Here is a 229,281-nt window from a genome sequence, read left to right as displayed (position 1 = left end):
GGGGGTGTTCCGTCGCCACCTGAAAAACCGCGAGTTCAGCCATATCGTCAGCGGCTGGTGCATCTTCACCCCGGACGGTGGCGAGCCGGTGGAGCTGCGTGCGGGGGATGCGGTGTTGTTCCCGGAGAACTGCGAGGGGGTCTGGGATATCCGTGAGCCGCTGCGCAAGACCTACGTACTGTTCTGAGGAGACCAGGATGATCGAGCGTATCAATCCGGGGCCGCGGGCCAGCCAGCTGGTGCTGGTGGACGGGCGTATCGAGACGTCCGGCATCGTCGCCCTGGCGCCGGGCGACATCGCGGCGCAGACCCGCTGCGTGCTGGCTCAGCTGGAGCAGTGGCTGGCCCAGGTGGATGCCGACAAGCGGCACCTTACCCGGGTGCAGATCTGGCTGGCGGACATGGCTGAATTTGCCGCGATGAACGCGGTGTATGACGCCTGGGTCGGTGATCAACCACCGGCGCGCGCATGCGTCGGCGCCGCCCTGGCCAGCGCCGATTACCGTATCGAGATCCAGGCCTTCGGCCAGCGCTGATTGCGCGACCTGCTGCTGTCAAAAAATCTGCCGTCGGACCACCCGTCCCGGCAGCTTTTTCATTTATGTGATCCCGCTGCAGCGTTGTTCTATCAATTGTCCCCCGCATCATAGTGCGCAACCTTGCGCGCTCCCCATGATGTGAGCACAAGACAACACATGCTCGAAGGCACCCCTTATGTACCGTGGATTCTGGTATGCCCAGGCGCTAGACCTGGACAGCGATCTGGCCCCTGCCCTGCAGGAATCGATTCAAGCCGATGTGTGCATCGTCGGCGGCGGTTTTCTTGGCCTGTGGTCGGCCATCCGCCTGAAACAGGCTAACCCCGAGAAGCACATCGTCATCGTCGAACGTGACCGCTGCGGCGCCGGCGCGAGTGGCCGCAACGGCGGTATCGCGACCAACTGGTGGGGCAAGTACCTGTCGGTGCGGACCATCTGCGGTGACGTCGAAGCCAGGCGCATCTGCGAAGCCGCCGAGTCGGCCATCGACGAGATCGGCACCTTCTGCGAAGAACACGGCATCGACGCGCAGTACCGCAAGGCCGGTTGGCTGTGGACTGCAACCAACCAGCGCCAGATGAACTCCTGGCGGGTGCTCACCGAAGGCCTGCACAACCTGGGCGTCAATCCGTTCCAGGACATGGACCGCCACACGATGCAGAGCCGGGTTGGCTCACCGCTGGTGCTGGGCGGCATCTATGACCCGAACGCTGCCACCGTGCAGCCGGCCATGCTCGCCCGTGGCCTGCGCCGCGTCGCCCTGAAGCTGGGGGTGAAAATCTACGAGAAAACTCCACTCACTCGTCTTGAGCAAGGCGCCAACCCGGTGGTGCACACGCAAAACGGCAGCATCCGTGCCGCACGTGTGGTGCTGGCGATGAACGCCTGGGGCGCACGCTTCCCGGAACTGCGCCGGATGATCGCGATCATGTCCAGCGACATGGTCGCCACGGCGCCGGTCAAGGCCAAACTGGACGCCATCGGTTTCAGCGGCGGCGAGTGCATGACCGACTCGCGCACCGTGCTCAACTACTGGCGCAACACCCCTGACGGGCGCGTGGTGTTCGGCAAGCCCCTGGGCCAGTTCGCCTACGCCGGGCGCATCGGCAACCTCTACGAAAAACCCTCGCCAGCGGCCGACAAGGTTACCGCCGAAATGCGTCGGCTGTACCCGCAACTGTCCGGCGTGCCGGTGGTCAGTAGCTGGACTGGCCCGATCGACCGCGCCATGAAAGGCCTGCCGAATTTCGGCTACCTCGACCATCACCAGAACATCGCCTACGGCATCGGCTTCTCGGGTAACGGCGTCGCCACCACCGTGTTCGCCAGCCGCATCATCAAGTCGCTGGTCGAGCATGCCAACGACGAGTGGGCCAACTGCGGCCTGGTCGACCAGCGCATGAAACTGCTGCCGCCGGAGCCGTTCCGCTTCTTTGGTGCGCACATGGTGCGTGATGCGCTGGTGCGCAAGGAGTCCCTCGAGGACCACAATCAGGACGCCGGTTTCGTGACCCGTCAGCTGGTTGCCATGGCCCCTGCCGGCTACGTGCCGGCGCAGAAGAAATAAGGATTTGATCGTGACTGAACAGATCGTCTTTCTCGATGACGAAGGCCTGGCGCCTTCGACCCGGATGAAACGCCCAACCCGCGCGCACAGTTGGCAGCAGTTCGCCTATACCCACCCTGAGCAGGTGCTGGAGCACCTGCAGGACGCAACCATTGCACTGACCTGCAGCGTTCCGCTGCGCGAGGAGCACCTGCGCCAGTTGCCCAAGCTGAAGATGATTTCGCTGGCCCTGACCGGTCGCGACATCGTCGACGTCGACTACTGCGAAGCGCATGGCATCGAAGTGTCGAGCGTACCGGGCTATGCCGCCAATACCGTCGCCGAACACAGCCTGGCGATGATCCTCGAGCTGTTCCGCCGGCCATCAGCCTTTACCCGACTGATGCGCCAGGTGCATGCCGGCGAGGCGCCGCACCAGAACATCTACTTCAACCATCGCATCCGCGATGTCCGCGACAAGCAACTGGCGATCATCGGCAGCGGGCCGATTGCCCTGCGCCTGGCGCATCTGGCGCGCGCGTTCGGTATGCAGGTGCTGTTCGAAGACCGCGGCGGTATGCGCCGTGGAGCGGACTGCCGGCCGCTGGCCGAGCTGCTGAAAAGTTGCGATGTGCTGTCGATCAACTGCCCGTTGACGCCGCAGACCTACAACCTGATCGATGCTGCGCAACTGGCGTTGATGAAGCCGGATGCGGTGGTGGTCAATACCGGGCGTGGCGGGGTTGTCAATGAAGCCGCGTTGATCGATGCACTGCTGCATGATCGGCTCGGTGGGGTGGCGCTGGATGTGGTCGAGCATGAGCCATTGCATCCGAGCAATCCGCTGTTCGCGTTGATTGATCGCGATGACTTCCTGCTCAACCCGCACATTGCCTGGAGCAGTGAAGATGCCATGCAGCAGTTGATGGACAGTGCGGTCGACAACATCAGTGATTTTATCGAACGGCAGGAGGCTGCACGCAGGGTTCGGACTGCGTGATGGATGGCACCGGCTGTGCCGGTGTTCGCGGGGCAAGCCCGCTCCTACAGGGCTGCGGTTTCCTCGATCCTGTAGGAGCGGGCTTGCCCCGCGAACACTGGCGAAGCCGGTGTCATACACCCGCGATGTCCAGCCCTGGCGTTACCAGTCGTAGGTCATCTCGACCGAAGCCACCCGTTCCTTGCCGTAGTAGCAGCCAAACGAGTAGTTGCAGTCAGACACATACTCACGGTCAAACACGTTCTGCACGTTCAGGCTGGCGTTCAAACCACGCAGGCTCGGGTCAAGCTTGCCCAGGTCGTAGCGCACGGTGGTGTCATACACAGCGTAAGCCGGCACGTCGAAGGAGTTGGCCGCGTCGCCCGGCTTGCGCCCGGTATAACGTGCACCTGCGCCAAAGGTCAGGCCATTGAGCATCGCCTGGGTGAAGTGATAATCGACCCACAGCGTCGCCGATACCGGCGCTTGCGCTTCACTGCGATTGCCCTGATCGCCATAAGTCGACTTGGTGTAGAACGAATCGATGTAAGTCGCCGCGCCCAGCACATCGACATTGTCGATGCTGGATTTGATCTCCAGCTCAACCCCACGCGAACGCACTTCTCCCCCTTGCGACTGGTACTGCTGATACACCGTGTCGCCGGTCAGGACGTTCTTCTGCTTGATCTGGAACACCGACGCGGTGACCAAGGTTTTTTCCAGCGGCTGGTACTTCACCCCCACTTCATACTGCTCGCCCTCGGTCGGATCAAATGCCTTGCCGCCACGCTCAGGCGCAGCGGTACCCAAGGTCGGCAGGAACGACTGCGAATAACTGACGTAAGGTGCCAGGCCGAACTCGGTCACGTAGGTCAGGCCGATACGACCGGTGAACTGGCTGTCACGCTTGGACTCGATGCTGCCGGCGAGCAGATCCTTGTTGTCGATTTCGGCCCAGTCCTGACGGCCGCCGACGGTCAGGATCCAGTTGTCCAGCTTGATCTGGTCTTGCAGGTAGACACCCGTCTGGCGAATGGTGTTGTCCCAACGGGTATCCAGCTCGGGCGTCACACTGCTGGTGTCGTAGTTGTTCTTGCCATAGAGGTCAACCGGCAGCACGTTGTATGCGTTGTAGCCGTCGTACTTGCGGTTGAAGTGGCGGTAGTCGACACCCGCCAGTGCCGTGTGCTGCAGGGCGCCGGTATTGAATTTGTACTCAAGGTTGTTATCAAGGGTGTAGGTGATGTTGTGCTGGCGCCAGTCGAGCTTGACCCGATTGGCCTGGGTGTTGGCCGGCACGTCGGCGTCAGTGACAAAACTGCGCAGGTAGAAACCTTTGTAGTCGTCACGCACATCGGTGTATCGCGCGGTGGAGCGCATGGCCAGATCGTCGTTGAAACGGTGGCTGAAGTCGTAGCCAAAAATGTACTGGTCGCGCTTGTAATCGTTGTAGTGCGAATCACCGGCGAAGAAATCGCGGTCGATCTTCTGCCCGGTGGGGCCACGCTTGAGCGAGCCGATCATGGGCAGTGCTTGATAATCGGCCAGGCCGTCATCGCGCTGGACCTGCGCCAGCACGGTCAGCGAAGTGTCTTCATTCGGTGCCCAGGTCAGGCTGGGCGCCAGCAGCAGGCGTTCGCTATGGGTATGAGCCACCTGCTCGTTGCCTTTGTTGGCAACGCCGATCAGGCGATAGGTGAAGACCTTCTGCTCATCGAGCGGGCCACTGGTGTCGATCCCGGCATTGACCCGGTCATAGCTGCCAGCGCCCAGCTTGACCTGGCTACGCTGCTCGCGGGTCGGGCGCTTGGAGACCATGTTGATCAGGCCACCGGGCTGGTTCTGCCCGTACAGAACAGACGACGGGCCTTTGAGTACCTCGATCCGCTCCAGGGTATACGGATCGATCTGCGGCGCACCGCCCAGGCTGCCGGCATACGGCAGGTAGGCGCCGTCCAGGTACAGCGGGGTCGGGGCAAAGCCGCGGCTGGTGATCTCATCGGCAATCGCATTGCGCTCGGTAAAACCACCCGTACCCAGCCCCGGGGTGTAGCGCAGTGCTTCGGTCAGGCTGCGCGCGCCCTGCGCCTGGACCTGATCGGCGGTGATCACGTTGATGGCCTGGGGGATTTCCAGAATCGGCGTGTCGGTCTTGGTTCCGGTCGCGCTGCGGTTGGCGACATAGCCAGAGACCGGACCATAGGCTGACTCAAGGCCGAGCCCGTCGACACGGGTACTGTCGAGTTGCAGCGTCGAGGCGTCACCGACCACCGGCATCAGCGAGTAACTGCCATTGGCCAAGCGCAGGACCTGCAGCTTGCTGCCAGCAAGCAACTGGCGCAGGCCAGCCTCGCTGCTGTAGCGACCGTGCAGCCCAGGTGAATTCAGCGAGCGTACGTATGAAGGCTCGAACGACACCGTCACCCCTGCCGCAGCCGCAAACTGGGTGAGGGCCGCGTCCAGCGGGCCAGCCGCGATATTGAACTCGGCTTCGGCTTGGTTCTGGGCGAAAGCCGGTTGGGCAATCATCACAGCGGCAAACGGCGTGGCCAGGGCCATGCCCAGCACGGCGCGATTGACCGCGCGGGCCAGGCCGCCTTGGGCAGCGAGGGTGAACCGGTTGCGAGTGACGGGTTGGCAATTCGTGGAGGGGAGCATGCGTTTTCCTTTCGCCCTGCGGCAGTAATTGAGCGCGTCTGGTGCGCCTCTACCTACAAAGTCGAACAAGAATCAAAATCGATAACCCTTCAGCGAAAAAAATGCTGCACCCGCTCAAGCGGCTTCGACGCGCGTCCAGAAACGGCTGAAGTGACGGATGCGTATCGGCAAGGTGGTCGCGAGGTTTTCCAGGATAGTGTCGGTGTTGCCGAGGTGGAAGGCGCCGGAGAGGCGCAGCTCGCCGACATCCGCAGCGCAGCCCAGATGGCCTGGTCGGTAGCGCTGCAGTTCACTGACAAGGTCGGCCAGGCGCCAGTCGTTGACCACCAGCATGTCCTGCGTCCATGCGTCGGGGGCGGCGCCGGCGGCTTGCGCCATGCCCAGTTGATCTGCACGGAAGCGCAGTTGCTGACCCGCCTCGACCCGTGACAGCGCCAGCGACTGGTTACGCACCTCGACGGCGTGTTCGAGCACGCATACCCAACTGCTATCGGCGTCGCTGCGCACGATAAAGCGCGTGCCCAAGGCGCGGATACTGCCTTGCGCGGTGTGCACGACAAACGGCCGCGACAACCCGTCCTGGGCGGTCTCCACAAGGATTTCACCGCTGAGCAAATTCAGCGATCGCACACGGTCGTCATAGCGGACATCGACGGCCGTCGCTGTGTTCAGGTGCAACCGGCTACCGTCGTCCAGGCGCAGCGAACGGTGCTCGCCCACGGCAGTGCGTTGGTCGGCGAGCAGCCTCGGCAGCCCACCGCCGGTCCAGGCCAAGCTCCCTGCGCCACCTGCCGCGAGCAATAGCGACATCAGCTTGAGCACCTCACGACGCTTGGCCCTGGCGCTGCTCAAGGTCGGCCGGGCGATGCCTGGGCCGACCTGCTCGAACTTGTCCTGCAGGCGCGCCAGCCGCTGCCAGGCTTGCAGGTGACGTGGATCACTCAGCAGCCAGCTCTGATGGGCCGCACGCGTGGCCTCGTCAGGCGTGCAGCGCAACTCGACATGCCAACTGGCGGCCGCTTCGAGGATGCCGCGATCCAATGCTTCAGCGACAGCCACGGGTCACTCCTCGGCCAGCAGCAGGCAATGGGTCAGTGCCCGCACCGCGTGTTTTTTCACGGTGGTCAGCGAGATATCCAGCCGCCGCGCGATCTCCACGTAGCTCAGGCCATCGAGTTGTGCCATCAGGAACACCTCGCGGGTGCGCCCGCCAAGGCCGTCGAGCAGACGGTCGATTTCCAGCAGGGTTTCGATGATCAGCAGACGCGATTCAGGGGAAACCTCGACCGGTTCGGGCCGAGCCGCGAGGGTCTCCAGGTAGGCCTGCTCCAGCGCCCGCCGGCGAAACATGTCGATCATCAGGCTGCGGGCAACCGTGCTGAGGTAGGCGCGCGGCTCTCTGAGTTCGGCCGCCTTGCGCTGGGTCAGAACCCGGATAAACGTATCCTGAGCCAGGTCTGCCGCATGCTCGACACAGCCGAGCTTGTTGCGCAGCCAGCCGCACAGCCAGGAATGGTGATCCTCGTAGAGCGTTTGCACGGCGTGGTTGAGCGAGGGGTCGGCGCGAGACATGAGGTAAACCGAACAAGGAGGGGCGTTTAGTAATGACTCTCATTTAACCTGAGTCCTCCGCAGCTTAGCAAGCTTGATGACAGGCAAGGCGGCGGTCGAGTCGAACCGCCGCTACGCCCTCCCCCGAGTGTCAGGCGGCTGCCACCCGCTCAAGCGTGCTGCTGACCTCGAACTGCCCCACCAGTTTTTGCAGCTTGTTGGTATTGACCTTCACCGATTGCGCACTGCTTTGCAGCACCACCACGGTCTGGCTCATCTGCAGGGAAGACTGGTCGACCTTGCTGATGGTCTTGCCGCAATCCAGGCTGCGCTTGTTCAGTTGCTGGATGATGGCGAACATGCTTTCCACCGCCTGGTGCAGCTGGACGTTTTCCGACGACGCATCCTCGGCCAGGCGCAGGCTGTTATCGACGTCCTTGACCCCTTCCTGCATGAAGCTGACCGCCTGCTGGGTTTCGTTTTGCAGGCCTTCGACCATGTGCCGGATGTCGTCTGCGGCACGCGAGGTGCGCGAAGCCAGGCTACGCACCTCGTCAGCCACCACGGCAAAGCCACGCCCATGTTCACCCGCGCGGGCCGCCTCAATGGCGGCATTGAGGGCGAGCAGGTTGGTCTGGTTGGTGATGTCGCTGATCAGCCCAGTGATGTTGCCGATCTGGCTCATCCGGCTGTCGAGCAGTTGCACGCTGGCGGACGAGCGCTCGACCACGTCACGGATCGACTGGGTGCCTTCCTGCACCGCCAGAAACTGCTCGCGGGCGCGGCTGACCACTTCGTCCATGGCCTGCTTCATCTGCTCGGCACTGGCCGAAGCTTGCTGGATTTCGCCCAGTTGGTCTTCGACGATGATCATCATGTGGTGCACCGCCTCGGCCACCTCAGTGGAGGTGACGCTGGCTTGCTGGCTGCGCCCGAGCATCATCTGGTTGGTGCTGCCCACCGTGCGGCTGGCCTTGACCACCTGGCCGACCACCGCGTCGAGGCGGTCGATGAAGCTGTTGATCCAGCGGCCCATGTCACCGCTTTCGTCGTTGGCCATGGCCGTGGTGTCCAGGCGCTGGCGCAGGTTGCCCTCGCCTTCGGCGATGGTCCGGATGACATTGGTCATGCCGTTCAACCGCGCGGCCAGACGCTTGGGCCCAAGCAGGCCGAACAGCGCCGTGGCGCCGATCATGCTCAACGCCTGGATCGCATCGTTGACGCCCTGACTGAGCCCCGCGTAGTGCCCGACCAAGTAATTGCCGGCGAACAGCGCGGCCATGATCGCCACGTACGGCTTCATCAAGCCGTGGCTGAGTGAACGCCGGCGGTACACCTCCTCCAGGTCCGCTTCGCACATCATCCCCCAGCGGTCGGGTGAGCCCTGCAGCTGGAAGGTGACGCCCTTGCCGACTACCGGGATGTGCCGGTAGTCCGAGTAACCGGGATAGGCCACGAACAAATTGGAGCCGCAGCGAATGGTTTCTCGCACCCCGGGGTGCAGTTGCTGGGTGGCGGGGTCGGTGAAGCGCAGTTCCAGTTCGGTATGGCGCTGGATCCGCACGGTTTTCCAGGGCGTGTTAACGCCGCTCTTGAGGTTTTCGCCATGGGTAAACGTGCCATCCTCGAAGCGTGAGCGCGACAGCGCAGTGCCCGGCTGGATCGCCTGGTCGAAGCGCGATTGCGCCATGAACAGGTAGTTGTCACCCGACTCAGCGTAAATGTGCCCCGCTTCACGCTGGATCAGGTCGCCGAGCACATCGTTCGGCACCCGACCGCACAGGCAGCCGATGACTTTGCCGTCGACCTCGACGGGTTGGTAGAACATCAAGGTGACTTCATCGTGAAAACGCGACGACGACGGGCCGATCTGCAAGGTCAGTGAATCGCGGTACGGGCCGTGGAGAAACGGCGCCTTCATGCCTTCGGCCAGCGCTGCGGTGTGTTCGTGACGCTGCTCACTGCGTCGGTTCCAGGTGGAGGCGATGACAGAGGCGCGGGCATCAACCACGAAGATTTCAGAAAAGTCTTCTGCGTGATTGAGCTTGTCGATCAGCATTGCGCTGTCGAGATTGGCCAGGTCGGCGGGCAGGCCATGGGCCAATTCAGCGAGGTGCTCCCATTGCTCGCGTGCCCAGTTTTGCAGCAGCCGCACGCGGGTCTGGGCAATGGCTTCGAAGGTTTGCTCGATGACCGGGTAGGTCGATTTATTGAGCCAGCAGGACCAACCGAGGCTCAGTTTTCCGGTTTTGCCGAACCACGGTAACCAGCGCTGTTCGCTAGAGGACAACTGCATGGAATTGCTGGCAAGCGACATAAATATCCCCATCCGCGACATTCAGATGGCAATTTGACAGCAAATGCTGGGCCAACTCGTGAGCTGGCTAAGTATTAGGGGATTGGAGGCGGTTGGATGCACAGCCTCAGTGCACGGCAGGATAGTTGCACCAAGCGGGTGCGACACCTGATGGCGTCAGTGCCGGCCTCTTCGCGGGGCAAGCCCGCTCCTACAGGTTCAGCGCTAACCCTGTAGGAGCGGGCTTGCCCCGCGAAGAGGCCCGCCCAGTCAACACCGCTGTCCGCGCTGGGGCCTAGTGCAACGTGTGCCTCTGCGGCTCATTTCTGAGTTGTACCTGCGTCAACGCTGATTCCAGCAATGAGCGCACCCCCTCCAGCTCATGCATGACGGTCAACATCATTATCGAACCAGGGGTCTTGGGCATCAGGGTCACGGATTGATGGGCCACCGCCAGCGCGCACATGGCGTACTCAGAGGCTTGGACGAGGGTGTCTTCGAGGGGGCTTGGAGAACGGTTGGAATGGGGTGGATCGGGTACGACTTTACGCATTGGTAACACCTCAATGTTCATGTGCGTTCAACCACACACCCACGACTTGCAGAGCAATGGGTGGCGGCTACGTACGGGCCTGCAAGACCGGAGAACATCGAGGTCAAAACCCGGCTGGCCCGAAGGCCACCCGTACGCAGCCACCATTGAGCACAACCACTGAAAACGCGTCAGCGGCTCGAGGGTGAGCACGATACTCGATGTTACTCAGGCTTGCAGACCTGGCCGTTGATTTGGCAACGACCCACCGAGACTAGGGTGCCCAGATAACCATCGCAATGGCGCAAAGGCGGTAAAAGGATGATTAGGAAACGCCCTACATGGAATAGGGAAAATCGGATTAATCCATGTAGGACTAAGTAGGAAGCATGCTCAAAAGCCGCTCACTCCCGCGCGATCCATCCAGTCCCGAGTCACTGCATAAGCCGCCTGCAATCGCTCTTCACCCTGCAACCGAGACGAGGGAATCTCCACACTCACCGCCACGTCGCTGGGCATCACCGCCAACAACTGCGCCAACGGCAACGCCCCCTGCCCCGGCAACAGCCGCCCTTCTCGCGCCTCCTGAATGATCAACGCTTCAGCCGGCGCCAACAACGGCGCATCACACAACTGCACCGCCCGCAGATGCCGTGGGTCGACCTGTGCAATTGCCGACGCATCGCCGCCCGAGCGATACAGGTGCAGCGCGTCGACAAGCACGCTGCTGTTGCCCTGCCCCGCCGCCGCCAGCACCGCCAGCGCCTGCTGCAGCGTGCCCACCTGACGCCAACGCATGAACTCGAGATCCACCCGCAGCCCATAGCGGCCCGCCAACTCGCACAGCGCAGCGAAGTTGTGCGACAGCCGCGTGGTTTGCGCGTCATCCCCTGAAACGGTAAGGCTGACCGCCCCCAGCTCAGCGCCCGAGGCCAGCAGCGGCTCAGACCCGGCCACGTCCACCTCGGGCGTCAGCGACACGAATTCAATGTCGCTGACCCTGACGCCTTCCCACGCCATCACCGCCTTGAGGTCGCGCAGCACCTGGCTGCCCACGGCCATGGGGTACGCTAGCGCACCGTCCATCACCGGATGCAGGCGCAGGCCCACAGAGGCGAACCCTGCCCGGCCCGCCTGCCGCACCAGCGTCACCGGTTCCAGGTCAAGGGCCGTCAGATGGGCAACGCCCAAGCCCTTCAATAGGTCGCCCTCCCCCCGCTGAGGTCGAACACAAAGCCGGTGGTAAAGCTGCACTCAGGCCCGGCAATCCAGGTGACCATGTTGGCCACCTCTTCTGCCTTGAGGAAGCGCCCCATGGGGATCTTGGCCTTGCTGGCGTCGATGTGCTGTTGGGTCATCTCGGCCATCAACGGCGTCTCGACCATGGCCGGCGCCACGCAGTTGAGCAACACGCCATCCTGCGCCAGCTCCTTGGCGGCCGCCTTGGTAAAGGCAATCACCCCGGCCTTGGCCGCCGAGTACGCCGAGATGTACTGCACGCCATCCTTGCCCGCCATCGAGGCGATGTTGACGATGCGCCCATAGCCGCGCTCACGCATGTGCGGAATGGCGGTGCGACAGCAATAGAACACGCCGTTGAGGTCGATGGCGATGACCTTGTCCCACGCGTCGGTGGGGTACTCCCAGGACGACACCACCGGGCCATTGATGCCGGCGTTGTTGACCAGAATCTCGACCTGGCCGACCCGCTCGAGCACCTCGGCAAAAGCGCCTTCAACCGATGCCAGCGAGGAGACATCGACCGACTGGCGCAGTACCGGCTCAAAGCCGTTTTCGACACTGTCCCAACCATCGACGGCAAGGTCCCAGATGACGATATCAGCGCCTTGCGCATGCAGCCGGCGGGCGATGGCCAGGCCAATGCCGCGCATGCCGCCGGTGATGATTGCGGTCTGCCCTTGCAGGTTCTGGCTCATTGTTTTGCTCCTTCTTCGACACAGTTGATTTCTGGCAGGCGACGCAGGTCGCTGACCATGAACAGGTAGCACAGTGCACCAAGCGCAGTGATGGTTGATACGAACGCCAGGGCCCAGACAAACGAGCCGGTGGCGGTGACGATGATGCCGATGGTCAACGGGGTGACGATGCCGGCGGCGTTGGCGAACAGGTTGAACAGGCCGCCGCTCAAGCCGAGCAGGCCCTTGGGGGCGATATCGGAGACGATCATCCAGGCCAGTGCCGACATGCCTTGGGCAAAGTAGGCGATGCACAGAATGGCGATGACCAGCGCGTCAGATTCCACGTAGTTGGCCAGGACGATCACCGACGCGGTGAGCAGGCCGGCAATCACCGGCAGCTTGCGGGCGACGTTCAACGAGTAGCCGCGGCGCAGCAAGGCGTCCGACAGCCAACCGCCGACCAAGGTACCCAGTGAGGCTGCGATGAACGGCAGCACCGCGACCCAGCCGACTTTCAGCCAGGGCATGTGCCGCTCGGTAACCAGGTAGGTGGGGAACCAGGTCAGGAAGAACACGTTGGTCGAGTTGCAGGCGAACTGGCCCAGGCAGATGCCGAGCATGTTGCGGTGTTTGAGCAGCGCCGGGATCTGCGACCATTGGAAGACAGTGGGTTTCTGCCCACCATCGACCACCCCGCCGCCTGCGGCGATATAGTCCAGCTCCGCCTGGTTGGCAGTGGTGGACTGATGCGGCTCGTGGTATTTGCGCCACCAGACCAGCCCATAGAGGATGCCCATCGCGCCGACGGCCATCAGCAGGAAGCGCCAGCCATAGGCATGCAGCACCCAGAACAACAGCGGCGTGAGGAAGGCCAGGCCGATGTATTCGGCAAAGGTATAGATACTGGTCGCGCGGGCACGCTCGCTCTGCGGGAACCAGGTCGCGACCACGCGGCTGTTGGTCGGGAAGCACGGCGCTTCGGTGATGCCGACCAAAAAGCGGAAACCAAGCAGCGACAAAAAGCCCTGGGCCAAACCCTGCAGGCCGGTGAACAACGACCACAGGGTCAGCGCCAGCCAGTAGGTGAATTTGGTGCCGAGGCGGTCGATAAGAATGCCACCCGGAATCTGCGCGGCGGCGTAGGTCCAGGAGAACGCCGAGAAGATGATGCCCATCATCGCCGCGTTGAGGCCGAGGTCGGCGCTGATGCTGGGCGCGGCGATGCCCATTACGCTGCGGTCGAGGTAGTTGATCATGGTGCCGCCGGAGATCAGCGCGAGGATCATGAAGCGGGTGCGGGTCTTGGCTGTCTGCTGGGCCGGGGTGTCGTACACCCCGAGGCTGAGCTTGTGCTCTGTGGTCATGACGTCGGTCTCTTATTATTGGCGTGTCATCAGGGGCGAAGCAGCGTCAGATAAAACCGAACAAGCGCCGTGGGGTGTCCCACATGATCTTTCGGCGCAGCTGAGGGTCGGGCATCAGGCGCTCGGCCAGTTTCAGCAGCGGGCCGTAGTCAACACGCGAACGCTGGCGAATGAACGGCCAATCGGAGCCCCAGACACAGGCATCCGGGCCAAACGCGGCGATCAGGGCGTGCACGTAGGCCGCGCTCTGCCCGTAAAGAGCCTCAGCCGCGGCAAATTTCTGCATGCCCGAAAGCTTGACGCTGGCACGGCCTGAACGCGCCAGCTTGAGCAGCGCCTGGAAGCCCGGCTGCTGCAGGCCGGCGCTGACATCCGGGCGACCGCAATGATCGACCAGCACCCGCACCGGGTTGCGATCGAGCAGCCCCTGCAGGTGCAACAGTTGGTCTTCGCAGACCTGGATCTGGGCGAACATGCCGAGTTCGGCGAGCTTGCCGAAATTGGCCTCGGCGTTGTCCATGTGCTCGATGCCGTACAGCGCTGGGTTGAACGCCACACCGACCACGCCCTGCTCTTTCAGTGCGGCCAACTGGTCGATGGCGATATCGCGCTCGACCACCGCGATGCCGCGAAAGCGCCCCTGACCTACGGCCAGCGCGTGCAACAGGCAGCGGTTGTCGGTGTGATAGCCGCTGTTCGGCCCGACCAGCAGGGCCTGGCGCACGCCGTAGGTGTCCATCACTTCGCCGAACTGCTCCAGCGTGGCGACTTCCTGGCCGGACGGTGCGTAGGGTGCGTTGGGGTGATAGGGAAATCGCGCGGGGTCAAACAAATGGTTATGGCAATCGATCTTCGGGTCGTCAAAGATGTTCACGAGGCACTCCCGGCAGGCGCCACTGCGCCTGCTTGCAGATCTTGTTATTGTTCGCCACCAGGGCGATTGACTGAGGCTCACGATACTGCGGGCCCGGTGCCGATGCTCATACACAGATATCAAAGACCATAACCAAAGGTAATGCTCATGCTCCCCGGCCAAGACGCCAGCGAGTCCACCGCGATGGTGTTCAAGCTGCGCCATATGGAAGTGTTTCGCGCGGTCATGCTGACCGGCTCGATCAGCGCTGCGGCAAAGATGCTTTACGTCTCGCAGCCGGCCGTGAGCAAGTTGATCGCCTACATCGAAGGGCGCCTGAGCTACCGGCTGTTCGAGCGCATCAACAACCGTCTGGTGCCGACGGGCGAGGCGCAGATCCTGTTTCGTGAGGTCGAGCGGGTGTACCAGGCGGCGCTGGTGGTCAATGAGTGCGCGTTGTCGCTGGCGTCGGGCTCGCAGCGCAATTTGCGCATTTCGTGCAGTGCCTCGCTGTCGACCGTGGTCATCCCGATTGCCCTGGCCCAGCTCAAGCGCGAGTCACCGTCACTGAACATCGAGTGGCAGACCTCGTTGATGAACGAGATGCCCAATCAGATCCTGTCGAAGAAGGTCGACCTGTCGATCGCCGCCTTGCCGCTGGTGCATGACCACCTGCATTCGCGCGCTTTCATGCGCGGGCGCATGGTGGTGGTGATGCCGGCCGAGCATGCGCTGGCGCAGCAGGCGCAGCTGTCGTTGCAGCAACTCGAGGGACAAGCGTTGCTGCTGTTCAGGCCGGACATGCCGTTTGGCAAATTGCTCGCGCAGGAGATCGAACGCCAGGGCGCGCAGTTGGAATCGCTGCTGTCGTTTACCAATGCCAATGAAGCGGTGGCGCTGGTCAAGCAAGGGATGGGCATCAGCATCATCGATGAGTTCGTGGCCCAGGGCAGCGGGCTGAAGGTGGTGCCGCTGGCCGAGGAGATTCACTTCGATATCAGCTTTGTCTACTCGCGCTTCGAGCCGCCGTCGCAGGCGTCGCTGCATCTGATGCGCGTGCTGCATGCGCATGCGGTGAAGCTGGGGCGGGAGATTGCCGGGTTCGAGATGCCGACGGTGTGAGCCGGTGCCGGCCTCTTCGCAGGGCTGCGTGCTTTGCGTGCGAAGGGAGTGCTCAAGGCCTTTTGAAGTTGCGTATGCCTGGAGAATGCCGGGGCTGCTCTGCAGCCCTTTCGCGACACAAGGCCGCTCCCACAGGTCCTGTGCATGCCTTGGCTACAGCGCGGTCCCTGTAGAGGATCGCCTCGCCCGCTGCTGACCACCCGCTGAGCGCTAGCGTTCGGTGATCGAACAAAAAGCCCCTCTGCTGAATTGACGCTCATCCATTCACTGCGCACCATGCGCGGGTCTTGCGGGCCCTTCCCTGCCTTGGGCACAGCCGCGATCTCGCAACACCGCGCCTTACAACAATTTCAATAAAACGACAGTGATATGACCGATTTCAGGATCAACACCGCCGCACCCCGAACGCCCCACAGCTCCATCGGCGACAAGTTTCGCGGAGCCTTCGCCGTTGGCAAGACCCGCTGGGGCATGCTCGCCCTGGTGTTCTTCGCCACCACCTTGAACTACATCGACCGCGCCGCCCTCGGCATCATGCAGCCGACCCTGGCCAAGGAGATGGGCTGGACGGCAATGGACTACGCCAACATCAACTTCTGGTTCCAGGTCGGCTACGCCATAGGCTTCCTCCTGCAGGGCCGATTGATCGACAGAGTGGGCGTCAAGCGCGCCTTCTTCGTCGCGGTATTGCTCTGGAGCCTGGCCACCGGCGCTCATGGCCTGGCCACCTCGGCGGCGGGTTTCATGGTCTGCCGGTTCATTCTCGGCCTGACCGAGGCGGCCAACTATCCGGCCTGCGTGAAGACCACGCGCCTGTGGTTCCCTGCCGGCGAACGCGCCATCGCAACCGGGTTGTTCAACGCCGGTACCAATGTCGGCGCCATGCTTACCCCAGCGCTGTTGCCGCTGATCCTGATCGTCTGGGGCTGGCAGGCGGCGTTCATCGGCATGGCTTGCCTGGGGCTGGTGTGGCTGGTGTTCTGGGGCTTGAAGTACTTCAACCCTGAAGACCACCCGCGGGTCCGCCAGAGCGAACTGGACTACATCCAGCAAGACGCCGAACCGGAAGCGACACGCGTCCCCCTCAGCCGCATTCTGCGTAGGCGTGGCACCTGGGCGTTCGCCGTGGCCTACTCGATCACCGCGCCGGTGTTCTGGTTCTATCTGTATTGGCTGCCGCCGTTTCTCAACCAGCAGTACGACCTGGGCATCAGCGTGACGCAAATGGGCATTCCGCTGATGCTGATCTGGCTCACCGCAGACTTCGGCAGCATCGGCGGCGGCATCCTCTCCTCCTGGCTGATCGGCCGCGGCGTGCGCGCCATCCGCGCGCGGTTGATCTCGATGCTGATCTTCGCTTGCACCATGGTCAGCGTGATCTTCGCTGCGCATGCCAGCGGCTTGTGGATCGCGGTGCTGGCTATTTCCGTGGCGGTCGGCGCGCACCAGGCCTGGACCGCGAACATCTGGAGCCTGGTGATGGATTACACGCCCAAGCATCTGGTGAGTACGGTATTCGGCTTTGGCAGCATGTGCGCGGCGATTGGCGGGATGTTCATGACGCAGATTGTCGGCAGTGTGCTGACTGCCACCCAGAACAACTATTCGGTGCTGTTCATGATGATCCCGGCGATGTACTTCCTCGCGCTGATCTGGATGTACTTCATGGCGCCGCGCTCGCTAGAGACGAAATAAGCAGGCGTACCTTTTTCCTCGACGGGGCCCTTGCGGGCCTCTTTTTTTTGGTTTTTCGCGGATTGTTGGGGGCGGTTATCTGCTGGCGGGCTGGCTTAGGAACTGCAGGCTTTTCCATTTGATGTGGCTGTGCTGCTGGCCCCTTCCGCCATTACGGCGGGTCACTTTTTTTCTTGGAAAAAAGAAACCAAAAACCGCCTGCTTCTGCATCCGGCCCTCCGCTGCGCTACGGGTTCCCTCGCTCCGGTCTTGCTCCTGAAGTCGCGAATTTACGGGCGGCGTCTGGGCTGGCGTTGTTTTCGATAGTGGCAGGTGTGGTGGATATTCGGGCCTCTTCGCGGGGCAAGCCCGCTCCTACAGGATTTGCGCCGAGTTCAAAATTTGCGCCCATCCTGTAGGAGCGGGCTTGCCCCGCGAAGAGGCCGGTACTGGTAACGCAAATCGCAGGGCGCAGCCCTGCCAGCCACCCCACAAATCCGCTCGTAAACAAACAAAGCGAGAGCGCAGCGATTCGCCTGCCGTTGCAGTGGCTGTTGATCTTGCTCTTGATCTAACAGCGACTTCAGGAGGCCGAGTGGAGGTCTTGGGTAGGGAGGTGGAGGCCATGGATGGCCGGAAAGCGCTGAGGCCCAGGATGGGCCGTACAGCGCGGTCCTCCCGGAGCAAGACCGGAGCGAGGGAACCCCGTAGCGCAGCGTAGGGGCCGGATGCAGGAGCAAGCGGTTTTTGGTTACTTTTTTCCAAGAAAAAATCGGCATAGGGGGCAGCCCTCTAGCCGCGCCCCTGCCACACCACCCGGCATGCGGGTCCGCACCGGGCGGTTCGAGAACTCCAGATCAGATCAGGCGGGGTAACCCCATCCGGTCAAACCAGGCAACCGTCAGTACGCCATGAATCAGGCCGGCACTGTTATGCCATACCCTATGGCTCTGCGCCGCAGTCTGTGCAGCCAACTTGGGGCTGGCGCCCATCTTGCGCACTTCACGATAGATCGTTCTGCCGGTTCTCCATTGCTTGAGCTGGATCGCCCTGAGCCTTCGTCGTATCCACCCGTCCAAACGCCTCCACATCGCGGTGGTTTGCGACAAGCCGAAGTACGCTTTCCAGCCCAGTAGGTAAGGTCTCAACCCCTCAATCACCTGCTCCAGACTTCGACCACCATTACGTTTGGTCAACCCCCGGATCCGTTGTTTGAAGGTCTGTAACGCCTTGGTTGTTGCCCAGCGTCTGATCTTGCCTTGCGCTGACAGCCAGAAGCCGTACCCCAGAAACTTTCGACCAAACGCACTGCCAACCGCGCTTTTGCCTTCGTTCACCCGCAGCCCAAGACGACCGTAAAGGCGTCGGAGCAGTGCCATCACCCGCAAGCCGGCTTTGGGGCTTCGAACGTAAACGTTGGCATCATCCGCATACCTGACGAAGCGATGACCCCGTCGCTCCAGCTCCTTGTCCACCTCATCCAGCACCACGTTCGCCAACAGGGGTGAAAGCGGACCGCCTTGCGGCGTCCCCTGTCGGTCCACCACTATGTCCTGGCCGATCAGCGTCCCGCAGTTCAGGTAGGCACGGATCAGGCGCAGTACGCCACGATCAGTCACCGTCCTGCTCAGCCGGGCGATCAGCAAGTCATGCTGGACGCAGTCGAAAAACTGCTCAAGGTCCACGTCCACCACGATTCCACACCCCGAATGGATGTGTTGCTGCGCGGCCAAAACAGCTTGGTGCGCGTTGCGACCGGGGCGAAAACCATAGCTGTGCTCACTGAAACCAGGATCCAGCAAAGGCTGGAGGACCTGCAGCAGCGCCTGCTGGATGACCCTGTCCGTGACCGTCGGTATACCGAGCTTACGCTCGCCACCGCCCGGCTTTGGGATCAATACCCTACGCACCGGCGCTGGCCGGTATTCACCCGCCAGCAGTTGCCGACGGATCAGCGGCCACGCCGTTTTCAGGTGCTCTACGGTTTCGTCGATCGTGAGACCGTCTACACCTGCAACACCTTTGTTCGAACGCACCCGCTTGAGTGCAAGCAATAGATTTTCTCTGGTCAGGGCTGCTTGCAGCAGCCCTCCATCTGTGGGGTTTGGATCATGTCGCGGACAGCCAGCTTCAACGCTGGAGCCGCGCGCCAGGGATTCACCCCTCTTCGTCGACTCCCGCCCCGAGTTACCAGGCATCTGTTGCACGGCCGGCTGTATCTTCATGTCAAACCACTTTCCTTCTCGTTCGGCCCTTCGCTGTTAAACAGCTACTACGACCTCTGCTGACTTCTCGCTCCGGCTCACACCGTCGTCCTTTCGGACACAAGGCGAGATCTCCCCGGGTAAGAACGCCATCCTTCACCTCACAACCGCCGCATTTACGTATCCGGCCTTTAGGCCACAAGAGCTTCGCAGGCACTTGGCTGCTCGCCCTGACCGAATACGCCTCAGATGCGATTCGTGTACCTCGGCTCAAGGTTTATGCTCCACGCTTCCTCCCCACAGTCGGTCGCCCTTCTGCAGTTGCGCTTCGCTTCGCTCGCTGTGGCCAGCTCGCGGGAGGACTTGCACCTCCAGGATGGCGCCCATGCCGGGCGCACAAGTGACCCGCCGTAAGGGCGGAAGGGGCCCGAAAAGGCACCCCATCAAATGGATAAGCCCCCAATTCCAAAGCCAGCCAACAATCCGCAAAGAACCCTTTTTAGCCTGTAGCACAATTGGAGACCGCCCTGAACACTGGTATCTTTGCGCCTCGGGTGAAGGTTGCTGTTGTTCGCGCCGACTAAACCTTTGCAAGAGGCAAAAAACATGAATCGCCGCAAGAAAATCAATCAGTTGTTAAAAGCTAACGCAAAAAAGGCCAGTGCCAAGTTAGCGCCCAAGAGCAAGCCCAAATACATCAGCAAAGCAGACCGCGAGAAGCTGGCGGCCGAAGCCAGTCAACCAGCAACCGTTGCCGGCGAAGAATGATGCATTGAACGCGAGCCACTGAATGGCTCATACGTCGTGCCCCTACTGCCCCTCCCGCTCGACAAGGACGTCAATGAAACTGCCTCTCCTGCTCTGGCCCCTGCTGGCCACGAGCGCGCTTGCCCATGCCCAAGTGCCTGACTGGGTGGTGGAAGATCGCCCGCCTTACCTGGCGCAACTGGTGACCGAGGGGGTTGTGATGGCCCCGCGAAAGGGCCGCTACTAACACCCATCACCTCAATCGACCGCCTGGCGCTTGGCGTTCTTCTTGACGATAGCCTTCATCCGGGTCGCTGCCCGCTGCACCGTGGCCATCTTTTCGGGGCGCTTCATGCCACGCCATTTGCGGATCTCTTCGCGGCTGCGGCCACAGCTCACGCACAACTCGCTGTTGAGCTGACACAGCGAAACGCAGGGGTTGTCGATGTCTTTGGCCATGGGGCACTCCTTACCGGGCGCAGATCATACCCGCACGCGCATATTGCAGCCACGCCCAGCCTGTATATATGATAAGCATTATCGTTTGCGATATTTACTCATCCGGTGCATCCACCCCCATGCTTCCAACTTCCGACACACGTGTGTGCGACGTGGCCCTGCTCTATCGCCAGCAGCACAGCTGGCTAAAGAACTGGCTACGGCACCGGCTCAATTGCTCGCAAAGCGCCGCGGACCTCGCACAGGACACTTTCATGCGGCTGCTGGCCAAAGAGCAGGTGCCGCAACTGCATGCCCCACGCACGTTTCTGGTAAAGGTTGCACAGAGCGTGCTGTCCAATCACTACCGTCGGCAAAAACTTGAGCGCGCCTACCTCGAGGCGCTCGCGGCGATGCCTGAGCAGGTGGCGCCCAGCCTGGAAACCCAGGCCATACTGCTGGAAACACTGATCGTCCTCGACGCGGCCCTCGACGGCCTCGAGCGCCCGGTGCGCGAGGCCTTCCTGTTGTCGCAGGTAGATGGCCTGGGGCACGGGGAGATTGCCGCGCGGCTTAACGTTTCCATCACCACGGTCAAGCGCTACATCGCCAAGGCGGGAGCGCTGTGCATCATGCTCGACGACAGCCTGGACCTGCCATGAACGGCGCCACCACCCCGCAGATCTCGGCCGAGGTGGCCGAGCAAGCCATGCAATGGCTGCTCGAACTGCAAGAGCACGACGTCAGCGAAGCGACCCTGGCCGCCTGGATGACCTGGCGCCAGGCCCACCCGGCACACGAACACGCCTGGCGACGCGCCGAGGTCTTCGCCCAGCGCATGAGCGAGATGCGCAGCCCCGGCCAGAGCACCCTCGCCCGCGCCGCCCTGCGCCCAACCGCGTCGCGGCGTAGCGCGCTCAAGCAGCTCAGCCTGTTGCTGGCGGCGGGTGCTGGCGCCTGGTACCTGAAAGACACCGCGCTGGTACAAGACTGGAGCGCCGATTACCACAGTAACGTCGGTGAGCAACGACGCCTCGCGCTGGCCGCCGACACCGACCTCCAGCTCAACACGGACAGCGCCATCAACGTGGCCTTCGCGCGTGACAGCCGGCGTATCAAACTGCTTCGTGGCGAGATCCTGATCACCCAGCAGAGCCTGACCGAGGGTCGCTTGCTGACGGTGGACAGCGCCAAGGGTCGACTCGAATCAGCCCTGGCGCAGTTCAGCGTGCGGCAGCTTGCCGGGCTGACCCAGGTGAGCGTTTATCAAGGCACGCTGACGCTCAAACCCTCCCTGTTCGCGCATCAGCCGCTGGCCCTGAAAGCCGGCGAGCAAGTCAGCTTCAACCACCAGCAGATCGTTACCCGGCAAGCTGTGTCGCCCGCGGCACCGGCTTGGAGCCAAGGCATGCTGGTAGCTCAGGGTCAGCGTCTGGCGGAGTTCCTGGAGGAGTTGAGCCGCTATCGCCGCGGCCATCTGGCCTGCGATCCGGCCTTGGCCGACCTGCGCGTTTCGGGCACCTTCCCGCTCGACAACACTGAAAAAATCATCCTGGCCGTTGCCGAGACCCTGCAGCTCGATGTGCAGCACTTCACCCGCTACTGGGTGACGTTGAAGCCGCGCCTGGCCTGACCCTGAAAATAAATAGTCGCTTGGGTGGTCCGATTCGGTTTCTCACGAGACTTAAACCCCAGACACTTAATGCAATGGGGAACAACTCGTGAATTTCACCGCACGCAAACGCCAGGGCTGGCAACTGTCGGTCAAGCACAAACTTGCCGTCGCCGTGGTGCAAGGCATCGCTTGCATGAGCGCGACCGCACCGCTGATGCTGCTGCCAACCTGGGCCACGGCAGCCGAACAGGCGCAGCAGGACTTCGACATCCCAGCCGGCCCGCTGGCACCGGCCCTGACCCGCTTCGGGCAGACCGCGCACATCCTCCTGTCGTATTCCACGCCACTGACCGAAGGGCGCAGCACCGCTGGCTTGCAGGGTCACTTTGACGTCGACCAAGGGTTGGCGATCCTGCTCGCTGGCACCGGCCTTGAGGCCAGCCGCGGCGCCAACGGCAACTACTCGCTGCAGGCCAGCACCAGCACCGCCATGGAGCTCAGTGCGGTGTCTATTTCGGGCAAGGCGCCGGGTTCTACCACCGAGGGCACCGGGCTCTACACCACTTACTCGTCCAGCAGCTCGACGCGCTTGAACCTGACGCCGCAGGAAACCCCGCAGTCGATGACGGTGATGACCCGCCAGCGTCTGGATGACCAGCGCCTGACCAACCTGACCGACGCCCTCGAAGCCACCCCCGGCATCATCGTCATCCGCGATGGCCTCGGCTCAGAGACCGACGCCTATTGGTCGCGTGGCTTCGCCATCCAGAACTACGAGATCGACGGCGTGCCCACCAGCACGCGTCTGGACAACTATTCGCAAAGCATGGCGATGTACGACCGGGTCGAAGTGGTGCGCGGCGCTACCGGCCTGATCAGCGGCATGGGCAACCCGTCGGCGACCATCAACCTGATCCGCAAACGCCCCACCGCCGAAACCCAGGCCAGCATCACCGGCGAGGCCGGCAACTGGGACCGCTATGGCACCGGCTTCGATGTGTCCGGGCCGCTGACCGAATCAGGCAATGTGCGCGGCCGCTTCGTCGCCGACTACAAGACCGAGAAGGCCTGGATCGACCGCTACAACCAGCAGTCGCAGCTGATCTACGGCATCACCGAATTCGACCTCAGCGAAGACACCCTGCTGACCCTGGGCTTCAGCTACCTGCGCAGCGACGTCGACTCGCCGTTGCGTTCCGGCCTGCCTACGCGCTTCAGCACCGGCCAGCGCACCAACCTCAGCCGCTCGCTGAATGCCGCACCGGACTGGTCGTACAACGATCACGAACAAACCAGCTTCTTCACCTCCATCGAGCAACAGTTGGGTAACGGCTGGAGCGGCAAGATCGAGCTGACCCACGCCGAGAACAAGTTCGACGAGGTGTTCAACTTCGCCATGGGCGATCTGAACCCCGACGGCAGCGGCCTGACGCAACTGCCCGTGCGCTTCTCCGGCACCCCGCGCCAGGACAACCTCGACGTGTACGTCACCGGCCCGTTCGGCCTGTTGGGTCGCGAGCACGAGCTGATCACCGGCGTGACCTTGTCGCAGTACCAGGAGAACACGCCAAGCTGGGGCGGCTGGCGTTACGACTACGCGGGCTCACCGGCCGGCACCATCGACAACCTGTTCGACTGGGACGGCAACTCGGCCAAAGCGGCCTTCGCCGAGAGCGGCAAGTCGTCGATTGACGAGGACCAGTATGCGGCCTACCTGACCACCCGTTTCAGCGTCACCGACGACCTCAGCCTGATCCTCGGCAGCCGCGTCATCGACTGGAAGCGCGACACCTCGGATCGTCCGTACGGCGGACAGGAGACCCAGGTCAACCGCAAAGAGAGCGGCGTGTTCATTCCCTATGCCGGGGTGGTCTACGACCTCGACGAGACGTGGTCGGTGTACGCCAGCTACACCAAGATCTTCAACCCGCAGGCGTCGTGGGTCACCGACGAAGCCGACCAGCCGCTCGACCCGATGCAGGGCGTTGGCTACGAGATGGGCATCAAGGGCAGCCACCTCGATGGCAAGCTCAATTCCAGCCTCGCCGTGTTCAAGCTCGAGCAGGACAACCTGGCCATCTGGCAACACGACAACGTCTACAGCGCCGAGCAGGACACCACTTCCAAGGGCATCGAGCTGGAGCTCAACGGCGAGCTCGCCGAAGGCTGGCAGGCCTCGGCCGGCTATGCGTATTCGGTCACGACCGATGCCGACGACCAGCGCATCAATACCAACCTGCCGCGCAACAGCGTCAAGACGTTCACCAGCTACCGTCTGCACGGGCCGCTGGACAAACTCACCGTGGGTGGCGGGGTCAACTGGCAGAGCAAGGTCGGCGCCGACTTGCATACCTTCAGCCAGGGTAGCTATGCGGTCACCAACCTGATGGCCCGCTACGACATCAACCAGCACCTGAGCGCTTCGCTGAACCTCAACAACGTGTTCGATCGCGAGTACTACAGCCAGTCCGGGCTGTACGGCGTCTACGGTGCGCCGCGCAACCTGATGACCAGCTTCAAGTACAGCTTCTGAGGCCCAGCCGGCACGCGCTCCTGAGCTGCGGGCGCGCGTCGGCAACTGGCCGTGTCAGGGCTTGCCCTGGGCCGCAGCGCCTTTGAGTAGCCCGTTGACGTGCATTGCCAGCGCGTCGAGGGCAAACGGTTTGGTCAGCACCGCGGTCGCCGGTTGCAACGGGCCGTGATCGGGCGCCAGTGGCTGCGCATAACCTGTCATGAACAGCACCGCCAGCCCCGGCCTCGACTGCCGGGCGGCCTCTACCATCTGCCGGCCATCCATGCCCCCTGGCAGGCCGATATCAGTCACCAGCAAATCAATACGAATATCCGAGCGCAGCAGTTGCAGGCCGGTCTGGCTGTCTGCCGCCTCGACCACCGCATAGCCCAGACCGCTCAGCGTCTCGCTGACAAACATGCGCACCGACGATTCGTCATCGACCACCAGCACCGTCTCGCCTGAAGCGGTCGGCGCTGGCCGCGCGAGGCTGGGCGACGACCGCCCGGGCTCTTCGGCCACAGCCTCACGGCAAGGCAGCTGCAGGTACACACGTGTGCCCTTGCCAGGCTCGGACTGGATTTTCACCTGGCCACCCGACTGCTTGGCAAAACCATAGATCATCGACAGCCCAAGCCCCGTGCCTGCCCCCACCGGCTTGGTGGTGAAAAACGGCTCGAAGACCTTGGCCACAGTCTCGCTGCTCATGCCCTCGCCGTTGTCTGCTACGCAGATGGTCAGGTAGTTACCCGGGCTCAGCTCAGGGTCCAGGTCGGGGCCAGGTTCCAGCGTGCTGTTGAACGTCGTGATCTGGATGCTGCCACCATTGGGCAAGGCATCACGGGAGTTGATGGCCAGGTTGAGCAGAGCGTTCTCGACCTGGGCGGGGTCGATCAGGCAAGTGCTGGAGCCCGCCGCCAGTTCGACCCGGACCTCGATCGACGGCCCCACCGAGCGCTGAATCAGCTCTTCCATGCCACTGATCAAGGCATTCACATCGGTGTGGACCGGTATCAGTGTCTGCTGCCGGGAAAACGCCAGCAGGCGGTGGGTCAAGGCTGCGGCGCGCTGAGCTGCGCTGTGGGCGACGCCGAGGTAGCGTTCGATGTCGGCAATACGCCCTTGGTTGAGGCGCAGCTTGATCAGGTCCAGGCTACCGGTGATGCCCGCCAGCAAGTTGTTGAAGTCATGCGCGATACCGCCGGTCAACTGACCCACAGCCTCCATTTTCTGCGCCTGGCGCAGCGCGGCCTGGGCCGCTTCGCGCTCGGCGATCGCGTCGCTGATGCGCGCTTCGAGGGTGTGGTTGAATTCCATCAACGCCGCCTCTGCGTTCTTGCGCGCGGTCACATCAATGGAGGAGCCGATCAGCCCGATGACCTCGCCATCATCGTTGAGCAGCGGCGCCTTGAGCGACAGCCAGGTAACCGCCGAGCCATCGGCCATGTTGACCTCTTCCTCGATCTGCTCGGCTTTACCACCGTGCATGATGCGCTGGTCGGTCGCCATTACCTGACGGGCCTGGTCCTTGTCTTCAAGAAATTCAAGGTCAGTCTTGCCTATATAGAACGCTGGCGGTTTGCCGATCAGTTGCGTGGTGCCGTGGTTGGCCACCAGCATTCGCCCTTCGAGGTCCTTGGCATAGACTACCCCCGGCACTGCTGCGGTAAAGGTGCGCAGCAAGGCCGAAACCCGGTCCCGCTCGGCCTCGGCGACCCGGCGGGACTCGATGTCCATCAGCACACCGGGAAAACGTACGGCCTGGCCTGCGCTGTTTAACTCGGCGCGGCCGTTGGCCTCGACCCAGCGGTAGCTGCCGTCGTTCTGGCGCACCCGGTATTCGCAGCGGTAGGCACCGCCCCGCTTCATGGCCTCGGCGATGTCCGCCCCGACCCGCTCACGGTCGTCAGGGTGAATCGACGAAAAGGCCCGCTCCAGGCTGATACCAGCCACGCACTGATCGGCAGGCAGACCGAACGAGCGGGCAAAACGCGCATCGGCCCTGACGCAGTCGTTGGGGATGTCCCACACCCAAGTGCCAATGATGGCCCCGGCGTCCAATGCCAGTTGCAAGCGCTCTGCAGCATCATTGGGGAACGCGTCATCGCTGTTGGAGAGGGACTGCACAGTGTCTTGACTCATCAATGGCCTCAGCATCGTTTGGCAACTGGCACGATTTACGCCGGGCGGGGAAGATACGGCTCACAGCTTGAAACGCACCTTGATGGTACTTTTCTCGACATCGCGATCCACTGAAATTGCCGTGCTGCCGTAGCCGGAGTAGCTTTTCACCAGGCGCATGCCCAGCCCGGTACCACTGGGCTTGGGGTACGACTCAGGGAAGCCATCGCCCTCATCGGTCACGGTGATCAACGCGTGATCCTGGGCATCCTTGACGCTAACGCCAATGGTCCCTTTGCCGTATTTCAGGGCATTGGTGATCAGTTCGGAAATCACCAGGCCAAGCGGTGCCATCCGCTCCGGCGGCAAGATGAACGGGTCGGCCTCAAGCACAATGTTGCGGTCGGCCAGCGCTTTGCCCAGGTCGCCCAGCAAGGCCGCAAGATAATCACTGGCAAGGACTTCCTGGGTCTCGGCATTCTGGTACAGCCGTTCATGCACGCTGGCGATGGTCACCACCCGCCCGGCTGCTGTCTGTAACTGCAACTTGACGGCCTCGTCCGCCGCCAGGTTGGCCTGAAGCAACAGCAAGGTGTTGACCAGGTGCAGGCTGTTCTTGACCCGGTGATGGATCTCTTCAAGGTAAAAATCGCTTTCGCTGAGCTTGGTGTGCTGCGCATCAATCAGCGACAGCAACTGCGCTTCGTGATGATGCCGCTCGGTGATATCCCGGGAAACAGCGATGATCTTGTCGACATCACCGCCGGTGCCGAAGATCGGCGCCACGGTAACGTCCCACCACTTCGGTTCGCCCTGCGCGGTCGGGCAAAACGCCTCGAAGCGCGTTGACTCCCCGCACGCGACCGTCTCGATCGCGCCCTTGACCACCGCTTTGGACTCTTCCGGCCAGAGCCGTGCCCACTCCTGCCCTTGAATATGGCCAAGCTCACCGAGCTGCATGAGGCACATGCCGGCGTCGTTCATGAATTCTATTTCGCCGTCTGCCGACAGGATCTTCACGCAGTCCGGGCTGGCGTTGAGCACGCTTTCCGAATAGGGGCTGGGGCGATTCGCTTCAGCCCCGGCAGCCATCCGCTCGACGGCCATGGAAATGACGTTGGCGATGCCCTCCATGAACACCAGGTCGCTTTCCATGAAGTCATCGCCATCGCCACTGTCTGCCTCAAGCACGCCGAAGGGCACGGAAGCCCCGCGAATAGGCACGTTGATAGCCCGCTCGATGCCGTATTTCTTGAGCAGCGAGGGGGTTCTGAAGCGATGCTCCTGGCCCAGATGATTGGAAATGACCGGCCGGTAGGTGGCAATCGCGTAGCCCGCCGGGCTGGCCTCGTCTCCCCCTACCCTTGCACTGCCAATATCAGCGTCATCCCAGCCCACGCCGTGGGACAGGATGAACTCATCGCGGTCTTCGAGCGGGGTCAATACCTTGGCAAAGCGGGTTTGCATACCTTTGGCGACGACTGCACACGCGTGGGTAAGTAACTCGTCGAGATCAGAGAGTGTGAGCGAAGCGACGCCGAATTCGACCACCAGCTCATGCTGTTTTCGAAGCCTGGCATGCGACTTCTGCAGTGCTGCGCGGATCGTTTCGTCTGGGGGTATGTGTTGCATGGGATGTCCCGGCCTAAACCCTGTTTCGGGAGGTTAGCCATATTAGCCGGGGAGCACCGCAAAGAGCCACTAGGACAATGGAATGCGCCTACACCTCACGTCGCTTGACGATATGGCGCTTTAGGGCGGTTAGCTATTTGTGCGGGTGTTACTAGAACTTTTTTCTATTTACCGGTCTATGTGGATAGGCACACAGGGGCCTCAATCACGCCCTGGTTTTCACGTAACCGTGTTCTATCGTCTAGCAGAGGATGTCTTCGCCATGAACTTCACTGTCCAACGCAAGCTGCTGCTTGGCCTGTTCGCGTTTGCGGCAATGGGCTCGGCATCAGCCACGCCGATGCAGGCTCCAGCGCCGGCCGTCGCTTCGCAGTTCGCTGCCACCGCGGCGCCAGTGGAGGCTGCCGCCAATCCTTGGCCGACTGTGCTGAGCGTGGCCGACAGCCAGCCTGAGACGTTGCTGGCCCATGACGACCGCGATGACCGCCATTGGCACGACCGCAGGGGCGACTGGCGCCGCGACCAGTGGCGCAAGGAGCAATGGCGCCGGGAGCAGCACCGTCGCGAAATGGAGCGCCGGCATGACTGGGAGCGCCGTCATGACCGGGCCATGCGCCACCGCTATGAGGCTGATCATCGTTACTACCGCCGTTGATCGCGAGGTTGGGCAGGGCCGTGGCGCTCTGGCTTGAGTACGTTGGGGCTGCTTTGCAGCCCATTCGCGACACAAGGCCGCTCCCACAAGGGGGACGGCATCGTTCCAGGGCCTGCGCTCACCACTCTTGAGGCATGCGATATCACTGTGGGAGCGGCCTTGCCGGGGGGATTGTTGATCAGCCAATGTCCTTCCTGACGGGTTTCAGGTACCGTGCCGACCTTGAAACCAAAGCATCTCCATGGAGGAACCCTTGCGCATCTACATCACAGGCGCTTCATGCGCAGGCGTCACCACACTGGGGCAAACCCTCTCCCCTCTGCTGGGGTTACGACACGTTGATGTCGATGACTTTTTCTGGATGCCGACCAACCCTCCGTTTACCACAAAGCGGCCAGTCGAAGAGCGCGTCTTGCTGATCCAGCAAGCGTTGGGTGAAAACGACTGGGTACTGACCGGTTCTGCTGAAGGATGGGGAGGGGCGCTGCTAAGCAGCGCCGACGTGATTGTGTTCGTCACCACAGCAACGCCCGTTCGCCTCCAGCGCCTGGCCGCGCGTGAGAGGACCCGCTTCGGCGATCGAATCGCGCCGGGCGGTGACATGCATGAGATCCATGTGGCGTTTCGAGCCTGGGCTGCGCAGTATGACGACCCGACGTTTAACGGCCGCAACCGAGCGTGGCACGAGGCGTGGCTGGCACAGCAGGCAGTTCCGGTTGTGAAAGTGGATGGGGCGAGCAGTACGAAAACAATCGCTGAGCAGGTGATCGCCGGGGTGGCGCTGCTAGCGCAGTAGCTCTGCGCTGAACACCCGTCAGAAGCAGAGTGGCCGCAATCGCTCCATAGCAGACGTTCAGCCCAGAACTGCTTGCGCATAACATATGGAAATACGTATATTCAGATCTCCATATGTATTGGTGCTGTCATGATCACCCCTCCTGATGTCTTCAAGAGCTTGTCCGACGAGACCCGTGCTCGCGCCACCCTGCTGATCGCCAGTCTGGGAGAGCTCTGCGTCTGCGAACTGATGTGCGCTTTGAACGACAGCCAACCCAAGATCAGCCGCCACCTCGCGCAGCTGCGCAGCAATGGCATGCTGTTGGATCGCCGCCAGGGACAATGGGTGTATTACCGTCTAAACCCGGAGTTGCCCGCCTGGGTGCATGAAATCTTGCAGGTGACCCTGCAGGCCAACTCGCAATGGCTGGCAGACAACTCTCTCCGGCTGAAGAACATGGACGGCCGCCCCGTTCGAGACTCCGCCTGCTGCTGATCTTCACCACGCGAGATTTTCATGCTTGTCGCCGTTGCTGTCGCAGTCTCGCCACGCTGCTCTGGCTGCATGTGCTGGAACGCAAAGGCATGTACATCACCTGGGGTTACTACTTCAGGGTCGGCATCCTGCTGACGCTGCCTGTACTGCTGATCACTCTTTCGGCTTTGGCATTGCGCCTGAGCCTCTGACGTCCGCCCCGAAGCGGAGGAGCCCTCCATGCGAGTCCTGTTCATGTGCACGGCCAACAGCTGCCGCAGCATTCTCTCCGAGGCCATGTTTAATCACCTGGCGCCTCACGGCTTTGAAGCAATCAGTTCTGGCAGTTTCCCGAAAGGCCAAGTGCTGCCTCGCAGTCTGACCACCCTGCAACATGCCCATATCTCAACTGAGGGGCTGAGCAGCAAGGGCAACGATGCGTTCGAAGGCAACCCGCCGGACATCGTCATCACCGTTTGCGACAAGGCTGCCGGCGAAGCCTGCCCAGCATATTTCGGCCCTGCGCTGAAGTCGCACTGGAGGCTGGAGGATCCGTCCGACATCACAGGTGACGAGGCGTCCGTAGACGCTGCGTTCCGAGCCACGCTGGCCCGTATCGAGTCTCGCTGCCAGGCCTTCTTCGCACTGCCTTTCAATAACCTTGACCGCAATCAGCTCAAGCATGAGCTGGATCGCATCGGCACCCTTTAAGCAGGAGGAAAAATGTCCGAGCAACTGCCTAACCTCGACCTCGCGCTGTTCGATACGCCGCCAGCCGCGACGCATTCCAGCACGCACAAACCCCGCATCCTGTTGCTGTATGGATCCACCCGCGAACGTTCCTTCAGTCGTTTGCTGGTGGAAGAAGCCGCACGCCTGTTGGAGCACTTCGGTGCCGAGACGCGCATCTTCAATCCATCGGGCCTGCCGCTGCCCGACGATGTACCTGTTGAGCACCCCAGGGTGCAGGAACTCCGTGACCTGGTGCAGTGGTCCGAAGGCCAGGTCTGGTGCTCGCCAGAACGCCACGGTGCGATGTCAGCGGTGTTCAAGGCGCAGATCGACTGGATCCCCCTGGCACTGGGCGCGGTTCGCCCCACTCAAGGCAAGACCCTTGCGGTCATGCAGGTGTGTGGCGGCTCGCAATCGTTCAATGTGGTGAACCACCTGCGCGTACTGGGCCGCTGGATGAGGATGTTCACCATCCCGAACCAGTCCTCGGTACCCAAGGCCTACCTGGAGTTCGACGACGCTGGGCGTATGAAACCTTCCCCGTACTACGATCGCGTGGTGGATGTCATGGAGGAGCTGGTGAAGTTCACCGTCTTGCTGCGCGACCGCCAGGAATTCCTGGTGGATCGTTATTCGGAGCGTAAGGAAAACGCCGAGCAACTATCTGCCCGTGTGAATCAGCGCTCGATCTGAGAGCAATTCCTGCAGGGCCGCCAGCAGGGATAGTTCAACCGCAGCGGCCCTATCCTTCACCAGGAGGTTGATGACTCAGTTCGCCATCACTTCGTCCAGTGTCTGCTCGAGAGTGCTGACCGTGCGCTCGATGTTGTGCAGTTTTTCGAGCCCGAACAGACCGATACGGAAGGTCTGGAAGTCGGCCGGCTCGTCGCACTGCAACGGCACGCCGGCGGCTATTTGCAGGCCGTGATCGGCAAATTTCTTCCCGCTCTTGATCTCGGCATCATCGGTGTAGCTCACCACGACGCCCGGGGCCTGAAAGCCAGCTGCGGCCACGCTCTTGAACCCTTTGCCGGTCAACATGGCGCGCACCCGATCACCCAGCGCCTGTTGTTCGCCGCGGACCTTGTCGAAACCGTAGGCTTGCACCTCGTTCATCACGTCGTTGAATCGCGCGAGCGAATCGCTGGGCATGGTCGCATGGTAGGCATGTCCGCCCTGCTCGTACGCTTGCATGATCTGCAGCCACTTTTTCAGGTCGCAGGCAAAACTGCTGCTCTGCGTGTGCTCGATGCGCTCAAGGGCCAGCGCGCTGAGCATCACCAGGGCACAGCATGGGGAGGCGCTCCAGCCTTTCTGCGGTGCGCTGATCAGCAGGTCGACTGCGCACTTTTGCATATCAACCCAAAGCGTGCCGGAGGCGATGCAGTCCAGCACGAACAGGCCACCTACCGCATGCACGGCGTCGCCGACGGCCCGCAGGTACTCGTCGGGCAGGATAATCCCCGATGAAGTTTCAACGTGGGGGGCGAAGACAATCTGAGGCTTGTGCGCCTGAATGGCCGCCAGCACCTCCTCCAGAGGCGGGGGCGCGTAGGCAGCCTGGCGCCCCGTGTCGACCGGCCGGGCTTTCAGCACCGTGGTGGCCGCCGGGATGTTGCCCGCATCCAGGATCTGGCTCCAGCGATAACTGAACCAGCCGTTGCGTATCACCAGGCATTGCTGGCCGGTGGCGAACTGTCGCGCTACCGATTCCATGCCGAATGTACCGCTGCCCGGCACAACCGCAACCGCGTGGGCGCCATAGACCTGTTTCAGGGTCCTGGAAATGTTCTTCATCACGCCTTGAAATGTCTGTGACATGTGATTGAGCGAGCGGTCGGTGTAGACCACCGAGTACTCGACCAGTCCCTCAGGATCAATACTGGGATAGAGCGTCGACATGGGGTGACTCCTTTGGCAGAGATGTCAGTGGTATCGACCCTGCCCTAAGCTTTGGCAAATGACAAGATCACTCGGGCTACGCTGTCGCGAGGAGAACAAAGCCCGTTAATGCGGCGCGTATCCTGTAGGAGCGGGCTTGCCCCGCGAACACGGGCGTAGCCCGTGCCAGAAGCCCCCTTCTCCAGAACCTGCCTGTTAGCGGTCAAGTCCGCTCACACAAGATTACTGCTCAGTTCAGCAGCAGCTATCGGGTCGGGTTAACGTCGCACGCCGTGCCGAAGGTGTTCGCCCAGAGCATGATGGGAACCGTTCAACCCGCCTACCCTGCCACCCTGTCAAAGGCGTAATCCTTGAAAACTAACCACCCGATCCCAAGGGAGCACAGTACATGCCTGTCGACTTCAGACCCGCTCAAGCCTCGGACGCGCACGCTATTGCGCGCTTCTTTCAACTGACATCGGAGGGCATGGCCGATTACATATGGAGCAAACTTGCCGCACCTGGCGAGGCATTGCTCAGTGTCGGTGCCTCTCGCTATGCCAGGGAACATGGCGACTTTTCCTACAAGAACTGCCTGATGGCCACTTTCGAAGGCCACGTCATCGGCATGATGCATAGCTATGCCTTGCGCGAGCCCGCTGACGGGCGTGTCGAGACAGACCCGGTCCTCGCGCCTTATTCCGACATGGAAATACCCGACACCTTGTACATATCCAGCCTGGCGCTGGATGAGGCCTGGCGCAGCCAGGGGTTGGGCGTCCAGTTTCTTCGCCACGCCCAGCAGCGCGCTGAGGACTCTGGCCTGGATGGGCTATGCCTGATCGATTATGCAGAAAACCACGGTGCACGCCGCTTCTATGAACGTCACGGTTTTGAAATTGTTAAAACCTGCCAGATCGTTCCGCACCCGATGCTGGGCGTAACCGGTGAAGCCTATTTGATGTATCGCCCTACCCACAACGTGCTCGAGAAAAACCATGAACAATAAACTGACCGTGTTCCGCGAACTGGATATCCAACCGGTGCGCGACCTTCCCTTTTTTGAAGAGGTCGTGGAAGGCACCCCTCGTACGCTGACTTCCAAGTACTATCACGATGAACAGCGAGGTCGCATTTCCGGAGAATGGGAAGCCAGCACCGGAGCGTGGCGCATCGACTACAAAGTTTGGGAGTTCTGCCATGTCCTGAGTGGATGCTGCGTCATCGAGCTTGAGGGTTGCGCTCCCATCACACTGGCCGCTGGCGACACGTTCATTATCGAACCGGGCGCCAAGGGTAAATGGACCGTGCTGGAAAACATGAAAAAGAACTTCGTGATCCTCTTGCCCGCGAGCTAGGCACCGGGTCGCGTTTCGTCGAGCGCAGCGCAAGTACAGTTTGCATGCTTGCCTGCTGGCGGCGCTCGAATGTTCTTCGGCAGGCCACAACAGCCCTCTCCCTCATGGCTGCACTGTCACGCATACAACTGAGATTTTGTGGGAACACTGTCTTGTTGAAAATCTCAGAGTTTGCGCGATCACTTTGGGAGCAGGCGTGCCCGCGAACACGGGCGAAGCCCGTGCCATCCTCCGCGTTGCCTGCTTCGCGGATAAAGCCGTTCCCACAGAGTTCGCGCCGGCTTCGGAAAATGAGCAAGAAGAGTACTTTGGCAATGGCAGCTATGGGTCGAATGCAGGCAGTTGTGAATGGCTGCTTTCGACCCATAGCTGCCGATGATCTTTGTAGGTGATCGCCCAACCATTCGGGCTACGCTGTCGCGAGGAGAACAAAGCCCCTAAATGCGGCGCGTATCCTGTAGGAGCGGGCTTGCCCCGCGAACACGGGCTTAGCCCGTGCCAGAAGACTCCTTCTCCAGAGCCGGTCTGTTAGCGGGTCAAGTCCACTCACACAAGATTACTGCTCAGCTCAGCGGCAGCTTTGGGTCGAAAGCTGCCTCTCAAGATTGCCGCAAGTGCGCTAATGCTTGCTTTAATGCAAGTTTCCCCTATTTGAGATCTGGGCACCGATAGGAATATCGCAGCCTCTATCCTGCATTCATTTCTGAAACCACTTGCCGGATCATTTCCATGAGGGCGTGCGCCGCCGGGGATTGGAGTGCGGCAGCCCGATAAGTAAGACCTATGGGCCTTGATGTGTGTTTCAAAACCAAAGGCACAGGAACGAGATCTTTGCTGTTGATCTCATACTGAAGTTGATGGGCAGAAACGGCTGCGAGCATGTCAGAGCTCAACAGCACTCCCCGAAGTATCGCAAGGTCACCTGTTTCCACCACGGGCGGCGGCGAGCTTATACCTATGTGTACAAAAAATGCTGAAAGCAGATCACGTGCCGGTGAGCCAGATCTTGGGAGTACCCATTTTGCAGAAGCGAGCATTTCCGGCGTAACTGGCCGGCCTGCCCATGGGTGACCACGACGCATCAAGATCACCAGATTTTCCCGCATCAGTTCTTCGCCTCGTAAGTCAGAACCATAGGAAGATGAGCGTAAAGCACCTAAGACGAAATCCACATCGCCTGACCGTAATTCGCTAGCCAATAGATCAAACGGGCTCTCGTTCGTCACAATGGAAAGTCCGGGATGGCGACCGGTGAGGCGCACAATAGCTTGTGGAAGAATATGAGTCCGCCCCAATGGCAGTGCACCAACATGCACAGTGCCTCTCACAATGCCATCCAAGAAAGTGATATCTGCGTCCAAATGACGTAGTTCATTCAACGCACGTCGGGCGTGAAGCAGAACTACGGACGCCATCCTGGTTGGCAGCAGACCTTGAGGCGTGCGCTCGAAAAGACTAACGCCACAGCCTTGCTCTAAAATCTTTATCGCAGCGCTTATTGCCGGTTGAGAAATACCGAGCGTCATGGCTGCGGTTTGCATGTTTTGGGTTTCGCAAAGCCGAGCAAATATCTCAAGACGCCGATTCTGGAACAAATAAAGCGGTTCCCCCGACCCTTCCTTCGTCCTACCGAGAACCTGCGGGACATAAAGCAGTTCGGCCACCGCGCGTTTGGCCCGAGGGAGAATTGAAGCGCCTTGCCGAGTCAGTCGCATTCCACTCGCATTGCGCTCAAATATAGGTACGCCCAAAGACGACTCAAGCGAAATGATTGATCGAGTAACAGCAGATTGAGCGCGGAACAAGGCCGCAGCTGCTTTAGAGATGCTCCCGGTCTCAACCACGTACAAGAATGCTCGGATCTGCATCAGGCTAGGAGAAACAGGGGGTGTCATGAGTTCGCACTCTCATCGCTCGTCGGGATCTCGTAGAATGACGCGGCCATCCCAATAAGTAAAATGCATACCTAGAGAGGAGGAAGGCATTATCTGCTTAAGGTACACGTATGCGACGGTATGTCCCATCGATCCCCATGATGAGATGAGCCTCAAATGAACACCTCACAACAAAAAACAGCCTTGATCGTCAGTGCACATTCCGCCGATTTTGTTTGGCGCGCAGGTGGCGCCATCGCCCTTCATGCCCAACAGGGATATGCCGTACACATCGTTTGCCTGTCCTACGGCGAACGCGGTGAGTCTGCCAAATTGTGGCGTAAGGGTGAGATGACTGAAGAGAAGGTGAAAGCGGCTCGTCGTGAGGAAGCTCAAGCTGCCGCTGACATCCTGGGCGCCAGCGTCGAGTTTTTCGATATTGGTGACTATCCGATGCGCGCAGACAAGGAAACCCTGTTTCGCCTCGCCGACGTCTTTCGACGAGTTCAGCCGGAGTTTGTACTGAGCCATTCAATTAAGGACCCGTACAACTACGACCACCCACTCGCAATGAACCTCACACAGGAAGCCCGCATCATCGCTCAGGCTGAAGGCTACAAGCCTGGCGAAAAGATCGTCGGCGCTCCCCCTGTCTATAGCTTTGAGCCACACCAGCCTGAGCAGTGTGAGTGGAGACCTGACGTGCTGCTGGACATCACTGAGGTGTGGGACAAGAAGTACGCGGCGATTCAGTGCATGGCAGGTCAGGAACACCTCTGGGAGTACTACACTCGCGTAGCTCTTCAACGCGGTGTGCAAGCCAAGCGCAACGTCGGTATCGCCTCTTCGCGAAACATTGTCTACGCAGAGGGCTATGAAAGCCTCTTCCCTCGCGTTACGGAGAACCTGGGATGAGCAGCCTCATTGGAAAGACAGGAATTGTGATACGCAATATCTCCCGAGCTGACGCTGGCCTAATAGACGCGCTTAACGAGTTCGGCGTCGCAACCGTACATGAGGCCCAAGGCCGGAAGGGGCTGCTCGATAACGCGATCCGTCCCATTCAACAGAATCAGGGCATTAGTGGTTCCGCAGTGACGGCACTGGTTGCCCCCGGCGACAACTGGATGTTTCACGTCGCGGTAGAACAGTGTCAGCCGGGAGATATCTTGGTCGTGGGGACATCCTCCCCATGCACTGATGGCTACTTCGGTGATCTGCTCGCAACCTCCTTACAAGCTCGGGGAGTGAGAGGTCTGGTGATTGATGCTGGCGTACGGGATACACGAACGCTCAGGGAAATGGGTTTCAAGGTCTGGTCACGTGCCGTGCATGCCCAAGGAACGGTGAAAGAGACGATTGGCTCGGTGAATACTCCGATAGTCTGCGCTGGCCAGTTAGTTGAGCCTGGAGACGTAGTGGTTGCAGATGATGACGGTGTTGTGATCGTCAGACGTCAGGACATTAGGGAAGTGGTCGATACCAGCCTCAAACGTGCTGAGCTGGAGGAGCAAAAGCGATTGCGTCTCGCCGCAGGTGAATTAGGCCTCGATATTTACAACATGCGCCAAAAGCTGGCTGATCGCGGATTGGTCTACTACGACTCGCTCAGCGATCTGGATGGGTGACGCCATGAGCCAGACTCGAATTCCTTGTCTGTTGGTTCGCGGCGGCACCTCTAAAGGCGCGTTTTTCCTCGCTAGCGAGTTGCCCCCCGAAGGTGAGGCGCGAGACCGGGTATTACTTGCTGCCATGGGCTCTCCTGATTCACGCCAGATTGATGGCATCGGTGGCGCGAACTCGCTCACTAGCAAGGTGGCGATTATCAGCCCTTCTAATCGTCCCGACGCTGATGTGGACTACTTGTTCGCCCAGGTTTCAGTTGAAGAAGCCAAGGTAGATTACGGCCAAAACTGCGGAAATATCCTGGCAGGTGTAGGCCCGTTCGCCATCGAGCGGGGCTTGATAACAGCACATGATTCGATCACGCCCGTACGCATCTTCATGGCTAATACGGGCCAAACCGCAATCGCTCAAGTCCAGACGGTTGACGGTCGAGTTGAATATGACGGAGAGGCTAGAATCGATGGTGTTCCGGGTACCAGTGCTCCTCTGATCGTCGAATTCCAGGACATCGCCGGTTCCAGCTGTGGGGCTCTGCTTCCGACAGGAAACGCAGTTGACCAAGTCGATGGTATAGAGGTGACATGCATTGATAACGGCATGCCCGTAGTCCTGGTAAGGGCAGCCGATCTCGGCCGCACAGGATACGAAAGCCCTGAGGAACTAGACGCTGATACCGAGCTTAAATCGAAGCTTGAGTCCATCAGACTACAAGCCGGGAAGCTGATGAATCTCGGTGACGTTAGCAGCCGAACCGTACCCAAGATGTCTTTGATCGCGGCTGCGCGTGATGGCGGCGCGATCAGCAGCCGCACATTCATTCCCCACCGCTGCCACACATCCATCGGTGTATTCGGCGCGGTCAGTGTCGCAACAGCTTGTCGCCTTGAGGGCACGGTTGCTTCAAGCGTCGCTAGCGTCGAGCCCGATGATCACGTGAGAATATCCGTAGAACATCCAACTGGAGAATTCTCCGTTGAGCTTCGCATGCGAGAAGACAAGATCGCAGGCTGTGGACTACTGCGTACGGCTCGATTGCTCTTTGACGGACATGTGCTAATTCCTGCCTCAATCTGGCCATCGGTAACTACAAAATGATCAAAACCCTTACCTTGATCGGCTTCGGTGAAGCTGGTGGCATCCTAGGGCAAGACCTTGCTGCCGCTGGCATAGAAGTTTTCACCTATGATCGATTGCACGATGACCCGAAAAAACGACCAGCCCTACTAGACAAAGGGCAACGCTGCGGCGTGACCGTCTGCGATAGCGCTGCCCTTGCCCTATCGCGCGGGGAGTGGGTCATTTCTGCCGTGACCGCCGACAGTGCCCTGAGGGTCGCACAGGATGCGGCTCCACTGATGCTGAAGGGGCAGTTGTTCATAGATATAAACTCCATTGCACCTGCAACCAAGCAGTTGGCAGAAGCCGTTATGACCCAATACGGAATTGATTACGTCGATGCCGCCGTCGTGGCGCCCGTTCCTCCGCAACGACTCCTCACACCCATACTGCTGGGCGGCACACGGTCCGATGAGGTCTGCTCTCAACTGAACGCTCTTGGCATGAACACCCGCGTGGTCGCCAACACCATTGGCGTGGCGTCAGCAATCAAGATGTGTCGAAGCATCATGATTAAGGGCTTAGAGGCTCTTACGACGGAATGCTTAAGTGCTGCTCGCCAGTACGATGCGGAGGATGAAGTTCTCACATCGCTGCACAAAAGCTTTCCAAGTATGGGATGGAACAGTGATCTCCCTCACTACCTGATCAGTCGTGTGGCAGAGCACGGGCTACGCCGATCAGAGGAGATGAAAGAGGTTGCAAAGACAGTCAGCGATGTAGGTGTTGCCGCTTACATGAGTAGAGCGATAGTGAGCACACAGCGAGGGCTTATAGACTCAATGGCTGAAGCGGACATCGAATATTTGACGCTGGAACCCTTCAGTTGGAGTGCATTGTTCGACACCCTCTATGGCAGCTCAGCCGCCCAGCAAAGTGAAGCCCTCGAAAAAGGGTAAGATCAGGTCTTTGAGTTGAGCCCCATGGATCTCAAACAACTGGAATGCTTTGTACGGGTGGCAGAATTTGGCAGTTTCACCAAAGCCGCAGCTGTCCTAAACATCTCGCAGTCTGTCGTAAGTCGACAGGTTCGCCAGCTTGAGGTCGAACTCCAGGAGCATCTACTGATGCGTAATGGACGTGGGGTATTACTAACCGGTTCCGGCCAGCGACTCTTCGAACACGGTAAGGGCATTCTCAGACAGGTTCAGGTAGCGCGAGAAGACCTACGCGAACAGCGTGATACCCTGTCCGGCAAAGTCGTCATTGGCCTCCCGCCCAGCATTTCTCGGCGCGATACCGTGGCGTTGGTAACGGCATTTCGCAAGCGCTTCCCTAATTGCATCCTAGGCATCAAAGAAGGTCTTACTCACTCGGTGCGCGAGTGGCTGCTCTTGGGGCGGCTGGATTTTGCGCTGCTTTTCAACCCTGGACAGAATGCGCAGCTGCAATACGAGCACCTACATTCTGAGCCATTGATGCTCATCGGGAGCCAGCATTCCGATCTCCCAACCACAGTCCCGATGAAGGATTTGGGCAAGTTTCCGCTCATTACCCCGAGTGAGCCTCATTTCAATTCGGCGCTTGATCGAGACTGAAGCTAGACGCCACGAGGTTCAGCTCGACATATCTCTGGAGATAGACAGCATCCCGTCCCTGCTGGAGCTGATTGATCTCGACATGGGCTATGGAGTGCTGTTTCGTTCCGCGCTGGTTAACAGCAACGGCCAATTGGAAGGTCTCAAAGCCGCCCAGATTGTCGATCCCACCATTCAGACCCATCTATTCCTAGCCACATTCGAGCAGAGACCGCTCTCCCGTCTCGCAGAACAAACGATGGCGCTCGTGCGTGAGGTTTGCATACCTTAGCCTGGCGCATGCAAAAACAGCATAACTGCTAGAGCGAGGGTCGAGTTGTTGAGAGGCTGGAAGACGCCCACCATCGGGCTATCGATTCCACTAACAACGACTAACCAGGATACGAGATGAAATCTTGCCTCGCTCCAGATCCACACCCCACCATCCCCCTGCAAAAGCTGCCAGAAGGCGCATGGGACGCACATTGCCATGTGTTTGGGCCCGCCTCGGTTTTCCCTTACGCAGAAGACCGCAGCTATACGCCTCCAGATGCCCCTTTCGAAACTTTGCGGTCTTTGCACGATCACCTCGGTTTCAGCCGTGGCGTAATCGTCCAGGCCAGCTGCCACGGCACCGACAATCGCGCCATGCTCGACACAATTGCTCGCAGTGAGGGGCGGTATCGGGGTGTAGCCATCGTGAATGGCACCGAATCTGATGAACAACTGGCAGCCCTTGATGCCGGCGGTGTTCGTGGGGTTCGTTTCAACTTCGTGGCTCACCTGGGCGGAGCCCCCGATCTCGATGTTTTCGACAGCACTGTAGATCGTCTTGCAGATCTTGGATGGCACGTGGTTCTGCACCTGGACGCCCAAGACATCCTCACCTACGCAGATCGGCTTGCGCGGATCCCGGTACCTTTCATCATCGACCACATGGGCCGAGTCAAAGCCCAGGATGGCATCGACCAGAAGCCATTCCACGCGCTCCAACAACTGATGGAAAACCCATTGGCCTGGGTGAAGGTCTGCGGTGCAGAACGGGTCTCCGCAGGTCGTCGACCGTTCGAGGATGCGATACCTTTTGCAGAGCGGCTTATTGAGATCGCTCCGAATAGAGTTCTGTGGGGTACTGACTGGCCACATCCAAACATCTCTAAGGACATGCCAAACGACGGCGGATTGGTGGATCTGATGTTCAGATTCTGTACGGATCCAGAGAGGCGCCAGAAGCTGTTGGTAGAAAATCCCCTGAAGCTATACGGACGCTAAGCAACAACGCTCGACCATTCTTCCAACAATAAGATTTCAGTGAGAATAGCTATGAACTCCAGCCCTGCGTCTGCTCAGGCCGAAGCTACATCACCCTCCGTGGTGAAAACCAAACCGCCCTTCTACAAAGCGATGTACTTCCAAGTTCTACTCGGAATCATTGCTGGCGTCGTGGTCGGTCACTTCTGGCCTACATTCGCCGCTGACCTAAAACCTCTGGGCGATGCCTTCATCAAGCTGATCAAGATGATTATCGGCCCAGTCGTTTTCTGCACGGTGGTAAGCGGTATCGCTGGGATGCGAGATCTGAAGAAAGTGGGTCGCGTTGGTGGCAAGGCCCTGCTCTACTTTGAAGTCATCTCCACGGTGTCCCTCATCATCGGCTTGATTGGGGGTCACCTTTTCAACCCCGGCGGAGGCTTCAACGTAGATGTGAACTCTCTGGACGCCTCAGCTGTAACTGGGTTCGCCGAAAAGGCTCAACACATGCACATGGTTGAGTTTCTGATGGGGATTATCCCCTCAACATTTGTCCAAGCTTTCGCCGAAGGGAATGTGCTCTGCATCCTGCTGGTGTCTGTCCTTTTTGGATGCGCACTCTCGGCGATGGGTGCAAAGGGAAAGCCGGTCTACGACATCATCGAAGGTTTGTCAGGGGTTTTCTTCCGGATCGTCCACATCATCGCCAAGCTCTCTGCCGTAGGTGCGTTTGGTGCGATTGCTTTCACCGTAGGCACCTATGGGGTTGGCGCCTTGCTGCCTCTCATGAAGCTGGTCGGCAGTTTCTACATCCTGTGCGCGCTTTTCGTAATCGTCATTCTCGGTGCAGTGGCCAAGGTTTGCGGATTTAGCATTCTGCGATTCATCGCTTACATCAAGGAAGAGCTACTGGTGGTGCTCGGCACCAGTTCCTCAGAAGTGGTACTGCCTCAAATCATGGAAAAAATGGAGCGTTTGGGCTGTTCCAAACCAGTCGTAGGACTGGTCATCCCGACGGGGTACTCGTTCAACCTGGATGGCACCAATATATACCTGACGATGGCAGTCCTTTTCATTGCTCAAGCCCTGAATATCGAGCTGTCCCTCAGCCAGCAATTGACGCTGGTGGTGGTGGCAATGCTGACATCGAAAGGCGCCAGTGGCGTATCGGGCGCTGCGTTCGTGATGCTGACCAGCACACTCATGGTCGTGCCGGTTGTTCCTGTAGCAGGCATGGTACTTATCCTTGGTATCCACCGTTTCATGGGGACTGGCCTTGCCATGACCAACCTGGTTGGCAACGGTGTGGCAGCGCTGGTCGTCTCCGCATGGGAGAAAGAACTGGACCGCGAAAAGCTTGCACAAGAACTCAGCATCAAGAAATAAGGCCTCAAACTAATACAATAAAAATATGCCCCTGTTCGGCCTTAGGCCGAGCAGCGGCCCTTTGCGTCAGGACAATAATAAAAATGAATCGTACTCTCTCATGCTCAATTGTCATTCCTTTGATTCTCGCGACCAGCAACACTTTTGCGGAAGGTTTTATTGAGGGCAGCAAAATCCGACTGGAGGCCCGAAACCTTTATTACAATGGAGACTTCCGAGAAGGCACCGGGGTATCGAAAAGAGAAGAGTGGGCTCAAGGGTTTTTACTTAACTATGAGTCTGGTTATACATCAGGCCCGGTTGGCTTCGGGGCGGACGCATTGATCTTTGCAGGGTATAGGCTGGACTCTAGCCCTGATCGTTCAGGTAGTGGGCTGCTTCCAAGAAACGATTCTGGCGAAGCAGTAGACGAGTATTCAAAGGCTGGGTACGGCGTGAAAGCCAAAGTATTAGACACCACTATTCGATACGGCATGTCACTGCCCAAATACCCTATTCTCCAGTACAACAATAGTAGATTGACGCCGCAGACATTTCAGGGGTTCCAAGTCACCTCGACAGATATTGATCGATTGACTCTCAACCTCGCGCAGTTCGACCAGACCATTACCCCAGACTCTACGGACTTGAAGGACATCACCCTCGCCGTGAAAGATGGCCGCTATCGTGCAACTGGGATCGGTGATTTTTATCGACTCGGGGGAGCCACTTATAAAATCACGCCTCAGCTGAACGCCAGTTATTTCTATGGAGAGCTGGATGACGTTTATCGTCAACAATATGTTGGCTTGGTTCACAGCATGCCACTAGGAAACGGTAACCTCACTACCGATCTGCGTGCTTTTGCGAGCAGCGACATCGGTGCCGCCAACGCTGGTGATGTCGATAACCGAGCCTATGCGGCCTCGTTCAACTACTCAATGAATAATGGCCACAGCGTAATGGCGACGTACCAGGTCATGCAGGGATCGACCGGGTTTGCCTACATCAATAACCCCTACCTTCCCAACTATGTGCAGTATCACGACTTCGGGAGCGCAGGCGAGCGTAGCTGGCAGCTTCGCTATGGCTATGACTTTGCTGCACTCGGGGTTCCGGGACTCAGTTTCTTCACGGCCTACATTCATGGAGACGGATTGAAGAAGGTTGGTGCCGACAAAGAATGGGAGCGTGACGTGGAAGTGAACTATGCGTTTCAAGGGAAGCTAAAAGGATTTTCTATAAGGCTTCGCAATGCAACATTTCGCAGCGATGATCTGCGCGACATCGATGAGACGCGGTTGATCGCAAGCTACCTTTTCACATCATTCTGACACAGAGCCCCCAGTCCAAAGGTAGGTAGGATTGCCTGTCGCGTTCGCGGACGGTGCTGCCAGGTTCGGCAAGAACGGACTTTAAGACCTGGCAGTTTTAGAAGGGGATGATTAAGTCAGTCTCAAATACTGTTAAAAACAGATGCTACTATGGATCGCTGGCAGATCGCCTTGACCTCGGCTTGATCAACAGATTGCGAAAAGCATGAACACTGTATCCCGGACTCACCGCAAAGCGATTGCTATTGGCCAGTTGCAGCCCTTCGCGAGAGGCAGCTATGGGTCGAAAGCGGCCGGTCGCAGAATGACTGCTTCGACCCATAGCTGCCGCTGAACTGAGCAGTAATCTTGTGTGAGTCGACTTGACCCGCTAACAGGCCGGCTCTGGAGAAGGAGTCTTCTGGCACGGGCTAAGCCCGTGTTCGCGGGGCAAGCCCGCTCCTACAGGATACGCGCCGCATTTAGGGGCTTTGTTCTCCTCGCGACAGCGTAGCCCGAATGGTTGGGCGATCACTTACAAAGATCATCGGCAGCTATGGGTCGAAACCAGCGACTCGCGAAAGGCCGTTTTTGACCCATTGCAGCCCTTCACGAAGGGCCGGAATCGGCCAGAAGCGGGCGTTCGACTGATCAGATTCAGGTGGTTAAGCTGGGGTCTTTTCAAGCGACAGGGACGAACGCATGACAGAGGTTTACCAGGGAAGCTGCCTTTGCACAGCAATCCGTTACGAGCTTCTGACGACGCCAAAAGCAGTGAGTCATTGTCACTGCGCTCAATGCCGCAAAGGTCACGGGGCAGCATTCGCTTCATATGGAAGCGTGCCCCGTAGCGCACTACGGATACTCAACGGGGCCGGACACATCACCAGATATTCTTCTTCAGAATCGGTGCTTCGCGAATTCTGCGCGCGGTGTGGCTCGACTTTGTTCTGGTCACGTTCCCAAGGTGAATTTACCGATTGGGTGTAAGCGTCCGCCCAACTCACCTTGCGTAAGTTAGGCAGACACCCACTGATGCGGTAACAGTTGCCCGATCTCACTGGCCCGTTGCGTCGGCAACCGCGTCAGTACATCTTTGAGATAGGCATACGGATCATGCCCATTCATGCGCGCCGATTGGATCAGGCTCATGATTGCAGCTGCTCGTTTGCCGCTGCGCAACGACCCGGCAAATAACCAGTTCGAGCGCCCGAGTGCCCATGGCCGTATCTGGTTTTCAACTTGGTTGTTGTCGATGGGCACAGCACCATCGTCCAGGTAGCGCGTCAGCGCTACCCAGCGTTTCAGGCTGTAGTCGAGGGCTTTGGCCGTGGCTGATCCGTTGGGCACCAGGTCGCGCTGGGCCAACATCCAGTCATGCAATTTTTTACTGATCGGTACCGCCATTTCCTGACGTATTCGCCAGCGATCTTCATCACTCATGTCCCGCGCCTGGCGTTCCACCTCGTACAGGCCGCTGATCGAGTGCAACGCCTGTTCGGCTAGCTGACTTTTGTTCGCCACATGCAGATCGAAAAACTTGCGACGGGCGTGGGCCATGCAGCCGATCTCAGTGATGCCTTGCTCAAAACCAGCTTTATAGCCAGCGAAGTCATCGCAAACGAGCTTGCCGTTCCAGTCGCCCAGGAAGTTACGCGCGTGTTCGCCAGCACGGCTTGGGCTGAAGTCGTAGACCACCGCCTTGAGCGCCGAAAACGGCGTCGTGCTGTAGGCCCAGACATAGGCTCGGTGGGTTTTCTTCTCGCCCGGCGCAAGCATTTGCACCGGCGTTTCATCAGCGTGAATCACGCCCTGGTTCAGAACGGCTTCACGCAGTGCATCGACCAGCGGCTGGAGCCGCACACCGGTTTGTCCGACCCACTGGGCAAGGGTCGAACGAGCGATTGCCAGCCCCGCGCGGCCAAAGATTTTCTCCTACCGGTACAGCGGCAAGTGGTCGGCAAACTTCGCCATCATCACGTGGGCCAACAAGCCTGTGTCGATAACCTGCGCCGGCACCGGCGCCTGCATCAGTATCTCGCACTGACGGCAGGCCCATTTGCCACGCACATGTTGCTCGACAGTGAACACGCCCGGCGTGTAATCCAGCTTCTCGCTGACGTCTTCGCCGATGCGCTGAAGTTGGCAGCCACAGGCGCACTGAGTCTCTTCGGGTTCGTGACGAATCACTGTGCGTGGAAACTGCGGCGGCAATGGCGCACGTTTCGGAGATTGCCGTGGCTCGGCTTGTGGCGAAGCTGGAAGGAGCTGTTTCAGTTCTGCTTCGATAGCTTCAAGGTCTGTGTCGAGCAGGTCATCCAGCAAGCTGCCTTGCGCCGGGCTGATTTGCTCGCTGCGCTTAGCAAACTTGTGGCGCTTGAGCAGGGCGATTTCGAACTTGAACTGTTCGATGAGGATTTCATCGTTCTGGATCTTCCTGCTCATCGCCTCGACTTTGGACTGCAACTGCAGCGCCTGTGCCGCCAAGGCACGGAGCTGTTCCGGGGTCATCTGGTCGAGGTTGGGCGAGAAAGTCATGCCGCCGACTGTGCCAGAGCAGGCCCGAAACGACGACAAGCAGACCGGTCAAATGGCCGGCGATTACAGCATGCTGATCACGCCACCCGTACCGACTCGCTGCCACGGCAAACCCAGTACCAACGCCTGGAGTTGTTCGCTGTCGAGTTCGACCTCGCAGCCGTGGCGAATTCCGGGCCAGTGAAACTTGCCTTGGTTCAGTCGCCGCGCCGCAAGCCAGACGCCCACGCCATCGTGCACCAGTACTTTCATCCGGTTAGCCCGACGATTGGCGAACAGATAAGCGCAGTGCGGCTTCGCCGCACCGAACACTGCGATCACCCGGGCTAATGCGGTTTCGGTGCCGGCGCGCATATCCATCGGCTCGGTGGCCAGCCAGATTGCATCGATGCGGATCATTGAGCGACAGCCCGGATAAATTGCGCGCAGCCCTCGGGATCTGAGGTTGGCCATTTCACTGTGATCACTTGGCCGGCCATGGGCAACTCGATGATCACTGACGCTTCGGCTGGCCGTTTAGGTACGGCTTTTAGCGGGACGAATGCCGGTAGTGAAGTCGCTGCGGGCTGGTCTCGATAGAGCGGCATCCATTTTCGGATGACGTTGGCATTGATGCCGTGGCTGATGGCGACACTTGAGACAGTGGCCCCAGGTTGCAGGCATTCCTGAACGACTTGGGCTTTGAACGGTTTCGGATAAGAGCTTCGTTGGCGCATGGAAATCCTGGCGATAAGGGCGATCGCGTCCGCTTAAAAATACGCGGACACCATCGCCCTTAAAGCTGGAGTTCGGAAGGTGAGTTCGCCGGACGGTTACGATTGGGTTTCGATTGCACTGGGCACACTCGACAGCCCCTTCACACCTCAGAAGCAAAAACACGTTCATATCGACTCCAGAGTTCACTGGTATACGCCATCCAGCTCATCGTCTCAGGTGGAATGACCGCAATGGGTCGGAAGCTGCCCTTCACGAGTAACCGCTTTCGACCCAAAACGGACGTTTGGCTTTGTCTACAAAACCGACGTCGATTTCCGGTAAGACTTCTTGTCACTCACCCAGCGGTAGCGGTTGGGATCTGTTGCCAGCAAATACACCCTCATAGCTTCCCGCGTAGCCTTGTCCAGCCTAAGGAAGATGCCACGTAGTTCGGCGTCGATGCCCTGTTTGCTGGCACCGCGCCGCTCAGCCTTGGCGTACCAGTCATGGCCTTTCCCAAAGTTACCAAGCTCCATGCACAATGCGCCTAGCAAAGTGCATGGACGGAAGTCTTGCGGCTGTAACTCATGCCCCTGCTTGCCGAGCTGAAGAGCTTCGTCACACCGCCCCAGGTCGCGCATGACGCCACCGCGGGTGGTGCACAAGGCTGAGTGGATCCTGGGGTGTTTGAGTTGAATGACCGGCACACTGGCGAGTAGTTCGAGTGCTGACGTTGGCTGATCGCACTTTCGATAGTGGGCACTGGCGTTGATTGCGTTCCATGGGTCTTGGGTGCGGCGGTACTCATTGCCGCAGAACTCGGCCTCGCGCAGGTGGTAGGCCCTCCGCAGTTCCCCAATAAAATACTTTTTGGCCTCAGTATTGAGCCAAACGAAATCGTCAGGGACCACTCGGTTGCCGCAGTCGACGTTCTGGAGGACGTCCATCATCCGTGGCATCAAAGACTCATCGATGGCGAAAAACCCGTATTTCCTACGCAGCACGTACGCAGGATCGCTTTCGCGGGCAATGCGGGCGACTTCGGCAGCCTCATGACGGACTCTTTGTGCTTCGGCCTGTTTAAGGCGAGCTGCGTAGGCGTTTTTCCGTGCTACTTCGTCTGCATCGATGCCTGAAATATAGGACTCGTAGATGGCTTGGCCAATAGCCAATGCATACAGGCGGGCGGGTCCCTTGATCTTAAGGTAGTTGAGATAGGCCGCTGCTAGCGGACGCCCTTGATAGAGGGCATTAAGGATATTGCTAAGCGGCGATGTAACCGCACTAGGGAGGTGGCTCACACGGTAGTGCCGGGCAATGTCATAGGGAGTAGGAGCGATGTAACCGGGTTTGCTCATGCGAGCCTTGAATGATGCTTCGGCAGCCTCACGATTACGCTTGCACTGCACCGCCCACTCGGTTTCACGGTCGATGCGAGCTGTTTCAGCAGCCTCACGCTCACTACTGTAGTGTGCCACCTGCTCGCTTTTTCGAACGGCGCGGGCAATACGGGCGGCCGCTGCCGCTTCTCCCTTGCGCCGGCACTCCACAGGCCATTCGGCTTCCTGGGCTAAGCGGTCCGCATTCTTGGTTTGGTGTTCTATTTTTGCAGCCTGTTCGGAGGCTACTAATGCTGGATCTAAAGCTGCGATGAAGGCCTCATATGTGATCTGGCCGGTCGCCAGTTGATGGAGTTCGGTGAGATTCTGCTGCTGTAGGTAGGTCCGTGATAGTGCAGTGAGCGTACTCCCACGAAACATTGTTTCGAGGATATTGCTGAGGCGAGTGGCAGGAATAGTCGCGCTGGTAATGCGGCTGACGCAGAAGTGACATGCGATGTCGTAGGCAGTTGGGCGATTCAATTCCATTCAAGAGAGTCCGTTCTAGCTTGATTAACCTAATCTGAATTCTCTCACAAACATTAGAGGTCCGCCTCTGGTCGGATAGTGGGGCCTGGTCTCGAACGTCGCTATGCAAGGCCCGAATCTATTCTGATTTTGTAGAGAGTCCAACCATTGAAAACGATACTTGGTGAGGGGCAGCTATGGGTCGATAGCGGACGGTCGCAGAGTGCCTGCTTTCGACCGATAGCTGCCGCTGAACTGAGCAGTAATCTTGTGTGAGTGGACTTGACCCGCTAACAGGCCGGCTCTAGAGAAGGAGCCTTCTGGCACGGGCTACGCCCATGTTCGCGGGGCAAGCCCGCTCCTACAGGATACGCGCCGCATTTAGGGGCTTTGTTCTCCTCGCGACAGCGTAGCCCGAATGGTTGGGCGATCAACTGCAAAGATCATCGGCAGCTATGGGCCGAAACCAGCGACTCGCGAAAGGCCGTTTTTGACTCATCGCAGCCCTTCACGAAGGGCCGGAATCGGCCAAAAACGGTCTTTCACGACGGCCATTTAAGACGTGCGGACGCCCCATCACTACCAGAGCTTGAGATTGTTCCAGTAAGGCAAACCACCTATTGATAGTGCACCTAAAAATGCCTTGGTCACTTCAACATCACGAGTACCCGGAAATATCAGCTTGCGCCTCCGCTTACATCCGGTGATGTTCCAGCAAGAAGTCCACGAACAATCGCACCCGCGCCGGCATTGCCGGCCCGCCGACGAACACCGCATGAATCGGTTCCTGGTCCCCGGGGTTCCAGGCTTCCAACAGGGGAATCAAGTCGCCGCGCTGCAGATCTCCGCTCACGCTGAACTCACCGATACGTGCAATGCCGGCACTTACACGCGCGAGTTGTGCCAGCGCTTCACCACTGCTGCATTCGATGTTGCCGCTGACCTTTAGGGAAAAGTCTTTTCCATCTCGGATGAACGGCCAGTTGGGCTCGGCACGCCGGAAGTTGAAGCGCAGGCAGTTGTGCTGTAGCAGGTCTTCCGGTTCCTGGGGGATGCCGTGGCGCTGCAGATACTCGGGCGATGCCACCACTACCTGGCCGGTGTCGCCGATCCTGCGCGCGGTCAGCGGGCTGTCGGGCAGATGGCCAAAGCGGACCGCGACGTCGGCTTGCCCGCCGAGAATGTCGACCACTTCGTCGCCGAGAGTGAGGTCGACGACGATGTTCGGGTAACGGGCGCTGAATGCTGCGACCAAGGGAACGATGGCCAGCCGTCCATGGCCAAGGGCGGCACTGACCCGCAATCGCCCCCTGGGTACGCCTTGGTCGGCGATGGCTTCTTCGACCTCGTCCATGTCGGCCAGGATACGCCGGGCGCCGCGCAGGAACGCTTCGCCTTCGGCAGTGAAGGTGATCGCTCGAGTGGTGCGCAACAGCAGGCGGGTACCAAGACGTTGCTCGGTACGCGCGATGATCCGACTGACTGCCGAGGGTGTCAGGCCCAGTGCACGCGCGGCGGCCGACAGGCTGCCCTCCTGCGCCACGGTGGTGAACACGCTCATTTCACCTGACCTGCCGTTGAAATCCACTTGTGACTCCTGCGCAAAGGTGATTGCCAAAAATGCTATCTACCGCCTGAAAAGGCTGGATCGTAGCATTAGCGGCATAGATAAGGAGCCTTCCATGCGTATCAATCCACCACTTGTCGCGCTCGCCATCGGTGCCTTCGGCATCGGCGTAACAGAATTCGCCCCCATGGGCATGTTGCCGGGTATCGCTGCGGATCTGGGCGTTTCCATTCCCGCCGCCGGTTTGCTGGTCAGTGCTTATGCGCTGGGCGTATTGCTCGGCGCACCGCTGATGACCCTGACCACCGGCAGGATTCCCCGGCGCTATCTGCTGATCGGGCTCATGGCGATTTTCACCCTGGGTAATCTGATGTCAGCCCTGGCCACCGATTACTACAGCCTCATGGTCGCCAGGGTGGTGACCTCTCTGAACCATGGTGCATTTTTTGGCGTTGGCTCGATCGTCGCCGCCAGCGTGGTCGCCCCGGAGAAACGTGCCGGGGCGGTTGCGGCGATGTTCATGGGCCTGACCCTGGCGACCATCGGCGGCGTGCCGCTGGCCGCCTGGTTTGGCGAGCTGTTCGGTTGGCGCACCGCTTTCTGGGGAATTACCGGCCTCGGCGTAGTGACCATGGCCGCGTTGTGGTTCGCCCTGCCTAACCTGAAGGCGCCGCAAAGCGTCGGTGTAATGGCCGAAATTCGGGTACTGGGGCGTGGTCCGGTGCTGGGCGCGCTGGCCCTGACCGTAGTCGGATCTAGCGCAATGTTTACCGTCTTCACCTACATCGCGCCGATCCTCAGCAGCGAGACCAATGGTTCCACCGTCTACATCACCGCCATGCTGGTGCTTTTTGGTGTGGGGTTGACGCTGGGCAATGTGTGGGGCGGCAAGGCCGCCGACCGCTCGATAGATCGCACCTTGATCGTCTCGCTAAGCGTTCTGATTCTCGTCTTGCTGGCGTTCACCCTGCTGATGCGTTGGCCGGTGCCGGCTGCTCTGGCCATCCTGGTATGGGGTATCGCCAGTTTCGCCCTGGTGCCGCCGCTACAGATGCGCGTCATGGAAGCAGCGAAGGACGCGCCCAATCTTGCCTCCGCGGTGAACATTGGCGCCTTCAATTTTGGCAACGCTATTGGCGCAGCGCTGGGTGGAGCGGTGATCAACGCCGGTCTGGGTTATCCAGCGATTTCCCTGGCCGGAGCGGCGATGGCTGCTCTGGGGTTGCTGATGGTGTTGGCTTTTGCCTGGCGCTCCAGAACGATTGAAGCAGCAGCGGTGTGACGAAGATTAGGGGGGGTGGTTTGTTACCATTGCTGACCGGCAGCTTTGGGTTGAACGCGGCGTCTGCAAACGGCAGCTATCGACCCATAGCTGCCGCTGAACTGAGCAGTAATCTTGTATGAGTGGACTTGACCCGCTAACAGGCCGGCTCTGGAGAAGGAGTCCTCTGGCACGGGCTACGCCCGTGTTCGCGGGCAAGCCCGCTCCTACAGGATACGCGCCGCATTTAGGGGCTTTGTTCTCCTCGCGACAGCGTAGCCCGAATGGTTGGGCGATCACCTACAAAGATCATCGGCAGCTTTGAGTCGAAAGAGGCCGTTCACAACCGGCAGCTAGCGCGCCTAAGCGACCCTCATTTGCACATAGCTGCGTGTAGCCTTAAGTTGCTACACCCCTGACTCAAGGACCGAGCCGTGACTACTTCCCCCGAAAAAATTCTTTTCCTTCCCGGTGCCTCCGGCAACACCCAGTTCTGGCACCCGGTCGCCGAAGCCCTCGAAACGTCAATTGCCGTTCAACACATGGGCTGGCCCGGTTTTGGCAATGCGCCCGCCAATCCCAACGTAACCGGCCTGGAGCATCTCGCCGCTCTCGCGATCGCAGAGATCGACAGGCCGGTGGCCTTGGTGGCGCAATCCATGGGCGGCGTCGTCGCGGTGCACATCGCGCTTGAGCGCCCTGACCTGGTCACTCACCTGGTCCTGGCCGTCACCTCGGGCGGCTTGAATCTCCCTGCTTTGGGCGCCATGGACTGGCGCGAGGCGTTCGAATCAGATAACCCGAACCTGCCACGCTGGTTCCTGGATGATCGCACCGACCTCTCCGCTCGCTTGCACGAACTGCAACTGCCGGTACTGCTGTTGTGGGGAGGCATGGACCCGATCAGCCCGATCTCGGTTGGCCAGCGGCTGGCACAACTGATACCCGCTGCCACGCTGGAAGTGTTCCCCGAGGCCGGCCATGACCTCGGTCACTCGCATGCCAAAGCCGTCGCGCGACTAATCGACCAGCACCTTGGCTTGTGACGGTGTACGCGCATTTTCCATGACGATCGGGATTCGATACCGGGTGGTGAAAAATGCCGTTATCGGTCAGCAAACTCGGGTAGACGCAACCCCCACCCATGAGCCTCTTCGATGAAGTGCAGCACTGCACTGGAGCGCTCATCAATTCGCGAAATCAGCGAAAGCTCACTGACCATTTCCGCGTGATCCAAGGGCACGATGCGTATGCCCGGCATGGTCAGGCGGGTCATGGTTTCGGGGACGATGCTCAGGCCGATGCCGGCGGCCACCAGACCGGGAATACTCATCAGCGACGGCACATACATGATGTTCTGCGGATGCAACTGGTTCTGCCGGCAAGCCTGGAGGGTATGGGAAGTCAGGCCAATGCCGGCGCTGTCCTGCAGGAATACGAACTTTTCATGGCGCAAGCTCGCCAGATCTGCGCTGAAGCTGTCGGCCAGTTCATGGTTGTCCGGGATTAGCAGGACGAGTCGGGACTGGCTGAAAGGGTGGGTGCGCAGGCGGTCCGGCAGGTGATCCTTGAACACCCTGGCAAATGCCAGGTCAAGTTTATGCTCGAGCAACATGTCGAACTGCGCACGAATACCGGCGTCGACCAACGACACTTTGACCTCGGGGAAGGTGCTGAAGTAATGCCGAAGCAATTGCGGCAAATTCGCTTCGAATAATGCCGAGTGGTAGCCGATGTTGATTTCCCCCACCTCCCCTCGCCTGGCACGCCGAGCCGCGGCTACTGCCAGTTCGCTGGACTCGATCGACTGCCGCGCGTGAGGCAGAAATGCCTCACCGGCAGCGGTCAATGCCACTGCGCGGTTTGCCCGGCGGAACAATACAAGCCCCAGCTCGGACTCAAGCGTTCGTATCAATTGACTGAGCGCCGGCTGCGCAATGCCCAAGTGCTCAGCCGCACGGCTGAAATGCTGCAGGTCAGCGGCGACGACAAAGGCTTTCAGGTGACGCAGTTCCATAATCGCTACCCATAAGGCCGGCTTATCGATTTATCGTAATTTCGATAATTATTCTGCAGACAGGATGCGTTAACGTCTACCTCGACTCAACGATTGCTTGGCATTCTCCAGGCAAGCGTATGGGTAATCCGACACCATAAGAACAATGACGAGCACCCTTATGAGCACAACCAGTCACGAGACTCAGGATTTGCGCATGCCTCGCAAAGCGGTGACCGCCGCGACCATTGGCACAGCCCTCGAATGGTTCGACTTCACCCTGTATGGCGCAATGTCCGCGACCATTTTGCCCAAGCTGTTTTTCCCGGCCATGGAGCCAACTGCAGGCCTGCTCGCTTCGCTGGCAACGTTCGGTGTCGGCCTGGCCGCGCGGCCATTGGGCGCGATTACCTGCGGTTATCTCGGTGACAGGCTCGGCCGCCGCAACTTGATGCTGGCCACCGTGAGCATGATGGGCCTGGCTTCGGTACTGATGGGGATGTTGCCCACCTACGCTCAGGTGGGTATCTGGGCGCCGATCCTGCTGGTGCTGTTACGCATCATCCAAGGCTTCGCCTTGGGCGGTGAGTCCACCGGCGCGCAATTAATGGCGCTGGAACACGCCACTCCGGACCGTCGCGGGCGTTATTCCGGCCTACTCGGCTTGTGCTCACCGCTCAGTCAGATACTGGCCAACGGCGTCTTGATGGGCCTGGCAGCAACGCTTTCAAGCGACCAGTTTGAAAGCTTTGGCTGGCGAATTCCCTTCCTGATGAGCTTCGTTCTGGTGGTTGTCGCGATCTTCATCCGCCTGAAAGTCGATGAAACACCGGCCTTCGTTGCCTTGAAAAAGAATCCGACCAAACAGGAAAAAAGCCCGCTCAAATCCGCGGTGAGCAGCCACTACAAAACCATCCTGCGCCTGATGTTGTTCTTCTGCTCCCCCGCTGCGCTTTTCTACCTGATCGTGATTTTCTCCCTCAGCTACCTGACCAAGCACTTGGGTTTCAGCCAGTCGACGGGGTTCATGTCACTGATGGTGGCTAACATGTGCGCGATTTTCGGTGCACTGGCCGGTGGTTATCTGTCCGATCGCTGGGGCCGCAAAAAGGCGCTGGCATTTGGTTCGTGCATGACGTTGCTGATCCTGTTCGTCTACTTCCCGATCCTTAATACGCTGAACGTTCCCGCCATCATGGCAATCATGGGGCTGTTCCTGGGCTTCACCCAATTCCAGAGCGGTATCCAGCCAGTGGCCTTCGCCGAAGCCTTTCCCACCGAGGTCCGTTACTCGGGCTCGGCACTGGCTTACACCGGCGCCAACCTGGTGATCGGTGGCCCGATGCCGATGATCGCCGTGTGGCTGATGAGCCAGTCGAACAACTCGCCATGGCCTTTGGTGACGCTGTGCGCAGTGATCAACCTGATCTCGCTGGCGATGATACTCATCGGCCGGGAAACCCGCGGCATCGACCTGAACGCCGTCGCTAACGATGACGCAGCCGAACCTCGCGCTACCACCCTATTTTCCAAATAACGCAGCAGGACGACCATGAACCGCACCGTCTTCATCCTCAACGGCCCTAACCTGAACATGCTGGGTCGTCGTGAGCCGCACATCTATGGCCACACCACACTCGAACAAATACGGCACTGCAGTGAGCGTCTGGCGCAAGAGCTTGACCTGATATGCGACTTTCGCCAAACCAACCACGAAGGCGTGATGGTCGACTGGATTCAAGAGGCGTTCGAGCAAGGCGCTGCAGTTATCATCAACCCGGCCGGCCTTTCCTTTCACTCGATTCCGGTGTTGGATGCATTGAAGTTACACGACGCGCCGCTGATTGAGCTGCACCTGTCGAACATCCATGCCCGGGACGAACTGCACCGTCACTCGATCATGTCTGGCGTGGCCAATTCTGTGATCTGCGGCATGGGCGCTGACGGGTATCCCCTCGCAATCCGGGCTATTGATGTGTTGCTGCGTCGTCAGGCAGCCAATAACTGACATCGCTTCGCCAGAACTACTTAACCCCACTCGCGAGAACCTTTCTCGATCGACAACAGACGCTCTGCCCAGAGCGTCTTATCGACTTCAGTGATGATCGCATCCGATCAACTACTGGGCGTATTTCTTGGCCCCGGCAACACAGATGACAGCACCCAGCGTCACCACAAGCATCATCCAGCTGACGTGCTCGTGCAGAAGCAACGCTGCCAGTCCAAGCCCCATGAACGGCTGAAAGAGTTGCAACTGGCCCACTGCCGCAATGCCACCCTGAACCAGCCCTCGGTACCAGAACACAAACCCAATCAGCATGCTGAACAATGAAACGTAGCCGAAGCTGAACCACGCAGGCGCACTTACCTTGGCGAAGGCATCAGGCGCCGGGAGATTAGTGATAGTCAGCAGCAGCATCAACGGCAACGCTACCAGCAATGCCCAACTGATCACCTGCCAGCCACCCAATGTTCGCGACAGGCGTGCCCCTTCTGCATAACCCAACCCACAAACAACTACCGCCGCCATCATCAGCAGGTCTCCTACCGCCGATGCCTCTCCTGCATTCATCAACGCATAGCCAACGACTATTCCGGCACCTATGAGCGAGAACACCCAGAACAGTGGCCGAGGTCGCTCACCACCCCGTAGAACGGCAAACCCTGCGGTGCAGAGTGGCAGGAGCCCGACAAAAACAATCGAATGAGCGGAAGTGACGTGCTGCAGGGCGAGTGCCGTGAGTAGCGGGAAACCGATGACGACGCCAAGCGCTGTTATAGCCAATGAAGACAAGTCACTGCGTTTAGGCCGAGGCTGGCGTAGCGCGAGCAAAAAAAGCGCGCCCAACAAGGCGGCAATCGTTGCCCTGGCACATGTCAAAAACGTAGGTTCGAATGCCGTCACTGCCACACGGGTTGCCGGCAGCGAGCCCGCGAAGATTGCGACGCCTATGAAGCCATTGATCCACCCGCTTGTAGATTTTTCCATCGCCACGTCCTCGACAAGTCAGGGTGCAGTACATCACTGACAGGCTCATCAAGGCCACGTACAATCCAATACAATTAAACCGAACTGTTATGCCTATGAATCCAGCACAGTTGAGGGTGCGATGAACCGCAACGGTACGCGAATCCGAAGTGTCATGGGTGAGATCCAATCCAGGATAGCCGCTCGAACCTACACGCCAGGTGCGCGAATTCCTTCAGTCCGCGCAATGGCTCAGACCATGCAAGTGTCGGTTTCAACCGTGCTTGAGGCCTATGAACGGTTAATGGCAGAGGGTGTACTCAGCTCTCGCCCTGCCTCCGGCTTTTACGTAGCGGGGCCTGTGGCGCCATTGGCACTGACCGAACTTGGCCCCAGACTTGACCGTGAAGTTGATCCGCTGTGGATCTCGCGCCAGTCCCTTGAAACCGCCAGCGATGCGTTGAAACCAGGGTGCGGGTGGCTTCCTGCATCCTGGATGTACGAGGCCGGCATGCGTAAAGCGCTTCGAATCGTTGCCCGTTCTGACACTGTGAAACTCACCGAGTACGCGTCACCGCTTGGGCATCCGCCCCTCAGGCAATTCTTGTCGCGACGACTGGCAGGCATGGGGATCGAAGCCCCTCTTGAGCAGATCATGCTCACTGAGTCCGGCACACACGCCATCGACCTGATTTGCCGTTTTCTGCTGGAGCCGGGAAACACTGTGTTGGTGGACGACCCGTGCTATTTCAACTTTCACGCACTATTGAAAGCGCATAGGGTGAAGGTTGTCGGCGTACCCTACACGGCGACAGGCCCAGACATCGAGGCGTTTGGCGCGGCCCTGCTCGAGCACGCTCCCCGGTTGTACATAACCAATTCCGGTATCCACAACCCTACCGGGGCCACTTTGTCTCCGGTCACCGCACATAGGCTGTTAAAGCTGGCCGACACCTCTAGCCTGGTGATTGTCGAGGACGACATTTTCGGGGATTTCGAGAATACTCCCGCGCCCCGACTGTCTGCCTTCGATGGCCTCTCTCGCGTCATTCAGATAGGCAGCTTTTCCAAAACTATCTCCGCTTCGATTCGATGCGGCTATATCGCGGCTCGTGGCGAATGGATCGAGAGCCTGGCCGACCTCAAAATTGCGACTACATTCGGCGGTGGACGCTTGGCTGCGGAGCTAATCCATCAATCCATTACTGATAGCGGATACCGAAAACACATGGAGAGTGTTCGCCTTCGGTTAGCCGAGGAAAGGGACAGAACGGTCGCCAGGCTTCACGCCATTAGTATCAAGCCTTGGATGATTCCCCAGGCAGGCATGTACGTCTGGTGCCAACTTCCTCAAGGCAAGGATGCAGCAACGCTGGCCAGGGCCTGTTTGAATGAAGGTGTCGTGCTAGCGCCCGGAAATGCGTTCAGCCAGTCCATGACTGCGGGAGATTTCCTCCGTTTCAACGTTGCTCAATCGGGTGACGGCAAAATCTACGAAGTGTTGAAACGGGCTCTGAGTGCTTAGTTGTGAGATCAACCGACATCGCTACCTAAGCAAGAAGAGGTCATGGCCGGCCTCGGGGAACACCTCCAGCGTGGTATCGGCTATAGCGCACACTGCGGCTATGAACGATCAAACGCTACGGGTCACACCGCCATCGACCTTAATGTTCTGGCCAGTGATGTAGGCAGCGCCTTCGCTGGCAAGAAACGCGATGGTGGCGGCAATCTCTTCGCTAGTGCCATAGCGCTTGAGCGGCACGCTGTCGCGGCGTTGCTCGGTGGCCGGCAGACTGTCGATCCAGCCGGGGAGAACATTGTTGACCCTGACGTTATCAGCGGCGAAATTGTCGGCGAAGATCTTGGTGAACGCGGCCAGCCCCGCTCGAAATACAGCAGAAGTGGGGAACAGCTCACTCGGCTCCAACGCCCAGGCGCTAGAAATGTTGATGATTACTCCGCCCTGCTGACGCTGCATGTAGGGCGTCACCAAGCGAGTCGGGCGAATGACATTGAGCAGGTAGGTGTCCATACCCTTGTTCCAGTCATCGTCGCTGATCTCCAGGATCGGCGCGCGCGGGCCGTGGCCGGCACTGTTGACCAAGACATCGATTCGGCCCCATTTCTCAACGACAGCGTCGACCAGGCGTTGCAGATCTTCAATAGACTGGTTGCTGCCGGTTACCCCGATCCCGCCCAGCTCGGCAGCCAACGCCTCGCCCTTGCCCGATGAGGACAAAATGCCAACCTTGAAGCCATCAGCGGCCAAGCGTCGTGCTGCTGCCGCGCCCATGCCGCTGCCGCCGGCCGTGATAATCGCAACTTTTTCTACTGACATACTGCCTCCAGATCTTGCAATGGTCACTACTAAGGTAAAGAAACCTTAGCAGTAGCCCGCAGGGTCAGGGAGACAGCCAAACTTTGCCATGACAGTAGCTTAACTATCGTCAACCTGATGCTTGAGCCAAGCTCGTACGACGTTTAACGTCTCTGGCTGCTGCACCTTTCGTGGCCAGACCAGATAAAACGACTTATCGAGCGCGAGTTGCTGAGCAAACACCTGCACCAGCCTGCCTGCGACGATGTCACTGTTAACAAACGCCAAACTCGCCAGTGCTATGCCCTGGCCATTGATGGCCGCCTCAATGGCCAATGAGGTCTGGTTGAATCGCAGGTTTCTGGCTGTTGGTTGAGCGTGCTGCGGGAACACGTGCGCAAGGAACTGAGGCCAGAAATCATGAGCATCGTGGAGCATGATGAAATCTTGCAACTGCTCGAAACTTACCGCTGTGGCGGCACCTTCAAATACCCCAGGGCTGGCCACTGCAACGATCCGCTGCTCCATCAACAGTTCGCTGTTCAAACCCGCGCCGAATTCCGGTTTGCCATAGCGGACAGCGATATCCACGCCATCGGTGCTGAAGTGGGAAAGTCGATCTGTTGCCAGCACACGCAAGTCGATGTCCGGATGACTCTGCGCCAAGCTGCCTAGTCTGGGAATGAGCCATTTCAAGGCAAAGGTGGGGGTGACGCTGATCGTCAGATGAGAAGCCTGTGGCCTCAGTACGCGAGTTGCCTCATCAATCATGGCAAATGCACTGCGAATGCTGCCGCTGTAGCCCAGGCCCGCATCGGTCAACGCCAAGCCCCGAGGAAGACGTTCAAACAAGCGCAGATCCAGACTCGCTTCAAGCCCTCGGATCTGCTGAGCCACTGCAGCTTGTGTCACGCCCAGTTCCTCGGCAGCTAAACGGAAGTTCAAGTGGCGGGCGACCACTTCAAAAACACGTAGCGCGTTAAGCGAGGGCAATTGAGGGAAACCGTCGGACATGGCAATGGACATTCTTGGGATGGTGAAATTTTTTATGTCTTTCTTTCGCCTGGATAAGCTCTATAGCCTGATCGGGCTCGAAAGATTCACTGTGCCGAGGCTACTCCCTGAGAATAACTAAAGAAACCCGCGCCAGTACAAAGCCAATGACCCCAGCAGACGCTCTGCCCAGCGCGTCTTATCGATCTCAGTGATGATTACTATCGAACGGCCTGCCTGTCGGGCCGCCAAGCCTGGCGCCTATAATCGCCTCCCGTTTCACCCCTCTCCTCCGCCTGCTTCAGGCGACATTCCCCCTTGGAACCGTGCACCATGCCAAGCGCCAGCCAGGCCCCTAGAGGCCTTCCCGAACATAATCAACAGAGCGTCAAACAGCAGTGGCTGGCGATTCTTTCGGTCGCCGTAGGGGCCTTTGCCCTGGTGACCAGTGAGTTTCTGCCAGTAGGCGTTCTCAACGATGTCGCCAGCGACCTCGGTATCAGTGCAGGCCACGCCGGCCTGATGGTGACCCTGCCCGGCATCATGGCCGCCCTCGCCGCCCCCTTGCTGTCAGTGGGCATTCGCGCGATGGACCGACGCTATCTGCTTATCAGCCTGACGCTGCTGATGATCATCGCCAACGTGGTCGTGGCCTATGCCAGCGACTTCAGCCTGCTGCTGTTCGGCCGTGTACTACTGGGCGTCAGTATCGGCGGTTTCTGGGCGACTGCCATTGCCCTCAGCGGGCGTCTGGCGCCCAAGGGCGTGGGTGTGGCCCAGGCCACCTCGATCATCATGGTCGGTGTGACCTTGGCCACTGTGCTGGGCGTGCCCGTGGGCACCTGGCTGAGTGGCCTGATGGGCTGGCGCATGACCTTTCTGGTAACCGCCTTGGTGGGCGTGCCGGTGCTGCTGGCGCAGATCTTCCTGCTGCCGCAGCTCAAGCCCGACAAGGCCATCCGCGTCAGCGACCTGCCGGCGTTGTTTATCAATCCACAGGCTCGTATTGGATTGATCGCGGTGCTGCTGATTGGCCTGGCGCACTTTGCCGCGTACACCTATGTGGCACCCTTCTTCAAACAAAGTGCTGGCTTTGATGGGCCGACCATTGGCTCACTGTTGCTGCTGTATGGTGTGGCCGGGGTACTGGGCAATATCTTTGCCGGGTTCGCCGCCAACCGAAGCGTTCGGCACACCTTGTTGCTGGTTGCCGTAATGATCGGTATCAGCACTGCTTTGTTCCCGCATTTCGCTACCAGCCTGACTGGCGCTGCGGTGCTGATCGCGCTCTGGGGCTTTGCTTTTGGTGCCTTCCCTGCCTGCGCCAGTATCTGGATGTTTATCGTGGCGCCCAAGGATGTCGAGCGCGGCATGCCGCTGTTCGTGGCGTTGTTCCAGGTGATCATTGCGCTGGGCTCGTTCTTCGGCGGGCAGATCGTCGACCAGCTTGGCACTTCGGTGCTGTTGAGTTTGGCCACGGCGTTGGTGGGCTGCGGTTTTGTGACGGTGTTGGTGCTGGGGCGCAACATCAGCAACAGGTTGGCGGCGCAACCCTGCTAAGGGCTGGGTCGTCTGGTTTGGGGCCGCTTTGCGGCCCTTTCGCGACACAAGGCCGCTCCCACAAGGGCGAACCGCGCCGCTCTCGAGGCATGCGCTATACCTGTGGGAGCGGCCTCGCCGGGGCGCCGGCATTGCTGGCCTCCGTGATGAAATCCGGAGGTAACAGACCTTGAAAGGGATGGTCATAACGGGGCTATCGTAATTGCCAGAGATAACTCAAGCATCCGTTCACGCGACGAGTACCTACCCAGGAGATGTCAATGCGCAGGCTGTGGAGAAAATACCTCGAGCTTCTTGAAGCAGACCTGAGCACAAAAATCTTCGACAACTTCAAGAACCTGCTGGTCTGCGCCCTGCTGTTCGCTGCCGGCACTGACGCCCTGCACGGCAATCAGCAGATCTTCCTCGGGCTATGGGCATCAAGCATGACCGGCTGGGGGCTGATCGTGGTCTCGGCGCTGCTGTTTCTGCTGAACGTCAGCGATACGCTGCATCGCCTTGCCAAACTGCCCTATCACATCGTGTTGCAGGTACTGCTGTGCCTGCTGTACCTGATCCTGGCATCGCGGGTGGTCGAGATCGTCTGGGGCTTCAGGGCTGAATAGGCCGTTGGCGACTGCGCTGCGCAGTACTCACAACTGTCCCGGACCGTGCGGCTGGTCAAGCAACACCAGGGCACCCACGATCAGCGCGCGCATGCCTTCGGATAACTCCTCTTCCAACTCCGACTCCTCCCCCGCCTGATCGGCGTCCAGCAAAGGTTCACGCCCGGCCACGGTGTACACCGTATCCGCCACTGCAAACCCGTGAAAGGCCACCGTGGACAACAGCCACCGCGACTGCTCAAGGGACAGGCCATACGCTTCTGCGATATGTGCCTGGTGACCCTGGATCTTGCCAATCATCGACTCGGTCGCCGCCAGCCTGCGGATCACGTAGGGCGTCAGCCCAGGGTGGGCCTTGACGAACGACTGCACCGACGCGGCAAAACTCAACAGGTACACCTGCAGGCCCTGCCGTGAGTCACCGCACGCCTGCGGAATTTCCCAGCGCTGAAAGATCTCCTCCGCCACCAGGCACTTGAGCGATTCGATGTTGGGCACGTGCTTGTACAGCGCCATGTGGCTCACCCCCAACGCAGCGGCCACACCAACGAACGTGAGGCTGGGCAAGCCGATGGCGATGCTCACGTCTGCGATCCGTTCACGGGTGATGGTGCGAGGGCGTCCGCGTCCAGCTGTTCGTTGTGGTGGTTGCATCGGGTACTCCAACTCTGTGAAGACAGTGTTGTAGCCGTCTTGTCTGCTTTTCGCAAATTAGTTTATAGTCATGCAACTAATTAATTCGCAGCGTGTCAGGCCCGTTACATGTCCGATTCATCATCGCCCCCACTCGACCCCGCACCGTCACAAAACAAGGCCCGCGGCCCCATCAGCCGTGTGCTCGCACCTGTGCGCAACAGCCTGATTGCCGCCACCGTGTTGGCAGCCCTGGGCGCCATGCTGACCCTGGTACCGCTGGCGGGCATTGCGCACATCGCGCGGCTGGCCGTGACCGGCACGAATTCACCCGACGCCATTGGCTGGACCGTGTTCGCCAGCGTGGTCAGCCTCTTGGTTGGCATGACCCTGATCAGCGCGGGCGAGCTGCTGGCGCACCTGGCAGACAATCGCATCACTCACCATCTGCGCCTGGCTATCGCCCAACGCGTGATGCAGGTGCCGCTGGGCTGGTTCACCGAGCGCGCCTCTGGCGAGGTCAAAAGGGCAATGCAGGATGACATCGGCACGCTGCACAGCCTGACCGCACACTTCTACACCACGCTGGGCCGCGCGGTGGGTGCTGTGCTGATTTCAGTGATCTACCTGGTAGCCACCGACTGGCGTCTGGCAGTGATCGCGTTACTGCCCTTCCCGGCGTTCTTCTTGTTTCTGCGCCGGGCGGTGAAGGCCAGCGCAGGGCACATGCCCGAGGTAGTGGCGGGCATGACCCGTATCGATAACGCGGTGGTCGAATTCATCCATGGCATGCCTCTGGTCAAGGCCTTCGGCGACCGAGGCAACGCGCAGGACCGCTACCGCGATGCGGTTGACGCCTTCGCCACTACCTTCGCCGGCTTTACCCGCCCGTTGGTGGCCTCAATGGCCAGGGCCAACGCGTTGATCGCGCCGGTGTCGGTGTTGGGCCTGGTGCTGCTGTCCGGCGTACTGTTCGTAGCAATGGGCTGGGCCGAACCGCTGCAGATACTGCCCTTCGCCCTGGTGACGCCTGGCCTGTGCGCACCGCTGCAACTGCTGCACTTCATTACCCACGACCTGAACAACGCCGTCGGCGCTGCCCAGCGGGTCGTGGCTCTGCTGGACACGCCTGTACTGCCGGTCGAGGTCTCGCAGCGCAAGCCACATGGCAACGAGGTACGCGCCGAGCAGCTCAGCTATGCCTATAGCCCCGGCAACTGCGTGCTCGACCATGTCAGTTTCACATTGGCACCAGGCACCACCACGGCCATCGTTGGCCCTTCGGGCGCCGGTAAATCGACCCTTGCTCGGCTACTGCTGCGTTTCTTCGACCCGGACGCCGGGCGCATCACCCTGGGCGGTGTCGACCTGCGGCACATCGACAGCCGCGACCTGTACCAGCGCATCGGTTTCGTGCTGCAGGAGGTGCGCCTGATCCATGCCAGCGTGGCCGACAACATCGCGCTGGGGCGGCCAAGCGCGACCCGTGCGCAAATCGAGGCGGCTGCCCGCCTGGCCAATATCCATTCACGCATCGCGCAACTGCCGCGCGGCTACGACTCGGTCATCGGTGAAGACGCGCAGCTGTCCGGTGGCGAACAGCAACGCCTGAGCATCGCCCGTGCAGTACTGCTCGACCCGCCGGTGTTGGTCCTCGACGAGGCCACTGCAGCGGTAGACGCCGAAAGCGAAGCGGCGATCCAGGACGCGCTTTCGCGCTTCGCCCACGGCCGCACCTTGCTGGTCATCGCCCATCGGCTGGAGACCGTGATGCACGCCGAGCAGATCCTGGTAATCGATGAAGGCGTCGTCTGCGAGCAAGGCCGCCACGCCGAATTACTCGCACGCGACGGTCTGTATGCCCGCCTGTGGGCCCAGGGTCGCTATCAGGACACCGTGAACAAGGCACTGCCCGCATGCTGATAACCTTCATTCGACTGCTGGGCGACAGCGCCCCGGTATTTCGCCGTTACCTGCTGTTGACCGTGCTGTATGGCGTGTTCAGCGGGCTTACCATCAGCGCGCTGGCGCCGATCCTGCTGCACCTGCTGAACGACAATGTGAGCGCCGCCGCTGCCTGGCTAGCGGCGCTGACCGTCGGCGTGGCCGTATGCTGGCTGTGCCGACGCCAGGTCGAACACGCTGGCGTAGCCGTGGCGGTAGCGGTGCTGCAAGGTGGGCGCCGGCATGTCGGCGAGCATGTAGCTCGATTGCCGCTGGGCTGGTTCACCCCCGACAACACCGCGCGGCTGGGGCACAGCATCACCCAGGGCATGATGGCCATTGCGCAACTGCCGGCCCATGTATTTACCCCGCTGGTCTGCGGCGTCACGGTGCCCTTGGTGCTGGTGGTGGCGCTCTTTGCCCTGCATGCGCCGCTGGCCGTGATCGCCCTGCTGGCGCTGCCGGTATTGGCCGCCGTGATGCTGCTCAGCGCACGCTTGGGCCGCCGCGCAGACCAGGCGTTTCACCAGCACTTTGCTCAAGCCAGCCAGCGCATGGTCGAGTTCGCCCAGGCCCAGTCGGTGCTGCGCGCCTTCAATGGCGCCGGCGGCGGTACGCGCCTGCTGGATCAGAGCCTGGAGCGCCAGCGCAACAGCGGCATGGGCCTGATCGTGCTGTCTTCGCTGTCGACACTGCTCAACAGCTGGGCGGTGCAGGCAACATTCGCCGCGTTACTGATTGGCGCGGGGCTGTGGATCAACAGCCACACAGGTGGCGAGCCTGAAGAGGTAGTCGCAGTCGTCGTCGCCCTGGCATTGATGTGTCGTTTCATCGACCCGCTTCAGGATGTCGCCAGCCATCTGGAGATCCTCCGTGGGGCGCATGGCCAGCTCAAGGAAATCGAGCGCATTCTGAGCGCCACGCCCCTGCCGGAACCGGCATCGGCCCAACGGCCAGCGGATGGCGCAATCGACCTGCACGGCGTGAGCCTGCGCTATGGCGACGCTGGCCCCTGCGTACTGCAAGCGGTAAACCTGCATTGCCCAGCCGGCAGCATGACGGCAGTCATCGGTGCATCGGGCGCCGGCAAGAGCTCCCTGCTGCGCCTGATCGCGCGGTTCTTCGACGCCAGCCAAGGCAGCGTGCAGATTGGCGGCGTGGATGTCCGCCAGATGACCACTGCCACCGTGACCGACACGGTCAGCCAGGTGCTGCAAGACACCTGGTTGTTCCAGGGCAGCATTGCCGACAACATCCGCATCGGCAAACCCGACGCCTGTGACCACGAGATTGTGCACGCGGCCCAGTTGGCCGGCCTGGCTGAGGTCATGCAGCGCCTGCCCCACGGTCTCGACACCAGCGTAGGTGAAGGCGGCGTGCGCCTTTCCGGTGGTGAGCGCCAGCGCGTGACCATTGCCCGCGCGCTGGTCAAGCAAGCGCCCATCCTCCTGATGGACGAAGCCACCGCCGCGCTGGATACCGAGAACCAGGCGGTGATTACCGAAACCCTGCACACCCTGCGAGGGCGCTGCACGCTGGTGGTGATCGCGCACCAGCTCAGCACCGTCGCCATGGCCGACCATGTCGTGGTGCTCGAAGCGGGCCAGATCGTCGAGCAAGGGTCACCTGCGGCACTGCGTGCCCAAGGTGGGCGTTATGCCGAGTTCCTCGCGCAGCGTCACGCTGCCAGCGGCTGGCGCCTGGCCGCGTCGAACGTGGATCACGACTGATGCGCTTGCCCTGGCTGATGCTGTTCATCCTGCTGTGCCTCGCCTCGCTGGCGGTTGGCGCCCGTGAGCTGGCATGGACGCAACTGCTCACCCTGCACAGCGACACCTGGCTGACCTTGACCGCCAGCCGCTTGCCGCGGCTGGCCGCGTTGATCCTGGTCGGCATCGGGCTGGCGGTCTGCGGGGTGATCCTGCAACAGATCGTCCGCAACCGGTTCGTCGAGCCCGCCACCTGCGGCGGGCTCGATGCCGCGAAACTCGGCATCCTGCTATCGCTGGGGCTGGCACCGGCGGCAGGCACACTGCTACGCATGCTGTTTGCCCTGGCCATGTGCTTCGCGGCCAGCCTGCTGTTCGTGGCCATCATTCGCCGTATCCGCGCCAAGAACGCGGTGCTGGTCCCCGTCATCGGCCTGATGTACGGCGGGGTCCTGAGTGCCCTGGCCGAGTTCTATGCCTATCGCTTCAACCTGCTGCAAAGCATGCAGGGCTGGTTGCTGGGCGACTTTTCCAAGGTGGTGCAGGGCCGCTACGAAATCATCTACGTGATCTTGCCGATCATCGTCCTTACCTATCTCTACGCACACCGTTTCACGGTGGTCGGCATGGGCGAAGGCATGGCCACCAGCCTCGGCCTGAACTACACCGCACACGTGGTACTGGGGCTGATATTGGTGGCAGTGACGGTGTCGGCCAGCGTGATCACGGTCGGTTCGATTCCCTTCGTCGGCCTGGTGGTGCCCAACCTGATAGCGCTCTGCTATGGCGACAACCTGCGCCGCACCCTGCCCCTCGTGGCGCTTGGCGGCGCCGCACTGCTGTTGGTCTGCGACCTGGTCGGGCGGCTGCTGATCTACCCCTTCGAAGTGCCTATCGGCCTTACTGCAGGCAGCCTGGGCGGCGTGATTTTCCTTGCCCTGATCATCTGGAGGCACCGATGAGAGGCCGCCACGTGACATGGCTGGCGGTGATCGTACTGGCCTTGCTGTTCGTGTTCGTCAACTCGGGGCTGGATTTCGCCTATGTGATCCCCAAGCGCCTGGCACGGCTGGCCGCCATGGTTATCGGCGGCGTGTGCGTGGCCTGCTCGGCGATTGCCTTTCAGACCCTCTCGGGCAACCGTATCCTCACCCCGGCGATCATGGGCTACGAGGCTGTGTACCTGCTGCTGCATGCGCTGCTGGTGTTGGCCATGGGCGTACAGGGCCTGCTGATACTCGGCAACGACGGCAACTTCCTGCTCTCGCTGCTGGTACTGCTCGGCTACTCGTGGGCACTGCACCGCTGGCTGTTTCGCGGCGCCAGCAGCAACGTGTTCTTCCTGCTGCTGGTCGGGCTGGTGCTGACAATGGTCATGGCAACCCTCACCCAGTTCGTGCAGCTCAAGGTCAGCCCGGGTGAATTCTCGATGCTGCAGGGCTACAGCCAGGCCTCGTTCAACCGAGCCTCGCCGCGACTGCTGCTGGCTTCGGCGGTGCTGGTAGCGGTGCTCTGTACCTTGCTGGCCCGCACCGCGCCGGTGCTCGACGTGTTGGCGCTAGGGCGCGACCAGGCAATCTCGCTGGGGGTGGATTATCGACGCAGCATGCACCTGCAACTGGCGATTATTGCCGCGCTGGTCACGGTTTCGACCAGCCTGCTCGGGCCCACCGCCTTCATGGGCGTGTTCGTTGCCAACATCACCTATGCCGTGGCGGGCACATTCAGGCACCGGGTCACGCTGGCCTTGGGCAGTGGCGTGGCGATCGGCGTGTTCATCAGCGCGCAGATGCTGGTCGAGCATGTCTTCAACTACAAGACCACGGTCGGGATTCTGGTGAACCTGGTGTGTGGCACCTACTTCCTCATGTTGATGGTACGTACCCGGGGAGCCGCATGATCAGCGTCCACGAGCTGCACAAAACCTACGGCAAAAAGGCCGTGCTGTCCGGCGTGAGCGTGAGCTTTGCCAGCAAGCAGCTGACCTCGCTAATCGGCCCCAACGGTGCCGGCAAGAGCACCCTGCTGATGACGCTGGCGCGCTTGCTCGATCCCAGCGCCGGCGAGATTCGACTGGACGGGCGCAGGATCAGTGAGATTGCCATCGGCGACTACGCCCGACGCGTTGCCACCCTGCGCCAATCTGTCGACTTCAACCTGCGCCTGACGGTCGACGAACTGGTCGCCTTTGGTCGCTTCCCCTATAGCCGTGGCGCCCTCACCGATGATGACCGCCAGGCCATTGACGAGGCGATCGCCTTTCTGTCCCTGGAACCGCTGCGCGAGGCGTACCTCGACGAGCTCAGCGGCGGCCAACGGCAAATGGCGTTTCTGGCCATGACCATCGCCCAGCAGACCGATTACCTGCTGCTCGATGAGCCGCTGAACAACCTCGACATGCACCACGCCGTGCAGATCATGCGAGCGCTACGCAGGCTGTGCGATGAGTTCGGACGCACCGTGGTGCTGGTGGTGCATGACATCAATTTCGCCGCCAGCTACTCCGACTGCATCGTCGCCATGAAAGACGGCCAGGTGCAATGCGCCGGTAGCGTGGACGAGGTAGTGACCACGCAACGGCTACAAGCGCTGTATGGGCTGCAGGTCGAGATCACCCATAGCCCCCGTGGCCGGCTGTGCAACTACTTCAACCCACCCGGAGAACAGCGATGAAACACCACCACCCCATCCGCTGCTGGCCAGTGACGCTGCTGTTGAGCGCCACGCTGACCCTGCACGGCTGCAACGAACCGTCGACCAGCACAGCGGCAACAGAAACACCGCCATCACAGGCCGGCTATGCGCCCGTCACCCTGCAGCACAAGCTGGGTACCACCGTTATTGGCCAGCTCCCACAGCGGACAGTCGCCCTCGACATGAACGAAGTCGACTTTCTCGATCAGCTGGGCGTAGCGGTAGCGGGCATGCCAAAGGATTTCGTGCCGCATTTCCTGGCGCGCTACAAGGATGCCGCGCTGACGGCGGATGTCGGCTCGATCGTGCAGCCGAATCTGGAACGCGTCCACGCGGCGCGACCAGACCTGATCCTGATGACCTCGCTGCAGGCTAACCACTATGCAGAATTAAGCGAAATGGCGCCTACCCTGCACTTCGATGTGGATTACCGCGACAGCGAAGCCGGCCATGTCGAGGTGGTCAAGCAGCACCTGATCAGCCTGGGGCAAGTCTTCGGCAAGCAGGCACTGGCCCAGCAGAAAGTCGCCGAGCTGCAAGCCAAGCTTGATCAAGCGCGCGCCATTACTCGCGACCGCGCCGAGCGCGCCCTTGTGGTACTGCATAACAACGGCGCCTTCAGCGCCTTCGGTGTGCAATCGCGCTACGGCTTCATCTTCAACGACCTCGGCGTCAAGCCGGCGACCACGATGCTGGATACCGGCCTGCATGGCCAGCCCATCTCCAGCGAGTTCATTCAGCAGGCCAACCCGGACATTCTCTATGTGGTGGACCGCACGGCCGTCATGGAGCAGCGCCCGCTGATGTCTGCAGAAACCCTCGGCAACCCGCTGCTGCGCCAGACCAACGCCTGGAAAAACGGCCGTGTGGTGTTCGTCGATCCCGAGGCCTGGTACGTGACCGCGGCCAGCCCAACGTCCCTGGCGTTGATCGCGGACGACGTCATCAGGGGCTATCAAGACTGAGGCCCGCGCGGCGCAGCCGCTCACAAGTACGTTAGCGGGTGATTCTCGTTCGCCTTTCGTCTTCGCTTACCAATAAATACACACAACCTCTGTCATTCACTCCTGTGGAGTCATCCGCGTGTCCAACCGTCCCAACTTCATTCAACCGTCCGCTGCTTTCCCACTGCCTTCGCTGCAACTGCATCCGCTGGCCCACGCCGTGCTTATCGGCCTGGCGTTGGCTGGCTGCGCGCTGTCGTCATCCCATGCGCGCGCCGAGGACGCACAACCCGCGGCGGCAGAGCTGGCGGCAACCCTGATCGATGCTCAAGCTCCCGTTACCGACCCTCTGCCACCGGTTTATGCCGGCGGCCAGGTCGCGACCGGCGGCCGCGTTGGGCTGCTGGGCAACAAGGACTTCATGGAGACCCCGTTCAGCACCGTCAGCTACACCGATACCTACATTCAAGACCTGCAAGCGAAGGACATCAGCAGTGTCATCGCCGCCACCGACCCCGCCGTATTCAGCAATGGCCTGAAGGGCACCTACAGCGAGAACTACTCGATCCGCGGCTTCCAGACCAGCGTTAGCGACATGACCGTCGATGGCCTGTTCGGGATGGCGCCCTACTACCGCGCCTCACCCGAGATGTACGAGCGAATCGAAGTACTCAAAGGCCCGTCGGCACTGCTCAACGGCATGCCGCCCGGTGGCTCGGTGGGCGGTATCGTCAACCTCATCCCCAAGCGCGCCGGTGATACGCCGCTGACCCGCCTGACGGGCACCTATTCCTCCGACGCCCAGTTTGGCGGGCATGTCGACGTCGGCCGGCGCTTCGGCGAAGGCAACCAGTTCGGCGTGCGCTTCAACGGCATGTACCGCGACGGTGACACCGCTATCGACGACCAGCGCCAGCGCAATGTGCTGTCCTCACTGGCGCTTGACTGGCGCGGCGAACGTGCGCGGGTTTCGCTAGACCTGTTCGACACCGACGACCATATCCGCGGGCAAAACCGTGGTATGGGCCTGGCAAGTGGCGTGGCCGTGCCCAGCCCGCCCAAGTCCGACACCCTGCTCAACCCTGACTGGGCCTATGTCGAAACAAAGGACAAGGGCGTCATCTTGCGTGCCGATTATGAGCTGACCGACCAGTTGCTGGCCTACGGCGCGGTGGGTACCAGCAAGACCGACTATCAATACAGCGGCGCGCTGACGGCCACGGTGAACAACAACGCTGGCGATTTCACCACCGCGATGGGCCAGTTGCAGATGCAGATTCACAAGACCTCCGCCGAAGTGGGGTTGCGGGGCCATTTCGATACCTTTGGCGTGGGCCATCAATGGACGGTCAACGCGACTCAGTACAGCGACACGCAAAAGGACTTCGGCCGTCGGGCAACAGGCTCCAACTGGACGACCAACATCTACCACCCCTCCTGGGGCCCGAAGGTCTCCGAGGCCTGGCCACAGATCGCCCATAGTGAAAGCGACCTGAAAAGCTACGGCATCGCCGACACCTTGTCGGTGCTCGACGAGCGCCTGCAGTTGACCCTCGGTGTACGTCGGCAAGAGGTGGTCACCGACACCTACAACGTCAGTACCGGCGCACGCAACAAACCCGGCTACGATACCCACGCCACTACCCCCGCCGGCGCCATTCTGTTCCGGCTGACCGACCAGCTCTCGGTGTACGCCAACTACATCGAAGGCCTGAGCAAGGGCGTCTCGGCGCCGATTACCGCAGCCAACTTCGGCGAAGTGTTTGCCCCGTACAAATCCAAGCAGAAGGAAATCGGCCTGAAGCTCGACCTGGGTACCTTCAGTCACACCCTGGCGCTCTATGAAATCAAGCGGCCGAGCAGTTACACCGACCCGGTCACCAATGTCTTTTCATTTGGCGGTGAGCAACGCAACCGGGGCGTGGAATGGAGCTTCTTCGGCGCGCCGCTGCCGGATGTACGCCTGATGGGTGGCGTGGCCTACGTCAAACCCGAGCTGACCAAGACCGAAAGCGGCGACAACGACGGCAAGATCGCCACCGCCTACCCCAAGCTGCAGGGCAAGCTGGGCATGGAGTGGGATGTTCCGCAACTGAACGGTGTGACGCTGACCGGTAATGTCACCTCCCAGTCCAAGCAGTACATCAGTGCCGACAACAGCCTGTCGATTCCTGGTTACACCATCTTCGACGTCGGTGCGCGGATGACCACGCACGTCGCCAGTAAACCGGTGACGTTACGCGCCAACATTTCCAACCTGACCGACAAGGACTATTGGGGAGTACCTCTGACCCAGACGCTGGGGCTGGGTGCACCGCGGACGTATGAGTTGTCGGCTACGGTGGACTTCTGACAGCGCAGTAATCGGCCTGCGTTCGTCTGATCAACGGTCGCTGAGGTGTGCAGTTCCGGGATATTACTCAATACTCTGGATAGTTCACTCAGCGCCAGCTACTTTGAGGTTTCACTCGAGGAGTGCGGACATGGCCGATAAATATGTTGGGAAAATAGTTGGAGTTGGCACAGATAATCTGCAATACGCCATTAATATCTATCAGGATGAAACTGTTGAGCGTTCGCCACACGGCATGGTTCGCCATGAAGGTCTGAAGCATTACGAGATGCAGTCTGGCGGTGCTGTCACGAGGATTTCCGAATCTGAGTACGAGATTGTGGCGACGGGCGTCAGGGTCACTGTGCAAGCGGGTGACAACTGATCCTCTCGTGTGAGCATTTGAAATCCTCGCTGACCGAGGCCCTGCCTGTGGCATCCTTGTCGCGGTTCCAGTGACGCAGCGCATAACTCGAATTTGGCGATGAGGTACAACGTAATGAATCAACCTTCCGATCAAGCCTTTTACGACCGGGCGGATGCACATATTGATCTGGCCAACCAGCAACTCGAGCAGCGTGAAGGGCACGGCAAGGTGAGCGCATCCATGACGTTTGCGGCCACCCGCTTCAGCGCTTGGATAACCGCTCGCAACTTCAAGTCGCAGGCGGAAATGGCTGAAGCACGGGAAGAGATTATCAAGTACTACTGCGAGCAATACCGGATGATGCTTGAAGACAATCTAGACGAGCATATTCAGAATTTTGACCAGTACGTACTCGGTAAGCAGGGCTGACCGGCCGCAAGTACAGCCGCCTCTAGGCTGGTAATTGACGACAACCATTTCCTGCTATTCCTGCGGGCGCTGCGCATTATCTGCGGGAGATCACCTAACCCTGTAGGAGCGGGCTTGCCCCGCGAAACCGGCGAAGCCGGTGCCATCCACCACGGTGGCCGGTCCGGCCTCTTCGCGGGGCAAGCCCGCTCCTACAAGGTTCTGCCCTTGCCGCAAAGCCTCAACTACACCCTCTCCTGTATTCCTACCAGGAATGAAATCTATAAAAACTATAGATTTCAGTAATCCGCATATTTGCCCTAGGCTGGCCGCTCTGATGAAAAGGAGACCGTCATGCCGCAAGAGCCCCCTCTGTCCGTGTCGAAGTTTGATCATTCCCGTGCCGCTGAATATGCCATTCAAAGTCGCATCGCCCTGGCGGGCTACGATGCCTGTCACGAGTTGAGTGGCTGCGTGCTGTCTGCCAGCTTGCCTGCAGACACCCCCGCAACGGTACTGATTGCCGGCATCGGTGGCACTGCTCAAGAGGTCATAGCACTGGCTACCCTGCGGCCGAACTGGAGGTTCATCGGCGTCGACCCCGCTTCTGCCATGCTCGACGCCGCAGCGGCGAACCTGGATGCCTGCGGGCTTCGAGATAAGGTGCAGTTGCATCAGGGCACGGTAGCAGAGCTTGCGGCTGAACCATGCTTTGATGCTGCTACCTTGATCGGTGTGCTTCATCACGTGCCCGGAACCGAAGCCAAGCAACAGCTTCTGCATTCGCTGCGCGATCGACTGAAGCCAGGGGCGCCGCTAGTAGTGGCATGTAATCACTATCGATATGCCGATGAGCCATTGCGCCTGAAAGCCTGGGCAGAGCGCTGGCGACAACAGGGGGCGTCTGAGGACGAAGTGAGGGCCAAGCTTGCCAAGATTCTGCAGGGAGCGGATCCGCCGGTTTCTGAAGAAGCGGTGCTCGAGCTGCTGCGGGGATCTGGATTTGGCGAAAGTCAGCGGTTCTTCAGCAGTTTGTTCTGGGGAGCTTGGGTGACATTCAGGCAGGCCTGAGGGAGCGTTAGGCCTTTTGCTGAGCATTTGCCCAGGGCGTCCAGGCGTCCATGAGGATGCAGTCGCCACCTCCCGTTTTCTTGGACTGATGAGCAAGCCTCATGAGCCCTTGCCGATTTAACCGTCTAGTTCCCACTCGATAGCTCGCTTACTGTTCTTCCAACGCCATATGTCGGGAGAGCCAAATGCACAAGCGCACACTCGGAAAGAGTTCACTCGAAGTATCAGCCCTGGGTTTGGGTTGCATGGGATTGAGCCATGGCTACGGCCCGGCGACTGATACACAACAAGCCATTGCGCTGATCCGATCGGCGGTTGACCGAGGCGTTACGTTCTTCGATACCGCCGAGGTTTATGGCCCTTACCTGAATGAACAAGTGGTCGGCGAAGCGCTGGCACCAGTGCGCGATCAAGTGGTCATCGCCACCAAGTTCGGCTTCACCTTCGGCGACGACAATAAACAGCAAATTCTCAACAGCCGCCCTGAGCACATCCGGGTCGCCGTCGAGGGTTCGTTGCGTCGACTGAAGACCGATTATATCGATCTGCTTTACCAGCACCGCGTCGATCCGGACGTGCCGATCGAGGACGTCGCCGGGGTGGTGAAGGACTTGATTGGCGAAGGCAAGGTCAAGCACTTCGGCTTGTCAGAGGCCGGTGCGCAGACCATTCGCCGTGCGCACGCGGTGCAGCCGGTCACAGCGCTGCAAAGCGAATACTCGCTGTGGTGGCGCGAACCTGAGCAGGAAGTTCTGCCGACGCTTTGGGAGTTGGGCATCGGCCTAGTGCCGTTCAGCCCATTGGGCAAAGGCTTTCTCACCGGCACGGTATCGGCGCAGACCACTTACGGCAGCGACGATTTCCGCAGCATCGTCCCGCGTTTTAACCCGTCGGCGTTGCAAGCCAATCAGGGCCTAGTGGTGTTGATCCGTCAGATCGCCGCGCAGAAACAAGCCACACCCGCACAGATCGCGCTGGCCTGGCTGCTCGCGCAGGCGCCGTGGATTGTGCCGATTCCGGGGACGACCAAACTGCATCGTCTGGAAGAGAACCTCGGTGGCGCTGACCTCACGCTCGACGCCGCCGAACTCAAAGCAATCGATGCCGCACTGGCGCACATCCGCATTGAAGGCGAACGCTATCCCGAAGCCCTCAAGGCGCGTGTCGGTCGATGAGCAACGATCACGATCCGCTGCGGCGCACGGTGATTGCCGCACTGGCCAGCGCCCCCCTGCTGTCGCTCGCCAACACGCAAGGCGCCCGTGAAGTACCGCGCTCAGGCTCGCGGATTCTGGTCGCGTACTTCTCGCGCTCGGGCAATACCCGCGTGGTCGCCGGGCTGATTCAGCGTGGACTGGGTGCCGATCTCTTCGAGATTCGCCCTGCCAACGCCTACCCCGAGGACTATTTGCAAACAGTGGAGCAGGCGCGTCAGGAGCGTGACAGCGGCTTCGAACCCGAACTGCAAAACAAGGTTCACACCCTCAGCGACTACGACACGATCTATCTCGGTTTTCCGATCTGGGGTGAAACCGCCCCGCCGATCGTGCGCGCCTTTCTCAGCGCCCACGACCTGACCGGCAAGACCCTCATTTCCTTCAACACCCACGGCGGTTATGGCTTGGGCAGCAGCCGCAGCGTGCTGCTCAAGCACGCGCCGAAGGCAAAGGTTCTGGAAGGTTTTGTGATGGAGAGTGAGCAGGAGCGCAAGACCATGGAACGCGTGAACGGCTGGCTGAGCGATCACCCCCTCACGTGTTAAAAAGAACCTGGGCGCCGTCGAGCTGCGAAGATCACAGGACTCTGATTCCTGCCCAAACGCGGCGCGCTGTGCGCCGCCACTGTCACGTCTGGCCGGAGTTGACTCGATGAACCGATTGATCGCACCACTCGTTGCTTTGTCATTCATGGCGGCAGAATCCCAGGCCGCCAGCGAAATCCGCGTTACGCCAAACGGCTCACAGGCCTCGGTAAAGGGCGCGGCGCAGAACTTTACCGGTACCGTGCGCGTTGATGGCCTGTTCAAGGGCGAGCTGCCGGCGCGCGTCGCCGGCGGCACGGTAACCTTCGAACCTGGCGCACGCACGGCGTGGCACACCCATCCGCTGGGGCAAACGCTAATCGTCACCGCAGGCGTCGGCTACGTGCAGCAAGAGGGCGGCCCGCGACAGGAAATCCAACCGGGCGACACGGTCTGGATTCCACCGCACACCCGTCACTGGCATGGCGCCACGGCCAGCAACGGCATGACCCACATCGCCATCGCTGAAGCCGAGGACGGCAAGACCGTCACCTGGGCGGAACAGGTTTCGGAGGCGCAATACGCCGGCCAATGAAGTTACGGCATGTGTCGAAGGTGCTCGCCCGGCACCTTTGTCGTAAACCGTCATCCGACCTAAAGGCCCCGCAGCAGCGCGTTCGCGCCGCTATTGCAGCGGTCATGGCACTGTCGACTCATGAGTTCTGCTCAGAAGTCCATGCGCAATTTCGGGGTTAATCGAGACAACCATCCTCCGTACGATCCAGCGGCACCGCAGTGACCCACAAGCGATGGAGCCTCTCACGATGACCACTGACGCACGCAACAGCACTGCCCTCCCCGCCCTCATGGCACTCTGTCTGGGTGTTGGGGCGATGTTCAGCGTTACCACTCAAGCCGCCGAGGCATCGCAGACCATGGCCAGCACGCCCGCCAGCACAGCTACCTTGTCGCGCCAACAACAAGCGATTCCCCTGATCGCCGCGTTCATGGCCACCAGCGACATGCCCAACCTCAACAACGCGCTCAATCAAGGGCTCGATGCCGGCCTGACCATCAGCGAAACCCGGGAAATCCTGATGCAGCTATACGCCTATGTGGGCTTCCCGCGCAGCCTGAACGCCTTGAACGAGCTGATGACGGTGGTGCAGACGCGCAAACAGCGCGGTATCGAAGACGCCCCGGGGCGTGAACCGAGCCGGGCGATTCCGATCGGGGATGAGCTGCTGGCCGCCGGCACCGCGAATCAAACCAGAATCTCCGGCGCCCCGGTCAAAGGCCCGGTGTTCGAGTTTGCTCCGGTGATCAACCGGTTCCTGCAAACCCACCTGTTCGGCGACATCTTCGAGCGCGACAACCTCGACTGGCAAAGCCGCGAACTGGCGACCGTCGGGGCGCTGGCGGCAACCCCTGGGGTCGAGCCGCAATTGCGCTCGCACATGGCGGCGAGCTTGCGCGTCGGTCTGAGCACGGCGCAGTTGCACCAGGTCACGGAACTGCTGAAGAAACACAGCGATGCGCAGACGGCGGAACGTGCCAATACCGCGTTGACCCAGGCCCTCGTGGCTTCGGGGAAATGACATGAAATCTGTTATCCAGGAGCTTCACGTGAAAAACACTGTCAAAGCCACGTTCATGTCGGCCTTGCTCGGCCTCTCGGCGGGCGAAGCCTTGGCCGCCGATTACAAAAAGAACCCGTTCACCCTCGCCTACGACGGCGCGATCAGCAAGAACGAACCGGGCAAGGTCAACATCCATCCGGTCAGCTACAAGCTCAACGGTCTGGATATCGCCGCCAACGTATATACCCCGGCTAACTATGACGCGAAGAAGACCTACCCGACCGTGGTCGTTGCACACCCCAATGGCGGCGTGAAAGAACAAGTCGCCGGTCTGTACGCACAACGCCTGGCCGAACAGGGCTACATCACCATCACTGCCGATGCGGCGTATCAGGGAGCCAGCGGTGGTCAGCCGCGCAGCATCGATAAACCGGCGTATCGCATCGAAGACATTCACGGCATGGCCGACTTCATCAGCCAGTTTGCCGGCGTCGATGACAAGCGTCTGGGCCTGCTCGGCATCTGTGGTGGCGGTGGTTATTCGTTGGCGGCAGCGCAAACCGACAAACGCTTCAAATCGCTGGCAACGGTGAGCATGTTCAACTCAGGAAGGGTACGCCGCAACGGCTACAACGACTCGCAAATGGACAGCATTGCGCAACGCCTGCAACAGGCGTCAGCAGCTCGCGCGCAAGAAGCGGCCGGCGGCGCGGTGCAGTATTCGGGCGATGCCAATCTCACCGACGAGCAGATTGCCAAACTGCCCTTCGAGCTTTATCGCCAAGGTTATGAGTACTACTGGAAGAGCCACGCGCACCCGAACTCGACCTTCAAATACACCACCAGCAGCCTGATCGACTTGATGCGTTTCGACGCCACTGACCACATCGAGCTAATTGACCAACCGTTGTTGATGATCGCCGGCAGCAAAGCCGACAGCCTGTACATGACCCAGGACGCCTTCCCCAAAGCCAGCGGCACCAGCGACAAGGAAGTGTTTATCATCGACGGAGCGACGCACATCGAAACCTATTGGGTGCCGCGTTATGTCGATACCGCGATTGGCAAGCTGACCGCGTTTTACGCCCGCACCTTGTAACCAACCCTCTTGGAGGTCGCGCATGCGTGTGCAACCTGCTTTCATGGATTAATCCCGCGCCCTCATGAAAGGCTCTCATCAATGTCCCGCGCTAATCTTAACGACCTGCAAGCCTTCGTGGTCATCACCCGCGAAGGCAGTTTCACCCGCGCGGCCGCCCAGCTTGGCGTCTCGCAGTCGGCGCTGAGCCACACCATGCGCGCGCTGGAAAGCCGACTGGGCGTGCGCCTGCTGACGCGTACCACGCGCAGCGTTTCGCCGACCGAGGCGGGTCAGCGGCTGTATCAATCGATGGCGCCGCGGTTCGATGAAATCGAACTCGAACTGGCCGCTGTCAGCGAGTTTCGTGACACCCCGGCAGGCAATGTGCGGATTCAAGCATCCGAACATGCCGCCAACAATATTCTGTGGCCCAAGCTTTTAAAGGTGCTTCCCGACTATCCGGACATCAAAGTCGAAATCACCGTCGACTACGCCCTCTCCGACATCGTCGCGCAACGCTATGACGCCGGTGTACGCCTGGGAGACCAAGTGGCCAAGGACATGATCGCCGTGCCTATCGGGCCACCCTTGCGCATTGCGGTCGTAGGCTCACCCGAGTATTTCAAACAGCGGCCAGTGCCGAAGGAGCCCGGTGATCTGGCCGCGCAAAATTGCATCAATCTGCGCCTACCCACCCATGGCAGCCTGATGCAATGGGATTTTGAAAAGGATGGTCACGAACTGAAGGCCCGGGTCGAGGGACAATGGACGTTCAATAGCAGCGTGCCGATTCTGCGTGCGGCCGTGGCCGGATGTGGCTTGGGTTTCCTGCCGGAGGACATGGTGGCGAAGGAGCTAGCCGAGGGTAGCCTTGTGCGGGTGTTGGAGGATTGGTGCCAACCCTTTGCCGGTTACCATCTCTACTACCCCAATCGGCGTGAACACTCATCAGCATTTGGCGTTGTAGTTGAAGCGTTACTCTACAAGTGCTGAGTCATCGACCTTCAAGGTATCTGAATTTTACCTGCCCCAAAAACCCGCTAATCAACCTGGTCGTCCCCGTAAACGCAAAATAAAGCCTAGGTTCGGGGGCTTTTCGCCATAGCGTGAAACGTCTTGAAACGAAGGCCAGGAAGGGCCAGAACCGCCGGGCACACCCCTCGAAATAGATGCAGTTGAATGACGCCTGTATCAGTGCCTATTCATTCGCCAGTGAAACTTACAAAACACCTAGCTCGAATATTCTAACTACTAAGTACTCAACTACGATATTACCCACAGCGCCGCGACACCCGCACTATTAGAGTTATTCCAAATCAATATATCGAGTCGTTTACATTCCTCCTGTGTACGCTAGTCTTCCCCCTGCCCTGGGACGGTCTGTAGTTGCAGGCGTATCAGTGCATTTCTACTCTTACATCAAGGAAGACGATAATGGGACGAAGCAGAAGCCTGGAAAAAATGCTGGCCGAAGAAAAACGCAACAAAGAGCGTCTTGACGAAATATCCAGAGAACTGGACAGCCAACTGAAAGACACTGACCAAGCCTTGCGCCAGCAAGCAAAAAGCTTTTATCAGAACGACGGTAGAAACTGGAAGTACAGTGAATATCTCTCTGGCCGACAATCTGACTTCCAGCTGGAGGACTCCTGGTCGCTGGACAACCTCTCCTCGATCATCGACAAGATTTCCTCCGCGGTCGTCGGCACCGTCACCGGCAATATTACCAACGTGCCCGAGGGGACGAGCGTTGCTCCCGACGCCGAGAAGATCAACAAGACCGGCGACCTGACAACCGACACGCGCCTGCTGGTAGCCACCAACTGCTTCAACCTGCTTTCGGGCATCGTCAACTCGTTCGGCAGCATCAGCAAGGTTCAGGTGCACACAGGCTCCAGCACCATTCCGATTGGCCAGGGGCTGCGTATTTTTGCCACCGTCGCCACAAACGTGAGCCAGCAGCGTTCGTTCTTCAACAACAAGATCCTCTGCACTTACCGATATGCCTATTTCGTCCCCTATTCGCTCGACGAGTTCCACCAGCAGGCTGAACGCACACTCGTCGCTCAATACGAACGAACACTCAATACACTGAACAAGGCGTCACAACAGAATGACGACAAGTTTGCCAATGACACCATCGACCTTGACCAATATCTGGAGACGGCAGACAAACTGGAAGCCCGGACCCTGGAAGTTATTCGAAAAATTGAACAATTGAAAAAGCAGGATGGGGATCTCAAGGGGATCGCAGAGCTGCACATGCGGCAAAGCGCCTTCCTTGTCGGACGCAAGATTGAACTGGCACGGACCAAAAATCTGGCGACCCGTTTCGACAAGTTGCTTTCAACACTGAAGTCCGCATGATCTGACTCGATCGAGGTAAAGGCCAGCCTCACCCTAGCTCTGGCCAGGCAACACGAAAACAGCCAAGGAAGCGCAGTGACGGGTTGTGAATGAGCATTCCGAGGCTGTTTTCAACACAGCATCACCAAGTATCAAGGCTTTTCGTACAGCGTCTAGTCACGTCGAATGCAAACGGCTGGTCAGCATCGATGGAAGTCAGCGGGCAGTGCCGGGCAACTTCCTATTCTGTCTCACGAAGTTCAAGTAGGCACCTGCTGGGCGTTCCTTGAACGATGCATTGAAGCTGGTCAGGCAGGGTGAAACCTGGCGCATTCAGCACATCGTGGTGGACAATGTCTGGCGGACGGGAGATCCCGCAGTCCTCGCCGGTATTTGATCTGATCAGGCCCTTGAAACTTTACTCTCGTGCTGAATGCGCGCAGCGTCTCGTGAGGGCGGTAGGCCGAAGACTTTTGCGTAATCTCGGCTGAACTGGGTGCTGCTTTCATACCCGACTTCAAAGGCAGCCGCAGTGACGCTTCTGGCGTTGGCAACCATAAGGGTGCGAGCCTGAAGCAGGCGTACACGCTTCTGATATTGCAAAGGGCTCAGTGTGGTTACCGCCTTGAAGTGTCGGTGAAATGCCGAAACGCTCATCGCTGCTTTCTCTGCCATATGTTCTACCCGAATAGATTCGGCGAAGTCGCGGCGGATCCACTGAATGGCCTGATTGACGCGGGCCATCGCAGAGTCCGGCGCGGCGATTTCACGCAGCATCCAGCCGTGAGGGCCTTGGAGTACACGGTAGAGGATCTCGCGTTCGTATGCGGGCGCCAGGGCGGCGATACTTTGCGGGTCACCCATCAAGCGCAGCAGGCGCACCCAAGCGTCCATCAACTGAGGCGTGACCGGCGCTACTGAAAAACCCGGATCTTGGTCATGGCGATCAGCCGGAAGAGGTAGGTCGGCCAGCAGCGTGGTTAGCGCCACCGGGTCGAGCGTCAGGCTTACCGCGAGATAAGGCTCTCCGGTCGACGCCGGATGAACTGTGCCCACGGCGGGCAGCTCGATGGACATCACGAAGTACGTCGCCGGGTCATAGTGCAACGTCTGCTCCCCGACGGTCATGGTTTTACTGCCCTGGAGAATCAGGTTGATCATCGGCTCGTAGACGGCGGCCAGCATGTGCTCGGGAATCTCACCCTGCACCATGGCTACCCTGGGGATTCCTGTCTCAGTGCGCCGATTTTCAGCACTTGAGGTCAGGGCTCGCAGTTCATTCAATTGTGTGCTCATGGGCTGGATCCTGCCCGGCTCGTTTGGGACTTGGCAAGCAAAAAGCAGAAACAGGCAGGTTTCGAGTAGGAATGGCCACGTTCTGGATTGCCGGGGACTCTACTGTGGAGGCTCAAGTCATCGACACGGGAAGTGCACCATGGGCGTCATCGTTATCACCGGAGGCAGTCGCGGCATCGGCGCCAGCGCTGCTCTCCATATTGCCGAACGGGGGATGGGCGTCATCCTTACCTACAACCAGAATCCTGATGCAGCTCACCAGATCGTCCGGCAAATCGAGGCCGCTGGCGGCAAGGCGGTTGCGCTGCGGCTGGACGTGAGTAACACCTCAAGCTTTGCTGCATTTCGTGATGCCGTGGTCTCCGCTCTGGAAATTACCTGGGGCACAAACACGCTGGCAGGTCTGGTAAACAACGCAGGCTACGGTCTGTTCAACCCGCTGGAGTCAGTCAGCGAGGAGCAATTCGACGGTCTGTTCGCAGTGCACCTCAAGGGGCCTTTCTTCCTCACTCAAACGCTGCTGCCGCTACTTGAAGATGGCGCGAGCATCGTCAACCTGACCAGTGCCACAACACGCGTCGCGACAGCAGGGGTCGCGCCGTATGCGGCCTTTAAAGGCGGTCTCGAAGTGCTGACCCGCTACATGGCGAAAGAATTTTGTGAGCGCGGTATTCGTGCCAATGCGGTTTCGCCTGGTGCCATTCGTACTGAACTGGGGGGCGGTTTGAACGATGAGTTTGAAGCCATGCTGGCCGGTCAGACAGCACTGGGCCGGGTGGGCGAGCCGCAAGACGTCGCTCGTGTTATTGCGATGCTGCTCTCTCAGGAAAGCGCCTGGATCAACGCGCAAACCATCGAAGTCGCAGGCGGCTACATCATCTGAATCATGGAGGCTCCATGCTCGATCATATTTTTCTCTCGGTAAGCGACATCAAGCGCTCGATACACTTTTATGAGGCAGCACTGACGCCGCTTGGCATCACGGCGCGTCTGGATTACGACGGCAAGGACGGGCCTCCTGGTCATCCTGACCTCAAGGGCTTTGGCGCCCATGGCCGAATGTTCTTCTGGCTGCGCGAAGGGGTGGTGGAGGGACAGGCGGTGCACGTAGGTTTCGTCGCCAATAGCCGTGCCGATGTCGATGTCGCCTATGCAGCGGCAATCGCCCAAGGGGCAACAGACAATGGCCCTCCCGGCGCACGTCTGCATTACGACCCGAACTACTACGCGGCCAATGTCCTCGACCCGGACGGCTATAGCCTCGAATTCGTTTACAAGAACTGGCAGCACGCCCAATGAAAACTCTGATGATTTATGGTGCGACCGGCTACACCGGACGCATGGCCGCGCAGCACGCCAAAGCGGTGGGCCTGGATCTGATTCTGGCAGGCCGTAGCGCTGACCGACTGGCGCCTCTGGCCGCCGAACTGGAGCTGCCCTTTCGCGTATTTGGCGCTGAAGGTGTGACGGCAGACGCATTGGACGGTATCAGCGTGCTGCTGAATTTCGCCGGGCCATTCGCATATACCGCAGAGCCTTTGATGCGCGCCTGTATCGAGACAGGGGTGGACTACCTCGACATCACCGCAGAGATCAACGTTTACCGGCTGGCCGAGTCATTGAATCTCGAAGCTGCGCAAGCGGGTGTCATGTTGTTGCCTGGCGTTGGCTGGGACGTGGTGCCGACCGACTGCCTGGCTCTGCATGTCGCAGCCAGGGTTGAACAACCCCAATCGTTGAACTTGGCGCTGCAAGTGGCAGGCCCCATGTCTCGCGGCTCGGCATCAAGCGTGAGTGAGATCATCGGCGCAGGGGTTCTGGCGCGTATTGAAGGGAAACTCGTGGCAGCCCCCGACCAGCCTCCCCGCGAGTTTGATTTTGGCGCTGGCCCAAAGCTGTGTGTGCCATTGTCATTCGGGGATCTGGTGACGGGCTGGCGCTCCACTGGTATCCCTAACATAGCCGTGTACGTGCACATCCCGGATGCCGCCTTTCCCGAGGGCGACCTCTCGCTATTGCCGGAAGGCCCGAGTGAAGAGCAGCGTCTGGCGCATCGAGCATTGGCCGTGGCCGAGGTCGTGGATGCAGATAGCAGTGTGGCCCGCTCGGTGATCGAGACCGTCAACGGGTACACCTACACAGCGCTGGCGGCGGTTGAGGCGGCTCGCCGAGTGCTGAGCGGGGAACGGCGCGCAGGTTTTGAAACCCCGGCACACCTGCTGGGCGTCGCTTTCGCCGAAACCGTTGCCGGTACAACAATCACCGATTTCTAGCCAGAGTTGGGCAGCCAAGTGAATGCTGCCCTGACGTGATTAATCGAAAAACAACGACTAAGGGGCGACTGTGGGCGATCAGGCGTTGGGTGATAAGTGTCATCGCGCCCGCTTAAAATATGCGGCCACCATCGCCCTTAATGCTGGACTTTGGAAGGTGAGTTAGCCGGACGCTTACCTTCATTCGAGCAATGGGTCGAATGGAGTCAGTTGCGGCTGACCGCATTCGACCCATAGGATACCCCCAAGGTAACGGACAGACGCTTTTGTGAGCCGAAGGAGTTTTGCTATAAAAGCCGGCCATCTCAAAGGAATGAACCTATGACAACCAAATCTGTAATTTTTCTCACCGCTGCGCTTATTTCAGGTTTCGCCATGGCGGTCGGTGAGGCTGATTATTCAGTGTCAGAAGAGCATTGCACTTCTGAGTACTGGGAGAAGCTACCAGATGGCACAAATACGGAAGATCTAATCGATAAGCGCGATGATCTGGAGCCATCCGAGAACGGCGGTTCTGGACAAAAGGTCCGCTGAGCGCGATCCGAACGATAAGAAGCCCGTAGGCTCCTTTTTGGCCGAGGTGGCTTGTCAGGCTAGATTCTCAGAAATTATCTTCTGGGCTTTTCTTCAATTCCCAATCGGTCATTTTCTTCGCGGCAAGGAAACTCTTGCAGTTTGCGATGAACTCATTACGGTTCGACTCTTTCGATAAGCTCGCCAGATTCTTTTCGTACATCTCCGGAGCACAGTTGTCTGCTGTCGGCTCGGGCATTTTTTCCTCCGAGCAAGCTGCCAAAATCATGGCCAATCCCATGGCTGCACCCAGCCGAGCCAATTTGATAGCCATATTTTGATCCTTCGGTCATTGCGTTTAGCGTGGTAATGGCTCCCTCGAGCCCGGCGGTAGCCTAAAGCGTGGGGGCGCGAAACGTAAGCTTTGACCATCTCCCTCGCCATACACCAACGGCCGTCGACTCCGCTACGCCCTGATACATACCGTCCAGCTTTCGCAATAAGATTGGCTGACCGCTATGGGTCGAAAGCAGTCGGTCGCGACTGATCGCTATCGACCCAAGAGGGAAGTGCGTATTTCGTGATCACCAGATGCGACTACTGTGGCATCGATTTCAGCCATAGATCGATGTGCTCTGATAACCCGACTGGATGAACGGGAAAACGGCTGCAAATTCCGTACGAACACTCGGGTTTTGATGCAATGCCTGTAACGCTCGGGCCTTATCTACGGATTCATATACCTCGCGGCCACGGAGGTACGCAATGCCATAAATCGCATCGCTTTCCTCGGCTGAAAATGTTCGGCTAGGGCTAAAACCCAATGCTTCATAAACGTGGAAGCGCGGAGCGTCAAAAGTAGTCAGATCTAGTAAGTAGTCGGGATGGGCTGCCCCTGACCCTACAACATCAGCCGCCCACATTTGTAGCTCCAGGGTACTGATCGCGTTGCTCAGATAGCAATTCACTACGAAGGTAATGGTCGTAGGGTTTTCTCGCGTAAGCCCAGTCATGATCATCCTCTCCATTGCGCTTATGCCCATTCATTATCCGGATGGATAATTTGCAATTCCCAGTCCAGTGCAGGGCTATTTTTCGGACGCTTTTGCTTGTAGGTGAACGTCCGTTTCGGGTCGAAAGCGGTCGTCCACGAATGGCTGCTTTCGACCCAGCGTGTGTAAAAAAGCAGACAGACTCGCGGTGACGGTTACGCATCCGGTTCGAAGACACCTGCATCCACGAGCATCTCAACTAGTGCCTCTGGCCATACCGTTTCTCCAGTAGATCTCAGCTCGGGAGCGGACCACCAGTGATGATCTGCCATGACCTGAGTCTCGTGTAAGGTCCATTCGGAGCTGGAAAGGACAAGATTTTCTGCGTGCACAACGAAATATTGCTCAACTGCCAATACCGTCTCGCCGCTGGGCAGGAGCATTGCAAACCTGCGATCTGCCACAGGCCCTACAACTTTGTTGACCTCAATACCGGTCTCCTCACGCAGTTCACGTAGTGCCGCGGCGTGAAATGTTTCTCCATCCTCAAGGCCACCGCCAGGGGTGGCCCAGTAATTTCTCCCAGCCAAGGCACCGTCTTTGTGAAGAAATTTGAAAAGCAGGACATCTCGAGAGGGGCTTATAACTAGTAATCGTGCTGCCTTTCGCTCACGCATTTAACGTATCTCTTCCCTAAATTTTATGATGTGGCGTGCAGTCCTGATTGCCCGCGAAGAGGCCGGTACAGCCATCGTGGTGTATGGCACCGGCTTCGCCCGTGTTCGCGGGGCAAGCCCGCTCCTACAGGATACGCACCGCATGTACGGGCTTTGTTCTCCTCGCGACAGCATGGCCCGAAAGCTATGGGTCGATAGCTGCCAGGCGTACCGGCCGACCTTCGCCCCGCTCACATACGAGCGGGCTTGCCCTAGGACACGGGCGAAACCCGTTTTCTCCGGGAGACCAGCAGGTAACACGCACCGTCCGCAAGAAGGTGCGTTGCAGTCATGGCGCCTTCTTGGCTGCGAGGGATGCGGCGAACTTCTTTCTCGATTGCTGCTGCCGGTAATAGCCCACAGCATGTGAGCCCGCTGCCCAGACGAATGCAATTACAGAGATGACCAGCCAGCCAGTGGAAGCCATTGCGTTGAAGAAGCCAGCAAAAATGGGCTTCGGCCAGTAGTTGACGACCGCCACGCTTAACCAGGGCGCGAAGATGATGTAAAGGATCGGCGTCCAAAAACCCCAAAACAGGATGTCACCAATAACGCGGAAACCTTCTGCGCCGCCGTGTGCGCCTGGCGGTAACTTTTCTTTTTTTGCCATGAGTGCTCCTGCTTATTAACTGGGCGCAAAGCGCGCCATTTCCGTTGTACCAGTGACGTCACAATATTCCGCTCAGGTCACGTGCGAGGCACCGCTGAGGAAGTCGCCAAGCTGCGCTAACGCTTTTTACTTACGCGCCCGGCTTGACGGGCGCTTTTGCTCTATCGTCAGGAGAACCTCATGCCCGTACGATTCCTGCTGTCCGCCGTGCTCGCCCTAAGCGTTGCCGGTGCCACCGAGGCCGCTGAAAAGGCTGCGTTGCCCTCGATCAAACAACTGGACCTGGCCGCCGCCGAGCATATCGTCCAAGCCGCCGATCAGTACGCCAAGCAACAGGGCTGGGTAGGGTCGATCGCCGTGGTTGACAACGCCGGCTACCCCATTGTGGTGCGCCGCATGGATGGCGCCTCCGCGATCAGCGCGGAGCTTGCCATGCGCAAGGCCCCGATCACGGTAGAGGGCAAGGTAATTGGTGCGGTAGGTGTGAGTACAGCAGTCGGAGCACACGATGATCCGATTGCTGTGGCGGGCGCACACGCAGTGGACAGCGCACGCTAACGGTTGTGGTGGTCTGACTGACGGCTACGCTATCGGTTGGACCACTCGCTTTGACTCACCTAGCCTCCCGACTTTCAGCCGAAGTCACTGCCACCTTGCCCTGTCAGTAGAACTCAATCATCTGCTTTTCAATGCGGGCACCTGGCATCATTTGCTTCAGGCATTGCATCAGTTCATCGCCAGAGGCTTGAAATGCATCCAGTGGCATTGCAGGCAGGCTTTCCAAGACAAACCACATCTGTTTTGCATTCGAATCCAGGCGCGTTCTAACGCCCTGTCGCCAATTCCAGCGGCGACAGGTAACCCCTATCTCATCTCGCCAGATGACTTCACCTTTTTCAGGATGCTCGGTGGCTGGGAAGCCTGCTTTGATCGTGTCAAACAGTTCCGTGCCATTCGCTACGGTCAGGCGTGGAGGTCCGGAATACGCGGCGTAGTTCTCTCCGCCGATTGGAACGGCAAACTCAAGGCTGATGGCGTTGTAAAGATCAACAATCGGGTCGATGCTGGGTAACGAGCCATCACGTAAAACGCGCTTACGCAGCGCTTCAGCAGAACAAGGCGTACGCTGAGGTTTGGCGCCGAACACTTTAAAGGCTTCTGCCCATGCCGCCAGATGAGCGTGCGCCCAGCTTGGATTACCCGCTACCACAGACGCGCATGCTCTGGTTAGCGCTTGACCGGCAATTTCAGGGTTGGTTATGGGAGCCGCCTCAACGGCAATGCTGAGAGCACGAAAACCTGGAGCCATTTCAGCAATCTGCGGATCCAGCACGGGAAGAACAACGCCCATTAAAAGCCTCCAATGTTTTCCTTCAGGATAAGCAGCACTTCTACCCGTGCCTGTAACTCGGTATTCATGAACAATCCCAAGAAAAATAGTCGGTTAGGCGCGATTCAGGGAACCATTCTTGCCAGATTGCATCATAAGACCCAACGATTTTAGGTGATGGCACATTAGTTCTTCTTATTTATGCGAATAGCGTTCAGCTACGACCGGCAATATGCGCCCTCTGGCTACGTTCAAATCAGCTAGCCAAGTGGCAGCTGTAACAGGCGGTTTTGCCCTGTCCGGCCCGTTGTATAATCCCGCGGCGCAATCCGCACCCCATGCAGTTGCCCATGTATACCAAGCGGCCGCCAGCTTCATGCTGGGGCCGCCAAATCCCATGAAAACCAACCGATAAGGAAATCCCGTGCGTAAATTCAAACTCGTGCTTGCCGCATTGCCATTCTTTGTACTGGCAGGCTGCGGCAACGACGCCCTTGAAGGTACCTACGAATCAACCACCACTGTAATGGGCTTCAAAGGCCCCATGCAGAAATGGGAGTTCTCCAAGGACTACATCAGCACCAACGGCAGCAAGATCAAAGTTGACGAGTGGGAGCGCAAGGATGATGTGGTGACTGCGCGCAACAAGGACGGCGTGGCGCTGATCAATGTTCGCGTGTTCGATGGCGGCAAGCGCCTCGAAGCCATTGGCGGCAGCGACATGGCCAAGAATGAGTTCGTGCGAGTGGATTGATCTGCCTGTCCGATTGCGTCACGACGGGCTGCTTGGCAGTTCATTGAAATCCAAGGTCGGCAAAGCACTGCCGGCTAGCGATTATTCAGGGGGCGCTGTGCGCCCCTTTCGCATTCTAAGACGCTTCTATTATTACCTTCCAGAACGCCCTGTTCCCTTTATCAGCGCTTCTAAACCCGAAATAGCGCGAGCATCCCCCTAGGCCTCACCGTCGTGACCTAGCCTGCAAAACCGAATACCTAATTTGACAACTTCGATAGAAAACCTACAAGATCGCGCCGCTTTATGCGAAGGATTATCAGTAGCATTACGCTCAGCATTGGAATTGCGAGCTTTTTTATCGAACAGGAGTCAATGGATGTCCGCTTGTTTTCCCTCCCCTGCCTTTAGCATTCGTCAAACCGCGCTGGCGATTAGCCTCTCCAGCTCGATGCTGACCGGTGCCAATGCATGGGCCGCGCCTATCAGCTACAGCATCCCGGCGGGATCTCTAGCAACTGTCGTCAACCAGTTCGCCACGGCGAGCGGGGTGATTGTCAGCTTGAGCAGTGAAGATACCGCAGGACTAAATAGCCAGGGGTTGCGAGGCAATTACGAGCTGGAGCAGGGTCTTGCACAACTGCTGCAAGGCAGTGGGTTGAGCGTGCAACACGTCGCAGACAAGCGCTACATTCTGGCTCAGTCCGGCCATGAGACGGCGATGGAACTAGGTGCAACCACGGTTTCCAGCGTGCAGCTGGGAGCCACTAGCGAAGGCACTGGCAGTTACACCACAGGCTCGGCCAACACCGCTACCGGGCTGCGCCTCTCTGCACGCGAAACGCCGCAATCGGTCAGTGTGGTAACTCGCCAGCAGATTGAAGATCAGAACCTCACGGAAGTCGCCCAAGTACTTGAGCAGACGCCGGGGGTTGTGGTTGACAGCATGGGACCAGCAGGTAGCGACGCCAACCATATCTATGTGCGCGGCTTCGAGGTAGGCAGCATCCAGGTCGATGGCATCAACCGGCCTGACAGCTTCGGATCCCGCGACGACCTGGCCGACATGGTGACCTACGACCGGGTCGAGGTGGTACGCGGGGCCACCGGGCTGATGTCGGGCACCGGCGACCCCGGTGCCACCGTTAACCTGATTCGCAAGAAACCGACGTTCGATACACAACGTAAGCTGACATTGAAAGCAGGTTCGTGGGACAACTACCGCACTGAACTGGACGTGTCTGGCAAGTTGTCAGACAGCGGCAATGTACGTGGGCGTTTCGTCGCATCGAATACCGACAGCCAAAGCTACATCGACCGTCAGTCCCTGGAAAAGCAAGCGGCCTACGGCGTTCTGGAATGGGATATCACCGATGACACGATGCTGACCGTGGGCGCGGAATATCAGGAGATGGACAGCGACGGCGCAGGCAACCATGGTTTCCCGATGTTCAATACTGACGGCAGTCACTTCAGCCCTTCCCGCTCGTTCAACTCCGCATCGGACTGGAGCTATCACAAGCGTCGAACCAAGACCGTATTCACCACCCTGGATCACGACCTGGCCAACGGCTGGCATCTGAAATTCAATGCTGAGCACAGTCGCCGCAGCTACGATGACGCATTTGCCACTGCCGCCAGCGGCACCGTCAACCCCGATGGCAGCGGCATTGGCACCTGGACTGGCCGCTGGGCCGGGGAGCCCCGGCAAACCTCGTTCGACTTCTCGGCTACCAGCCCGTTCGAGCTGTTATCCCGAGAGCACCAGCTCTACCTGGGGGCCAGTCACTACAATGCCTACTACCGTAACGACGGCTACCCGCTGTGGTCGTTCCAGGACATTGACAACATCTACACCTGGGACGGTTCGCTGGCGATCCCGGATGCCATTCATACCAAGTCGTCGGAAGATGCGCTGGATGAGACCCAGGACGGGCTGGTGGCTTCAGCGCGCTGGAGTTTGGCCGACGACCTGTCGCTGATTACCGGGGCACGGGTAATCGACTGGAAACGTGATGAAGTATCCACCACGCTCTCAAGTGGCGATACCAGCCGTACTTCACGCAGCGAAACAGGGGTTGTCACTCCTTACCTCGGCCTGGTTTATGACCTCAACGAAAACTGGTCGGCCTATGCCAGCTACACCACTATCTTCAAACCGCAGAGCAACAAGGATGTCAGTGGCCGTTACCTTGACCCGCTAGAGGGTGTCAACTACGAGCTGGGCCTCAAAAGCGAGTTCTGGGACAAGCGACTGACCACTGCATTCAGTGTATTCGAAGTACATCAGGACAATTTGGCAGTGGCCGACGGCAGCAACCTGGCCCCGGACGGCAATCAGGCATACCGGGCAGAGTCTGGTACCAAGACCCGTGGTTTCGAAATGGAAATGGCAGGTGAGATCCTGCCCGACTGGCAGGTATCGGCCAGCTATACGTATGCCGTCAGCAAAGACTCGGAAGGCGACCGCCTGAACACCGAAGTGCCGCGAGATACGCTGAAACTATTCACCAGCTATCGAGTGCAGTCCCTGCCACAGTTGAAAGTGGGGGGTGGTGTGCGCTGGCAGGGTAAGGAGTACTACAAGGGTGCCGGACCTAACGACGAGACCTTTACCCAAGATCCGTACAGCGTGGTGGATTTGATGGCGCAGTATGCGTTCACACCACAAACCAGCGTCTCGCTGAACCTCAACAATGTGTTTGACGAGCGCTACTACACAGCGATTGGCTCACGTGGATGGTACGGAACGCCGCGTAGTGCAACGGCTACGTTGGTTTACGCGTTCTAACTGCCAGCCCTCTCAAGGTCTTGGCGTTACCTCCAGACTTCATCATGAGGCCAGCAATGCTGGGGGCGCTACGCGCCCCTTTCGCGACACAAGGCCGCTCCTACAAACACAGTGCCAGTCTTGAGGCATGCGCGGACTCAGTGGGAGCGGCCTTGCGTCGCGAAATCAGGCATACACAGCACTCACGCAGCGGCCACCCGACGCTGACGTGACGACAGCGCGAAACGGCCTACCGCAAAGCTCAAAGCAGCACCGATCAGCAGTGTCACCAAGGTGCCCCACGCCGCTTTCGATACGTTGCTGGCGGCGATCTGCGCGGCTTCACGGGTCTGCTGCTCGGCCTGCGCTTTGAGCACCTTTACTTGCTCAGCGGCTTGTTGGTAAGCACGGGCGTAGTTATCGACCACCTGCTGGGCCTCCTGCTGGCTCTTGCCGGTGCGCGCGGCCACGATGTTGACCAAGGCTTCCTTGTCTGCGGCGCTCAGGGCCGGTTCACCGGCCTTGCGTACCCGCTCGAACCATTGCTTGAGCTGGTCAATCGCCTGGGTAGGGTCCTCGGCCGCTATACGGCCCGCCGACTCACCTTGCACCTGGGCTTGATCGGCCTTCTGCTCCAGGGTCGAGGGATTCAGATCAGCCTTGCCGGACTGCTCCAGCGTCTTGTTCAACTCCCCTTCCAGGTTGTCCCAATCCAGCGAGATGCCATTCTTGTTCAGTTGCTCTTTGATGCCTTGGCTTACGCTGGGTGCGGCGGCAGCAACGCCGTCGGCGGCAAGTGACAGGCCCTTGCCGGCAATGCTGCCAGCGGTGCCAACCACGCTACCGGCCAACGAAGCCAACAGCCAGGTGGCTAACAGTGTGGTCACCGTCCAGCTCAACAGACCGTGCAAACCTCCGCGGGTGGGAGCAGTACGGCCAGCGACCCAGGCACCCGCCGCTACCGAGAGCAGAGTGCTGATGAACAACCACAGCCCCGCACCCGTACCGAACCCGCGCAGCGGGTTACCTTCGGCCATAGGGTCTACGGCACCGGCGCCGATGGCCGTCCCCAACACACTGAGGACAAGGTAGCTGGCCAAGGCAATGGCGCCGCCTGCGAACACGGCACTCCAGGATACCCGCAGCGGGCTGAGCACATTCGCTGGGGAGGTTACGTACGATTCAGTCATCTATGCATCCTCGTGATTTAAGAACCGAAAGCACCAGCAAACCAAGCCTCTGGTGCAACGTCTGGGCCAGTTTGCAGGTCGTACACAAGGATGTATTGGCGCATCTGCACCTGATCGGTTAGTGCATTCGCACCAATCATGGACTGCCTGCAGCCATTAAGCTCCACGCTATACAGCCCTTCACTGGAGAATCGCCATGAGCGACGCCGTGCTTGCCCGCGAGACCAACCGCCGCCAGCTTCAGCAAATTATCGCCGGGCTGTCGGATGGGGTAATCCTGCTGGAGGCCGATCAATCGATCATCTGGGCCAACGAAGCGGCCCTGCGCATGCATGGGGTCAGCAGCCTTGATCAGCTGGGCAGCAACGGTGACGCCTATCGCGATCGCTTCGCCCTGCGATACCGCAACAATCACCCGCTTGAACCCGCGCAGTACCCCATCGCTCGCGTGGCCGCAGGTGATGTGTTCAGTGACGTGGTGGTAGAGGTCACCCCTCTCGCCGAAGACGAGGAGCGCAGCCGAGTGCACCGTGTGCGCAGCATGGTGCTTGAAGACAGCAAGGGCGAGGCCGAATCGCTGGTGCTGATCATGGCTGACGCGACCGAGTGGGCCAGCGCGGAGCAACGCTTCGAGAAGACGTTCAATGCCAACCCTGCCCCCGCGGTCATCTGCCGGCTCAGTGACCTTCGCTTTATCAAGGTCAATCAGGGCTTTCTGGAGATGACTGGCCATGTGCGAGATAACGTCATCGGCCGGTCAGTCTACGAAGTGGACGTGCTGGAAAACGCCGAGCGCAAGGAGTTGGCTATCGAGCGTCTGATCGAGGGGGCGACCATTCCACAGATGCAGGCTGAACTGCGCTTGCCGGGCGGTGGCACGAAGTTGGTGATCGTGGCCGGGCAACCGCTGGACATGCATGAAGAAGATTGCATGCTGTTTTCCTTCACCGACCTGGAGCCCAGACGCAAAGCTGAAAATGCGCTTCGCCAAAGCGAGGAACGCTTTGCCAAGGCCTTCCGCCTGAGCCCGGTACCCACCCTGTTGTGCAGCGCTGACAGGCAGCAGTTGATCGATGCCAACGAAGCGTTTCTGGACGCCCTGGGTTATACCGCGCAAGAGCTGATCGGCAAGACCGTGGCGGAAATCGACTTCATCGATGACCGACGCGTTGCCCTCCTCGTGTTCGAGACCCTGGAGGAGACCGGGCGGATCGAAGGGCTGGACCTGAAGCTGCGCAAAAAAGGTGACGACCGGCTCGACTGTGTCCTGCAGGCTGACACCGTAAGCCTGCAGGACACTCCCTGCTACCTGCTGGTACTCATGGACATCACCGAGCGCAAGCGCTCGGAGCTGGAGCTGGTCGAAGCGATAGAGACAGTAATGCAAGATGCGTCCTGGTTCAGCCAGACCTTGATCGAAAAACTGGCCAATGCAAAACGGATCAACACCGGGCGCTTGCCAGATGCTTCGTTCACCGACCTGAGCCGCCGAGAACGTGAGGTACTGGCGCTGATTTGCGCGGGTCTTGCCGACAAGGAAATCGCGGCGCGCTTGAAGCTGGCACTGAACACGGTGCGTAACCATGTGGCCACGGTGTACTCCAAGCTCGATGTGCATAGCCGAAGCGAAGCGATGGTCTGGGCTCGGGAGCGAAGGCTGTTTAACGGGTGAATCTCACAAGCGCAGGTTGTCGGCGGCGCTATGGAGGGGGGGCAACCAGGAGCAGAGGCAATGCCATTAAGCGCCTCGCCCCCAGCAACATGTTTTTACACGACACAACCGCCCCCGCTTGCCCTCACACGGCTAACAACTCACCTGCGGTCATTGCCAACTGGCCGCCCACAGTGCGCTTCAACGTCTCGACAAACTCGGTTATCTTGGCATCGACAAACTGACGCGACGTATACACCGCATACACATTACGCTCCTGGGTGTGGAAGTCCGGCAAAACCCGGATGAGCTTGCCGCTGCGCAGATCGTCAATGGCTGAGAAGCCAGCCAGCATACCGATGCCTGCGCCACGCTTCACCGCCACCGACATCGCCTCCATATCGTTTACGCACAAGTGTGAGCCCGTCGGTACGAAAGTGGCGTCACCCCGTCTGCTCTTGAGTTGCCATTCATCACGGGCGTAATCGACCGTCCCCAGGAGCAGGCATTGATGGTCGCTCAGATCCTGCGGTTTGAGCGGCGGCGCATGCTTGGCAAGGTACTCGGGTGAGGCCACCAACACGCAATGACTCACGCCGATCTTCTGGCTCACATAGTTCGAATCGGGCAACGCCCTGGCAATCAGGATCGACACATCGAGTTGATCCTCCAGCAGGTTTGGCATCCGCTGAGACAACATCAAATCCACGCTCACCTGGGTGAATACCGCGCGGTACTCCAGTACCGCATCAGTCACAAGAGATCTGCCAAGCCCCGGAATGCAATGCACGCGCAGGGTACCTCGTGGCTCGGATAAGGCACTGCGCGCTTCAGCTTCGGCCTGCTCAAGGTCTGCCAGGATTGCCGTGCAACGATCATAAAATCGTCGGCCTGCATCGGTGATGGACAAGCGTCGGGTGGAACGCTGGAGCAGCCGCGTGTCCAACATCTGCTCAAGCGCGGAGACAGACCGGGACACATTGCCAACCGTGGAATCGAGATAGTTAGCGACTGCGGTAAAGCTGCCCATTTCGACCACCTTCACGTACACAGCCATATTGGAAAGCTTGTCCATCGCCACCTGCTCCGATGTCTAGATCGCCGCACACTTTGCGGCCAGCGCCCATTTAAAGGCGATCTTCCCTCTGCGCACAACAGTCATTCCCTGGCGCGGGGCTAAATCAACGCCGTCACTCTCCCTAGACTCGATTGCACAGGCCGTTAATCGCGGCACGCAGACCACTTCGAGAAACCAGGGAATTACAGCTATGAATACGCCATACGACCCGCTCTACCTGTTCATCGGAGGTGAATGGATCAGCGCCGACGACCGCGCTACGGCCACCGTCGTCAATCCCGCTACCGAAACAGAAATCGGCCAGGTTCCGCTCGCCACTGCCGCGGATCTTGATCTTGCCCTGGAGGTGGCCCAACAAGGCTTTGAGCAGTGGCGCAACACGCTGCCTGCCGAGCGAGCAAGGGTACTCAAGCGCGCTGCCGACCTGTTGCTCGAACGCGCGCCACATATCGCTGCGCAAATGACGCTCGAAGAAGGCAAACCGATCAGTGAAGCGCTGGATGAAGTTACCCGGGCGGCCGAATACTTCGAGTGGTTTGCAGAGAGTGCGCGGCGCATTGATGGCCGGATAGTACCTGCCAACCGTGCGGGTGTACTGCAGATGGTCAAGCGCCAGGCTATCGGTCCGGTCGCCGCTTTCACCCCGTGGAACTTCCCTGCCATCACCCCCGCGCGAAAATTGTCGGCGGCACTGGCCGCAGGTTGCAGCGTGATTCTCAAGCCTGGCGAGGAAAGCCCCGCTACAGCACTGTCACTCGCTCGGGCACTGAACGACGCCGGACTGCCCAAGGGTGTGCTGCAAGTGGTATTCGGCGTACCGGACCAGGTATCCAGCCACCTGATTGCCTCACCCGTCATCCGCAAGGTGACCTTTACCGGCTCGGTGCCGATTGGGCGCTTGTTGTCAGCCCGGGCCGCCGAAGGGGTCAAGCCGATCACCCTTGAGTTGGGCGGTCACGGCCCGGTGTTGGTGTTCAACGATGCCGATGTCGAGCGGGCAGCCGTGGAAGGCGTCGCCAACCGCTTCCGAGGTACGGGCCAAGTGTGCATTTCTTCCACTCGTTTTCTGGTGCAGCGCGGCGTGTATGCGCAGTTCGTCGATCACTTCGTCAGCGCCACCAACGCGCTGAAAGTTGGCAACGGCCAGGCCGCGGATACTCAGGTTGGACCACTCGCCAACATGCGCCAGTTGCTCAAGATGGAAGAACTGGTCGCCGACGCTGTCGCCAAAGGGGCCCAGGTATTGGCCGGCGGTGAATGCCTGCCAGGGCCGGGGTTCTTCTTCGCACCGACCGTTCTGGCCAACGTGCCGATGAGCGCCCGGGTCATGCATGAAGAACCCTTTGGCCCCATCGCCATCCTGATGCCATTCGATGATTTGGCAGATGGGCTGCAGGAGGCCAACCGCCTGCCCTATGGGTTGTCTGCCTACGCCTTTACCCGCAGCGCACGCACCGCAATGGACGTCAGCGACGGACTGGAGGCGGGGATGATCGGCATCAATCACTACCGCATCGTCGCCCCCGAACTGCCCTTTGGTGGCATCAAGCAGAGCGGGCACGGCTCTGAAGGCGGCATCGAAGGTATCGAGCACTACCTGACCCATAAATTCATCAGCCAAATTTAAGTCTTGGAGCCGCACAGCCATGAAAGCAATCACTTTTGAATCATTCGGAGCTGCCGACGTCTTGCAACTGACAGACGTGCCCTCCCCGCAAGTGCGCCCTACTGACCTGCTGGTGCGCGTCTACGCAGCCGGCGTCAACCGCGCCGACCTGACCCATCGCACAGGCGGCTACGGACGGCCAGACTTCGGCGACTCGCTGATCATTGGCCTGGAAATCGCCGGCGAGGTAATGGAGGTGGGGAGCGAGGTCCAGGGCTACCGCGTGGGTGACCGGGTAATGGGGGTCGTCGGGGGCGGGGCCTACGCTGAATATGCCCGCATCGACTACCGCATGGCCATGCCGATTCCTGCCCAACTTGATTACGTCCATGCGGCAGCGATCCCTGAGGTGTTCGTAACCGCCCACGAAGCGCTGATGCATCTGGCCGGCCTGCAACGGGGTGACGCTGTGCTGATCCATGCTGCAGCAGGCGGTGTCGGGTCTGCTGCGGTACAGCTCGCTCATGCCACAGGGGCGACGGTGTACGCCACTAGCGAACGCTCCAAAGCAGCGCGAGTCGAGCAGTTGGGAGCCAACGTCGTGATTGACTACAAGACCCAGGACTTCGCCGAGGTGATCGCCAGCCATACTCAGGGCCGCGGGGTAGACATCATCATCGACTTCGTAGGCCAGCCCTATTTTGGCCGCAACGTGGCATCGCTCGCCAACGGTGGTCGGCTTATCCAGGTCGGCATACTGGGCGGAGGCGATGATGTCACGTTGAAGTTGCAGGACATTCTGTACCGCCACCTGCAGGTCATCGGCACGGTAATGAAGTCGCGTACCCAGCCAGAAAAACACGCGATGATCAGGCGCTTCCGCGAACACTGGCTGGATCGTTTCGAAGCAGGCGAAAGCCTGAAGCCGGTGGTAGACAGCAGCTTCCCGCTCTCACATGCCAGCGAGGCCCATCGCAGAATGGAAGCGTCCGGTAATGTTGGCAAGATCATACTGACGATGCAGTCCGCAGATTTGAATTAGGACTGGCCGCAATGGATCGACAGCGGCTGATAGTTATAGCGGTGGACCTTTGAGCTCAACCTGATTGCCATCTGGGTCGAAGCAGTAGATGGAGGGACCTTCACCTTCTGCGCCGTAGCGAATGATGGCCTTTTCTGCCTGGACTCCAGCCGAACTCAGAAAGCTCAGAAGCTCAGCTTCCCTGAATGGAGTGATGCGCAGGCAGAAGTGGTCAACGTTACGGTGTTGCGGATCAGCCGCTCCCCCCGCCTGAATGCCCAATGGGCCTTGTACATCGACCAGATCGATCATCGACGCACCGGCACGCAGGTGGATCATGCCTAGATCCTCACGGCGCTTCACAACGTGGCAACCTAGCACAGTGGTGTAGAAATCAAGGCTCTGCTGCATGTCCTGGACCCTCAACACAACGTGGTCCAGATGACTGATTTCAAATGGAATCATGTTACCCCCTGATTGGAACGTGGGCGCCATGACGCGCCTGCATAGCGCAAAGGCAGTGCGTCCTCAGCGCGTGCTGATTATAGCGTTCCCACGTGTGCCCCCTGAGCTTTGCAGGACGCTAGCGGGCTGCGCGCCGCCAACTCAGCGTTTCACGCGCTTGAACCCGGTGGCACTTGAGTCCACCATGGACAAAATGCCCACGCACACTGCTTCCAGGCAGTCCTCTGCGCAGAGGCTGCACCTTTCAAATCCAACCTTTGGCAGAAGATGAATATAGCGAACTACAAGGCAATCGCTGACAGCATTGCACTGTTACTTTTCCCTCACGCGGAAGTCATCGTCCACGAGGTCAAGGGTCAAACCATCGTTCACATCGCCAATAATTTCTCCAAACGAAAGCTGGGGGATGATTCGGCACTGGACCAGGAACTCGGCGATTTTCGCCGCTCCGCCAACCTGGGCCCGTACGAGAAAATCAACTGGAATGGACAAAAAATCCGCTCCATCACCAGCGTTTTGTACGACCAGCATGGCGAGGTTGAATACCTGCTGTGCATCAATCTGAATTTCTCCGTGCTGGAGCAAGCACGCGAGGCGCTCGATGCTTTTTTCCAGGTCAGTCGCCTGATCCCGCAACCCGAGTCGCTGTTCAAGGATGATTGGCAGGAGCGAATCAACACCTTCTTGCACAGCTGGCTCAAGGAGCGTGATCTGTCGCTGCCAACCCTCAAGATGAAGGACAAACGCAGCCTGGTTGAGGCGCTTCACGCGCAGGGCGCATTCGAAGGCCGCAGTAGTGCCGACTACGTTGCCAACGTGCTCAATATGGGCCGAGCGACCGTATACAAATACCTGAAGGCGCTGAAAAGCTAGCTCACTCAGAGGCACTTCCCCCTCCCCCAAGCGCTTTTGCCATCGACCACGTTCAAGGATGCCGCAGTCAAAGCAGCATCCTCGACTGCGTGCAGGCGCTTGCCACACTGAGAAAATAAGTCTACGGTAGATAAATATTACATCTAGCCTATGCGCTCTATCCGAAGGATTAACGAATGTCTGCCAATGCCAACGCCCTGCTGTCGCTGTATCAAGCCATTTGCGAAGCACACCAAGCGCTGCGTCCGCAGGTGGCGGTCACGCCGCTCACCTACAGCACGCGCCTGTCGGCATTGACTGAGTGCAGCGTGTACCTCAAGTGCGAGCACCTCCAGCACACCGGTTCGTTCAAGTTCCGCGGCGCCAGCAACAAGCTTCGTTTGCTGCCGGCAGCGCAGCGTACGCTGGGCGTGATTACCGCTTCATCGGGAAACCACGGGCAAGCCCTGGCACTGGCCGGCCAGGTGCTGGGCGTACCCGTCACGGTCTACACCACCACTTCAGCATCGGCGTACAAGCTCGATGCCATGCGGGCCCTTGGCGCCGAGGTGGTGAGCCTCGACACCGATCCGCTGAGCGTGGAACTCGAGGCTGCTCGTCAGGCGCAGACACAGGGCAAACCTTTTGTTTCGCCCTACAACGACCTTGAAGTCATCGCAGGTCAGGGCACCATCGGTATCGAGCTGTTCGAGCAGGCACCCGACCTCGACGCGGTGTTCGTCGCCGTCGGCGGTGGCGGGATGATTTCCGGTATCGGTGCTGCCCTGCGCGCGCTGAACCCGAACGTCGACATCATCGGTTGCTGGCCCGCCAACGCGCCTACCCTGCAACGCTCACTGGAAGCGGGTGAGATCATCGAAATGGAGGAAGACCAGACGATTTCCGATGGCACGGCGGGTGGCGTCGAGCCCGACAGCATTACCTTCCCACTTTGTCAGAGCCTGCTCACGCGTACGGTGCTGGTCAGCGAAGCCGAAATCACGGCAGCGATGCGCGATGTCGCCAGCGGTGATCGCTGGATCATCGAAGGCGCAGCCGGCGTCGCGGTAGCCGGCATGCAGAAACTGGCCAAGGAGTACCGCGGCAAGCGCGTCGCGGTGGTGGTCTGCGGGCGCAATATTCTCCTGGATAAATTCCTTGAGGCCGTTCAATGAAGGTCTTTGGCAAAACGCAGATTGTCTCCACGCTCAATCTGGAGCTGGCCATCCAGCGCCTCGAAGAGGGGTTCATCGCGTTCTCCGCAGGCAAGGTGCAGGTGCCCCCGGTTCAGGCCTTTGCATTTGCCCAAGCGAATGGCGACTGCTGCGTGAAGTCGGCCTATGTCGAGGGCAGCGACACCTTCACGGTGAAGGTATCGACCGGCTTCTATGACAATCCGAGCAACGGGCTGCCGAGCAACGACGGTTTGATGATGGTGCTGTCGGCGAAAACCGGACAGCCTTTGGCGTTGCTGCAAGATGAGGGATGGCTGACCTGTATCCGCACCGCGTTGGCCGGTCGGATCGCCGCACGCCTGCTGGCCCCCAGGCAGGTACACGCCATCGGCATTCTCGGCACCGGCATGCAAGCCCGGATGCAGCTGGAGCAACTGGGCGCGGTCACTACGTGCCGCAAGGTTATCGTGTGGGGGCGCAATCAGCGCGAACTTGAAGCGTATAAAGCCTTTACCAGCGGGCTGGGGTATCAGGTGCAAATCACCCATGACGCAGAGGATGTTGCCCGTGGGGCGAACCTGATTGTCTGCGCCACGCCGACGCGCGAGCCATTACTGAAAAATGAGTGGGTACAACCTGGCACGCACATCACCGCAGTCGGCGCCGACGCCGCAGGCAAGCAGGAGCTCGATGCCGCACTCGTTGCACGGGCAGATCGCATCATTGTCGACTCGCTTTCACAGTGCAGCCAATACGGCGAGATTTCACATGCGCTCAAGGCTGGCTTGATAAACGCGCAGCAATTGGCCGAGTTGGGGGCCCTCCTCGCAGGGCGTGCGCAGGGACGCGACAACGACGATCAGATCACCCTGATCGACCTCACCGGGGTTGCGGTACAGGATGCGCAAATCTCGAGCTGCGCCTTGGCTTGCCTTGACGACTGACCTTCCCCAAGGCCGTTCTCACACTCATATCGGCGCTGATACCTTGTGGGAGATCACCCCGCCCTTCGGGCTACGCTGTCGCGCATAGAACAAAGTCCGCAAGCGCGCCGCATACCCTGTGGAAGCAACTGTTTTGCACTAAACCTCAAGCTGGCGCGGTCTCTGTGGGAGCGGCCTTGTGTCGCGAAATGAGGGCGAAGCCCTCACCAGCTGACTCACAAACAAAGGCTGAGCATGCCTCAAGACTGCCGCTGTGTTTGTGTGAGCGACTGTCTTGCACTAAGCCTCAAGCTGGCGCGATCTCTGCGGGAGATCGCCCAGCAATGCTGAACCCGTCACCACGTCAGGCTATGACGCTAAGACTCGACGGGGCTGCCTCTCAAGGACGAACTGCAACCACTTCGATCTCGACACGCCATGCAGGGTGAGCGAGACCGGCAATCTGGAACGCAGAGCGTGCTGGCAGATTAGGCTGTTTGGCAGCAGGCCCGAAGAACTGGGTATAGCCTTCCATGAAACCATCGAAGTCCATCTTGCCGCCGTTCTCAGGCCCACCGACCAGGAACACCTGCATCTTCACTACATCCTTGAGCTCAAGACCGAGGCCTTTCAGTTGCTTCTGGATATTCTCCAGAACATTGACTGTTTGTTTTTTGGTATCACCATAAGCCTCAAGCGAATCCGCAGGAGCATTGGCATTGGTGACCGACGGCACGGAGCCACTGAGGTAGACCGTCGTTTTACCGGCAGGGATTTCTACCGCTGCCGAAATGGGGAAACTACCTGCGCTATGGCGCACAACATCCTGGGCGTATACGCCACCCGCACCGGCCATTGTCAACGCCATTGCAGCAACAGTCTTCGAAGCAAATTTCATGATTCTTCCTTAAATGATTGCCATGAATTATGTGCACGCCTCAACGCCACGTGCACGGGTCATTCCATTGCGGAACATGTCGTCGACTGTTCCGCCGTCAACCGAGTTCGATCGCTAATAATCAGCTGTTGAAGCGGTAAAGGCTGAAGGCTTTCGGATCAAGTACCGGATCCTTGCCCAGCAACAGGTCTGCGGTAATTTCCGAGGACACCGGGCTTTCGGTCATACCCCAACCCGTCGCGGTATTGATCACCAGACCCGGGTATTCATTGACCCGCGAAATGATCGGGTTCTCATCCGGCGCGATCGCCATGGCGCCACTCCACTGATCGATCAACTTCGACTCAGCAAATGCCGGGAACTCGACCTTAAGCTTGGCCAGCGATGCATCCAGTTCTGGAATATCAGGGGCCGCGGTCATCAGCCTGTTCTTCTCGAACGGCGAAACTTCATCCAGTTTCCAATGCGTTGGCTGCAAGAATGAATCGATGAGCTGCTTGTTGAGCGCGACATGCACTGGGAAGTCAGGTATCGCCAGCAGCGGCAGATACTTGTAGCCATACATGAACGACTCTTTGACCACCGGCGCAACGACCACCCGCGGCGACGTGGCGTAGGTACCGTCGGCCTGTTGGCGGAAGTAGATATTGCCAGGCAAGGCAACGTTGCCACCGGGCGCGCGGGATGCAGCGCTGATGATTTGCTGGGACTGATACGCGGGCAATGTCGGAACATCGACACCCAGGTTCTGCATGAACAATCTGGACCACGCACCGCCGGCCACGACCACACGCGACGTCTTGATGGCGCCCTTCTCCGTCACGACATCGGAGATCGCGCCCGCTTGGGTTTCCAGCCCCCGCGCGGCGCAGTGGGTGTAGATCTTGACACCGATTTTCTTGGCGTACTCGGCCATGACATACGATGCAACCTCGGCGTCGAGGCTGCCTGAGTCTTCTTCAAAACCTGCAACTTTCCACGGCGATACGGCGCCGTGCAGCCGCTGCTCAAGTTCACTGCCTTGAATGATGCGAGTCTTGAATGGGATGTCGGCGCCGACTTCCTTGGTTTTGACATCAATCCACTTTCGGACGTTTTCCAGGTCTTCTTCATCGTAAGGCACTTCGACTCGGCCTTGCGTGCGATAACTGGTATCCAGACCAACCTTGGCGTTCATTTCACGCCAACGATGTTTTGCAAGATGGTGCAACTGGAATGTTGCATCCGGCATCTTGTAGGTCATGACCTGACCATAAAACCGGCAGGACTGCTCGCCGGCAATCTCGCCCTTTTCAACCGCGACCACCGAAAGGCCACGCTCAGCAAGATTGATCGCGGTCATCAACCCGAGAATACCCGCCCCGACAACAACTACGTCGGCTTGCTGCGGCAGCGGCCCTTCGCTGCCTTGTACAAAACCAAATCGCGGTTTACCGGGAATCAATCTACCTTCGCGCGTCAGCATCGGGGTAAGAATCCCCGCGCCACCGGCAACGGCCACAACGCCGCCGCCAATTAAAAATTTTCGCCTAGTCAGCCCCACGCAACTTTCCTTTTCTTGATGGGTTATCGACAATCAAAAAGAGCAAGCTCCGCTCGCGAAAGACCCTTCCAGCTACACACGCGGTGTTGATTGGAATAGCCGTTCGCAAGCTCGGCGGACAGCCCACTTGCTCTTAACGTTCGGTGTTGGTTGTATCAGCCATGGGAGCGGGTCATTTACTTGACCGACTGAGAGATCGACAGCCCCAAGGCCAGAAGAAAGTTCAACGACCAGTGCCTGGATCGACGTAATCGCCAAAGCAGATGTGATGGGTCGGGAAATGCATCTCGCTAAATGCGGCCATTGTGCTGATAGCCCGGAGCCGGACAAATCGTTGACGGCAAAAACTTAGTTCAGATATTTCTAAACTACTGCCAGAGTACCGACGGCACTCATCATCACCAGCTCTGCTGCGGGTATTGGGCAAAGCAACTTCCATCAATGCCGACATTGCCATCGGCCTGTCAGTCAACCGTGGGTTTGAAACGCCCTGGACCACCCGCCTTTGCCGGCCGTCAGCGGCTACTACGACCGGCTGTGCGAGCGCCCTGGTTTCCGTCTGTACGGCAGAAACGGCACCCCATGACAGCCACTCACATCTCAACCTGAGTGCCCAGCTCAATCACCCTGTTCAACGGCAGCTTGAAATACTTCAAATTGCTGTTGGCATTTTTCAGCATGAACGCGAACAGGTGTTCACGCCAACGCGCCATGCCGATGCGCTTGGTGGCGATGACCGTTTCTCGACTGAGGAAGTAGGTGGTCCGCATAGGGCTGAAATCCAGGTCGTCACGGTGGCACAGGCTCAGTGCCTGGGGTACATCGGGCTCCTCGATAAAGCCGAAATGCAAGGTGACGCGGAAGAAGCCGCCGCCATAGGCCTCGATTTCGAAGCGCTTGCTGGGGCTGACCCGCGGTTGGTCCTCCGAGACCACCGTCAGCAGCACAACCTGCTCGTGCAGCACCTGGTTATGCAGCAGGTTGTGCAACAGCGCGTGCGGCACGGCGTCGCTGCGCGCGGTGAGAAATACCGCCGTACCCTGCGCACGAAACGGCGGTTGCGTCTGCACACTGGCAATGAACAGATCAAGCGGCAGTGCCGCTTCGTCCAGCCGCTCGACGATAATGTTGCGCCCGCGCTTCCAGGTCGTCATCAGTACGAACAACGCCACGCCGGCAATCACCGGGAAGGCGCCGCCCTGGAAGATCTTCGGCGCATTGGCGGCAAAGTACAGGCTGTCGACCACAAAGAATCCCAGCAGCATGGGGATCGCCAACCAGCGCGGGGCCTTCCACAACAGCAGCACCACCGCCGACGCCAGCAAGGTGGTGATCAACATCGTGCCCGTCACCGCCACGCCATAGGCGGCGGCCAACGCCCCGGAGGTTTCGAAACCGATCACCAGCAACACAACGCCGACCATCAGTGCCCAGTTCACCGTGCCGATATAGATCTGCCCCTGCTCCTGGCTGGAGGTGTGCTGGATGAACATGCGCGGCACATAGCCGAGCTGGATGGCCTGGCGGGTCAACGAGAACGCGCCAGAAATCACCGCTTGCGAAGCAATGATGGTGGCCAGGGTGGAGAGCGCCACCATTGGCAGCAGCGCCCAACTCGGCGCCAGCAGGTAGAACGGGTTGCGCACGGCCTCGGGGTTGCCGAGGATCAACGCGCCCTGGCCAAAGTAGTTGAGCACCAGCCCGGGCAGCACCAGGAGAAACCAGGCGCGGGCAATCGGCTTGCGGCCAAAGTGGCCCATGTCGGCATACAACGCTTCGGCTCCGGTTAACGCCAGGACCACGGCGCCGAGAATAGCCACGCCCATGCCCGGGTGCACCACGAAAAACTGCACCGCCCAGGCTGGATTGAGCGCCTGCAGCACTTCCGGACGCTGCATGATGCCGTGAATGCCGAGCGCGCCGAGGATGACAAACCACAGCGCCATGACCGGCCCGAACAGAATGCCAATGCGCGCTGTGCCATGTTTCTGGATCAGGAACAACGCCACCAGCACGACCACCGACAGCGGTACCACCCAGTGATCAATGCCATCGAACGCCAACTGCAAGCCTTCGACTGCCGACAACACGGAAATCGCTGGAGTGATCATGCTGTCGCCATAAAACAGCGCAGCACCAAACAGGCCGAGCAACACCAACACCTTGCTCAAGCGCGGATACGGCGCCGCTGCCCGCCGCGCCAGCGCGGTCAGTGCCATGATGCCGCCTTCGCCCTGATTGTCGGCGCGCAGGATGAACAGCACGTACTTGATCGACACCACCCAGATCAGCGACCAGAACACCAGCGAGAGGATGCCCAGCACACCGTCGTGGCTGGGCTGCACGCCGTAATGGCCGGAGAAAACTTCCTTGAGGGTGTACAACGGGCTGGTGCCGATATCGCCGTACACTACGCCGGCGGCGGCGATGAGCATGGCCAGGCCCGAAGTGGGCGGGTGTGCGGGATGGTCTGCGACGGACGCGGTTATGCTCACGAATGACTTCTCGTCTGCGGGCAAAAAGAGGCGATCAGTATCGGTTTTGGCGGGCGTTGGCGTCGTAAAAAATGCGTAAAAAACGGCTGTCGAGTGGTTTCTGGAGGGGCTGATGTTGTGTTTCAGCATTGGGGAGGGGGTGGAGCGTATGGCCTCTTCGCGGGGCAAGACCGCTCCTACAGGATCGAGGGTGATCGCTAGATCTGGGCATTCCCCAATCCTGTAGGAGCGGGCTTGTCCCGCGAAGAGGCCGGCATTGCCAGCACCTATCCGTCAGCGCTCACCGGTGCAGCCACCAGCGCTCGATGCAGGCCGTTGCTCAGGTGCAGTCGCATCGCTGCGCGCGCCACCTCGGTGTCGTTACGCACCAGCGCGGCATAGATCTGCTCACGCTCCTCGATGACCACCGCACGCTGTTGCTCGGTGAGCGCCTGTTGCACGCCGCTGATCAAGGTATTGCCAATGTGCGTCATCGCATCGATGAAAAAACTGTTGGCCGTACACAAGGCAATCTGCAGATGAAACTCAAACTCGACGCGGCTGCCGTCCTTGCGCAGCAGGCCCGCACGGTTAGCCTCGTCCAGCGCTGCACGGATGGTCTGCAACTGGCTCGGCGTCGCGCGCTGCGCAGCAATGGCAGCTGCCTCGACTTCCAGGCTCAGGCGCAGCTCGAAGACCGCAACCGCGTCGCCGCCACTGCCCTTGTCGGCCGCGTTGTCAGGAAACTCTCCAGGGCGGCTGGTATCGACGACGAAGGTGCCAATGCCTCGGCGAGTCTCCACCAAGCCTTCTGCCTGCAGCCGCGACATGGCTTCGCGCACCACCGTGCGGCTAACGCCGCGCTCCTCGGTGAACGCTTGTTCGGTGGGTAATTTGCTGCCCGCCGGCAGCTCGCCAGCGAGAATCCGGCGGGACAAGTCGAGCACCAGTTGCTGGGCCAGACTCACGCGACGATCAGGGGCACCACGCTCCATTGGGGGAGGTTCCATTCAAATCAGACGATGGTGGATTATACCGGCTGCATTGCGTTAATACGCACTATAATAGCCGCTGATCACTTTAGAGCACGACCATGTCGGACCCTACCTCTACTGCCAAAATAAAACCTCGCCGCCTCGCCGAAACACTGGTCGAACGCTTTGCCCAGCGCATGCGTGAAGGCACGCTAAAGCGCGGCGAAAAACTGCCCACCGAAGCACAGATCATGGCTGCCGAAAGTGTCAGCCGCTCGGTGGTACGTGATGCCCTGTCACGGATGCAAGCGGCCGGTCTGGTCGAAACCCATCACGGCGTCGGCACCTTCATACGTGACATGCCCGCGCCCGAAGGGTTCAACGTAGGCCCCGCGACCATCGTGCTGCTGTCCGACGTACTCGACCTGCTGGAGTTTCGCCTGAGCCTTGAAGTGCAAGCCGCCGGCATGGCCGCCGAGCGCGCCACGCCGCAAGCCCTCGAAGAGATCGAGCAGGCTCTGAACGCCTTGCTGCAAGGCCCGGAAAAATCCGGCAGCACGACCAATGCCGATTTCCAGTTTCACCTGAAAATCGCCAAGGCCACCGGCAACCCTCACCTGATCGACATCATGAAGCACCTGGGTACCAAGCTGATCCCACGCACCCGGATGAACTCCGCCTACACCGGGCAGAGCAACCGCACTACCTACCTGGCGGGAATCAACCGCGAACATCAGCAGATCTTCGACGCGATTGCCAGCCGCCAGGTCGATGCGGCGCGTGCGGCCATGTTCCTGCACCTGAGCAATAGCCGCATGCGCCTGCGTGAAGCTCAACAGCGGCAGGCGTTTTACGGCGAGTGACCCGGTTACTGCTGGGGCGGCGCGGGTTGTACATCCTGGAACGCCAGGCCGTCGCTTCCACTGACCTGCCACGGATTGGCGTCGCCGGTCTCGCTGAAGCTCACCGAGTCGAAGCGTGAATCCTTCAGGCCATCGATCTTGACCTTGGCCGGCCCGCTGAAGCGTACCCGCTCGAACGCCAGCCCTTGATGATAGGCGCCGTGCTGGCTATCGCCCTTGACTTCGATTGCTGCCAGTTGGGCGTTTTCCACCGTCACATCGCTCACCCGTATATCGCGGAACTGCCCGGGTATGGTCGAGCGCTGGTAGTCGAGCTTGGCGTTCGGGTCGTTGTAGTCGAGGGTAAAGATGAACGCCTGCTTGGCCGTATTGCGAATCGCCGAATCCCGGAAGGTAACGTTACGCGCGCCGCCGCCCATGAAGTTGGTGCTCTTCATGCGCAAGCCAGCATCGGTGCCATCGGACACGTTGTCTTCAGCCAGGATGTTCTGGATCCAGGCCCCGGTGTGGCTGCCGGCGACGACCATGCCGTGGCCCTTGCGGAAATAGTTGTTGAAGATCCAGGCGTCTTCCTGGGTTTTCTGCTTGACCGCCTCGGCACCGGTGCCCGCAGCGAAGTTGACGCAGTCGTCACCGGTGTCGAAGAAGTTGTTGAAGACCATCGCGCCGCGGCTGTTGGCAAACTCGATGCCATCGCCGTTATTGGCGTCGTAGGTCTTGTGGGTGGTGTTGGCCAGCACCACGTTCTCGGTTTCCAGGTTCATGATGCCGTGGTAGGCCGGGTTGAGTACGGTAAAGCCGCCATAGAAGACGTTTTTCACGTCGCGCAGGGTGATCAGCGATGAGCGCATCTGGCCGTAGGCGTCCTTGACGTTCATGCCTTCGGCGACGGCGCGTTCGACCTGAGCCTTGGCCAGCAGGCCATCGTGCATGTAGCGGGTGTTGTCACTGGGCAGGTAGAACGGCAGCTGCTGGCCGCGCTCATCGGTTACGTCAGGATTGCGCTTCCAGCCGTTGCCGTCGATGGTGCCCTTGCCGACGATGCGGATGTTCTCGAAGGCCTGGTGTTTGCGCGGGTCGCGCGGCAAGGCGTTGATCAGCGAGGCCGGCCGCACGGTAGTGGAATACGGGTACTGGATGTAGCCGTCGCGCGGGTAATCCTCGGCGCGTTCGGAGCCGAGCAGGGTCGCGCCCTCGGCGATTTCCAGGGTCATGTTGCTTTTGAGGTAGAGCGCACCGCTCTTGAAGATACCGGCCGGCAGCAACACCTTGCAGCCAACGCTGCAGGCATCGATGGCGCGCTGGATCGCGGCGGTATCGAGGGTCTGACCATCGCCCTTGGCGCCGTACTGCTTCACGTTGAACAGTGCCGGCACGGTGCTCGTGCGCTGCACGACTACCGGGCTATCGGTCGACTCCTTGCCGTCGCGGGCGACCGATCGCACCGTGAAGCGGTACTCGGTGTCCGGCTTCAGGCCAAGGGCGGTGAAGCTGTGGATGGCGATGCGGTGATGGAAGTTTTGCGTGTCCTGCTCGTAGAAGCGGTCGATGTAGGGCTTGGCGGGTGATACCTGGCCGTTGTTGGCATTACTGCCACCGAGCAACTTGCCGTTGGCGTAGACGTGGTAGTCGGCGATGTCGGCGTGGTTGGCCGGCTTTTCCCAGACCAGGATGATCTGCTGGTCATCGTAGGCCAGGGTCGGCACCTGAAGCTTGCTGGGGGCGTCCAGCGCCCACAGCGGCAGGCTGCAACTCATGGCCAGGGTGGTCAGCAGTGATCGTGCATAAGGCATTTTTATCGTCCTTGTGGTTGCCATTACGGGTGGGGGGCGGTGCGGGCCTCTTCCTGTAGGAGCGGGCTTGCCCCGCGAAGAGGCCCGCACCGCCAACAACAGGTATTCAGGCTGACGCAACGCGCGGCGATTCCGCACTGAAATCACGACTGGCCTGTACCAGCATGCGGGTGTACTCGTGACTGGCCAGGTCCTGGCTCAGCGCCTGGCTATCCAGGCGCTCGACGATCCGTCCCTGCTGCATCACCGCGACCTTGTCGCACAGGTGGCTGACCACGCCCAGGTCGTGGGTCACCATCAGGTAGGTGAGCTTCTCGCGCTGACGCAGGTCGGCCAGCAGGTTGAGGATTTCGGCCTGCACCGAGACATCGAGCGCCGAGGTCGGCTCATCCAGCAGTAACACACGCGGCTCGAGAATCAATGCGCGGGCAATCGCCACACGCTGGCGTTGACCACCGGACAACTGGTGCGGGTAGCGATAACGGAAGCTGTCGTTCAGACCGACCTTGACCAGAATGTCGTTGATCCGGTCATCGCGATCGCCAATACCGTGGATGGTCAGCGGCTCGCGCAGCGCGGTGTCGATGGTGTGCCGCGGGTGCAGTGAACCATAGGGGTCCTGGAAGACCATCTGCACCTTGCGAAAGTGTTCCTTGCTGAGCTTGTGCTCCAGCGGCGCGCCGGCAATGCTCAACGACCCGCTCCAGTGCCGATACTGGCCAGCCAGGCAGCGCAGCACGGTGGTCTTGCCCGAGCCCGACTCGCCGACCAGGCCGAACGACTCACCGTCTTCGACGGTCAGGTCGACGTCGTGCAGCACCTTGTTGAGGGTAGAGCCAAGGCCGAAGCTCAGGTTCAGCGATTGTGCTTGGATCATGGACATGTCAGTTACCTCAGCAGGTGAGCCAGAGCGGGTCGCGTTGCAGCACCGGCAAGCGCGGGCGGCGGTTGTCCATGCTCGGCAAGGCCGCCAGCAGGCCACGGGTATAAGGGTGTTCGGCGTACTGCAGATCGCATGCGGCAAGCGACTCGACCACTCGCCCGGCGTACATCACCAGCACCCGGTCGCAGTAGTTGCGTACCAGGTTGAGGTCGTGGCTGACAAAAATCAGCCCCATCTGCTGCTCGACCACCAGCTCTTCGAGGACATTGAGCACCTGCTGGCGCACCGATACGTCGAGCGCCGAAGTCGGCTCGTCGGCGATGATCACTTCCGGATTGGTGATCACCATCATGGCGATCATGATGCGCTGGCCCATGCCGCCGCTGACTTCATGCGGGTACAGGTTGTAGACCCGTTTCGGGTCACGAATATGGACCTTTTCCAGCATCAGCAAGACCCGCTCGCGGGCCTCGCTGCGGCTGGCCTTGTGGTGCGCAAGATACGCCTCGGCGATCTGGTCGCCGACTTTTACCACCGGGTTGAGCGAATACTTGGGGTCTTGCATGATCATCGAGATGCGCTGGCCACGGATCTTCTGCATGGCCTTTTCACTGGCGCTGAGCAGGTCGACATCACCGAACTGCAGGGCCTTGGCGGTGATCTGCGTGCTGCCCGGATGCAGCTTGAGCAAGCTGCGGCCGACGGTCGACTTGCCCGAGCCGGACTCGCCGACAATGGCCAGCTTTTCCCGACCCAGGGTGAACGACACATCACGCACCGCGTGCATTTCTTTCTTGCCGTTGACGAAGCGCACATTGAGCGAATCGACATTGAGTTTGAGCGTCGACATAGAGCCTCCAGTTATTCGCTACGCGGGTCGAGAATGTCCCGCAGGCCGTCGCCCAACAGGTTGAACGCCAGGCTCACCAGCATGATCGCCGCACCCGGCACCGCTACCAGCCACCAGCACTCGAGCATGTAGCGTCGGCCGGTCGAGATCATTGCGCCCCACTCTGGCAGCGGCGCCTGCGCGCCCAGGCCAAGGAAGCCCAGCGCCGCAGCGGTGAGGATGATCCCGGCCATGTTCATGGTCAGGCGGATGATCACCGACGACAGGCACATCGGCACGATGTGGCGCAGGATGATCCGCGTCGACGAAGCGCCCTGCAGCTCGACCGCCACAACAAAGTCGGCCTTGCGCAGGGAGAGGGTTTCAGCCCGCGCCAGGCGCGCGATCGGCGGCCAGGAGGTAAGCGCGATGGCAACCACGGCATGTTCCAGGCCAGGGCCGAGGGCAGCGATGAACGCCAGCGCCAGGACCAGGCTGGGGAACGAAATGAAGATGTCGGTGATACGCATGAACACGGTATCGACGATGCCGCCGAAGTACCCCGAAACGGTACCGATGAACAACCCGATCGGGCCGACGATGACGGTCACCAGGGTAATGATGTAGAGGGTGATGCGTGAGCCGTATACCAGTCGGCTGAAGATATCTCGGCCGTACTCATCGGTGCCGAACCAGTGCGCGGCACCAGGGGCCTGCAGGGCGTTGGCGAGGTTCTGCACAACCGGGTCGTGGGTGGCGATCCAGGGCGCGAAAGTGGCTACCACGACCAGCAGCATGGCCACCAGCAACCCGGCCAGGGTCATCGGGTTGCGCAGCAGGTGGCGGAGCACCCGCAGGCTGCTTTTGTAGAAGGCGTCGAGGCTGGAAGCAGGCGTGTTATCGGCCTGCGGCTTGGCAGTTGCTTCAGTAGAAGACATGTTGGCAATCATCGGCATGTTCTCGAGGTGAAATCATGGCCGCCCGGAGCGCCCGCAGGCGCTCCCGACAGGATTCAGCGTTGCTTGTAGACGCCCAGGTAGCGGGTCGCCTCGGCGTCATCGCCGGTGAAGCCCTTGACGTCCACCGCGCTTACCGCCGTGTCGGTCATCTGCGAGATCATCATGATCGGCCCGGCCTGTTCGTCGTAGCGCTGCTGGGCCTGGTGGTAGAGGCTCACGCGCTTGCTGGCATCGCGCTCGACGCCGGCCCGATCGATCAGCTCGTTGAGCTGTTGATCGAAGAACGACGCCCGCCAGCCCTGGAAGTTGGGCAAGCCGGCCGCATCGCTGTTATCCGGGTTGTAGACAAACGTGCGCAGGCTGAAGTACGGGTGCGGATAGCGCTCGGCACCGCGCGCCACGATCATCTCGAAGTTGCGTGCGCGCATGGCGCCGTAGACCTGGTTGCCGGTGCCGGTGACGATGTTGGCCTTGATCCCGCCTTCGGCGAGGGTCGCCTGCATGCGCGCGGCGATGTCGATGAACGGCGGCTCGGACAGGGTCCGGATGGTGGTGGTAAAGCCCTGTGGATAGCCGGCTTCGCTCAGCAGCGCCTTGGCCTTGGCAACGTCGAGATGGTAGCCAGGGTCAGGCAGGCGAGCGTCGAGGCCGAGCTGCATCGGTTGCTGGTTGAGCGTGCCGTAGTGCGGCATGACTTGCTCGTCGATGCCCTTGTAGTCGATCAGGTTGCGCACCGCTTCGCGGACTTTCTGCTTGGCGAATTCGGGTTGCTTCATGCTCATCGCCACGTAGTACATGGTGCCGCGTTGCAGTGCCTGGACCTGCAGCTTGGGCGAGCTTTCGATGGCCTTGATGTCGGGCGCAGCCATGCCATAGGCAAGGTCCAGGTCACCGCGTTCGAGCATCAGGCGCAGCGACTGCGACTCGGTCATGTGCCGTACCAGCACCCGCTTCATCTTCGCCGGGCCGCCCCAGTAGCCGTCAAAACGGGTCATCACCAGCGAGTCGTTGGCGCTCCACTTGGTCAGGGTGAACGGGCCGCTGCCGGCCTCGTTGGTGACCAGCCAGGCGGCGCCGAGGTCGCCGTTCTTCTCGTGCTTCAAGGCCTCCTGACGGTCGACGATGACCGCGCTGGGCGAAATCGCCAGCGAATCGATCAGCAACAGCGGGTCGGTCGGTTGTGGCAGGTCGACCACCAGCGTGTGCGCATCGGTGGCGCGGATCAGCCCCTGAATGTTGTCGACGCTGTAGCCGTAAGCCTTCCAGGTGGTGGCCAGGCCGAAGTTGAGCTTCATCACCCGGTACAGCGACCAGGCAACGTCTTCGGCGGTCAGCGGGTTGCCGGAGTGGAACTTGACGTCGTCACGCAGGTGGAAGGTGACCTGCTTGCCGTCTTCGCTGATGTCCCAGCGCTCGGCCAGCTGTGGCAGGTGTTTTTCCGGGTTGCCCTGGTCGCGTTTGATCAGTGTGTCGTAGAGGTTGGCGTTGACCCCGGAGGCATCCAGGCCCGGGGCGTTGGCCGGGTCGATGGAGAACAGGTTGACCATGCTCATGCCGACGATCAACTGGTCGGCGGGCGTTTTCGCCTGCGCCGCAGCCATCGGGCCGAGTGCCAGGATCGTGCCCAGCAGGCTCAGGCGCAGGATCGGAAATACAGTTTTCATGTGGGCGTCCTTCTTTTTATAGTTATGCAATGTGTTCGCGCTGGCCGCGCGCGGCTTAGCGGGTCCTTGGATCGAACACCTTGTACAGGGCATCGCTGATCAGGTTCAGGGCAACGAAGATCAGGCCGATCACCAGCACACAGCCCATCACCGCGTTCATGTCACCGAGCATCAGGCTGCTGGTCAGGTACTGGCCAAAGCCGGGCCAGGCAAACACGGTTTCGATCAGTACCGCACCTTCGAGCAGCGAGCCATAGGCCAGCGCGACCACGGTCAGCAGCTGCACGAGGATGTTGCGAAACGCGTGACCCCAGACCACCTGACGACGCGACAGGCCCTTGACCCGGGCGGTGATGATGTACTCCTGGGACAACTGCTCGAGCATGAAACTGCGGGTCATGCGGCTGATGTAGGCGACCGAGTTGAGGCCGAGGATCAGCGCCGGCAGAACGATGTGCCGCAGCGCACTGGTAAAGGCTTCCCAGTCGCCGGCCAGGGCCGTGTCGATCAGCAGCAGGCCGGTCACGTCTGGCACCATGCCGTCGTAGGCAAGATCGATGCGCCCTGCCCCGCCGGCCCAACCGAGCCAGGCATAGAACACCAACAGGCCCATCATGCCGACCCAGAAGATCGGCGTGGAGTAGCCGAACAGGGTAATCACCCGCGCCAGATGGTCGCCTACACGACCCTGGTTGCTGGCCGCGACCACACCCAGCGGCAAGCCGATGACGATGCCGAACAGGATCGCCAGCGTGGCCAGTTCGATGGTCGCCGGGAACACCCGCTTGATGTCTTCGAGCACCGGGTGGCCGGTGAGCAGCGCGTTGCCAAAGTCACCGTGAAGCAAATCGTTGAGGTACAGGCCAAACTGGGTCCAGATCGGTTTGTCCAGGCCCATTGCCCGGTACACCTGGTCGTAGGTGGAGCTGTCGGCGTCCGGACCGACCACGGCCAGCACCGGGTCCAGCGGCATCACCCGACCAATGAAGAAGGTCAGCGCCAGCAGACCCAGCAAGGTCACCAGGACCGTGCTGGCCCGGCGGGCAGTTCCAGACACACGGGTGCCCAGCACAGAGGCAGTCGAAAGCAACATAACAGGCTCCTGAAAATGCGTTCAGCAAACACCGAGGGTGCGGGGCGCGTACGCCCCGGTCCCGCTCATCGCGACTTGTAGACGTCTTTGTAGCGGGTGGTGGCCGCGCTGTGGGTCTGGTAATCCTGAACGTCGTGGTACACCACCACGGTGTCAGTCATCTGCGACACCGGCAGGATCGCGCCCACCTGCTCATCCAGGGTCTTCTGGATCTGCTGGTACTGGGCCAGTTGCCGAGCCTTGTCGGGCTCGACTTCGGCCTGTTCGATCAGGCTGTTCAACTCCGGGCTGTAGAACGACGTGCGCCAGCCCTGGAAGTTGCTCAGCTTGGCTTCATCGCGGTTGTCCGGGTTGTACACCAGGGTGCGCAGGCTCGAATGCGGATGGCGCTCGGCGCCGCCGCCACCGCGACCAACCAGAATGTCGAAGCTGCGTTCGCGCATGGCACCGTAGATCTGGTTGCCGGTGCCAGTGACGATGGTGGCCTGGATGCCGGCCTGGGCCAGGGTCGCTTGCAGGCTGGAGGCGATATTGATGAACGGCGGCTCGGTGAGCACGCGGATGGTGGTCTTGAAGCCGTTCGGGTAACCGGCGTCGGCGAGCAGTTTTTTCGCCTCGGCTACGTTCAGGCTGTAGCCAGGGTCGTCCAGCCGGGCCGGCAAGCCGAGTGGAAGCGGGCGCTGGTTGAGCTGGCCATAGTGCGGCATGACCGTCTGGTTGATGCCTTGATAATCGATCAGCGAACGCACCGCACGGCGCACACGGGCGTCATCGTACGGCTTTTGTTTGACGCTCAGCGCCACGTAGTAGAGGGTGCCGCGCTGCACGGTCTGGGTACGGACCTTGTCCGACTTCTCCAGCGCTTCGATATCCGGCGCCGACATGCCCTTGGCAAGGTCCAGGTCGCCGCGCTCGACCATCAGGCGCAACGACTGCGACTCGGTCATGTTGCGCATGACAACGCGCTTGAGCTTGGCCGGGCCACCCCAGTAACCGTCAAAGCGGGTCATCAGGATGACGTCGTTGGCGCGCCAGTCATTGAGAATGAACGGGCCGCTGCCGGCGGCGTGGGTAGTCAGCCAGGCGCCGCCCATGTCGTCGCCCTTCTGGTGTTGCTGGACCACCTTGCGGTCGAGAATGAATGCGCTGGGCGAAGTCGCCAGGGTGTTGAGCACCAGCATCGGGTCGGTCGGGCGCGGCAGGTCGATGACGAAGGTGTGCTCATCGGTGGCGCGCATGTGCTGGGCAACGTTGCCTGCGGTGAAGCCGTAGGCCTTCCAGGTCGAGGCCAGGGCCAGGTTGAGTTTGATCACGCGCTGCAGGGACCAGGCGACGTCTTCGGCACTCAGCGGATTACCAGACTGAAAGTTGACGCCCTGGCGCAGGTTGAAGGTAAGGGTCTTGCGGTCATCACTGACCTGCCAGCTGGTGGCCAGCGCCGGGACGAGCTGGTCCGGCTGCTTGACGTCCTGGACCAGCAGCATGTCGTAGAGGTTGGCGTTGACCTCCGAGACATCCAGCCCGGTGGCCGCGGCCGGGTCGAGTGAGAGCAGGTTGATCATGCTCATGCCGACGATCAACTGGTCGGCGGGGGTCTTGGCGAACGCAGCAGGCACCGAAGTCATCGCCAGCGAAGCAGCCAGGACCCCCGCCCAGAATTTGGGGAGAACGCTCATGTGAGATTGCCTTTTTATAGTTATTGGACTCTCGGGCGGCACGCGATGGCGCGTGCCGCCATGCACGAATCAGAAGCTGTGTAGCGTATTGGTTTCGACGTAGTCGAAGTCGATCTCCTCGCCCAGGCCTGGCAGGTCGGACAGGTGCACGAAGCCGTCCTCGTCCATAGGGTCGACCAGGCGCTTGAGGTAAGCCGGAACCTCGTCGTAGTTGAGGAACGGGTGCAGCAGGCCACGCTCGTACCACGTGCAGTTCTTGATCGCGCCGACCACGGCCAGGTTGGCCGCGCCGTTACCGTGGATCTCGCAGTCCATGCCGAACGACTCGGCCATGTGCGCGACCTTCAGGCACGGTGCAATACCGCCGACACCGGCCACGCCGGCGCGCAGGATGTCACAGACATCGTTCTTCACCCAGCTGGCGCGGCTCAGGTGTTTGCCACCGAGGCTTTCCGGGCCCAGTACAGGGATGTCCAACTGACCCGACAGCCACGCGTAGGACTCGGCCGAGTCTTCCATCATCGGCTCTTCGAACCAGGCAAAATTGAGCTTCTCCAGGGCCCGGCCAACGGTCAGGGCTTCGGTGCGGCTGTACCAGTGGTAGCCATCGATCATCAGCGCGATGTCTGGACCGACCGCTTCACGCACCGCAGCACAGGCCTTGATGTCCATGCTCACGCTCGGCGCGAACGACACCGGTGGCATCCAGGTGTGCAGCTTGATTGCCTTGTAGCCGCGCTTGACCAAGGTCTCGGCAAAACGGCCGTACTCTTCCGGCGTCGACAGGCCGCCCGGCAGCTCGTCACCACACATGGTCGAACCGTACGCCGGCACCTTGTCGCGGTAGCCGCCGATCAGCTTGTGCACTGGCACATTCAGCTTGCGCCCGGCCCAGTCCCACAGCGCCTGTTCGACCAGCGCCAGGGCGCGATCGGTCAGCTGGCTGGCGCTGCCGCGCTGCCAGTGAGCGAGGTCGTGCCAGATCTTCTCGCGGTCGAAGGCATTGGCGCCAACCAACACCTTGCGTACGAAACCGTCCAGCACATAGGGACGGATCAGTTCAGGCGCGCCGAAGGCAAAACCTTCATTACCGCATTCAGTCTTGATCCGCAGCAGGGCCATCTTGGCCTGGGTGACATCGCCCGGGTGGGCATGGCCGGCACTGTCTACAGCGCGGCGCGTGGGGTAGGAAAAAACCTGGACGTTAACAGCAGTGATGATCATGGACGTCTGAGCCTTCTTATTGGATTTGTGGCGGGTGAGTCACGCTCTGGAGACGATCCTACGTCATCATACAACTTTTGAAAAGCACCCCTTTAAAACTTTCCAAACCCACCCCTGAAGGCCCATTTTTTTGCGAATCACGACACATAACGGCCGATAATAATCCAATATATCCCTTGTAAAGCCCGCGCTAGAGCCATCAAAATTAGTCATCCGACAACATCTTAAGAACTCGTAGACAACCTAAAAGTTGTACGATAACTTTAGCCACCTCTGAACGCGGCGCCTGCCCTCGACCGCATCAGATAGCTACAACCCGCCTCAAAACGACCTCAACAAAAACAAAAAAAGAAGATCGCATGAAGACCACACTCCGCACGCTCATTGCTGTCAGCACGCTCGGCCTGTCTTTCTATGCTTGCGCAGACTCGGCCAGCATCAACTACCGCCACGGCTTCACCGAAGACGACAGCATCCACTCTGATCGGATCAAGCTGAATTACCGGATGGACAGCGGCCTGGGTTTCGCCGCCGAGATCAAATACAAGACGGCTGGCGACCGCGAAGACGTCGCGTACGACAACATGGTCAACAACGGCCATGAGTTCACCGTGGACTACAACTACAAGTTGAGCCCCAAGTCGACCCTGACCCCAGCGTTCCAGATGGACAGCTCCAAGGATGCCACCGCCTACAAGTTCGGCTTGAAGTACAGCTACAAGATCAGCGACACCTGGTACGTCGCCACTCGCGTACGGCATGACGCGCGCAACCTCGACCGCGACCAGATCGATCACTCCTGGGCAGATCGCGCCAAGGACAACCAGAACACCACCCGTCTCGAAGGCTGGCTTGGCTACACGCCCAAAGGCCCATGGGCGTTCGAATACCAGTACATCTACTTCGACACCGACTACATCCGCTACGACAACAAGAAAAGCGACTACGAGCAGAACCTGATCATCAAATACAAGCTCAACAAGCAGTGGGCACCGTTCATGGAAGTGGGTGACATCAAGGTCAAATCCACCACCGACGATCGCCAGGCCCGCTGGCGCCTGGGCATCCAGTACAACTTCATGTAATGCCCCGCGACCGGGCGGCCTGTGCGGTTGCCCGGCGTTGGCAGACGACGACATTCAATGGACTTTCAATCAGAGGCGCCCGCCATGACCACACCCTCCACCGCCCCGCGCAAACCCTTCAACCGCCTGCTGCTAACCGGCGCTGCCGGCGGGCTGGGGCAGATCCTGCGCGAAGCGCTGCAAGCACACGCCAACGTCGTGCGCGCCTCCGATATCAGCCCGATGGCTCCGCCGGCGGGCGACCATGAAGAAGTGATTACCTGCAACCTGGCAGACAAGGCCGGCGTTCTCGCTCTGGCCCAGGACGTGGACGCCATCGTCCACCTCGGCGGAATCTCCACCGAGCGCGCTTTCGAAGAGATCCTCGACGCCAATATTCGTGGCACCTTTCATGTCTATGAAGCCGCGCGCAAGCTGGGGATCAAGCGGGTGGTCTTTGCCAGCTCCAACCATGTCACCGGTTTCTACCCACAGGACGAGCAGCTCGACGCGCAGTCGCCGCGGCGCCCGGACTGCTATTACGGGTTGTCCAAGTCGTATGGGGAAGACCTCGCCACCTTCTACTTCCATCGCTACGGCATCGAGACGGTAAGCCTGCGCATCGGTTCATCGTTCCCTGAACCACGCAACCTGCGCATGCTTTCAACCTGGCTGAGCTACGCGGACCTTGCCCACCTGGTGGAGCGTGCGTTGCTTGCCGAGAATGTCGGCCATACCGTGGTCTATGGCGTCTCGGCCAACCGTGACCTGTGGTGGAACAACCGCTACGCCGCGCACCTGGGCTTCAACCCGCAAGACAGCTCGGAGCGTTTTCGCGGCCAGATGGAGCAACTGCCAAAGCCTGCCGCGGATGATCCTAACGCCCGCCTGCAAGGCGGCGCGTTCACTGCCGCCGGCCCTTTTGACGACTGAATGCGGAATCTGCCCATGACTGCCGAATTGATCATCGACGCACGCAACGCCACCGGCGAAAGCCCGGTCTGGCAGCCTGACGAAAATGCCCTGTACTGGGTGGACATCCCCGCCGGACGCCTGCATCGCTGGCAGCTCGACGGCCAGACCAGCGCCTGGCAAGCCGACGAAATGCTCGCCTGTATCGTGCGTAGCCCGCAGGGCCATTGGCTGGGCGCGCAAGAGAGCGGCATATTCCGCCTCACGCCACAGGCCGACGGCCGCCTGCACGCAGAAAAATGCGCCAGCGTCGAACATGCCCGCGACAAGATGCGCTTCAACGACGGCCGCTGTGACCGTCAAGGACGCTTCTGGGCGGGCACGATGCAAACCAACATGGGCGCAGATCCGGTCGGTGCGCTGTACCGCTACGACCCGCAGGCAGCTGGCGCGCCGCAGCCGTTGCACGCGCAACTGCAAGGCCTGACCGTACCCAACGGCATGGCCTTCAGCCCCGATGGCAAGACCTTGTACCTGTCTGACTCGCACCCCAGCGTGCAGCTGATCTGGGCCTTTGACTACGACATCGACAGCGGCACGCCGCATAACCGCAGGGTGTTCGTTGACATGAACCAGCACCCCGGCCGCCCCGATGGCGCCACCGTGGATGCCGAAGGCTGCTACTGGATCTGCGCGATCGATGCCGGGCTGGTGTTGCGCTTTACCCCTGAGGGTCGCCTGGACCGTACGCTGGAGTTGCCGGTGAAAAAGCCGACCATGTGCGCGTTTGGCGGGCCTGGTCTGGATACCTTGTTTGTGACTTCGATTCGGCCGCAGGGTATCGATCTGAGTGATCAGCCGTTGGCTGGGGGGGTATTTGCGTTGAACCCGGGTGTACGGGGGTTGGCTGAACCGTTGGCGCGGGCTTGATCATCGCTAACTCATTGTTTAGCGGAGTCCGCTCCTACAGAAAAAACGCTAACTCATTGATTTAGCGGATCCCTGTAGGAGCGGCGGTGCGGCGATCCGACTTGTCCCGCGAAACCGGCAAAGCCGGTGCCATACACCACGGTGGCTGGGCTGACTCCTCGCGGGGCAAGCTCGCTTCTACAGAAAAAAGACGCTAACTCATTGTTTAAAACGCTCATAAAACCTGCCAAGCCAAACGCAAATGATCATCAACCCAATCACACGTCAACATCCTGTTATCTGAGCACGCTCAGCCACTTACCCCTAATTCTGAAACTTACCCATCAGACAATTAAAAGCAAATAAGCATTAGCGCAACTCATCATTAACTTCATAGTAATCGCACCCTTCACCAACCCTGCAATGCCAGAAAATTGACGTAGAAATCCCGCCAAATAAAGGTGATGTCAAAAAGCCGTACACGGCAAAAAAAGCGTCTATCGTTGAGGATGTCCGGTCTATTCAAGACCCATAGCGTACTGATGGAGTTCTTATGAAAAGAACCAATCTTACTGCGTTAGCCACCCTCTTCTTCGGCGCAAGCTTACCCGCGATATCCAATGCCGCTCCGCCTGAAAAACCTGTAGTTTCAGTGGGTTTATTGGGCAGCTATAGCGTTATGGAATTCACCGGACAGCGCAGCACAAGTAAAGAGTATATGCCCGAAGGCGGTCTATTCTTGAACTTCGGCAACAAGATGACAGCTCGGCAAGGCTTTGTTTATCAAGCAGAAATCAGCGGTCAATACTCTGAACGTCAGGGCCAGCGGGTGAAGGACGCCCAAGCCGATCTCGACATGGGCTGGAGGGTTGCACTGAACGAGAGTAATTCAATCGACCTGTTGCTGGGCGGGGGCTATAAGTGGAATCGTTTACAACCGCACTCCAGCAAGTATGACATTGAACTTACTAGCCGCACCCCCTTCGTTAAAGTTGCGGCAGGTTATAATCACTACTTTAGCAACACCACTGTACGCTTCGAGGCGGGCATCCGAAGAGCACTGCAAGGCGACTCCAAACTCGACATCGAGAACATTTATAATGAAAATATGGACTTGCTAGACACCACCAATCCTTTTGCCGAACTTAGCGTCCTCTTTAATCGGCACGGCACCATTCCTGTAGCGGCCTCGCTGTACTACAACCGCTTCATCTATGACTTGGATGGGCAATATGCGGTTAGCGATTTCGACAAACAAACGCGCAACGAGTATGGCGTTAAGGTCGGTATCGCCTTTTGACCTAACTACAGCCCGTCTGAACATTTGCCCGCATCCGCCGGTCACAGGTTTACTTCACATTGCACGGTGCCCTATGCGCTTGCTTCCCAATCTGCCCACCAACGCCAACGTGCTGATATGCGGTGCAAGTCAGGGGATTGGGCTGGCACTGTGTACAGCCTTGCTCGCTCGCGATGACGTGCAACAGGTCTGCGCGGTATCGCGCCAGGCAACCCGCAGCAGCCAGCTTGCGGTACTGGCCGAGCAACAGGGCCAACGCCTGCTGCGGATCGATTGCGACGCACGCGATGAGCAATCGCTTGCGGCGCTGACGCACACGATCAGTGCCCGTTGCGACCACCTGCACCTGGTGATCAGCACCCTGGGCATTCTCCAACATGAAGGGGCGCGGGCGGAAAAGAGCCTGGCGCAGCTGGACCTCGCTGGCTTGCAGGCCAGCTTCACCCTCAACAGCTTCGCCCCAGTGCTGTTGCTCAAGCACCTGTTGCCACTGCTACGCAGGCAACCGGCAACCTTTGCTGCTCTGTCGGCAAGGGTCGGTTCGATTGGCGACAACCACCTGGGGGGCTGGTACAGCTACCGGGCGAGCAAGGCGGCACTCAATCAACTGCTGCACACGGCAAGTATCGAACTGAAGCGTCTCAACCCAGCGTCGACAGTGCTGTTACTGCACCCCGGCACTACCGACACCAGGCTGTCACAGCCCTTTCAGGCCAACGTGCCCGCCGAGCAGCTGTTCAGCCCGGGATTTGCTGCGCAGTGCATCCTCGAACAGGTGGCCTGCCATGGGCCAGCGGAGAGTGGCACGTTCTGGGCGTGGGATGGCCAGCCAATTAAGTGGTGAGTGTCTGAAGTGGTTGGCCGACAAAATCAAGGTGGGCAATTTTGCGATACATCATGAAAAACATGGTGTATTCAGCCTGATCGACACCAGACGCCCCCATAAACTCACGTTGAAGTAGATCACCAACACGAGTCCACTTTGCTCGAACAGTGCGCACCGCCTGTCTGCACCTGGGCACCTTTATGCCGAGCGCACAGCCCAATGGGTGTAATCATCCAAGCAGGAGCTACATCATGAAACGGCTTCGTCCCTATTCGGTACTGCTTGCCCTGTGCCTGGGCATGAGCGCGCCACTGGCCTTCGCTGCCAGTGACATCCACGACAACAGCGTGGGCTCACCCGGCACGCCAGGTGCAGACAGCAGTGACGGCAGCGTCAATGGGGGCGCACCAAGCGGATCCGGAACACCCGGTGATGCCATGGGCAGTGGTAGCGGTACTGAAAGCAACGATACCGACAGCACCGGTGGCGATGGAACGACTCAAGACAGCGGCAACGGCGACAGCACTCGCGGCGGTGAACATGGTAACGATAGCGGCGCGGATACCGGTGACCGGTCAGGCAGCGGTAGCTGAATTGGCCGGCTTGGCCCGCCTGGTAACCGGAGGCGGCGTTTTGCGATCCGAAGAGAAGAAGGTAGCGAACATAGCCTCACGGATGAACTGAAGTACATGCTGGGGCCGCCGCGCGGCCCTTACCGCCTGGTCGCTGCTAGTCCATCGCTTCGACGACACCTTGATCTTCACCCAGGAAACCGCCGCTCTGGTGCTGCCACAAACGCGCGTACGTGCCGTTCTTCTCGAGCAGCTCGGCGTGGGTACCCTGCTCGATGATGCGCCCGTCATCCATCACGATCAGCCGATCCATGGCCGCGATGGTAGACAGCCGATGGGCGATGGCAATGACAGTCTTGCCCTGCATCATTTCATCGAGGCTTTCCTGGATGGCAACTTCCACTTCCGAGTCCAGGGCGCTGGTGGCCTCGTCCAGGAGTAGGATCGGGGCGTTCTTGAGCATTACCCGGGCGATGGCAATACGTTGCCGCTGGCCTCCCGAGAGCTTGATACCGCGCTCCCCCACCAGGGTGTCATAACCACTACGCCCTTGACGGTCGCTGAGCTGGCTGATGAAACCGTCGGCCTGGGCGTTGGCCGCAGCCGTGCGGATCTGCGCGTCGGTCGCATCCGGGCGGCCGTAGGCAATGTTGTCGCGAATGGAGCGGTGCAGCAGCGAGGTGTCCTGGGTGACCATGCCGATGGCACTGCGCAAGCTGTCTTGGGTTACCTGGGCGATGTTCTGCCCATCGATACGGATTTCACCGCCATCGACATCGTAAAAACGCAGCAGCAGGTTGATCAGGGTGGATTTACCGGCACCGGAGCGGCCCACCAGGCCGATCTTTTCACCCGGACGGATATCCAGGCTGAGACCGTCGAGCACCTGCCGCTCACCGTTGTAGTTGAAGCTCACGTTGGAGAAACTCACCGCACCGCCGGCGGTCTCCAGCACGCCTGCATTCGGCGCATCCTGCACTTTGGGCCCGCGGGTCAGGGTGGCCATGCCGTCCTGCACGGTACCGATGTTTTCGAACAGCGAGGTCATTTGCCACATGATCCAGTGCGACATGCCGTTGATCCGCAGGGCCATCGCGGTGATCGCCGCCACGGCACCCGTGCCGACTTCGCCCTGGTGCCAGAGCCACAGGGCATAGCCGCCTGCGCCCATGATCAGCGCGACCACCAGCGTCTGGTTGACGATTTCGAACTGGCTGACCAGACGCATCTGGCGAAAACCAGTCTGCTTGAAATCTTCCATTGCAGCGCGGGCGAAGTGCGCTTCACGCTTGGAGTGGGAAAACAGTTTCACGGTAGTGATGTTGGTATAGGCGTCCGAGATACGCCCGGTCATCGACGAGCGTGCGTTGGCCTGCTCCTGGCCAACTTTGCCCAAGCGTGGCACGAAGTACAGCATGGCCAGCCCGAACAGCGTGAGCCATGCCAGGAACGGCAGCATCAGTTTCAGGGCGAAACCACCGGCCAAGGCGATGATCGCGATGAAGTACACGCCAATCCCGGGGGCGATCTCGATCAGCGTGAACAGCACTTCGCGCACGGCCAGTGCAGTCTGCATCACTTTGGTGGTGACCCGGCCGGAGAACTCGTCGGAAAAGAACGACAGGCTTTGGCGCAACATCAGGCGATGGAAGTCCCAGCGCAGCCGCAGTGGCAGATTGATCGCCAATACCTGGTGCTGCACCATGGTGCGCAGCGCCACCAGCCCGATACTGACCAGCAGCACGATGCCGATACCCCACAACACGCGACTTTCCTGGCCGTTGATGTCGCCGCCGGCCTGCCAGGCCGAGAGCAGATCAACGACCTGACCAAGGAAGGAAAACAACCAGGCCTCGTAGATCGACACCGCTGCACTGAGCAGTGCCAGCGCAAGGATGTAGCCACGTGCCCCACGCGTGCAGGCCCAGAGGAACCGCGCAAGGCCGACAGGCGGCGGCGGTGCCTCGTCAGGTGGGAAAGGGTCGAGCCTGCGTTCGAAACTGCCGAGCATGGTGATCTCCGAAAGGGTTCAAGTTGAGGAGATTCTGCCATTGAACGGTTGGTTCAAGTATTTTCTGCTTCGCCGCACACTCAGGGTAGCGGCGCATTCTCGGCTGAGCGCCGGGACTGGCTGACGCGCTGGAGGCCTACTAGGGTAAAGGACACGTCACCTGCGAGCATTGTCGATGCGTACTTTCCTGTTGCTGCTCCTTGCCCTGACCTGCACTCATCTTCAGGCTCAGGACCCACTGCCGACGCCCACCACCTGGACGCTCAACGACCAGTTCGACACGGCCTACACCCTTGATCCGCACACCCGCGTGCTGATGATTGCCCGTAGCATGTCCAGTGCGCGCTTGGTCAACAGCGCTGTCGAACACACTCAAGCAGGCTATCTGGAGGCCCGCGGTGTGGTCTTCGTGGCAGACATCGAGAAGCTGCCGAGCCTGGTCCAGTCCATGCTGGTGCCGAGTATGCGTTCGGCGCACTATCGCATCCTGCTGGACCGGGACGGCCAGGTCGCCGAACGCTACGCCGGCGACCGCGACAGTGTTCAGTGGCTGGAGCTGAAAGACGGCAGGGTCGCCCGCGAGCGGCGCTTCAGCGACCTGGCGAGCTTGCGCCAGGCGTTGGCCGGGTTGGCCGCTAATCAACCAGCAGCAGCCGGGAATTCTGCCCAAGCGCAGTAACGCTTCCCGGCCTGTCGTCGCGAGAGCCGCAACGCGGCCGCAAGCATTTCAAGCCGTATCAGCACGGCTCAGAAGGCCGGCACCACATCCCCGTGATAGCGCTCGAGAATGAACTGCTTCACCTGCGCTGAATTAAGCAACGCAGCCAGTTTTTGCACCGCCGGGTCATTGACCTTGTCGCGGCGTACATACAGGTAGTTGGCATACGGCGACTCGGCGCTTTCGATGAACAACGCGTCCTTGTGCGGCACCAGCTTGGCTTCAAGCGCATAGTTGGCGTTGATCATGGCGATGTCGACCTGGTTCAGTACGCGCGGCAGCATGGCCGCCTCCAGCTCCTTGAACTTGAGGTGCTTGGGGTTGCTGGTGATATCGGCAGCGGTTGCCATGATGTTGCTCGGGTCCTTCAGGGTAATCAGGCCCTGCTTGGCGATCAGCAACAGCGCACGCCCGGAGTTGGCCGGATCATTGGGAATGGCGATGGTCGCGCCTTCTTCCAAGTCAGCGATCGACTTGATCTTCTTCGAGTAGGCACCAAACGGTTCGACATGCACCGCGACTACCGGCACCTGGTCGCTGCTCGGACGGTCCTTCTTGTAGGCATCGTAATAAGGCTTGCTCTGAAAGTAATTGGCGTCCAGGCGGCCTTCATCGACCTGGCGGTCGGGCTGGATGTAGTCAGTGAAGACCTTGACGTCGAGGGTCACCCCTTGCTTGGCCAGCTCCGGTTTGAGGAACTCGAGAATCTCCGCATGGGGCACTGGCACCACGGCAATTTTCAAGGTTTCGGCACAGGCAGAACCCATGGCGGCGACCAGCAAGGCAACAGAGAGCACTACACGTTTCACGATCATTTACCTTCGAAGCGTTTCAGGGAGAAAGACGACAGATCAAGGTCGCTCGAGCCACGCATGCACCACTGTGCAAATGCTTCGCCCAAGGCTGCGGAATGCTTGAAGCCATGACCGGAACACGCCGACACCACCAAGGTGTGCTGCAACGCTGGATGCGTGTCGATGATGAAGTGCCGATCCGGGGTAACGGTGTAGGCGCAGACGGCCGACTTGATCACTTTGGCGCTAACCCCGGCGATCCGTCCGTGCACCTGCTGCTGGTACATGTCCTGTTCTTCCGCCACTGAAACCGTACGTTCCAGGGTGTCGGGATCCGCGGCGGTATGGTACTGCGCAGTGGCGATCTTCATGCTGCCCTCGCCCGCCAACGCGGGGAAGCCATAGTTGATCTTGTCGTCACCGCGGCCGTGGGTGAGGATGAACGTCGGCGAAGCACCGACCAGATCGGTTTCAGGCTCAAGCTCGAACCAGAACAGCCGTTGCCGATAGACCTTGAGCAACCCTTCGAACGGTTCGCCAAGCAGGCCGCCCGCCCAGTTGCCGGCGCCAATCACCAGTTTATCGGCACGCAGCGTGCGCTGGTCGGTGATGACCGTTACGCCCTGCTCGTCCGAACTGATTCCGGTCACCGTCTCACCTTTATACAGCGTCGCGCCGTGCTGTTCGGCCAGGCGCAGCTGCACATCGATGCAACGCTCGGGACGGACAAAACCACCACCGGGTTCGAAGTAACCGATAGCGCTGTCGAGCACGTGCCTGAACTGGGGGAAGCGTTGACGAATCTGCGTGGCATCGAGGACTTCGTGGTCAATGCCATAGGTTTGCGCCAAGCCAATGGTGCGCAGGGTGAAGTCGGTCTGGTCGTGGGGGTCGAAGTCCGGGCTTGAAGTCAGCACCAGCAGGCCGGATTGTTCGAACAGCGATTCGCCCGACAACGCCTCCAACTCACGCCAGAGGCGCTGGGCCCGGCCCACGCTCGGCACGTACTGCGCGCCCTCGCCTACCGACAACCGGGTAATCCGGGTATCGCCATGGCTTGAGCCAAATGTATGCGGCGGGTGATGGCGGTCGATCCCGACCACTTTCACCCCGGCCTTTGCCAATTGATAGACCGTCGCGGCGCCCATGGCGCCAAGCCCGAGGACCAGTGCTTCACATCGTTCCACCAGCAACTCTCGCTCACGCAAAAAAGCGCTAGTTGAGAGGAAAAAACCGCTTCGATCAAAGAACCAATGAGCATATCCATATGCCGGAATGTTCGAACTGTTTAATTTCTCACTGAAACGCTGTGGCGGCTCAACTACGCCTTGTGTGAGGCGTGGCCCGACCTAGCGACCAATCAAAATTCATCCCCGCAGCCGCGAGCAGGATGGCCGCAGTTCCGCCCACCTGGAGCACGCCAAGCGGATGCGCAAAGGCCAGCCAGTCAACCAGGATCGCGACGATCGGATAGATGAAGGACAACGCGCCCACCAGTACCGTGGGAATCTTCTGGATGGCGCTGTAGAGCAGGGTCGACATCAGGCCGGTGTGCACCACGCCGATGATTACCAGATAACCCCAGGCCGTCTCAGCTGGTGCATCCACGGTGAAGTCCATGAACGGTGCCAGGACCATTACCCCGACCAGCATTTGCACCAGCACGATCAGGTGCGCGGGTACCGCCTTGAGCCGCTTGGTGATAATCGCCGCCAGCGCGTAGAACAATGCCGAGGCCAGCGCCAGGCATACGCCCAGCAGATAATCGGTGCCGGGCATTTGCTCACTGCCCTTGGCCGACACGATCAGCACCAGGCCGGCGAAGGCCAGCAGCAGCCAGCCGATCTTGGCTGCGCTCAGTCGCTCGGCAAACAGCAGTACCCCGAGCCCGACCAGCATGAACGGCTGCACGTGGTAGACCACCGTGGCGATGGCGATGGAGGCATGCTGGTAGGCACTGAACAGCAGCAGCCAGTTGAGCATCAGCGCCAGCCCGCCCAGGCCCATCAGCAACCATTGCCCAGCATTGAGCCGCGTATTGCGCAGCACGCCCAGTAACAGGCATGCCACCAGCATCGCCAACGCGCCGAACAGGCAGCGCCAGAACACCACGGCCTCGGGTGATTGGCCAGACATGATGACGAACCAGCCGACAGTGCCGGAAATCATCATGGCGGTGACCATTTCAACGGTCCCGCGGGCTTGCGTACTCATCATGCATTGCTTCCTTGCTTACGCTTCATGTCGGGCTGTACACGGACAAAGCGAACTCTATAATGAACGAAAGACCGCCATACTGAACGCAGCATAGTGAATCGTCAACGCCTTAACGAGTGATTTAGCGAACAAATGACCGATATAAAGAACGATCAATCCAGCTTGAATCCGAGCCGAATCGACCTGTTGGCCCTGGCGATAAAGAGAGAACGGCAACTTGCAGGGCTGTCTCTGACAGAGTTGGCCAAGCGCGCGTCAGTGGCGAAGTCGACCCTGTCTCAGCTTGAATCGGGCATCGGCAACCCGAGTATCGAGACGCTGTGGGCGCTGGCCATGGCAATGGGGCTGCAGGTGACGCGGTTCTTCGAACAAGCGCCTCAGCAGTTGCGGGTGATTCGCGCCGACGAAGGCCTGACGGCTTACACCGAGGCGGCCAATTATGCGGCGACCCTGCTTGCCGATTGCCCGGCCGGCATGCGTCGTGACCTCTATCGGCTCAAGGTGCAGCCCGGCGAGGTGCGCCTCTCTCAGGCGCACCTGCCCGGCACAGTCGAGCATGTGCTGCTGTGCACTGGCAGCGCCAGGATTGGTCCGGCTGAAGCACCGGTGTTGCTCGGCGCCGGCGATTACATCAGCTACCTGGCCACGGTGCCGCATGTGTTCGAGGCGCTTGAGCGAGACACCACTGCGGTGATGGTGATAGAGCACCCTTGACAGGGATGACGCTGTTCTTGCGCCAAGGCATCAGCCTCACTGGGACTGCTCGAGAACCTCTATCTGCGTCAGCCCCATGCGTTCAGCCTGTTCCAGTATTTGCTCCGGCGTGGCATCTGCGCTAGGCATTACCAGACTGTTTTCACCATCGCCGAAATGCAATACCAACACGTGCATCGCAGCCTCGTGAAGGGGGAGTTCGGGCTGTTTCAATTCGAACTGATGGGTGCGGGGCTCGCCGTTGAACAAGTATCCCAGGGTGTACAGATGCATGGTGCAATCCTCGTGATTAAACAGGGCAACTGGTTAAGCTGACTATAAGGTCAGCTTTTAGTTCGAATACAACCGACTATTTCACCGCACAGGCAGGAGCACAGCAAAGCGGCTCAAGTCTGTGCCAATACCCGGTCTGCGCCGTCACTGACGTTCACCGACGAAATTTCCCTGCCCCTTTGCCAACAGGACCGCAATGTGACCTCAATCAAGGACTGGCTCGATCGACACCAGCAGAAGCCCGCACTCAGTTGGGCAGACCGACGGCGCAACACAGCCTTGGAGACGCTCGCCAGTCTCACCCAGGACGAGAGCTGGGTAGCGCTCAGCAACCACCACGACGGTTTTGTCCGGGAAATCGCCGTGCGTGAACTGCGCAACCAGCCCTCACCCGAAGCATTGGTCGCCTTGCTCGAACGGCTCAATGACTGGGCGCCAGAGGTGCGCGAGGTTGCGGCAGCAGGTCTCGCCCATTACTTGCAACCCTCGCAGGCACCCGCCTTGTTGTATGCGCTCGAGTCGCTCATGGCATTGGCTGGGCGTCACCGAGCCGATCACAGCCAGACGCTGCAGGCCGTGCGGGCAGTGTTGCAATCGCCTGGCATCCGCGAGGGGGTCCATCAACGTTTTCTAGCCAGCCAGGGCAAGACCGCGCGTTACCTGTTTGCGCTGCTGCTCGAACATAACGGTGCACCCCAAGCGTTGTTGCGCAGTGCCCTCGCCCACCGCGAACTGACCGTACGCTTGATGGCCGTGGCGGCCTGCCAGGCACTGCCCGGCGAAACTGCCCGTGCCTTGCTGAGCGAAGCACTGACCCGCCCCGGCGCCAAGGTCCGGGTCAACGTACTGCGGGCGCTGCTGCCTTTGCTCGATGATTCACGTCCGGTGTTGCGCCAGGCGTTGCTGGATGCATCGCCGGCAATCCGCAGCCTGGCACGCTGGAGCGCAGCCCGCAGTGGCGTCGATGCGCTGGCGGTGCTTGCTGCACGGCTGACCGAGGGCCTGCCTGCCGGCAAGCGCGAGTGGCTTGGTGTGCTTGGCCTGGCCAGCGATCTCGAGGTTCAATTGCCCCAAGCGTGGCACATGACAGCCCTGCGAGCACCTTACTCGACGGTGCGTCAGGCGGCCGTGCACTTGCTGCGCGATGAGCATGTGGCCGAGTCGCTCGTCGCGCTCGACGACCCTGCAGACCGTGTGTTTCTTGCTGCTGTCGCGCACTTGCACGAGCAACCTTGGGCGTCAGTGAAAAGTGGGCTGGATACCCTGTTGGACAAGGCCTGGCACGCACTGCCGACAGCGCGTCGGGAGGCGCTGATGCATGTGCGTCCGGCATGGCAGCAAGTGTCTTACCTGTTGTACCGGCTGCAGGCAGAGCCGGTCGCGCAGCGCTATTGGCTGGCGCAACTGGAGCAGTGGTGCGAGCGCCAGTATCAGGTGGTCGACCCGGTTACACCGAAGGCGCAGCGTGCAGACATTGTGGAGCAACTGCGTCGGCTGGCTGGCAGCGGTCTGATCGCCAGTGAGCGCATTGCTCGGGTCGCCGATTGAGGCCACGGTTGGAGGCTTATTCGGCCTTCAATGCCGCCTCGATCCCGGCAATGTCGATCTTGCCCATCTGCATCATTGCCGCGAACGCCCGTTTGGCCGCGGCCCGATCCGGATTGACGATGGCCTGGGTGAGGATCCGTGGCGTGATCTGCCACGAGATGCCCCACTTGTCCTTGCACCAGCCACAAACGCTCTCCTCGCCGCCATTGGCGACGATCGCCTGCCACAAGCGGTCGGTTTCTGCCTGGTCGTCGGTGGCGACCTGAAACGAGAACGCCTCGTTATGCTTGAACACCGGCCCGCCATTGAGGCCAATGCAGGGGATGCCCATCACCGTGAACTCGACCGTGATTACATCGCCGGCCTTGCCTGAGGGGTAATCGCCTGGTGCCAGGTGTACGGCCTTCACCTCGCTGTCGGGGAAGGTCTTGGCATAGAACTGGGCCGCCTCTTGCGCGTCACCTTCGTACCACAGGCAAATGCAGTTCTTGGGCGTCATGGCTGTTCTCCGCGATCAGTTCAGAGGACTGAGTCTAGCTGCTCACTGCAGGCTGGCGATGGCCAGGGCCAGCTGTTCGTCGCTGACATCGGCGTACGGATGCACCTGTCGATAGGTTTGAAACGCCTGCTCAAGGCGTACCCCGCGGTAACGGCCAGCGGACCCGACAAACGCCAGCGCGTCATCGCGGGCGGCCTTGAACGCTTGCAATGGATGGCTGGTGGTGCCACTGAGGCCAACGCTGAGCAGGCTCGAGCCAAGCGTGAAGTGATCGACCGAGTTGCCCTTGCCGTCCATGCTCCAGGCCGGGCTGGCACACGTCAGCAGGATGCCGATCAGTAGCGCGTGAAGTGGGTTCAAGAGGCCATCCTTGTCAGGCTAACGTAAAGTCCAGCGTAGCTATACACGATCGGTGTGGGAGCGGCCTTGTGTCGCGAAAGGGCTGCAAAGCAGCCCCCAGTACAGACAACACAGCGCCTCAATCCGGCGCCGAGGCAGCCAAAGTCCGGTCATCCAGGCGGATTCGATTACGCCCGCCCCGCTTCGATTCATACAGCGCCAGGTCTCCCTGCTCGATCAAGGCACCCAGGCTGGCAGGCGGACGGTCAAACAGGCTGGCACCAATGCTCAGGGTAACCGCCGCCGGGGTGGCATAAGACTGCGCTGCCAGCAGCTGAAACTGATCGCGCAGGCTACTGCCTAGTTGATTGACCCGCTCCGGCGAGGCGTTGCCGAGCAAGATGACGAACTCATCACCACCCAGCCGCGCCGCCAGCGCGCTGGCAGGCAGCAGCGAGCGGATCATCTCGCTGAGCGCCACCAGCAGCCGATCACCGGCTGTATGCCCGTAGAGATCATTGACCAGCTTGAAGTTGTCGATGTCGATCAACAGCACTGCCCCCGGCCGCGCCGCGCTTACCTCGTTGATCAAGCGTGGCGCACGCACCTCAAGGGCTCGGCGGTTATAGAGGGCGGTCAGCGGGTCGCGCGCGGCAAGTCGAGCGATCTGCTGCTCGCGTCGATAACGCTCGGTGCCGGTCATCGACAAGGCGATCAGCATGATCGCCATCGCCCCTTCGACCAGCGAAACCTGAATGATCTCGCCGCGAAACGCCGCCAGGTCGATCAAGCTGCCAGGCACCAACGGCGGGATCATCTTGATCAGGTAGAACAGCCCATGCGCCAGCAACACAAAGCGCAGCTGCACCGCGCCCACGCTCAACGACATGCCATGCGGGCGCAACAGGAAGCTGGCCCTGAGCGTCGGTAGCGCGACCAGCAACGAATTGGCCAGAAACATCAGCTTTGACCACTGCGGCCCTTCCGGTAACAACAGCATGGCCAACCACACGACGAAGATCAGGTACCAGCCACGCGACAGCCGGGTTTCGGTAAAGCGGGCGACACCCAGCAAAAAACACCAGTGCGCCGTGATCAACAGCCCATTGGCGAACCAGATGCCAATCAACAGGTATCCATTGCCGCGCAGCAAGGCGAGCGTGCAGCCGACGGTAATGGTGGCGAAACCTGCGCTCCAGTAGAGCAGCGAGGATTCGCGGACGGTGCGCCATTCGATCGCCAGGTACAAGGCCGCAGCGGCGGCAAGCGCGATAGAAATGGTCAACATCGTGGGTGGGTCGAGCGCCATGGAATGACGAGCCTGTCAGCAGAGTGTGGAGAAACGGCGGATTGTAAACCAGGTCGATATGGCCTGGCGCTGACAGCTTGACGCACGGTAACTGTCACACGCCGACACCCATGCATATTGCGCACCAGCAGGGTCATTGGCGCTGACCGAATGCGCCAGAATGAAACCTGCCAGCAAAGAGACAGAGATCAGGCTTGCCGAGGATACTGCGAGGTGAGCTGAGCTATCGCCAGCCTGCGGCCTGGTGCGGATACATCCACAGAGGCCGCATAGCACACAGGTCAGTCTTCAAGGGGCTTGGGCGGTGCAGCGGGCTTGGCCGGTTTGGCGGGCTTGCTGGCTTTGGTCTTGGGCTCGGCTACAGCAGCCGCGACCGGCTCAGGGGTGGACACGGCTTTTTCGGTGGCGGGCAATTCGTCGACCGCCTTGAAGATGACCTGCGGGTCGAGCTTCTCGCCGTTGTCATCATCCTTGAGGACATGACGCTCACCGTCCTTGCCAACCAGGATCACCTTGGTCCCTTTGCTCGCGCCAAGCTTGAGCTCGCGGATCAACGCCATAGTGGTCTGCTGCTCGAGGTTCTTGTCTTCACGCATGCCGATCATGTTGGCGACGCTGTAGAGGACCAGCTCGCGCTTCTTGAACTCGTCCTGGGTGGCTTTGTCCTTGAGTGCTTCGTTGAGGCCACGCAAGGTGGGGTCGGCAGAGCTGGGGGCAATGATGACCAATGGCCTTGCCTTACCCTGTTCCTTGGCCAACGGCGCATCACTGTCGGCCGCGAACAGGGGGCCCGCAACAGCGAGCAAGGTGGCGAGGGTCAGTGACCGGACAAGCATGAGCATCTCCTTATTCTCTCGATAAACCAGTGACTACAGATCAGGGAGAAAGATCCGGGTCGAGAGCCTAAACCAGTTGTCCACGACATCGCTCGGCTCAAGCGTAACTTTCGATTACCAGCCCCATTCCAGACCAGGCCTACGGCATCTCCGGAAAATGCCTACACCCGAACTGAGCATAGCCCATCGTCGTGCCCTTGCAGGCAGGTGCTTCAGCCGACGGCAGATGGCTAAATCAAAGGGCGATGCAAGCCCACCCAGATTGAAAACGGGCCAGGCTAGAAATCGAAACTCATCTGATTCAGCGCGCGCAGATCGATCGTTCGGTCTGCGACAAAGGGCAGAATCGCATCGGCCACCGGTTGCAGTTGCCGGCTCAGGTAGTGATCGTGATCGATCGGTGACTGCAGGTTCTCCAGCGGCTCGGGGCCTGCGGTGGTGATGACGTAGCTGATCCAGCCACCGTTCTGGTACTGCCGAGGACGGCCCAGGCGCAGGTTGTACTCATCGGCCAGGCGTGCGGCACGCACATGCGGCGGCACGTTGCGCTGGTAGTCGGCCAGCGGCCGGCGCAAGCGCTTGCGGTAGACCAGCAACTCATCCTGTTCGCCGGCCAGGGTGCGCCTTACGTAGTCGCGAAGGTAGTCGCGATACGGCTGGCCGCGGAAGATCCGCGCATAGAGCTCCTGCTGAAACTGCCGGGCCAGCGGCGACCAGTCGGTACGCACCGACTCCAGCCCCTTGTAAACCATCTGCTCCTCGCCGTTGGCGCCCCGTACCAGCCCCGCATAACGCTTCTTGCTGCCCTCCTCGGCGCCACGGATGGTTGGCATCAGAAAACGCCGGTAGTGGGTCTCGAACTGCAACTCCAGCGCACATTCCAGGCCCAGGTTCTGCTTGAGGTGCTCACGCCACCACTGGTTGACCTTCGCCACCAGCGTACGGCCGATGCGCGCGGCGGCGGCTTCGTCGTGCGCGCTCTTGAGCCAGACGAAGGTGGAGTCGGTGTCGCCATAGATCACATCGAAGCCTTCGGCTTCGATCAGGGCGCGGGTCTGGCGCATGATCTGGTGCCCACGCATGGTGATCGACGATGCCAGGCGTGGGTCGAAAAAGCGACAACCGCTGGAGCCGAGCACGCCATAGAAGGCGTTCATGATGATCTTCAGGGCTTGCGACAGCGGCGCATTGTCGGCCCGCTTGGCGGCCTCGCGCCCCTGCCAGACCCGCTCGACAATCGCCGGCAGGCAGTGCTGAGTGCGCGAGAACCGCCCACCGCGAAAGCCCTCGACCGAATGTTCGTCATCCGGCTGAGCAAGGCCTTCGATCAGCCCCACCGGGTCGATCAGGAAAGTGCGGATGATCGACGGGTACAGGCTCTTGTAGTCCAGGACCAGCACCGAGTCGTAGAGGCCGGGACGCGAATCCATGACGAAGCCACCGGGGCTGGCCTCGTCAGGCTGGCTGCCCAGGTTGGGCGCAACGTAGCCCATGCGGTGCATGTGCGGGATGTACAGGTGGCAGAACGCGGCAACCGAGCCGCCGCTTCGATCCACTGCCAGGCCAGTGACGCTCGAGCGTTCAAGCAGGAACTCGAGCAGCCGGGCATGGGCGAAGATCCGCGTGACCAGTTCGCAGTCCTTGAGGTTGTAACGCGCAAGGGCCGGCTTGTCCTCGGCAAACATGCGGTTGATTTCGTCCATGCGCTGGTATGGGGTGTCGATCGCCTTGCCCTCGCCGAGCAGGGTCTGGGCGACGCTTTCCAGGCTGAACGAGGGGAAGCTCCAGGTTGCCGAGCGCAGCGCTTCGATGCCATCGATCAACAGCCGGCCGGGCGCGTCGACGAACACATGATTGCCTGTGGCATGGCTGCGCAGGGTCATCGGCGCACCGCCACGGCCCAGGGTCAAGGGTACCTGCAGGCGAGCAGCGTGTTCGTGCAGCAGGCGTAGATCGAACTGCACCAGGTTCCAGCCGATGATCGCATCGGGATCGTGCTCGGCCATCCACTGATTGAGGCAGCGCAGCAGCTGCGCACGATCGGCACAGTACTGCAGGTCGAAGTCCACCGCACTGGGGTCGCCATTGGCCGGGCCGAGCATGTACACCTGGCGCTGGCCGCAGCCTTCCAGCGCGATGCTGTATAGCTCGCCGCGCTCGGTGGTTTCGATGTCCAGCGAGACCAGGCGCAGCGGCGGACGATAATCGGGATGCGGTTTGAGTTGCGCCTCGCAGAGCACGCCACTGGCATCCGGGCGGCCGCTGAACAGGACTGGAGCGGTGATGAAGCGCTCCATCAGGTAGCGTTCCGGCGGGCGGATGTCGGCCTCGTAGACCTCGATGCCGGCGGCGCGCAGGCGCTGTTCGAGCTGGATCAGCTGGCGGTGCTGGCGGCAGTACAGGCCGAACACCGGGCGCCGCTCGAAGTCACGCAGCCGCAGCGGCTTTAGTTCGACGCCCTGCTCGCCCTTGAGGACCGCGCGGGCATGCTCGGCGAAGCGCTCTGGAATGAACGCCACCGAGCTCTGGGCGGCCAGGCGTAACTGGCGCGGCCCCTGATCGGTGGCCAGCCAGAACTCCACACACGTACCCTCGGGCGTGTCGTGCCAGTGCCGGGTGAGGACAAAGCCCTGCTGCAACTCCACCGCGTTGACCTTATGTTCAGTGATAGCGGCGATTGTACCTTGTTGTGTCAGCGGCGACCGGTTCGCCTGCGCTCACCGCCCGCCCGCGACAAACCCGGCGCGCCGCCCGACCCAGGCCAGTGCCCCGGCCACGGCGATCATCACCAGTACCACACTGCCAAACGCCGACACGCCGCTGCCTGTCAGCAACACGCCGCCGACCACGCCGCCCAGGGCAATGGCGCTGTTCCACACGGTCACCAGCATCGACTGGGCGACATCCACGCCGTCCCCGGCGGCATCGGCACAGGCCGTCTGCAACAAGGTCGGCGCGCCGCCAAAGGTCAGCCCCCACAGGGCAACACTCAGTTGCACCGTCCAGGCCGACGGCGTGTCCTGACCCAGCATCAGCGTGGCCACGGCAAAGCCCGCCAGGCTCAGCAGCACCAGCAGGCGCAGGTGACGATCGACCCACAGGCCGACCAGCGCGATCCCGGCCACCGCCGCCAGGCCGAAGGTCAGCAACACCAGCCCGGTGTCCGCCGCCATGCCCGCGGCCGCCAGCAACGGCACGATGTAGGTGTAGAGAATGTTGTGTCCCAGCACCCATGCCAGGATCACCAGCAATACCACCGCCACACCCGGCGTGCTCAGCACCTGCCAGGCCCCCGGACGCTGACCCGCGGCCTGCCCCGGAAAGTCCGGCACCGCACGCATCACCCACAGCGCCAGCACCAGCGACGCCAGGGTCACGCCGACAAAGGTCGCGCGCCAGCCCAGCCACTCACCGAGCCAGGTGCCCGCCGGCACCCCCAGCGACAGCGCAATCGGCGCACCGACCATGGCCACCGCCATCGCCTTGCCTTGGCGCGCCGCCGGCACCATGCGCCTGGCATGGCCGGCGATCAGCCCCCAGGCCAGGCCCGCCGCCGCGCCAGTGAGAAACCGGGCGACCAGGGTCAGGCCGTTGGACGGGGACAGCGCGGTCAAGGCATTGAACAGGATAAACCCGCCAATCGCCAGCAGCAGCGTGCGCCGCCGCCACCACCCCTGGGTCAAGGTCACCAGCGGGATGGCGGTGAGCAACGAGCCCAGGGCGTAGGCGGTGACCCACTGCCCGGCCATCGCCTGACTGATTTGCATGCCATCCGCGATCTGCCCGAGCAGGCCGGCCGGCAGGGTCTCGCTGAGAATCGCGATAAAGCCAGTCATGGCCAGGGCCAAGAGGCCACTGAGCGGCAGGCGCTCGTCGAGCGGGTCGGCATCGGCCGGTGCGGCAACGGCCGCAGGGCAAGTCTGGTGCATGGCGAAAAGCCTCCTGGTAGGTGAGTCGACAGGCAGGCATCTTGCGCCGAGCGTGTATTGCGGAAAAAGCCGGGTAGAATTCCGCTCAGTCCGGACGTTGATGTCCGCAATGGGGAGCCCAGCATGGACAGCCTTAGTGGATTTCTGGTGTTCAACCGGGTCGCCGAACAGCGCAGTTTCGTCGCCGCCGGCCAATCGTTGGGGATCAGCGCCTCAGCGGTGGGCAAGCGCGTCGCGCGCCTGGAGGCGCGGCTCGGTGTGCGCCTGTTTCATCGCAGCACCCGCAGCATTACCCTAACGGCCGAAGGCATGCTGTTTCTCGAGCGCAGTCGGCGCATTCTGGCCGAGATCGAGGCCACCGAGCAGGCGCTATCGCAGGCCAGCGAAACCCCGCGCGGCCGCCTGCGGGTCAGCCTGCCGCAAGTCACGGGGCTGGTGATGCCAGCGCTAGCGGAATTCATGGCGCGCTATCCGCAGGTCGAGCTTGACCTGGATTTCAGCGACCGCATGGTGGACATCGTCGGTGAAGGTTTCGATGTGGTGATGCGCGGCGGCCAGCCGCAAGACTCACGACTCAATGCCAAGTTTCTCGGCCATTTCGAACATCGTCTGGTGGTGTCCCCCGAGTACCTGCGTGAACGCGGCAGCCCTGCCCATCCACGTGACCTGGCCACCCATACCTGCCTGCACTACCGATTCCCCAGCAACGGCAAGCTGGAAACCTGGCCACTGCGCCGGGAACACCCCGATCAGGCCTATGACATTCCCATTTCGATGGTCTGCAACCACGTCGAAACGCGTATCTGCTTTGCCATCAACCACCGCGGCATCACCTGCCTGCCAGATTTCAGCGTGCGCAAGGAACTGGCCAACGGCAGCCTGGTGAGCGTGCTCGACGACTTCATGGAGCGGCGCGGCAGCTTCTACCTGCTATGGCCCTCAGGGCGCCAGATGCCGCCCAAGCTGCGCGTGTTCATCGACTTCATGCTGGAGCGGGTATTTGCCCACGTGCCGCTCAACCGTACAGGTAGTTGATTTCCTTGGTGGCCAACGGGGGAACCTGGGAAACCAGAAAATCACGCAGCCTGTGCATCTGCCGCGCCTTGGGGCTGGCCTTGAGCCAGGTCATGTAATAGCCGTCGCCGGTGGCCACGGCATGCTTGAACGGCATGACCAGGCGCCCGGCAGCGACATCGGCGCTGGCCAGCACCAGATCGACCACCGAAATACCCAGGCCCTGCTGGGCGGCCGAGATGCCTTGATCGAGGGTGTCGAACACCTGGCCCTGATCGATACTGATGTCCAGCGCATCCATCCGCGCCAGCCAGCGGCGCCAGTCACGCCGGTCGGTCGAGGGGTGGAGGAATTCACACTGGGCAAGCGCCGACAAGTCGGGCGCCTCATCGGCCATGTAGTCGGGATGACACACCGGGATCAACCACTCATCGAAGAGCCTGAAACTCTCCACATCGGCCGGGAAACGGCCATTAGCGAGAAGAATCGCGCAATCGTAGGGCTCGGAATAGAAATCGACGCTGTCGATGTCCATCCACACACTGGACAACTGCACGCTGCAGCTGTGCTCGTCCTTCTTGAAAGCATCGAGCGCCCGCAGCAGCCAGCGCACGGTCAGGGTCGACGGCGCTTTCAGGCGTAGCCCGTAACGGTCCTGGCGCAGCAGCGCACAGGCGTTCTCGATGATCTTGAATCCGACCTTGAGCTCCTGCGACAGCAGGCGGCCATGCTCGGTCAGGCGCAACTTGGGCCCGCGCCGCTCGAACAGGTCACAGCCGAACAGTGATTCGAGTGTCTTGATGTGATGGCTGACCGCCCCCTGAGTCAAGGCCAACTCCTCCGCAGCTCGGGTAAACGAGCCATAGCGCGAGGCCACTTCGAAGGCGCGCAGCGCATGCAACGCCTGGATCCGTTCCGACATTTTCTGGCCTTCCCGAGCATGAGTGAGACTAATAGTAGCTCATAGTTCCAGGCGTTTTACAACTGGGAGTCGTTCTCAGAAAATGCTTGAAAACAATAAATACATAGAGCGAACCCGCCTTGTCTGGGTGGTAATGATTATTAGATCTCCTGGGGAAACCATGTTTACGGGTTATGGAAATTGCTATCGCCTGGATGCGCTAGAGCTGGCCAATGAACATATCCAGAATACTAATCACTGGACGTACAAAACTATTCAACACTTTCGCGGGATCCTCGCCAATCCCGAATTCCCTTGCTTGTTCGGACGCAAGGCGGTGGCCGCGAAAACCTGCCACATCGTCTTCGCCCGTGCCGAGTTCATGGCCGACGACATGGCCCGGGGCCTGGCCGATTATGTCCGCAGCATCGAACCGATCCCGCTCAAGCAGCGCATCGGCACGCCGCTGCTGGTGTTTCTCGAAACCGCGCCGCAAGGCACCCTCGAACAGCAGCAGGCGCTGGCCTGGAAGGTGTTGCAGGGTGTGCATGCGCGCGACCCGCAACCTTGGCCCCAGGACGTTCCGGGTGACCCCCATGACAGTCAGTGGTCGTTCTGCTTTGCCGGCATGCCGTTGTTCATCAACATGAACTTCCCTGCACACAAAGTCATGAAGAGCCGCAACCTGGGCGACAGCATCGTTTTCGTGATCAACCCCCGTGAAAGTTTCGACGAAGTGGCCAGCGCCGCCACGGAAAGCGGCCAGCGTATTCGCACGCGAATCCGCGAACGGGTACGCCACTACAACGACGGGGTCATGCCCGAGTCCCTGGGCTACTTCGGCCAGGACGACAACTACGAATGGAAGCAGTACCAGTTGCAAGAGCAAGGGTCGCTGAACCCGGCGCGCTGCCCTTTTCATGCCCACGCGGCACCTGACACCCTGATCGAGAACTGAATGTGAATACCGCCCTGACCGCCACTTACGCCCTGACCGTCCTGCTGCTGATCGCCACCCCGGGGCCGGTAGTGGCGCTGATCGTCAATACTGCCGCCGCCTCCGGCTCACGCAAGGCCCTGTTCACCGCGATTGGCACCAATTGGGCCTCGCTGGTGCTGATCGGTGCCGCAGCGTGGATCATCATGACCAGCGCAGCCATCGACAAGATCTGGCTCAATGGCATGAGCCTGCTCGGCTGCCTGTTCATTGGCTACATCGCCGTGGCGACACTGCGCGAAGCGCTGCAGACGCCATCGGCCGCAGTGGCCAGCGAGGCGCCGGCCGAGCCGGCAAAGCCAGGCCGTGGCGGCTTGCTGCAGGGCTTCATGGTGGGGATTTCCAATCCCAAGGACATCATCTTCTTTATCTCGTTCTTCCCCCAGTTCATCCAGATCACCGAGTCGTTCGAAAAAAGCATGGTGGTGCTGTCGCTGCTGTGGATCGCGATCGATTTTGCCGTGCTCAGCCTGTACATCTTCGCCATCGGCAGGATTGCCTCGCAGCGCAGCAGCCGCCTGATCAGCCTGGCGTCGGGTGTCGCCCTGCTGCTGATTGCAGCCGTCGGCCTGCTCTACAACCTCAAGGAACTGACCGCCTGACTCGCGCGACCCGCACCCCGTTCGTCATCAAGGAACGCCCATGAAACCGATCGACAGCGCTACGGACGGCCAGGGCAAACAGCGTCCCTTGCAGGAGGACTACCAGCGCTTCCTGCAATTGGGCAGCCGGCGTGTGCCGCACACCCTGTACATGCACGAACGCGGCTACCGCTCGGGCACCATCAATACTGACGCGCTGGGTTTGCGCTACAGCCACTGCGCCGGCAAGCGTTATTCGCCGGCCGAGCGCGGCAGCGTGCCGCGGGTAAACCTGCTGGTGGGAGGTTCGACCGCACTGGGTATCGGCGCCAGCAGCGACGAGCACACCGTTGCCTCGCACCTGGCGATGCTTACCGGCGAGGTTTGGTTGAATCTGGCCGGGTGCGGCCTGAATGCCACCCAGGAGCTGTTGCTGTTTCTCACCCACCAGCACCGCTTGGGCCGGATCGGCCACGTTGTGGTGCTCAGTGGGCTGAATACCCTGGCCCAGGAGGCCCTGGCCGATATCCTCGCAGCGGGTCATGAACAGCACGAGGGCGCGGCCTATCAGGCTTACCTGAACAGCTTCAACGAAGCTGCGCAGCCCGCCGAGCAGTCGCGCCGCGAGTCCCTCTGGCAACGCATCGGCCACGCTTTGAGGCCCCGCGTCGTCAACCAGGCGCCCGACTGGGTACTGCAGGCCCCCGACAAACGCTTGCTGCGCGCCGCTGACAGCATTGGCCGCAGCTTGCGCCAATGGGAGCGGTTGCTGGCTGATACTCACGCCACCCTCACCTTCATCCTGCAGCCGCTGCTTCCTTGGTGTCGGGACAGCTTGCCCAGGAACGAACAGGCCATGCTGGCCAACCTGGAGGCCCAGCCGGCGAACTTCGACCGACTGCTGGCGGATGTATTCGACAGCCAGCAGCACATGGCCTTCTTTCGGCGAATCAAGAACGAAGCCGAAACTGTAGCCTGCTATGACATGAACAGCATGCTCAGCAGCTCACCGGTATTTGGCGAATCATTGTTCGTTGATCGCTTGCATTTCAATGACTTGGGTAACAATGCCTTGGCCAAGGTGATCACCGCCAAGCTCGGCCTGGCCCAGGAGAAATACACTCAGCGCAAGGTGACGCCGATCAAGCTCGTCTGATAAACACGTAATGGTCTTTCGGCATATGCCCGCGGGTGGCTAGAATAGGGCGTCGTCGCTCAGATTTGCCCGAGGCACATGCGCACCCGCAATGAACATCGAAGCCATTTGGCCGCAACTGGCCGCCTGCAAGGCTCAGCCGTGAGCCGCGCAGTATTCTTGTCGCCCTTGCTCCTGGCGCTCGCACCGCTGAGCGCGCAAGCCTTGGAGATCCAGATCGATCCGCATGCCGACCTGCTCTACCGCCAGGCTTTACCGTTGCTCGAGCAGGCCGACGGCCCCGACGACAGCGCGAGCCCGCTGCGCGCGGTGGTCGACAGTGATCCTGAACTCAGCCGTCAAGGCAAGGCCATGGCGCACACCCTGCCCACGGCGGTCGCCCTGCTGAAAAAGTCGGTTGCCCTCGGTCACCCGGTGGCGCAATACCGGCTCGCCCTGTACTACATGACGTTCTTGCCGGCGGCGCAGATTCCAGATGCGGCCTGTCCGTTGCTCGAAGCCAGCCTCAAACAAGGCTTTGCGCCGCCTGCGCCGGCGATCTCCACCTGGTGTCCCACGTATAACGCCAGCCCGGCGTATCGCGATGACATGGAAGCGATCCCTGGCATGGCCACGCTGTATGCGGCCTATTACCCGCAGCCAGCTGTGCGCCTGGCGTGTAATCGCAGCCAGCCGCAGGGGCTGGAGATGCAATGGGGGCGCCAGCGTGATTATCAGGCAGAGGTGTATCGCCTGCTGGGTGATCTCGACCCGCAGCACCGCCAGGTGTTACTGCAGAAAGCGGTGGAGATCAATGGCTGCGCGGCAGCGCAACAGCGGTTGACCAGCCATCGCTAAGTAGTGGTTGGCTGTGCTGGCCTCTTCGCGGGGCAAGCCCGCTCCTACAGGATGTGGGGGCGCCTCAGACCTGTAGCAGGCTTGCCCCGCGAAGAAGCCAGCCCTGGCAGCAAACCAGCAAGATCGTTCAAGCCACCCGCGCACGCCTCTGCCATGCTGCTCTGCCCTGTCGACCCTTGCAGCCAGCCCATGCCCAGCAGCCAGCCCTTCGCGCGTAGCGCCTTTCTCCACGGCGCCCTCGCCATCCTGCCCTTATCCCTGGCCGTCGCCCCTTGGGGCCTGTTGGCCGGTTCCATGGCGATCGAAGCCAACCTCAGCCCTTGGGAAGGCCAGGGCCTGTCAGCCATTGTCTTTGCTGGCGCCGCGCAGCTGGTGGCGATCGGCATGCTCAAGGGTGGTGCCAACCTGTTCTCGATCCTCCTGACCACCCTGCTGCTGACCTCGCAGCATCTGCTCTATGGGTTATCGATGCGTCCCGTCTTGTCTGGCCAGCCGCTGCGCTGGCGTCTGGGTCTGGGGTTTCTGCTTACCGACGAGTTTTTCGCCCTGACCAGCCACTACGACCAGCAACAATTCAACCGCTGGTACGCTCTGGGCGTAGGCCTGACTTTCTATGTTGCCTGGAACCTGTTCACCCTCGCAGGCATCGTGCTTGGCCAGAATATTCCCCACCTTGACCAACTGGGCCTGGACTTCTCCATCGTCGCCACCTTCGTCGCCTTGATCGCGCCCGTGGTGCGCAATCTGCCGACCGTGGTCTGCGTAGTGGTCTCGTTGTGCTGCTCGGTGCTGTTCAGCTACTGGCACTGGGAGACGGCGCTGGTTGCTGCGGGCCTGCTGGGCATGGCCGCCGGTTTTGTCTGCCAGAAACTCTCGGGGGCGCGCGCATGACCTGGCTATTGATCATCGGCATGGGGCTGGTTGTGTTTCTCAACCGCTATGCGTTTCTTGAACCGCGGCTACCCCTGCGCCTGAGTTCGAATGCGCGGCAGTTCCTTGGCTTTGCGGTACCTGGAATGCTCACCGCGATCTGCGGGCCGATCATCTTCCTGCCGGGGCATCAACTCGACCTGAGCCTGGGCAACCCTTACCTGCTCGGTTCGCTGGTGGCCATCGCCCTGGTGCTGTTGACCCGCAGCGTGTTGCTGAGCATGCTGGTGAGCATGCTGATCTTCTTCATTTTGCGCAGCTGGCTCGCATGAGCACGCCCCTGCGTGAACAAACCCACCTCTGGCAGGCGCCGGCCCTTGGCGACGTCGAGATGCTACATGCACGCTACGTGCAGCAGCGCTTCGCCCCGCATGTGCATGAGGGTTACGTGTTTACCGTGATCGAGTCCGGCGCCCAGCGTTTCTGGCATCGCGGCAGCGAACACCTGGCGCCGGTCGGCAGCATGGTCCTGATCAACCCTGACGAGCTGCACACCGGCGCTACCGCGCATGAAGCGGGTTGGCGCTACCGAGGCTTTTATCCCGAGCATGCGCGGGTCACCGGTGTGCTCGAGGAGCTCGAGCTGGGCCGCCATGGCATGCCGCAGTTTCAACAGAGCGTGATTCACGACCCGAGCCTGGCACGTGCATTCAGCCAGCTGCACCAAGGCTCCGAATCCGGTGCCAGTGCACTCGAGCAACAGACAGCCTGGCGCCATGCCGTGCTGGCACTGGTACAGCGCCATGGCCATTGCGCCGAGGCTCGCCCGGCCGGGGCTGAGCCAGTGGCAGTCGCCCGCGCTCGCGACCTGCTGGAAAGCCAACTGGCCGACCCACCTTCGCTGGAGGCCCTGGCAGCGGCGGTAAATCTCTCGCCGTTCCATTTTGCCCGGGTGTTCCGCCAAGCCACCGGCCTGCCCCCGCATGCCTGGCTCAAGCAGCGGCGCCTGACGCGCGCGCGGGAATTATTGAAAAAAAACATGGCTGCCGCCGACGTGGCATTCGCCTTGGGCTTTGCCGACCAGAGCCACCTGAACCGACAATTCAAGCAGGCCTACGGCGTGACGCCAGGGGCCTACCGCAGCGCCTGCCTGAACCTCTAGCCCAAGCGGCAGGTGCGCCAACCGCTGCTACACTGACAGGGTTGAACGGAGGATCCCGCCATGTCCGCAAAAGAGCTCAACACCCTTCTGACGCTGATGAACCAGCGCCAAACCCGCTTGACCACTGCGTGCAAGGAAATAGCCGAATGGATCGACCGGCAGGGCGACGTGCCCGCGGCCGGCAAGATCCGCGACAGCCTCAAGGCCATCGAGGCCGAAGAAGCCCAGGTGCGCAAGACCTTGACCTCACTGAGCATCGATCGGCCGTTGCCACGCTTTCGCGGCTGAATCCAAGGCTACACACAGCACAAGGCCGCGCCGGCGTAGGACTGTGCGGTCCTTGCTGGCGCGGCCCAGTTCAGGTTGAGCAGCTGTTGCGATCAGTGCTTGTGCGCGTGATCGTGACCTGCGCCAGCCTCGGCAGTCAGCGCGCGCACCGGTGCCTGCACTTCAAGCGTCTGCTTGCCACCCTTGGCATCTTCGATGCTCAGGGTCAGGGGCACCGTGGCGCCCTCTTTCACTTGTTCATGCAGGCCCATCAGCATCACATGGAAGCCGTTCGGGTCCAGGCTTACCGCCTTGCCCGCCGGCAACTCGACCGCCTTTACTTCACGCATGCCCATGACGTCGCCGTTCATGGTCATTTCATGCACCTGTACGGTCTTGGCCACCGGCGAAGCAACGCCCACCAGCTTGCTGTCCGTGGTCGCCGTCAGCACCATGAAGGCACCGGTAGACTGCTGGTGCGGCACAGTGGCGCGCACCCAGGCGTCACTCACGGTGGTTTCGGCCAGGGCCGGCAGCGCCATGCCCAACAGGGCCAGGGCGGCCAGGCCGCGCTTGATCGGTTGCAGCAAAATTGCCATTAGCAGATCTCCATCAGGGTGAGCAGGTCCTCTTGGCATTCCTTGGCATTCAAGGAGTGCCCCAGGCTCAGACGCAGGGTGCCACGAGTGTCGTAGACATAGCTGGTGGACGAATGAGAGATAGTGTAGGTATCTCCGGCAGGAACCTTCTCGTAGAACACCTTGAACTCCTTGGCCACCGCGGCGATTTCCTCGGGAGTGCCGGTCAGCGCGGTGAACGTCGGGTCAAAGGCCTTGACGTAGGCATCGAGCACCTCGGGCGTGTCGCGCTCCGGGTCCAGGGTGATGAACACCACCTGGAACAGGTCGCGGTCACGGCCCCTCAGCAGCTTGCGGATTTGCGCCGCACGCGCGAGGGCAGTCGGGCAGACGGCCGGGCACTGGGTAAAGCCGAAGAAAATCATCGGCATGCTGCCGTAGAAGCTCGACAGGGTGCGCACGTTACCTTGCGGGTCCTTGAGGCTGAACTTGCGCCCGAGGATCTCATTGCTCATGTTCTTGCCGTACTTGAAATCGAGCCCACGGGCCGGATTGCAACCTGCCAACAAGCCAAGACCGAGTACGCCCATCCCGGCGACAACCGAGCGCCGGGTCAACAGATCATTCATGGAACCATCCTTTACAGGGAAGGTGCCAGCCCCTGGGCAGGGCCGGTCAAAAAATCCGGGGCATTCTGGCATGACACCTGACGGTGTTCTACCCAACGAAAGGGCTGACGGGGCTGCAGGCCTTTGATTCCGGGGCTGCGACCTGTTGTCGCGGGGCTTGAATCGGTAACAGATTGTTGCTAGGCGGAAGCATTTTTGTGGCCTGTGCCGGCCTCTTCGCGGGGCAAGCCCGCTCCTACAGGATTTGTGGTGCGCCGCATAACCTGTAGGAGCGGGCTTGCCCCGCGAAGAGGCCAGTGCAGACTTCCACCCACTATCAGTAGTAGGCGTTCTCTTTCTGGGTATGGTCGGTCACGTCACGCACACCCTTGAGCTCAGGAATACGCTCGAGCAAGGTCCGCTCGATACCATCCTTGAGGGTGACGTCGGCCTGGCCACAGCCTTGGCAACCACCACCGAACTGCAGCACGGCAATGCCGTCGTCAACCACGTCGACCAGGCTCACCGCGCCGCCGTGGCTGGCCAGCCCCGGGTTGATCTCGGTTTGCAGGTAGTAGTTGATGCGCTCGTTGACCGGGCTGTCTTCATTGACCATCGGCACCTTGGCGTTCGGTGCCTTGATGGTCAGCTGGCCACCCATGCGATCGGTCGCGTAGTCGACCAGCGCGTCGTCCAGGAACGGCTCGCTGACCGCGTCGATGTAGGCGGTAAAGCTCTTGAGACCGAGGGCGGTGTCCTCGGGCTTTTCTTCACCTGGCTTGCAATAGGCAATGCACGTCTCTGCGTACTGGGTGCCTGGCTGGGTGATGAAGACACGGATGCCGATACCCGGGGTGTTCTGCTTGGAGAGCAGATCGGCCAGGTAATCATGGGCGGCGTCGGTAATGGTTATAGCGCTCATGGAAGTTCCTCACAGACTTGCTGGCAAGTGTACGCCAAGCCAGGCGTTGAACAAAGTCCTAGCAATTGACTCGGGAAAGCGCCAACGCAGGATCCTGCTGCGAACGTGCGGCGAACCAGGCTTTCATCCGCTGGTAGAGGCCGCGTTCCAGCCACTGGTAGCTGACCCACGACATTAGTCCAATGGACGGCACGCAGAAGGCAAACACCAGGTACGGGTCAAGCTCGAAGCGCTGGCTGACGAACCAGCCGGCATACAGTACCAGCACGTGGATCAGATACACCGAATAAGAGCAGTCGCCGAGCGCCTTGAGCAACTGGTTGCCACGGAAATACGGCTCCAGCGAAATGAACGCCAGGACCACCAAAGCGCTGGGCAGGCCCCAATGCAGCAGCCGCAGGGAGGCATCCAGGTGATACAGGGCAAAACCTGCCAGCCCCAGCAACCCCAGTGGCAGCCACAAGCCTTCACGTACCAGGCCGCGCCGGTAGAGTACTCCCAGGCCTACCCCAAGCAGGAACTCATAGATGATGTCGTTGTTGTAGAAACGACTGACCACGCCCAAACGGCCCAGCACTTCGCTGACCAGCAGCAGTGCCGCAGTCACAAGCAACAAGTGATGGCGCTGACGGACCAGGAACGCCAGGCCGAACAACAGATAGAAGAACATCTCGAAGTTCAGCGTCCAGCCGACATTAAGTGTCGGGTACAGGCCATAGCCGCCAGGGTTTTCCGCCGGAATGAACAGCAACGACAGCAGCAGGTGCTGCCAGTCGAATACCTGGTGCGGCATCCAGCGGCTGGCGGTCAACAGCAGTAGCGCCATGAGCACGCTGTAGAACCAGTAGGCGGGGATGATGCGCAGCGCACGGTTGAGCAGGAACTGGCTGGGGACGATGTCCTTGTCGCGGGTCGACAGGTAGATGACCAGCCCGCTGATGACAAAGAAGATGTCCACACCAACGGCGCCGCGCTCGGTCAACAATTGGCCGACAGGGCCGGTCGCGTGGAAGTCGAAGAAGATCTGCATGAAGTGGTGGCAAACCACCACCCAGGCGGCCAGCGCCCGAAGTGCCTGAAGCGAATACAGCATGTAATGCCCTGCTAGTCCTGATGCATTCAGGCCCGGGGGAATGGCCGAGTGCTTCGCACTCATTCGCGAGGCCAACAGGTCCACCCGAACCGCTTACACGTGGGACCGCAGGATGCCGGGAAAGATCAGCCGATCTTCCCGGCGGTCATCTCAGAGATTCTCGTAGCGGTTCATGTCGAGCACGCCCGCCTCATACGGATCGGTTTCCTCGATGAAGGTGCTGAGGTCATGGAAGTAGCGCCAGAACTCAGGATGGCTGCGCCGTACACCCCAGCGCATGACGATACGTTCGAACTTGGCCGGGTCATCCCGCGCCGCCTCCATATCCTCGACCCATTCCGGCACATCGCTCGCCGGAATGTTGAAGATGAAGTTCGGATAACTGCTCAGCACCCCCGGATACAGGGTCAGGGTGTCCAGACCCGGCTGGTAGCGATACGCCTCACCGGTGAGGAACGCCACGTTGCTGTGGGCGCGGTTGCGCAGCAGGCTGTAGACCTGACGCTGGCCGCCCTGCCCTTCGATGCGCAGCATGCTCGCCTCGGGCAGCTGGTTGATCACCCTCAGCCCCGCCGCTGGTCGTGACACCAGCCGGCTGAGGCTCTGCTCGACATCGCGAAACTCCGCGCTCATCTGCGGTCGCGAACAATAGGCACCGTTGCAGCGGTTGATCGGGTCGGGCGCGGCGTTAAGGCTGGCACTGCGCTGCAACAACTTCAGGCCGAAGTCGCGCTTGGGGTCGCGCTCATCGAGCTTGAGCCCGCTCGGAGTGCTGGTGTCGATGTCCTCGTAATCAAGCCACATCTTCACTTTGCCGCTGTCCTGGTACCAGTCGCTGAGGATCGCGCCGCGCTGATCGGCGGGCATCAGCCGGAGGAAGTTGACTTCAGCGCCATTGCGGATCAAGTCGAAGTACAGCCGCGTCTGCAACTGGTGCGAAACGTTGCCGAACACGTCGAAGTTGACCGCCAATTGATAGTACGTGCGCTCCAGCAACGGGTAGTCGAAAAGCCAGGTAGTCAGCGGTACGTCGCCAATCAGCCCCTTGTTCACGGCAGCACTGTCGAAGTGGCGGAAGACGCTCAGCAAGGCGTTGTCATTACCCGCCCACAGGCTCGACCAGCTCGGTGCCGGCGCCTCAGCGTAGGCATCGCGACGCAGTTTCTCGTACGCGTTACGCTTGTCGCGGTAGTTGTGCCACAGGCTCAGGACGCTGCCAACGTCGTCGATCTGGCCGGGCATGGCCAGCAACGGCGTGGCCTCTCCCCGGTACTGGGCGTCGGTGATGTACAGGTCGTGGGCCGGCTCCTGGAACAGTGCCCAGAAGTTGTCGCGAATCACATCGGTGGCGATCTGCCCGCGGCACACCGGGCCACGGATGAAGGTGCGCACGAAGTATTCGGCGTTATCCAGCATGAACTGGTAGCGGGCCACCGCCGGAATCGCCTCGAAGGTCTCGAACGGGTTGGCCCGGTGCCGCGGGCCATAACCAGGCAGCGACGTGGCATGCCAGTCGCCACTGTAGAACAGCTGCTTGACCCGCTTGAGCTTCTGCGGGCCCATCGGGTAGGTGATGTGGGTCTTGTGGACGATCACCCCCTGCACCGGCATCAGTCGGTAATAGAAATCGGTGCCCGGTGGATCGTTGGGCCGGCGGGTGGCGATCAGGTCGACTGGCTGGCCACTCGGTGTGCGCGAGCGCACCCACTGGAAGAAGTGCCCCTGCTCGCCGCCGACGAAATGAACGTGTGCGAGGAACAGATGCTCGTAAAGCCAACGGCCGACCAGCGCTTCCGTTGAACCAGGGCGATTGAGCAGCGCCTCCCAGTCGGCTATCTGTTTCGCTTCGACCGCCGTTGGCTGGATGGGCTGGTACTCGACCGGCGCCCCCGCTGCCAGCCAACGCTGCAGGGTCTGGTATTCCTGATCGGTCAGACCGGTGACGGCCAGCGGCATGCCCTCCTTGGGGTGGGCGCCGGCATAGGCGTCGAACTCATGCGGCAAGGGGCACATGTTGTTGCGGTTGAGGCCCAGCACGATCTCGTCCGGCAGCTTGGCGTTGGGCGTGAGCGGGGTCTTGTGGCCGAGCTCAAGCATGCGCGCCATCAACGCTGCCTGGCTGCCTTGGCCATCGAGCACCGAATAGAAGCCTTGCTTGCGCCAGGCCTGTTCGCTGTGAGCGTCGTAGAACAGGCGCGTGGTAGGCACCGCCTTGCCGCGATCGCCCTGATACACCGGCACCTTTGAAGCGCCACGCTCGGCACCCTCGGCGCTGCCCAGGTTGAGCTGGCAGGCAGCGTCATTGCACGCGTGGCAGGCCACACATTTATCGGTGAAGATCGGCTGGATGTCCCGAGTGTAGGAGATGGCCGGGCTCGATTGCGGGGCTTGCCCCAGCGCCAGGCCACTGAGGCTCAGGGCCAAAGCGCCGGCTACGGCAAGTAAACAGCGATGCAGCATGTGCAGAGTGTCCTGATTTGTAGTGTTGCCATCACGGTTGCCTACCGGGTCGCGGGGTGCGTGAACATGAAGGAAATTCATGCAAAAGCCGCGCATGCCTAAAATCCGCGCAGCTTTGCTATCATTCCGCACCTTCTGTTATTCGCCCGACCAGGTAGTCCTATGTCCGACCGTAGCGCTCGTCTCCAAGCACTCCAGCAAGCACTCAAGGAGCGCATACTGATCCTCGACGGTGGCATGGGCACTATGATCCAAAGCTACCGTCTCGAGGAACACGACTATCGTGGCACGCGCTTTGCTGATTGGCCAAGCGACATCAAGGGCAACAATGACCTGTTGCTGCTGACCCAGCCAGATATCATCGCCGCTATCGAGAAGGCCTACCTTGATGCCGGGGCCGATATCCTCGAGACCAACACCTTCAACGCCACGCAGATTTCCCAGGCCGACTACGGCATGGAGTCGCTGGCCTACGAGATGAACCTTGAGGGTGCGCGGGTCGCCCGCCGGGTGGCCGATGCCAAGACCCTGGAAACCCCGGACAAGCCGCGCTTCGTCGCCGGCGTGCTCGGCCCGACCAGCCGCACCTGTTCGATCTCGCCCGACGTCAACGACCCGGGCTACCGCAACGTCACCTTCGATGAGCTGGTGGAAAACTACATCGAGTCGACCCGCGGGCTGATCGCCGGTGGCGCCGACCTGATCCTGATCGAGACCATCTTCGACACCTTGAACGCCAAGGCGGCAATCTTTGCCGTGCAGCAAGTGTTCGAAGACGACGGCGTCGAATTGCCGATCATGATTTCCGGCACCATCACCGACGCCTCCGGGCGGACCTTGTCCGGGCAGACCACCGAAGCCTTCTGGAACTCGGTGCGCCATGCCAAGCCGATCTCCGTCGGCCTCAACTGCGCGCTCGGCGCCAAGGACCTGCGGCCGTACCTGGAAGAGCTGTCGACCAAAGCCGACACCCACGTCTCGGCGCACCCCAACGCCGGCCTGCCGAACGCTTTCGGCGAGTACGATGAAACCCCGGCGGAAATGGCCGAAGTGGTCGAAGAGTTTGCCGCCAGCGGCTTCCTCAACATCATTGGCGGCTGCTGCGGCACCACGCCCGGGCACATCCAGGCGATTGCCGAAGCGGTGGCCAAGTACAAACCGCGGGAAATCCCCGAGATTGCCAAGGCCTGCCGCCTGTCGGGCCTGGAACCGTTCACCATCGATCGCCAGTCGCTGTTCGTCAACGTCGGCGAGCGGACCAACATCACCGGCTCGGCCAAGTTCGCCCGACTGATTCGCGAAGAGAACTACACCGAAGCGCTGGAAGTTGCCCTGCAGCAGGTCGAGGCCGGCGCCCAGGTGATCGACATCAACATGGACGAAGGGATGCTCGATTCCCAGGCGGCCATGGTCCGTTTCCTCAACCTGATCGCCGGTGAGCCGGATATTTCCCGCGTGCCGATCATGATCGACTCCTCCAAGTGGGAAGTGATCGAGGCCGGCCTCAAGTGCATCCAGGGCAAAGGCATCGTCAACTCGATCTCGATGAAGGAAGGCGTTGAAGCCTTCAAGCATCACGCCCGCCTGTGCAAGCGCTACGGCGCTGCGGTAGTGGTGATGGCCTTCGACGAAGTCGGCCAGGCCGACACCGCCGCACGCAAGCGCGAGATCTGCAAGCGCAGCTACGACATCCTGGTCAATGAAGTCGGCTTCCCGGCCGAAGACATCATCTTCGACCCGAACATCTTCGCCGTTGCCACCGGTATCGAAGAACACAACAACTATGCCGTGGACTTCATCGAAGCCTGCGCCTATATCCGTGATCACCTGCCGCACGCACTGACGTCGGGCGGTGTGTCCAACGTGTCGTTCTCGTTCCGCGGCAACAACCCGGTGCGCGAAGCGATCCACTCGGTGTTCCTCTTCCATGCGATCCAGAATGGCCTGACCATGGGTATCGTCAACGCCGGCCAGTTGGAGATCTACGACGAGATCCCGCCGGCGCTGCGCGAGCGGGTCGAAGACGTGGTGCTCAACCGCACCCCGGAAGGCACCGATGCCCTGCTAGCCATCGCCGATGACTACAAGGGCGGCGGCGCGACCAAGGAAGTGGAAAACGAAGAGTGGCGTTCGCTGCCGGTCGGCAAGCGCCTCGAGCACGCGCTGGTCAAAGGCATCACCGCCTTTATCGTCGAAGACACCGAAGAGTGCCGCCAGCAAGCCGCGCGCCCGATCGAAGTCATCGAAGGGCCGCTGATGAGCGGCATGAACGTGGTCGGCGACCTGTTCGGCGCCGGCAAGATGTTCCTGCCGCAGGTGGTCAAATCGGCGCGGGTGATGAAGCAGGCGGTGGCTCACCTGATCCCGTTCATCGAAGCCGAAAAAGGCGACAAGCCGGAAGCCAAGGGCAAGATCCTCATGGCCACGGTCAAGGGCGACGTGCACGACATTGGCAAGAACATCGTTGGCGTGGTGCTTGGCTGTAACGGCTACGACATCGTCGACATGGGCGTGATGGTGCCGGCCGAGAAGATCCTGCAGACCGCCCGTGAGCAGAAGTGCGACATCATCGGTTTGTCCGGCCTGATTACCCCGTCGCTGGACGAGATGGTTCATGTTGCCCGCGAAATGCAGCGCCAAGACTTCCACCTGCCGCTGATGATCGGCGGCGCCACCACTTCCAAGGCGCACACGGCGGTCAAGATCGAGCCCAAGTATTCCAACGATGCCGTGATATACGTCACCGACGCCTCGCGTGCAGTGGGCGTGGCCACGCAGTTGCTGTCCAAGGAACTCAAGCCCGGCTTTGTCGAGAAGACCCGCCTGGAATACATCGATGTGCGCGAACGCACCGCCAACCGCAGTGCGCGCACCGAGCGCCTGAGCTATGCCAAGTCCATCGCAGCCAAACCGCAGTACGACTGGGCTGGCTATACCCCGGCAGTGCCCTCCTTCACCGGCGTCAAGGTGCTGAACGACATCGACCTGCGGGTCCTGGCCGAGTACATCGACTGGACGCCGTTCTTCATCTCCTGGGACCTCGCGGGCAAGTTCCCGCGCATCCTCACCGACGAAGTGGTCGGCGAGGCCGCCACGGCGCTGTACCAGGACGCTCGCGAAATGCTTGAGAAACTGATCGCCGAGAAGCTGATCAGCGCCCGCGCCGTGTTCGGTTTCTGGCCGGCCAACCAGGTCGACGATGACGACATCGAAGTCTATGGCGACGACGGCCAGGCGCTGGCCACCTTGCATCACCTGCGTCAGCAGACGATCAAGCCCGATGGCAAGCCGAACCTGTCGCTGGCCGACTTTGTCGCGCCCAAGGACAGCGGCGTTACCGATTACGTGGGTGGTTTTATCACCACCGCCGGGATCGGTGCCGAGGAAGTGGCCAAGGCCTATCAGGACAAGGGCGACGACTACAGTTCGATCATGGTCAAAGCCCTTGCCGACCGCCTGGCCGAGGCCTGTGCCGAGTGGCTGCATGAACAGGTGCGCAAAGGGCACTGGGGCTATGCCAGCGACGAGCAGTTGAGCAACGATGCGCTGATCAAGGAGCAGTACAGCGGTATCCGTCCCGCTCCGGGCTACCCGGCCTGCCCGGACCACACCGAGAAGGAGACGCTGTTCCGCCTGCTCGATGGCACTGCGATTGGCGAGACTGGCCCGAGCGGGGTGTTCCTCACCGAACATTTCGCCATGTTCCCGGCGGCGGCGGTCAGCGGTTGGTACTTTGCCCATCCACAGGCGCAGTACTTTGCCGTAGGCAAGGTCGACAAGGACCAGGTCGAGCGCTACAGCGCGCGTAAAGGCCAGGACCTGAGCGTGACCGAGCGCTGGCTGGCGCCGAACCTGGGTTACGACAACTGATGTGAGCTGACAGTAGCGGCCTCTTCGCGGGGCAAGCCCGCTCCTACAGGGTACGCGCCCCCTGTAGGAGCGGGCTTGTCCCGCGAAGAGGCCGGCACTGGCTACACTGTCCCTGACTCTCTCTGAACCATTCAGGAGCCGCTCATGGACGACCCCAGCCAAGGCAAACCCCCTACTTTCTGGCAGATGCTGCAGAGCATCCTCGCCGCCGCCCTGGGCGTGCAGAGCGGCAAGAACCGCGCGCGCGACTTCAACCATGGTAAAGCCAGCCACTTCATCGCACTGGGCGTGTTGTTCACCCTGGTGTTCATCCTGGTGCTGATCGGCCTGGTGCAACTGGCGCTGCACCTCACCGCCCACTGAAACGCAATCCGCCCGTGGAAGTCCTACTTCCACGGGCGGCTCAGGTGTGCTTCACGGTCTGAATTTTTTAATACGCTACTGATGGCTGACCCAGTACACGGCGGTTACCACGACGAGCACGATCAGACACAGAATCGCCCAGGCGTCGACACTGCTATCAGGCTTGCGGAGCTTGGTGGAATTACCCATTGCATTGCCTCTTGTAGTGATTATGGGAATGCACTTCACCACCAGCAGTTAAGTTCAGTAATGCCCTCCCTTCAAGAAGGGTCTTTCAGGCTTCGACGAGTGACACCAAACGGTATAGGCCACGTCGCCAGGCGCTTTGACAGGCGAACAAATGCGAGTCAGCCTCACTTAGTCCGTTTAGTTCTTTTCATATGCAAAAACATCACTTTAGCGCATAAACACAACCTGATATCGTTCCTCGGCTCCGAAAGGGAGTGCGCGGCCGTGCGCGCGATTAGCTGCATGCAGCCTGAGACAGGACTTTTATGTACGTATACGACGAGTACGATCAGCGGATCATCGAGGACCGCGTCAAGCAGTTCCGTGATCAGACCCGCCGCTACCTGGCCGGTGAGCTGAGCGAAGAAGAATTCCGCCCTCTGCGCCTGCAGAACGGCCTTTACATCCAACGTTTCGCACCGATGCTGCGCGTCGCCGTGCCTTACGGCCAGCTGAACTCGACTCAGGTCCGCCTGCTGGCGAAGATCGCCCGCGACTACGACAAGGGTTACGCGCACATCAGCACCCGCCAGAACGTCCAGTACAACTGGCCGGCACTGGAAGACATCCCGGAGATTCTCGCCGAGCTGGCCACCGTGCAGATGCACGCGATCCAGACCAGCGGTAACTGCCTGCGCAACACCACCACCGACCAGTTCGCCGGCGTCGCTGCCGATGAACTGATCGACCCGCGCCCGTGGTGCGAGATTGTCCGCCAGTGGACCACCTTCCACCCGGAATTCGCCTACCTGCCGCGCAAGTTCAAGATCGCCATCAACGGCTCCAAGCAAGACCGCGCCGCCATCGAAGTGCACGATATCGGCCTGGAGCCGGTGCACAACGAAGCGGGCGAACTGGGCTTCCGGGTGCTGGTCGGTGGCGGTCTGGGGCGTACCCCGGTGGTCGGCTCGTTCATCAACGAGTTCCTGCCATGGCAGGACCTGATCAGCTACCTCGATGCCATCCTGCGCGTGTACAACCGTTACGGTCGCCGTGACAACAAGTACAAGGCGCGGATCAAGATCCTGGTCAAGGCTCTGACCCCAGAAGTGTTCGCCGAAAAGGTCGAGGCCGAGATGGCTCACCTGCGTGGCGGCAACACCACCCTGACCGAAGCGGAAATCGAGCGCGTCTCGCGTCACTTCGTTGACCCGGCCTACCTGGCCCTGGACAACGTCGACTACGCCGAGCTGGACCAGGAGTTCCCTGGCTTCGCCCGCTGGCGCTCGCGCAACACCCGCGAACACAAGCGCCCTGGCTACGTGGCCGTGACCCTGTCGCTGAAGCCCACCGGCGTTGCTCCTGGTGACCTCACCGACAAGCAGCTCGACGCCGTCGCCGAACTCGCCGACCGCTACAGCTTCGGCTTCCTGCGCACCTCGCACGAGCAGAACATCATCCTCGCCGATGTCGAGCAGCGTCAGCTGCACACGCTCTGGCAGGAACTGCGCGAGCAGGGCTTTGCCACGCCGAACATCGGCCTGCTGACCGATATCATCTGCTGCCCGGGTGGCGACTACTGCTCGCTGGCCAACGCCAAGTCGATCCCGATCGCCGAATCCATCCAGCGCCGTTTCGACGACCTGGACTACCTGTTCGACATCGGCGAGCTCGACCTGAACATCTCCGGTTGCATGAACGCCTGTGGTCACCACCACGTCGGCCACATCGGCATTCTTGGCGTCGACAAGAAGGGCGAGGAGTTCTATCAGGTCTCGCTGGGTGGCAATGCCGCGCGCGACGCCAGCCTGGGCAAGATCCTCGGCCCTTCGTTCGCCTACGAGCAAATGGCCGATGTGATCGAGAAGCTGATCAACGTCTACGTTGAAAAACGCACCGAGGAAGAGCGCTTCATCGACACCTACCAGCGTATCGGCATCGACCCCTTCAAGGAGCGCGTCTATGCAGCGAATCATTAAGAACAACCAGCTTGTCGACGAAACCTGGCACCTGCTGCCCAAGGAAGTCACCCTTGACGAGCTGAGCAACTGCGACGACTACATCGTGCCGCTGCACCTCTGGCGCGAACACGCCCACGCCCTCAAGGCCCGCGATGGCGGCCTGGGTGTGTGGCTGGACAGCGACGAAGAAGCCGAGGAAATCGGTGATGACGTCGAGCACTTCCAGGTCATCGCCCTGAACTTCCCGGCCTTCACCGACGGGCGCAACTACTCCAATGCGCGCCTGCTGCGTGACCGCTACCAGTTCAAGGGTGAGTTGCGCGCCATTGGCGACATCCTTCGCGACCAGCTGTTCTATCTGGCCCGCTGTGGATTCGACGCCTTTGCCATCCGCGCCGACAAAGACCCGCAGGAAGCGCTGGAAGGCCTCAAGGACTTCTCGGTGACCTACCAGGCCGCCGCTGACGAACCGCTGCCGCTGTTCCGTCGCCGCTGATCCAAGCGTTGCCATGGGGCCGCCCTGCGGCTCCATGGTTGACGTCTCCCCGCTCCTCCCCTCTCCATACACACCGTTCAGTGCAGGCAACGCGCCGGTGGCGCCGCTACATGCCGTCACAACTCCCCTGCAGTACCTACCCTGAATTACCGCTCAGGTTTGCTAATGGCCTGCCGATATCAAGGGCTACAGTCCAGGATCTGCACGGAAGCCGACAATGAACGCGATCACAGCTGTCCAACGCCTGACGCCGGTGTATACCCCTGTGGTATCAACTCCAGTGAAGGCGCTCGAACAAGCCGTCACCACCCCAAGCTCGCCGAGCACCTCGGTCAGCCTGGGCCAGACCGTCACGACTACGCCCACCCAGACCTATACCGCCAACGGCACCCTGGTCGGGGCGCAGACCCGTTATGCCTGGGAACAGCAGAGCAGCGACAAGCTCAGCAGCAGCTTGCTCACCAGTATCCAGTCGAACACCAACGCCGGGCGCTTCCAGGGGCTTGGCGCGGCGCTGCTCGAACAGTTGGCGGCCAACGGCGGGCAATCGATCTCGCAATCGGTGATGAGCTTGTCGGGCACCGATCAAGCCGACCCCGCCGCGCTGGCCTTGCAGTTGGCAAACCTGCGCCAACACCCGGCCAACGGCGTCACGTTCAACCTCACCACGGTGTCCGGCGCCACCATCAGCCTGTCGCTGGCGAGCAGCGAGAAGGGCCTGGCGGTGACCGCCGAGGTGGCCAATGGCGAGCTGACCAGCGAGGAACTCGAAGGTTTGGCCGCCCTGGCAGATGATTTCCAGTCGGCCATCGATGGCCTTACCCAGGTACCGCCGCGCCTGCAACTGGGCAACCTGGTCAAGCTCGATTCGAGCCTGTTCAGCTCGCTGCAGCTCAATGCCAAGCTGAATGTCGGCGGCGAACTGCAGACCTTCGAGCTGAGCCTTGACGACACTGCGCGCAAACTGTCGCTGGATGGCCCCGCTGGGCGCGTCCAGATGACCCTCGACACGCCAAGCACCGCCCTGCTTGGCAGCACCGCGCAGCGTCAGGCGGCGGTCGACAGCTACCTGAGCCAGTTCGATGCGGCGCAAAAGCGCGGTAAGGGCGACGAAAACCTGATGAGCCTGTTCAAGGACGCCTTCACCCAGCTCAATGCCGTCGATCAGCGCAACACCGCCGTCACCGACCGCGTTTCGCTGCTCAGTGCCACTGATCGCGCCCTGCTCAGCGGCCTGGCCGACTTCAGCGCATCGGTCAGCCAGACCGAACGGCGAGACAATCCCATGCGTCAGGATGAGTCGAACCGCTTCGAGTACCAGGCCTCGCAGTCGACCACCATCAAGAACGGCGGCGGCCCGAACCGTTCAATCCAGCAAGACCAGCAGGCGGGCCTGAAAGCGGCTTACCACCAGGGCCTCAACCCGATGGTCAACTTGCAGCTGGGGGATGATCGCGAGTCCCAGAATTACCGCTACCACCAGATCAACGACCAATCGAGCAGCAGTACCCGCCTGGCCTATGAGAATGACAGCCTGGTGCACGCCAGTGCCACGCAACAGGCCAATCAGAACGAGCGGATACGCACCTATATCAACGGAGACCTGACCGAAGACGTGACCAAGCCTAGCTCGGCGAGCCAGTCGCATGACTTGCTCAACCTGCTCAGCGACACCTTCCGCAACGAACGCCTGGCGCGCAAGGAGAGTGGCGCCTCGATTCTTGATGATGCCTTGCAATCGCTGCGCAGCCGCTGGCAGTTGCAGTCCAACCCTGCGGCCATCTAACGCACTGCACCAACCCCACCTGTGGGAGCGGCCTTGTGTCGCGAAAGGGGCGTACAGCGCCCCCAGCTTCATAGGCTTCAGCTCACTGCGCCGCCTGCGGCTGGTACAACGTCACCGCGCGCGCATCAACTGGCTTGGGCAGCAGCCCCTCGCGCAAGAAGGCATCGGCGATGCGCTGCTGCTCGCCAAGGTCATCCAGGCGCACCGGTTGTACGTCGTAACTGCGGCGGGCATTCGCCTGCTGCACCGTCGCGCTGTCGAGGTTGCCCCAGAGCGGGCCGAGCACACGTGCCGCGCCGGCAGGATTGGCCTTGGTCCATTCGCCGATCTCACGCAGCGCCAGATAGACCTGCTGAAGCACTTCGGGGTGCGCCTTGGCGTAGTCCGTGCCGGCCAGGTAGTAGCGCTGGTAGCTGGCCAGGCCGCTGCCGTCGGCCAGGATCCGCGCATTCTGCTGACGTTGAGCACTGGCCACGTAGGGGTCCCAGGTGACCCAGGCATCGACCTTACGGTTTTCGAAGGCAGCGCGCCCATCAGCTGGAATCAGGTACGCAGGGCTGATGTCCTTGAAACTCAGGCCGGCCTTGGCCAGGGCCTGAATCAGCAAGTAATGACTGCCAGCGGCCTTGGTCACGGCGACACGCTTGCCCTTCAGGTCGGCGAGGGTCTTGAGCGGCGAATCGGCCGGTACCAGGATCGCCTGGGCGGTCGGCGACGGTGTCTCGCGGGCAAAGTAGGTCAGTCGGGCGCCAGCGGCCTGGGTGAACACCGGTACCGTGTCGGCAACGTCAGCCGACAGGTCGACGTTGCCCAGGTTCAGGGCTTCGAGCAGCGGTAAACCGCTCGGAAATTCATGCCAACTGACCCTGATGCCTTCAGCCTGCAAGCGTTGCTCGAGCGTGCCACGGGCCTTGAGCAAGGTCAGCAGGGTCGAGGACTTCTGATAGCCGATGCGCAAGGTCTGCTCGGCGCTGGCCAAGCCCGGCACAAGGCCGCCAATCAACAGGCCGACGGCCAGGTGGCGCAGGCGTTTGAACTGCAACATGAGGACGGCTCCTGATCAGTGTTGGGCAGCGACGGCATCGGCGCTGGGTACGGCGAAACCTTTGGCGAAGGTGGGGGCGACATCCAGGCGCTCGTTCATCAAGCCGTGGGCGTGGTAGAAATCGGCGGTCTCCTGCTGCTCGGCGATGGTCTTGGCATCAATCCCCTGCCAGCGCAACTGGCGCCGCTCGAACTGCAGGCGGGCGGCCTCTTGGGGGAAACCGATGATTTTCGCCAGAGTGCTGGAATAGCTGTCCAGGTGCTGATAGGCCCAAACCTGCGCAGCCGCCAGGCGGTTGAGGTAATCCACCAGCGCGGCCTTACGTGCCGGATCGTTGAGGGCCTGTTCAGTGGCGGCGAGGAAGCTGTTGCCGCTGGACAAACCACGGCCATTGACCAGCACCCTGCCCTGCCCGCTCAGTTCGGCCAGCGCGGTGTAGGGTTCCCAGGTCGACCAGGCGTCCACCGAGCCGTTGGCCAGAGCGATCTTGGCGTCGACCGGGCCGAGGAAGCGCAACTCCACGTCCTTCTCGCTCAAGCCGACCTGGTCCAACGCCTTCAGCGCGAGATGGTGGCCGATCGAGCCACGGCCCGTGGCGATGCGCTTGCCCTTGAGATCAGCGGCGCTTTTGAAGGCCGCGTCGGGCCGCACCAGTAACGCCGTGCCGTAAGGGTCGGATTTGTCCACGGCGACTGCCTTGACCGGGGCGCCGGAGGCCAGCACGAACAGCAACGGCGCATCGCCAATGATGCCAGCATCGATAGCCCCGGCATTCAATGCCTCGGCCAACGGCGCGGCAGCGGGGAACTCTGCCCAGTGGATGTCATAAGGCAAGTCGCGCAGGGCGTCGGCCGCTTCGAGCTGGGCGCGCATATTGCCCTTCTGGTCGCCGATGCGCAGGGTCAGGCGGTCGGCGGCGAGCACCTGGCTCGCCGCAAGCAGTGCTGCGGCAAAAAGCATGAAACGCGAACGCATGTGCAGAGTGCTCCTAGAGAATGTTCCTGGGCCGATGCGGCCGGTCGTGAACAGACTCTATAGCGCTATTGACGATTAATTAAATTGATTTTAGGAATAACCTAATATGCAAAATGCAAAAATACGCCTGCGACGCTCGGTTTTTTTTCCTGGGTGATGAGAGATGGACGTGATGGCCGGTGTCTGAGTAATTCGCAACATTTCGATGCATTAAATTGGAACATGAGTACCTATAGTCGGTAGAATCAGCGCCTGGCGTGTGCTGCGTGCGCCCGGGAGCTATCCCGAATACGGAGAACATTCATTTGTTTTCCGAGAGTCCGTCCATGTTGCACGCAGCTGTCCTATTTCTATGGCGTTTTTCGTTCCGGCTATCCGTAGCTGGTCTTCGTACGCTGCTTCCCTTCTTCTCGCCAATCGCCGCAGTGGCCCGGTACAACCGTGGTCAGCGCCTTGCCGTGTCCGTGATTTGGTGCACGCCTGCGGCGTCAAGGGCGAATCCATGAACGAGGACCTTCTCATGAATGTTTCCCTTCCCAGCGCCGAGCGGCGTCCACTGCTGCAGCGCCTGCTCGCCAGCGAGGCCGCCGGCGGCGTGCTGCTGATGATCGCCGCCGCCCTGGCCATCGTCATCGCCAACAGCCCTTGGGCCAGTGCCTACCAGCACCTGCTGCACATGCCCGTGGGCCCGACCTTCACCGACAAGCTCGGCACTATGACCGTGCACCATTGGGTTAACGACGGCCTGATGGCGATCTTCTTTCTCATGGTCGGCCTGGAGATCAAGCGCGAAATGGTCGACGGCCGCCTGGCCACCTGGGAGCAGCGTCGCCTGCCTGCCCTGCCCGCGCTGATGGGCATGGCCGTACCGGCGCTGATCTACCTCAAGGTCTCCAGCGTCGAGCCCGGTCTGGCCGGTGGCTGGGCGATCCCCGCCGCCACCGACATCGCGTTTGCCGTCGGCGCCCTGGCCCTGCTCGGCAAGCACGCGCCCTTGTCGTTGAAGGTGATGCTGGTCTCGGTGGCGATCATCGATGACATGGGCGCGGTGGCAATCATTGCCCTGTTCTACACCTCATCGATCAACCTGATCGCACTCGGCGCGGCGGCAGGGATTGTCGCGTTGATGCTGGGCATGAACCGCTTGCGTGTGGTGAGTTTGTGGCCCTACCTGATCGCGGTTGCCGCGCTGTGGTACTTCACCCTGCTCTCAGGGGTGCACGCGACCATTGCCGGCGTTGTCGGTGCCTTGCTCATCCCCTACACCGCCGGCGACAGCAAGAGCCCGCTGCTGACCCTCGAGCATGGCATCGCGCCGTGGGTCGCGTTTCTGATCGTGCCGGTGTTCGGCTTTGCCAATGCCGGGGTGTCGTTCACCCACCTGAACCTGAGTGATGCACTGGCACCGCTGCCGCTGGCCGTGGCCTTGGGGTTGCTGCTGGGCAAACAGCTCGGCGTGTTCGCAGGGGTGCTGCTGGCGGTGAAGACCGGCTTGGCGTCCAAGCCTCAGGGGGCTAGCTGGCTGCAGGTTTATGGTGTGGCGATGCTCTGCGGGATTGGCTTTACCATGAGCCTGTTCATTGGCGAGCTGGCGTTTCCTGGGCAGCAGGCGCTGATTGATCAGGCGAAGATCGGCACGTTGCTCGGCTCGCTGGTTTCGGCGGTGATTGCCTGTTTGATCTTGCGCTTTGCGCCCAAGCCGTAGTTTAAACAACGGCGAGGGTGCAGCCCTCGCCATCAAGAATTGATAACATCGCGTCTAACCACCAGGAAGTACATTGTCTATAACAACCCACTCAAAATTTAATTACCTTAAATTTACTCGCAAAGTACCACAATCGAAGCACAACCTCTTGACCACTTCACAAAAATAGTATGAAAAACCGCTCAATACATGACAAATCCAACCCACACACTCAAGTCTCCAAAGCGCGCAACTCTTTGGTGAGATGAGCTACCATCAATTTAATTCTTTGAGAAATGTGACGACCGGGTTGATAAACAACCCAAGTCATGCCTTGGAGTGACCCTTGGTATTCCCACCCAGGAAAAAGCGGAACTAACTGCTTTTCAGCAAAGGGCGATACGACCAAATGTGTAGGAAGACATGAGATACCCAAACCAGAAATAGCGGCTTCCAAAACGGCTTCAGGACTGTCGGACAGGTACCGCCCTGTTACCTTCACCTCACACTCTTCTTGTATAGAGCTAAACTTCCAACGGTAGTTCTTAGCGAGATCCGAGAAAGACAGACAGCTATGAGAAGACAATTCCGACGGGTGTAGCGGCCAGCCTTCTTTATTCAGATAATTAATAGAAGCGCAAACCTCAAAATTCATCTTAAATAATTTACTAGCAATTACACCTAAAGGAGGGTTGTCTGTCACTACTACACCGATATCAATGCAATCCGCAATAAAATCGAAACCACCATCACACGCCACAAGCTTTACGTTAACGCCTGCGTACTGTTGTAGAAAGCCAGGAATAACCTGACTACATACGCCATACAATGAACGATTTACTGCTATTCTAATCAATCCTTGAGGCTTTTCAAGAAAACGCTCTGTCAAGCGAAATACACTAGCGGAACGCTCCAATAGCTCTTTACAGTGCCCATAAATCTCAGCGCCCTCAGCATTAACTTTCAGCTGCCTGGTCGTACGCTCAAGTAGACGTAATGACAGTGCATCCTCTAACTTAGAAACCTGCTTGCTTACTGCTGAGGCAGTTAAGCCCAGGCGGGCCGAAGCATCTACGAAGCTGCCAGTTTCAAAAACCACTGCAAATGCAGCCATGCAGGGCAACATTTCAACATGTTCTTTAGGAAGATAGCCTTTAGATTCCATCTCAACGACCACTCGTTTAAATATATGATTTAGATCATATTCAAAAAACAGCTCACCGTGAAATACCAATCAGCCATAGAAGTGAATAAATACCGCTCCTAAGAGTACAAAAAAAATACCAACTATTTGTAGCATTGACAGTTTGTCGCGGTAGAAAATACAACCTAAAACAGAAGCAATACCCCCAGATAACGTGCTAATCATAGTAACCACTGAAACAGCTCCGTTAGTCGCGCCGAGGGAGAAAGCAGCGAACCCACTCAAATTAGACAAGCTAGATCCGCAAAGCAAACCCAGAACTTTAAAGTCAGCGCTTATTTTGCTCTTAAAAAGATCAAGAGTTTCTCGCCATAAGAAAATCACACCAACACAGTACGAAAGCCATAGCATATTTATCGGCCCAATAGCGGGCAATGAAAATCTCCCCTGCACCCAAAAGCTTGCACCGTAACATACAGCAGCTAGCAATGAATAAATAACTGACATCCCAGACTTAATTTTGGAGGCACCACTTCCACCATCGACCTTAGAAGTCACCAATAACACTCCAAAAAAACAGGTTACAATTCCTAATAACTGCCAAACTGAGAGATACTCACCTGTCATCCACGAAAGGAAGGTAGTGAAGACGCCGTATGTTGTGACGAGCGGGGCCACTATAGATGTTCGCCCAACGGCGAAAGCCTTTGCGAGAAAAAGTGCTCCAACCACAGTACTAATTGCGGCAGCAAGCCCGAACAACAGCGCTCCTGGCGGCGCGGATAACAACCTGCCGAACTGACTAGCGGATAAAAACACAATTACACTCATTAAAAAGAGCCCGATCAACTGCCCAAGAAACACGGATCTTCTAACTCCCAATACTCTTGCATTCACGCCAACCAAAAAGTCGGTAACCCCCCAAGAAACTGCAGCAAGCAACCCCATTAATATATCCAAAGCATGTTCCCTTTTTATTTTCGCCTTGAACCACAAGCAAATGCCCAACCTCCAACTATTTAATCCCTAAAGCGTCCGTTCTGATTGTCCCGATCGCCTACGGAAGAAAATCCCAGGCAATTAGAAAGTCTTATGAGCGGCAATGTCAACATGGTTGACACCAGTGAGATCAACAAAAGCACACTATAGGAAATGTCTGACAAGATACCCTCCTGCAATCCTACATTTAAAATTACCAGTTCAATAAGACCTTTAGTGTTCATCAAAATACCCAACTCCAACGAAGACCTCCCTCCCAATCCGATTAACCGACCGCCAATATAGGATCCTGCGACTTTCCCAGCCGTCCCACCGAGAAAAAAAACCGCCCCCCAGACCCATACATCAACTCCAACAAGAACCTCATACTTAACTTGCATGCCCGAATAAACAAAGAATAGAGGCGTTAGCAATATAGCGCTAAACCTTCCGATCCACTTCTTCCAAAGCCTCTTGACCCCAGGTACATCGCGAAACACATAGGCAGAGATCACGGATCCAATCGCATGATGAAACCCGAGCCGGGCAGTAAGTTCCGACATGGTAAGACAGCATAAAAGCACGACAAGTATTTTGGTCTTCCCTTGCACTCCACTTAAAATAGATGAATCGTTAAACCATGGCCTGACCACTAATAAAGAAGCAGCACCGACCAATATAAAGCAGCCTACTTCCAACGATGTCCAAAGCACGCCCCAGCTATCTGTATATTCAAAAGCTAGAACTATCGCCAAAGCAAGCCAACCGAAAACATCTGTATAAACCGCCACCCCCAAGGCTAGACTGGCGGCTTGGCGATCAACAGCTAGATTTGACTCTATCAACCGAATCAGAACTGGAAGGGCCGTTACCGATAGTACAACTCCACAAAAGATTATGTATTGCCAATATGGCTGCGTCGGTGCAATTTTGTCCCACGACCAGGCTCCAATCACAGCACCCGTTACAAAAGGAATAATGACTCCAAATAACGATATCACAAGTTTCGACGAATTCTTTACCTTACACTCACGACTTTCCAACCTTGAAACATGCCAAGGGACTTCAAAAATCATCAGTATAAGTGCTAATTCACTAAGACCTCTAATTACATCGTCTCCACCTGTAATAATTAGCGATGAGGCCTCATGAAAAAATCCTCCCAAAATTATAGGCCCCAGTACTACACCAGCGGCTATCTCACCGATGACCCTGCTCTGCCCAAGCGCTGTCGCCAAACGGCCTAGTACTTCCGCGACAAGGAGCATGAAGCAAATAAATATGATCCAGCTCACTGCACCTCTCCCTAGGCGACCTATACGATAAAACCCATCACACCACTAAGCCAATCTCATCCTCAAAGAAGCGTGCACACGCTCAGAATCCTTACGCAACACCCAAGGATCCTCATGTATCAAGTATACAAACGCCCATGCAGAGAGAAAGTCTTGGGTCGCGCGCACATGCTCACCGGCCGACACCATAAGTTGTAGCGCATCAAAAGACTCTAGTGATTCGACCAGCCCAATACCTTCAACCTCGCCCATTACCCCTGCTTCCTCAGTTATCAGGCAGCACACACAAAAGTGCCTCGAATAGCACGGTGGTGATAACTCAAGACATGCTTTACTCAAAAAGATATCTACATTCAAACGGTAGCAATTCAGCCCAGTACACTTCTCAATCAACACAGGTACGTTAGCGCCGGGCAGCCTACCATTTTGTTCTATAACAAAAACCCCAGCCGTATTAATCTTCAGCTCAACATCATTGATACCGAAGTCGGCGCCTATGGCAGAATTGATATCACAGACATATGAAAATACCTCTCTAGCCTTCTCACTATCCGTTGCAATTGATCGAATATTTCTGTAAACACTAGGATTATCCCCAACTTGAATTTTTTCATATTCTGCAAAACATAGCATTCGCTTAAAATTCGGACGTCCTAGATTAGCCGTTACCACAAAATATTCAGTGCCTGGTATATACTCCTCTACTAACACCTGTCTATCCGGCTCAGGCAAAGCCGACTCAACTGTCTCGATAGCCGCGAGCGCTTTATATACATCACTCCTAGAACAGCAAACTCTTACATTCCTGCTACCAGTACCCTGAGTTGGCTTGACTACTACAGGGTAAGGTAGATTCAACTCATGCCCCTTTATGAGACCATCAATAGACAAGCTATGAGCTGGAGTTGATCGCACCCCAAATTGACCGAGGCGCAGTTTCATTTCCAACTTATCAAATCTGGCCAAACTAGTCTCAGTTGAATTACCTAGCAATGATAGATACTCAGCAAGATTGTCCGACATTGTTATCCCAACATCGGAGCCAGGTATCACTGCACGCACCTGGAAGTCTGAGAGGACCGCGACTGCCTCCTCTAGAGTTGAGGAAAACAAAACCACTTCATAACCAGAAACGTTATGAAACTTATTTAATCCCTCAGAATATCTATTTTTGGTTATCAGTGCGACAGCTTGATACCCCATTGATCTAATCTCGCACCCATATTTAAATGCAGACCCGATCGGATCAACCACTACCACAGCACGAATCACATCCTTCATGATAAGCTCCGCATTGCACCATACATATACTTGTAATACCTGATAGCAACGTTGTACCTAATACTCACACCCAAGGCCAGCTCTCTTAAAACCGCGCCCCCACAGCTAGAGTAATGTTTAAGCAAGGATTCATACCAGGCCCTACTGTGATGTGTATCAATACTGATATGAGCCTTGTGATACGCGACAACTTCCTTGGGCAGACCAAGACGCTCCATTGCAGCCGTTGTAGCTCCGAATCGAACTGGAGCAGAACCTTCTACGAGCCCCATAGCACCTACCAAGCGTATATTGTATTCTCTGCGAAGAGCCCACATCAGCAGAATGTTCCCATTCATCAAACACTCTGTACTTGGACTATCTATAGAAACATCCTTACCATTCAAAATCCTTCTCATATAAGCCGAAGACGTTTTAAACATGGTCGTGTGCACTGCAGAATAGTCACCACCCCCCATCTCATCCCAGTAGTTCTCACCAGCAATCATCTTGCAGTTAATGGGCATCCCTAATTGCACCATAGCCATCAGGTCATCAAAAGAACCGTCAACCATTTCTTCCATGCATATGTAATAAGCAACCTCTTCCGCACTTGCGCAACACCTCATGTAATCGATAAAGTACTGAATGTCGGCATTCATCTTTTTCTCAAACATCAAATACCATTCTAAAAACTCAGCCTGAGATCTGGGCAAATCAAGTCCACTAATCCCAGCTTCTTCCTCCGCATTCCAACAATCCTCCAAGCTCTCAACGTCCTCTCTAAGCAACCGTATCCCCTCTTGGTGAGCAACCAGCCTTGCGGGATCACCTAAAAAAACCCGATAATAGTTCGACAATTTCATCTGTACATTTCTATCCAGCGCACTCATATTCACTCCTAATACATTGAAACCGGGAAGTCACAGCTATGTAAATCGAATGCCTCGTATGAAGGACCTCGCTCATAAAGCAAGGTCAAGCGCTCGTGTGCATCATGAAGTGTTGGAATGCTACCTTGATCTATCCACCACAACACTAATCGCGGCTGAACCCATGGATTAAACCAGTCACGTCCCCGACGCATAAATTCTACATGCGGAGTATTGAAGAGAAATCCTTTAAGCGACTCAACATCTGACCAGACAGAGAGGGTATAGAGATATCCCTCACCCCATAACTCCTTGAGCAATTCTAAGTCTTCATTTTTTTCCCTCCAAACAAACCCTGGATGCGCCTCTGCCAAGCCATTAACATAAGAAGCAGAAGAGTAAAATGGATCCATTAAACCATTGCCCTTCGGATATTTAGGCGCCACTAAATCAAACTGAGCTAATACCTTGGTCATGCTTCCTCCCAAACTTGAATTTCAATTATATTTCTGTCCGGGTCCCTGACATAAATGAAGGTGCACGTTCCCACCCCGACAATTAGCTGCCTTGCTAACGAACCCAGCATCCAACCCCCGTTTCGTATAACTTTAGAACATACATCCTCCATATCTGCAACTTCAAAAGCCAGATGTGTTAATCCACGCGAATTTGCCACCCGCTCTGCTTCACATGATATTTTCTTATATTGAAAGATTTCGAGCGTGGGCCCATCATTCCCATTACCGGGTAACCGCAAGTGAACGCCCTCGATTTCAGGATCATCAAGTCCAGTACCGGCAGCGATTGCATCACCTCTAAGCCGCCGTATCGGTCCCACCTGCACACAGTCAAAAACATTGATGTAGAAATTGGCTATTCGTTTCCAATCAGTAGCTACGAGATTCGTGTGCGAATACTTAACCCTTCCCATGAGACATCACCATTCAATCGCGAAACACGAACGTTTCATGTTCAACTACTCGATTTATATCTCGGGCACGCTCCCAAGTTGTATTTAGGATTATCCTTGTTACATTCTCCGTGATGGGCTTGACTCTGTGCAGAGTCGTATCCGCCTTTAGGAGATACACATCACCAGTTAAATGGAAGTAAGATTCGATCTTATTGTCAATCAATAGATTTTCAATCCGCGGATTTTTCTTATCCCAGTGCGTATGAGGGACACACTCCAGCAAACCTCCCGCCTCAATCTCAGGAGCTTCAACAATCCAAATTATTGTGTAGGGATAGTCGCCCCAGTGCCACCCATGAGTGTCACCTGACTTATGCTGACAATTAATTATGTAGTTATCCCACTTCCAAGGCGTAGCAATCACCTCCTCTCTCACAATGCTTTCAACCAAACCCATCAAATACCTTGATGAATAAGCCACAGGAATAAACGCCCCATACTTTTCAATTTTATCCTGAGGTACATTACTCAGATGCCTGGGCGTGTTACCTGTGGACTCGATTAGAAAGTCACGACGCTTAGAGTAATTTGCCAACAAGTACTTTACGTCCTCTGAAACGTGATCTCGCACCAGAGGATCCATTAGGTGATTAATCTTTAGATACCCGTCACGTGCAAAGCGGTGTTGTTCCCAAAACAAATCACGCCCAGCAAACGGATTAGAGTTCAGAACATCGATCAGAGCCGCTTGAGCAATTTTATTATTTAACATGAGAGAGTCTCCGATGGCGCGAAAATTAATATCACGACCGAAGCTGGATCCTAACTGATTCCCTCCTGCGGCATTAGCCCCTGTCATGGAATTGAATTAATTCCCAAAACACGTCAATCTCACTCACCAAGCTCAATTCGAACTACTTGGTTTGTTAGAGTCAATACAGCTTGTACTTCATGCATCAATTACCCTTAGCGTGACTTCCCAGTCACTTACAATATCTGTCACACATGCAAATCTTAGACATCATCCTATATTAGCCCTACGCTTTCACATGCAAGTTATCATTAGCTACCATAAAGTATTGCGGCTCCACCTGATCACATTGGCTGTTCTCTGGTACTTCACCCAGCTCTAGGCTGTGTACGAAAGCATTGCCGGCGTTGTCGGTGCCTTGCTCATCCCCTACACCGCCGGCGACAGCAAGAGCCCGCTGCTGACCCTCGAGCATGGCATCGCGCCGTGGGTCGCGTTTCTGATCGTGCCGGTGTTCGGCTTTGCCAATGCCGGGGTGTCGTTCACCCACCTGAACCTGAGTGATGCACTGGCACCGCTGCCGCTGGCCGTGGCCTTGGGGTTGCTGCTGGGCAAACAGCTCGGCGTGTTCGCAGGGGTGCTGCTGGCGGTGAAGACCGGCTTGGCGTCCAAGCCTCAGGGGGCTAGCTGGCTGCAGGTTTATGGTGTGGCGATGCTCTGCGGGATTGGCTTTACCATGAGCCTGTTCATTGGCGAGCTGGCGTTTCCTGGGCAGCAGGCGCTGATTGATCAGGCGAAGATCGGCACGTTGCTCGGCTCGCTGGTTTCGGCGGTGATTGCCTGTTTGATCTTGCGCTTTGCGCCCAAGCGTTTAGCTTGAAAAACAAAGGAGGCGCCTTGCGGCGCCTCCTTTGATGTAGGTCTCTGACGAGAACTTCATGCCTGCTGTGCTTGACCCCTGAGCTAGGGTGCTGAAGAAGCACAAGGCAGAGCGCGACGAACTCAGTCCGTAGTCTGCTCCGCCGTGGTAACCGCGGCAGAGGCCGGGACATCCGCTTTCGACTTCACACGATTTTTTCGGCCCTGGCTGCGTTGCCGCGAAGCTTGATGCTTCGCATACAGCGCCTGTGCTGCAGTCACTGTGCCAGAAGTTTGCCCATTCAAGTCAAGGCGCGGTGCATCCTCCACCATGCTTGCCCAGTAGCGACTTCCCCGACACCAGGTCGAGATGCCCAGCTTAAGCTGTTCGCGGGTCAATCCGAGCAGCTCAAGGTGTTGCTCGGCATCCTTGAAGATACCCTCCTTGAGCGGCACTTTGGGGGCCGGATTGACAGGGAAAGCCAATGGAAAATGCTTCTGCAATGGCCAGATCGCTTCCACTGCCGGATCCTGCTCGCGAGGCTTGGCCTGCGGGGAGGACTTGCGCTTGGGGGTTGGTGCGCTATCGGCCTTTGCCTGCTGTTTTTCCGACCTGAGGCGGTCACGTAGCTCTGCTAGTTGTTCAAAACCCATCGTTCAATTCACTGCTTCGAAGTTGATTGCGTAGCGCAAGGATATTCCATATGGCGCTCGGGAGCAGCTGAAACAGGATGAATCGCCGATGTTTGCCTGAACTCACCGTGAATTTTTTGCCTGTCAGGACCGCCTGCTACCCCTCAATCCGGTCAATCTCGTCCTGGCTCATCGCACGCCAATCAGCCCGTAACACATGTGAGCCTTGCGCGGCTGTGGTGCTGCTACTGACCGCAACTCGCAGCATGAGCGCCTCCCTTTCAAGGCTTTTATGTCACTGCTGATTTTATCGTGCAAGCCTGCAATGCCGGGTCCGCTTCGCGCCCCTTTCGGACCAGTCCGGCGCCAATCTGTAGGTTTGCACAGCTCCTGTGGGAGCGGCCTTGTGTCGCGAAAGGGCTGCGAAGCAGCCCCGGCGTACTCAATCCAGCCGCAGCTGCAGAAGAGCCACCCTTCAAAACGGCAACCGCGCCTGCAACCACATCCGCGTCCCCTCAGCCTTGTTCTTCGCCCCAAACTCTTCCTGCAGTTTGGCTACCACAGCAAAATCCTTGCTAAACCGGTACATCACATACGGCCCCACGGCATTCACCGACCCACGATTGCCATTGCCATTGACCACATCACCATCAAGCTTGTCATCCGTAGTCTGACGATAGAGGTACCCGTTGATACCCGCACTCAAAGCCTGGTTGAAACGATACCCGCCACTGAACTCCAAGGTCAGTTCGTCCCCGGAACGGTACTCGGTCTTGTCGTTCCTGCTGTTGACGCCATAGCGCAGCTTGGCACTGGCCTCCCACTGCGCCGAGGGCAGCCAGGTCACGGCATAGAACGGCGCTACCTGGTAATAGTTGCGGCCGGTATTCACCGGTTCGTCCTTGTCGTAGGCACCGGTGGGTAAAAAGGTTTCGATGCCGGCGGTCTGGTGCAGTGTCCTGCCGTGCCAGCCGAGCAGCACCGGGGCAAAACTGAGGTCGCCGAGATCGGTGGAGGTGCCGCCCTTGTCCAGCGGGGCCAAGGGCGCTGGGCGGGCGACATCGAGGGTCAGGTCGAGGGTGGGGACGGCGAGCGCGGCGCGGGTCTCGACGTTGGCGCCAAGCCATTTCACCCCGGGCCAGACATAGCTCAGGCGCAGGGACACGGTGTCGGACTTGAGCCGATAGCGGGCGATATTGGGGTTGTCACTGCCATCGTTGGCCTTCACGTGGGAGGCCTCGTAATGGGTGTAGTACAACAGGGCAGTGAGCCCCTCGGGCATCATCATCCCGGACATGTTGGTCTCCACACCCAGCGGGTAGGAGTTGCCATTGCCCTCGGTAGCGCTGGCCGTGCCTTGCAGGCAGATCAGCACAGCAGCGGTGTGCAGCAGACGAATGTGAACAGCCTTCATTGAACGTCCCTCTTTTTGTTGTTGTAGAGACACAGCGATGAGTGATGCAGGGCGTCAACCGTCAGTCATGGCACACCTCAAACAGGGCTGCGGCGCCCTGCCCGCCGCCTACGCACATGGTCACCACGACAAACCGGGCGCCGCGCCGGCGGCCTTCGAGCAGCACGTGGCCGGCCATCCGCGCGCCGGACATACCGTAGGGATGCCCCAGGGCGATGGCGCCGCCGTTGACGTTGAGGCGTTGCAACGGGATGCCCAACTCGCGCTGGCAATACAGCACTTGAGAAGCGAACGCTTCGTTCAGCTCCCACAGGTCGATATCGTCGATACCCAGGCCATGCCGCGCCAACAACCGAGGCACCGCCAAGACCGGTCCGATGCCCATTTCGTCCGGCGCACAGCCGGCGCTGGCAAACCCTTTGAAGATGCCGAGCGGCTTGAGCTCACGGGCGCGGGCCTGATCGGCGCTCATCAGCACAGACCCGGCCACGCCATCGCTGAGCTGCGAGGCGTTACCGGCGGTGACTGTGCGCTGCTCGCCTTCCAGCACTGGAGCAAGTGCCGCCAGTTGTGCGGCCTGTGTGGCGGGTCGGTTGCACTCATCACGGTCGAGGCGCAGGGGTTTGTCGTAGTACTCGTAGGAGGCCTTGTCCAAGGCGCGCGAAATGACGTCCAACGGTACGATTTCTTCGGCGAACAGGCCATCGCGCTGAGCCTGGGCCACCCGCTGCTGGCTGATCAAGGCGTAGTCATCCTGGTCGGCACGCGAGACGCCATAGCGCAGGGCCACCCGCTCTGCGGTTTCCAGCATGCTGATGTAGGCATCCGGCCTGTGCTGCAACAGCCATGGGTCCTGGCCGTAGTGCTCGTTGGTCTGGGCGTTCTGTACCAGGCTGATGGACTCGCCGCCCAGCGCCAGCATCACTGCACATTCGCCCAGCTGAATGCGCTGCGCCGCGCTTGCGATAGCCTGCAGGCCAGACGCGCAATGACGGCTGACCGTCTGCGCGGCGACGCTGTCTGGCAACCCGGCACACAGGGCGCTGAGGCGCGCGACGTTCTTGCCCTGGGTACCCTCGGGACGACCGCAGCCCATGACCAGCTCATCGACCTCGGCACCGTTCACGTTGGCGCGCGCGAGTAGCGCCTGGATGATCGGCGCCGCCAGGCTGGGCATGGGGGTGTGATTGAACGCGCCTCGATAGGCTTTGCCAATGGCGGACCGCGCGTAAGCGACGATAACTGCGTCGTGCATACAAACCTCCGGCCAGACGCTGCAGGCAGCGTCCGGCTAAGATCAAAGCGCCTGGACGATGGCCTGGTGGGCTTCGGTGTGATGGGCCAGTGCCTGGTAGGCGGCCGACAGTTCGAGCAGCGGTTCCAGACGCGTGTGCTGCCCTTCGCGTAGCAGCTTCTTGGTCAAGCGCAATGCATGTCCGGGGTTGGCAGCAATGCGCCGGGCAAGCTCTTGCGCAGTCGGCAACAGCGCGTGCGACTCGACCACCCGTGACACCAGGCCGTATTCAAGCGCCTGCTGGGCGGATACCGTCTCGCCGGTGAACGACAGTTCGTAGGCCCGTGACAGGTTGTTCAGCGCGCGTGGCAGTAACCAGGCGCCGCCATCGCCGGGCACGATGCCCAGGCGCACGAAGCTTTCGGCGAAACGCGCGTGCTCTGAGGCGATGCGGATGTCGCACATCAGCGCCAGGTCGCAGCCTGCGCCAATTGCGGCGCCGTTGACCGCGGCAATGGTCGGTACCTCCAGGTGGTACACCGCCAGCGGAATCTGCTGGATGCCGTGCCGATAACTGTCACGCAGCTCGTAGGGGCTACCGGCGAACAGCCCGGCGCGCGCCTTCATGTCCTTGACGTTACCGCCGGCACAGAACGACTTGCCGGCGCCGGTGAGAATCACCACCGACACACTGGGGTCGCGGTTGATGCGCCCACAGACCTCGGCAAAGGCATCGAACTGCGCCTGATGACTGAGGGCGTTGTGCTGCTCGGGTGCGGACAGGGTCAAGGTGACGATGCCATCTGCAAAGCTGTAGTGGATAAAGTCGCTCATTTCAGGCGGCCTCTTCCTTGAGCTTTGCACTGACCCGTTCCACCAGGTCTTTCTTGGACACTTTGCCGAAGGTCGACAACGGGAAGCTGTCCACCAGTTCGAGGCGTTCGGGCAGCTTGAAGCGGGCGATTTCCTGGGTCTGCAGGTAGCCGACCAGTTCTTCCAGGCTCAGGTGCGCCGCTGGTTTGAGGATGACGAAGGCACACATCTTCTCGCCCAATACCGGATCGGGCATGGCCACGCAGGCCACGTTGGTGACGGCAGGATGGGCCAACACCAGGTTTTCGATTTCTTCGGCCGAGATCTTTTCGCCACCGCGGTTGATCAGGTCTTTCTTGCGCCCTTCGACCACATAGTTGCCTGAAGGCAGCTCGCGCATCATGTCGCCGGAGCGATAGAAGCCGTCAGGGGTGAAGGCGCGGGCGTTGTGCTCAGGCGCATTGAAGTAGCCGCGCAAGGTGTACGGGCCGCGACAGCACAGCTCACCGGGCATGCCCAGCGGCACAGGTTGGTCGTCCTCACCGAGCAGGAGGATCTCGTCGTCTGCGCACACCGGTCGCCCGACCGATTCGCGGCGCACATCCAGCGGGTCGTCGAGGCGCACGAACATCAACAGGCCCTCGGCCATGCCGAAGTTTTCCTGCACGGTGCAGTTGCGTAGCACCTGCTCGGTCAGCGCGCGGGTTTCCGGTTGCAGGCGCTGACCGCCAGACTGGATCACGCGCACGCTGTCCAGGTTGAAGGCGTGTACCTGCGGGTCGTTCATCCACATGATCAACAGCGCCGGCACCACGTGGATATGGGTGACCTTGAAGCGCTCGATCAGGGCGAAGACGTCTTCGGCGCGGGCGCTTGAATGCAACACCACTTTGGCGCCGCAGAGCATGAAACCTTGCAAGCCCGGACAGGCCAGCGGCAGGTTGTGGGCGATCGGCAGCACATCGAGCAGCACCGAATGTTCATCGATGCCGGTGTAGCGCGAGGCCAGGCGCGAATTGCAGGCGTAGTCGTTGTGCGAGCGCGGGATCATTTTGGGGATGCCGGTGGTACCGCCCGACAACAGGAACAGCGCTGGGCTGCAGGGGTCGATGGCTGCCTGGATCGCCTCGATCTCGGCGGGGTTTCGGCTGGACGCGCGCTGCAGCAGATCACCCAGCGAGACGAAACCTTGCGCCACGGCGCCGAGCACGAACTTGCTGCGAATAGTGCCGGTATCGGCCTGGACGCGATTGATGATGTCGATGAAGTCGCAGTCCTTGGAGCGGTCGGCGGTAATCGTTGCGGTGGCGCCCGAGAGCTCGACGAACTGGCGCAGTTCGCGGTAGCGATGGGTGTGCAGCGCCAGGATTGGGCGCACGCCGATCTTCTGCAGGGCCAGGTAGACGAACACGAACTCCAGTACGTTACCCAGTTGCAGCACGACGATGTCGCCGGGCACCAGGCCGGCGTCGAGCAGGTTCAGGCCCAGCCGCGTGGCGATCTGATCGAGCTCGGCATAGCTGACTTCACGCTGCGCATCACACACGGCAATGCGCTCGGCGTACTGGCGGCAGACGGCGGAAAAAGTGTTGGCCAGGGTCTGGTCTTGCCAGTAACCCTGGGCACGATAGTGTGCAGCGAACTTTTCTGGAAACGGCACGAATCCCATCATGGAGAAACCCTCGATGTTGTCGTTATTGTTGGAAGGATCATGCAGGGCCGACGCGCGGCGTCGGCCCGAAAGACAGGTCAGGTGGTCTTGGCGAAGCCGCCATCGATGACAATGGTTTCGCCGGTGACGAAGTGCATGTGCTCGATCAGGGTGAGCACCACTTCGGCCACGTCCGGCATGGTCACGCAGCGCTGCAGCGGGGTGGCCCGGGCGCGGCGGGTCATCAGCTTGTCGTAGTTGTCGCCGAGCATCCATTCCATCCACTCGCCTTCCATCCAGCCTGGCGCGATGGCGTTGACGCGGACCTTGGGGCCGAGGGCATTGGCCAAGGTCTGGGTCATGCTGATGACCGCCGCCTTGGACGCGGAATACGGCAGCGGCTGCGCACCTGGGCGCATGCCCACGATCGACGCGGTGTTGACCATGCACGGGCGCTGCGCTTCGAACAGCAAGGGCTTGGTGTGCTTGGCGATGAGGAACAGGCCGCGCACGTTCACGGCGAACACCCGGTCCCAATCTTCCACATCGATCAGGTCGAACTTCTTCGGTGGCGTATCAATCGACACGCCGGCGTTGCTGCACACCACATCGAGGTGGCTGTAACGCTCGCTGATGGCCGCAACCATGGCCTTGACGCTGGCTTCGTCCGACACGTCGCACTGCAGCAGCATGGTGCGCGCACCGGCCGCTTCGCAGGCTTCGACAGTGGCCTTGGCCGAAGCTTCGCTGCGGCTGTAGTTGACGATCACGTCGTAACCGGCGGTGGCCAGCGCGATGGCAACCGTAGCGCCTATGCCCGAGGCGGAGCCGGTGACCAGTGCGACTTTCTGAGTGGTGGACATGTTCTACCTCGTTGTTGTTTTTAAAAGAACACGTTCATTTTTAGACGTGATCATAATGTTTGTCAACACCTGAGGCATCCCCTAAGATGGCTTTTGAACCCCCCGACAAAACCAGAAAAATCAAAGGTCTGACATGAACGAAAAACCGGCTGCGCCGCTGGGTTTGCGTGAACGTAACAAGCTCGACAAATTTTTGCGGATCCGTGCCGCGTCGAAAAAACTCTTCACCGAAAACGGCTTCGAGCCGACCACCACGCGGCAGATCGCCCAGGAAGCGGATGTCGGGCTGTCGACACTGTTCCTCTATGCCACCGACAAGCGCGACCTGTTGTTTCTGGTGTTCAACGATGACCTCGACGACCTCACCACCCGCGCGTTTGCCGGGTGCCGCGCCGAGGCGCCGTTGCTGGACAACCTGCGCAACGCGCTGCAGCACTTCTTCGTGTTCTATGGGCAGGACAAGGTGATCGCGCGCGACCTGACGCGGGAGATCACCTTCTATACAACGGGGATGCAGAGCGAGCGCTTTCAGGCGACCCGCGCGCGCACCATCGACTCTATCGCCACCCTCCTCGGCCATGCGCGAGCGCAGGGCGAGGTGCGCTGCCAGGAGGACGACGGCATGATTGCCAAGACCATGTTCTACCTGCTGGCAGCGGAGATTCGCATGTGGCTGGCGAGCGACTCACAGACGCCGGATGACGGCCTCAATGAGCTGATGAAGCGCCTGAACCTGATAATGCATGGCCTGCAGGCGGGTTGACCGCAGGCGCTTCAGCCTGCGCTTGCAGGTTTGGGTAGCGGCCCACACACAGCATCAGCACGCAGGCCACTACCATGCAGCCGGCAAACAACAGCAGCACGCTGTCGTAACTGCCCTGCAGGGTCTGGCCAATGCCCATCAGCAGTGGCCCGAACGCGGTACCCAGGCAGAACAGACAGAACAGGTAGCCGTAGATCTCGCCAAACGCCCGCAGGCCGAAGTAGCGCGCGATCAGGTAGGCGATCAGGTCGACCTCGGCACCGACGCCCAGGCCAATCAGCGCGGCGCAGAACATCGCCGTCGCGCCAGTGGCGCCGCTGTAGAGCAAGAGAATGCCGATCACCGGGCCAATGAAGAAAAACACCGTGACCAACGGCGCGAACAGGTAGTCGAGCAGGTAGCCCGCCCCGACGCGGCCGGCAATCAGCGCAATACCGATGATCGAGGCAATGCTGGCAGCTTCGGCGGCGGGCACGCCGCGGTCGGTGAGCAACGGTACGAAGTGCACCGAGCAGCCATTGATGGCCAGTGCTGCCAGGAAGAACGCACTGCCGATCAACCAGAACGAACGGCTATGCACCGCCTCGCCGACGCTCAGGCCGACCTTGTCCGGCGCGTGCGGCAAACCGTCGGCAGTCGGCTGGTTGTCAGGGAACAGGCCAAGGTCAGCCGGTTTGTTCTTCAACCGCCATGCTACGCCCGCCGCGCCCAGCACGATCACCAGGCCCATCACCACGTATGCCGGGCGCCAGCCCAGCGCAGCCACGGCATGCTGGGCAAGCATCGGCATCAACGCTGCACCGACGCCGATACCGGCCATGCTCAGGCCCAACGCCAGGCCACGCCGACGCACGAACCAGCAACTGACGGCCATGGCATACGCCGTGGGTGTACCACCGGTCGACAACAGGCCGATGAGGCAAAACGCCAGGTAGAACAGCATCAGGTTGGCCGGCAGCAAGCCCAAACCCATGACCCCGACACCGAACAGCAGCAGTGCCGGAATCGCCACCTGACGGGCGCCTTTACGGTCGATCAGCCGACCGATCCAGGGCGTGCACAAGGCCGCACTGAGGATTGCCACGGTCAGCCCCAGCGACACCTGAGAGCGGCTCCAGCCGAACTCGGCGCTCAAAGGTTTCATGAAGATGCCGAAGGTAAATACCAGGACCGGGCCTTGGCTGACGATCATTCCCATGATCGATGCGATCACGACCCACCAGCCATAAAACATGCGCGACGTATTCATTGCCTGTTACCTGTGATTATTTTTATTCAGGTAGCGGTACCGCCATGAGAGGGTACCGTATCGGGTGAAAGCCGGTGCAGGGTTCAGCATCCTCGCCAGTGTGGCCGTCGTTTTTCAGCAAAGGCGCGTGGCCCTTCGAGGCTGTCGGCGCTGCACTTGCGCCGTTCCTCAGCCTCGTAACGCTGGCTGACCGCCTCGGCCAGTGGCAGATCAAGGCCTTGCATGGCGCAGGCCTTGGTGGCACGAACTGCAAGCGGCGCGCAGGCGAGGATATCTGCCACCCATTGCTCCACCGCCTCATCGAGCAGGTGCGCGGGCACCACCTCATTGATCAGGCCCAGTTCATAGCCGCGTTGCGCGGTCATCGCGCGCCCCGTCAACAGATAGCCCATCGCGGCCTTCAAGCCGATCTGCCGCGGCAGACGATGGACCCCACCCGCCGTGGCGATAAGGCCTCGCCGCGGCTCCGGCAAACTCAGCTGGGCGTGCTCGGCGGCGACGATGATGTCGCACGCCAGGGCCAGCTCCAGCCCACCGCCGTGGGCAGAGCCGTTGAGCCGGGCGATCAACGGTTTGGCAAAGCTGAAACGGTCGGTCAGGCGCGTGGTGCGCTGCCACAACGCGGCCTCGCCGTCCAGTTGCGCCTGGGAGGCAGTGGCCATTGCCGCCAGCTGCTTGAGGTCGCGACCGGCACTGAACGCCTGCTCGCCGTCACCGGTGAGCACCCCAAGCCATAACTCGGGGTCGCGCTCAAGCTCGTCGCAGGCCAGGCTCAACTGGTGATAGGCCAGTGGGTCCAGGGCGTTGCGCACCTCAGGGCGGTTGATGCGAATGTAGAGCACATGCCCGCGCCGCTCGGTCAGCACATGCTGCAGCTCACCGCCCATATCAGAGCCCCAGCACGCGTTCGGCGTTTTTATGGAAGAACAGCTCGAGCACTTCTTCGGAGTAGCCCAGCTCGTTCCACTCCTTGAACAACCGCTCATGGGGAATGCTCGGGTAGTCGCTGCCGAACATCACTTTATGCTTGAGGCGTCCACGAATATCGCGCTTGAGCGCCTCAGGCAGGTACTTCGGCGCCCAGCCAGACATCTCCCAGAACACGTTGCCTTTGTGCAAGGCGCACACCGTGGTCTCGTCGATCCACGGGTAACCGGGGTGGGCCATGATGATGGTCAGGTCGGGAAAGTCCGCCGCCAGGTTGTCGATGGAGGACGGGTGCGCGTGCCGGGTCTTGGCGCCCATACCGCCGGGCATGCCCGCGCCCATACCGGTCATGCCGACATCGATCATCACCGGCACTTTCAGCGCGTTGATCTCTTCCCACAGTGGGTAGTAACGCTGATCGTCGACACTGAAGTGCTGCATGATCGGGTGGAAGTGAAAACCGAGCATGTCCAGGTCGCGAATCGCGTGCTTGGCTTCATCGATTGCCACCTGGCCCATGGCCGGCTCGACCGCGCCCCAGGCCTGGATGATGCAGTCATGGCGGTCGCGCATCGCGGCGACATAATCGTTGTCGCAGGGCACCGTGTTGATCGTCGCGCGCAGGTCGAGTGCAACCAGTACCGCTTCGATGCCAGCGCTCTGGAACTCGCGCACCACCTCTTCTTCGGTCTTGGCTTTCCAGTCGCGATGCCAGTACTTGGCCAGGGCATCTACGTAAGGGCCTTGGCAATCGATCCAGCGTTGGGTGTTGGGGTAGCAGTGCAGGTCAATGCGGCGCATATGATCATAGCCTTTTTGTTGTTGATCATTTATGAACATGTTCTTTATAGGGTGCTGACCAAGACCTGTCAAGGATGTCTGCGCTGACCCTAAATGCCCTCGTCTACACTTGCCCAATCCTGCCCACCGGCAATCTGGACGAGGCCCACGATGAAGCGAATTTCAGCGCTACTGGCGGTTCTGACCCTCAGCGTGATGTGCGGCGCCAGCGCCGCCGACGCGCGCAAGCCGATCCACTTTGGCGCCATCGGCTGGGAAAGCGGCGCGCTGACCACCGAACTGCTGCGCCTGATCGTCGAGAAGGGTTACGGCTACCCCACCGACACCCTCCCCGGCAGCACCGTCAGCATGGAAGTCGCCCTCGCCCGCAATGACTTGCAGGTGATCGCCGAAGAGTGGGCAGGCCGCAGCCCGGCCTGGGTCAAGGCGGAACAGGCGGGCCAGGTGTTCAGCCTGGGCGACACGGTTAAAAATGCTGAAGAAGGCTGGTGGGTGCCCGCCTACGTGATCAAGGGCGACCCCGCGCGCAACCTCAAGGCACTCGCCCCGGACTTGCGCACGGTCGATGACCTCAAGCGCTACGCGCAGGTGTTTCGCGACCCTGAGTCGCCAGACAAGGGCCGCTTCCTCAACAGCCCCAGTGGCTGGACCTCCGAAACGGTCAATAGCCAGAAACTCAAAGCCTATGGGCTCGATCAGCAGTACGTGAACTTTCGCAGCGGTTCAGGCGCGGCGCTGGATGCCGAGATCAACTCGGCCATCCGCCGTGGTCAGCCGGTGCTCTTCTACTATTGGAGCCCCACGCCGTTGATGGGCCGCGTCGAGCTGGTTCGCCTCGAAGAGCCACCGTTCGACGCGCAGGCCTGGGCCACCCTCACCGACGCGAAAAACCCCTCGCCGCGCGGCAGCCGTTCACTGCCGGCGAAACTGTCGATCGGTGTCTCGGCGGCATTTCGTGAGCAGTACCCGGAGCTGGTCGAGACCTTCAGCAAGGTCGACCTGCCCATCGCCACCTTGAACAAGGCCTTGGCCCGCATGAGTGAAACCCGCCAGCCACCGCGCGAGGCGGCCCAAGCGTTTTTGCGTGACAACCCCTCGGTCTGGAAAGCCTGGATGCCCGCCGAGGTCGCCAGCAAGGTCGAGGCCGGACTGTGAACGGCGGTTTTCCCGAAGCGTTGCAGTTTTCATTCGCCGAACGCGTCAACCGCCTGGTCGACTGGCTGGTACTGCACTACGGCGATCACCTGCGCAGTTTCTCCGACTCCCTGCTGCAGCTGTTGGTCGGTCTGGAGAACCTGCTGCGCATGATGCCGTGGTGGCTGCTTCTGCTGCTGGTCGCCCTGCTGGCCTGGCATGCCTGCCGCAGCCTGCCGCGCGCGCTGATGCTGACAGGCCTGCTGCTGCTGATCGGCATGCTCGGCCTGTGGGACAAACTGCTGCAAACCCTCGCCCTGGTGATGGTCAGTACCGGCTTGTGCGTGCTGGTTGGGGTGCCGCTGGGCGTGTTGCTGGCGAGCAGGCCACTGGCCCGGCGGCTAATCATGCCGGTGCTCGACGTGATGCAGACACTGCCCGCGTTCGTCTACCTGATCCCGGTGTTGATGCTGTTTGGCCTGGGCAAGGTACCGGCGGTATTTGCCACGCTGATCTATGCCCTGCCGCCACTGGTACGCCTGACTGAACTGGGCATGCGCCAGATCGATCCTTCGTTGCTGCGCGCAGCCGGCAGCCTGGGCGCCAACCGCTGGCAACGCCTGCGCAGCATCGCCCTGCCGCTGGCACTGCCGAGCATCATGGCCGGCCTGAACCAGTCGGTGATGATGGCCCTGTCGATGGTGGTGGTGGCGTCGATGATCGGTGCCCGTGGGCTGGGCGAAGATGTGCTGGCCGGGATCCAGACCCTCAACGTCGGCCAAGGCGTCGAAGCAGGCCTGGCGATCGTCGCGCTGGCCATGGTCATCGACCGCATCAGCCAGGCGTATGGGCAGCGCGAACGCAGTTGAACGTAGCATTCGACGCCTTACCGCGGATGCGCACAGTCGGGAAGAAAAACGCTGCAGTGCGTTGAGCCAAAGGTCGACAAGCCTTGGGGGTGATGAAAAAATACGGCCTCTTCGCTACATGGGTGACGCCATGCCGCGAGTACAGGTCGCGGTCCACGCCTAGCTCGGGGTCTCGACGCAACAATCGCTGCAATGAGGTCCAGCATGTCCTTGCCGTCATTCACCCCTGATTCTCTGCCCGACAACTGCATGGCCGTGCTTTATGCGCTGGTAACGGCGTACCCCGGCAAAGGCAAAACTTCACTGATGAAGCTGCTGCGGGCAATGGGTATCCGTGACGCGGGCGGCAGGCTGCTGGACACCACTAACCTGCCGGCCATGCTGGAGATGCTGCAACAGCAGGGGTGGGTTGAGCTGGAGGAGCGCCGCGAGGGGGATTTTTTCAAGCTAGCCCCTCAACGGCGCAATCGCGTGTTGCTGAGCCTGCTGAGCGACTCCGACTGTGCACTGTGGCTAAAACAGATCAGAGCCAGCCTGCCCGAACTCACGCAGTGGCAATTTCCCAGCAAGGGACGGGTTGTGCAAGACCTCTGGCTGAACTTGCTGGACGGCAACAGCGAGCGCCTGCAGCGGTCGCTGCACCTCTGCAGCAGTATCCTTCCCGCCACTGATCAACATGCCCTGCACCCCCTGCAACTGCTGCAAGCCGACCCCGATGGTTTGGAAGTTCTTGACCGACTGAATGACACCTTACGCGTGCTGCTGCTCGAGGATCACCTCGAGCTGAACAATATCCTGCTGGGGCCGGTCGGTTGCAGCTATGCATTGGCCCAGCGCGAAATGCACGTAAGGCCATACAGCGCACTGGGATTACAGCTCATGCTGCAGGGACTCTGGCGCGGTGATTGGGCTGTTCTGCAGCAGTACGGTGCGCAGGAACTGACAGGCCAGACCGTGCAGTTGATGCTGCGCGGCCAGGTCGGGGAGACCCTGCAATTGCTGCGGGCCTGGCTCACCAGTCAGCGTAAAGCGACCAAGAAACGCAAGATCGACCTGCCGCCCATCGTTAACGAGTTGTATTGCTTGGCGCTCATCGCCGAAAACGATCCCAGCCAGCACGCGGCGCTCAAGCAGGCGATCACTCTGGGCAGCAAGCAAAACTACGGCGACGCCTACGCGCTGCTCTTGCCTCTGCTCGAACAGTTGCAAGGCAGCAAGCCGCAACTGCCAGGCGTACACTCAATCAGGCTCAATGGCCTGGATGGCCTGCTGCTCGCCTTGTCACTGTACTGGCTCGATGCTCCCAAGGCGCGCGAGTCCTCCTGGCTAGCAACCTTGCAAGGGTACCGCGAACAACTCAGCCTGCAAGGTTACGCCTGGCTCGCGGCAGAGTTCGATGCCCTCATTTCGGTGCAATTCGCCCTCCCCCGGCAATTGGCCGACCTGCATCAAAACGCTGGCCTGCAACCCCTGGTCGCGCTCCTTCAGCGCCAGGAAGCCTGGCAGCATGCACTCAGCGCGCTGACTCAGCTCAAGCCGGACAAGACACCAGCCACCAAGACGCGCGAAAAAACCTCGCGCCTGGCCTGGCTGCTGAATTTGCATAGCTACAGCAGTCAGCTCGAACCGCGCGAGCAGAAGCTCGGTGCCAAGGGGCAGTGGAGCAAAGGCCGCCCCGTAGCGCTGAAGCGGCTGATGGACGAAGGCGATCAGCTGGGCTTCCTCTGCGAGCAAGATCGCCAGGCCATCAGCCTTATCCAGATCCACCAATCGTTTCACTCCTATGTCGAATACGAGTTGCCCCCCAGTCTTGCCCTGCCCAAGCTGGTCGGCCATCCGGCGGTGTTCTGGCATGACGCGCCTGACGTCGCCATTGATCTGCAGGTAGGCCAAGCCAGCCTGCACTTGCAGGCGCGAGACGGGCAGATCCATCTGCACCTCGAACCGCCAGGTATCGTCACCGCTGAAACACTCTACGTGGACAAGCAAACCCCGACTCGCGTGCTGGTCTACTCAGTGAGTCGCCAACTGCGGCAAATCGGCGAGATCATCGGTGATGGGTTGAGCGTGCCGCAATCAGCCAAAACGCAGTTGATCGAGGCGGTCAGCGCTATTGCGCCCCTATTGCCGATTCATTCGGACCTGCCCGAACTCGCCGGGCAGCTTGACCGGGAGCCCGCCGACACCCGCCTGTACGCACACTTGCTGCCGCTCGCCGAAGGGTTGCGTTTGCAGCTGCTGGTGCGCCCATTGGCCGAGAGCAGTTGGTTTCGCCCAGGCCAAGGCGCGCAGAACCTGCTCGGCGAGCGCAACGGCAAGCCCTTGCAGGTGTGTCGCGACCTGGCGGGCGAACGCCAAGCGCTGCAACAGGTCCTGCAAGCCTGCCCCGGCTTGGCCAATGCCGACAGCGACGGCCAGGAGTGGCAACTGGACCAGCCCCAGCAAGCCCTTCAGTTGCTCAGCGAACTCCATGCACTGGATGGCGATCAGCTGCACTGCATCTGGCCGGAAGGCGAGCGCATGCGAATCAAAGGTCGCAAAGGGCTGCGCGAGCTCAAGCTGGGCCTCAAGCAACAGGGCGACTGGTTTGTCCTGCAAGGCGAGATAGCACTCGATGACGGCAAGGTGCTCCAGTTGCGCCAGTTGCTGGAACTGCTCAAGGCCAGCCCGGGACGCTTCCTCAGGCTCGACGAACGCGACTGGCTGGCCCTAGATGACAACTTGCGCAAGCGCCTTGACGAGCTTGCACACCTGAGTGACCGAATCAGCGACAAAGGCCTGCGCCTTAGTCCGCTGACCACACCGCTGCTCGCCAGATTGGCAGAAGAGGTTGGCGAGTTCGATACCGATAAAAGCTGGCAGGCCCAGCTCGACAAGCTGCAATCGCTACGCGACTACCAACCTCAGGTACCCCGTGCCCTGCAGGCCGATCTGCGCGCCTACCAGCATGAAGGTTATACCTGGCTGGCACGCCTGGCACAGTGGGGCGTCGGTGCGTGTCTGGCCGACGACATGGGCCTGGGCAAGACCGTACAAACACTGGCGCTGCTCCTTCAGCGCGCCCCCAGCGGCCCACAACTGGTCGTGGCGCCGACCTCGGTCACCCTCAACTGGCAGGCTGAAAGCACCCGTTTCGCACCGCAGCTCAGCTTGCGGCTGTATCAGCAACATCGCGCCCTGGATGACCTCGGCCCCGGCGATGTGGTCATCGCCAGCTACGGCCTGCTACAACAGGACAGCGCAGCCTTCGCCGCTCAACACTGGAGCAGCGTGGTGCTGGACGAAGCTCAGGCGATCAAGAATGCCCAGACCAAACGTTCTCAGGCAGTCATGGCACTGCAGGCTGATTTTCGCCTGGTCGCCACGGGCACCCCGCTGGAAAATCACCTGGGCGAGCTGTGGAACCTGTTTCGGTTTATCAACCCGAGCCTGCTCGGCAGCCAGGAAAGTTTCGCCAGCCGATTCGCTACCCCCATCGAGCAGGGCAATGCAGCGGCCCGGCGCGCGCTCAAGGCGCTGATCCAGCCCTTTATCCTGCGCCGGCTGAAAAGCCAGGTGCTCGATGAACTGCCGGCACGTACAGAGATCACCTACAAAGTGCCCCTCTCCGATGAAGAGGCGCACCAGTACGAAGCCCTGCGTCAGCAAGCGGTGGACAACCTCGCGAACGTCACTCCCGGAGCGGGCAGGTCCTTGCAGGTGCTGGCAGAAATCACACGTCTGCGGCGGTTTTGCTGTCACCCTTCGCTGGTGATTCCGGATTCGACCCTGCCGGGGAGCAAATTCCAGGCGTTTATGGCGATCGTCGAGGAGCTCCTGGAGAACCGTCACAAAGCGCTGGTTTTCAGCCAGTTCGTCGACCACTTGAGCATTGTTCGCGCATGGCTTGATGAGCAAGGCATCGCCTACCAGTACCTTGACGGCAGCACCCCTGCCAAGGAGCGGATAAACCGCGTCAATGCCTTCCAGGCCGGGAGCGGCGAGGTATTTTTGATCAGCCTCAAGGCCGGCGGCAGCGGACTTAACCTGACCGCCGCTGACTACGTGATCCACCTCGATCCGTGGTGGAACCCGGCGGTGGAGGACCAGGCCAGTGATCGTGCCTATCGCATTGGCCAGCAGCGCCCGGTAACCATTTACCGACTGGTCGCCGAACACAGTATTGAGGAGCAAATCGTCGCTCTGCACGGGCGCAAACGAGACTTGGCTGACAGCCTGTTGGAGGGTGGAGAGATGAGCGCCAAGCTGGACGCGGACGCCCTGTTGACGCTACTCAAAGGCTAAACTCCGCGGGGCTTGTCCTGATGCCATTCAGTTGAAAGTGCAGGGGCTGCTGCGCAGTCGCTTCCGACCGGCCCGGCGCCCCGGCACGGCCACGCCGACACAAGCCAGCCTACAGAGGCAAGGTCGCACGCAGCATTTATGCCCCTGCATGCGCTGCACTTCAGCGGTCGACACCGCCAAGGCAGACGTACTTGATCTCGAGATAATCCTCGATGCCGTAGCGGGACCCTTCGCGGCCAAGGCCGGATTGCTTGACCCCACCGAACGGGGCCATTTCATTGGCGATCGCCGCGGTGTTGACGCCAACCATGCCGTATTCAAGCGCCTCGCTGACGCGCAGCACCCGGCCAATGTCGCGGCTGTAGAAGTAACTGGCCAGGCCGAACTCGGTTGCGTTGGCCAGCTCCACCACCTCATCTTCACTGGAGAATCGGAACAGCGGCGCCAGCGGGCCGAAGGTTTCTTCGTGGGCAACGTTCATCTGCGCGGTGACTTCGGTGAGCACCGTCGGCTGGAAGAAACTGCGCCCCAGGGCGTGGCGTTGGCCACCGGTGATCAGCCGCGCGCCTTTCTCCAGGGCATCGCTGATGTGCTCTTCGACCTTGCGCACCGCCGACTCGTCGATCATCGGCCCTTGGGTCACGTCGGCATCGACACCGTTGCCCAGGCGCAAGGCGGCGGCGGCGCTAGCAAGCTTCTCGGCAAACTGCGCGTAGATGCTGTCCTGTACGTAAATACGGTTGGCACAGACACAGGTTTGCCCGGCATTACGAAACTTCGAGAGCATCGCGCCTTCCACCGCCAGATCAATGTCAGCGTCATCGAATACGATGAACGGGGCGTTACCGCCCAACTCCATCGAGACCTTCTTGACCGTCTCGGCGCATTGCGCGATCAGCAGCTTGCCCACCGGCGTGGAGCCTGTGAAGCTGAACTTGCGCACCAGCGGGTGGCCGGTCAGCACGCTGCCGATCTGGGTGGCGCTACCGGTGACCACACTGAAGACTCCGGCAGGGATCCCGGCCCGTTCGGCCAAGGCTGCCAGCGCCAGCGCCGACAGCGGGGTCTGGCTGGCCGGCCGCAACACCATCGAGCAACCCGCAGCGAGTGCCGGCGCCACTTTGCGGGTGATCATCGCGTGGGGGAAATTCCACGGTGTGATGGCCGCCGCAACGCCGATCGGCTCCTTGGTGACCAGGATGCGTTTGTCTGGCGAGGGCTGAGGAATGGTGTCGCCGTACACACGCTTGGCTTCTTCGGCAAACCACTGCACGAACGACATGCCGTTGCTCAGCTCGCCACGTGCTTCGGCGAGGGGCTTGCCCTGCTCGGCGGTGAGCAAGCGGGCGAGGTCCTCCTGATGCTCGAGCATCAGGGCGTACCAGCGTTGCAGCAGCTCGGCACGTTGCTTGGCAGTAGTGCGCTTCCACTGCTTGAAGGCACGGTGCGCAGCGAGCACCGCACGCTCGGCTTCCGCCGCGCCCATCTGCGGTATGCGGGCAAGCGTCTCACCGGTAGCCGGGTTGGTGACCGCAAAGGTTGCGCCAGAGTCGGCATTGACCCATTGGCCGTCGATGAATGCCTGTTGTTTGAGCAAGGAAGGATCGTTGAGTTCGAGCATCAGTCAGTTATCCAAGGCAAGGTTCAGTGAATGGGTGGCTCGGGAACGGCTTCGCCGGCCTGCAGGAAGTCAAAGTCACAGCCTTCGTTGGCCTGGGTGACATGCTGCTGGTAAAGCGCCGCGAAGGAACGGCCGTAGGTCTTGTGTTGCGGCACGTGCGCGGCGCGCCGCCGGGCCAGTTCGTCGTCGCTGACGCGCATGTTCAGCGTGCCGGCGGCGACATCCAGGTCAATGATGTCGCCGCTGCGCACCAGTGCCAGCGGCCCGCCGACGGCGGCTTCGGGCGCCACGTGCAGGACGCAGCTGCCATAGTGGGTGCCGCTCATGCGCGAGTCGGAGATACGCAGCAGGTCGCGCACGCCCGCCTCCAGCAGTCGTTTGGGGATCGGCAGGTTGCCCCACTCAGGCATGCCTGGTGCGCCGACCGGGCCGGCGTTGCGCAAGATCAGCACGGTGTCTGCGGTGACCTCAAGCGCAGGGTCGTCGATCATCCGGCTGAGGGTTTCGTGGTCATCGAAAACCAGCGCCGGGCCGCTGTGGCGGCGCAGTCGCGGGTCGGCCGCAGATGACTTCATCACGGCGCCATCGGGGCAGAGATTGCCGCGCAGCAGGGCCAGGGTCGTGCCCTGTTCAAGGCTGACAACAGGGTTGTCGAGCGGGCGAATGATGTCGTCGTCATAGCACGGAGCATCGGCCAGCAGGCTGTCCCAGCTCTGGCCGGTGGCGCCTTCGCACTCCAGGTGCAGGTGCGCTTCGATCTTGCGCATCAGCGCGCGCAGGCCGCCGGCAAAATGGTAATCCTCCATCAGGGCCGTACCGGACGGGAACAGGTTGAGCAGGACCGGAATCTTCGCCGCAGCGGCGGCCAGCTGATCGAGGGTCAGGTCGATGCCGGCGCGCCGGGCAATGGCGATCAGGTGGATCGCGGCGTTGGTCGAACCGCCCATGGCCATGTACACCGCTACCCCGTTGGCAACGTGCTTGTCGGTCAGCCAGGTCGAAGGACGGCGGTCATGCCATACCAGCTCGACGATGGTCGAACCGCACTGCGATGCCATCCGCGGGTGCGCGCCATCGGCAGCCGGAATGCTCGACGCGCCAGGCAGGGTGAAGCCCATGGCGTCGGCAATACTGGTCATGGTCGAGGCCGTACCGACGGTATTGCAAGTACCGATGGAACGCGTCATCGCGCCTTCGAGCTCTTCCCACGCGACAGTGTCGATCAGTCCCAGACGGCGCTCGTCCCAGTACTTCTTGGTGTGGGTGCCGGCACCGGTCTTGACCCCGCGCCATTGGCCGTTGGACATCGGCCCTGCGGGACAGTAGATGACTGGCAAGTCCATACTCAGCGCGCCCATCAGCAAGCCGGGCGTGGACTTGTCACAACCGCCCAGCAGCACTGCGCCGTCGATCGGCAATGAGCGGAGCAGCTCTTCGGTCTCCATCGCCAGCAGGTTGCGGTAGAGCATGGTGGTCGGTTTGACCATCACCTCGCCTACCGACTGCACCGGCAACTCTACTGGAAAGCCGCCCGCCGCCCAGACGCCCCGCTTGACCGCTTCGGCGCGCTCACGCAGGTGCGAGTGGCACGGCGACATTTCACTCCAGGTATTGAGAATGGCGATGACCGGCTTGCCCATGAACTCTTCACGGCGCAGGCCGATCTGCTGCAGCCGTTGGCGATGGGCAAAGGCGCGGATGGTATCGGGGGCAAACCAGCGCTGGCTGCGCAGTTCTTCGATTTTCTTGTGGTTATTGGGCATGAGCTGGGGCCTTGAACAAATGCGCCACGCAAAATCGTAGCGCTGCGAAATTGATATGAGAGCAGCATACGCAGTTGATTTTCGCAGCGCTACGATTTTTTTCGTCGAATGCTTTGCCGGTTTGCGCTACTGCGCTTACTGGATCGACAACCCGGCATCGACCACGAAGTTCTGCCCTGTGCAACCGCGGCTGTCATCGCTGGCCAGAAACAGCGCCATGCGCGCGCAGTCACCGGCATCCAGGCGGAACTTGAGCATCTGCTGGTCGATGAACACCTGGCTGGCGGCTTGCAGGCCGGCGGGGTCCGCCGCCCACATGGCATCCTGGCGTTCGGTACGGATGGCGCCGGGGACCAGGCTGTTGACGCGGATGCCCTGCTCACCCAGCTCCCGCGCCAGCGTGCGGGTCAAGCCGTTCAGCGCGGCTTTGGCCGTGGTGTAGCAGGCCATGCCGGGGCGTCCGCGCATCCACGAAATCGAGCCCAGATTGATGATCGCCCCGCTGCCACGACGGGCCATGCCGGGCGCTACGGCCTGCGCGGCAAAGAAGGCGTGGCGCAGATTGGTCTGCATGCGCTCATCCCAGTACGCCACGCTTACATCGGCCAGACGGTGGCGGTCATCCCGCGCGGCGTTGTTGATCAACACATCAATGGCGCCCCAGGTGTGCTCAACTTCGGCCACGCAGGCCTGCAATCGCTCGATGTCGCGCACGTCGCACGGCAGGAACAGCACGTTGGCGCCCAAGGTGTGCGCCAGTGCCTGGCCGCCCTGTGCGTCGAGGTCGATAAACGCCACACGGCTGCCCTGCGCGGCAAACGCCTCGACAAAGGCCCGGCCGATGCCGGAAGCGCCGCCACTGATGAAAATTACCTTGTCGGCAAGGCTTGGGTACTGCGTATCGGTATGACGGTTCATGGTATGGGGTGCTCGTGAAATCGTTGAAAAAGGTCAGCCGACGAATAGCGGTTCGGCGCATCCGGGTACGTTGACGCGGGTGGCGAAGACGCAGCCGGACAGCGGCCAGGCGGCGAGTTCTTCGGCGCTTCTGTTCTCGCGTGAGCTGGTGATGTACAGCGTGCGCAAGTCTGCGCCGCCGAAGGCGACCATGGTCGGCCAGCGCGTCGGCACCTGGATTTCTTCCAGCACCTGGCCGTCCGGACTCAGGCGCAGCACACGACCACCGTCAAACTGGGCACTCCAGTAGCAACCGGCACTGTCGAACGCGGCGCCGTCAGGGCGCCCTCCACTGCCGCGCTGGAATTCACGCAGCAGCTGCCGTGGTCCAGGCTGGCCATCGGCATCCAGCGGGTAGCGATACAGCACATGGTTGGGCGTGTCGCTGTGGTAGACCCATGCCCGGTCCGGGCTGAAGGCCAGGCCATTGGAGACCATCACATCCTCCGCCATCACCTGCGCGTTGTGTTGAGCATCGACCCGTAGCAGTTGCCCGCCATTGCGGTCGCGCGGTTGCCAGATCGTGCCGGCCCAGAAGCGCCCCCACGGATCAACCCGGCCATCATTGAAGCGGCTCTGCTCGGCCCCGGTGGGGTTCTCGGCCAAGCACTTGCCGAGCTGCCCGCGAGCGTCCAGCAAGTAGATGCCACTGCGCAGCGCGACGACGAAGCCGCCTTGCTCACGCAGGCCAAAACAGCCCAGGTGTTCGGGTAACTGCAGGCTGCGCACGCTGCCGTCACGCGGGTCAAGGCGGTGCAGTTGGCCCGCGAGGATATCGGCCCAGTACAGGGCTTGCTCACGCACCGACCAGACTGGGCATTCGCCCAGTTCGGAAGGTTGCCGGACCACACAGGTCAGCGTTTCACTCATGCAGGTTCTCCCGGTTCGCCGCTCGGCAGCAGGCGCAACTCACGTTCAGTCGACGCCCCTGGCTCCAGCCAGACCAGACCATGCTCGGTCGGCGTCGAAAAATTGATGGCATTGTTCAGGTGACTGACCGGCTCGACCGCGACAAAGTCCGCCGGCGCGGGTGGGGTAAACACCACCAGATGGTCGAGCCCAGGCCCGGCCTCCATGCGCAGACCGACGCCGGCCCTGGGCCAATAGAGGCTGGCGCAGGCATCCCAGCCAGCAAAGCAGTTATCCAGGCCCACTGCGCCTACAGGGCGCGGCGTGCTGAAGTCCCAATAGACGGGGACCTCTGCACAGCCGCTGGGCAGCGAGTCCTCACCATTGCGCCAGACCTGCGTGGCACTGAAGCCCAGGCGCAATTCGCCCTGGCGCGCAAAGTAGGGATGCCAGCCAAGACCGGCCGGCATCGGCTGGTCGCTGAGGTTGGTCAGGCCCAGATGCAGGTGCAGCCCGTCTTCATTCAGGCGCAAGCACTGCCAGGCAACGAAGTCCCACGGCCAGTCGAGGGCATCCGCCCCTTGCGCCTGGTGACGCACGCTCAGCCGGCAACCTTGCGGCGAATGCGCATCGACCTCCCATGCCCGCTGCCAACCCACCCCGTGCAAGGGGTGCGGGTGATCGCCAAAGTTGCCGCGCAGTTGCCGCGGCTGGCCATTGGCTGAAAACCGGCCGTGGGCGATCCGGTTCGAATACGGCAGCAACGGATAGCATGAACTGCGCCGTACGCTGTCGCTACCATCCCAGGGGCGCAGCAGCTCGAAGCTGCCCTGGCGCAGATACGCCAGGGCACCACCAAGGCTCGGCAGTACGCCGGCACTGAGCGCGCCGCAGGTGAGTTTCAGCAAGGGGTGCGAGGCGTGATTGGTACGCATAAAAGGCTCAGAAGCTCCAGCGAATACCCACGGTACCGGCCCATGGGTCATAGCCCGCCGCCACACTCGGGTAGTCCTCGCTGAGCAGCGAAAACGCCTGGGTGGAGTGGCTGTTGTTGTTGATATGTGAGACGTAGCTGTACAGCTGGGTGTTGGCGTTGAACGAGTAGATGTAACCCGCGTGCGCGGCCCAGGCCCGGGCACCTTGCGCCTCGATGCGCTGGGAGACCCCGAAGGTCAGGTCATTGTGCTCATCGAGGACGATCCGCGCGTTGACCATTTTCGCCGAGGCGAACCAGCGGGCTTCGGTGTCGCGCTTGGAGTATATGTAGTTGGCGCCCCAGATCACCCCGCCCCATTGGTAGTTGCCCGACACCACATGGGTGGTCTGGGCGTAAAGCTCAGCGCTGGCTTCGGTGGGTGCCGAGTCGTGGTGATTGAAGCCGTATCCCAGCTTGGTGAAGCCATTGCGGTACCGCACGTTGAAGCCGCTGGTGCGGTTCTGGTTAGGGCCGTTCTCGATGCTGGAGTTGCCGTAGGAGTAACCCAGCTCAGTGGAGAACCCGTTCACTTCAGGCGAACGGTAGCGCACGGTGGTGTCGTAGAAGCCACCGGTACCGCTTTTGCCCAGGGTCGCGGTGTGCTCCAGGCTCATGATTGCGGCCATGTTCGACAAGCCGTACAGGGCTACATCCGAGTCGAGGAAAACCCAGTAGATCGGCATGTACAGGCTGCCCATCGCCACCGAGCCGAAGGGGCCGCTGACGCCGACGCCATAGCCGCGGTTGGTCGAGACCTGACCGCCCTTCCAGATTCTGCGCAAGACCAGCCCGCGCTCACCGAACGCTTGCAAGGTGTAGCCGCTGTCGCCCAGCGCGTAATCGAGCTTGACGCCGAAGCGCGAGGCTTGCAGGTTGCCGTCCGAGACCATCGTGTGGTCAGGTGCCGAGCCGCTGAATGAGCCCGTCTGCACATTCAGGTCGAGAATGCCGTACGGGTTGATGCTGAGGTTTCCGGCTTTCCAGACCACCGGCTGCGCATGGCTGGGCAAGGCGCAGAGACTGGACAGCAGGGTGATGCCAAGGACACGTAGATTGTTGTTATTCATGTCTGCAAAGCTCTTTCATGGCCGACGTGAGCCAGCACGCCTGCCTGGGCAGGCGTGCAAAGGGGATGAGTCGAAGTGGCCCCGCGAGATCAGTGCGCGGCCAGGCTCTCGAACAGTGCTTGCCAGCGGCTGCCGACCCGGCTGAACACCGGCGGCTGCCCCAGTGGTGCCGCGACCTCGACCCGCTGACCACCTGCGAAGTGCTCAGCGCTCCACCAGTGCTGCCAGGTTTCCCCGGCGGGCAGGTAGACACTCCAGCTCTGCTGGCCCTCGGCATGCACCGGCGCCACCAGCAGGTCACGGCCATACAAGTACTGATCCTGGATGGCATAGCTGCCAACGTCGTCCTCGTGGTGCAGGAACAACGGCCGCTGCAGCGGCAGGCCGGTCGCCTGCGCTTCATCCATCAGGCTTTCGACGTAAGGACGCAGGCCAGCAAATAGCTGGGTCATGCGGGCGAAATGGGCCAAGGTCGCCGGGTCTTGCCAGAACTGCAGGTTCTGATCAGGACGATTGCCTTCGTGGGTGCGCATCACCGGGGTGAAAGCCGCCATTTCCGCCCAGCGCTGGAACAGCTCGGCGGTCCGGCAATTGCCGTAGAGGCTGGTATAACCGCCAATGTCGCTGTGGTGGTAGGCATTGCCGAGCAGCCCGGACGACAACGCGCCGCAGATCACCGTCTGCAGGCCATCGTGGCGGCTGAAGTCAACCGACTGGTCGCCGGCCCAAAGCAGCGGACAATGGGCTTGCACCCCGCTGTAGCCGGCGCGCATGAAGAACAACGCATCGCCAGTGCGCCCAGCGTTGGCGATGGCCCGGGCGTTGACCTCGGCCCAGCGCACTGGCCAGGCGTTGTGCTCGAGCATCGGGTCGGCATCGCCCGACAGCTTGACGTCGATTGGCAGGTACTCGCCAAAGTCCGCCATCCAGCCAGACAAGCCTTTGTCGAGCATCTCCCGGCCGATGATCCGCGTTTCGAACCACTGCGCCGCGGCCGGCAGGGTGAAGTCGACCACCCCGCAGAGAAACTCACCGAAGTCCACCAGGTAGGTAGCGCCGTCGGCGGTGGTCGCCAGGTACCCCGCCGCCTCGGCCTCGGCGAACAGCGGGCCGTCGTTGCACAGGTACGGGTTCACGTAGCCGAGAAAACGCAGCCCGCGCTCATGCAGGCTGGCGACCCAGGCCTGATGGTCCGGGTAGCGTTCGGCGTTCCACTGCCAGTCCCAGAACAGCCGCTTGCCAAACGAGGTTATGCGCAACCCTTCCCAGTCTTCACACCACAGCGCACTCACCTTGGCGCCGTGCGCTAGCGCCGCCTGCAGATGCGTTTCGGCGTGCTCGCGGCCGTTTTTCAGACCGAGTATCGCGCCATTGAGCACCCACTCGGGCAGCCGTGGCTGACGGCCGAAATAAGCGCTGACCTGGCCGACCAGGTCGATGTAGCTGTCAGCGACAAAAAACTCCAGCGCCTCAGGTACCGCCCAGACTTGCAGCTCATGGAAGTCGGCCTGGCGGAAATCGAAATCGGCGTAGGCGCTGGTCACCAGGTGGGCGCAGTAACGGCGCGACGAGATGAAGGTCGGTTGCGGGTAGTTGGTGTGGTAGTAGTCACCACCGGCATCGGCTTCGTTGTCCGCCTGCAGGGTCAGCCAGGTCGACTTGTCCCGGCCCACGCCTGGCTCGGAGGTCCACAGCGGGAAGTTACGCCCACGCAGGTTGAAATAGGACATCTGCTCGCCGCAGCCCCAGACCTGCTCGTCCGGCTCGGCCGGCAGGCGCAACCACAGACGGTTGCAGCCCGGCTCGGCGGCCTTGACGAGCAGGCGCACACGGTCATCCTGGCAGTCCAGCTGAAGGGTCAACAGCAGCGGCCCTTCGGCCCACGCCCGCAACTCGATCAGGCCGGCCTGCTCATCCAGGCGGGCATGACGCAGGGCCACGCGCTCCTGCACATAATCGCGAATGCGGAAATTGCCCCGCTGCATGGCGATGTCTGCCTCACCGTAGCCGGCGAACACCGCCGGCTGCTCAGGGCTGTGGCACCACAGCAAACGCCCAGCCACTTCAAGGCGGATCTGCTCACCTGCCTGACGCAGGCACACGTTGTCGTTGATCGATACGGCATTCATTGTGGATTGGTCTCATAGTCAGGCAGAGGGTGAGCAGCGGTCAGGCATCGATAGCGGCGACGGCACAGGGCCACGCCACCAAACGCCAGCAGCCAGGTCAGCGCCAGCAGCGGCAGGTACAGCGCCGATGGCCCGCCGACACGGGCCACGCCCACGGGCGAAAAGGTCAGGTAGATAGACACCAGCGCGGCGAACAGCATCACGCTGAAGCTACCGGCGTGACGCCACGGCGTGAGGTCGACAGTGCGCGCCGGGGTCGGCGCCACATACGGCGTAGCCCGGTCGAAGCGCTTGCGCAGCAGCACCAGCAGGGCCATCTCCACCGCAAACATGATGCCCATGACGTGGATGAAACTGATGCCCAGGCGCACGTCGATCTTCAGCCCCAGCACCAGCACCGCATAGCACAGGGCGTGCAGGCCGAGCACCAGCTTGGCCGGGGTGGCACCCCCACGGGCACTGAAGAAGCCGAACAGCATGATGGCGATGATCGGCATGTTGAAGAAGCCGGTGAAGCGCCGCAGTACTGCATAGATGCCTTCGGGCGTGTACATCAGCATCGGTGCGACCACCAGCGACACCAGTGCAGCGATCACACTGACCCGCTTGCCGAAGCGCACCAGTGCTTCATCCGAGGCCATTGGCCGGATCGTCTTGTAGAAGTCGTAGGTCAGCAGGGTTGCTGTGCCGTTGATGATTGCGTTGAAGTGGCTCATCACCGTGCCGAAGATCACCGCCACGAAGAAGCCCTTCATCCACCACGGCATCAGCGCCGCAACCAGTGCCGGGTAGGCCAGGTCGGAGTTGGCCAGTGGCTGGTCGCGGAACAGGTGCCAGGCGATCACGCCAGGCATGAGCATCGCGAGCGGGACCAGCAGCTTGAGGCAGCCCGACAGCAGGACGCCCTTCTGGCCCTCGGCCAGGTTACGCGCGGCCATACTCTTCTGCACGATCGCCTGGTTGGTGCACCAGTAGAACAGGTTGGCGAAGATCATCCCGGTGAACACCGCGCCAAACGGCACTTTGTCTTCGCTGCCGCCAATCGCGTTGAGCTTCTGCGGGTTGTCGTGCAGCAACGTCTGCGCACCGGACAACACGTCACCCTGGCCTAAGGTCCACAGGCCGATGATCGGGATCAGGATCACCACCACCAGCAGGCCGATGCCGTTGATGGTGTCCGACACCGCCACGGCCCGCAGCCCGCCGAGTACCGCATAGGCCGCGCCGATCACGCCGGTGGCGACGATCAGCAGGCTGATGGTGGCCGGATAGGACCAGCCGAGGATGCCCTGCAGGTCGAAGATCTGGTTGAAGGTGATCGCCCCCAGGTACAGCGATGCCGGGTTGAGCACCAGGGTATAGGTCGCGACCATCAGCGCGCTGACGACTCTTCGCGTGGTGCGATCGTAACGTTTCTCGATGAACTCCGGCAGGGTCGAGAAGCCGCCACGCAGGTAGCGCGGCAGGAAGAACAGCGCCAGGGCGATGGTCGAAACCGCTGCGGTCGCCTCCCATGCCATCGAGCTCAGGTTATGCGCGTACGAGTCGCCATTGAGCCCGACCAGTTGGTCGATGGACAGGTTGGTCAGCATCATCGAACCGGCAATGAACCAGCCGTTGAGGCCGCCGCTCGCCATGAAGTAGCCATGGGCGCCGACGTCCTTTGCCTGGCGGGTAAACCGATAGGAAATCGCCGCCACCAGGACGGTGAAAAACAGCATGCTCAGGAAGGTAAAAAGGGATGTGCTCATTTTTATATTTGTTCTCCAACGCGGGTTGGGCAGCACTGCAATGTTAAAATCGCAGCGCTGCAAAATTACCCAGCGAGCTTATCGCAGGCATAATCGCAGCGCTACGATTTTCTTCGAAATGGCGCCTGGATTTTCGTAAACGAACACCCGGCACGTGTTGGCTCACTTTTCAGATTGACTTGCCCTGCCCGGGCTTTCATTCTTTTGCCTTCGAACATGAGGTGGCGATGAGCGACAGAGCAGACAGCGAAACCAGCAGCGGCGCGGCGCGGCGCCCACGCGTCAATCGGGTGACCATGGATGTGGTCGCAGAACAAGCCAAGGTCTCCCCCAGCACGGTATCGCTGTTCCTGCGTGACCCTGACGCGGTGTCGAGCAAGCGCGCCGAACGCATCCGCCAAGCCATCGCCGACACCGGGTACACCATCAACCGTCTGGCCGGCGCGCTGGCCGGCAACCACAGCCGGGCAGTCGCGGTGATCGTGCCCTCGATGATCAACGCCTTCTTCTCGGAAACCCTGCAAGCCATGCAGGAGGTGTTCGAAAGCCGCGGCTACCAGTTGCTGATCAGCAACAGTGACTACGATCCGCAGCGCGAACTGGAACTGTTGCGTGCCCACCTGTCGTGGTCACCGGCTGCCCTGGTGGTGACCGGCAGTGATCATGCCGCCGCCCGCTCATTGCTCGAAGCCACTGGCATTCCGGTGGCGCAGATGTGGGAACTGGGCAACGACCCCTTCCACCTGCAAGTCGGCTTCTATCATGAAGCAGCCGGCGCCGCCCTGGCCGAACATCTGTATGCCCAAGGCCTGGAGCGCTACGTTTACGTCGGTACCCGCATGCACCGCGACCACCGTGCGCGCAAGCGTGCTGAAGGGTTCAGTGCCTGGCTGGCCGCGAAGGGGCAGGAGGCGCAAGTGATTGCCCTGGAGCACAACACTTCGCAAGCCGAGCTCAGCGAGGTGTTCGATCAGATCGCCAGCTACCGTGGCGGGCCACAAGGCCTGTGCTGTTCGAACGACGTGTTGGCGATCGCTGCGCTGTTCGAAGCCCAGCGACGCGGTATCGCCGTACCTGAGCAGTTGGCCGTTGCCGGTTTCGGCGACCTGCCCCTGAGCAAGCTCAGTGCCCCGCGCCTGACCACGGTACGCCCCTTCCCAGCCGAAATCGGTCGTACCGTGGCCAGCCAACTGCTGGCCTGGATTGAAGCCGGGACCTTGCCGGAGCAACCCAAGGTCGTCGACCTGGGCTTCGAACTGGTGGTGCGCGAAAGCAGCGTGCGCCGCTAGAAGGTGCTGCCCACGGCCTTGGGCTGATCACCCTACCCTGCGATCAGCACCTTGCCGATCAGGCTGCCACCCGCCAAAAGCAATAAGCCGAACACTGAAAGGCGCAATACCCGCGGCGAGATGGCCAGCGGGTGCCGGCGCATCCACCACGTCAGCACGAACACCACCGGCAACGCTTCCAGGGCCAGGTAGCCTGCCTGCAGATCGAATCGATCGGTCGCCACGACCACGCTCAGCCGCATCAAGGCATTGGCCGCAAACACCACGATCAGCGTGTCGCGTATGACCTGGGTGGCCAGCGGCTGACGATAGAGCTGGTACACCAGAGGCGGCCCTGCACTGGAAAACAACCCGCCCATGACTCCGGAGATGCCCGCGAAAAAGGCGAAGCTGAGCCGGCCAGACAACCGCTGGCGGCTCTGCGACTGGAGGATCAGCATCAAGCTGCAGATGACAATGGTGACGCCCAGCGTGAGCTGCAGCAGGTCCCGCTCATGGGTACCCAGCAGGGCGAGCAGGTGCACACCCCCGACTACACCGGCCAGGCTGCAGCCAAGGATCAACAGCACCAGGCCGCGCTGCAGGCCAGGCCAGGTGCGAACCATGACCAGCGCGTTGGTCAGGGTCAGGATCGAGCTCACGTTGGCCACGGTTTCCATCGGTGCCAGGCCGAGCATACCGGTCAGGCCCAACAGCAACAGACCAAAGGCAAAACCCGTGGTGTTCTGGGCGAAGGTTGCCAGTGCAACGCACAGTACAAATCCTAGATGCTGCCACAGCTCCATCAGTGTGCTTCCACTCGCGCGCACACAGGCGCGGGTTTGTTGTTTTCGCAGGGATACTCAACGGCTCCCCCGAGGGAGAGCGTGGGTATAGCGCAACGATGTTGATCAGTAGGCGGTGGCCACGGCCTCTGGCGCTTGGCGGCCCTTCAGCGCCACCAGCACTTCATTGGCTTTGCTCATCATCATCGCCATGTCGGATGCCACGGCAGCGAACGCATAGCCCTGCTCCAGGTAGCTGCTGACCAGCTCCGGCGTGCCGCCGACGATGCCGATCGGCATGCCGATGGCTTTGCAGCGCACGATCGCGTCGCTGATCATGGCCTGGATCTCAGGGTGCGCCGGGTTGCCGATGTGGCCGCAGACGCTGGAGAGATCGCCCGGGCCGAGGAACAGCGCATCGACACCTGGCACCGCGGCGATCTGTTCAAGGTTGGCCAATGCCGTCGGCGTCTCGATTTGCAAGATGCAGGTGACCGAGTCGTTGGCCTGCTCGCCGTAGCCTTTCCAGGTGCCATAACGGCTGGCGCGGTGCACGGCGGCAAACCCGCGGGTGCCCAAGGGTGGATACTTCACCGCGCTGACCGCCGCCCTGGCCTGCTCGGCGTTTTCCACGAACGGCACCATGACGTTGGTCGAGCCCAGATCAAGGGCACGCTTGAGTAGTACTGGGTCATTAGCAGCCACGCGCACGATGGGCTGTGCACCCGAGCACTGAATCGCCTGCAGGATGTGCCAAAGATCGCGGAACTCTATCGGCACATGCTCCATGTCTACCAGCAGCCAGTCGAAACCTGCATAGCCCAGCGCTTCAGCGGTGCTGGCCGCGGCGGACATGAGCCAGGTGCCGAGCGGTGCGGGCTGTTGCTGCACACGATTGGCGAAGGTGGTTTGAGGGTGTCGGGTGGGCATGGTGATCTCCTGAGGGCTGATCAACCGTAGGGCTACAGGCTCAATATCGTAGCGCTGCGATTTTTTTACAGAGCCTACTGCATCCTTAATCGTAGCGCTACGATTTTATCTTCTGGCTGGGCCAGGCGGTCTTGCGGGATGGGTCTAGGGGTAGAGATGTACGCGTCAGAGCGCCAGGCTTGCCAGCGCCATCAGCAACAGCATCGCGATAATGATTTTGCGCGCCAGGTCTTCACTCGTTCGCTTGGCAAAGATAGCCCCGACACTGACCCCGGCCATCAGCACCGGAAGGCTCATCAGGCCCAGATGCAGTGATTCCCGGCTGAACAGGCCCATCGCCCAGAACGCGGGCAACGCAGCAACGTCCATCGCCAGAAATGCCGCAATGATCGACGCCCGCCCCGCCTCCAAGGCCAAGGGTGAACCGAGGAAAAACACGATAACGGGTGGCCCACCGAGCCCCAGTGCCCCATTCAGCACCCCAGCGCCTGCGCCAGTAGCAGCCGTTTGCAGTGCTGATGGCATTCGCCGCAGTTTGAAACCTGAGATCAACACCGCGCAGCACAGCACGATCAGCGAAGCCAACACGACCTTTATGACTTCGCCCGGTATCTTCACCAACAGGTACGCTCCTAGCGGCGTGGCCAGCACCGACGCGACCACCAGCACACGAATCGAGGCCCAATGCACCTTGCCCCAGATAACCGGAAGCAAGCGCACACCCGCTGCGATTTCAAGGACGAACATCGCGGGGACGATCATCGCCAGCGGCATCACGAATGACAGCGACATGATCGCCAGCAAGGTGAATCCAAACCCGGAAAAGCCCCGTGCGATGGCTGCGATAAACACGCAGCCGAGCGCGTAGGCCGTGACGCTAGGCGATATGAGTATCAACTGACTGAAGAGTGGCAAGCGTATTCCCTAATCGACTGACGCAGCGCAGGTGCGCATCAGCTTGCAGGATCGCCGCGCGCGCGACTAGTACAGGGCGGACGTAATGCATGATAGTGAAGGCAGCGGATCAAGACTCAGAGACTTCCTCTTTCGCCCTCACCGGCTTGGCCCCTGCCTTCGTCTCCTGAACCACGATGTAGAACTCCTCACCATGTTTCACCGCCCCATACAGCACCGCTTTCTCTATCAGTTCGCTGCCGCGCAGGTGACGCAACATCAACGGGTCCTTGCGCAGATCGCGATACAGCGCCAGGCAGAGAAACACCATCACCACCACAAACGGCAGCGACACGACGATGGTCAGGTTCTGCAAGCCGGTAAGGGCCGCGCCTGGGTTTGCCGGATCACCGATCGCCAGCATGATCGCCGCAACGATACCGGTAAGCGCTCCCCAAAAAATCACGGTGCGCCGAGACGGTTGCGTCGTGCCACGCTCCGAGAGCGTGCCCATTACCAGCGATGCGGCGTCCGCACCCGAGACGAAGAAAATCGCCACGAGCACCATGACCAACACCGACGTTATCGACGCCAGTGGGTAGCCGTTGAGCAGGTCGTAAAGCGCGTCATTGCTGTTCACCACCCCGTCCACCAGCAGCAGACTGCCCTCGCGCACCGCATCGATACCGGCGCCACCAAACAATGTGAACCAGATAAGACTGACCAGGCTCGGTACCAGCAACACGCCGCTGACAAATTGCCTGATGGTCCGCCCGCGACTGATGCGGGCGATGAACATGCCGACGAAGGGCGTCCAGGAAATCCACCAGGCCCAATAGAACACTGTCCAGCTGGCCAGCCAGCTGTCCATCTGCGGCCCGCCACTTGCGCTGGTGCGCGCCATCATCTCTGGCAGCATCTTGATGTAGACGCCGATTGAGGTCGGCAACAGGTTCAACATCAACAGCGTTGGCCCGACCAGGAAGACGAACACTGCCAGGGTCAGCGCCAGAATCATGTTGATGTTGGACAGCCACTGGATGCCTTTACCAATCCCCGACACTGCAGAGGCGACAAAGGCGATGGTCAACACGGTGATAATGGTCAGGTAGAAGACCTTGCCGGGGCTGTCGATCCAGCCGTTGTATTCGAGGCCGCCGGCAATCTGCAGGGCGCCGAGCCCAAGGGAAGCGGCAGAACCGAACAGGGTGGCAAAAATGGCCATCATGTCGATAACACGGCCCAGCGGGCCATTGGCATGTTTGCCTATCAGCGGGCGGAATGCGGTAGAGACCAGCTGTGAACGCCCGCGTCGAAAGGTGCCATAGGCAATAGCCAGACCGACAATGGCGTACATCGCCCAAGGGTGCAGGGTCCAGTGGAACAGCGTGGTGGCCATCGCCACTTGCATCGCTTCGTTTGATTGGCCAACGGCCGATCCGGGCGGTGGCGTGATGTAGTGCGACAGCGGCTCAGCGACACCGAAGAACATCAGGCCGATGCCCATGCCGGCACTGAACATCATGGCAACCCAGGACACCGTGCGGAACTCCGGCGCTTCGCCGTCACGCCCCAGAGGGATCCTGCCGTAGCGGCTCGCCGCCAGCCAGAGCACAAAGACGACAAACAACGTCGATGTCAGAACAAAGAACCAGCCGAAGTGAATGATGACCCAGGATTGCGCCGCAGACGCACTGGCGGCCAGACTTGCCTGACTGGCAAAGCCCCAGACAATGAAGGCGATTGCCATGAGGCTGGTAATGCCGAACACGACCCAGTCGATCTTGCCTTCGAGGTGGCGATCCTGCCGTGCTTCTTCCGTTTTAGAGGGGTCGGTTACCCCGAGCGCGAGCGCTTCCGAGTTGTTTTCTGTCGCCATGAGTGAGCACCCATTCGTGTTTTTTTGCAGGTTTTTGTTGTTTTATCGGTAACACTGCAAACAGTCCGATGCGGGTATGGACTGGACGCCAGGCGATTATCCGGCACTGCCTCAGGTAGCTTGTTCTGAGAGCGGCGCGGCGCACGCTGTGAACGACGCGGGGGAGCCTGCGGATCAATCCAAGGACACTAGGGATACTTGCGCGAAGGCAGTTGGCTCAGGCAGGGTCAGTAACAAGAAGAGCGGCCCGAGAGCCGCCCCTGCAATCAACAGCCAGACCTTAGCGGTGCTCGGCCATTGCAGTTCGCACATGGCGCACCTGTTCTGCGGTCACTGCCGATGCCTGGTTGGACCAACCTTGACGCAGGAAGGTCGCAAGCTCGGCTACCTCCGCATCGTCCATCCGCTCGGCAAAACCGGGCATCGGCAGCACAGACGGTGCCCGCGATGTCGAAGGCGTCGCCGCGCCGGCCAGAATGACATGGAGCAGTGCCTCGGCGTTATCGGCATTGACCACCGAAGCCCCATCCAGCTGGGGGAACACCCGCTCTGCACCTTTACCAGAAACAAAATGACAGGCCCCGCAGTTGTCGATGTACAGCCGCTCGCCCAAGGTCAGGTCCTTGGCAGCGGTCAGCTTGGCGACTGTCGCAGCGCTGCGCTCTGTCTGCCGCTGGTACGCCGGTGTTTTGGCTGGCGCCAGCGACTTCAGGTACATCGCCATGGCCTGCAGGTCGGCATCACTCATGTGCGAGGTGCTGTTGGCGATCACGTCGGTCATCTCGCCGGCGACCGAGGCCTTGGCATTGCGCCCGGTGCCCAGGTATTCGACCAGCTCCTCCTCGCTCCAGTGCGGCATGCCGCGCAGGGCCGGCACACTCCAGCCGTTGAGCTCGGTACCGGTCAGGTAGCCGGACGCAGATTCGTCCAGTCCCTTCTCCTGCAAGGTCAGTGCACGCGGCGTGTGGCAAGAGCCGCAGTGGCCGAGCCCTTGCACCAGGTACGCGCCTCGGGCGATCTGCGTTTCACTTGCAGAAACCGAGCTGGCCTCGGGTGCCGGCGAGAACAGGCTGCGCCAGTACGCCAGTGGCCAGCGTATCGACAGCGGCCACGGAACGTCGTTGGCCTTGTTCGGCTGCTCGACCGGCGCCACACCCTGCATGAAGTAGGCATACAGGGCCTGCACATCGTCGTCTGTAACCTTGGCATAGGACGGGAATGGCATTGCCGGGTACAGCGCGCTGCCATCATGTCCAATGCCGCGGCGTACGGCACGCTCGAACTCGCCGTAGGTCCACTCTCCGATACCGGTTTTCTTGTCGGGGGTGATATTGGTCGAGTAGATGGTACCGATCGGCGAGGCGATGCCCAGCCCGCCGGCGAATGGCTTGCCGTCGACATGCCCGGTATGGCAAGCCACGCAGTCTCCGGCGCGTGCTAGGTAGGCACCTTTCTCGATCAAGGCTGGGGTGATGGCCTGGGTCAGCTTGGCATCGGCATCGCCAGCGCGGTTGAGCAAACCGGCGACCATCCATGCCAGCACGCCAGCAACCAAGGCCACGCCAGCCAAGGCCAGCAGAACGCAACGGGATTTGGTTTTCATCGGCGCGCTCCTCATGCCTGCACCAGCGGGCCGGGGTTTTTCAGGTACTGATCCTTGATCGCTTGCGCCGCAAACAGAGTCAGCGCGCCGATCAGCGCAGTGGGGTTGGCCTGGAAGTTCTGCGGGAAAGCATTGCCGCCTGGCACGAACACGTTGTGTACGTCCCAACTCTGCAGGTAGCGATTGAGCGCGCTGGTTTGCGGCGAGTCACCCATGACCGCGCCGCCGACATTATGGGTGGAGACGTACTTGGTGATGTCCCAGTGCGAGTCCATGCCCAAGAAGCTTTCGCTGTAGCTGTCGGGATTCAGTTCTTTGGTAACGTCCAAGACGATCTTGCGCAGGTGCTGCTGCAATTTGAGCTCGTTCTCCTTCCAGTCGAAGGTGATACGCAGTAGCGGCTGGCCCCATGGATCTTTGTAGGTTGGATCGAGGTCGACGTAATGGTCGCGGTACGACATGCAACTGGTGGTGATACTGACTTTCATCGAGTGGCCGTACCACTCCTGCATGCCCTCCTTCCAGCCCTGGCCCCACTCGGGAGTACCACTGGGCAGTGCGGTGCCAATCGGTGTGCCGGTGGCCTGGGAGCTGTGAATCTTGGCGCCACCAATGAAGCCCAGCGCCGGACCGTCATAGTTGCCAGGTGAAACGTCGTTGAACATTTGCCCGCTAGCGCCAGCGGTGGCGAACGGGTTGAAGTGTTTGTCCTTGAAGAACAGCGTGGCCCCGCCGTTGCTCAGGAACGCATAGTTGCGCCCGATAGTGCCCTTGCCGGTGACCGGGTTGTACGGCTGGCCGATGCCCGACAGCAGCATCAGGCGCACGTTGACGAACTGGAAGGCCGCCAGCACGACGATCTTGGCCGGCTGGAACACTTCGTTGCCTTGGGCATCGGCGTAGGTGATGCCCTTGGCGGTCTTGCTGTCCGGATGCAACTCAACGCGCAGCACGTTGGCATTGACCCGATAATCAAAGTTGTCCATGCGCTTGAGCGCATCCATCACCGCAGTCTGCGGAGAGGCTTTGGAATAGTTCAAGCACGGGTATTTACTGCAGTAGCCGCAGTAGTTGCACGGTGCGATCTGATTGCCGTAGGGGTTTTTCCAGGCCCGCGAGACGTTTGCCGACGGATTGGGGAACGGATGGTAGCCAAGCTTGCGCGCAGCCTCGGCGAACATCTTGTTGTTCAGCGTGTCTTCCAGCGCCGGCAACGGGAACGGGTTGGAGCGCGGGCCCTCGAACGGGTCACCGCCCACGAGAATCTGACCGCCCAGGTTACCGGTATTGCCCGACAAGCCGCAGATCTTGTCGAACTTGTCCAGGTAAGGCTCGATTTCGTCCCAGGTGAACGGGTAGTCCTGGATCTGCATGTCGCTTTGCAGAATGCCGGGGCCATAAGCTTGATCGGCGTAGGTCTTGAGCTTGATGTCAGTAGGTGTTGGCCGGATGAGTACGCCAGTCCAGTGCAGGCCCGAACCACCCACGCCAGTGCCGGGCACGAAGGCACCCCACTGGCGGGTCGGTAACGCGGTGCTGTTGAGGTTGTGGCGTACGGTCAAGGCGCCGTCCTTGGGCGTGACCATGATCTTGTTGCGCACACCGTAAGCGTACTGGTCAGCCGGCTTGGGATAGGCGAAATCGGCATTGCTGCGGTCTTCACCGCGTTCGAATGCGCGCACTTTCAGGCCCGCCTGGGCCAACTCGATGCTCATCAGCGAGCCGGCCCAACCCAGGCCGACGACGGCTACATCGACTTCGTCATTGGTAATCTGTGCCATATAAAACCTTTAATGCTGTATCGCAGGGCGAAGGGGTCAACCGCGCTGACCGGTCAGGCTGACCGGGCCGAGGGGGTAAGGGACATTGTGCTGAGCTACCCATTCCAGATAGCTGGCGCGCGCACCGGGAAAGCCGATGGCGATCCACGCCTTCATGCCCTTGTTGCCGCCGTAGATCGGGTCGGCGAGCCAACCTTGGCGGCTATGGTTGAGCAGTTCGCTGAAGAACAGCTTCGCTTTGAGCACACGTTCGCCATGGCCGGCAAAATCGACCTGGCCCGCTTGCAGCTGTTTAAGCGCCTCATCGCGCTGCTTGAGCGCCAGTAACGCGAAGTGCTGGCCGTAGGTTGACTGGCACCAGCTTTCCAGCGCGGCGATGCCCTTTCGGTAGATTTCCTGCGGGGTGTACGGCAACTGGTAACCCATGGTAGCGGGCGCTTCTACGTCGAATGGGCCTTCCAGGTAGATCTCACTCCCCAGGTCTCCCGCCAGTTGCTGATCAATGAAGATCGGCACATTGGTTTCCAGCGCGCCCGGCCCCCGGCCATCGGCTGGGATCAGGCGATCACACGCGGCCAGGACGAAGGTCCATTCAGCCGGGGTGAAAAAGGTCGGGGTGTAGCTTTCGAGGCTGGGAGCAACCATTTCTGCCGCAGCGGCGGCGCTCAGCCCTTTAACCGCGATACCCATGGCGGGCAAAGCTATCAGGGAAGAAAGCAGAAACTTCCTTCGCGAGGTTTGTTTGGCTAACAACATACAGGTCTACCTATGACTAATCACAAAAGCCCCGTGACTCGCCCATTCGGCCAACCTGCCTTGCGCTTGGCGCCCTGCGGCTGATACAGGCTTTGGCTTGAGCGAGATCCACGGTTCAGCGCCGGGGTTATGCCCCTGTTTTTTGGCTACGTGAGACGGCGTGCTGGGCGAGCCACGCCATTGGCGAAGCCATCTACTTGAATGATGTCGTACATCATGAGGGAAAATGATAGCAGGCTATCAAATAAGTAACAAAGTATTTCTTGGCGTTGTCAACCGCAGCATTGTCGCAGGGTCGTCGGGAAGTCTGCCCTCGGTAGGTCTGTGGGAGGGCCGTTCACCGATGCCCGCCTACGGCGTCAGTCTCTTTGTCTCTCTGCCCTGGTCATCGGGGCGAATCTTGAACCAGATGGAATACATCGCGGGCAGGAACACCAAGGTCATGACAGTGCCGACAAAAGTACCTCCGATCAGCGTGTAGGCCAGCGTGCCCCAGAACACCGAATGGGTAAGCGGGATGAAGGCCGACTTCTGAGTGAGTGGGCGAAGACGGGTGATGGGTTGCACCACCCGCCTCCGCCGCTGTCGAGTTCGCTACTGAGCGAACTAAGTTTCTCTCTTATCAGCATGCACCCTATGGAACATGCCTCCCACACCATTAACTGATCAACTGGTCAAGTTAATACAAGTACCCGAACAGGCGATTATGAAGTACAGGCAAACGTTTGCTATCATTGCCAATTAGCCGATAGGTGGGATGAGCAGTCCACTCGTCAAAAAATGCCTGAACACTCACGCACAGGGTGCAAGTACAACCTATAGATCTACTGATCACCTCAATACCTTGAGCCGATAGAACAACCGCACTTGGCAATATGCCATAGCAGCAATGGACAAAGCACACTACTAGCAGATGGAACCGGCTAACGTGAAAAGCGTATTATCTCAACCCAGTAAACGATGGGTGACCAAAAAGTTTCCTGATAGTTTGCAGTGGCCCCGGACTCAGTTACTACTGCGCTTCAGCGGACTCGCGTGTATTGTCCACGGTCTGGCATGGGGCGCCTACTACGCCACAAACGCCATGAGCCTACTAACCGCTCTGCTGTTCGCGGTCGTGCTGGTTGGCGTGGCATGCCTGTACCTTTCAGTCAGACAAAAACAGTTTTCCTTGGGTGCATTGGCTCATCTTCTGATGCTCATTACAATTACCGCCAGCCTAGCTGATGCACCAACAGCAGCCGGGCCCAGGTCAGCACACCTATTTTTTATACCGCTTGGTGTCGCCTCGTTGTTATTGTTTCGCTACAGCAACCTCTACCTGCGCTGGCTGTTCCCCACCACCTGTTTTCTGAGCGTCGCTTTTTTTGCAAATAGCATAATCGGCTTTACAGAGATAACGCTTTTCCCGCAGGAGATCAGTGCGCTTGGCCACATCTTGAATAGTGCTATGGCCATGGCACTGACGATTGGCGTATTGGCCATTTTCCGTGACGACCTCAAAAGCAAGGTAGAACTGCATACAGCGTTGGCACGTGCCGTGGCACGAAATGAACTGTGCACGTATATGCAGCCACAAGTCTCTGTTGAAGGTCGAATCATTGGCGCCGAAGTGCTGCTGCGTTGGAACAGGCCGGGTTACGGTATGCAATCGCCAGCAGAGTTCATTCCGGTAGCCGAAGAGACAGGCCTGATACATGATATGGGCCTCAGGGTATTGGAAGAATCCTGCAGGCTTCTGAAATACTGGTCTGGCCTAGAAGGTGCTAGCCAGTGGAAGTTGTCGGTAAATGTCAGTCCGCTGCAGCTCACCTCTCCAACCTTTGTAGAGGAAGTCCGGAAGATTCTTGAAGCGTCCGATACCCCGGCAAACAGGTTGTGCCTGGAAATCACCGAATCCGTCTTTTCTGGCGACCTGAAATCCATCGTATCGACAATGGAAGCGCTCCGCCAACAAGGTGTTTTGTGGTCACTGGACGATTTCGGTACAGGTTTCTCTTCGCTGTCCTTGTTACGCGAGCTGCCACTGGATGAGTTGAAGATTGACCGGTCATTCATTCATGGCATTGAACATGACAACAGAAAAAAACAGCTCATCCGAAAAATAATAGAAATTGCTGAAATCCTCGACATCTCCACCACCGCAGAAGGGATTGAAACTCAGCAACAATATAAATGCCTGGAGGCAATGGGTTGTCACGCATTCCAAGGTTTCTTTTTTGGGCGGCCGATTGCCGCCGCCGAATTTATGGATACGTATGCAGCCAGTCATAAAGCGTCGAGACACCCTACCAAACCTTAGATTGGACTAAAATTTCCTTATACCTTCACGTCAGGCGTCCAGAATGGAATCCCCAAGCGAAAGCAAACGCCCGATACGTTGCGTCGCTAGCTTCATGCTTTCTACTAACCCAGGCACATCGCAATCCTGCTTTCGATATTGAGGAATGGTCGCCGAAAGGGATCCCGCCACCTGACCGTCAACGAAGAACGGCACACCAATACCAAAGGCCCCCAGTACCCGTTCGCCATCACCCACCGACCAGCCACGCTCTCTGATAGCCAGCAGATCTGCCTGAAGCGCCTCATGGGATACGATAGTGGCATCGGTGAGTTGTTTCAGTACCAATCCGTCAGCAAAGCTCGGAGCCAGGTGAGCCAACACTGCCTTGCCGGCGCCCCCCGCATAGAGCGGTACATCGACGCCCGTTTCGAGCGTGTACTGAATGGGTCGCCATCCCTGCACAACCTCGATGAAGTGGGCTTTTGCTGTTTTGGCGTCAAAGCCCAAAAACGCGACGGTTTCGCCGGTTTCCTTGACCAAGGACTCGATGACGCCTCGGCACAACTTGGCAGTCGTGCACGTTTTGTTGTTCAGCTGCGCGGCCCATTGATACAAGCGTGCGCCTGGGTAAAGCGCCTTGCCATTGGCAAACACCAGGCTTGCCTGGGAGGCGGACTCAACAATTTTCCGGGCAGTTGCGGCATTGCAGTGTAATTCCGATGCGATGCCGGAACTGCACAGATACCCATTCGGCGCAGCGCAAAGAATCTGCAACAGCCCCTCGAGCCGAGCAACGGTAGAGCTGTCATCGTCAGCGCTAATATGCTGCTCGCCCCCGCAATGCTCAACCAGCAGGCGCTCGAGCTCACTCACCACAGCCTCGACCTTCTCAATCGAGGCCGGTGCCCTCTTCGTGTCTTCACCGCCCAGATCGTGAAGTGAAACCGTGATGATCAGCCCTTGGCTCAAGCGCCTGGTCACACACGCAACGGCAGGAGGAAACTCATACTCTGCTATCGGTGCAACCGGGTTCATCACCCTACTGGACGTGCACTGAGAATCGTTGCCTGGCGTGTGCTGCAAAAAGTCACTGAACCTACGGCCGATGTCGCCAAAGCCCAACGGGTAGACCGAACCGATCTGAGGGCGAAATGCCAGGGTGGCCTGGGCCTCCCCGCAGTAGAGCACGTAATAGCCGTTCAAGTGCGGGGCATAGACCGAGAGCAAGGCCGCCTGTTTGGCGACCCCTGCCAACCCGTCCAGAAGGAGCCTGCCGGCGCTCAGCAACGCGCTGCGGTTACTCAGGGCGAGCATGAGCACCCTGAAACGCGGCCCGACCCGATATTTACCCACCCCCTCCTCTACGGCGAAGTCGCGATCGACCAATGCGGTCAGGATCCGATTGATCGTGCTCCGGCTTTCGTCCAGCTCGCTGGCCAACTCCCTCACCCCCCAGGGCTCGCCCTCCGCTCGTCTGACCAAGGCGTCCAGGACCTCGATCAAGCGTCCATGGCTGGAGGTGGCAGCTGGAGCTTTAGCGCCAGGGATTTCAAGGGATGCGTTGGGCATTTCAGGTTACTTGCAAGCGTTCGGGGCCTCCATTTTGAGCCTGATGCCTGGCCCGTGGCAATCATCACCCAGTTGACAACCACGCACTCCACGAGGATCCTACAAAAAACAAAACAGGACGCCGTCCCATTTTTTAACTTGGGCGTGACCTATAAGCTGGAGTGACCTATGAATAACAACAATACGCTGACGGAGTCCGTCGCCATGCCTGAGCCTGCAGCCGAGCGTAGGACCAAGGCGAAGAAAGCCACCGCCGCTGCCGTGTTCGGTACCTTCGTTGAGTACTACGACTTCAGTATCTATGGGTACCTCGCTGCGACCCTGGCGCTGGTCTTCTTTCCCTCCGACGACCCAACGACTGGCCTGCTCAACACCTTTCTGGTGTTCGGCTCTGCCTTCCTCGTGCGCCCTATCGGAGCGGTCGCATTCGGCTGGCTTGGCGACAAAGTCGGGCGTCGCGCGAGCTTGATCGCCAGCATCACGCTGATGGGTATCGCCGCTACGCTGATCGGTCTGCTGCCCGGTTACGCACAGATCGGCGTCTGGGCACCTATCCTCCTGGTCGCCTTGCGCATGCTCCAAGGCTTCTCGGCAGGTGGCGAAATCGGCGGTGCAGCCAGCTACATTCGGGAATGGGCGCCGGCCAACCGGCGTTCGCTGTACATCTCCTTCCTACCGTCGATCGCGCAGTTCGGTAAAGGCCTGGCGGCCGCGATCGCCGGCCTGGCAGCCGCATGGCTGACTGATCCACAGATGGCTGAATGGGGATGGCGGGTGCCGTTCCTGCTTGCCCTGCCGCTGGGCATCATCGGCCTGTGGATGCGCCTGGGCATCGAGGACAGCCCGGAATTCGAATCCAGAAAAGCAGAAGAGAACGAGTCAAAGAGCGCGCCGTTCGCCGAACTCGTGCGTGACTACATGCGCCCGCTGACCAAGGTGATGATGATCTCCATGGTGCAAAACATCGGTACTTACATCGGCACCGTCTTCATTGCCGCGTACTTCAGTTCCATCCTCGGCTACTCGAAAGGCCAAGCCTCCACCATCGTCCTGGTTGCCGTCAGCTTCGCGGCCTTGATGATTCCCCTGGCTGGCCAGCTAGGTTCGATCATCGGCAGCAAAGCCGTGCTGCGCCTGGCCTACCTGGGCTACGCGGTGCTCTCCGTGCCGTCCTTCATGCTCATGCAGCAAGGGCAAGTCAGCCTGGCCATGGCTGGCCTGGCCCTGGGCATGGTGCCGTACGCCCTGTGCCTGGCGGGTACCTACTCGGTCATGCCGGAGTTCTTCCCGACCCACGTTCGACACACCGGAGTCGCATTCGGCCATAGCGTCGGTGCTGTGATCGGCGGTGGCATAGGGCCGTTCATGGCGACCTGGTTGATCGGCGCCACCGGCAATCAGATGGCACCTGCTTTCATCCTCTGCGGCGCCGGTGTTCTCGGCCTGATCGTGTTGTGGACTGTCCGCAACCAAGCTGACGCCGACGACAACAAACATCAATTTTCCTGAGTACAACAACATGTCGCTTATCTACGTCACGAGCCCTATTCACCCGACTGTGCTTGCTCGTCTTGCTGAGCTGGGTGAGGTTTGTCTTGGCTATGGCTCCAACGCCGTTGGTTATGACGAGGTCCGCAACCAGGTGGATGCCGTGTTTTTGCGTGGCGGTCATATCAGCGCTGAAATGATCGCTGCATCGCCGAAGCTGCGCATCGTCGCCCGCCACGGCGCGGGCTATGACAATGTCGATTACCAGGCTGCGCAAACGCATGGCGTCTGGGTAACCAACACGCCAGGCGCAAACCAGCGCAGCGTGATCGAACACGTCTTCGCTCTGCTGCTGTCGCTGTGCCGCAAACTGCCGATGGCCAGCGAGCAGACCCGCAACGGCAACTGGGCACAAGACCGCCTTGCGCTTACCGGCATCGAGCTTGAAGGCCGCACCTTGGGCCTGGTCGGTTTCGGCAATATTGGTTCTAGCGTTGCACCTGTTGCTGAAGCCTTTGGCATGAAGGTGATCTTCACCGACCCTGCAATCGATCCAGGCTCGGACAGCCGTTGGGTAGACTTCGACACCCTGCTGGCCACTGCCGATGTAGTCAGCCTGCACGTGCCGCTGCTGGCCACCACCCGCAACCTGCTCGGCACGCGTGAATTCGCCAAGATGAAAGATGGCGCGATGTTGATCAATACCAGCCGCGGTGGCGTGGTAAACGAAGCAGCGATGATCAACGCGCTGAACAGCGGAAAGCTCGCCGGCGCAGGTGCGGATGTGCTCAACGCAGAGAACATCGACATGATCAACCCGTTCGATCATCCCACTCCCGACATCGCCAATACGCCCAACCTGATCGTGACCGCCCACGTTGCCGGACAGACCGACGAATCGCTGATGCGCGTCGGCATGAGTGCACTGGAGGCGATTGCCGCTGTGCTGAACGGTGAAGCGCCTGCGCATCCCGTCAACAAGCCTGCGCCGAAGTCATTCAGCTAAGTCATTTTTCGTAAGTGGAGGCATCCAATGTTCATCAATGTGTCCGATGAGTCGATCAGCGTTAACACAAACTGGGCGCGAGCCGACCTGTCATTGATTGAAGAGATTTCGCACTACCCAGTAGCGCTCATCGGTGACGTACTCCAGCGCATGGGCATGATGGCCTCGGCCATTCGTCACACCGCTGGCAAGCCGAGCTTCTTTGGCACCATCCTGCCGCTCAATACCCGCGAAGGTGACAACCTCGCCATTCACCGAGCGCTGGATGAGGCCCAGCCTGGTGATGTGTTGGTAATCAACGGCAACAGCGAAGTGAACCGCTCTGTATTCGGCGACCTGCTGGGGGAGATATGCCTGGCCAAGCAGGTCGCAGCGGTAGTCATTGACGGCGCGGTGCGGGACGTTGAAGAACTGAACAGCATGGGCCTGCCGGTGTACGCCCGGGCAGTGAACCCAGCCGGCCCATCGAAGTGGGGCCCAGGCCAGGTGGGCATTGCGGTCGCTTGCGGCAACGTCGTCTGCTACCCAGGCGACGCCATCATCGGTGACCGCGACGGCATCATTGTCATTGCACGCAGCGCGATCCCGACCTTGGCCGAGCAGGTCAGGCAACAGGACGGCTACGAAAACAGCTTCCGCGAAAAAGTACGGGCGAGCGTGCGCTAATACGCAGGGCTGCTCAACGGCCTGAGTGCTGAAACGAAAAGGGCCCAGATGTCCACCGCCAAGTAAAACGCAAAGTCGACCCTAGGCGGTGGATGTGCGTGCTGCCTAACAGGCTACTGAGCAGTTGTCTGATTGCATGCGCGTCCACTACCCAATTCCTATCGGTAATAAAAAAATAGCGCCCACAATTGGACGCTACCTTCATATCGATCTACCCGCAGAGCTACTCGAGGTTCACACGCTGCTCTCGATTACGCACGCTGTTGTGCAAATCGTCTGCCTTGAGGTCGGAGTCAACCAGCATCTGTGCTGCGCCCGAGCCGTTCTCAACGCTATCAAGCCAGTAGAGCACGGCCTTCTTCATGAACCAGTGCGGCGTTCGATCCAGCGAACCAGCAGCAAGCTTGATCCGTTGCCGGGTAGCGGCATCAAGCTTGATACCTGCCGTCGATGAGCTCACACACACCTCCCCTCTTAGCGATGAGTTACTGTCAGTCAAACTGTTGAAGCACGTGCCGCCACTTGGCGAGCGCTGGCTCGCGCACGGCGCTGATAAGCCAGCAGCAAGCCGATGTACCACAGCGGCATCACATACAGCGCCGAACGGGTATCAGGCTCCAGCGCCAGCAGGCACAGGACGAAGATCAGGAACAGCTGCGACAACGCTGCGGTGACCTTGCCCCCTGGCAGCTTGAACGTGCTGCGCTGGTGGGCCTGGGCATTTTCCCGACGGTAGGCGAAGTACGACATTAGAATCAGCGACCAGGTAACGATGATCATTACTGCCGAAATGGTCGAGACCAAGGTGAACACGGTCATCACATCCGGGATCACGAACAGCAGCGTCAATGCAATGGCCATGCAGACACCAGAGAACATCAGCGCCCTGACCGGCGTACCCGACCCTGACAAGCGTCCGAATGCGCTAGGCGCCTGGTTTTGATGAGACAGGCCGTAAAGCATCCGCGAGCCCGAGTAGACCCCGCTATTGGCGGAAGATGCGGCGGACGTCAGCACCACGAAGTTGATGATTCCCGCAGCCGCCGGCAGACCTCCAAGCAGGAACAGCTCCACGAACGGACTGCGATTGGCCGGTACGTTGGCCCAGGAGATCACACTGATGATGCACACCAGCGACGCGATGTAGAACAGCAGGATGCGCACAGGGATCGTGTTGATCGCCTTGGGCAGGGTTTTTTCCGGGTCCTTGGCCTCGGCTGCCGCCGTGCCAATGAGCTCGGTCCCGACAAACGAGAAGATCGCGATCTGGAAGCCGGCCAGGAAGCCGATGATACCGTGCGGCATCATCACCCCAGGCGCCACCAGGTGGCTGAACGACGCGGTCACCCCGCCAGGCGAGGTATAAGACGTGGCGACCATGAGCAACCCAGTCACCACCAGCAACACGATGGCCACCACCTTGATCAGGCCAAACCAGAACTCGACCTCACCAAACGCCTTTACGGCGAGCATGTTGAGGGCCAACAGGATGAACATGGTGGCAAATGCCGGCAGCCAGGTCGGTACGTCGGGGTACCAGTACTGCAGAAAACCCGCAACGACCACCACATCACCAACGGCAGCCACCACCCAACTGAGCCAGTATGACCAACTGAGGATATACCCGGCGCGTGGCCCGAGGTAATGGTGGACGAGGTCGGCAAACGAGCCCATCTTCAGATCAGCAAGGAGCATTTCGCCCATCGCCCGCATGATGCAGAAAACGAAGAAACCGATGATCGCGTAGACCAGGATAATCGAGGTCCCGGACAGCGCGATAATCTTGCCCGAGCCCATGAACAGGCCAGTACCGATCGCGCCGCTGATTGAAATAAGTTGTATGTGTCGGTTTTCGAGTCGTCGTTTTAATACCCGACCATCATCGGGTTTTGCGTCTTGTGAGTTGCACGTCTGATGCATAACTGACCTCTTATTCTTTTTCTGAAACACCTCGGCACTTCCTTCACCGCAGCCTGTTATGGGTACGCTAGTGCAGGTGTTCGCTACCTTCGCGAACTTCAAGGCCTCGGCAACTATGCACATTAAAGGCACACCTTACAGGCGTCACGTGTTCCGATCGTTAATCCGTAGCCCACCCATTGAAAAACAAGACGCCAATAACACAGGGGCTCATTTTGCCAGCCACGGGGGTCAATCGGAACGCTACAAAGTGCTCATGGGCAATCAATATGCTTACAAAGTGACAGGTTCACCTGACAGTGTGTTCTGCAACACGCTTTTAACGCGTGCATGAAAGCCCCTACATTTTGATTGTGGAGAGCAAAATACTCGTCTCGGTGTTCTCGATATGCGGTATCGAGCGAATGGTGTTCAACGCCCGATCAAAGGCCTCGAGGGTATCCGCGCGCAACTCTGCCATCAGATCCCAGCGGCCATTGGTGGTATGGATGGCGACGACATTGGGATGCCCGCGCAGCGAATGCTTGACCTCGGCCGCATGATGGCCGCTGATGCCGATGCTGGTGATCGCGCGGACGCCCTGATCCAGCGCATCCGAGCGCAGGCGGACGGTGTAGCCGATGATGATGCCCTGCTCTTCAAGTTTGGTGATGCGATTTTGCACCGTGGCCCTGGCGACCTTCAGCTTCTTTGCCAAGGTCAATACCGGGGTGCGGGCATTGTCCCGCAGTAGAGCGATGAGCTCCCGATCCACATTATCCATGATGACGACTCAACCACTCATATTGCTATTATTAGTGAACAGATTGTCTAGAAAGACAGTAAAAATGGCAACCTGCTGGGTTCACATTGACTCAATACTTCATCAGAATTTTCATACCGGAGAACAGCCCAACAATCTCAAGCGTATACGCGGCCCTTCCGCTGCGAAAACGCACTCACCAGGTGCACAGTCATGACTTACTTTATCGATGTTCCTACTATGTCCGATCTTGTTCACGACATCGGCGTAGCACCTTTTATCGGCGAAATGGCCGCCGCCCTGCGCGAAGACTTTAAACGCTGGCCAGCGTTTGACAAGTCGGCGCGAGTGGCCAGCCATTCGCAATTAGGTGTTATTGAACTGATGCCAGTGGCCGACACCAGCCGCTATGCCTTCAAGTATGTTAATGGTCACCCTGCTAATACAGCGCGCGACCTGCACACCGTGATGGCATTTGGTGTATTGGCCGATGTGGACAGTGGCTATCCCGTATTGTTGTCTGAACTGACCATTGCCACCGCACTGCGCACTGCCGCGACGTCCTTGATGGCCGCGCAAGCCCTGGCACGCCCCAATTCACGCAAGATGGCCCTGATCGGCAATGGTGCCCAGAGCGAGTTCCAGGCACTGGCGTTTCACAAGCACCTGGGCATCGAAGAGATCGTTGCCTATGACACCGACCCGCTCGCCACGGCCAAGCTGATCCGCAACCTGCAGGACTATCCAGGGCTGACGATCCGCAAGGCTGCCTCGGTGGCCGAGGCCGTCAAAGGTGTCGACATCATCACTACCGTCACTGCTGACAAGGCCTACGCCACCATCATCACCCAAGAGATGCTCGAACCTGGGATGCACTTGAATGCTGTGGGCGGTGACTGCCCAGGCAAGACCGAACTGCACGCCGATGTGCTGCGTAACGCCAGGGTATTCGTTGAATACGAACCACAGACGCGCATCGAAGGTGACATCCAGCAACTGCCCGCCGACTTCCCGGTGGTTGACCTGTGGCGCGTGCTCTGCGGCGAAGTGGACGGCCGGCAAAGCGACAGCCAGGTGACCGTGTTCGACTCGGTAGGCTTTGCCCTCGAAGACTACACCGTACTGCGCTATGTACTCGAGCAAGCACAAAAACGCGGCATGGGGACCAAGATTGACCTGGTGCCCTGGGTAGAAGACGACCCCAAGGACCTGTTCACCCACACCCGTGGCCGCGCGGCCAAACGCCACATCCGACGCGTCGCCTGACGTTTGACCCAGCTCACAGATCGGTATTCCCAGATGCGACTTCCAACGCGTTCGATTCAAGCTCCCGCTGCCGTGGTGATGGTCAGGCCCCATGCGTTTACGCCCAACCCGGAAACAGCTGCAGACAACTCGTTCCAAAGCTCCAACCCTGACCTTGCGGCACAGGGCCTCGCTGAGATAGCCCGCGACGAGGTGACCCAGGCCGTCGGACGACTTGAAGCCGAAGGTGTCCGCGTGCACCTGTTCGATGACTTCGGTGAGCACAACACCCCCGACTCGGTATTCCCCAACAACTGGTTCTCCACCCACCCCGGTGGCCATGTCGCGATCTACTCGATGTACTCGCAAAACCGTCGCCGCGAGCGACGTGCCGACGTCATCGAGATGCTCAAGCTCGAGTACCGCGTGCAGGACGTGATCGACTACTCGGGCCTGGAGCAGGATGAACTGTTTCTCGAAGGCACGGGCGCGATGGTCTTCGACCACCTGTCCCGGGTGGCCTACACCGCACGTTCCAACCGCGCCGATCCGATCGCTCTGGAGCGTTTCAGCACCCACTTCAACTTTGAACCAATGGTATTCGACACGGCCGATGAGCAAGGCGCGCCGATCTATCACACCAACGTGTTGATGTGCGTCGCGACCGAGTTCGCGCTGGTTGGCTTCGGCACGTTCACCAACAAGGCACGTGCCGAGGACGTGCGTTTGCGGCTGATGGAATCGGGGCGGGATGTGATCGACCTGAGCAACCAGCAGATCAACCAGTTCGCCGGCAATGCTATTGAACTGTCCGGTCGCGATGGGCGAATCCTTGCCCTTTCGCGCCGGGCATTCAACAGCCTGGACGAGGAGCAACGCCAACGCATCGAGCGCTCCGCTCGGTTGGTGCCACTTGATGTACCCACCATCGAAATGGCGGGCGGATCGGTGCGCTGCATGATTGCTGGTATCCATCTCTCGCCGAGGCGATAAACCTGCAGCCGATGCAGAAGGAAACGCCCCGCCCGAAACAGGCGGGGCGTTTCCGTTAGCACTATCGGACGACACCGTCGTAACCCTGCAAGGTATTGACCGCGTTGATGCCGATCTCATCGACCATGTAGCCACCTTCCATGACGAACAGCGTCGGCACACCCACACCGGCGATCGACTCGCCAAGCCGGATGAAGTCAGTGCTGGTCAGGCGGAAATGGCTGATCGGATCATGCTCGAACGTGTCCACGCCCAAGGAAATGACGAGCGCGTCCGGCTGGTATGCCCCGACCCGTTTCAGCGCCTCGCCGAGTGCAACCTGGTAGCTGGCCCAATCCGTGCCCTTTGCCAACGGGTAGTTGACGTTGCACCCCAGGCCCCGACCAACGCCCTGCTCATTGGCGAAGCCGGAAAAATACGGGTAGGCGGTAAAAGGATCGCCATGGATCGACACGAACAGCACGTCGTCGCGGTCATAGAAGATGTTTTGCGTACCGTTGCCGTGATGGAAATCCACATCCAGGATCGCCACCCGCTTGGCCCCGCGGGCCAGGCAGTGTTGCGCAGCAATCGCAGCGTTGTTCAGGTAGCAGTAACCGCCCATGTACTCCCGCGCGGCGTGGTGACCAGGCGGACGGCACAGGGCGAATACGCCGCGCGCGCCAGCGATGATCTGCTCCATGCCAGTCAGCGCCACATCGGCACTGCTGCGCACGGCTTGCCAGGTACCCGCGGTAATCGGTGCGCCGGCATCCATGGCGTAAAAGCCGAGCTTGCCGTCGATGAAGCCTGGCTCCTGATCGATGGCCAGGTCACGCACCGGCCACACCAGCGGCAACGCATCATGGGTCTTGCCAGTCGCTGCCCATTCGGCCCAGGCGTTCTCCAGGAACGTCACGTACCGCTCACTGTGCGCCGCCACGTAACAGGAACGGTCGAAGCGTTGCTCGGCAATGACCTCGCCGAGCCTTTCGCGGGTGATCCGGGCGAGCACGGTGTCGGCCCTCTGCGGGTTTTCGAACGATGGCTTGACGGCGCCATCCTTCAGTTCCGAGCCGTGATGCAGGCGGTGATTGTGACTGAAGACGGTCAGCATGCGAATGAATCCTCCGTGGACGTTGTCGGTAGAAGATTTTCGCTTCAAGCAGGGGAAATTTCTTTGCTTTAGACTCACTAAACCCGGGCTAGACAGCAAAGGTTTTCGAAGGAACTCGACGTTATGAGAAAGACTGACCAAACGGTTGAACTGGACGCGGTAGACAAACAATTGCTCACCCTGCTGCAGCGCGATGGCAGCCTGTCCAGTGCAGCACTGGGCGAGCACCTAGCACTGACGGTTACGCCTTGCTGGCGACGCAGAAAGCGCCTCGAAGACCTGGGGGTGATCCGCGATTACCAGGCCAACCTTGATCGTCGCAAGCTGGGCTTCAATGTCATGGCGTTCGCCCAGGTTCGTTTCGACAACCACTCGGCCGATGCACCTGAAAAGTTCGAGCGGGTGATTCTTGCGCTGCCCGAGGTGCTGTCCTGCCACAAGGTCACAGGCGAGGCGGACTACGTGCTGACGGTGCTGGCGCAGGACCTCGACAGCTATGGGCAATTTGTCGAAGACGTGCTGCGCCGACAGCCCGGGATCGTATCGATCCAGTCGAGTTTGGCCTTGAGGGAAGTCAAAGCCGAAACGCGGATACCGGTCAAGTGAGCCCCGTAATCGCCATAAGTTTTCAGCACTGTCTGGCGACCCTTGTTGGCGGCATGGATCAGCCGCCCGCAATGACTCGACGCCCAGACGAGCAGCACTTCAAATTGGGCGTTTTGCAATTCTGGGCTTAATCCTGGACTTGAAATGTCCGGATACTCCCGTTCAGCAGTGGTTTGCGCTGAAACGAAAAAAGGGCCCCTAAGGGCCCTTTTTCGATGATCTACAAAATCCATAGGACTCTGTAGATCTATATTTGGAGCGGGAAACGAGACTCACATCCGCCTTCCGAGCCGTTGAAAATTAAGGCTTTTCAGCTATCCCTGAAACAGGGATAGACTCAATTCTGGCCTCAAATGACGCGGCTTGCAAGCCTTGCGATCTAACGGGGCGGCCGCCACTTCAGGCTAAGCCGCTGTGTCTTGCCCTCAGCCGTGCCACGCCGCAGCTCACCTTGACGCAAACTCATCCTGAAGCAAGCTCCTCTCGGAGGATCGAAGCCCCCTGTTCAGGCATGCTGCATGGTTCATCAAACTACTCACCTAGATGACTGTCAAACCAAGCCCCTCAAGGAGTACGTTTGCCTGAAACTTGGAGATTGTCGCCCCCTTGAACAGTTTGGCATCCACCAAGCGAAGCCCGCCCAAATCGGCCTCCCTCAAATCTGCACCATCGAATCGAGCGCCTACCACCCTGGCCTGCGCCAAGCTCCCACCGTTGACGAAGGTGGCCTTACGAAAATCACAACCCGAAAGATCGGTCTCGCTAAAGTCCAGACCATCTAAAACTGACTTATAGAATGAAACCCCAGACAAATTTGCACTATTAAGGCGGCACTCCGAAAAGGACAAGCCTAGAGATGAGGCGTCGTTAAAGTTGGCCCCAGTCAACTTGCAACCTTCGAATTTAACCTGGGACATCCGAGAACGCTGCCAGCAAGAATTATTTGCATCACAGTTTTTGAAAGTCGCACCTGATAAACTTGCTGAGCGGAAGACAGCCCCGCCTAGCCTACAGCCGCTCCAAATTGACTCTTCAAGATCGGCGTAGGAAAAGTCGGCATCAACCAGCACACACTGTTCAAACAATGCATGGCGCAAATTTAGGCGCTTCAAATCTTTATGACTTAGATCAATCCTATACAGATGCAGCGGCAGCGCATCGCCTTTGACGAAATCAGAAAGCGATCCGCTCTCGAAATCCTCCTCGGATATCTTCTCTCTAAAATCCGTCAACTTCATTGGCGCGATATTCCATCATCTCAAAAACCAAAGATTATTTTCTCTACCGACCAAAGTCAATCTTGACAATTCAGCGAGTTTCGTGACAACGACACCAGAGCGCAGCGACCATTTCGAAATAGAATGTACGGCCCCACAATGAACGACTGGATTTAGACAAATAACACTGTCGCAACCGGCCTACGGAACTCGCGGGTTCCAGGCGCGTTTAGATAAAGTGCAAAACTGACGCATATTGCTTAACAACGCCTTAGGGATACTCCGAACAAGTTGGCTCGAGCGCGCAATGAGCAGCGCATTGACGTAGCCAGACCAATTTTTCAGCCGCCAGTCGGCTCAAACCAGGGCTTTGCCCTCTTTCTTGCTTGCTATCGGCGTACCTCTCCCGCAGCACTCAGCAACTGCCGGCGCGCCATCCACAGATTCGACAGGGCAAACAGCGTGATCAGCTGCGCCGTATTCTTGGCCCAGCCGCAAAAGCGAGTCTTTACATAGCCGAACTGGGCGGATGGATGATTGTTGCTTCGACAATCGTGCCCTGCCGTAACGACAGGCCTTTGTCTTGCAGGTAGTGGTTGATGGTTTCCAGGATGCCTGCCGCCAACTTGTGTTTCTGCAGGAGGTGCCGGAATCATGATCGTCGTGTCTTCCGGAATCGGTGCGCTGAGCGTCAGTCGAGCAAACTGGCGCATCGAGGTGATTTCGTACAACGCTTCCTCCATCGCCGGATCGCTCAGCGAAAACCAGTTCTGCAACAGGGTTTACCTAAAGCGGTTTTCCACTAGCTACGGAACGTGCTCTGCGGACGCCCCAACCTAATGCCTGTGTCATGGATTCGTTAAGACGGCAATCGAATGCCTCCTCATGCAAAGCTGTACCCGAAGGCGCGTAGACTCCAATGAACATCTGCGTAGAGCCCGTGCGGGACAGCCTAACCTGCACGTCCAGGTAAGAGCCGTCACTTAGTGTTTCTTCGTGGGTTCGGTGATGAAGGGTGGGATCTGCCCAGTTCCAGTAAACCTCGCCGCGCACTCTCATACAGCCCTCCTGTAAACGTTTGAAGATGGTCATGCTCCAAATTAGCCTAGGCGAGACGGCTATCAATGCCACCTATACGCTTTGCTGACTGGTCCCGACAATTGGCGCTGCGTTGATTGACCTCTGGATTTAAGTAGACCCCGAAAGGGAGGGAGCCAAGGAGGGCCGAGAGCGCCCTGATGAAGCGACCGCTTTCGACCCAATGCCATTTGCGAGGTAAGCTCCTTGGCCCACAAGCATTGTAAGCGTCTGGCCAAGTCACCTTTCCAGCCAGCTCTGGCCATGGGTGCTTGGCAGCGCTAACTGGCATTGGGTGCCAGCCTGCCCTAAACAGGGTGAACTGGGCAGGTTTTACTATGAGTAGTTGCACGGTACGACAGAGCGATTCCAAACAGAATTGGCGGAATGCTTAGCCACTGTCCTACGCTGAGCAGCGATGACTCATAGGCCGCTTGGGGCATCTTGGTAAACTCCAAAATGAATCTGGCAGAGCATACGAGTATCAAGAAACACCCGGCCATCATCCCAGGACGTAGAATAATTAAAGACGTTCTGTAGAGCGTACAAAAAATCGCAAACAGCACCATATAAACCGCCGACTCGTACAGTTGAGTCGGATGCCTGGGAAGCAGGTCGATGTGGGGGAAGACAATTGCCCAAGGAACGATAGTTGACACGCCAACAATTTCTGAGTTAAAGAAATTGCCGATACGAATCAACCCACCGCCCAGGAGTGCCGGTACAGTGATGCGGTCTAGCAGCCAAATGTACCCAGTACCAGGATGGCGCCGGCAATAAAGCCAAAGTGATACCACTATTCCCAGCGCCCCGCCATGACTGGCTAGCCCCCCTTTCCAGATTGCAAAAGTCTCCCAAGGATGAGATAGGTACAAAGCAGGGTCATAGAAGAGCACATGGCCCAGCCTAGCCCCGATCAACGTGCCGGCCGTGAGGTAGATAAGGAGGCTATCCAGCTCTTTTTCGTTTCGTTTTTCCTGTCGGTAGATTAGACGCATCACAGCGAAGCCGAGTCCCAAAGCTGTGGCAAATAAGATTCCGTACCAATGGATAGACAGTGTTCCCAGACGAAATAGTACTGGTTCTGCGTTCCATACAGCGTAATTCTCCATTAACCTTTCCCTCAAAGCGAAACATTGTTGTCAAGGAGTCAGCCTTGGCGGCGTCCTGATAAATTTTGACTGTGAGCTACGATTCGATCTAATCAGTGAATAAGCCTTTTCTCCTGCTCATCTTGCGTAAGCCAGGCCGGTACCCACTGGTGCGGCAGCAGTTTCCCGATCTCACTAGCCCGCTGTGTCGGCAGCCTAGTCAGCACATCTTTGAGATAGGCATACGGATCATGCCCATTCATGCGCGCCGATTGGATCAAGCTCATGACCGCAGCCGCCCGTCTAACACTGCGCAGCGACCCGGCAAGCAGCCAGTTCGAGCGCCCGAGTGCCCATGGGCGTATCTGGTTCTCGACTTGATTGTTGTCAATGGGCACAGCGCCATCGTCCAGGTAGCGCGTCAGTGCTACCCAGCGTTTCAGGCTGTAGTCGAGGGCTCTGGCCGTGGCTGATCCGTTGGGCACCAGGTCGCAC

General features: G+C 60.0%; 207 protein-coding genes and 7 pseudogenes (2 of these 214 only partly in view). 106 read left to right on the top strand and 108 right to left on the bottom strand.

What is annotated here, in order from left to right; all coding sequences use genetic code 11:
• The 4 genes from J3B00_RS13015 to J3B00_RS13000 all read left to right on the top strand — a co-directional run.
• A protein-coding gene (locus J3B00_RS13015; RefSeq protein ID WP_209867896.1) for a cupin domain-containing protein crosses the window boundary here: on the top strand, window positions 1–187 show its 3' portion. The gene continues 164 nt to the left of window position 1, outside the view; 187 of the gene's 351 nt are visible here — the last part of the coding sequence; its start codon lies off the left edge, out of view; its stop codon occupies window positions 185–187.
• Between the two features lie 10 nt (window positions 188–197).
• Window positions 198–536 (top strand): RidA family protein, encoded by a 339-nt coding sequence (locus J3B00_RS13010; protein ID WP_209867895.1) that lies wholly within the window; start codon window positions 198–200, stop codon window positions 534–536.
• Window positions 537–714: 178 nt separating this feature from the next.
• Entirely contained in the window at window positions 715–2,106 is a 1,392-nt protein-coding gene (locus J3B00_RS13005; RefSeq protein ID WP_209867894.1) for an FAD-binding oxidoreductase, read from the top strand.
• A gap of 10 nt (window positions 2,107–2,116) precedes the next feature.
• Complete coding sequence (locus tag J3B00_RS13000) at window positions 2,117–3,085, top strand: NAD(P)-dependent oxidoreductase (protein ID WP_209867893.1); 969 nt, start codon at window positions 2,117–2,119, stop codon at window positions 3,083–3,085.
• A gap of 141 nt (window positions 3,086–3,226) precedes the next feature.
• On the opposite strand, the gene J3B00_RS12995 is transcribed toward J3B00_RS13000, so the two are convergent.
• The 9 genes from J3B00_RS12995 to J3B00_RS12960 form a co-directional block, all read right to left on the bottom strand.
• Window positions 3,227–5,623 (bottom strand): TonB-dependent siderophore receptor, encoded by a 2,397-nt coding sequence (locus J3B00_RS12995; protein WP_245362795.1) that lies wholly within the window; start codon window positions 5,621–5,623, stop codon window positions 3,227–3,229.
• Between the two features lie 213 nt (window positions 5,624–5,836).
• The gene (locus J3B00_RS12990) at window positions 5,837–6,781 is read right to left on the bottom strand and encodes a FecR domain-containing protein (protein ID WP_209867891.1); all 945 of its coding nucleotides are present in this window, start codon (window positions 6,779–6,781) and stop codon (window positions 5,837–5,839) included.
• Between the two features lie 3 nt (window positions 6,782–6,784).
• Window positions 6,785–7,294: a sigma-70 family RNA polymerase sigma factor gene (locus J3B00_RS12985; RefSeq protein WP_209867890.1), complete on the bottom strand. Its 510-nt coding sequence runs from the start codon at window positions 7,292–7,294 to the stop codon at window positions 6,785–6,787.
• 130 nt (window positions 7,295–7,424) lie between these two features.
• Window positions 7,425–9,590, bottom strand: coding sequence for a methyl-accepting chemotaxis protein (locus J3B00_RS12980; RefSeq protein WP_209867889.1), 2,166 nt, complete (start codon window positions 9,588–9,590; stop codon window positions 7,425–7,427).
• Window positions 9,591–9,864: 274 nt separating this feature from the next.
• Entirely contained in the window at window positions 9,865–10,122 is a 258-nt protein-coding gene (locus tag J3B00_RS26595) for a hypothetical protein (protein ID WP_245362544.1), read from the bottom strand.
• Between the two features lie 372 nt (window positions 10,123–10,494).
• Entirely contained in the window at window positions 10,495–11,301 is an 807-nt protein-coding gene (locus J3B00_RS12975; protein ID WP_209867888.1) for a TIM barrel protein, read from the bottom strand.
• Window positions 11,298–12,038 carry an SDR family NAD(P)-dependent oxidoreductase gene (locus J3B00_RS12970; RefSeq protein ID WP_209867887.1) on the bottom strand — a complete coding sequence of 247 codons (741 nt, stop codon included), beginning with the start codon at window positions 12,036–12,038 and terminating at the stop codon, window positions 11,298–11,300. The genes J3B00_RS12975 and J3B00_RS12970 overlap by 4 nt, the downstream gene beginning before the upstream one ends.
• On the bottom strand, window positions 12,035–13,384 hold the full coding sequence (locus J3B00_RS12965; protein WP_209867886.1) for an MFS transporter: 1,350 nt from the start codon (window positions 13,382–13,384) through the stop codon (window positions 12,035–12,037). Before J3B00_RS12965 ends, J3B00_RS12970 begins: the two co-directional genes overlap by 4 nt.
• 46 nt (window positions 13,385–13,430) lie before the next feature.
• Window positions 13,431–14,258, bottom strand: a complete 828-nt coding sequence (locus J3B00_RS12960; RefSeq protein WP_209867885.1) for an amidohydrolase family protein — start codon at window positions 14,256–14,258, stop codon at window positions 13,431–13,433.
• Window positions 14,259–14,405: 147 nt separating this feature from the next.
• On the opposite strand from J3B00_RS12960, the gene J3B00_RS12955 reads away from it, so the two are divergent.
• Window positions 14,406–15,359 carry a LysR family transcriptional regulator gene (locus J3B00_RS12955; RefSeq protein WP_209867884.1) on the top strand — a complete coding sequence of 318 codons (954 nt, stop codon included), beginning with the start codon at window positions 14,406–14,408 and terminating at the stop codon, window positions 15,357–15,359.
• A 369-nt stretch (window positions 15,360–15,728) separates the two neighbouring features.
• Window positions 15,729–17,054 (top strand): MFS transporter, encoded by a 1,326-nt coding sequence (locus J3B00_RS12950; RefSeq protein WP_209867883.1) that lies wholly within the window; start codon window positions 15,729–15,731, stop codon window positions 17,052–17,054.
• 836 nt (window positions 17,055–17,890) lie between these two features.
• On the opposite strand, the gene ltrA is transcribed toward J3B00_RS12950, so the two are convergent.
• Window positions 17,891–19,258 (bottom strand): group II intron reverse transcriptase/maturase, encoded by a 1,368-nt coding sequence (gene ltrA, locus J3B00_RS12945; protein ID WP_209864306.1) that lies wholly within the window; start codon window positions 19,256–19,258, stop codon window positions 17,891–17,893.
• Window positions 19,259–19,843: 585 nt separating this feature from the next.
• On the opposite strand from ltrA, the gene J3B00_RS12940 reads away from it, so the two are divergent.
• On the top strand, window positions 19,844–20,005 hold the full coding sequence (locus tag J3B00_RS12940) for a DUF2986 domain-containing protein (RefSeq protein WP_209867882.1): 162 nt from the start codon (window positions 19,844–19,846) through the stop codon (window positions 20,003–20,005).
• Window positions 20,006–20,078: 73 nt separating this feature from the next.
• On the top strand, window positions 20,079–20,231 hold the full coding sequence (locus tag J3B00_RS12935; protein WP_209867881.1) for a hypothetical protein: 153 nt from the start codon (window positions 20,079–20,081) through the stop codon (window positions 20,229–20,231).
• Between the two features lie 11 nt (window positions 20,232–20,242).
• Here the strand turns inward: J3B00_RS12935 and J3B00_RS12930 are convergent, their stop codons facing one another.
• Window positions 20,243–20,443, bottom strand: coding sequence for a DUF1289 domain-containing protein (locus J3B00_RS12930; RefSeq protein ID WP_209867880.1), 201 nt, complete (start codon window positions 20,441–20,443; stop codon window positions 20,243–20,245).
• A gap of 119 nt (window positions 20,444–20,562) precedes the next feature.
• Here J3B00_RS12930 and J3B00_RS12925 point away from each other — a divergent pair, with 119 nt between their 5' ends.
• The 3 genes from J3B00_RS12925 (at window position 20,563) to J3B00_RS12915 (ending at window position 24,570) form a co-directional block, all read left to right on the top strand.
• Entirely contained in the window at window positions 20,563–21,084 is a 522-nt protein-coding gene (locus J3B00_RS12925; protein ID WP_209867879.1) for a sigma-70 family RNA polymerase sigma factor, read from the top strand.
• On the top strand, window positions 21,081–22,055 hold the full coding sequence (locus J3B00_RS12920) for a FecR family protein (protein WP_209867878.1): 975 nt from the start codon (window positions 21,081–21,083) through the stop codon (window positions 22,053–22,055). Before J3B00_RS12925 ends, J3B00_RS12920 begins: the two co-directional genes overlap by 4 nt.
• 175 nt (window positions 22,056–22,230) lie before the next feature.
• On the top strand, window positions 22,231–24,570 hold the full coding sequence (locus tag J3B00_RS12915) for a TonB-dependent receptor (protein ID WP_209874824.1): 2,340 nt from the start codon (window positions 22,231–22,233) through the stop codon (window positions 24,568–24,570).
• Window positions 24,571–24,624: 54 nt separating this feature from the next.
• Here the strand turns inward: J3B00_RS12915 and J3B00_RS12910 are convergent, their stop codons facing one another.
• A complete protein-coding gene (locus J3B00_RS12910) occupies window positions 24,625–26,691 on the bottom strand; it encodes a PAS domain-containing sensor histidine kinase (protein WP_209867877.1) in 2,067 nt (688 codons plus the stop codon).
• A gap of 60 nt (window positions 26,692–26,751) precedes the next feature.
• Window positions 26,752–28,302, bottom strand: a complete 1,551-nt coding sequence (locus J3B00_RS12905) for a PAS domain-containing protein (protein ID WP_209867876.1) — start codon at window positions 28,300–28,302, stop codon at window positions 26,752–26,754.
• Window positions 28,303–28,564: 262 nt separating this feature from the next.
• Here J3B00_RS12905 and J3B00_RS12900 point away from each other — a divergent pair, with 262 nt between their 5' ends.
• From J3B00_RS12900 to arsH, 6 genes and pseudogenes are all read left to right on the top strand, one after another.
• A complete protein-coding gene (locus J3B00_RS12900; RefSeq protein WP_209867875.1) occupies window positions 28,565–28,957 on the top strand; it encodes a hypothetical protein in 393 nt (130 codons plus the stop codon).
• Between the two features lie 253 nt (window positions 28,958–29,210).
• Complete coding sequence (locus J3B00_RS12895; protein ID WP_209867874.1) at window positions 29,211–29,753, top strand: adenylate kinase; 543 nt, start codon at window positions 29,211–29,213, stop codon at window positions 29,751–29,753.
• 129 nt (window positions 29,754–29,882) lie between these two features.
• Window positions 29,883–30,230 (top strand): metalloregulator ArsR/SmtB family transcription factor, encoded by a 348-nt coding sequence (locus J3B00_RS12890; RefSeq protein WP_209867873.1) that lies wholly within the window; start codon window positions 29,883–29,885, stop codon window positions 30,228–30,230.
• Window positions 30,231–30,274: 44 nt separating this feature from the next.
• Window positions 30,275–30,421: pseudogene (locus J3B00_RS12885) on the top strand (ArsB/NhaD family transporter); the annotation flags it as partial.
• A gap of 28 nt (window positions 30,422–30,449) precedes the next feature.
• Complete coding sequence (locus tag J3B00_RS12880) at window positions 30,450–30,920, top strand: arsenate reductase ArsC (RefSeq protein ID WP_209867872.1); 471 nt, start codon at window positions 30,450–30,452, stop codon at window positions 30,918–30,920.
• Window positions 30,921–30,932: 12 nt separating this feature from the next.
• Window positions 30,933–31,634 (top strand): arsenical resistance protein ArsH, encoded by a 702-nt coding sequence (gene arsH, locus J3B00_RS12875; RefSeq protein WP_209867871.1) that lies wholly within the window; start codon window positions 30,933–30,935, stop codon window positions 31,632–31,634.
• Between the two features lie 75 nt (window positions 31,635–31,709).
• Here arsH and J3B00_RS12870 read toward each other — a convergent pair whose 3' ends face one another.
• Window positions 31,710–32,843, bottom strand: a complete 1,134-nt coding sequence (locus J3B00_RS12870; protein WP_209867870.1) for an aminotransferase class V-fold PLP-dependent enzyme — start codon at window positions 32,841–32,843, stop codon at window positions 31,710–31,712.
• A 388-nt stretch (window positions 32,844–33,231) separates the two neighbouring features.
• On the opposite strand from J3B00_RS12870, the gene J3B00_RS12865 reads away from it, so the two are divergent.
• Together J3B00_RS12865 and J3B00_RS12860 are read left to right on the top strand one after the other, a co-directional pair.
• Window positions 33,232–33,831: an N-acetyltransferase gene (locus J3B00_RS12865; protein ID WP_209867869.1), complete on the top strand. Its 600-nt coding sequence runs from the start codon at window positions 33,232–33,234 to the stop codon at window positions 33,829–33,831.
• Window positions 33,821–34,180 carry a cupin domain-containing protein gene (locus tag J3B00_RS12860; RefSeq protein WP_209867868.1) on the top strand — a complete coding sequence of 120 codons (360 nt, stop codon included), beginning with the start codon at window positions 33,821–33,823 and terminating at the stop codon, window positions 34,178–34,180. Before J3B00_RS12865 ends, J3B00_RS12860 begins: the two co-directional genes overlap by 11 nt.
• A gap of 686 nt (window positions 34,181–34,866) precedes the next feature.
• On the opposite strand, the gene J3B00_RS12855 is transcribed toward J3B00_RS12860, so the two are convergent.
• A complete protein-coding gene (locus tag J3B00_RS12855) occupies window positions 34,867–36,075 on the bottom strand; it encodes a LysR family transcriptional regulator (RefSeq protein ID WP_209867867.1) in 1,209 nt (402 codons plus the stop codon).
• 156 nt (window positions 36,076–36,231) lie between these two features.
• On the opposite strand from J3B00_RS12855, the gene galB reads away from it, so the two are divergent.
• From galB to J3B00_RS12810, 10 genes and pseudogenes are all read left to right on the top strand, one after another.
• Entirely contained in the window at window positions 36,232–36,969 is a 738-nt protein-coding gene (gene galB / locus J3B00_RS12850; protein WP_209867866.1) for a 4-oxalmesaconate hydratase, read from the top strand.
• A complete protein-coding gene (locus tag J3B00_RS12845; protein WP_209867865.1) occupies window positions 36,966–37,682 on the top strand; it encodes a 4-carboxy-4-hydroxy-2-oxoadipate aldolase/oxaloacetate decarboxylase in 717 nt (238 codons plus the stop codon). Before galB ends, J3B00_RS12845 begins: the two co-directional genes overlap by 4 nt.
• Before the next feature lie 4 nt (window positions 37,683–37,686).
• Window positions 37,687–38,775: a 4-oxalomesaconate tautomerase gene (locus J3B00_RS12840; protein WP_209867864.1), complete on the top strand. Its 1,089-nt coding sequence runs from the start codon at window positions 37,687–37,689 to the stop codon at window positions 38,773–38,775.
• Window positions 38,772–39,695: an NAD(P)-dependent oxidoreductase gene (locus tag J3B00_RS12835; protein ID WP_209867863.1), complete on the top strand. Its 924-nt coding sequence runs from the start codon at window positions 38,772–38,774 to the stop codon at window positions 39,693–39,695. Before J3B00_RS12840 ends, J3B00_RS12835 begins: the two co-directional genes overlap by 4 nt.
• Before the next feature lie 24 nt (window positions 39,696–39,719).
• Window positions 39,720–40,334: a LysR family transcriptional regulator gene (locus tag J3B00_RS12830; RefSeq protein WP_281075455.1), complete on the top strand. Its 615-nt coding sequence runs from the start codon at window positions 39,720–39,722 to the stop codon at window positions 40,332–40,334.
• Window positions 40,321–40,605, top strand: a complete 285-nt coding sequence (locus J3B00_RS26815) for a LysR substrate-binding domain-containing protein (RefSeq protein ID WP_281075453.1) — start codon at window positions 40,321–40,323, stop codon at window positions 40,603–40,605. Before J3B00_RS12830 ends, J3B00_RS26815 begins: the two co-directional genes overlap by 14 nt.
• Before the next feature lie 116 nt (window positions 40,606–40,721).
• Window positions 40,722–41,585, top strand: a complete 864-nt coding sequence (locus J3B00_RS12825; RefSeq protein WP_209867862.1) for an amidohydrolase family protein — start codon at window positions 40,722–40,724, stop codon at window positions 41,583–41,585.
• 51 nt (window positions 41,586–41,636) lie between these two features.
• Window positions 41,637–42,950 carry a dicarboxylate/amino acid:cation symporter gene (locus J3B00_RS12820; protein WP_209867861.1) on the top strand — a complete coding sequence of 438 codons (1,314 nt, stop codon included), beginning with the start codon at window positions 41,637–41,639 and terminating at the stop codon, window positions 42,948–42,950.
• Window positions 42,951–43,033: 83 nt separating this feature from the next.
• Window positions 43,034–44,263: an OprD family porin gene (locus J3B00_RS12815; RefSeq protein WP_209867860.1), complete on the top strand. Its 1,230-nt coding sequence runs from the start codon at window positions 43,034–43,036 to the stop codon at window positions 44,261–44,263.
• A gap of 681 nt (window positions 44,264–44,944) precedes the next feature.
• Window positions 44,945–45,229 (top strand): annotated as a pseudogene (locus J3B00_RS12810) (GFA family protein); the annotation flags it as partial.
• Between the two features lie 30 nt (window positions 45,230–45,259).
• Here J3B00_RS12810 and J3B00_RS12805 read toward each other — a convergent pair.
• From J3B00_RS12805 to J3B00_RS12795, 3 genes and pseudogenes are all read right to left on the bottom strand, one after another.
• Window positions 45,260–46,780: pseudogene (locus tag J3B00_RS12805) on the bottom strand (IS66 family transposase).
• A 63-nt stretch (window positions 46,781–46,843) separates the two neighbouring features.
• Complete coding sequence (gene tnpB, locus J3B00_RS26590; RefSeq protein ID WP_232893846.1) at window positions 46,844–47,179, bottom strand: IS66 family insertion sequence element accessory protein TnpB; 336 nt, start codon at window positions 47,177–47,179, stop codon at window positions 46,844–46,846.
• On the bottom strand, window positions 47,176–47,496 hold the full coding sequence (locus J3B00_RS12795) for a transposase (RefSeq protein WP_034111071.1): 321 nt from the start codon (window positions 47,494–47,496) through the stop codon (window positions 47,176–47,178). Before J3B00_RS12795 ends, tnpB begins: the two co-directional genes overlap by 4 nt.
• Window positions 47,497–47,596: 100 nt before the next feature.
• On the opposite strand from J3B00_RS12795, the pseudogene J3B00_RS26585 reads away from it, so the two are divergent.
• Window positions 47,597–47,722 (top strand): annotated as a pseudogene (locus tag J3B00_RS26585) (GFA family protein); the annotation flags it as partial.
• A 68-nt stretch (window positions 47,723–47,790) separates the two neighbouring features.
• Here the strand turns inward: J3B00_RS26585 and J3B00_RS12790 are convergent.
• Together J3B00_RS12790 and J3B00_RS12785 are read right to left on the bottom strand one after the other, a co-directional pair.
• Complete coding sequence (locus tag J3B00_RS12790) at window positions 47,791–49,344, bottom strand: hypothetical protein (RefSeq protein WP_209867858.1); 1,554 nt, start codon at window positions 49,342–49,344, stop codon at window positions 47,791–47,793.
• A 673-nt stretch (window positions 49,345–50,017) separates the two neighbouring features.
• A complete protein-coding gene (locus tag J3B00_RS12785; RefSeq protein WP_209867857.1) occupies window positions 50,018–50,911 on the bottom strand; it encodes a LysR family transcriptional regulator in 894 nt (297 codons plus the stop codon).
• Window positions 50,912–51,005: 94 nt separating this feature from the next.
• On the opposite strand from J3B00_RS12785, the gene J3B00_RS12780 reads away from it, so the two are divergent.
• Both J3B00_RS12780 and J3B00_RS26880 read left to right on the top strand, forming a co-directional pair.
• Window positions 51,006–52,172 (top strand): MFS transporter, encoded by a 1,167-nt coding sequence (locus J3B00_RS12780; protein ID WP_209867856.1) that lies wholly within the window; start codon window positions 51,006–51,008, stop codon window positions 52,170–52,172.
• Between the two features lie 413 nt (window positions 52,173–52,585).
• Complete coding sequence (locus J3B00_RS26880) at window positions 52,586–53,197, top strand: alpha/beta fold hydrolase (RefSeq protein WP_209867855.1); 612 nt, start codon at window positions 52,586–52,588, stop codon at window positions 53,195–53,197.
• Between the two features lie 59 nt (window positions 53,198–53,256).
• Here the strand turns inward: J3B00_RS26880 and J3B00_RS12770 are convergent, their stop codons facing one another.
• Complete coding sequence (locus J3B00_RS12770) at window positions 53,257–54,168, bottom strand: LysR family transcriptional regulator (protein WP_209867854.1); 912 nt, start codon at window positions 54,166–54,168, stop codon at window positions 53,257–53,259.
• 160 nt (window positions 54,169–54,328) lie between these two features.
• On the opposite strand from J3B00_RS12770, the gene J3B00_RS12765 reads away from it, so the two are divergent.
• On the top strand, window positions 54,329–55,684 hold the full coding sequence (locus J3B00_RS12765; RefSeq protein WP_209867853.1) for an MFS transporter: 1,356 nt from the start codon (window positions 54,329–54,331) through the stop codon (window positions 55,682–55,684).
• A 15-nt stretch (window positions 55,685–55,699) separates the two neighbouring features.
• Complete coding sequence (locus J3B00_RS12760; protein WP_209867852.1) at window positions 55,700–56,155, top strand: type II 3-dehydroquinate dehydratase; 456 nt, start codon at window positions 55,700–55,702, stop codon at window positions 56,153–56,155.
• Window positions 56,156–56,266: 111 nt separating this feature from the next.
• On the opposite strand, the gene J3B00_RS12755 is transcribed toward J3B00_RS12760, so the two are convergent.
• Entirely contained in the window at window positions 56,267–57,136 is an 870-nt protein-coding gene (locus tag J3B00_RS12755; protein ID WP_209867851.1) for a DMT family transporter, read from the bottom strand.
• Window positions 57,137–57,257: 121 nt separating this feature from the next.
• Between J3B00_RS12755 and J3B00_RS12750 the strand changes: the two genes are divergently transcribed.
• A complete protein-coding gene (locus tag J3B00_RS12750; RefSeq protein WP_209867850.1) occupies window positions 57,258–58,640 on the top strand; it encodes a PLP-dependent aminotransferase family protein in 1,383 nt (460 codons plus the stop codon).
• 108 nt (window positions 58,641–58,748) lie between these two features.
• On the opposite strand, the gene J3B00_RS12745 is transcribed toward J3B00_RS12750, so the two are convergent.
• Both J3B00_RS12745 and J3B00_RS12740 read right to left on the bottom strand, forming a co-directional pair.
• A complete protein-coding gene (locus J3B00_RS12745) occupies window positions 58,749–59,453 on the bottom strand; it encodes an SDR family oxidoreductase (protein ID WP_209867849.1) in 705 nt (234 codons plus the stop codon).
• 99 nt (window positions 59,454–59,552) lie between these two features.
• Window positions 59,553–60,446: a LysR substrate-binding domain-containing protein gene (locus J3B00_RS12740; protein WP_209867848.1), complete on the bottom strand. Its 894-nt coding sequence runs from the start codon at window positions 60,444–60,446 to the stop codon at window positions 59,553–59,555.
• A 312-nt stretch (window positions 60,447–60,758) separates the two neighbouring features.
• On the opposite strand from J3B00_RS12740, the gene J3B00_RS12735 reads away from it, so the two are divergent.
• Both J3B00_RS12735 and J3B00_RS12730 read left to right on the top strand, forming a co-directional pair.
• On the top strand, window positions 60,759–61,985 hold the full coding sequence (locus tag J3B00_RS12735) for an MFS transporter (protein WP_209867847.1): 1,227 nt from the start codon (window positions 60,759–60,761) through the stop codon (window positions 61,983–61,985).
• Between the two features lie 260 nt (window positions 61,986–62,245).
• On the top strand, window positions 62,246–62,590 hold the full coding sequence (locus J3B00_RS12730) for a hypothetical protein (protein WP_209867846.1): 345 nt from the start codon (window positions 62,246–62,248) through the stop codon (window positions 62,588–62,590).
• 27 nt (window positions 62,591–62,617) lie between these two features.
• Here the strand turns inward: J3B00_RS12730 and J3B00_RS12725 are convergent, their stop codons facing one another.
• On the bottom strand, window positions 62,618–63,175 hold the full coding sequence (locus tag J3B00_RS12725; RefSeq protein WP_348635946.1) for a TetR/AcrR family transcriptional regulator: 558 nt from the start codon (window positions 63,173–63,175) through the stop codon (window positions 62,618–62,620).
• A 177-nt stretch (window positions 63,176–63,352) separates the two neighbouring features.
• Here J3B00_RS12725 and J3B00_RS12720 point away from each other — a divergent pair, with 177 nt between their 5' ends.
• From J3B00_RS12720 to J3B00_RS12640, 17 genes are all read left to right on the top strand, one after another.
• Window positions 63,353–65,146, top strand: a complete 1,794-nt coding sequence (locus J3B00_RS12720; RefSeq protein WP_209867844.1) for an ABC transporter ATP-binding protein — start codon at window positions 63,353–63,355, stop codon at window positions 65,144–65,146.
• A complete protein-coding gene (locus tag J3B00_RS12715; RefSeq protein ID WP_209867843.1) occupies window positions 65,140–66,897 on the top strand; it encodes an ABC transporter ATP-binding protein in 1,758 nt (585 codons plus the stop codon). Before J3B00_RS12720 ends, J3B00_RS12715 begins: the two co-directional genes overlap by 7 nt.
• The gene (locus J3B00_RS12710) at window positions 66,897–67,838 is read left to right on the top strand and encodes an iron chelate uptake ABC transporter family permease subunit (protein ID WP_209867842.1); all 942 of its coding nucleotides are present in this window, start codon (window positions 66,897–66,899) and stop codon (window positions 67,836–67,838) included. The genes J3B00_RS12715 and J3B00_RS12710 overlap by 1 nt, the downstream gene beginning before the upstream one ends.
• The gene (locus J3B00_RS12705; protein ID WP_209867841.1) at window positions 67,835–68,776 is read left to right on the top strand and encodes an iron chelate uptake ABC transporter family permease subunit; all 942 of its coding nucleotides are present in this window, start codon (window positions 67,835–67,837) and stop codon (window positions 68,774–68,776) included. Before J3B00_RS12710 ends, J3B00_RS12705 begins: the two co-directional genes overlap by 4 nt.
• The gene (locus J3B00_RS12700; RefSeq protein WP_209867840.1) at window positions 68,773–69,549 is read left to right on the top strand and encodes an ATP-binding cassette domain-containing protein; all 777 of its coding nucleotides are present in this window, start codon (window positions 68,773–68,775) and stop codon (window positions 69,547–69,549) included. Before J3B00_RS12705 ends, J3B00_RS12700 begins: the two co-directional genes overlap by 4 nt.
• The gene (locus tag J3B00_RS12695) at window positions 69,546–70,535 is read left to right on the top strand and encodes a siderophore ABC transporter substrate-binding protein (RefSeq protein ID WP_209867839.1); all 990 of its coding nucleotides are present in this window, start codon (window positions 69,546–69,548) and stop codon (window positions 70,533–70,535) included. Before J3B00_RS12700 ends, J3B00_RS12695 begins: the two co-directional genes overlap by 4 nt.
• Before the next feature lie 118 nt (window positions 70,536–70,653).
• Window positions 70,654–72,867: a TonB-dependent siderophore receptor gene (locus tag J3B00_RS12690; RefSeq protein WP_348635945.1), complete on the top strand. Its 2,214-nt coding sequence runs from the start codon at window positions 70,654–70,656 to the stop codon at window positions 72,865–72,867.
• A 130-nt stretch (window positions 72,868–72,997) separates the two neighbouring features.
• On the top strand, window positions 72,998–73,231 hold the full coding sequence (locus tag J3B00_RS12685; protein ID WP_209867838.1) for a hypothetical protein: 234 nt from the start codon (window positions 72,998–73,000) through the stop codon (window positions 73,229–73,231).
• A 114-nt stretch (window positions 73,232–73,345) separates the two neighbouring features.
• Complete coding sequence (locus J3B00_RS12680; RefSeq protein ID WP_209867837.1) at window positions 73,346–73,642, top strand: DUF3144 domain-containing protein; 297 nt, start codon at window positions 73,346–73,348, stop codon at window positions 73,640–73,642.
• A 333-nt stretch (window positions 73,643–73,975) separates the two neighbouring features.
• Window positions 73,976–74,692 carry a class I SAM-dependent methyltransferase gene (locus J3B00_RS12675; RefSeq protein ID WP_209867836.1) on the top strand — a complete coding sequence of 239 codons (717 nt, stop codon included), beginning with the start codon at window positions 73,976–73,978 and terminating at the stop codon, window positions 74,690–74,692.
• A gap of 185 nt (window positions 74,693–74,877) precedes the next feature.
• On the top strand, window positions 74,878–75,867 hold the full coding sequence (locus J3B00_RS12670) for an aldo/keto reductase (protein ID WP_209867835.1): 990 nt from the start codon (window positions 74,878–74,880) through the stop codon (window positions 75,865–75,867).
• Complete coding sequence (locus J3B00_RS12665; RefSeq protein ID WP_209867834.1) at window positions 75,864–76,454, top strand: flavodoxin; 591 nt, start codon at window positions 75,864–75,866, stop codon at window positions 76,452–76,454. Before J3B00_RS12670 ends, J3B00_RS12665 begins: the two co-directional genes overlap by 4 nt.
• 106 nt (window positions 76,455–76,560) lie before the next feature.
• On the top strand, window positions 76,561–77,028 hold the full coding sequence (locus tag J3B00_RS12660; protein WP_209867833.1) for a cupin domain-containing protein: 468 nt from the start codon (window positions 76,561–76,563) through the stop codon (window positions 77,026–77,028).
• A gap of 229 nt (window positions 77,029–77,257) precedes the next feature.
• Complete coding sequence (locus J3B00_RS12655) at window positions 77,258–78,031, top strand: carboxymuconolactone decarboxylase family protein (protein ID WP_209867832.1); 774 nt, start codon at window positions 77,258–77,260, stop codon at window positions 78,029–78,031.
• A 28-nt stretch (window positions 78,032–78,059) separates the two neighbouring features.
• Complete coding sequence (locus tag J3B00_RS12650) at window positions 78,060–79,112, top strand: alpha/beta hydrolase (RefSeq protein ID WP_209867831.1); 1,053 nt, start codon at window positions 78,060–78,062, stop codon at window positions 79,110–79,112.
• Window positions 79,113–79,193: 81 nt separating this feature from the next.
• Window positions 79,194–80,087: a LysR family transcriptional regulator gene (locus tag J3B00_RS12645; RefSeq protein WP_209867830.1), complete on the top strand. Its 894-nt coding sequence runs from the start codon at window positions 79,194–79,196 to the stop codon at window positions 80,085–80,087.
• Between the two features lie 441 nt (window positions 80,088–80,528).
• Entirely contained in the window at window positions 80,529–81,461 is a 933-nt protein-coding gene (locus J3B00_RS12640; RefSeq protein WP_209867829.1) for a hypothetical protein, read from the top strand.
• A 381-nt stretch (window positions 81,462–81,842) separates the two neighbouring features.
• Here J3B00_RS12640 and J3B00_RS12635 read toward each other — a convergent pair whose 3' ends face one another.
• A complete protein-coding gene (locus tag J3B00_RS12635) occupies window positions 81,843–82,736 on the bottom strand; it encodes an AraC family transcriptional regulator (RefSeq protein ID WP_209867828.1) in 894 nt (297 codons plus the stop codon).
• A gap of 139 nt (window positions 82,737–82,875) precedes the next feature.
• Between J3B00_RS12635 and J3B00_RS12630 the strand changes: the two genes are divergently transcribed.
• The 4 genes from J3B00_RS12630 (at window position 82,876) to J3B00_RS12615 (ending at window position 85,543) form a co-directional block, all read left to right on the top strand.
• Window positions 82,876–83,619, top strand: a complete 744-nt coding sequence (locus tag J3B00_RS12630; RefSeq protein ID WP_209867827.1) for an SDR family oxidoreductase — start codon at window positions 82,876–82,878, stop codon at window positions 83,617–83,619.
• A 14-nt stretch (window positions 83,620–83,633) separates the two neighbouring features.
• On the top strand, window positions 83,634–84,035 hold the full coding sequence (locus J3B00_RS12625) for a VOC family protein (RefSeq protein ID WP_209867826.1): 402 nt from the start codon (window positions 83,634–83,636) through the stop codon (window positions 84,033–84,035).
• The gene (locus J3B00_RS12620; protein WP_209867825.1) at window positions 84,032–85,009 is read left to right on the top strand and encodes a saccharopine dehydrogenase NADP-binding domain-containing protein; all 978 of its coding nucleotides are present in this window, start codon (window positions 84,032–84,034) and stop codon (window positions 85,007–85,009) included. The genes J3B00_RS12625 and J3B00_RS12620 overlap by 4 nt, the downstream gene beginning before the upstream one ends.
• Before the next feature lie 321 nt (window positions 85,010–85,330).
• Complete coding sequence (locus J3B00_RS12615; RefSeq protein WP_209867824.1) at window positions 85,331–85,543, top strand: hypothetical protein; 213 nt, start codon at window positions 85,331–85,333, stop codon at window positions 85,541–85,543.
• A gap of 67 nt (window positions 85,544–85,610) precedes the next feature.
• On the opposite strand, the gene trbK is transcribed toward J3B00_RS12615, so the two are convergent.
• The 4 genes from trbK to J3B00_RS12595 all read right to left on the bottom strand — a co-directional run bounded on the left by trbK (window position 85,611) and on the right by J3B00_RS12595 (window position 87,840).
• The gene (trbK, locus tag J3B00_RS12610) at window positions 85,611–85,856 is read right to left on the bottom strand and encodes an entry exclusion lipoprotein TrbK (protein WP_209867823.1); all 246 of its coding nucleotides are present in this window, start codon (window positions 85,854–85,856) and stop codon (window positions 85,611–85,613) included.
• Between the two features lie 280 nt (window positions 85,857–86,136).
• Window positions 86,137–86,535 carry a hypothetical protein gene (locus J3B00_RS12605; RefSeq protein WP_209867822.1) on the bottom strand — a complete coding sequence of 133 codons (399 nt, stop codon included), beginning with the start codon at window positions 86,533–86,535 and terminating at the stop codon, window positions 86,137–86,139.
• Window positions 86,536–86,729: 194 nt separating this feature from the next.
• The gene (locus J3B00_RS12600) at window positions 86,730–87,191 is read right to left on the bottom strand and encodes an NUDIX domain-containing protein (RefSeq protein WP_209867821.1); all 462 of its coding nucleotides are present in this window, start codon (window positions 87,189–87,191) and stop codon (window positions 86,730–86,732) included.
• Between the two features lie 328 nt (window positions 87,192–87,519).
• Window positions 87,520–87,840, bottom strand: coding sequence for a hypothetical protein (locus J3B00_RS12595; RefSeq protein WP_209867820.1), 321 nt, complete (start codon window positions 87,838–87,840; stop codon window positions 87,520–87,522).
• Window positions 87,841–88,020: 180 nt separating this feature from the next.
• On the opposite strand from J3B00_RS12595, the gene J3B00_RS12590 reads away from it, so the two are divergent.
• Window positions 88,021–88,398, top strand: a complete 378-nt coding sequence (locus J3B00_RS12590; RefSeq protein WP_209867819.1) for a heme-binding protein — start codon at window positions 88,021–88,023, stop codon at window positions 88,396–88,398.
• Between the two features lie 103 nt (window positions 88,399–88,501).
• Here the strand turns inward: J3B00_RS12590 and J3B00_RS12585 are convergent, their stop codons facing one another.
• Window positions 88,502–89,191 carry a B3/4 domain-containing protein gene (locus J3B00_RS12585; RefSeq protein ID WP_209867818.1) on the bottom strand — a complete coding sequence of 230 codons (690 nt, stop codon included), beginning with the start codon at window positions 89,189–89,191 and terminating at the stop codon, window positions 88,502–88,504.
• A 403-nt stretch (window positions 89,192–89,594) separates the two neighbouring features.
• Here J3B00_RS12585 and J3B00_RS12580 point away from each other — a divergent pair, with 403 nt between their 5' ends.
• Window positions 89,595–89,924: a hypothetical protein gene (locus tag J3B00_RS12580; RefSeq protein ID WP_209867817.1), complete on the top strand. Its 330-nt coding sequence runs from the start codon at window positions 89,595–89,597 to the stop codon at window positions 89,922–89,924.
• 358 nt (window positions 89,925–90,282) lie between these two features.
• Entirely contained in the window at window positions 90,283–92,694 is a 2,412-nt protein-coding gene (locus J3B00_RS12575) for a TonB-dependent receptor (RefSeq protein ID WP_209867816.1), read from the top strand.
• A gap of 182 nt (window positions 92,695–92,876) precedes the next feature.
• On the opposite strand, the gene J3B00_RS12570 is transcribed toward J3B00_RS12575, so the two are convergent.
• Window positions 92,877–93,863, bottom strand: a complete 987-nt coding sequence (locus J3B00_RS12570) for a hypothetical protein (protein ID WP_209867815.1) — start codon at window positions 93,861–93,863, stop codon at window positions 92,877–92,879.
• A gap of 196 nt (window positions 93,864–94,059) precedes the next feature.
• Between J3B00_RS12570 and J3B00_RS12565 the strand changes: the two genes are divergently transcribed.
• Window positions 94,060–95,535, top strand: a complete 1,476-nt coding sequence (locus J3B00_RS12565) for a helix-turn-helix transcriptional regulator (RefSeq protein ID WP_209867814.1) — start codon at window positions 94,060–94,062, stop codon at window positions 95,533–95,535.
• A gap of 124 nt (window positions 95,536–95,659) precedes the next feature.
• On the opposite strand, the gene J3B00_RS12560 is transcribed toward J3B00_RS12565, so the two are convergent.
• On the bottom strand, window positions 95,660–96,589 hold the full coding sequence (locus J3B00_RS12560; protein WP_209867813.1) for a LysR family transcriptional regulator: 930 nt from the start codon (window positions 96,587–96,589) through the stop codon (window positions 95,660–95,662).
• 193 nt (window positions 96,590–96,782) lie between these two features.
• Between J3B00_RS12560 and J3B00_RS12555 the strand changes: the two genes are divergently transcribed.
• Window positions 96,783–98,219: an NAD-dependent succinate-semialdehyde dehydrogenase gene (locus J3B00_RS12555; protein WP_209867812.1), complete on the top strand. Its 1,437-nt coding sequence runs from the start codon at window positions 96,783–96,785 to the stop codon at window positions 98,217–98,219.
• Between the two features lie 19 nt (window positions 98,220–98,238).
• Complete coding sequence (locus J3B00_RS12550) at window positions 98,239–99,240, top strand: NAD(P)H-quinone oxidoreductase (protein ID WP_209867811.1); 1,002 nt, start codon at window positions 98,239–98,241, stop codon at window positions 99,238–99,240.
• 33 nt (window positions 99,241–99,273) lie between these two features.
• Here the strand turns inward: J3B00_RS12550 and J3B00_RS12545 are convergent, their stop codons facing one another.
• A complete protein-coding gene (locus J3B00_RS12545; protein WP_209867810.1) occupies window positions 99,274–99,684 on the bottom strand; it encodes a VOC family protein in 411 nt (136 codons plus the stop codon).
• A 267-nt stretch (window positions 99,685–99,951) separates the two neighbouring features.
• Between J3B00_RS12545 and J3B00_RS12540 the strand changes: the two genes are divergently transcribed.
• From J3B00_RS12540 to J3B00_RS12530, 3 genes are all read left to right on the top strand, one after another.
• Entirely contained in the window at window positions 99,952–100,557 is a 606-nt protein-coding gene (locus tag J3B00_RS12540) for a PAS domain-containing protein (protein ID WP_209867809.1), read from the top strand.
• A 176-nt stretch (window positions 100,558–100,733) separates the two neighbouring features.
• Window positions 100,734–101,711 (top strand): threonine/serine dehydratase, encoded by a 978-nt coding sequence (locus tag J3B00_RS12535; RefSeq protein ID WP_209867808.1) that lies wholly within the window; start codon window positions 100,734–100,736, stop codon window positions 101,709–101,711.
• On the top strand, window positions 101,708–102,655 hold the full coding sequence (locus J3B00_RS12530; protein WP_209867807.1) for an ornithine cyclodeaminase family protein: 948 nt from the start codon (window positions 101,708–101,710) through the stop codon (window positions 102,653–102,655). The genes J3B00_RS12535 and J3B00_RS12530 overlap by 4 nt, the downstream gene beginning before the upstream one ends.
• Window positions 102,656–103,034: 379 nt before the next feature.
• Here the strand turns inward: J3B00_RS12530 and J3B00_RS12525 are convergent, their stop codons facing one another.
• Together J3B00_RS12525 and J3B00_RS12520 are read right to left on the bottom strand one after the other, a co-directional pair.
• The gene (locus J3B00_RS12525; RefSeq protein WP_209867806.1) at window positions 103,035–103,532 is read right to left on the bottom strand and encodes a RidA family protein; all 498 of its coding nucleotides are present in this window, start codon (window positions 103,530–103,532) and stop codon (window positions 103,035–103,037) included.
• Between the two features lie 121 nt (window positions 103,533–103,653).
• Entirely contained in the window at window positions 103,654–105,075 is a 1,422-nt protein-coding gene (locus J3B00_RS12520) for an FAD-binding oxidoreductase (RefSeq protein ID WP_209867805.1), read from the bottom strand.
• Between the two features lie 443 nt (window positions 105,076–105,518).
• Here J3B00_RS12520 and J3B00_RS26570 point away from each other — a divergent pair.
• Window positions 105,519–105,661 (top strand): annotated as a pseudogene (locus J3B00_RS26570) (glutathione S-transferase); the annotation flags it as partial.
• A gap of 7 nt (window positions 105,662–105,668) precedes the next feature.
• Here J3B00_RS26570 and J3B00_RS12515 read toward each other — a convergent pair.
• Complete coding sequence (locus tag J3B00_RS12515) at window positions 105,669–107,510, bottom strand: potassium transporter Kup (protein ID WP_245362788.1); 1,842 nt, start codon at window positions 107,508–107,510, stop codon at window positions 105,669–105,671.
• Window positions 107,511–107,836: 326 nt separating this feature from the next.
• Window positions 107,837–108,544: a FadR/GntR family transcriptional regulator gene (locus J3B00_RS12510; protein ID WP_209867803.1), complete on the bottom strand. Its 708-nt coding sequence runs from the start codon at window positions 108,542–108,544 to the stop codon at window positions 107,837–107,839.
• A 98-nt stretch (window positions 108,545–108,642) separates the two neighbouring features.
• Between J3B00_RS12510 and J3B00_RS12505 the strand changes: the two genes are divergently transcribed.
• A complete protein-coding gene (locus J3B00_RS12505; RefSeq protein WP_209867802.1) occupies window positions 108,643–109,386 on the top strand; it encodes a FadR/GntR family transcriptional regulator in 744 nt (247 codons plus the stop codon).
• A 5-nt stretch (window positions 109,387–109,391) separates the two neighbouring features.
• On the opposite strand, the gene J3B00_RS12500 is transcribed toward J3B00_RS12505, so the two are convergent.
• The 8 genes from J3B00_RS12500 to J3B00_RS12465 all read right to left on the bottom strand — a co-directional run bounded on the left by J3B00_RS12500 (window position 109,392) and on the right by J3B00_RS12465 (window position 119,507).
• Window positions 109,392–111,179 carry a glycoside hydrolase family 28 protein gene (locus J3B00_RS12500; RefSeq protein WP_245362542.1) on the bottom strand — a complete coding sequence of 596 codons (1,788 nt, stop codon included), beginning with the start codon at window positions 111,177–111,179 and terminating at the stop codon, window positions 109,392–109,394.
• Window positions 111,180–111,285: 106 nt separating this feature from the next.
• On the bottom strand, window positions 111,286–112,062 hold the full coding sequence (locus tag J3B00_RS12495) for an ABC transporter ATP-binding protein (protein WP_209867800.1): 777 nt from the start codon (window positions 112,060–112,062) through the stop codon (window positions 111,286–111,288).
• 10 nt (window positions 112,063–112,072) lie between these two features.
• Complete coding sequence (locus J3B00_RS12490) at window positions 112,073–112,912, bottom strand: ABC transporter ATP-binding protein (RefSeq protein WP_209867799.1); 840 nt, start codon at window positions 112,910–112,912, stop codon at window positions 112,073–112,075.
• Between the two features lie 11 nt (window positions 112,913–112,923).
• Entirely contained in the window at window positions 112,924–113,841 is a 918-nt protein-coding gene (locus J3B00_RS12485) for an ABC transporter permease (protein ID WP_209867798.1), read from the bottom strand.
• A gap of 62 nt (window positions 113,842–113,903) precedes the next feature.
• On the bottom strand, window positions 113,904–115,514 hold the full coding sequence (locus J3B00_RS12480; protein ID WP_209867797.1) for an ABC transporter substrate-binding protein: 1,611 nt from the start codon (window positions 115,512–115,514) through the stop codon (window positions 113,904–113,906).
• A gap of 55 nt (window positions 115,515–115,569) precedes the next feature.
• The gene (locus J3B00_RS12475) at window positions 115,570–116,607 is read right to left on the bottom strand and encodes an ABC transporter permease (protein WP_209867796.1); all 1,038 of its coding nucleotides are present in this window, start codon (window positions 116,605–116,607) and stop codon (window positions 115,570–115,572) included.
• 65 nt (window positions 116,608–116,672) lie between these two features.
• Window positions 116,673–118,283, bottom strand: a complete 1,611-nt coding sequence (locus tag J3B00_RS12470; RefSeq protein WP_209867795.1) for an ABC transporter substrate-binding protein — start codon at window positions 118,281–118,283, stop codon at window positions 116,673–116,675.
• A gap of 69 nt (window positions 118,284–118,352) precedes the next feature.
• Complete coding sequence (locus tag J3B00_RS12465; RefSeq protein WP_209867794.1) at window positions 118,353–119,507, bottom strand: mandelate racemase family protein; 1,155 nt, start codon at window positions 119,505–119,507, stop codon at window positions 118,353–118,355.
• 359 nt (window positions 119,508–119,866) lie between these two features.
• On the opposite strand from J3B00_RS12465, the gene J3B00_RS12460 reads away from it, so the two are divergent.
• The 6 genes from J3B00_RS12460 (at window position 119,867) to J3B00_RS12435 (ending at window position 125,111) form a co-directional block, all read left to right on the top strand.
• Window positions 119,867–120,592 carry an oligogalacturonate-specific porin KdgM family protein gene (locus tag J3B00_RS12460; protein WP_209867793.1) on the top strand — a complete coding sequence of 242 codons (726 nt, stop codon included), beginning with the start codon at window positions 119,867–119,869 and terminating at the stop codon, window positions 120,590–120,592.
• An 84-nt stretch (window positions 120,593–120,676) separates the two neighbouring features.
• Window positions 120,677–121,504 (top strand): NAD(P)-dependent oxidoreductase, encoded by an 828-nt coding sequence (locus J3B00_RS12455; RefSeq protein ID WP_209867792.1) that lies wholly within the window; start codon window positions 120,677–120,679, stop codon window positions 121,502–121,504.
• A 15-nt stretch (window positions 121,505–121,519) separates the two neighbouring features.
• Entirely contained in the window at window positions 121,520–122,413 is an 894-nt protein-coding gene (locus J3B00_RS12450; RefSeq protein ID WP_209867791.1) for an SMP-30/gluconolactonase/LRE family protein, read from the top strand.
• Between the two features lie 532 nt (window positions 122,414–122,945).
• The gene (locus tag J3B00_RS12445) at window positions 122,946–123,692 is read left to right on the top strand and encodes a hypothetical protein (RefSeq protein ID WP_209867790.1); all 747 of its coding nucleotides are present in this window, start codon (window positions 122,946–122,948) and stop codon (window positions 123,690–123,692) included.
• Window positions 123,693–123,765: 73 nt separating this feature from the next.
• Window positions 123,766–124,536 carry an SDR family NAD(P)-dependent oxidoreductase gene (locus tag J3B00_RS12440; RefSeq protein ID WP_209867789.1) on the top strand — a complete coding sequence of 257 codons (771 nt, stop codon included), beginning with the start codon at window positions 123,766–123,768 and terminating at the stop codon, window positions 124,534–124,536.
• A gap of 233 nt (window positions 124,537–124,769) precedes the next feature.
• Window positions 124,770–125,111, top strand: a complete 342-nt coding sequence (locus J3B00_RS12435; protein ID WP_245362541.1) for a hypothetical protein — start codon at window positions 124,770–124,772, stop codon at window positions 125,109–125,111.
• Between the two features lie 136 nt (window positions 125,112–125,247).
• On the opposite strand, the gene J3B00_RS12430 is transcribed toward J3B00_RS12435, so the two are convergent.
• Window positions 125,248–127,101 (bottom strand): ABC transporter ATP-binding protein, encoded by a 1,854-nt coding sequence (locus tag J3B00_RS12430; protein WP_209867787.1) that lies wholly within the window; start codon window positions 127,099–127,101, stop codon window positions 125,248–125,250.
• 175 nt (window positions 127,102–127,276) lie between these two features.
• Between J3B00_RS12430 and J3B00_RS12425 the strand changes: the two genes are divergently transcribed.
• The gene (locus J3B00_RS12425) at window positions 127,277–127,780 is read left to right on the top strand and encodes a hypothetical protein (protein ID WP_209867786.1); all 504 of its coding nucleotides are present in this window, start codon (window positions 127,277–127,279) and stop codon (window positions 127,778–127,780) included.
• Window positions 127,781–127,848: 68 nt separating this feature from the next.
• Here the strand turns inward: J3B00_RS12425 and J3B00_RS12420 are convergent, their stop codons facing one another.
• The 3 genes from J3B00_RS12420 to J3B00_RS12410 all read right to left on the bottom strand — a co-directional run bounded on the left by J3B00_RS12420 (window position 127,849) and on the right by J3B00_RS12410 (window position 130,827).
• A complete protein-coding gene (locus J3B00_RS12420; protein WP_245362787.1) occupies window positions 127,849–128,586 on the bottom strand; it encodes a MetQ/NlpA family ABC transporter substrate-binding protein in 738 nt (245 codons plus the stop codon).
• A 44-nt stretch (window positions 128,587–128,630) separates the two neighbouring features.
• Window positions 128,631–129,800, bottom strand: a complete 1,170-nt coding sequence (gene solA, locus J3B00_RS12415; RefSeq protein WP_209867784.1) for an N-methyl-L-tryptophan oxidase — start codon at window positions 129,798–129,800, stop codon at window positions 128,631–128,633.
• A gap of 130 nt (window positions 129,801–129,930) precedes the next feature.
• A complete protein-coding gene (locus J3B00_RS12410) occupies window positions 129,931–130,827 on the bottom strand; it encodes a DMT family transporter (protein ID WP_209874819.1) in 897 nt (298 codons plus the stop codon).
• 135 nt (window positions 130,828–130,962) lie between these two features.
• Here J3B00_RS12410 and J3B00_RS12405 point away from each other — a divergent pair, with 135 nt between their 5' ends.
• On the top strand, window positions 130,963–131,544 hold the full coding sequence (locus J3B00_RS12405; RefSeq protein ID WP_209867783.1) for an XRE family transcriptional regulator: 582 nt from the start codon (window positions 130,963–130,965) through the stop codon (window positions 131,542–131,544).
• A 36-nt stretch (window positions 131,545–131,580) separates the two neighbouring features.
• Here the strand turns inward: J3B00_RS12405 and J3B00_RS12400 are convergent, their stop codons facing one another.
• Window positions 131,581–131,817 carry a hypothetical protein gene (locus J3B00_RS12400; RefSeq protein ID WP_209867782.1) on the bottom strand — a complete coding sequence of 79 codons (237 nt, stop codon included), beginning with the start codon at window positions 131,815–131,817 and terminating at the stop codon, window positions 131,581–131,583.
• A gap of 198 nt (window positions 131,818–132,015) precedes the next feature.
• On the opposite strand from J3B00_RS12400, the gene J3B00_RS12395 reads away from it, so the two are divergent.
• On the top strand, window positions 132,016–133,365 hold the full coding sequence (locus J3B00_RS12395; protein ID WP_209867781.1) for a PBS lyase: 1,350 nt from the start codon (window positions 132,016–132,018) through the stop codon (window positions 133,363–133,365).
• A gap of 16 nt (window positions 133,366–133,381) precedes the next feature.
• Here the strand turns inward: J3B00_RS12395 and J3B00_RS12390 are convergent, their stop codons facing one another.
• The 6 genes from J3B00_RS12390 to J3B00_RS12365 all read right to left on the bottom strand — a co-directional run bounded on the left by J3B00_RS12390 (window position 133,382) and on the right by J3B00_RS12365 (window position 140,277).
• Window positions 133,382–133,864 carry a VOC family protein gene (locus J3B00_RS12390; protein ID WP_209867780.1) on the bottom strand — a complete coding sequence of 161 codons (483 nt, stop codon included), beginning with the start codon at window positions 133,862–133,864 and terminating at the stop codon, window positions 133,382–133,384.
• Between the two features lie 42 nt (window positions 133,865–133,906).
• Window positions 133,907–134,224 carry a DUF2388 domain-containing protein gene (locus tag J3B00_RS12385; protein WP_245362540.1) on the bottom strand — a complete coding sequence of 106 codons (318 nt, stop codon included), beginning with the start codon at window positions 134,222–134,224 and terminating at the stop codon, window positions 133,907–133,909.
• A gap of 118 nt (window positions 134,225–134,342) precedes the next feature.
• Window positions 134,343–135,512, bottom strand: coding sequence for a GGDEF domain-containing protein (locus tag J3B00_RS12380; protein WP_209867779.1), 1,170 nt, complete (start codon window positions 135,510–135,512; stop codon window positions 134,343–134,345).
• 281 nt (window positions 135,513–135,793) lie between these two features.
• Window positions 135,794–136,348: a DUF4174 domain-containing protein gene (locus tag J3B00_RS12375; protein ID WP_209867778.1), complete on the bottom strand. Its 555-nt coding sequence runs from the start codon at window positions 136,346–136,348 to the stop codon at window positions 135,794–135,796.
• A 278-nt stretch (window positions 136,349–136,626) separates the two neighbouring features.
• Window positions 136,627–138,993, bottom strand: coding sequence for a DNA polymerase II (locus J3B00_RS12370; protein ID WP_209867777.1), 2,367 nt, complete (start codon window positions 138,991–138,993; stop codon window positions 136,627–136,629).
• A 72-nt stretch (window positions 138,994–139,065) separates the two neighbouring features.
• Complete coding sequence (locus J3B00_RS12365; RefSeq protein ID WP_209867776.1) at window positions 139,066–140,277, bottom strand: MFS transporter; 1,212 nt, start codon at window positions 140,275–140,277, stop codon at window positions 139,066–139,068.
• A 123-nt stretch (window positions 140,278–140,400) separates the two neighbouring features.
• On the opposite strand from J3B00_RS12365, the gene J3B00_RS12360 reads away from it, so the two are divergent.
• On the top strand, window positions 140,401–141,312 hold the full coding sequence (locus J3B00_RS12360) for a LysR substrate-binding domain-containing protein (RefSeq protein ID WP_209867775.1): 912 nt from the start codon (window positions 140,401–140,403) through the stop codon (window positions 141,310–141,312).
• On the opposite strand, the gene J3B00_RS12355 is transcribed toward J3B00_RS12360, so the two are convergent.
• Complete coding sequence (locus J3B00_RS12355) at window positions 141,293–142,213, bottom strand: LysR substrate-binding domain-containing protein (RefSeq protein ID WP_209867774.1); 921 nt, start codon at window positions 142,211–142,213, stop codon at window positions 141,293–141,295. The genes J3B00_RS12360 and J3B00_RS12355 overlap by 20 nt on opposite strands.
• Window positions 142,214–142,373: 160 nt before the next feature.
• Between J3B00_RS12355 and J3B00_RS12350 the strand changes: the two genes are divergently transcribed.
• From J3B00_RS12350 to J3B00_RS12315, 8 genes are all read left to right on the top strand, one after another.
• Window positions 142,374–143,150: a YqcI/YcgG family protein gene (locus tag J3B00_RS12350; protein WP_209867773.1), complete on the top strand. Its 777-nt coding sequence runs from the start codon at window positions 142,374–142,376 to the stop codon at window positions 143,148–143,150.
• A 2-nt stretch (window positions 143,151–143,152) separates the two neighbouring features.
• Complete coding sequence (locus J3B00_RS12345; protein ID WP_209867772.1) at window positions 143,153–143,791, top strand: LysE family translocator; 639 nt, start codon at window positions 143,153–143,155, stop codon at window positions 143,789–143,791.
• A gap of 40 nt (window positions 143,792–143,831) precedes the next feature.
• Window positions 143,832–144,926 carry a hypothetical protein gene (locus J3B00_RS12340; RefSeq protein ID WP_209867771.1) on the top strand — a complete coding sequence of 365 codons (1,095 nt, stop codon included), beginning with the start codon at window positions 143,832–143,834 and terminating at the stop codon, window positions 144,924–144,926.
• Between the two features lie 141 nt (window positions 144,927–145,067).
• Window positions 145,068–145,763 carry a sel1 repeat family protein gene (locus J3B00_RS12335; protein WP_209867770.1) on the top strand — a complete coding sequence of 232 codons (696 nt, stop codon included), beginning with the start codon at window positions 145,068–145,070 and terminating at the stop codon, window positions 145,761–145,763.
• Window positions 145,764–145,952: 189 nt separating this feature from the next.
• Entirely contained in the window at window positions 145,953–146,654 is a 702-nt protein-coding gene (locus J3B00_RS12330; protein ID WP_209867769.1) for an AzlC family ABC transporter permease, read from the top strand.
• Window positions 146,651–146,965 (top strand): AzlD domain-containing protein, encoded by a 315-nt coding sequence (locus tag J3B00_RS12325; protein WP_209867768.1) that lies wholly within the window; start codon window positions 146,651–146,653, stop codon window positions 146,963–146,965. Before J3B00_RS12330 ends, J3B00_RS12325 begins: the two co-directional genes overlap by 4 nt.
• The gene (locus J3B00_RS12320) at window positions 146,962–147,795 is read left to right on the top strand and encodes an AraC family transcriptional regulator (protein WP_209867767.1); all 834 of its coding nucleotides are present in this window, start codon (window positions 146,962–146,964) and stop codon (window positions 147,793–147,795) included. The genes J3B00_RS12325 and J3B00_RS12320 overlap by 4 nt, the downstream gene beginning before the upstream one ends.
• 60 nt (window positions 147,796–147,855) lie before the next feature.
• Window positions 147,856–148,083, top strand: a complete 228-nt coding sequence (locus J3B00_RS12315) for a hypothetical protein (RefSeq protein ID WP_209867766.1) — start codon at window positions 147,856–147,858, stop codon at window positions 148,081–148,083.
• A 92-nt stretch (window positions 148,084–148,175) separates the two neighbouring features.
• On the opposite strand, the gene J3B00_RS12310 is transcribed toward J3B00_RS12315, so the two are convergent.
• The 5 genes from J3B00_RS12310 to J3B00_RS12290 form a co-directional block, all read right to left on the bottom strand.
• Window positions 148,176–148,655: a copper chaperone PCu(A)C gene (locus J3B00_RS12310; protein WP_209874813.1), complete on the bottom strand. Its 480-nt coding sequence runs from the start codon at window positions 148,653–148,655 to the stop codon at window positions 148,176–148,178.
• 5 nt (window positions 148,656–148,660) lie between these two features.
• Window positions 148,661–149,269, bottom strand: a complete 609-nt coding sequence (locus J3B00_RS12305; RefSeq protein ID WP_209867765.1) for an SCO family protein — start codon at window positions 149,267–149,269, stop codon at window positions 148,661–148,663.
• Window positions 149,270–149,585: 316 nt separating this feature from the next.
• Complete coding sequence (gene nfuA / locus J3B00_RS12300; RefSeq protein ID WP_209867764.1) at window positions 149,586–150,170, bottom strand: Fe-S biogenesis protein NfuA; 585 nt, start codon at window positions 150,168–150,170, stop codon at window positions 149,586–149,588.
• Window positions 150,171–150,228: 58 nt separating this feature from the next.
• Window positions 150,229–151,263: an acyltransferase gene (locus J3B00_RS12295; protein ID WP_209867763.1), complete on the bottom strand. Its 1,035-nt coding sequence runs from the start codon at window positions 151,261–151,263 to the stop codon at window positions 150,229–150,231.
• A 150-nt stretch (window positions 151,264–151,413) separates the two neighbouring features.
• Complete coding sequence (locus J3B00_RS12290) at window positions 151,414–153,723, bottom strand: fatty acid cis/trans isomerase (RefSeq protein WP_209867762.1); 2,310 nt, start codon at window positions 153,721–153,723, stop codon at window positions 151,414–151,416.
• Window positions 153,724–153,885: 162 nt separating this feature from the next.
• Here J3B00_RS12290 and metH point away from each other — a divergent pair, with 162 nt between their 5' ends.
• From metH to J3B00_RS12265, 5 genes are all read left to right on the top strand, one after another.
• On the top strand, window positions 153,886–157,593 hold the full coding sequence (gene metH / locus J3B00_RS12285) for a methionine synthase (protein WP_209867761.1): 3,708 nt from the start codon (window positions 153,886–153,888) through the stop codon (window positions 157,591–157,593).
• A gap of 144 nt (window positions 157,594–157,737) precedes the next feature.
• Window positions 157,738–157,956, top strand: coding sequence for a DUF2970 domain-containing protein (locus J3B00_RS12280; RefSeq protein ID WP_209867760.1), 219 nt, complete (start codon window positions 157,738–157,740; stop codon window positions 157,954–157,956).
• Between the two features lie 494 nt (window positions 157,957–158,450).
• Window positions 158,451–160,103 (top strand): nitrite/sulfite reductase, encoded by a 1,653-nt coding sequence (locus tag J3B00_RS12275; protein ID WP_209867759.1) that lies wholly within the window; start codon window positions 158,451–158,453, stop codon window positions 160,101–160,103.
• Window positions 160,087–160,581: a DUF934 domain-containing protein gene (locus tag J3B00_RS12270; protein ID WP_209867758.1), complete on the top strand. Its 495-nt coding sequence runs from the start codon at window positions 160,087–160,089 to the stop codon at window positions 160,579–160,581. The genes J3B00_RS12275 and J3B00_RS12270 overlap by 17 nt, the downstream gene beginning before the upstream one ends.
• A 217-nt stretch (window positions 160,582–160,798) precedes the next feature.
• The gene (locus J3B00_RS12265; protein WP_209867757.1) at window positions 160,799–162,367 is read left to right on the top strand and encodes a hypothetical protein; all 1,569 of its coding nucleotides are present in this window, start codon (window positions 160,799–160,801) and stop codon (window positions 162,365–162,367) included.
• A gap of 82 nt (window positions 162,368–162,449) precedes the next feature.
• Here J3B00_RS12265 and J3B00_RS12260 read toward each other — a convergent pair whose 3' ends face one another.
• Together J3B00_RS12260 and J3B00_RS12255 are read right to left on the bottom strand one after the other, a co-directional pair.
• Window positions 162,450–163,412 carry an aliphatic sulfonate ABC transporter substrate-binding protein gene (locus J3B00_RS12260; RefSeq protein WP_209867756.1) on the bottom strand — a complete coding sequence of 321 codons (963 nt, stop codon included), beginning with the start codon at window positions 163,410–163,412 and terminating at the stop codon, window positions 162,450–162,452.
• A 15-nt stretch (window positions 163,413–163,427) separates the two neighbouring features.
• On the bottom strand, window positions 163,428–164,387 hold the full coding sequence (locus J3B00_RS12255; RefSeq protein ID WP_209867755.1) for an ABC transporter substrate-binding protein: 960 nt from the start codon (window positions 164,385–164,387) through the stop codon (window positions 163,428–163,430).
• Window positions 164,388–164,907: 520 nt separating this feature from the next.
• Between J3B00_RS12255 and nhaA the strand changes: the two genes are divergently transcribed.
• Window positions 164,908–166,092: a Na+/H+ antiporter NhaA gene (gene nhaA, locus J3B00_RS12250; protein ID WP_209867754.1), complete on the top strand. Its 1,185-nt coding sequence runs from the start codon at window positions 164,908–164,910 to the stop codon at window positions 166,090–166,092.
• Window positions 166,093–166,303: 211 nt separating this feature from the next.
• On the opposite strand, the gene J3B00_RS12245 is transcribed toward nhaA, so the two are convergent.
• The 8 genes from J3B00_RS12245 to J3B00_RS12210 form a co-directional block, all read right to left on the bottom strand.
• The gene (locus tag J3B00_RS12245; RefSeq protein WP_209867753.1) at window positions 166,304–167,236 is read right to left on the bottom strand and encodes a LysR family transcriptional regulator; all 933 of its coding nucleotides are present in this window, start codon (window positions 167,234–167,236) and stop codon (window positions 166,304–166,306) included.
• Between the two features lie 69 nt (window positions 167,237–167,305).
• Window positions 167,306–168,175: an EamA family transporter gene (locus J3B00_RS12240; RefSeq protein WP_209874810.1), complete on the bottom strand. Its 870-nt coding sequence runs from the start codon at window positions 168,173–168,175 to the stop codon at window positions 167,306–167,308.
• A 59-nt stretch (window positions 168,176–168,234) separates the two neighbouring features.
• Entirely contained in the window at window positions 168,235–169,488 is a 1,254-nt protein-coding gene (locus tag J3B00_RS12235; RefSeq protein WP_209867752.1) for a cation:proton antiporter, read from the bottom strand.
• Between the two features lie 45 nt (window positions 169,489–169,533).
• Window positions 169,534–170,769 carry an ATP-grasp domain-containing protein gene (locus tag J3B00_RS12230; RefSeq protein WP_209867751.1) on the bottom strand — a complete coding sequence of 412 codons (1,236 nt, stop codon included), beginning with the start codon at window positions 170,767–170,769 and terminating at the stop codon, window positions 169,534–169,536.
• Complete coding sequence (locus J3B00_RS12225) at window positions 170,766–171,641, bottom strand: iron-containing redox enzyme family protein (protein WP_209867750.1); 876 nt, start codon at window positions 171,639–171,641, stop codon at window positions 170,766–170,768. The genes J3B00_RS12230 and J3B00_RS12225 overlap by 4 nt, the downstream gene beginning before the upstream one ends.
• Window positions 171,642–171,649: 8 nt before the next feature.
• Window positions 171,650–172,096, bottom strand: a complete 447-nt coding sequence (locus tag J3B00_RS12220) for a DUF3291 domain-containing protein (RefSeq protein ID WP_209867749.1) — start codon at window positions 172,094–172,096, stop codon at window positions 171,650–171,652.
• A complete protein-coding gene (locus J3B00_RS12215) occupies window positions 172,093–172,551 on the bottom strand; it encodes a VOC family protein (RefSeq protein WP_209867748.1) in 459 nt (152 codons plus the stop codon). Before J3B00_RS12215 ends, J3B00_RS12220 begins: the two co-directional genes overlap by 4 nt.
• 13 nt (window positions 172,552–172,564) lie before the next feature.
• On the bottom strand, window positions 172,565–173,305 hold the full coding sequence (locus tag J3B00_RS12210) for an ArpA protein (protein ID WP_209867747.1): 741 nt from the start codon (window positions 173,303–173,305) through the stop codon (window positions 172,565–172,567).
• Window positions 173,306–173,669: 364 nt separating this feature from the next.
• Here J3B00_RS12210 and J3B00_RS12205 point away from each other — a divergent pair, with 364 nt between their 5' ends.
• A complete protein-coding gene (locus J3B00_RS12205) occupies window positions 173,670–174,164 on the top strand; it encodes a Na+/H+ antiporter NhaA (RefSeq protein ID WP_348635944.1) in 495 nt (164 codons plus the stop codon).
• 122 nt (window positions 174,165–174,286) lie between these two features.
• On the opposite strand, the gene J3B00_RS12200 is transcribed toward J3B00_RS12205, so the two are convergent.
• The 6 genes from J3B00_RS12200 to J3B00_RS12175 form a co-directional block, all read right to left on the bottom strand.
• Window positions 174,287–174,796, bottom strand: a complete 510-nt coding sequence (locus J3B00_RS12200) for a ProQ/FinO family protein (protein WP_209867746.1) — start codon at window positions 174,794–174,796, stop codon at window positions 174,287–174,289.
• Between the two features lie 454 nt (window positions 174,797–175,250).
• The gene (locus J3B00_RS12195) at window positions 175,251–176,189 is read right to left on the bottom strand and encodes a transporter (RefSeq protein ID WP_209867745.1); all 939 of its coding nucleotides are present in this window, start codon (window positions 176,187–176,189) and stop codon (window positions 175,251–175,253) included.
• Between the two features lie 61 nt (window positions 176,190–176,250).
• Complete coding sequence (locus J3B00_RS12190) at window positions 176,251–177,444, bottom strand: acetyl-CoA C-acyltransferase (protein ID WP_209867744.1); 1,194 nt, start codon at window positions 177,442–177,444, stop codon at window positions 176,251–176,253.
• 42 nt (window positions 177,445–177,486) lie between these two features.
• Entirely contained in the window at window positions 177,487–178,257 is a 771-nt protein-coding gene (locus tag J3B00_RS12185) for a crotonase/enoyl-CoA hydratase family protein (RefSeq protein WP_209867743.1), read from the bottom strand.
• A 1-nt stretch (window position 178,258) separates the two neighbouring features.
• A complete protein-coding gene (locus tag J3B00_RS12180) occupies window positions 178,259–179,896 on the bottom strand; it encodes an AMP-binding protein (protein ID WP_209867742.1) in 1,638 nt (545 codons plus the stop codon).
• 89 nt (window positions 179,897–179,985) lie between these two features.
• The gene (locus J3B00_RS12175; RefSeq protein WP_209867741.1) at window positions 179,986–180,750 is read right to left on the bottom strand and encodes an SDR family NAD(P)-dependent oxidoreductase; all 765 of its coding nucleotides are present in this window, start codon (window positions 180,748–180,750) and stop codon (window positions 179,986–179,988) included.
• A gap of 133 nt (window positions 180,751–180,883) precedes the next feature.
• Here J3B00_RS12175 and J3B00_RS12170 point away from each other — a divergent pair, with 133 nt between their 5' ends.
• Window positions 180,884–181,513, top strand: a complete 630-nt coding sequence (locus tag J3B00_RS12170) for a helix-turn-helix domain-containing protein (RefSeq protein ID WP_209867740.1) — start codon at window positions 180,884–180,886, stop codon at window positions 181,511–181,513.
• Here J3B00_RS12170 and J3B00_RS12165 read toward each other — a convergent pair.
• The 3 genes from J3B00_RS12165 to J3B00_RS12155 all read right to left on the bottom strand — a co-directional run bounded on the left by J3B00_RS12165 (window position 181,458) and on the right by J3B00_RS12155 (window position 184,490).
• A complete protein-coding gene (locus J3B00_RS12165; protein ID WP_209867739.1) occupies window positions 181,458–182,762 on the bottom strand; it encodes an MFS transporter in 1,305 nt (434 codons plus the stop codon). The genes J3B00_RS12170 and J3B00_RS12165 overlap by 56 nt on opposite strands.
• 83 nt (window positions 182,763–182,845) lie before the next feature.
• Entirely contained in the window at window positions 182,846–183,649 is an 804-nt protein-coding gene (locus J3B00_RS12160; protein WP_209867738.1) for an enoyl-CoA hydratase-related protein, read from the bottom strand.
• A gap of 1 nt (window position 183,650) precedes the next feature.
• Window positions 183,651–184,490 (bottom strand): amidohydrolase family protein, encoded by an 840-nt coding sequence (locus J3B00_RS12155; RefSeq protein ID WP_209867737.1) that lies wholly within the window; start codon window positions 184,488–184,490, stop codon window positions 183,651–183,653.
• Window positions 184,491–184,640: 150 nt separating this feature from the next.
• Here J3B00_RS12155 and J3B00_RS12150 point away from each other — a divergent pair, with 150 nt between their 5' ends.
• From J3B00_RS12150 to J3B00_RS12140, 3 genes are all read left to right on the top strand, one after another.
• On the top strand, window positions 184,641–185,645 hold the full coding sequence (locus J3B00_RS12150) for an ABC transporter substrate-binding protein (RefSeq protein ID WP_209867736.1): 1,005 nt from the start codon (window positions 184,641–184,643) through the stop codon (window positions 185,643–185,645).
• Window positions 185,642–186,493 (top strand): ABC transporter permease subunit, encoded by an 852-nt coding sequence (locus J3B00_RS12145; protein WP_209867735.1) that lies wholly within the window; start codon window positions 185,642–185,644, stop codon window positions 186,491–186,493. The genes J3B00_RS12150 and J3B00_RS12145 overlap by 4 nt, the downstream gene beginning before the upstream one ends.
• 204 nt (window positions 186,494–186,697) lie before the next feature.
• A complete protein-coding gene (locus J3B00_RS12140; RefSeq protein WP_209867734.1) occupies window positions 186,698–190,777 on the top strand; it encodes a DEAD/DEAH box helicase in 4,080 nt (1,359 codons plus the stop codon).
• A gap of 160 nt (window positions 190,778–190,937) precedes the next feature.
• Here J3B00_RS12140 and J3B00_RS12135 read toward each other — a convergent pair whose 3' ends face one another.
• From J3B00_RS12135 to J3B00_RS12100, 8 genes are all read right to left on the bottom strand, one after another.
• Complete coding sequence (locus tag J3B00_RS12135; protein ID WP_245362538.1) at window positions 190,938–192,398, bottom strand: 3-sulfolactaldehyde dehydrogenase; 1,461 nt, start codon at window positions 192,396–192,398, stop codon at window positions 190,938–190,940.
• Window positions 192,399–192,421: 23 nt separating this feature from the next.
• A complete protein-coding gene (locus J3B00_RS12130; protein ID WP_209867733.1) occupies window positions 192,422–194,161 on the bottom strand; it encodes a 6-deoxy-6-sulfo-D-gluconate dehydratase in 1,740 nt (579 codons plus the stop codon).
• A gap of 135 nt (window positions 194,162–194,296) precedes the next feature.
• Entirely contained in the window at window positions 194,297–195,079 is a 783-nt protein-coding gene (locus tag J3B00_RS12125) for a sulfoquinovose 1-dehydrogenase (protein ID WP_209867732.1), read from the bottom strand.
• A gap of 33 nt (window positions 195,080–195,112) precedes the next feature.
• Window positions 195,113–195,988 carry a 6-deoxy-6-sulfogluconolactonase gene (locus J3B00_RS12120; protein ID WP_209867731.1) on the bottom strand — a complete coding sequence of 292 codons (876 nt, stop codon included), beginning with the start codon at window positions 195,986–195,988 and terminating at the stop codon, window positions 195,113–195,115.
• The gene (locus J3B00_RS12115; RefSeq protein WP_209867730.1) at window positions 195,985–196,902 is read right to left on the bottom strand and encodes an aldose 1-epimerase; all 918 of its coding nucleotides are present in this window, start codon (window positions 196,900–196,902) and stop codon (window positions 195,985–195,987) included. The genes J3B00_RS12120 and J3B00_RS12115 overlap by 4 nt, the downstream gene beginning before the upstream one ends.
• A 7-nt stretch (window positions 196,903–196,909) precedes the next feature.
• Complete coding sequence (locus tag J3B00_RS12110) at window positions 196,910–198,010, bottom strand: porin (RefSeq protein ID WP_209867729.1); 1,101 nt, start codon at window positions 198,008–198,010, stop codon at window positions 196,910–196,912.
• Between the two features lie 89 nt (window positions 198,011–198,099).
• Window positions 198,100–200,139 carry an alpha-glucosidase gene (locus tag J3B00_RS12105; protein ID WP_209867728.1) on the bottom strand — a complete coding sequence of 680 codons (2,040 nt, stop codon included), beginning with the start codon at window positions 200,137–200,139 and terminating at the stop codon, window positions 198,100–198,102.
• Window positions 200,136–201,890 (bottom strand): solute:sodium symporter family transporter, encoded by a 1,755-nt coding sequence (locus tag J3B00_RS12100; protein ID WP_209867727.1) that lies wholly within the window; start codon window positions 201,888–201,890, stop codon window positions 200,136–200,138. The genes J3B00_RS12105 and J3B00_RS12100 overlap by 4 nt, the downstream gene beginning before the upstream one ends.
• Before the next feature lie 227 nt (window positions 201,891–202,117).
• On the opposite strand from J3B00_RS12100, the gene J3B00_RS12095 reads away from it, so the two are divergent.
• Complete coding sequence (locus J3B00_RS12095) at window positions 202,118–203,179, top strand: LacI family DNA-binding transcriptional regulator (protein WP_209867726.1); 1,062 nt, start codon at window positions 202,118–202,120, stop codon at window positions 203,177–203,179.
• 32 nt (window positions 203,180–203,211) lie between these two features.
• Here the strand turns inward: J3B00_RS12095 and J3B00_RS12090 are convergent, their stop codons facing one another.
• From J3B00_RS12090 to J3B00_RS12055, 8 genes are all read right to left on the bottom strand, one after another.
• The gene (locus tag J3B00_RS12090) at window positions 203,212–203,964 is read right to left on the bottom strand and encodes a TSUP family transporter (RefSeq protein ID WP_209867725.1); all 753 of its coding nucleotides are present in this window, start codon (window positions 203,962–203,964) and stop codon (window positions 203,212–203,214) included.
• Window positions 203,965–204,069: 105 nt separating this feature from the next.
• Window positions 204,070–204,873 (bottom strand): 2-dehydro-3,6-dideoxy-6-sulfogluconate aldolase, encoded by an 804-nt coding sequence (locus J3B00_RS12085; RefSeq protein ID WP_209867724.1) that lies wholly within the window; start codon window positions 204,871–204,873, stop codon window positions 204,070–204,072.
• 165 nt (window positions 204,874–205,038) lie between these two features.
• The gene (locus tag J3B00_RS12080) at window positions 205,039–205,788 is read right to left on the bottom strand and encodes a sulfite exporter TauE/SafE family protein (RefSeq protein ID WP_209867723.1); all 750 of its coding nucleotides are present in this window, start codon (window positions 205,786–205,788) and stop codon (window positions 205,039–205,041) included.
• A 109-nt stretch (window positions 205,789–205,897) separates the two neighbouring features.
• The gene (locus tag J3B00_RS12075; RefSeq protein ID WP_209867722.1) at window positions 205,898–207,646 is read right to left on the bottom strand and encodes a BCCT family transporter; all 1,749 of its coding nucleotides are present in this window, start codon (window positions 207,644–207,646) and stop codon (window positions 205,898–205,900) included.
• A gap of 280 nt (window positions 207,647–207,926) precedes the next feature.
• Complete coding sequence (locus J3B00_RS12070) at window positions 207,927–209,249, bottom strand: cytochrome c (RefSeq protein ID WP_209867721.1); 1,323 nt, start codon at window positions 209,247–209,249, stop codon at window positions 207,927–207,929.
• 11 nt (window positions 209,250–209,260) lie between these two features.
• Window positions 209,261–211,030 carry a GMC family oxidoreductase gene (locus J3B00_RS12065; RefSeq protein ID WP_209867720.1) on the bottom strand — a complete coding sequence of 590 codons (1,770 nt, stop codon included), beginning with the start codon at window positions 211,028–211,030 and terminating at the stop codon, window positions 209,261–209,263.
• Window positions 211,031–211,066: 36 nt separating this feature from the next.
• The gene (locus J3B00_RS12060; RefSeq protein ID WP_245362537.1) at window positions 211,067–211,720 is read right to left on the bottom strand and encodes a gluconate 2-dehydrogenase subunit 3 family protein; all 654 of its coding nucleotides are present in this window, start codon (window positions 211,718–211,720) and stop codon (window positions 211,067–211,069) included.
• Between the two features lie 417 nt (window positions 211,721–212,137).
• Entirely contained in the window at window positions 212,138–212,353 is a 216-nt protein-coding gene (locus tag J3B00_RS12055; protein WP_245362966.1) for a hypothetical protein, read from the bottom strand.
• Between the two features lie 361 nt (window positions 212,354–212,714).
• On the opposite strand from J3B00_RS12055, the gene J3B00_RS26875 reads away from it, so the two are divergent.
• Window positions 212,715–214,088, top strand: a complete 1,374-nt coding sequence (locus J3B00_RS26875) for an EAL domain-containing protein (RefSeq protein WP_209867718.1) — start codon at window positions 212,715–212,717, stop codon at window positions 214,086–214,088.
• Window positions 214,089–214,118: 30 nt separating this feature from the next.
• Here J3B00_RS26875 and J3B00_RS12045 read toward each other — a convergent pair whose 3' ends face one another.
• Complete coding sequence (locus tag J3B00_RS12045; protein ID WP_209867717.1) at window positions 214,119–215,639, bottom strand: IclR family transcriptional regulator C-terminal domain-containing protein; 1,521 nt, start codon at window positions 215,637–215,639, stop codon at window positions 214,119–214,121.
• A gap of 168 nt (window positions 215,640–215,807) precedes the next feature.
• Here J3B00_RS12045 and J3B00_RS12040 point away from each other — a divergent pair, with 168 nt between their 5' ends.
• Genes J3B00_RS12040 through J3B00_RS12030 form a run of 3 tightly spaced genes read left to right on the top strand, consistent with a single transcriptional unit; the run spans window position 215,808 to window position 218,799 of the window.
• The gene (locus tag J3B00_RS12040; RefSeq protein WP_209867716.1) at window positions 215,808–217,148 is read left to right on the top strand and encodes an MFS transporter; all 1,341 of its coding nucleotides are present in this window, start codon (window positions 215,808–215,810) and stop codon (window positions 217,146–217,148) included.
• 10 nt (window positions 217,149–217,158) lie between these two features.
• Complete coding sequence (locus J3B00_RS12035; RefSeq protein ID WP_209867715.1) at window positions 217,159–218,133, top strand: hydroxyacid dehydrogenase; 975 nt, start codon at window positions 217,159–217,161, stop codon at window positions 218,131–218,133.
• A gap of 27 nt (window positions 218,134–218,160) precedes the next feature.
• Window positions 218,161–218,799 carry an RraA family protein gene (locus tag J3B00_RS12030; RefSeq protein ID WP_209867714.1) on the top strand — a complete coding sequence of 213 codons (639 nt, stop codon included), beginning with the start codon at window positions 218,161–218,163 and terminating at the stop codon, window positions 218,797–218,799.
• A gap of 223 nt (window positions 218,800–219,022) precedes the next feature.
• Here the strand turns inward: J3B00_RS12030 and J3B00_RS12025 are convergent, their stop codons facing one another.
• From J3B00_RS12025 to J3B00_RS12015, 3 genes are all read right to left on the bottom strand, one after another.
• Window positions 219,023–219,259, bottom strand: a complete 237-nt coding sequence (locus J3B00_RS12025; RefSeq protein WP_209867713.1) for a transcriptional regulator — start codon at window positions 219,257–219,259, stop codon at window positions 219,023–219,025.
• A 35-nt stretch (window positions 219,260–219,294) separates the two neighbouring features.
• Window positions 219,295–220,719 carry an amino acid permease gene (locus J3B00_RS12020; RefSeq protein ID WP_209867712.1) on the bottom strand — a complete coding sequence of 475 codons (1,425 nt, stop codon included), beginning with the start codon at window positions 220,717–220,719 and terminating at the stop codon, window positions 219,295–219,297.
• A 340-nt stretch (window positions 220,720–221,059) separates the two neighbouring features.
• Window positions 221,060–221,482 (bottom strand): Lrp/AsnC family transcriptional regulator, encoded by a 423-nt coding sequence (locus J3B00_RS12015; protein ID WP_119141876.1) that lies wholly within the window; start codon window positions 221,480–221,482, stop codon window positions 221,060–221,062.
• A gap of 192 nt (window positions 221,483–221,674) precedes the next feature.
• On the opposite strand from J3B00_RS12015, the gene J3B00_RS12010 reads away from it, so the two are divergent.
• Window positions 221,675–222,727 carry an ornithine cyclodeaminase gene (locus J3B00_RS12010; protein ID WP_209867711.1) on the top strand — a complete coding sequence of 351 codons (1,053 nt, stop codon included), beginning with the start codon at window positions 221,675–221,677 and terminating at the stop codon, window positions 222,725–222,727.
• A 78-nt stretch (window positions 222,728–222,805) separates the two neighbouring features.
• Window positions 222,806–223,699 (top strand): arginine deiminase-related protein, encoded by an 894-nt coding sequence (locus J3B00_RS12005; protein ID WP_209874804.1) that lies wholly within the window; start codon window positions 222,806–222,808, stop codon window positions 223,697–223,699.
• Window positions 223,700–223,760: 61 nt separating this feature from the next.
• Here the strand turns inward: J3B00_RS12005 and J3B00_RS12000 are convergent, their stop codons facing one another.
• On the bottom strand, window positions 223,761–224,795 hold the full coding sequence (locus J3B00_RS12000; protein ID WP_209867710.1) for a histone deacetylase family protein: 1,035 nt from the start codon (window positions 224,793–224,795) through the stop codon (window positions 223,761–223,763).
• Between the two features lie 123 nt (window positions 224,796–224,918).
• Here J3B00_RS12000 and J3B00_RS11995 point away from each other — a divergent pair, with 123 nt between their 5' ends.
• On the top strand, window positions 224,919–225,401 hold the full coding sequence (locus tag J3B00_RS11995; protein ID WP_209867709.1) for an Lrp/AsnC family transcriptional regulator: 483 nt from the start codon (window positions 224,919–224,921) through the stop codon (window positions 225,399–225,401).
• Between the two features lie 539 nt (window positions 225,402–225,940).
• Here J3B00_RS11995 and J3B00_RS11990 read toward each other — a convergent pair.
• The 5 genes and pseudogenes from J3B00_RS11990 to J3B00_RS11975 form a co-directional block, all read right to left on the bottom strand.
• Window positions 225,941–226,639, bottom strand: a complete 699-nt coding sequence (locus J3B00_RS11990) for a pentapeptide repeat-containing protein (protein ID WP_209867708.1) — start codon at window positions 226,637–226,639, stop codon at window positions 225,941–225,943.
• Window positions 226,640–227,007: 368 nt separating this feature from the next.
• A pseudogene (locus tag J3B00_RS11985) lies at window positions 227,008–227,397 on the bottom strand (transposase); the annotation flags it as partial.
• A 7-nt stretch (window positions 227,398–227,404) separates the two neighbouring features.
• Complete coding sequence (locus tag J3B00_RS26560; protein WP_245362776.1) at window positions 227,405–227,677, bottom strand: hypothetical protein; 273 nt, start codon at window positions 227,675–227,677, stop codon at window positions 227,405–227,407.
• Window positions 227,678–228,003: 326 nt separating this feature from the next.
• Window positions 228,004–228,807 (bottom strand): prolipoprotein diacylglyceryl transferase, encoded by an 804-nt coding sequence (gene lgt, locus J3B00_RS11980; protein ID WP_209867707.1) that lies wholly within the window; start codon window positions 228,805–228,807, stop codon window positions 228,004–228,006.
• A 92-nt stretch (window positions 228,808–228,899) separates the two neighbouring features.
• Window positions 228,900–229,281, bottom strand: a pseudogene (locus tag J3B00_RS11975) (IS66 family transposase); it runs 1,192 nt beyond the window's last position.

It is taken from the genome of Pseudomonas sp. BP8 (assembly GCF_017875955.1).
In the GTDB taxonomy this organism is placed as follows: Bacteria; Pseudomonadota; Gammaproteobacteria; order Pseudomonadales; family Pseudomonadaceae; genus Aquipseudomonas.
This window is presented reverse-complemented; position numbering and strand designations above follow the sequence as displayed.

Excerpts from the sequence above, each read along its gene's own strand:
- J3B00_RS12105 (WP_209867728.1), bottom strand. The coding sequence starts at position 200,139 with ATGAATGCCGTATCGATCAACGACAACGTGTGCCTGCGTCAGGCAGGT.
- J3B00_RS12900 (WP_209867875.1), top strand. The coding sequence starts at position 28,565 with ATGAACTTCACTGTCCAACGCAAGCTGCTGCTTGGCCTGTTCGCGTTT.
- nfuA (WP_209867764.1), bottom strand. The coding sequence starts at position 150,170 with ATGAGCGCTATAACCATTACCGACGCCGCCCATGATTACCTGGCCGAT.
- J3B00_RS12170 (WP_209867740.1), top strand. The coding sequence starts at position 180,884 with ATGAACGAAAAACCGGCTGCGCCGCTGGGTTTGCGTGAACGTAACAAG.
- J3B00_RS12705 (WP_209867841.1), top strand. The coding sequence starts at position 67,835 with ATGAGAGGCCGCCACGTGACATGGCTGGCGGTGATCGTACTGGCCTTG.
- J3B00_RS12365 (WP_209867776.1), bottom strand. The coding sequence starts at position 140,277 with ATGCACCAGACTTGCCCTGCGGCCGTTGCCGCACCGGCCGATGCCGAC.
- J3B00_RS12510 (WP_209867803.1), bottom strand. The coding sequence starts at position 108,544 with ATGGAGCGTGGTGCCCCTGATCGTCGCGTGAGTCTGGCCCAGCAACTG.
- J3B00_RS12465 (WP_209867794.1), bottom strand. The coding sequence starts at position 119,507 with ATGATCATCACTGCTGTTAACGTCCAGGTTTTTTCCTACCCCACGCGC.
- J3B00_RS12325 (WP_209867768.1), top strand. The coding sequence starts at position 146,651 with ATGACCTGGCTATTGATCATCGGCATGGGGCTGGTTGTGTTTCTCAAC.
- J3B00_RS12245 (WP_209867753.1), bottom strand. The coding sequence starts at position 167,236 with ATGGAATCTAAAGGCTATCTTCCTAAAGAACATGTTGAAATGTTGCCC.
- J3B00_RS12460 (WP_209867793.1), top strand. The coding sequence starts at position 119,867 with ATGAAGACCACACTCCGCACGCTCATTGCTGTCAGCACGCTCGGCCTG.
- J3B00_RS12225 (WP_209867750.1), bottom strand. The coding sequence starts at position 171,641 with ATGAGTGCGCTGGATAGAAATGTACAGATGAAATTGTCGAACTATTAT.
- J3B00_RS12750 (WP_209867850.1), top strand. The coding sequence starts at position 57,258 with ATGAACCGCAACGGTACGCGAATCCGAAGTGTCATGGGTGAGATCCAA.
- J3B00_RS12555 (WP_209867812.1), top strand. The coding sequence starts at position 96,783 with ATGAATACGCCATACGACCCGCTCTACCTGTTCATCGGAGGTGAATGG.
- J3B00_RS12870 (WP_209867870.1), bottom strand. The coding sequence starts at position 32,843 with ATGTCGACGCTCTATCCCAGTATTGATCCTGAGGGACTGGTCGAGTAC.
- J3B00_RS11995 (WP_209867709.1), top strand. The coding sequence starts at position 224,919 with ATGAGAAAGACTGACCAAACGGTTGAACTGGACGCGGTAGACAAACAA.
- J3B00_RS12530 (WP_209867807.1), top strand. The coding sequence starts at position 101,708 with ATGAAGGTCTTTGGCAAAACGCAGATTGTCTCCACGCTCAATCTGGAG.
- J3B00_RS12685 (WP_209867838.1), top strand. The coding sequence starts at position 72,998 with ATGGCCGATAAATATGTTGGGAAAATAGTTGGAGTTGGCACAGATAAT.
- J3B00_RS12430 (WP_209867787.1), bottom strand. The coding sequence starts at position 127,101 with ATGCTCGGCAGTTTCGAACGCAGGCTCGACCCTTTCCCACCTGACGAG.
- J3B00_RS12505 (WP_209867802.1), top strand. The coding sequence starts at position 108,643 with ATGTCGGACCCTACCTCTACTGCCAAAATAAAACCTCGCCGCCTCGCC.
- J3B00_RS12835 (WP_209867863.1), top strand. The coding sequence starts at position 38,772 with ATGATCAAAACCCTTACCTTGATCGGCTTCGGTGAAGCTGGTGGCATC.
- J3B00_RS12715 (WP_209867843.1), top strand. The coding sequence starts at position 65,140 with ATGCTGATAACCTTCATTCGACTGCTGGGCGACAGCGCCCCGGTATTT.
- metH (WP_209867761.1), top strand. The coding sequence starts at position 153,886 with ATGTCCGACCGTAGCGCTCGTCTCCAAGCACTCCAGCAAGCACTCAAG.
- J3B00_RS12755 (WP_209867851.1), bottom strand. The coding sequence starts at position 57,136 with ATGGAAAAATCTACAAGCGGGTGGATCAATGGCTTCATAGGCGTCGCA.
- J3B00_RS12185 (WP_209867743.1), bottom strand. The coding sequence starts at position 178,257 with ATGAGCGACTTTATCCACTACAGCTTTGCAGATGGCATCGTCACCTTG.
- J3B00_RS12665 (WP_209867834.1), top strand. The coding sequence starts at position 75,864 with ATGAGCAACGATCACGATCCGCTGCGGCGCACGGTGATTGCCGCACTG.
- J3B00_RS26560 (WP_245362776.1), bottom strand. The coding sequence starts at position 227,677 with ATGAGAGTGCGCGGCGAGGTTTACTGGAACTGGGCAGATCCCACCCTT.
- J3B00_RS12910 (WP_209867877.1), bottom strand. The coding sequence starts at position 26,691 with ATGAGTCAAGACACTGTGCAGTCCCTCTCCAACAGCGATGACGCGTTC.
- J3B00_RS12000 (WP_209867710.1), bottom strand. The coding sequence starts at position 224,795 with ATGCTGACCGTCTTCAGTCACAATCACCGCCTGCATCACGGCTCGGAA.
- J3B00_RS12065 (WP_209867720.1), bottom strand. The coding sequence starts at position 211,030 with ATGGCACAGATTACCAATGACGAAGTCGATGTAGCCGTCGTCGGCCTG.
- J3B00_RS12970 (WP_209867887.1), bottom strand. The coding sequence starts at position 12,038 with ATGAGCCAGAACCTGCAAGGGCAGACCGCAATCATCACCGGCGGCATG.
- J3B00_RS12795 (WP_034111071.1), bottom strand. The coding sequence starts at position 47,496 with ATGCGCCAACGAAGCTCTTATCCGAAACCGTTCAAAGCCCAAGTCGTT.
- J3B00_RS12575 (WP_209867816.1), top strand. The coding sequence starts at position 90,283 with ATGTCCGCTTGTTTTCCCTCCCCTGCCTTTAGCATTCGTCAAACCGCG.
- J3B00_RS12915 (WP_209874824.1), top strand. The coding sequence starts at position 22,231 with ATGAGCGCGACCGCACCGCTGATGCTGCTGCCAACCTGGGCCACGGCA.
- lgt (WP_209867707.1), bottom strand. The coding sequence starts at position 228,807 with ATGGAGAATTACGCTGTATGGAACGCAGAACCAGTACTATTTCGTCTG.
- J3B00_RS12645 (WP_209867830.1), top strand. The coding sequence starts at position 79,194 with ATGTCCCGCGCTAATCTTAACGACCTGCAAGCCTTCGTGGTCATCACC.
- J3B00_RS12405 (WP_209867783.1), top strand. The coding sequence starts at position 130,963 with ATGACCGATATAAAGAACGATCAATCCAGCTTGAATCCGAGCCGAATC.
- J3B00_RS12905 (WP_209867876.1), bottom strand. The coding sequence starts at position 28,302 with ATGCAACACATACCCCCAGACGAAACGATCCGCGCAGCACTGCAGAAG.
- J3B00_RS12115 (WP_209867730.1), bottom strand. The coding sequence starts at position 196,902 with ATGCGTACCAATCACGCCTCGCACCCCTTGCTGAAACTCACCTGCGGC.
- trbK (WP_209867823.1), bottom strand. The coding sequence starts at position 85,856 with ATGGCTATCAAATTGGCTCGGCTGGGTGCAGCCATGGGATTGGCCATG.
- J3B00_RS13010 (WP_209867895.1), top strand. The coding sequence starts at position 198 with ATGATCGAGCGTATCAATCCGGGGCCGCGGGCCAGCCAGCTGGTGCTG.
- J3B00_RS12440 (WP_209867789.1), top strand. The coding sequence starts at position 123,766 with ATGCGCTTGCTTCCCAATCTGCCCACCAACGCCAACGTGCTGATATGC.
- J3B00_RS12585 (WP_209867818.1), bottom strand. The coding sequence starts at position 89,191 with ATGGGCGTTGTTCTTCCCGTGCTGGATCCGCAGATTGCTGAAATGGCT.
- J3B00_RS12355 (WP_209867774.1), bottom strand. The coding sequence starts at position 142,213 with ATGTCGGAACGGATCCAGGCGTTGCATGCGCTGCGCGCCTTCGAAGTG.
- J3B00_RS12275 (WP_209867759.1), top strand. The coding sequence starts at position 158,451 with ATGTACGTATACGACGAGTACGATCAGCGGATCATCGAGGACCGCGTC.
- J3B00_RS12470 (WP_209867795.1), bottom strand. The coding sequence starts at position 118,283 with ATGAGCGTTCTCCCCAAATTCTGGGCGGGGGTCCTGGCTGCTTCGCTG.
- J3B00_RS12735 (WP_209867847.1), top strand. The coding sequence starts at position 60,759 with ATGCCAAGCGCCAGCCAGGCCCCTAGAGGCCTTCCCGAACATAATCAA.
- J3B00_RS12625 (WP_209867826.1), top strand. The coding sequence starts at position 83,634 with ATGCTCGATCATATTTTTCTCTCGGTAAGCGACATCAAGCGCTCGATA.
- J3B00_RS12175 (WP_209867741.1), bottom strand. The coding sequence starts at position 180,750 with ATGTCCACCACTCAGAAAGTCGCACTGGTCACCGGCTCCGCCTCGGGC.
- J3B00_RS12210 (WP_209867747.1), bottom strand. The coding sequence starts at position 173,305 with ATGTTAAATAATAAAATTGCTCAAGCGGCTCTGATCGATGTTCTGAAC.
- J3B00_RS12125 (WP_209867732.1), bottom strand. The coding sequence starts at position 195,079 with ATGAACCGTCATACCGATACGCAGTACCCAAGCCTTGCCGACAAGGTA.
- J3B00_RS12935 (WP_209867881.1), top strand. The coding sequence starts at position 20,079 with ATGAAACTGCCTCTCCTGCTCTGGCCCCTGCTGGCCACGAGCGCGCTT.
- J3B00_RS12220 (WP_209867749.1), bottom strand. The coding sequence starts at position 172,096 with ATGACCAAGGTATTAGCTCAGTTTGATTTAGTGGCGCCTAAATATCCG.
- J3B00_RS12615 (WP_209867824.1), top strand. The coding sequence starts at position 85,331 with ATGACAACCAAATCTGTAATTTTTCTCACCGCTGCGCTTATTTCAGGT.
- J3B00_RS12600 (WP_209867821.1), bottom strand. The coding sequence starts at position 87,191 with ATGCGTGAGCGAAAGGCAGCACGATTACTAGTTATAAGCCCCTCTCGA.
- J3B00_RS12215 (WP_209867748.1), bottom strand. The coding sequence starts at position 172,551 with ATGGGAAGGGTTAAGTATTCGCACACGAATCTCGTAGCTACTGATTGG.
- J3B00_RS12135 (WP_245362538.1), bottom strand. The coding sequence starts at position 192,398 with ATGCTCGAACTCAACGATCCTTCCTTGCTCAAACAACAGGCATTCATC.
- J3B00_RS12920 (WP_209867878.1), top strand. The coding sequence starts at position 21,081 with ATGAACGGCGCCACCACCCCGCAGATCTCGGCCGAGGTGGCCGAGCAA.
- J3B00_RS12925 (WP_209867879.1), top strand. The coding sequence starts at position 20,563 with ATGCTTCCAACTTCCGACACACGTGTGTGCGACGTGGCCCTGCTCTAT.
- J3B00_RS12085 (WP_209867724.1), bottom strand. The coding sequence starts at position 204,873 with ATGCCCACCCGACACCCTCAAACCACCTTCGCCAATCGTGTGCAGCAA.
- J3B00_RS11990 (WP_209867708.1), bottom strand. The coding sequence starts at position 226,639 with ATGAAGTTGACGGATTTTAGAGAGAAGATATCCGAGGAGGATTTCGAG.
- J3B00_RS12380 (WP_209867779.1), bottom strand. The coding sequence starts at position 135,512 with ATGGCGCTCGACCCACCCACGATGTTGACCATTTCTATCGCGCTTGCC.
- J3B00_RS12540 (WP_209867809.1), top strand. The coding sequence starts at position 99,952 with ATGAATATAGCGAACTACAAGGCAATCGCTGACAGCATTGCACTGTTA.
- J3B00_RS12880 (WP_209867872.1), top strand. The coding sequence starts at position 30,450 with ATGCGAGTCCTGTTCATGTGCACGGCCAACAGCTGCCGCAGCATTCTC.
- J3B00_RS12560 (WP_209867813.1), bottom strand. The coding sequence starts at position 96,589 with ATGGACAAGCTTTCCAATATGGCTGTGTACGTGAAGGTGGTCGAAATG.
- J3B00_RS12155 (WP_209867737.1), bottom strand. The coding sequence starts at position 184,490 with ATGCGCCGCATTGACCTGCACTGCTACCCCAACACCCAACGCTGGATC.
- J3B00_RS12035 (WP_209867715.1), top strand. The coding sequence starts at position 217,159 with ATGTCGCTTATCTACGTCACGAGCCCTATTCACCCGACTGTGCTTGCT.
- J3B00_RS12595 (WP_209867820.1), bottom strand. The coding sequence starts at position 87,840 with ATGGCAAAAAAAGAAAAGTTACCGCCAGGCGCACACGGCGGCGCAGAA.
- J3B00_RS12675 (WP_209867836.1), top strand. The coding sequence starts at position 73,976 with ATGCCGCAAGAGCCCCCTCTGTCCGTGTCGAAGTTTGATCATTCCCGT.
- J3B00_RS12445 (WP_209867790.1), top strand. The coding sequence starts at position 122,946 with ATGAAAAGAACCAATCTTACTGCGTTAGCCACCCTCTTCTTCGGCGCA.
- J3B00_RS12830 (WP_281075455.1), top strand. The coding sequence starts at position 39,720 with ATGGATCTCAAACAACTGGAATGCTTTGTACGGGTGGCAGAATTTGGC.
- J3B00_RS12825 (WP_209867862.1), top strand. The coding sequence starts at position 40,722 with ATGAAATCTTGCCTCGCTCCAGATCCACACCCCACCATCCCCCTGCAA.
- J3B00_RS12570 (WP_209867815.1), bottom strand. The coding sequence starts at position 93,863 with ATGACTGAATCGTACGTAACCTCCCCAGCGAATGTGCTCAGCCCGCTG.
- J3B00_RS12695 (WP_209867839.1), top strand. The coding sequence starts at position 69,546 with ATGAAACACCACCACCCCATCCGCTGCTGGCCAGTGACGCTGCTGTTG.
- J3B00_RS12730 (WP_209867846.1), top strand. The coding sequence starts at position 62,246 with ATGCGCAGGCTGTGGAGAAAATACCTCGAGCTTCTTGAAGCAGACCTG.
- J3B00_RS12680 (WP_209867837.1), top strand. The coding sequence starts at position 73,346 with ATGAATCAACCTTCCGATCAAGCCTTTTACGACCGGGCGGATGCACAT.
- J3B00_RS12955 (WP_209867884.1), top strand. The coding sequence starts at position 14,406 with ATGCTCCCCGGCCAAGACGCCAGCGAGTCCACCGCGATGGTGTTCAAG.
- J3B00_RS12265 (WP_209867757.1), top strand. The coding sequence starts at position 160,799 with ATGAACGCGATCACAGCTGTCCAACGCCTGACGCCGGTGTATACCCCT.
- J3B00_RS12195 (WP_209867745.1), bottom strand. The coding sequence starts at position 176,189 with ATGAAGGCTGTTCACATTCGTCTGCTGCACACCGCTGCTGTGCTGATC.
- J3B00_RS12480 (WP_209867797.1), bottom strand. The coding sequence starts at position 115,514 with ATGAAAACTGTATTTCCGATCCTGCGCCTGAGCCTGCTGGGCACGATC.
- J3B00_RS12740 (WP_209867848.1), bottom strand. The coding sequence starts at position 60,446 with ATGTCCGACGGTTTCCCTCAATTGCCCTCGCTTAACGCGCTACGTGTT.
- J3B00_RS12040 (WP_209867716.1), top strand. The coding sequence starts at position 215,808 with ATGAATAACAACAATACGCTGACGGAGTCCGTCGCCATGCCTGAGCCT.
- J3B00_RS12070 (WP_209867721.1), bottom strand. The coding sequence starts at position 209,249 with ATGAAAACCAAATCCCGTTGCGTTCTGCTGGCCTTGGCTGGCGTGGCC.
- J3B00_RS12965 (WP_209867886.1), bottom strand. The coding sequence starts at position 13,384 with ATGACCACAGAGCACAAGCTCAGCCTCGGGGTGTACGACACCCCGGCC.
- J3B00_RS12485 (WP_209867798.1), bottom strand. The coding sequence starts at position 113,841 with ATGATTGCCAACATGTCTTCTACTGAAGCAACTGCCAAGCCGCAGGCC.
- J3B00_RS12535 (WP_209867808.1), top strand. The coding sequence starts at position 100,734 with ATGTCTGCCAATGCCAACGCCCTGCTGTCGCTGTATCAAGCCATTTGC.
- J3B00_RS12230 (WP_209867751.1), bottom strand. The coding sequence starts at position 170,769 with ATGAAGGATGTGATTCGTGCTGTGGTAGTGGTTGATCCGATCGGGTCT.
- J3B00_RS12550 (WP_209867811.1), top strand. The coding sequence starts at position 98,239 with ATGAAAGCAATCACTTTTGAATCATTCGGAGCTGCCGACGTCTTGCAA.
- J3B00_RS12790 (WP_209867858.1), bottom strand. The coding sequence starts at position 49,344 with ATGGAATTGAATCGCCCAACTGCCTACGACATCGCATGTCACTTCTGC.
- J3B00_RS12620 (WP_209867825.1), top strand. The coding sequence starts at position 84,032 with ATGAAAACTCTGATGATTTATGGTGCGACCGGCTACACCGGACGCATG.
- J3B00_RS12630 (WP_209867827.1), top strand. The coding sequence starts at position 82,876 with ATGGGCGTCATCGTTATCACCGGAGGCAGTCGCGGCATCGGCGCCAGC.
- J3B00_RS12770 (WP_209867854.1), bottom strand. The coding sequence starts at position 54,168 with ATGGAACTGCGTCACCTGAAAGCCTTTGTCGTCGCCGCTGACCTGCAG.
- J3B00_RS12930 (WP_209867880.1), bottom strand. The coding sequence starts at position 20,443 with ATGGCCAAAGACATCGACAACCCCTGCGTTTCGCTGTGTCAGCTCAAC.
- J3B00_RS12515 (WP_245362788.1), bottom strand. The coding sequence starts at position 107,510 with ATGCTCATCGCCGCCGCCGGCGTAGTGTACGGCGATATCGGCACCAGC.
- J3B00_RS12400 (WP_209867782.1), bottom strand. The coding sequence starts at position 131,817 with ATGCATCTGTACACCCTGGGATACTTGTTCAACGGCGAGCCCCGCACC.
- J3B00_RS12015 (WP_119141876.1), bottom strand. The coding sequence starts at position 221,482 with ATGGATAATGTGGATCGGGAGCTCATCGCTCTACTGCGGGACAATGCC.
- J3B00_RS12450 (WP_209867791.1), top strand. The coding sequence starts at position 121,520 with ATGACTGCCGAATTGATCATCGACGCACGCAACGCCACCGGCGAAAGC.
- J3B00_RS12010 (WP_209867711.1), top strand. The coding sequence starts at position 221,675 with ATGACTTACTTTATCGATGTTCCTACTATGTCCGATCTTGTTCACGAC.
- J3B00_RS12865 (WP_209867869.1), top strand. The coding sequence starts at position 33,232 with ATGCCTGTCGACTTCAGACCCGCTCAAGCCTCGGACGCGCACGCTATT.
- J3B00_RS12060 (WP_245362537.1), bottom strand. The coding sequence starts at position 211,720 with ATGGGTATCGCGGTTAAAGGGCTGAGCGCCGCCGCTGCGGCAGAAATG.
- J3B00_RS12420 (WP_245362787.1), bottom strand. The coding sequence starts at position 128,586 with ATGGGTTCTGCCTGTGCCGAAACCTTGAAAATTGCCGTGGTGCCAGTG.
- J3B00_RS12130 (WP_209867733.1), bottom strand. The coding sequence starts at position 194,161 with ATGCCCAATAACCACAAGAAAATCGAAGAACTGCGCAGCCAGCGCTGG.
- J3B00_RS12200 (WP_209867746.1), bottom strand. The coding sequence starts at position 174,796 with ATGGGTTTTGAACAACTAGCAGAGCTACGTGACCGCCTCAGGTCGGAA.
- J3B00_RS26595 (WP_245362544.1), bottom strand. The coding sequence starts at position 10,122 with ATGCGTAAAGTCGTACCCGATCCACCCCATTCCAACCGTTCTCCAAGC.
- J3B00_RS12640 (WP_209867829.1), top strand. The coding sequence starts at position 80,529 with ATGGGACGAAGCAGAAGCCTGGAAAAAATGCTGGCCGAAGAAAAACGC.
- J3B00_RS12475 (WP_209867796.1), bottom strand. The coding sequence starts at position 116,607 with ATGTTGCTTTCGACTGCCTCTGTGCTGGGCACCCGTGTGTCTGGAACT.
- J3B00_RS12270 (WP_209867758.1), top strand. The coding sequence starts at position 160,087 with ATGCAGCGAATCATTAAGAACAACCAGCTTGTCGACGAAACCTGGCAC.
- J3B00_RS12760 (WP_209867852.1), top strand. The coding sequence starts at position 55,700 with ATGAACCGCACCGTCTTCATCCTCAACGGCCCTAACCTGAACATGCTG.
- J3B00_RS12140 (WP_209867734.1), top strand. The coding sequence starts at position 186,698 with ATGTCCTTGCCGTCATTCACCCCTGATTCTCTGCCCGACAACTGCATG.
- J3B00_RS12005 (WP_209874804.1), top strand. The coding sequence starts at position 222,806 with ATGGTCAGGCCCCATGCGTTTACGCCCAACCCGGAAACAGCTGCAGAC.
- J3B00_RS12455 (WP_209867792.1), top strand. The coding sequence starts at position 120,677 with ATGACCACACCCTCCACCGCCCCGCGCAAACCCTTCAACCGCCTGCTG.
- tnpB (WP_232893846.1), bottom strand. The coding sequence starts at position 47,179 with ATGATCCGCATCGATGCAATCTGGCTGGCCACCGAGCCGATGGATATG.
- J3B00_RS12330 (WP_209867769.1), top strand. The coding sequence starts at position 145,953 with ATGCCCAGCAGCCAGCCCTTCGCGCGTAGCGCCTTTCTCCACGGCGCC.
- J3B00_RS12390 (WP_209867780.1), bottom strand. The coding sequence starts at position 133,864 with ATGACGCCCAAGAACTGCATTTGCCTGTGGTACGAAGGTGACGCGCAA.
- J3B00_RS12820 (WP_209867861.1), top strand. The coding sequence starts at position 41,637 with ATGAACTCCAGCCCTGCGTCTGCTCAGGCCGAAGCTACATCACCCTCC.
- J3B00_RS12995 (WP_245362795.1), bottom strand. The coding sequence starts at position 5,623 with ATGGCCCTGGCCACGCCGTTTGCCGCTGTGATGATTGCCCAACCGGCT.
- J3B00_RS12290 (WP_209867762.1), bottom strand. The coding sequence starts at position 153,723 with ATGCTGCATCGCTGTTTACTTGCCGTAGCCGGCGCTTTGGCCCTGAGC.
- J3B00_RS12095 (WP_209867726.1), top strand. The coding sequence starts at position 202,118 with ATGAGCGACAGAGCAGACAGCGAAACCAGCAGCGGCGCGGCGCGGCGC.
- J3B00_RS12940 (WP_209867882.1), top strand. The coding sequence starts at position 19,844 with ATGAATCGCCGCAAGAAAATCAATCAGTTGTTAAAAGCTAACGCAAAA.
- J3B00_RS12860 (WP_209867868.1), top strand. The coding sequence starts at position 33,821 with ATGAACAATAAACTGACCGTGTTCCGCGAACTGGATATCCAACCGGTG.
- J3B00_RS13005 (WP_209867894.1), top strand. The coding sequence starts at position 715 with ATGTACCGTGGATTCTGGTATGCCCAGGCGCTAGACCTGGACAGCGAT.
- J3B00_RS12980 (WP_209867889.1), bottom strand. The coding sequence starts at position 9,590 with ATGTCGCTTGCCAGCAATTCCATGCAGTTGTCCTCTAGCGAACAGCGC.
- J3B00_RS12660 (WP_209867833.1), top strand. The coding sequence starts at position 76,561 with ATGAACCGATTGATCGCACCACTCGTTGCTTTGTCATTCATGGCGGCA.
- J3B00_RS12780 (WP_209867856.1), top strand. The coding sequence starts at position 51,006 with ATGCGTATCAATCCACCACTTGTCGCGCTCGCCATCGGTGCCTTCGGC.
- J3B00_RS12565 (WP_209867814.1), top strand. The coding sequence starts at position 94,060 with ATGAGCGACGCCGTGCTTGCCCGCGAGACCAACCGCCGCCAGCTTCAG.
- J3B00_RS12045 (WP_209867717.1), bottom strand. The coding sequence starts at position 215,639 with ATGCCCAACGCATCCCTTGAAATCCCTGGCGCTAAAGCTCCAGCTGCC.
- J3B00_RS12745 (WP_209867849.1), bottom strand. The coding sequence starts at position 59,453 with ATGTCAGTAGAAAAAGTTGCGATTATCACGGCCGGCGGCAGCGGCATG.
- J3B00_RS12655 (WP_209867832.1), top strand. The coding sequence starts at position 77,258 with ATGACCACTGACGCACGCAACAGCACTGCCCTCCCCGCCCTCATGGCA.
- J3B00_RS12320 (WP_209867767.1), top strand. The coding sequence starts at position 146,962 with ATGAGCACGCCCCTGCGTGAACAAACCCACCTCTGGCAGGCGCCGGCC.
- J3B00_RS12720 (WP_209867844.1), top strand. The coding sequence starts at position 63,353 with ATGTCCGATTCATCATCGCCCCCACTCGACCCCGCACCGTCACAAAAC.
- J3B00_RS12635 (WP_209867828.1), bottom strand. The coding sequence starts at position 82,736 with ATGAGCACACAATTGAATGAACTGCGAGCCCTGACCTCAAGTGCTGAA.
- J3B00_RS12490 (WP_209867799.1), bottom strand. The coding sequence starts at position 112,912 with ATGTCGACGCTCAAACTCAATGTCGATTCGCTCAATGTGCGCTTCGTC.
- J3B00_RS12950 (WP_209867883.1), top strand. The coding sequence starts at position 15,729 with ATGACCGATTTCAGGATCAACACCGCCGCACCCCGAACGCCCCACAGC.
- J3B00_RS12890 (WP_209867873.1), top strand. The coding sequence starts at position 29,883 with ATGATCACCCCTCCTGATGTCTTCAAGAGCTTGTCCGACGAGACCCGT.
- J3B00_RS12985 (WP_209867890.1), bottom strand. The coding sequence starts at position 7,294 with ATGTCTCGCGCCGACCCCTCGCTCAACCACGCCGTGCAAACGCTCTAC.
- J3B00_RS12110 (WP_209867729.1), bottom strand. The coding sequence starts at position 198,010 with ATGAATAACAACAATCTACGTGTCCTTGGCATCACCCTGCTGTCCAGT.
- J3B00_RS12360 (WP_209867775.1), top strand. The coding sequence starts at position 140,401 with ATGGACAGCCTTAGTGGATTTCTGGTGTTCAACCGGGTCGCCGAACAG.
- J3B00_RS12700 (WP_209867840.1), top strand. The coding sequence starts at position 68,773 with ATGATCAGCGTCCACGAGCTGCACAAAACCTACGGCAAAAAGGCCGTG.
- J3B00_RS12260 (WP_209867756.1), bottom strand. The coding sequence starts at position 163,412 with ATGTTGCAGTTCAAACGCCTGCGCCACCTGGCCGTCGGCCTGTTGATT.
- arsH (WP_209867871.1), top strand. The coding sequence starts at position 30,933 with ATGTCCGAGCAACTGCCTAACCTCGACCTCGCGCTGTTCGATACGCCG.
- J3B00_RS12410 (WP_209874819.1), bottom strand. The coding sequence starts at position 130,827 with ATGAGTACGCAAGCCCGCGGGACCGTTGAAATGGTCACCGCCATGATG.
- J3B00_RS12590 (WP_209867819.1), top strand. The coding sequence starts at position 88,021 with ATGCCCGTACGATTCCTGCTGTCCGCCGTGCTCGCCCTAAGCGTTGCC.
- J3B00_RS12150 (WP_209867736.1), top strand. The coding sequence starts at position 184,641 with ATGAAGCGAATTTCAGCGCTACTGGCGGTTCTGACCCTCAGCGTGATG.
- J3B00_RS12815 (WP_209867860.1), top strand. The coding sequence starts at position 43,034 with ATGAATCGTACTCTCTCATGCTCAATTGTCATTCCTTTGATTCTCGCG.
- J3B00_RS12295 (WP_209867763.1), bottom strand. The coding sequence starts at position 151,263 with ATGCTGTATTCGCTTCAGGCACTTCGGGCGCTGGCCGCCTGGGTGGTG.
- J3B00_RS12670 (WP_209867835.1), top strand. The coding sequence starts at position 74,878 with ATGCACAAGCGCACACTCGGAAAGAGTTCACTCGAAGTATCAGCCCTG.
- J3B00_RS12305 (WP_209867765.1), bottom strand. The coding sequence starts at position 149,269 with ATGAATGATCTGTTGACCCGGCGCTCGGTTGTCGCCGGGATGGGCGTA.
- J3B00_RS12605 (WP_209867822.1), bottom strand. The coding sequence starts at position 86,535 with ATGACTGGGCTTACGCGAGAAAACCCTACGACCATTACCTTCGTAGTG.
- J3B00_RS12020 (WP_209867712.1), bottom strand. The coding sequence starts at position 220,719 with ATGCATCAGACGTGCAACTCACAAGACGCAAAACCCGATGATGGTCGG.
- J3B00_RS12495 (WP_209867800.1), bottom strand. The coding sequence starts at position 112,062 with ATGTCCATGATCCAAGCACAATCGCTGAACCTGAGCTTCGGCCTTGGC.
- J3B00_RS12255 (WP_209867755.1), bottom strand. The coding sequence starts at position 164,387 with ATGCGTTCGCGTTTCATGCTTTTTGCCGCAGCACTGCTTGCGGCGAGC.
- J3B00_RS12845 (WP_209867865.1), top strand. The coding sequence starts at position 36,966 with ATGAGCAGCCTCATTGGAAAGACAGGAATTGTGATACGCAATATCTCC.
- J3B00_RS12855 (WP_209867867.1), bottom strand. The coding sequence starts at position 36,075 with ATGACACCCCCTGTTTCTCCTAGCCTGATGCAGATCCGAGCATTCTTG.
- J3B00_RS12525 (WP_209867806.1), bottom strand. The coding sequence starts at position 103,532 with ATGAAATTTGCTTCGAAGACTGTTGCTGCAATGGCGTTGACAATGGCC.
- J3B00_RS12425 (WP_209867786.1), top strand. The coding sequence starts at position 127,277 with ATGCGTACTTTCCTGTTGCTGCTCCTTGCCCTGACCTGCACTCATCTT.
- nhaA (WP_209867754.1), top strand. The coding sequence starts at position 164,908 with ATGAATGTTTCCCTTCCCAGCGCCGAGCGGCGTCCACTGCTGCAGCGC.
- J3B00_RS12545 (WP_209867810.1), bottom strand. The coding sequence starts at position 99,684 with ATGATTCCATTTGAAATCAGTCATCTGGACCACGTTGTGTTGAGGGTC.
- J3B00_RS12765 (WP_209867853.1), top strand. The coding sequence starts at position 54,329 with ATGAGCACAACCAGTCACGAGACTCAGGATTTGCGCATGCCTCGCAAA.
- J3B00_RS12190 (WP_209867744.1), bottom strand. The coding sequence starts at position 177,444 with ATGCACGACGCAGTTATCGTCGCTTACGCGCGGTCCGCCATTGGCAAA.
- J3B00_RS12350 (WP_209867773.1), top strand. The coding sequence starts at position 142,374 with ATGTTTACGGGTTATGGAAATTGCTATCGCCTGGATGCGCTAGAGCTG.
- J3B00_RS12315 (WP_209867766.1), top strand. The coding sequence starts at position 147,856 with ATGTCCGCAAAAGAGCTCAACACCCTTCTGACGCTGATGAACCAGCGC.
- J3B00_RS12090 (WP_209867725.1), bottom strand. The coding sequence starts at position 203,964 with ATGGAGCTGTGGCAGCATCTAGGATTTGTACTGTGCGTTGCACTGGCA.
- J3B00_RS12165 (WP_209867739.1), bottom strand. The coding sequence starts at position 182,762 with ATGAATACGTCGCGCATGTTTTATGGCTGGTGGGTCGTGATCGCATCG.
- galB (WP_209867866.1), top strand. The coding sequence starts at position 36,232 with ATGAACACCTCACAACAAAAAACAGCCTTGATCGTCAGTGCACATTCC.
- J3B00_RS12435 (WP_245362541.1), top strand. The coding sequence starts at position 124,770 with ATGAAACGGCTTCGTCCCTATTCGGTACTGCTTGCCCTGTGCCTGGGC.
- J3B00_RS12160 (WP_209867738.1), bottom strand. The coding sequence starts at position 183,649 with ATGGGCGGTGAGCTGCAGCATGTGCTGACCGAGCGGCGCGGGCATGTG.
- J3B00_RS12120 (WP_209867731.1), bottom strand. The coding sequence starts at position 195,988 with ATGAGTGAAACGCTGACCTGTGTGGTCCGGCAACCTTCCGAACTGGGC.
- J3B00_RS12280 (WP_209867760.1), top strand. The coding sequence starts at position 157,738 with ATGGACGACCCCAGCCAAGGCAAACCCCCTACTTTCTGGCAGATGCTG.
- J3B00_RS12840 (WP_209867864.1), top strand. The coding sequence starts at position 37,687 with ATGAGCCAGACTCGAATTCCTTGTCTGTTGGTTCGCGGCGGCACCTCT.
- J3B00_RS12340 (WP_209867771.1), top strand. The coding sequence starts at position 143,832 with ATGAAACCGATCGACAGCGCTACGGACGGCCAGGGCAAACAGCGTCCC.
- J3B00_RS12375 (WP_209867778.1), bottom strand. The coding sequence starts at position 136,348 with ATGCTTGTCCGGTCACTGACCCTCGCCACCTTGCTCGCTGTTGCGGGC.
- J3B00_RS12500 (WP_245362542.1), bottom strand. The coding sequence starts at position 111,179 with ATGCCTTATGCACGATCACTGCTGACCACCCTGGCCATGAGTTGCAGC.
- ltrA (WP_209864306.1), bottom strand. The coding sequence starts at position 19,258 with ATGAAGATACAGCCGGCCGTGCAACAGATGCCTGGTAACTCGGGGCGG.
- J3B00_RS12100 (WP_209867727.1), bottom strand. The coding sequence starts at position 201,890 with ATGAGCACATCCCTTTTTACCTTCCTGAGCATGCTGTTTTTCACCGTC.
- J3B00_RS12030 (WP_209867714.1), top strand. The coding sequence starts at position 218,161 with ATGTTCATCAATGTGTCCGATGAGTCGATCAGCGTTAACACAAACTGG.
- J3B00_RS12710 (WP_209867842.1), top strand. The coding sequence starts at position 66,897 with ATGCGCTTGCCCTGGCTGATGCTGTTCATCCTGCTGTGCCTCGCCTCG.
- J3B00_RS12075 (WP_209867722.1), bottom strand. The coding sequence starts at position 207,646 with ATGGCGACAGAAAACAACTCGGAAGCGCTCGCGCTCGGGGTAACCGAC.